159 protein-coding genes, 1 tRNA gene and 1 riboswitch (1 of these 161 running past the window's edge) are annotated in these 176,365 nt (G+C 45.6%); of the genes, 81 read left to right on the plus strand and 79 right to left on the minus strand.

Features of this window, described 5'->3' with window-relative positions:
* On the plus strand, positions 1-557 hold the 3' portion of the coding sequence (locus BKB51_RS11995) for a flavin reductase family protein (protein WP_085901312.1). 64 nt of this gene lie to the left of the window's left edge; the window shows 557 of its 621 coding nt (coding positions 65-621); the start codon falls outside the window, past its left edge; it ends in the stop codon at positions 555-557.
* 70 nt (positions 558-627) lie between these two features.
* The gene (locus tag BKB51_RS12000) at positions 628-1,386 is read left to right on the plus strand and encodes a sulfite exporter TauE/SafE family protein (RefSeq protein WP_085901313.1); all 759 of its coding nucleotides are present in this window, start codon (positions 628-630) and stop codon (positions 1,384-1,386) included.
* Between the two features lie 77 nt (positions 1,387-1,463).
* On the opposite strand, the gene BKB51_RS12005 is transcribed toward BKB51_RS12000, so the two are convergent.
* The gene (locus BKB51_RS12005; protein WP_085901314.1) at positions 1,464-2,609 is read right to left on the minus strand and encodes a helix-turn-helix transcriptional regulator; all 1,146 of its coding nucleotides are present in this window, start codon (positions 2,607-2,609) and stop codon (positions 1,464-1,466) included.
* A 155-nt stretch (positions 2,610-2,764) separates the two neighbouring features.
* Here BKB51_RS12005 and BKB51_RS12010 point away from each other — a divergent pair, with 155 nt between their 5' ends.
* Positions 2,765-3,274 (plus strand): DUF995 domain-containing protein, encoded by a 510-nt coding sequence (locus tag BKB51_RS12010; protein WP_085901315.1) that lies wholly within the window; start codon positions 2,765-2,767, stop codon positions 3,272-3,274.
* A gap of 158 nt (positions 3,275-3,432) precedes the next feature.
* On the opposite strand, the gene cbiB is transcribed toward BKB51_RS12010, so the two are convergent.
* Positions 3,433-4,425: an adenosylcobinamide-phosphate synthase CbiB gene (cbiB, locus tag BKB51_RS12015; protein ID WP_245813272.1), complete on the minus strand. Its 993-nt coding sequence runs from the start codon at positions 4,423-4,425 to the stop codon at positions 3,433-3,435.
* Positions 4,426-4,548: 123 nt separating this feature from the next.
* Here cbiB and BKB51_RS12020 point away from each other — a divergent pair, with 123 nt between their 5' ends.
* The 7 genes from BKB51_RS12020 to BKB51_RS12050 all read left to right on the plus strand — a co-directional run bounded on the left by BKB51_RS12020 (position 4,549) and on the right by BKB51_RS12050 (position 12,335).
* Positions 4,549-5,637, plus strand: coding sequence for a sirohydrochlorin chelatase (locus tag BKB51_RS12020; RefSeq protein WP_085901317.1), 1,089 nt, complete (start codon positions 4,549-4,551; stop codon positions 5,635-5,637).
* Positions 5,638-5,652: 15 nt separating this feature from the next.
* Positions 5,653-6,288: a precorrin-8X methylmutase gene (locus tag BKB51_RS12025; protein ID WP_198946715.1), complete on the plus strand. Its 636-nt coding sequence runs from the start codon at positions 5,653-5,655 to the stop codon at positions 6,286-6,288.
* Positions 6,285-7,529, plus strand: a complete 1,245-nt coding sequence (gene cbiE / locus BKB51_RS12030) for a precorrin-6y C5,15-methyltransferase (decarboxylating) subunit CbiE (protein ID WP_085901318.1) — start codon at positions 6,285-6,287, stop codon at positions 7,527-7,529. Before BKB51_RS12025 ends, cbiE begins: the two co-directional genes overlap by 4 nt.
* Positions 7,519-8,226: a precorrin-2 C(20)-methyltransferase gene (locus BKB51_RS12035; protein ID WP_085901319.1), complete on the plus strand. Its 708-nt coding sequence runs from the start codon at positions 7,519-7,521 to the stop codon at positions 8,224-8,226. Before cbiE ends, BKB51_RS12035 begins: the two co-directional genes overlap by 11 nt.
* A complete protein-coding gene (cobJ, locus tag BKB51_RS12040) occupies positions 8,226-10,094 on the plus strand; it encodes a precorrin-3B C(17)-methyltransferase (RefSeq protein WP_085901320.1) in 1,869 nt (622 codons plus the stop codon). The genes BKB51_RS12035 and cobJ overlap by 1 nt, the downstream gene beginning before the upstream one ends.
* Positions 10,091-10,909, plus strand: coding sequence for a precorrin-4 C(11)-methyltransferase (cobM, locus tag BKB51_RS12045; protein ID WP_085901321.1), 819 nt, complete (start codon positions 10,091-10,093; stop codon positions 10,907-10,909). Before cobJ ends, cobM begins: the two co-directional genes overlap by 4 nt.
* A gap of 172 nt (positions 10,910-11,081) precedes the next feature.
* Positions 11,082-12,335 (plus strand): hypothetical protein, encoded by a 1,254-nt coding sequence (locus BKB51_RS12050; RefSeq protein ID WP_085901322.1) that lies wholly within the window; start codon positions 11,082-11,084, stop codon positions 12,333-12,335.
* A gap of 104 nt (positions 12,336-12,439) precedes the next feature.
* Here BKB51_RS12050 and BKB51_RS20760 read toward each other — a convergent pair whose 3' ends face one another.
* The 7 genes from BKB51_RS20760 to BKB51_RS12080 form a co-directional block, all read right to left on the minus strand.
* Positions 12,440-12,613, minus strand: coding sequence for a YegP family protein (locus BKB51_RS20760; RefSeq protein ID WP_158090217.1), 174 nt, complete (start codon positions 12,611-12,613; stop codon positions 12,440-12,442).
* Between the two features lie 90 nt (positions 12,614-12,703).
* Entirely contained in the window at positions 12,704-13,495 is a 792-nt protein-coding gene (locus BKB51_RS12055; RefSeq protein ID WP_085901323.1) for a substrate-binding periplasmic protein, read from the minus strand.
* 161 nt (positions 13,496-13,656) lie between these two features.
* Entirely contained in the window at positions 13,657-13,926 is a 270-nt protein-coding gene (locus BKB51_RS12060; protein ID WP_085901324.1) for a hypothetical protein, read from the minus strand.
* 186 nt (positions 13,927-14,112) lie between these two features.
* Positions 14,113-15,111: a Gfo/Idh/MocA family protein gene (locus tag BKB51_RS12065; RefSeq protein WP_085901325.1), complete on the minus strand. Its 999-nt coding sequence runs from the start codon at positions 15,109-15,111 to the stop codon at positions 14,113-14,115.
* Between the two features lie 76 nt (positions 15,112-15,187).
* Positions 15,188-15,421, minus strand: a complete 234-nt coding sequence (locus BKB51_RS12070) for a DUF2164 domain-containing protein (protein ID WP_085901326.1) — start codon at positions 15,419-15,421, stop codon at positions 15,188-15,190.
* Positions 15,422-15,463: 42 nt separating this feature from the next.
* Positions 15,464-16,312 (minus strand): cobalt-precorrin-6A reductase, encoded by an 849-nt coding sequence (locus tag BKB51_RS12075; RefSeq protein ID WP_085901327.1) that lies wholly within the window; start codon positions 16,310-16,312, stop codon positions 15,464-15,466.
* Complete coding sequence (locus BKB51_RS12080; RefSeq protein ID WP_085901328.1) at positions 16,309-17,415, minus strand: cobalt-precorrin-5B (C(1))-methyltransferase; 1,107 nt, start codon at positions 17,413-17,415, stop codon at positions 16,309-16,311. The genes BKB51_RS12075 and BKB51_RS12080 overlap by 4 nt, the downstream gene beginning before the upstream one ends.
* A gap of 160 nt (positions 17,416-17,575) precedes the next feature.
* On the opposite strand from BKB51_RS12080, the gene cobA reads away from it, so the two are divergent.
* From cobA to BKB51_RS12105, 5 genes are all read left to right on the plus strand, one after another.
* On the plus strand, positions 17,576-18,424 hold the full coding sequence (gene cobA / locus BKB51_RS12085; protein ID WP_085901329.1) for a uroporphyrinogen-III C-methyltransferase: 849 nt from the start codon (positions 17,576-17,578) through the stop codon (positions 18,422-18,424).
* Positions 18,421-19,785, plus strand: coding sequence for a cobyrinic acid a,c-diamide synthase CobB (locus BKB51_RS12090; protein ID WP_245813273.1), 1,365 nt, complete (start codon positions 18,421-18,423; stop codon positions 19,783-19,785). Before cobA ends, BKB51_RS12090 begins: the two co-directional genes overlap by 4 nt.
* A gap of 150 nt (positions 19,786-19,935) precedes the next feature.
* Entirely contained in the window at positions 19,936-21,318 is a 1,383-nt protein-coding gene (locus tag BKB51_RS12095; RefSeq protein WP_125911831.1) for an alpha/beta hydrolase, read from the plus strand.
* A gap of 293 nt (positions 21,319-21,611) precedes the next feature.
* Positions 21,612-22,766, plus strand: a complete 1,155-nt coding sequence (gene mnmA / locus BKB51_RS12100) for a tRNA 2-thiouridine(34) synthase MnmA (protein ID WP_085901331.1) — start codon at positions 21,612-21,614, stop codon at positions 22,764-22,766.
* 142 nt (positions 22,767-22,908) lie between these two features.
* On the plus strand, positions 22,909-24,075 hold the full coding sequence (locus BKB51_RS12105) for a winged helix-turn-helix domain-containing protein (RefSeq protein ID WP_218044012.1): 1,167 nt from the start codon (positions 22,909-22,911) through the stop codon (positions 24,073-24,075).
* Positions 24,076-24,131: 56 nt separating this feature from the next.
* Here the strand turns inward: BKB51_RS12105 and BKB51_RS12110 are convergent, their stop codons facing one another.
* Complete coding sequence (locus tag BKB51_RS12110; RefSeq protein WP_338066532.1) at positions 24,132-24,635, minus strand: DUF6653 family protein; 504 nt, start codon at positions 24,633-24,635, stop codon at positions 24,132-24,134.
* Between the two features lie 301 nt (positions 24,636-24,936).
* Between BKB51_RS12110 and BKB51_RS12115 the strand changes: the two genes are divergently transcribed.
* Together BKB51_RS12115 and BKB51_RS12120 are read left to right on the plus strand one after the other, a co-directional pair.
* Positions 24,937-25,013: transfer RNA gene (locus tag BKB51_RS12115), tRNA-Met, on the plus strand.
* A gap of 159 nt (positions 25,014-25,172) precedes the next feature.
* Positions 25,173-26,138 (plus strand): Gfo/Idh/MocA family protein, encoded by a 966-nt coding sequence (locus BKB51_RS12120; protein ID WP_085901334.1) that lies wholly within the window; start codon positions 25,173-25,175, stop codon positions 26,136-26,138.
* Here the strand turns inward: BKB51_RS12120 and BKB51_RS12125 are convergent.
* The 6 genes from BKB51_RS12125 to BKB51_RS12150 all read right to left on the minus strand — a co-directional run bounded on the left by BKB51_RS12125 (position 26,135) and on the right by BKB51_RS12150 (position 31,486).
* Complete coding sequence (locus BKB51_RS12125) at positions 26,135-26,872, minus strand: ABC transporter ATP-binding protein (RefSeq protein ID WP_085901335.1); 738 nt, start codon at positions 26,870-26,872, stop codon at positions 26,135-26,137. The genes BKB51_RS12120 and BKB51_RS12125 overlap by 4 nt on opposite strands.
* The gene (locus BKB51_RS12130) at positions 26,873-27,652 is read right to left on the minus strand and encodes an ABC transporter ATP-binding protein (protein ID WP_085901336.1); all 780 of its coding nucleotides are present in this window, start codon (positions 27,650-27,652) and stop codon (positions 26,873-26,875) included.
* Positions 27,646-28,479, minus strand: coding sequence for an ABC transporter permease (locus tag BKB51_RS12135; RefSeq protein ID WP_198946716.1), 834 nt, complete (start codon positions 28,477-28,479; stop codon positions 27,646-27,648). Before BKB51_RS12135 ends, BKB51_RS12130 begins: the two co-directional genes overlap by 7 nt.
* Complete coding sequence (locus tag BKB51_RS12140) at positions 28,476-29,429, minus strand: ABC transporter permease (RefSeq protein WP_085901337.1); 954 nt, start codon at positions 29,427-29,429, stop codon at positions 28,476-28,478. Before BKB51_RS12140 ends, BKB51_RS12135 begins: the two co-directional genes overlap by 4 nt.
* A gap of 105 nt (positions 29,430-29,534) precedes the next feature.
* Positions 29,535-31,082, minus strand: a complete 1,548-nt coding sequence (locus tag BKB51_RS12145) for an ABC transporter substrate-binding protein (RefSeq protein WP_085901338.1) — start codon at positions 31,080-31,082, stop codon at positions 29,535-29,537.
* Between the two features lie 35 nt (positions 31,083-31,117).
* Complete coding sequence (locus BKB51_RS12150; RefSeq protein WP_125911833.1) at positions 31,118-31,486, minus strand: DUF2946 family protein; 369 nt, start codon at positions 31,484-31,486, stop codon at positions 31,118-31,120.
* 368 nt (positions 31,487-31,854) lie between these two features.
* Between BKB51_RS12150 and BKB51_RS12155 the strand changes: the two genes are divergently transcribed.
* The 3 genes from BKB51_RS12155 (at position 31,855) to BKB51_RS12165 (ending at position 35,430) form a co-directional block, all read left to right on the plus strand.
* Positions 31,855-32,223 carry a hypothetical protein gene (locus BKB51_RS12155; protein WP_085901340.1) on the plus strand — a complete coding sequence of 123 codons (369 nt, stop codon included), beginning with the start codon at positions 31,855-31,857 and terminating at the stop codon, positions 32,221-32,223.
* Positions 32,224-32,414: 191 nt separating this feature from the next.
* Positions 32,415-33,203 carry a DUF3142 domain-containing protein gene (locus BKB51_RS12160; RefSeq protein ID WP_085901341.1) on the plus strand — a complete coding sequence of 263 codons (789 nt, stop codon included), beginning with the start codon at positions 32,415-32,417 and terminating at the stop codon, positions 33,201-33,203.
* A complete protein-coding gene (locus tag BKB51_RS12165) occupies positions 33,133-35,430 on the plus strand; it encodes a hypothetical protein (protein ID WP_125911834.1) in 2,298 nt (765 codons plus the stop codon). The genes BKB51_RS12160 and BKB51_RS12165 overlap by 71 nt, the downstream gene beginning before the upstream one ends.
* Positions 35,431-35,500: 70 nt before the next feature.
* Here BKB51_RS12165 and BKB51_RS12170 read toward each other — a convergent pair whose 3' ends face one another.
* The 3 genes from BKB51_RS12170 to tmpA are packed head-to-tail and all read right to left on the minus strand — an operon-like array spanning position 35,501 to position 38,121.
* A complete protein-coding gene (locus BKB51_RS12170) occupies positions 35,501-36,334 on the minus strand; it encodes an alkaline phosphatase family protein (RefSeq protein WP_085901343.1) in 834 nt (277 codons plus the stop codon).
* Positions 36,335-36,364: 30 nt separating this feature from the next.
* Positions 36,365-36,958 carry a (R)-1-hydroxy-2-trimethylaminoethylphosphonate oxygenase gene (gene tmpB / locus BKB51_RS12175; RefSeq protein WP_085901344.1) on the minus strand — a complete coding sequence of 198 codons (594 nt, stop codon included), beginning with the start codon at positions 36,956-36,958 and terminating at the stop codon, positions 36,365-36,367.
* Positions 36,955-38,121, minus strand: coding sequence for a 2-trimethylaminoethylphosphonate dioxygenase (gene tmpA / locus BKB51_RS12180; protein ID WP_085901345.1), 1,167 nt, complete (start codon positions 38,119-38,121; stop codon positions 36,955-36,957). The genes tmpB and tmpA overlap by 4 nt, the downstream gene beginning before the upstream one ends.
* Positions 38,122-38,242: 121 nt before the next feature.
* On the opposite strand from tmpA, the gene BKB51_RS12185 reads away from it, so the two are divergent.
* Entirely contained in the window at positions 38,243-39,109 is an 867-nt protein-coding gene (locus BKB51_RS12185) for a LysR family transcriptional regulator (RefSeq protein ID WP_085901346.1), read from the plus strand.
* 28 nt (positions 39,110-39,137) lie between these two features.
* On the opposite strand, the gene BKB51_RS12190 is transcribed toward BKB51_RS12185, so the two are convergent.
* Positions 39,138-40,523, minus strand: a complete 1,386-nt coding sequence (locus BKB51_RS12190) for a multicopper oxidase family protein (protein WP_085901347.1) — start codon at positions 40,521-40,523, stop codon at positions 39,138-39,140.
* 328 nt (positions 40,524-40,851) lie between these two features.
* Here BKB51_RS12190 and BKB51_RS12195 point away from each other — a divergent pair, with 328 nt between their 5' ends.
* Positions 40,852-41,979 (plus strand): M24 family metallopeptidase, encoded by a 1,128-nt coding sequence (locus BKB51_RS12195; protein ID WP_085901348.1) that lies wholly within the window; start codon positions 40,852-40,854, stop codon positions 41,977-41,979.
* A 67-nt stretch (positions 41,980-42,046) separates the two neighbouring features.
* The gene (locus BKB51_RS12200) at positions 42,047-42,811 is read left to right on the plus strand and encodes a maleate cis-trans isomerase family protein (RefSeq protein WP_085901349.1); all 765 of its coding nucleotides are present in this window, start codon (positions 42,047-42,049) and stop codon (positions 42,809-42,811) included.
* Positions 42,812-42,827: 16 nt separating this feature from the next.
* Here BKB51_RS12200 and dtd read toward each other — a convergent pair whose 3' ends face one another.
* The 3 genes from dtd to BKB51_RS12215 all read right to left on the minus strand — a co-directional run bounded on the left by dtd (position 42,828) and on the right by BKB51_RS12215 (position 44,332).
* On the minus strand, positions 42,828-43,277 hold the full coding sequence (gene dtd / locus BKB51_RS12205) for a D-aminoacyl-tRNA deacylase (RefSeq protein WP_085901350.1): 450 nt from the start codon (positions 43,275-43,277) through the stop codon (positions 42,828-42,830).
* A 23-nt stretch (positions 43,278-43,300) separates the two neighbouring features.
* The gene (locus BKB51_RS12210) at positions 43,301-43,714 is read right to left on the minus strand and encodes an OsmC family protein (protein WP_085901351.1); all 414 of its coding nucleotides are present in this window, start codon (positions 43,712-43,714) and stop codon (positions 43,301-43,303) included.
* Positions 43,715-43,843: 129 nt separating this feature from the next.
* The gene (locus tag BKB51_RS12215) at positions 43,844-44,332 is read right to left on the minus strand and encodes a PAS domain-containing protein (protein WP_085901352.1); all 489 of its coding nucleotides are present in this window, start codon (positions 44,330-44,332) and stop codon (positions 43,844-43,846) included.
* Positions 44,333-44,508: 176 nt separating this feature from the next.
* On the opposite strand from BKB51_RS12215, the gene BKB51_RS12220 reads away from it, so the two are divergent.
* On the plus strand, positions 44,509-44,928 hold the full coding sequence (locus BKB51_RS12220) for a secondary thiamine-phosphate synthase enzyme YjbQ (RefSeq protein ID WP_085901353.1): 420 nt from the start codon (positions 44,509-44,511) through the stop codon (positions 44,926-44,928).
* A 66-nt stretch (positions 44,929-44,994) separates the two neighbouring features.
* Here the strand turns inward: BKB51_RS12220 and mog are convergent, their stop codons facing one another.
* Positions 44,995-45,549: a molybdopterin adenylyltransferase gene (mog, locus tag BKB51_RS12225; protein WP_085901354.1), complete on the minus strand. Its 555-nt coding sequence runs from the start codon at positions 45,547-45,549 to the stop codon at positions 44,995-44,997.
* A 201-nt stretch (positions 45,550-45,750) separates the two neighbouring features.
* Here mog and ubiT point away from each other — a divergent pair, with 201 nt between their 5' ends.
* From ubiT to panB, 6 genes are all read left to right on the plus strand, one after another.
* Complete coding sequence (gene ubiT / locus BKB51_RS12230; protein WP_085901355.1) at positions 45,751-46,458, plus strand: ubiquinone anaerobic biosynthesis accessory factor UbiT; 708 nt, start codon at positions 45,751-45,753, stop codon at positions 46,456-46,458.
* Positions 46,458-47,438 carry a ubiquinone anaerobic biosynthesis protein UbiU gene (ubiU, locus tag BKB51_RS12235; RefSeq protein WP_085901356.1) on the plus strand — a complete coding sequence of 327 codons (981 nt, stop codon included), beginning with the start codon at positions 46,458-46,460 and terminating at the stop codon, positions 47,436-47,438. The genes ubiT and ubiU overlap by 1 nt, the downstream gene beginning before the upstream one ends.
* A gap of 6 nt (positions 47,439-47,444) precedes the next feature.
* The gene (gene ubiV / locus BKB51_RS12240; protein ID WP_245813274.1) at positions 47,445-48,374 is read left to right on the plus strand and encodes a ubiquinone anaerobic biosynthesis protein UbiV; all 930 of its coding nucleotides are present in this window, start codon (positions 47,445-47,447) and stop codon (positions 48,372-48,374) included.
* A 119-nt stretch (positions 48,375-48,493) separates the two neighbouring features.
* A complete protein-coding gene (locus tag BKB51_RS12245) occupies positions 48,494-48,943 on the plus strand; it encodes a PAS domain-containing protein (protein ID WP_158090218.1) in 450 nt (149 codons plus the stop codon).
* Between the two features lie 103 nt (positions 48,944-49,046).
* Positions 49,047-50,369: an acetyl-CoA hydrolase/transferase family protein gene (locus tag BKB51_RS12250; protein ID WP_198946717.1), complete on the plus strand. Its 1,323-nt coding sequence runs from the start codon at positions 49,047-49,049 to the stop codon at positions 50,367-50,369.
* Positions 50,370-50,525: 156 nt separating this feature from the next.
* A complete protein-coding gene (panB, locus tag BKB51_RS12255) occupies positions 50,526-51,296 on the plus strand; it encodes a 3-methyl-2-oxobutanoate hydroxymethyltransferase (RefSeq protein ID WP_085901359.1) in 771 nt (256 codons plus the stop codon).
* 64 nt (positions 51,297-51,360) lie between these two features.
* Here the strand turns inward: panB and BKB51_RS12260 are convergent, their stop codons facing one another.
* Positions 51,361-51,798 (minus strand): hypothetical protein, encoded by a 438-nt coding sequence (locus BKB51_RS12260; RefSeq protein ID WP_085901360.1) that lies wholly within the window; start codon positions 51,796-51,798, stop codon positions 51,361-51,363.
* Between the two features lie 254 nt (positions 51,799-52,052).
* Between BKB51_RS12260 and BKB51_RS12265 the strand changes: the two genes are divergently transcribed.
* From BKB51_RS12265 to BKB51_RS12275, 3 genes are all read left to right on the plus strand, one after another.
* Positions 52,053-52,274 (plus strand): hypothetical protein, encoded by a 222-nt coding sequence (locus BKB51_RS12265; protein WP_125911835.1) that lies wholly within the window; start codon positions 52,053-52,055, stop codon positions 52,272-52,274.
* A gap of 42 nt (positions 52,275-52,316) precedes the next feature.
* Entirely contained in the window at positions 52,317-52,673 is a 357-nt protein-coding gene (locus tag BKB51_RS12270) for a hypothetical protein (RefSeq protein WP_085901362.1), read from the plus strand.
* 85 nt (positions 52,674-52,758) lie between these two features.
* Positions 52,759-55,062 (plus strand): molybdopterin guanine dinucleotide-containing S/N-oxide reductase, encoded by a 2,304-nt coding sequence (locus BKB51_RS12275; RefSeq protein WP_085901363.1) that lies wholly within the window; start codon positions 52,759-52,761, stop codon positions 55,060-55,062.
* Positions 55,063-55,133: 71 nt separating this feature from the next.
* Here BKB51_RS12275 and BKB51_RS12280 read toward each other — a convergent pair whose 3' ends face one another.
* Positions 55,134-55,997 (minus strand): trypsin-like serine peptidase, encoded by an 864-nt coding sequence (locus BKB51_RS12280; protein ID WP_085901364.1) that lies wholly within the window; start codon positions 55,995-55,997, stop codon positions 55,134-55,136.
* A 327-nt stretch (positions 55,998-56,324) separates the two neighbouring features.
* Between BKB51_RS12280 and BKB51_RS12285 the strand changes: the two genes are divergently transcribed.
* Positions 56,325-57,248, plus strand: coding sequence for an OmpA family protein (locus BKB51_RS12285; protein WP_085901365.1), 924 nt, complete (start codon positions 56,325-56,327; stop codon positions 57,246-57,248).
* A 417-nt stretch (positions 57,249-57,665) separates the two neighbouring features.
* Positions 57,666-70,463 (plus strand): DUF5801 repeats-in-toxin domain-containing protein, encoded by a 12,798-nt coding sequence (locus BKB51_RS12290; RefSeq protein WP_085901366.1) that lies wholly within the window; start codon positions 57,666-57,668, stop codon positions 70,461-70,463.
* A gap of 146 nt (positions 70,464-70,609) precedes the next feature.
* Here the strand turns inward: BKB51_RS12290 and BKB51_RS12295 are convergent, their stop codons facing one another.
* From BKB51_RS12295 to BKB51_RS12340, 9 genes are all read right to left on the minus strand, one after another.
* Positions 70,610-70,876 carry a hypothetical protein gene (locus BKB51_RS12295; RefSeq protein WP_085901367.1) on the minus strand — a complete coding sequence of 89 codons (267 nt, stop codon included), beginning with the start codon at positions 70,874-70,876 and terminating at the stop codon, positions 70,610-70,612.
* A gap of 184 nt (positions 70,877-71,060) precedes the next feature.
* Entirely contained in the window at positions 71,061-72,113 is a 1,053-nt protein-coding gene (locus BKB51_RS12300; protein WP_085901368.1) for a trypsin-like serine peptidase, read from the minus strand.
* A 9-nt stretch (positions 72,114-72,122) separates the two neighbouring features.
* Positions 72,123-74,216: an HD-GYP domain-containing protein gene (locus BKB51_RS12305; RefSeq protein ID WP_158090219.1), complete on the minus strand. Its 2,094-nt coding sequence runs from the start codon at positions 74,214-74,216 to the stop codon at positions 72,123-72,125.
* 57 nt (positions 74,217-74,273) lie between these two features.
* Positions 74,274-74,981 (minus strand): transglutaminase-like cysteine peptidase, encoded by a 708-nt coding sequence (locus BKB51_RS12310; protein WP_085901370.1) that lies wholly within the window; start codon positions 74,979-74,981, stop codon positions 74,274-74,276.
* 176 nt (positions 74,982-75,157) lie between these two features.
* Positions 75,158-76,486 carry an HlyD family type I secretion periplasmic adaptor subunit gene (locus tag BKB51_RS12315; RefSeq protein WP_085901371.1) on the minus strand — a complete coding sequence of 443 codons (1,329 nt, stop codon included), beginning with the start codon at positions 76,484-76,486 and terminating at the stop codon, positions 75,158-75,160.
* Positions 76,487-76,552: 66 nt separating this feature from the next.
* Positions 76,553-78,850, minus strand: coding sequence for a type I secretion system permease/ATPase (locus tag BKB51_RS12320; RefSeq protein ID WP_085901372.1), 2,298 nt, complete (start codon positions 78,848-78,850; stop codon positions 76,553-76,555).
* A 382-nt stretch (positions 78,851-79,232) separates the two neighbouring features.
* Entirely contained in the window at positions 79,233-79,622 is a 390-nt protein-coding gene (locus BKB51_RS12325; protein ID WP_338066533.1) for a c-type cytochrome, read from the minus strand.
* A 236-nt stretch (positions 79,623-79,858) separates the two neighbouring features.
* A complete protein-coding gene (locus tag BKB51_RS12330; RefSeq protein ID WP_085901373.1) occupies positions 79,859-80,236 on the minus strand; it encodes a c-type cytochrome in 378 nt (125 codons plus the stop codon).
* 219 nt (positions 80,237-80,455) lie between these two features.
* Positions 80,456-81,124, minus strand: a complete 669-nt coding sequence (locus BKB51_RS12340) for an HAD-IA family hydrolase (protein ID WP_085901375.1) — start codon at positions 81,122-81,124, stop codon at positions 80,456-80,458.
* 333 nt (positions 81,125-81,457) lie between these two features.
* On the opposite strand from BKB51_RS12340, the gene glmU reads away from it, so the two are divergent.
* The 5 genes from glmU (at position 81,458) to BKB51_RS20905 (ending at position 86,083) form a co-directional block, all read left to right on the plus strand.
* A complete protein-coding gene (gene glmU / locus BKB51_RS12345) occupies positions 81,458-82,828 on the plus strand; it encodes a bifunctional UDP-N-acetylglucosamine diphosphorylase/glucosamine-1-phosphate N-acetyltransferase GlmU (RefSeq protein ID WP_085901376.1) in 1,371 nt (456 codons plus the stop codon).
* Positions 82,829-82,834: 6 nt separating this feature from the next.
* Positions 82,835-84,658: a glutamine--fructose-6-phosphate transaminase (isomerizing) gene (gene glmS, locus BKB51_RS12350; RefSeq protein WP_085901377.1), complete on the plus strand. Its 1,824-nt coding sequence runs from the start codon at positions 82,835-82,837 to the stop codon at positions 84,656-84,658.
* Between the two features lie 14 nt (positions 84,659-84,672).
* A complete protein-coding gene (locus tag BKB51_RS12355) occupies positions 84,673-85,140 on the plus strand; it encodes an NUDIX domain-containing protein (protein ID WP_085901378.1) in 468 nt (155 codons plus the stop codon).
* Between the two features lie 101 nt (positions 85,141-85,241).
* Positions 85,242-85,691, plus strand: coding sequence for a GNAT family N-acetyltransferase (locus BKB51_RS12360; RefSeq protein WP_198946718.1), 450 nt, complete (start codon positions 85,242-85,244; stop codon positions 85,689-85,691).
* A gap of 200 nt (positions 85,692-85,891) precedes the next feature.
* Positions 85,892-86,083 (plus strand): shikimate kinase, encoded by a 192-nt coding sequence (locus BKB51_RS20905; RefSeq protein WP_198946719.1) that lies wholly within the window; start codon positions 85,892-85,894, stop codon positions 86,081-86,083.
* Positions 86,084-86,487: 404 nt separating this feature from the next.
* Here BKB51_RS20905 and BKB51_RS12370 read toward each other — a convergent pair whose 3' ends face one another.
* The 6 genes from BKB51_RS12370 to BKB51_RS12395 form a co-directional block, all read right to left on the minus strand.
* Positions 86,488-87,345, minus strand: a complete 858-nt coding sequence (locus tag BKB51_RS12370; protein ID WP_085901379.1) for an endonuclease/exonuclease/phosphatase family protein — start codon at positions 87,343-87,345, stop codon at positions 86,488-86,490.
* On the minus strand, positions 87,342-88,169 hold the full coding sequence (locus tag BKB51_RS12375; RefSeq protein WP_125911836.1) for a carbohydrate ABC transporter permease: 828 nt from the start codon (positions 88,167-88,169) through the stop codon (positions 87,342-87,344). The genes BKB51_RS12370 and BKB51_RS12375 overlap by 4 nt, the downstream gene beginning before the upstream one ends.
* Positions 88,166-89,047, minus strand: coding sequence for a carbohydrate ABC transporter permease (locus BKB51_RS12380; RefSeq protein ID WP_085901380.1), 882 nt, complete (start codon positions 89,045-89,047; stop codon positions 88,166-88,168). The genes BKB51_RS12375 and BKB51_RS12380 overlap by 4 nt, the downstream gene beginning before the upstream one ends.
* A gap of 102 nt (positions 89,048-89,149) precedes the next feature.
* Positions 89,150-90,436 carry an ABC transporter substrate-binding protein gene (locus BKB51_RS12385; protein ID WP_085901381.1) on the minus strand — a complete coding sequence of 429 codons (1,287 nt, stop codon included), beginning with the start codon at positions 90,434-90,436 and terminating at the stop codon, positions 89,150-89,152.
* Between the two features lie 93 nt (positions 90,437-90,529).
* Entirely contained in the window at positions 90,530-91,573 is a 1,044-nt protein-coding gene (locus BKB51_RS12390) for an ABC transporter ATP-binding protein (RefSeq protein WP_085901382.1), read from the minus strand.
* 205 nt (positions 91,574-91,778) lie between these two features.
* On the minus strand, positions 91,779-92,561 hold the full coding sequence (locus BKB51_RS12395) for a DeoR/GlpR family DNA-binding transcription regulator (RefSeq protein ID WP_085901383.1): 783 nt from the start codon (positions 92,559-92,561) through the stop codon (positions 91,779-91,781).
* A gap of 260 nt (positions 92,562-92,821) precedes the next feature.
* Between BKB51_RS12395 and BKB51_RS12400 the strand changes: the two genes are divergently transcribed.
* On the plus strand, positions 92,822-93,721 hold the full coding sequence (locus tag BKB51_RS12400; RefSeq protein ID WP_085901384.1) for a LysR family transcriptional regulator: 900 nt from the start codon (positions 92,822-92,824) through the stop codon (positions 93,719-93,721).
* A gap of 59 nt (positions 93,722-93,780) precedes the next feature.
* Here BKB51_RS12400 and BKB51_RS12405 read toward each other — a convergent pair whose 3' ends face one another.
* Positions 93,781-94,389, minus strand: a complete 609-nt coding sequence (locus BKB51_RS12405; protein WP_085901385.1) for a helix-turn-helix transcriptional regulator — start codon at positions 94,387-94,389, stop codon at positions 93,781-93,783.
* Positions 94,390-94,641: 252 nt separating this feature from the next.
* Positions 94,642-95,691 carry a porin gene (locus tag BKB51_RS12410; RefSeq protein WP_158090220.1) on the minus strand — a complete coding sequence of 350 codons (1,050 nt, stop codon included), beginning with the start codon at positions 95,689-95,691 and terminating at the stop codon, positions 94,642-94,644.
* 399 nt (positions 95,692-96,090) lie between these two features.
* Here BKB51_RS12410 and BKB51_RS12415 point away from each other — a divergent pair, with 399 nt between their 5' ends.
* From BKB51_RS12415 to BKB51_RS12425, 3 genes are all read left to right on the plus strand, one after another.
* Positions 96,091-97,551: an NAD-dependent succinate-semialdehyde dehydrogenase gene (locus BKB51_RS12415; protein WP_085901387.1), complete on the plus strand. Its 1,461-nt coding sequence runs from the start codon at positions 96,091-96,093 to the stop codon at positions 97,549-97,551.
* Between the two features lie 84 nt (positions 97,552-97,635).
* Positions 97,636-98,232: a YceI family protein gene (locus BKB51_RS12420; protein ID WP_085901388.1), complete on the plus strand. Its 597-nt coding sequence runs from the start codon at positions 97,636-97,638 to the stop codon at positions 98,230-98,232.
* Between the two features lie 180 nt (positions 98,233-98,412).
* Positions 98,413-99,414 (plus strand): NADP-dependent oxidoreductase, encoded by a 1,002-nt coding sequence (locus BKB51_RS12425; protein WP_085901389.1) that lies wholly within the window; start codon positions 98,413-98,415, stop codon positions 99,412-99,414.
* Positions 99,415-99,434: 20 nt separating this feature from the next.
* Here the strand turns inward: BKB51_RS12425 and BKB51_RS12430 are convergent, their stop codons facing one another.
* Positions 99,435-99,797, minus strand: coding sequence for a hypothetical protein (locus tag BKB51_RS12430; RefSeq protein WP_085901390.1), 363 nt, complete (start codon positions 99,795-99,797; stop codon positions 99,435-99,437).
* A gap of 260 nt (positions 99,798-100,057) precedes the next feature.
* Between BKB51_RS12430 and gor the strand changes: the two genes are divergently transcribed.
* Positions 100,058-101,434, plus strand: a complete 1,377-nt coding sequence (gene gor, locus BKB51_RS12435) for a glutathione-disulfide reductase (protein ID WP_085901391.1) — start codon at positions 100,058-100,060, stop codon at positions 101,432-101,434.
* Positions 101,435-101,534: 100 nt separating this feature from the next.
* Here the strand turns inward: gor and BKB51_RS12440 are convergent, their stop codons facing one another.
* A complete protein-coding gene (locus BKB51_RS12440) occupies positions 101,535-102,329 on the minus strand; it encodes an aspartyl/asparaginyl beta-hydroxylase domain-containing protein (protein ID WP_085901392.1) in 795 nt (264 codons plus the stop codon).
* Between the two features lie 377 nt (positions 102,330-102,706).
* Between BKB51_RS12440 and BKB51_RS12445 the strand changes: the two genes are divergently transcribed.
* The 3 genes from BKB51_RS12445 to BKB51_RS12455 are packed head-to-tail and all read left to right on the plus strand — an operon-like array spanning position 102,707 to position 105,758.
* Positions 102,707-104,092, plus strand: a complete 1,386-nt coding sequence (locus tag BKB51_RS12445) for a class II 3-deoxy-7-phosphoheptulonate synthase (RefSeq protein ID WP_085901393.1) — start codon at positions 102,707-102,709, stop codon at positions 104,090-104,092.
* 27 nt (positions 104,093-104,119) lie between these two features.
* Positions 104,120-105,304, plus strand: coding sequence for a nicotinate phosphoribosyltransferase (locus BKB51_RS12450; protein WP_085901394.1), 1,185 nt, complete (start codon positions 104,120-104,122; stop codon positions 105,302-105,304).
* A 10-nt stretch (positions 105,305-105,314) separates the two neighbouring features.
* Complete coding sequence (locus BKB51_RS12455; protein WP_085901395.1) at positions 105,315-105,758, plus strand: SufE family protein; 444 nt, start codon at positions 105,315-105,317, stop codon at positions 105,756-105,758.
* Between the two features lie 115 nt (positions 105,759-105,873).
* On the opposite strand, the gene BKB51_RS12460 is transcribed toward BKB51_RS12455, so the two are convergent.
* A complete protein-coding gene (locus tag BKB51_RS12460; protein WP_085901396.1) occupies positions 105,874-106,653 on the minus strand; it encodes an SDR family oxidoreductase in 780 nt (259 codons plus the stop codon).
* Positions 106,654-106,902: 249 nt separating this feature from the next.
* Between BKB51_RS12460 and BKB51_RS12465 the strand changes: the two genes are divergently transcribed.
* The 3 genes from BKB51_RS12465 (at position 106,903) to cysS (ending at position 111,489) form a co-directional block, all read left to right on the plus strand.
* A complete protein-coding gene (locus BKB51_RS12465; protein WP_085901397.1) occupies positions 106,903-108,618 on the plus strand; it encodes an NAD+ synthase in 1,716 nt (571 codons plus the stop codon).
* Positions 108,619-108,639: 21 nt separating this feature from the next.
* Positions 108,640-109,971, plus strand: a complete 1,332-nt coding sequence (gltX, locus tag BKB51_RS12470; RefSeq protein WP_085901398.1) for a glutamate--tRNA ligase — start codon at positions 108,640-108,642, stop codon at positions 109,969-109,971.
* A 132-nt stretch (positions 109,972-110,103) separates the two neighbouring features.
* Complete coding sequence (gene cysS / locus BKB51_RS12475) at positions 110,104-111,489, plus strand: cysteine--tRNA ligase (protein WP_085901497.1); 1,386 nt, start codon at positions 110,104-110,106, stop codon at positions 111,487-111,489.
* 129 nt (positions 111,490-111,618) lie between these two features.
* Here the strand turns inward: cysS and BKB51_RS12480 are convergent, their stop codons facing one another.
* The 3 genes from BKB51_RS12480 to BKB51_RS12490 all read right to left on the minus strand — a co-directional run bounded on the left by BKB51_RS12480 (position 111,619) and on the right by BKB51_RS12490 (position 113,463).
* Entirely contained in the window at positions 111,619-112,122 is a 504-nt protein-coding gene (locus BKB51_RS12480) for a hypothetical protein (protein ID WP_125911837.1), read from the minus strand.
* A 183-nt stretch (positions 112,123-112,305) separates the two neighbouring features.
* On the minus strand, positions 112,306-112,956 hold the full coding sequence (locus BKB51_RS12485; protein ID WP_085901400.1) for a LysE family translocator: 651 nt from the start codon (positions 112,954-112,956) through the stop codon (positions 112,306-112,308).
* Positions 112,957-113,025: 69 nt separating this feature from the next.
* Complete coding sequence (locus BKB51_RS12490) at positions 113,026-113,463, minus strand: DUF805 domain-containing protein (RefSeq protein WP_085901401.1); 438 nt, start codon at positions 113,461-113,463, stop codon at positions 113,026-113,028.
* 254 nt (positions 113,464-113,717) lie between these two features.
* Between BKB51_RS12490 and cimA the strand changes: the two genes are divergently transcribed.
* Both cimA and BKB51_RS12500 read left to right on the plus strand, forming a co-directional pair.
* Positions 113,718-115,331 carry a citramalate synthase gene (gene cimA, locus BKB51_RS12495; protein WP_085901498.1) on the plus strand — a complete coding sequence of 538 codons (1,614 nt, stop codon included), beginning with the start codon at positions 113,718-113,720 and terminating at the stop codon, positions 115,329-115,331.
* A 32-nt stretch (positions 115,332-115,363) separates the two neighbouring features.
* Positions 115,364-116,164 (plus strand): RNA methyltransferase, encoded by an 801-nt coding sequence (locus BKB51_RS12500; protein WP_085901402.1) that lies wholly within the window; start codon positions 115,364-115,366, stop codon positions 116,162-116,164.
* A gap of 68 nt (positions 116,165-116,232) precedes the next feature.
* Here BKB51_RS12500 and BKB51_RS12505 read toward each other — a convergent pair whose 3' ends face one another.
* Positions 116,233-117,387, minus strand: a complete 1,155-nt coding sequence (locus BKB51_RS12505) for a M24 family metallopeptidase (RefSeq protein WP_085901499.1) — start codon at positions 117,385-117,387, stop codon at positions 116,233-116,235.
* Between the two features lie 225 nt (positions 117,388-117,612).
* On the opposite strand from BKB51_RS12505, the gene rpsD reads away from it, so the two are divergent.
* The gene (gene rpsD / locus BKB51_RS12510; protein ID WP_047765689.1) at positions 117,613-118,230 is read left to right on the plus strand and encodes a 30S ribosomal protein S4; all 618 of its coding nucleotides are present in this window, start codon (positions 117,613-117,615) and stop codon (positions 118,228-118,230) included.
* A gap of 555 nt (positions 118,231-118,785) precedes the next feature.
* On the opposite strand, the gene grxD is transcribed toward rpsD, so the two are convergent.
* The 6 genes from grxD to BKB51_RS12545 all read right to left on the minus strand — a co-directional run bounded on the left by grxD (position 118,786) and on the right by BKB51_RS12545 (position 124,179).
* Positions 118,786-119,127, minus strand: a complete 342-nt coding sequence (grxD, locus tag BKB51_RS12520) for a Grx4 family monothiol glutaredoxin (RefSeq protein ID WP_085901404.1) — start codon at positions 119,125-119,127, stop codon at positions 118,786-118,788.
* Positions 119,128-119,168: 41 nt separating this feature from the next.
* Positions 119,169-119,405, minus strand: coding sequence for a BolA family protein (locus tag BKB51_RS12525; protein ID WP_085901405.1), 237 nt, complete (start codon positions 119,403-119,405; stop codon positions 119,169-119,171).
* Positions 119,406-119,570: 165 nt separating this feature from the next.
* Positions 119,571-121,760, minus strand: a complete 2,190-nt coding sequence (gene purL / locus BKB51_RS12530; protein WP_085901406.1) for a phosphoribosylformylglycinamidine synthase subunit PurL — start codon at positions 121,758-121,760, stop codon at positions 119,571-119,573.
* Positions 121,761-121,772: 12 nt separating this feature from the next.
* Positions 121,773-122,462 carry a phosphoribosylformylglycinamidine synthase subunit PurQ gene (gene purQ / locus BKB51_RS12535; protein WP_085901407.1) on the minus strand — a complete coding sequence of 230 codons (690 nt, stop codon included), beginning with the start codon at positions 122,460-122,462 and terminating at the stop codon, positions 121,773-121,775.
* Between the two features lie 88 nt (positions 122,463-122,550).
* Positions 122,551-122,793, minus strand: coding sequence for a phosphoribosylformylglycinamidine synthase subunit PurS (purS, locus tag BKB51_RS12540; RefSeq protein ID WP_047765694.1), 243 nt, complete (start codon positions 122,791-122,793; stop codon positions 122,551-122,553).
* Positions 122,794-123,423: 630 nt separating this feature from the next.
* On the minus strand, positions 123,424-124,179 hold the full coding sequence (locus tag BKB51_RS12545; RefSeq protein ID WP_085901408.1) for an NRDE family protein: 756 nt from the start codon (positions 124,177-124,179) through the stop codon (positions 123,424-123,426).
* A gap of 198 nt (positions 124,180-124,377) precedes the next feature.
* Between BKB51_RS12545 and BKB51_RS12550 the strand changes: the two genes are divergently transcribed.
* Together BKB51_RS12550 and BKB51_RS12555 are read left to right on the plus strand one after the other, a co-directional pair.
* Positions 124,378-124,698 (plus strand): DUF1476 domain-containing protein, encoded by a 321-nt coding sequence (locus BKB51_RS12550; RefSeq protein ID WP_085901409.1) that lies wholly within the window; start codon positions 124,378-124,380, stop codon positions 124,696-124,698.
* Positions 124,699-124,906: 208 nt separating this feature from the next.
* Positions 124,907-125,227, plus strand: coding sequence for a DUF1476 domain-containing protein (locus tag BKB51_RS12555; RefSeq protein WP_085901410.1), 321 nt, complete (start codon positions 124,907-124,909; stop codon positions 125,225-125,227).
* Positions 125,228-125,321: 94 nt separating this feature from the next.
* Here BKB51_RS12555 and purB read toward each other — a convergent pair whose 3' ends face one another.
* Positions 125,322-126,713 (minus strand): adenylosuccinate lyase, encoded by a 1,392-nt coding sequence (gene purB / locus BKB51_RS12560; protein ID WP_085901411.1) that lies wholly within the window; start codon positions 126,711-126,713, stop codon positions 125,322-125,324.
* Between the two features lie 294 nt (positions 126,714-127,007).
* Here purB and BKB51_RS12565 point away from each other — a divergent pair, with 294 nt between their 5' ends.
* A complete protein-coding gene (locus tag BKB51_RS12565; protein WP_085901412.1) occupies positions 127,008-127,748 on the plus strand; it encodes a hypothetical protein in 741 nt (246 codons plus the stop codon).
* A gap of 68 nt (positions 127,749-127,816) precedes the next feature.
* Here BKB51_RS12565 and radC read toward each other — a convergent pair whose 3' ends face one another.
* The 3 genes from radC to sfsA form a co-directional block, all read right to left on the minus strand.
* A complete protein-coding gene (gene radC / locus BKB51_RS12570; RefSeq protein WP_085901413.1) occupies positions 127,817-128,500 on the minus strand; it encodes a RadC family protein in 684 nt (227 codons plus the stop codon).
* Between the two features lie 55 nt (positions 128,501-128,555).
* On the minus strand, positions 128,556-129,365 hold the full coding sequence (gene map / locus BKB51_RS12575) for a type I methionyl aminopeptidase (RefSeq protein WP_085901414.1): 810 nt from the start codon (positions 129,363-129,365) through the stop codon (positions 128,556-128,558).
* An 80-nt stretch (positions 129,366-129,445) separates the two neighbouring features.
* Entirely contained in the window at positions 129,446-130,147 is a 702-nt protein-coding gene (sfsA, locus tag BKB51_RS12580) for a DNA/RNA nuclease SfsA (protein ID WP_085901415.1), read from the minus strand.
* A gap of 263 nt (positions 130,148-130,410) precedes the next feature.
* On the opposite strand from sfsA, the gene BKB51_RS12585 reads away from it, so the two are divergent.
* Positions 130,411-130,989, plus strand: coding sequence for a hypothetical protein (locus BKB51_RS12585; protein ID WP_085901416.1), 579 nt, complete (start codon positions 130,411-130,413; stop codon positions 130,987-130,989).
* Between the two features lie 193 nt (positions 130,990-131,182).
* Positions 131,183-132,427, plus strand: coding sequence for an MFS transporter (locus BKB51_RS12590; protein WP_085901417.1), 1,245 nt, complete (start codon positions 131,183-131,185; stop codon positions 132,425-132,427).
* 68 nt (positions 132,428-132,495) lie between these two features.
* Here the strand turns inward: BKB51_RS12590 and BKB51_RS12595 are convergent, their stop codons facing one another.
* Together BKB51_RS12595 and BKB51_RS12600 are read right to left on the minus strand one after the other, a co-directional pair.
* The gene (locus tag BKB51_RS12595; protein WP_198946720.1) at positions 132,496-133,926 is read right to left on the minus strand and encodes a PepSY-associated TM helix domain-containing protein; all 1,431 of its coding nucleotides are present in this window, start codon (positions 133,924-133,926) and stop codon (positions 132,496-132,498) included.
* Between the two features lie 150 nt (positions 133,927-134,076).
* Complete coding sequence (locus tag BKB51_RS12600; protein ID WP_085901418.1) at positions 134,077-134,445, minus strand: DUF2946 family protein; 369 nt, start codon at positions 134,443-134,445, stop codon at positions 134,077-134,079.
* Positions 134,446-134,643: 198 nt separating this feature from the next.
* Between BKB51_RS12600 and BKB51_RS12605 the strand changes: the two genes are divergently transcribed.
* The 3 genes from BKB51_RS12605 to BKB51_RS12615 all read left to right on the plus strand — a co-directional run bounded on the left by BKB51_RS12605 (position 134,644) and on the right by BKB51_RS12615 (position 136,476).
* Positions 134,644-135,093 carry a YtoQ family protein gene (locus BKB51_RS12605; protein ID WP_085901419.1) on the plus strand — a complete coding sequence of 150 codons (450 nt, stop codon included), beginning with the start codon at positions 134,644-134,646 and terminating at the stop codon, positions 135,091-135,093.
* A gap of 63 nt (positions 135,094-135,156) precedes the next feature.
* Positions 135,157-135,882 (plus strand): competence/damage-inducible protein A, encoded by a 726-nt coding sequence (locus BKB51_RS12610; protein WP_085901420.1) that lies wholly within the window; start codon positions 135,157-135,159, stop codon positions 135,880-135,882.
* Between the two features lie 258 nt (positions 135,883-136,140).
* The gene (locus tag BKB51_RS12615) at positions 136,141-136,476 is read left to right on the plus strand and encodes a PilZ domain-containing protein (protein ID WP_085901421.1); all 336 of its coding nucleotides are present in this window, start codon (positions 136,141-136,143) and stop codon (positions 136,474-136,476) included.
* 64 nt (positions 136,477-136,540) lie between these two features.
* Here BKB51_RS12615 and BKB51_RS12620 read toward each other — a convergent pair whose 3' ends face one another.
* Both BKB51_RS12620 and BKB51_RS12630 read right to left on the minus strand, forming a co-directional pair.
* A complete protein-coding gene (locus BKB51_RS12620) occupies positions 136,541-137,065 on the minus strand; it encodes a gamma-glutamylcyclotransferase family protein (RefSeq protein WP_085901422.1) in 525 nt (174 codons plus the stop codon).
* A 645-nt stretch (positions 137,066-137,710) separates the two neighbouring features.
* The gene (locus BKB51_RS12630) at positions 137,711-138,724 is read right to left on the minus strand and encodes a transcriptional regulator GcvA (protein WP_085901424.1); all 1,014 of its coding nucleotides are present in this window, start codon (positions 138,722-138,724) and stop codon (positions 137,711-137,713) included.
* A 142-nt stretch (positions 138,725-138,866) separates the two neighbouring features.
* On the opposite strand from BKB51_RS12630, the gene BKB51_RS12635 reads away from it, so the two are divergent.
* A complete protein-coding gene (locus BKB51_RS12635; protein WP_085901425.1) occupies positions 138,867-139,103 on the plus strand; it encodes a DUF1127 domain-containing protein in 237 nt (78 codons plus the stop codon).
* Between the two features lie 171 nt (positions 139,104-139,274).
* On the opposite strand, the gene BKB51_RS12640 is transcribed toward BKB51_RS12635, so the two are convergent.
* A complete protein-coding gene (locus tag BKB51_RS12640) occupies positions 139,275-140,042 on the minus strand; it encodes an NAD kinase (protein WP_085901426.1) in 768 nt (255 codons plus the stop codon).
* A 149-nt stretch (positions 140,043-140,191) separates the two neighbouring features.
* Between BKB51_RS12640 and BKB51_RS12645 the strand changes: the two genes are divergently transcribed.
* On the plus strand, positions 140,192-140,677 hold the full coding sequence (locus BKB51_RS12645) for a hypothetical protein (protein ID WP_218044013.1): 486 nt from the start codon (positions 140,192-140,194) through the stop codon (positions 140,675-140,677).
* A gap of 25 nt (positions 140,678-140,702) precedes the next feature.
* On the plus strand, positions 140,703-141,944 hold the full coding sequence (locus BKB51_RS12650; protein WP_125911838.1) for an MFS transporter: 1,242 nt from the start codon (positions 140,703-140,705) through the stop codon (positions 141,942-141,944).
* Positions 141,945-141,988: 44 nt separating this feature from the next.
* On the opposite strand, the gene moaA is transcribed toward BKB51_RS12650, so the two are convergent.
* Together moaA and BKB51_RS12660 are read right to left on the minus strand one after the other, a co-directional pair.
* Entirely contained in the window at positions 141,989-142,978 is a 990-nt protein-coding gene (gene moaA, locus BKB51_RS12655; protein ID WP_218044033.1) for a GTP 3',8-cyclase MoaA, read from the minus strand.
* A 289-nt stretch (positions 142,979-143,267) separates the two neighbouring features.
* Complete coding sequence (locus BKB51_RS12660; protein WP_085901429.1) at positions 143,268-144,122, minus strand: C40 family peptidase; 855 nt, start codon at positions 144,120-144,122, stop codon at positions 143,268-143,270.
* 104 nt (positions 144,123-144,226) lie between these two features.
* Here BKB51_RS12660 and BKB51_RS12665 point away from each other — a divergent pair, with 104 nt between their 5' ends.
* Positions 144,227-144,526 (plus strand): HAD hydrolase-like protein, encoded by a 300-nt coding sequence (locus tag BKB51_RS12665; protein ID WP_085901430.1) that lies wholly within the window; start codon positions 144,227-144,229, stop codon positions 144,524-144,526.
* Here BKB51_RS12665 and BKB51_RS12670 read toward each other — a convergent pair.
* The gene (locus BKB51_RS12670) at positions 144,486-145,817 is read right to left on the minus strand and encodes a mechanosensitive ion channel family protein (RefSeq protein ID WP_143445820.1); all 1,332 of its coding nucleotides are present in this window, start codon (positions 145,815-145,817) and stop codon (positions 144,486-144,488) included. The genes BKB51_RS12665 and BKB51_RS12670 overlap by 41 nt on opposite strands.
* Before the next feature lie 331 nt (positions 145,818-146,148).
* On the opposite strand from BKB51_RS12670, the gene BKB51_RS12675 reads away from it, so the two are divergent.
* Genes BKB51_RS12675 through BKB51_RS12685 form a run of 3 tightly spaced genes read left to right on the plus strand, consistent with a single transcriptional unit; the run spans position 146,149 to position 148,734 of the window.
* On the plus strand, positions 146,149-146,919 hold the full coding sequence (locus BKB51_RS12675; protein ID WP_085901432.1) for a TetR family transcriptional regulator: 771 nt from the start codon (positions 146,149-146,151) through the stop codon (positions 146,917-146,919).
* The gene (locus tag BKB51_RS12680) at positions 146,909-148,252 is read left to right on the plus strand and encodes an ABC1 kinase family protein (RefSeq protein ID WP_158090221.1); all 1,344 of its coding nucleotides are present in this window, start codon (positions 146,909-146,911) and stop codon (positions 148,250-148,252) included. The genes BKB51_RS12675 and BKB51_RS12680 overlap by 11 nt, the downstream gene beginning before the upstream one ends.
* Entirely contained in the window at positions 148,252-148,734 is a 483-nt protein-coding gene (locus BKB51_RS12685) for a DUF6463 family protein (RefSeq protein ID WP_125911839.1), read from the plus strand. The genes BKB51_RS12680 and BKB51_RS12685 overlap by 1 nt, the downstream gene beginning before the upstream one ends.
* Positions 148,735-148,777: 43 nt before the next feature.
* On the opposite strand, the gene BKB51_RS21260 is transcribed toward BKB51_RS12685, so the two are convergent.
* The 4 genes from BKB51_RS21260 to BKB51_RS12705 all read right to left on the minus strand — a co-directional run bounded on the left by BKB51_RS21260 (position 148,778) and on the right by BKB51_RS12705 (position 152,503).
* The gene (locus BKB51_RS21260) at positions 148,778-149,602 is read right to left on the minus strand and encodes a M23 family metallopeptidase (protein WP_085901435.1); all 825 of its coding nucleotides are present in this window, start codon (positions 149,600-149,602) and stop codon (positions 148,778-148,780) included.
* Positions 149,603-149,676: 74 nt separating this feature from the next.
* Entirely contained in the window at positions 149,677-150,471 is a 795-nt protein-coding gene (locus tag BKB51_RS12695; protein WP_085901436.1) for an ABC transporter ATP-binding protein, read from the minus strand.
* Between the two features lies 1 nt (position 150,472).
* The gene (locus tag BKB51_RS12700) at positions 150,473-151,369 is read right to left on the minus strand and encodes an ABC transporter permease (protein ID WP_085901437.1); all 897 of its coding nucleotides are present in this window, start codon (positions 151,367-151,369) and stop codon (positions 150,473-150,475) included.
* Positions 151,370-151,528: 159 nt separating this feature from the next.
* The gene (locus BKB51_RS12705) at positions 151,529-152,503 is read right to left on the minus strand and encodes an ABC transporter substrate-binding protein (protein ID WP_085901438.1); all 975 of its coding nucleotides are present in this window, start codon (positions 152,501-152,503) and stop codon (positions 151,529-151,531) included.
* A 368-nt stretch (positions 152,504-152,871) separates the two neighbouring features.
* On the opposite strand from BKB51_RS12705, the gene fdhD reads away from it, so the two are divergent.
* From fdhD to BKB51_RS12720, 3 genes are all read left to right on the plus strand, one after another.
* Positions 152,872-153,855, plus strand: coding sequence for a formate dehydrogenase accessory sulfurtransferase FdhD (gene fdhD, locus BKB51_RS12710; RefSeq protein WP_085901439.1), 984 nt, complete (start codon positions 152,872-152,874; stop codon positions 153,853-153,855).
* Positions 153,848-154,471 (plus strand): molybdenum cofactor guanylyltransferase MobA, encoded by a 624-nt coding sequence (mobA, locus tag BKB51_RS12715; protein WP_085901440.1) that lies wholly within the window; start codon positions 153,848-153,850, stop codon positions 154,469-154,471. The genes fdhD and mobA overlap by 8 nt, the downstream gene beginning before the upstream one ends.
* A 423-nt stretch (positions 154,472-154,894) precedes the next feature.
* Positions 154,895-156,205, plus strand: coding sequence for an MFS transporter (locus BKB51_RS12720; RefSeq protein WP_158090222.1), 1,311 nt, complete (start codon positions 154,895-154,897; stop codon positions 156,203-156,205).
* Between the two features lie 61 nt (positions 156,206-156,266).
* Here BKB51_RS12720 and BKB51_RS12725 read toward each other — a convergent pair whose 3' ends face one another.
* The 4 genes from BKB51_RS12725 to thiD are packed head-to-tail and all read right to left on the minus strand — an operon-like array spanning position 156,267 to position 159,603.
* Positions 156,267-157,217 (minus strand): ABC transporter substrate-binding protein, encoded by a 951-nt coding sequence (locus tag BKB51_RS12725; RefSeq protein WP_198946721.1) that lies wholly within the window; start codon positions 157,215-157,217, stop codon positions 156,267-156,269.
* A gap of 21 nt (positions 157,218-157,238) precedes the next feature.
* On the minus strand, positions 157,239-157,997 hold the full coding sequence (locus tag BKB51_RS12730; protein ID WP_085901443.1) for an ABC transporter permease: 759 nt from the start codon (positions 157,995-157,997) through the stop codon (positions 157,239-157,241).
* Positions 157,994-158,800 (minus strand): ABC transporter ATP-binding protein, encoded by an 807-nt coding sequence (locus BKB51_RS12735; protein WP_125911840.1) that lies wholly within the window; start codon positions 158,798-158,800, stop codon positions 157,994-157,996. The genes BKB51_RS12730 and BKB51_RS12735 overlap by 4 nt, the downstream gene beginning before the upstream one ends.
* The gene (gene thiD, locus BKB51_RS12740; RefSeq protein ID WP_085901445.1) at positions 158,797-159,603 is read right to left on the minus strand and encodes a bifunctional hydroxymethylpyrimidine kinase/phosphomethylpyrimidine kinase; all 807 of its coding nucleotides are present in this window, start codon (positions 159,601-159,603) and stop codon (positions 158,797-158,799) included. Before thiD ends, BKB51_RS12735 begins: the two co-directional genes overlap by 4 nt.
* A gap of 76 nt (positions 159,604-159,679) precedes the next feature.
* A riboswitch (TPP riboswitch) is annotated at positions 159,680-159,799 on the minus strand.
* A gap of 163 nt (positions 159,800-159,962) precedes the next feature.
* Between thiD and BKB51_RS12745 the strand changes: the two genes are divergently transcribed.
* The 7 genes from BKB51_RS12745 (at position 159,963) to BKB51_RS12775 (ending at position 169,344) form a co-directional block, all read left to right on the plus strand.
* Positions 159,963-160,310: a RidA family protein gene (locus BKB51_RS12745; RefSeq protein WP_047765726.1), complete on the plus strand. Its 348-nt coding sequence runs from the start codon at positions 159,963-159,965 to the stop codon at positions 160,308-160,310.
* A 306-nt stretch (positions 160,311-160,616) separates the two neighbouring features.
* Complete coding sequence (locus BKB51_RS12750; protein WP_085901446.1) at positions 160,617-162,263, plus strand: peptide ABC transporter substrate-binding protein; 1,647 nt, start codon at positions 160,617-160,619, stop codon at positions 162,261-162,263.
* 79 nt (positions 162,264-162,342) lie between these two features.
* Positions 162,343-163,263: an oligopeptide ABC transporter permease OppB gene (oppB, locus tag BKB51_RS12755; RefSeq protein ID WP_085901447.1), complete on the plus strand. Its 921-nt coding sequence runs from the start codon at positions 162,343-162,345 to the stop codon at positions 163,261-163,263.
* Entirely contained in the window at positions 163,263-164,162 is a 900-nt protein-coding gene (locus tag BKB51_RS12760; protein WP_085901448.1) for an ABC transporter permease subunit, read from the plus strand. Before oppB ends, BKB51_RS12760 begins: the two co-directional genes overlap by 1 nt.
* 13 nt (positions 164,163-164,175) lie before the next feature.
* Positions 164,176-165,153 carry an ABC transporter ATP-binding protein gene (locus tag BKB51_RS12765; protein WP_085901449.1) on the plus strand — a complete coding sequence of 326 codons (978 nt, stop codon included), beginning with the start codon at positions 164,176-164,178 and terminating at the stop codon, positions 165,151-165,153.
* Positions 165,150-166,139: an ABC transporter ATP-binding protein gene (locus BKB51_RS12770; RefSeq protein ID WP_085901450.1), complete on the plus strand. Its 990-nt coding sequence runs from the start codon at positions 165,150-165,152 to the stop codon at positions 166,137-166,139. Before BKB51_RS12765 ends, BKB51_RS12770 begins: the two co-directional genes overlap by 4 nt.
* A 406-nt stretch (positions 166,140-166,545) precedes the next feature.
* Positions 166,546-169,344, plus strand: a complete 2,799-nt coding sequence (locus BKB51_RS12775) for a beta strand repeat-containing protein (protein WP_085901451.1) — start codon at positions 166,546-166,548, stop codon at positions 169,342-169,344.
* A 2-nt stretch (positions 169,345-169,346) separates the two neighbouring features.
* On the opposite strand, the gene BKB51_RS12780 is transcribed toward BKB51_RS12775, so the two are convergent.
* Positions 169,347-170,771: an amidase gene (locus BKB51_RS12780; RefSeq protein WP_085901452.1), complete on the minus strand. Its 1,425-nt coding sequence runs from the start codon at positions 170,769-170,771 to the stop codon at positions 169,347-169,349.
* A 63-nt stretch (positions 170,772-170,834) separates the two neighbouring features.
* Positions 170,835-171,797, minus strand: coding sequence for a hydrogen peroxide-inducible genes activator (locus tag BKB51_RS12785; RefSeq protein ID WP_198946722.1), 963 nt, complete (start codon positions 171,795-171,797; stop codon positions 170,835-170,837).
* A gap of 204 nt (positions 171,798-172,001) precedes the next feature.
* Here BKB51_RS12785 and BKB51_RS12790 point away from each other — a divergent pair, with 204 nt between their 5' ends.
* Positions 172,002-173,459: a catalase gene (locus BKB51_RS12790; protein ID WP_085901453.1), complete on the plus strand. Its 1,458-nt coding sequence runs from the start codon at positions 172,002-172,004 to the stop codon at positions 173,457-173,459.
* A gap of 363 nt (positions 173,460-173,822) precedes the next feature.
* Entirely contained in the window at positions 173,823-175,424 is a 1,602-nt protein-coding gene (locus tag BKB51_RS12795) for a PAS domain-containing sensor histidine kinase (protein ID WP_085901454.1), read from the plus strand.
* Between the two features lie 67 nt (positions 175,425-175,491).
* Here the strand turns inward: BKB51_RS12795 and BKB51_RS12800 are convergent, their stop codons facing one another.
* On the minus strand, positions 175,492-176,085 hold the full coding sequence (locus BKB51_RS12800) for a cytochrome P460 family protein (RefSeq protein WP_085901455.1): 594 nt from the start codon (positions 176,083-176,085) through the stop codon (positions 175,492-175,494).
* Positions 176,086-176,365: the final 280 nt, after the last annotated feature.

Genomic DNA, 176,365 nt, shown 5'->3' on the forward strand with positions numbered 1-176,365 from the left:
TACTTCCGCGCCCAATCGCCTGGCTTTCAACACAGTCAGCAACAGGTGTTTGTAATCTGGCTCCGTACAGTTTTTTCAATGCTTTTGCGGATGAGCCGCCAATTATTGGTGTGGGGATAGCTCCGGATAGTCGTGAAGAAGGCACGAAGGATACGCTTAGAAATATCGTGGAAACGAGAGAATTCGTTTTTAACCTTGTTTCGTGGGAACAACGTACTGCAATGAATGAAAGCTCAAAACCTGCCCCCGCTGACGTGGATGAGTTTGAGGCGGCAGGTCTTGAGAAGCTTCCTTCACAGGTCATCAAACCTCCTCGTGTGAAGGGGGCGCCTGTTCATTTTGAATGTAAACTCTTCAAAACCATGGGCTTGCCAAAAAACAGTGGCGGTAAACACTATACTTTGGTTCTTGGGGAAGTGGTCGGGATGCACATTGATGAAGCTTATCTTACCGACGGTATGGTTGATGCGACTAAAATGAAACCCTTGGCACGCCTTGGCTATCAGGATTATTCCGTTGTAAATGAAGTTGTGCAGTTGGTCCGTCCCTCTGCTTAAATTGAACGAGTGTAAAATATAGAAAGTGTGATCCCGTTAAAGGCTCATACCAAGAAAGCAGGGCAGGGTGATGGCGTTTTTATTAGAGCAAGTTCAGTTAGATGCTCTTGATTTGTTATACGTTTTGTTTTGCGGATCAGTTGCGGGACTTTGTCGTGGCTTTGCTGGTTTTGGTCTTTCTGCGCTGGTTGTCACATCATTAACCCTGGTACTTTTGCCTGTCGAGGTTGTGCCGATAGCTTTGTTGCTTGAGATGATCTCTAGCTTGGTAATGGCCCGGATGACATGGACAGCGATCCACTGGGGACTGTTGAAGTGGCTTTGTGTTGGTGCAGCAGTTGGTGTGCCGGGAGGTGTGTTTTTGCTGAAAATAATACCCGCAGACCCGTTACGCATTGCCATCTCCCTAGGCGTATTGATCGCAAGTATTCTGTTGTTCCTAGGGGCGCGCTTTAGAGTAAAAGAGAGTGGTCCAAAGAACTTATCTGTCGGTCTGATTTCAGGCGTTGCGAATGGTGCTGCATCCTTGGGGGGATTACCTGTTGCGATCTATATGATGGCTGCTGCGCTTCCGGCAGAGGCCGTCCGTGCAACGATGAATCTGTATTTTCTGATACTCGACGCCTATGGCACAGGAGCCTTGGTTCTCGCAGGGCTTTTGGATCAGGTTACAATCGCTCGGGCACTGCTTCTTGTTATTCCTGTCACTCTCGGTATTTACCTTGGCAATTACATTTTTCAGCGCAGCTCAGCAACCCATTATCGCTATGTAGTTCTGGTCTTGTTGATGGTGTTATCCGTTTCAGGTTTGATCAAATCTTTTGTCTGATCCTATATAAACTTATTCGTGCTGTTTTTCATAACTAGAATTAAAGAAATCTGGAAATTAGTATTAGAAGAAAATGTCTAGTTCACGAGCGGGAGTTCTGCTGCGGCAGCTAAGCGAGCGAGCTCTGTACGATTTCTCGTCCATGTTTTTGCGAGTAGATTCGAGACATGACTTTTAATGGTTTCTAAGCCGCAGTTTCTAATACTGGCAATATCGCGGTTTGTATTGCCTTCTAACAATAGTTGGCATATTTCTTTTTCAGTTGATGTTAAGGAGTAAGATTTTGCTAACTTTTGGGCGTTAGTTACCAATCTCCATTCGGGATCAACAGCAAAAATTATAGACCACCCATTAAGAGGACTATCTTTCCCTTTGCGACCTAATGGCGAAATTTCGAGACTTACTGGACATGGATTATCATTTTTAGAAATATTTAAAAATGTTCCTCCAGCAAAATCAGCTCCAATACTCATTTTTGATGTGTCGCTAATTGATTGAAGCAGAATCGAATCTGTTTTTTGATCCTTTGCTCGCAAGCGATTGTGAGGGTCAAGGTAAAGACTATCCAAATCCAGAATTTGATCAAAGGCAGTGTTTTTGAGAATCAGGGTGCCGTTATTTGAAACAATGCCTATACCGATTGCCAGCTTGTCGAGAACATCTAGCAACATTCCATACTGTGATTTCAATAGATGTACGGGGCGTATTAATGATGTCGCACGTTTTAGGTAGGGGACGAGCTCTGATACAGTATCACGGGCGATGGGAACCTGATTATGATAATTACGACTAAACTGTAATCCTAAAACATCGACCCAAGGGGCTTTTTGATTTATCAATATCCCCATTCTCATAAAGACATTGAGGTTGATTTCTGCATCGCGAAAAGCATTGGTACTGTCAATCCCGTTGCTTAAGGCAAGCATCTCTCTGTCTGTTAAGGTCGAGTATTCGGGTTGGTTTTTTAATTGTTCTACACATACGGTACATAAATCAGATTCAAATTTTCCGTGTGCCGTTATGTATTTCCAATATTCTTCCTCGGGATAGCTATCACTGAACTTATTGTAGTTGTATAACTCGGGAGTATTCGGCTCGATCAGGGCAAAAACGGCTCCGTTAGCATTGCAGGCGGTTGCAATAGCGCTTAAGGCTTCGGGCCACTTCTTTGGTTCCAGTGCAGCTTCGTAAGCTAATGCAACGGCATTTAACTGCTTTTGCATTTTTTTCTCCGTAAATACACGAATAAGTAGAAAGTAGCTGTAGATTAAAAATATATCAATCTTTGTTCTTCCCCCGACTGGGGGAGGAAAAGAAAAATCATCTTGGTTAATATTCCTTTAGGAGGGGTATTTGAGGGCTTGGTTAACGGGATGCCATGAACTGTAAGCGTTGGAAGAGTTATTTGTTCCCGAATACAAATCACGGCGCCTATGTTCTCGAAAATCTTTCCTTAATTAATCCTAATCATAAATCGGGTGAAATTATGAAGAAACTAAATGTATTGATTTTTCTTGTTGTTGGATTGGCTGTTAGTGCTTGTCAAACTGCTGGGCAGGCATTGGAGAAAGCTGGTGCGCAAAAGTTAAGTAAAGAAGAGATCACGACCTTATTTTCAGGTAATACTTGGAAGTGGAAACAAGGTGGCGGATATTACGATCCTGACGGAACGATCCATACTTTATGGGACGGTGAGCGCCAAACAGGTACATGGGCGGCAAATGATAATGGTGAATTGTGCCGCGATGTTGAAGCCTGGGGTGGGAATAAGTGTACCGTTTCTTTTTATAAGCAAGGTGATGTCATTAAAGCTATATATAAGAACCGTTCGTCAGTCCTTGATACAGAGAAAAAGATATTCAAGGGAAATATTCTGGACTCCTTATAAACTTGGTAAATCAGATATGGACGATACTTATTCTTATCAGGATTGATCTGATTTAAGTATGAGTTCCAGTCTTGGTGTAACTCAGCCCTTCAACAGATTTTGTGGAAGGGCTGAGGTGTGTAATAGAGGATTTTAACCTGAATTTTCGATAAAATGAACTAAAAGTACAAAATGCCCAAGCAAAAAAACAGCGGACATAACATCCAAAACCCGGCACCGATATAAAGTTTCAGGGCCAAGGATACATCCCTTGCAGAAAGTTCACTGCGACCACCGTCACCCATCCAGGGATCATCAACAATATACCCCGGATATTTCCGGGGACCCGCGAGGGCAAAGCCAAGTGCGCCGGCAACGGCTGCTTCCTGCCACCCAGCATTGGGGGAGCGATGTTGACCTGCATCGCGGAGCATAATTTTAAAGGCCCTGATTGCTGAAGCTTTGGGAACCAATAAGCCAGCCAGTACATAAAGTAATCCGGCAAGACGTGCGGGAACTAGATTTACCAGATCGTCCAAACGGGCCGCGAACTTACCAAATGCTTCATAGCGCTCGTTTTTGTGGCCGATCATGCTGTCCAAGGTGTTGATTGTCTTGTAGGCACAAAGTCCGGGAAGACCAAAAAGAGCAAACCAAAAGACGGGGGCAACAACGCCGTCAGAAAAGTTTTCTGCCATACTTTCAATGGCGGCACGGCAGATACCTGCCTCATCCAGACTTTCAGGATCTCGTCCGACCAGATGGCTGATGGCTTTTTTTCCTTCACCCAAATTTTGTGTAAGTGCTTTGGCTACATTGTGAACGGCTGCTCCCAAACCACGATAGGCAATAAGACTGGAAGCAAGGATGGATTCGACAATCCAGCCATGAGATACTTGCCCCAACGTGCGGGAGAGTATAAGACCGACAGCAACGGCCAGAACAATGATTCCGATTGAAAGTAAGGCCCCGAGAAAAATTCCGGTCATCCGGCTGTTCTTGGGCTTATTTAACCGGATTTCACTGATTTCTATGGCCTTCCCGATAATGACAACGGGGTGAGGAACAAAGCGATACAACCACGCAGGATCACCGATTACGATATCTATGAAAATAGCAGTAATCAGGATCAGGACTGGTAAAAAAAGTGGTTCTTGGACCAAATACGACATCAACATGGCGCGAGAATGTTAGCAGTCTTGTTACAGGTCAAGTAGTCGTAAGCCATAATTTGATAAAAGTGTATCGCAGCAACGCCGCCCTGTTGCTAAAAAATGATGGATGAGGTGAGTATAATGACCGAAAACGGTCCTAAAATTGGTGTAATGGTTTGTGGACATGGCAGCCGTGATGAAGGCGCCGTCCGTGAGTTTGAATCCGTTGCCCGGGGTATTCGCGAACGCTTGCCTCAGTACGAAGTTGATAGCGGATTTCTGGAATTCGCGACACCAATTATTCGTACTGGTCTGGATAATCTGCGTGAATCTGGACATGATCTGGTTTTGGCTATTCCGGGTATGCTCTTTGCCGCTGGTCACGCCAAGAACGACATTCCGTCAGTATTGCGTACATACGAAGCGCAACATCCTGACATGAAGATTGAATATGGCCGCGAGTTGGGTATTGATACCAAATTGATCAAAGCTGCTGCTGACCGCATTCAGGAAGCCGTTGATCGTGCCAACAAAGAAAATGGCGAAATGCCTATCAACGAGACTATGTTGATGGTTGTTGGACGTGGCGCATCGGACCCTGATGCAAATTCCAACGTGAACAAAGTGATGCGTCTGCTTTGGGAAGGATTTGGCTTTGGCTGGGGCGAAGTTTGTTACTCCGGCGTGACTTTTCCATTGGTTCAACCGGGTTTGGAGCATGCGGCAAAGCTTGGATACAAACGTATCATTGTTTTCCCTTACTTCCTTTTCACAGGTATTTTGGTCAAGCGTATCTATGATTACACTGATACGGTGGCAGCAGCCCATCCGGATATTGATTTTGTAAAAGCACCTTATCTGTCAGATCACCCGCAGGTTCTTGATGCCTTTGCTGATCGTGTTCAGGAAATTCTGGACGGTACTAATGTGATGAACTGTAAGCTCTGTAAGTACAGAGAACAGGTTCTGGGTTTTGAAGCTGAAATTGGCTTGCCGCAGGAAAGTCATCATCATCATGTTGAAGGTATCGGTACAGGCACTGCCGATGATCACTCGCATGATCATGACCACTCTCACGGGCATTCGCACGATCACTCACACGGTCATGCCCATGGACATGGTCATAGTCACGATCATGGGCATGATCACGATCACCACCATCACCCTTATCCGCATGCGGATCACCCCCTTGGTCCTGTGACCATGGCCAAAGATGAAAAGAAGTCCTGATCAAGGTTTTTGAGTATGCCGATTGAATATGACTATATCCGGGACCCGCAGGAAATTTATCGCGAGTCATTTGCGCAGATAGAAGCTGCGGCAGATTTTGGGAAAATGCCGGCTGATGTTGCTGATGTCGCTGTACGGATTATTCATGCCTGTGGAATGCCGGAAGTTATTGACGATCTTGCCTGGACTGACGATGTCGCAGCGAAGGGGCGGGCTGCCCTGAAATCGGGTGCGCCCATTATTGTTGATTGTCGTATGGCACGTGATGGCATTATTCAAAACAGACTTCCTGCGAATAATCAGATCTTGTGTCCCTTGATTGATGAACGTGTGCCGGAAATTGCGAAAGAGATCGGAAATACGCGATCAGCTGCGGCAGTCGAGTTATGGAAAGAAAACCTTGAGGGTGCTGTTGTCGTCATCGGGAATGCACCGACAGCGCTGTTCCGATTACTGGAAGTTTTACAGGACGGTGCGCCCAAACCTGCTGCAATTCTTGGCTTTCCTGTCGGGTTCGTTGGTGCTGCTGAATCAAAAGAGGCCTTGATTGTTGCCAATATTGACATCCCTTACATGACATTGCGTGGTCGTCGCGGGGGAAGCGCCATTGCATCTGCTGCACTGAATGCGGTGGCAAAGGACAACAAATGACTTCTGAAGCAAACACGGGTGCCTGGCTCACGATTTTGGGTATTGGCGAAGAAGGGCTGGATAGCTTGACGCCTGTTGCTCGTCGTTTGCTTGATCAGGCAAAGGTACTCGTCGGTGGAGAACGTCATTTGGCAATGTTGGGCGAAGATCCTCGAGAACAAATAAACTGGTCATCCCCCTTTTCTTCAATGGTCGAGAAGATACTCGACCGTAGAGGAGAGAGTATTTGTATTCTGGCGTCGGGCGATCCGATGTGTTTCGGGGTTGGAGCCACCTTCTCCAAACGCATTCCTGCTCATGAAATGCTCGTTGTTCCCGGTATCTCATCCTACTCACTTGCTTGTTCAAGACTTGGTTGGGCAATGATGGATGTTGATATGCTAACGCTACACGGACGTCCTTTGAGCTTGCTTCATCCGCACGTTCAACCCGGGGCACAGTTGCTCATGCTGAGTGAGAACGGAACCACGCCAGCCGAAGTTGCTTCGTTGCTGACGGACCGTGGTTTTGGCGATAGCAAGATTACCGTTCTTGAGCACATGGGGGGAGAGAAAGAGCAGGTACTTGACGGTGTTGCGCACTGTTGGTCCTATCCTGCTTGTGCTGATCTGAACACGATTGCTGTTGAGTGCATTGCAACACACCGTGCAGAAGTCTTGCCGACAGTTCCCGGATTGCCTGATGATGCCTTTGTGCATGATGGGCAGATGACGAAAAAGATTGTGCGCTCATCGACTCTGTCTGCTTTGATGCCTATGGCAGGGCAGGTTCTTTGGGATCTGGGTGCTGGTTGTGGATCAATCTCTATCGAATGGATGCGTGCAGCCAAGGGAACAAAGGCTGTTGCGATTGAGCGGGATCAAGAGCGTCTTTCAAGTATAGCTGCGAATGCACAGGCTTTGGGGACGCCCTTTTTATCGATTAAAGAAGGTGAGTTGCTTTCTGTCCTCAGCGAATTGATGAAAGAAGAGCAACGTCCCGATGCCATTTTTGTTGGCGGAGGAGCCACTTCTGATGGACTGTTTGATATCTGTTGGAAGGCTTTAAAGCCCGGAGGTCGCTTCGTCGCAAACGTTGTGACGCTGGAAGGCGAAATGAAGCTCTTTGAATGGCATAAAAAAATCGGGGGAGAACTCAATCGTATTTCGATTAGTCAGGCATCCCCCATTGGACCTTATCATGGCTGGCGTGCGGCGATGCCTGTAACTCAGTATGTAGTGACGAAAAGATATGACGGGTAAACTTTATGGCGTCGGCATTGGCCCCGGCGATCCTGAACTTTTAACATTAAAAGCCTTGCGTTTGATCCAGAAGACCAATGTTTTGGCCTATCCGGCACCGGATGTGGGCGATAGTCTGGCGCGAACAATCGTGGCGGAACATCTACCGGGTGGACAGACCGAATACCCAATCCGGATACCGATGGTTACAGAGCGTTTCCCGGCACAGGATGTTTATGATCAGGCGGCCAAAGATATTGCAGAATTTCTGGACGCAGGACAGGACGTTGTTGTGCTTTGCGAAGGCGATCCGTTCTTCTATGGCTCCTTTATGTATCTCTTTGGACGTATGATGGAACGCTTTGAGGTTGAAGTCGTCCCTGGCGTTTCCTCGTTGATGGCCTGTTCGGCAATGGTTGGCGCGCCCCTGGCTGCGCGGAACGATGTAATGACGATTATCCCGGGTCCTGTTGATGCCGATATTATGAAGCAACGCCTGCGTAATGTGCAGGCAGCGGCGATCATCAAGGTTGGCCGCCATTTTGAAAAAATTCGCAGCATTCTTGAAGAACTGGATTTGGTTGATTGTGCTCGCTATGTGGAACGCGCAACCATGGAAAACCAGAAAGTAATGCCCTTAAGCGAAGTGGGGGATGCCAAGGCACCTTACTTCTCAATGATTTTGGTCCACAAACGTGGTGAGGCCTGGACACTGTAATGATGCAAAAATTTGATCACTCCCCTGCCTTTGTTGCTCTGACAGCAGAAGGCGCGAAACTTGCCATACAACTACGTGATGCCTATGGCGCTGGTGAAGTTCATGGCCGCGTGGGCCGTGTAGAAGGCGCAGATGTTTATTTCGATGAAACCATCGCGCATATTCAGTCGCTTTTCCGCGAAGGACGCGCAATTGTCGGTATCTGTGCTGCCGGTGTTCTGATTCGTGGCTTATCACCTTTATTGGCTGATAAGCGTGCAGAACCGCCGGTTATTGCTGTTGCTGAAAATGGCTCTGCTGTGGTTCCCTTGCTTGGGGGGCATCACGGCGCTAATGATCTTGCAAAATCCTTGAGCAGTAAACTTGATGTTGTTGCCTCTATTACAACGGCTTCTGATAATCGTTTTGGTATTGCACTGGATAATCCCCCAGCAGGCTGGAAACTTGGTAACCCGCAAGATTATAAAGCCTTTATTGCGGCTGTATTAGCTGGCGCTAAGGTAAAGCTTAATGGGAAAGCTGATTGGGTGAAGGCCGGAACATTGCCTTTGTCTGATGACGGCGAGTTGACAATCACGGTAACGGAAAAAGCGATTTCCGGATCTGAAACAGAACTGGTGCTCCATCCGGCAACGCTTACGCTTGGTGTGGGCTGTGAACGCAATGCGGACGCGCAAGAGCTCTCTAGCTTGGTACAGGAAACACTTCAGGCGGAAAACCTGTCCCCGAAAGCAATTGCAGGCGTGTTCTCTATTGATGTCAAAGCAGATGAAACGGCTGTTCAGGCTCTTGCTGCCGAACTGGATGTCCCTGCACGTTTTTTCCCGGCTGAGGAACTTGAAAAGCAGACGTCTCGGTTGGAAACACCATCAGATATCGTCTTTGCCGAAGTTGGTTGCCATGGGGTATCTGAAGGATCTGCTCTCGCAGCTGTTGGCGATACGGGCAAGTTGCGTGTTGCCAAACATAAGTCGAAACGCGCGACCTGTGCTGTTGGTGAGGCTGCGGGGATTGTTGAGACATCAACCCTAGGTCAAGCACGCGGTAAACTCTTTGTTGTTGGCCTTGGTCCCGGCGATCAAAGCTGGCGTGCACCGGAAGTGGACCGCGTAGTTCGGGGTGTGACCGATCTGGTTGGATATCATCTGTACCTTGATCTGCTTGGCCCCTTGGCCGAAGGTAAAGACCGTCACGGTTACGAACTTGGCGAAGAAGAGATGCGTGTTCGTATCGCACTGAACCTTGCTGCCGAAGGGCGCTCTGTTGCGCTGGTCTGTTCAGGTGATCCGGGTATTTATGCCATGGCGGCACTGACCTTTGAGCTTTTGGATCGCGGGGAGCGAGCCGATTGGAACCGTGTTGATATTCAGGTGACGCCGGGTATTTCTGCGCTGCAGGGAGCTTCTGCCCGTATTGGTGCGCCGCTGGGACATGACTTCTGTACAATCTCTCTCTCAGATCTTCTGACCCCTTGGGAAGCTATTGAAAAACGTTTGAATGCAGCGGCACAGGGTGATTTTGTTATTGCTTTCTATAACCCGGTTTCAAGACGCCGTACCAAACAATTGGCTACAGCGGTTGAGATTTTATTGCAGCATCGTCCTGCTGATACGCCGGTTATGTTGGGTCGCAACCTTGGTCGCGAAGGTGAGAGCATGACTGTTCTACGTTTAGATGAATTGACACCTGATCAGGTTGATATGTTGACAGTTGTCCTTGTGGGGTCATCTACCTCGCGCAAGATTGAAAAATCTGACGGTTCATGCTGGGTTTACACACCTCGTGGATACGAAAAGAAAGCCCATCTCTATGAGAACTTTGACGAGACAGGCGAAGTGAAAACGATAACAGAAGGATCAGCAGCATGACGGTATATTTCATTGGTGCTGGTCCGGGCGCGCCAGACCTTATTACCATTCGAGGTCGTGATCTCATTGCCAAGTGTCCTGTGTGTCTCTATGCGGGATCGCTGGTTCCCGAAGGAGTTATTGCTTTTGCACCAGAAGGTGCTTTGATCAAAGATACTGCGCCGATGAATCTTGATGAGATCATCGAAGACATCAACACGGCTCATAAAGATGGTAAGGATGTTGCGCGGGTGCACTCTGGTGATCCCTGCCTCTATGGTTCTGTTGCCGAACAGATGCGCCGCCTCGATCAACTGGGTATTGATTACGAAGTGGTTCCCGGTGTTTCGGCCTATGCTGCGGCGTCTGCAGTTATCCAGAAGGAATTGACTTTACCTGAAGTGAGCCAGTCGATTATCCTAACCCGGACGGCGATGAAATCTTCGGCAATGCCCAATAACGAAGATCTCGATACCTTTGGCAAGTCGGGCGCAACCCTTGCGATCCACCTGTCTGTACGTAACCTCAAACACCTTCAGGAAACGCTAATCCCGCATTACGGCGAGGATTGCCCTGTCGTGATAGCTTACCGCGTAACCTGGCCAGATGAGTTGATCATTCGCTGTACGCTCAAAGATGTGCGCGAAAAAGCCCGTGAAGCCAAAATCACCCGCACCGCGCTGATCCTGGTCGGTCACGTGCTCGCGGATGACAAAGACTTCATCGACAGCAAACTCTACGATCCGAATTTTGTTCACGTCCTGCGCCTCGGTAAGGATAAGAAAAAAGCAGCCGCCGTGGAACGTGAAGCAAATGCGCCGGGTGGATTGGACTAGCTATAGCTAGGTTTTAGTTTTAGGAATGAATGTAAGGGAGGCTTTCGGGTCTCTCTTTTTTTATTTATATTCTATGGGTTAAAGAAATTTTGAACCTTATGAACTTTCACAACGGCCTATCTTTCAACTGCAGTGGATGATTACTGCTCAAACAAACGTTGAGGCGATAGAGATGAAAAAACTTATTTTAACGACCAGCCTTTTGGCGCTTACTGCGACGGCTTTGAATTCGGTTGTGCATGCAAACTCTCCCCGTAGTAATTCTGATTATGTAAAAGATGTGACCCTGTCCATGAAGGGAATCAACGTTAACATGATTGAGTTGAAAAACATGTCCGGCTCAAAGTTGATGAGCAAGATAAATGTTCAACCTGTTAACACAGTAATGAACATTCCATTGAAGGGTTTTGTTCAGTGCACCAAGAGCAAGAAAATCGATTTTGATAAGGGCAGAATGTATTTTGGTACTACGCAACGACAGGGAAATAAAATCGTTCCTGTTAATGCGCTTTATGAAGACAGTTATCACCCTACTTTCAAAGTCTGGACAGGTACTTTTGGCGGCTGGATTGCAGAAGCAGGAAATGCAGAATCTTTTAAAGTGCCGCTTTCGAATATCAAGAATGGGCATCCATCTGTTCGCGTTGATCCGGTTGAGGAATTTAATAAAAGATTGGAAGAGCACGTAAATGGTGGTGGGGATGAACTTGATTTCCTTAAGCAGGATCAGTTCTTTAGCATCATGCGCCCGGTTTCTCTTGCCGGATATTGTAATAAAGGTGCTGATAGCAGGGGTGGTTATGTGACGACATCGGTGCCAATTGGTATCAAATTCAAAGGTGACCCAACCCTTGTGAAATCATCGCCTGCACAGGTTTCACAAAATAATCTTGCTACAAAGTTTGCCCTTAGCGAAGCGAAGGTTGCACCGCATGTCAAAAATTATGTTGGCCAATGTCCTGCTGATCTTGGTTTTCGTTTAACCTTCAAAGCGCAGGGTAAGGGAACCGTTAAGTACCGTATGATTAACGAAGTTGGCGCAAAAGGTCCGATCAACAGTGTTAACTTTAATAATGATGGTCATAAAATCATAGATTTTACCCGTCATATTGGCGAACCATCTGGCGGAAAAATCAACAAACTTGCGATTAATAACCCTCAGCAAAACGGCAATATCAACGGGTTTGAAAATGCACCTAGTGACAAGAAGCATGGTTCTTGGAAAGTAGAAGTTGTCGAGCCTGTAAACAGTACGTCAAAAGAGAGCTTCTATAGCTGGAAATGTACGCCAAAATCTAAATTTAACTCTCCTACCACTTTGAAACAGGCACCAGGGAAAGTTAAAATTGATAAAATCAAAGCTGTGCCAGTTGAGCCAGAACCTCAACCCAAGCCTTTGCTTAAGCTGAAGGTGAATGCACAATAAAACTAATAAATGAGTTAAGTATTTAATCGGAGAGTGGCGGAAAAGCCCCTCTCCGTTTTTTTTTCACAACATACAAAGTTCAAAGAACGGCATTAATAGCCGTATCAGCTCGTTTTCTTGCATTCCCAAACCGTTCGATAACCTTCGGGTGAGTTCTGGGCAACAAACTCGGCTGAGGCTTTGCAGCTTTCGTAAGTTGCGTAGGTTTCTGATCCCCCAATAGTCATTTCCTCTTGACCGTTCAACAACGATACGAGGAAAAATGTGATTTTAAACATGGGAACTATCCTTCCTATGCTTAAAGTACATTCAATGTTTGTGCCAAGGCGATGACGAGACTTGGGAAAGATTTTGACAGTAAAAGAAGATCAGTTGGTTTCGATGGGAAGTTGATAACGCGATTTAATCGCGAACCATTCCGGATCAGTGTTCATTTTCAGGATCATATCATCAAGGAACAGGTGCACCTGTGGCAGATAACCACTTATAAGCAAGCGTCGAAGAAAGGCACTGTGTTTATAGGGACTGAAGTATATTTCTTGATCTAGTTTTCCTTCCCAAACCAGATAGCGAGCAGAACTTTCTGCCATTATTGCAATATCTGCACGTTCACCAATCAGCATTTTAATCAGGTTTCGTTCGTGCGGGGCATTGGTTCTGGAAAAGTTTCCTTTGGCGACTTCTTTATCTATGGCGGCATAACGATGACCGAGGACACCGCCGAGCATCAAGCTATTTAAATCGGCCATTTCTTTAATATCAATGGGGTTATCTTTTCGGGAAAAATAGATATTGCCATCTGATAGTAATGGTTCTGTCCAAAGGAAAAGCGATCTGGCGTTTATACCAAACCATTCCGGCGATACCCAAGGAACAATAATGTCGCTATTGGCTTCGAGTAGAGTGTCCAGACGTTTTCGCGGAATAATATTAAGCTTAAACTGAAACTTGTTATTACCGTGCTTGTTAAGGTATCGAACGAGGTCGTAGCTAAGGCCTTCATTTTTGCCTGTGATGAAGGGGGGAACGTTATGATAGCTGTAAATTTCATACTCTGCCGCATGAGAACTCTTTTGAGAAAGCATTGCAAAGAATGTGCAGATCAGTGCAACAAGACGATAAATGCTGGCAAGCGGTATTCTGTGGCGATTATTGATCATGGCTATAACCTTTAGCGTAAATCAAAATAGACCACTATTATATCACATTGGTTGCATTTATAATTATTTTTCTGTTTTGAAGAGTATTTTTCGTTTCAATAAAACTTGTGATCACAGCCTTATGATACGCATTGTGGCAGAGTAAAATGGAAGGTACGGGGTTATTTCAGCGTAAGATGATTGTGGAGTTCTTGCCATCTGGCTTTTACGCTAGGAAGTTCGGATGACATGACTTCCTTTACCTTATGAAGGCTTTCTTCCGAGAAATTTGCGTTCCTGAGTTTATCAATATGGACCTTGATAAATTCACCGTTTTGAGCACAGGAAAACAGCTCAGGGCTAACGGCAATATGCCCGTCATCAGCCATTAGCATCAGGGGGCCATTGACCTGAATTTCATCTCCGCTTTGAAGAACTGCTTTAATTGTCATTTTGGTACTCAGGATTTGCGAGCAAGTGAATTCGAAGGGCAACACTAAAAGCTGTATTGTAAATTTTTTATAAACTTTAAGTGTCGTGTCTGCTGAAATGTGAGAAAACCATAGAAGTGAAATTGTAAAAAAGCAAGTTTTCACCTAATAGAGTTAGAGAATAAGATTGATTTTTCTAAGATCTCATTAGATTTTTTCCCAAAGGCCACTCTCGCCAGCTGCGTAGATTGCATCAATCAAGCGTTGGTTTTTTTGTGAACTTTCAAGAGTAAATACTTGTGCTTCATCTGCGGGGGACTTGGTGAGTGCTGCACGCGAAAAGGCTTCTATCTGTAGTTTGTATTGGTTCACACCGGGGAAGCGAAATTCTTGTTTCTCGGAATGGTTGGCATTGTGCAATGTGACTTTATCCGCATCGTAAAGACCTGCATTAAATGGGGCTGAAACCTCTATCCATCCTTTATCGCCGTGGAATGAAATTTCCTGTCGATGTGCGAGCTGCGTTGCCACATACATGGACATTTCAAAGTGACCAAAATTTGCACGACAAGATGCAAAAGCATCGGTACCAAAATCCTTATCGTATTTGACCCTTGCTGAAACTGCGACAGGCTCAAGGCCTGTTGCAAAACGGGTTGCTACGGTTGGGTAAACGCCGATATCCGGCAATGCACCACCCCCAAGCTCAGGGATGTTCCGCATATTGTTGGTATCTTTGTTGAAGTAGGTGAAAGCAGCTTGAACGTGGGAAAGCTTACCTATGTCTCCGTTTTGTATTAAGTCACGTACTTTGTGCCATTGAGGGTGATAGGTGATCATAAAGGCTTCTGAAACCAGAACATTATTTTTATCTCGTGCCTGAATGATATCAGCTATCTGGGGGGCCTTTAAAGAAATGGGTTTTTCACAGAGAACATGCTTTCCCGCATTTGCAGCCTTGATCGACCATTCTACATGATGCGCAGTAGGGAGGGGAATGTAGATTGCGTCTACAAGATCGCTGGCAAGTAAGTCGTCGTAAGATCCAAATGTGTGTGGAATAGCAAATCGTTCCGCAAGTCTGTTTGCTTTTGATTTATCCCGACTGGCGATGGTAGTGATAACAGCATTATCAGCATTTAAGATCGCAGGAATAACGTGTTCGACACCGATTTTGGCAGTTGATAGAATTCCCCAGCGCAGCATTTCTCGTCCTGTTCAAAATTTAATAGTATTTGTTTTTTTGTGATGAGTTACGGTTAGATCATTTGAAAGTAGCTACCTAGTTTTCCGGTTCGTAAAACTCAGTATCTAAATCATCTAGTTTTTCAGCAACGTATTTTCGCGCATCGGCGATGCCTTGATTGTACTGAGAAGGGCCAATTTTCTGCAGGAGGAAATCCACGACCTCTGCGGCACGGAACTCACTGATCTCTTCGTCAAACTCTGAGTAGTGAAAATTAATCAAGGCTTCGATAATGTCTGCTCTTCGTTCTTTTTCAAGCTTGATACGCATGATGCCAGCTCTTCCATTGATACATCGGGTTTATGGTTGGGATTATTTTTTGTGAACTTGCTTGTTTGAAAAATGATTTTGTAACCAATTGAGACAGTCTTCTACGGTCGATATTATCATAACTGGTGGCTGTGGCGGACGGGCGATCATCAAAACAGGAACATTATGCTTTCGAGCGGCAATCAGCTTGGCGCTGGTTCCGGTGCCACCTGAGTTTTTACTGATAAGCAAATCAACTTTTTCTTCTTTTATAAGACGGGTTTCCTCATCAACAGAAAAGGGGCCACGCTGAAGAATAACCTTTAGATTCTGTTTTTCTGCTTTTGTTTCTGTTTCTGGGGCTGGTGGTTCAATCATTCGCGCGACGAAGTGATGCTTTGTTATCGACGTGAAGCTGTTGAGTTCTTTTTGGCCCGTCGTGAGGAGAATGGTTAAAGAAGTGTCGAGAGACTGTAAATAATCTTGCGCAGCCTGCATATCTGGCACATCAATCCACGCGTCATTTTCTTCTTTTTTCCAAGCAGGGCGCTGCAGGACAAGATGGGGAATTTCAAGTCTTTGACAGGCTATCCAAGCATGATCGGTTATGGTTGCTGCAAAGGGGTGCGTGGCATCTATAACAACGTCAATAGCGTGTACTTCTAAATATTCGCAGAGGCCCTCTATACCACCGAAACCACCAATTCTTTCGTTACCGGATACTTTCTGACGGTTCGTTGTGACGCCTGCACGAGATGTGGTGATATGATAGGTTGGATTTTGGGATAACTGATCAGCAAGTTGGTTGGCTTCGGTTGTGCCACCCAAAATCAAAATGCGTGATTGGGGTGCGCTGTCGTTTGTTTTTGCCTTTGCACGCTCGGGGATATTCTTAGTGACTCTCGAGATCATTTAGAAAATCCGGTTTTGGCTACGATGGCTCCGGGCCTATCAATGATAATGATTTCTACTTCGGTGTTATTTTTTCGGGCATTTCCTGTAAGAATTTTCAAGGCTTCATCTTGAGCGAGGAGAGCAATTTTTTCAGCCAGCGGAATTTCCTCAGCGAGGCAACGCACAAGGATTTGATTGGCTGTATTGGCTGTTTTTGCTTCTTCAACGATATCTTCAGGTGCGGATATTTCGCGCAGTTTATTGGCTAACCACGTCATATCGACCTGACTTCGTCCAGAGTGAAGATCCATATGGCCCATTGCAAGTTTAGTTAGCTTGCCAAAGCCGCCGCCAATGGTGAGTTTGGGGACAGGGTGGTCGCGCAGATATTTGAGCATACCGCCAGCAAAATCGCCCATATCAAGCATGTCTGTATCTTCAAGACCATAAAGATCCATGACTGCTTTTTCCGATGTTGATCCCGTACACCCTGCAACATGTGGACGGTTTGTTGCTCTGGCGACGTCGATGCCGCGATGTATGGAATGGATCCATGATGAGCAGGAAAAGGGAATGACAACGCCTGTGGTTCCCAGAATGGACAGACCGTTAAGAATACCTAGCCTTGGATTCCATGTTTTCTGGGCAAGTTCCTTGCCGTCGGGAATTGATATTTCAATTTCGACATCCCCGGGCAGATTATGTGCGTGGGCAATTTCCGTGATAACCTCGGTCATCATTTTTCTGGGAACTGGATTGATCGCAGGTTCACCCGCCGGGATGGGTAAACCTGGCTTGGTAACCATGCCAACCCCTTCGCCAGCGTGAAAGACTATGCCGCTTCCAGGCACGCCATGTCGAACCCGAGAGATTATTGTCGCAAGGTGGGTGACATCCGGATCGTCGCCCGCATCCTTTATAATTGCTGCCATGGCTGAGCAATCATCTTTTTCTTCTTTGCAAAGAGCAAAAGCGGGTTGCTCTCCTTTTGGGAGAGTTATAGTAACAGGATCAGGAAATTGATTTGTTACAAGAGCTGTATAGGCCGCTTTGGTTGCCGCAGTGGCACAGGCACCGGTGGTCCAGCCTCTTTTCAATTTTCCTTCGGGTTTTCGTGCCATGACAGTATAATGCTAAACCGTTATTCTATAGATCGTTCGGCTTTACTTCTGAAAGAAAATCAGAAAGTAACTCCAGTTTGGGACACCTTATCAATTTGAGGTATCTTCCCAATTTGAGGTATCTTTAAAGTGAAGCTACACGAGAAGGACAGTGTGATAAATGGATAAACTGCCTCTAGACCTTCCAAATTTTGAACCCGGCTGGGTTTGGCTTGTTGGTGGCGGACCAGGTGATGCTGGCCTTTTGACGCTCTATGGTCTGCATGCACTGCGATCAGCCGATGTTTTGGTGTATGATGCACTGGTCGGTGAAGATATTCTGAAGATGGCCCGTGAAGGCTGTGTTCTTGAATACGCAGGTAAGCGGGGCGGTAAGCCGTCTTCAAAGCAGGCCGACATCTCACAACGTCTTATTCAGCTGGCAAAAGAAGGTAAAAGAGTTCTGCGCCTGAAAGGCGGCGACCCCTTTGTATTCGGTAGAGGTGGCGAGGAAGCTCTGGCGTTAGTGGAAGCAAATGTTCCTTTCCGTGTTGTTCCGGGTATCTCTAGTGGTATTGGCGGTCTGGCTTATGCCGGGATTCCTGTTACCCACCGCGATTGTAATTCTGCGGTTACCTTTCTAACCGGACATAATGCAAGCGGCATTGTGCCAGATAACATTAACTGGGAAGGTCTTGCACAGGGATCACCCGTTATTGTGATCTATATGGCGATAAAGCATTTGGGTGATATCGCACAAAAATTAATGGCCCATGGCCGTTCTGCTGATGAGCCCGTTGGTATTGTCAGCCGAGCGTCGACCCCGTCACAAGAAGTTTTGGAAACAAGCTTGGGAAGTTGTGTGGAAGATGTCGCCAAAAGTGGTATTGAACCGCCAGCGTTGGTGGTGATCGGCGAAGTCGTTCGGTTACGTTCTGGACTCGATTGGATGGGGGCGATGAACGGGAGAGTCCTGACATCTGATCCGCTTAATCTATCTGCAAATGTCGATAAGGTTGCGAACGCTTGATATCCAAAAGCAGGGCCAAGAATTTCGGGGAACAGGGAGCTTCTCTAAATCCTGAAGCGCCTAAAGGACTGATTATTGCGGCGCCTTCTTCTGGAAGTGGCAAGACCACGCTGACCTTGGCATTGTTACGTTATTTCAAGAACAACAATCTACGCGTTAATCCGGCAAAGGTTGGACCAGATTATATTGACACTGCTTATCACACCGCCGCTGCTGGACGTGCTTGTTTCAATCTTGATCCCTGGGCGATGAGACAAGAGAGCCTTGCCGCTATCATTACCCATAGCGGCCAAGATGCTGATGTGATCCTGACCGAAGGTGTGATGGGGCTTTTTGATGGTGCGGCAGGTGGGGCAGGATCAACCGCCGAATTGGCCAAAAAAACCGGATGGCCGGTTATTCTTGTGATTGACGTTAAGGGAATGTCGGCTTCGGCCGCAGCTATTTTGCATGGCTTTGCCTCTTTTGACCCGAAAGTATCCATTGGAGGTGTTATTTTTAACCGGGTCGGGTCCCCGCGGCATGCCGAGTTGTTGAAAGAAGCTTGTGACCCCCTTGGAATTCCGGTTCTCGGTTATCTGAAAAGACAAGATGATTTGGTTTTGCCAAACAGGCATCTTGGCTTGGTACAGGCAATTGAACATAGCGAACTTGATGGATATCTAGATGAAGCGGCAGAGCAGGTTGGCTGGGATGTTCGTTGTGAAGAGCTTTTAAAGCAGGCCAGCCCTTCCATACTTTCGCATAAAGATCTCCACAGTTTTGTACCCCCGATAGGGCAAAGGATTGCAATTGCGCAGGATGTGGCTTTTTCCTTTATCTACCCAGCACTTTTGGAGGGGTGGAAGAAAGCTGGCGCAGAATTGAGCTTTTTCTCTCCCCTTGCTGATGAAAAGCCATGTGCTGAAGCTGATGCGATTTATCTGCCCGGTGGATATCCTGAACTACATGTGGGACAGCTCGGGGCAAACCTGAGTTTCTTAAAAAGTCTGCGACAGGCCGCAAAAAAGAATAAAACGATTTATGGGGAGTGTGGTGGCTATATGGTTCTGGGCAAGGGGCTTATTGACGCCCGTGGGGATCATCATGAACTTGCCGGACTTTTACCCGTAGAGACGTCTTTTGCTGTGCGGCGACGGTCTCTGGGGTATCGTGAGGTTACAGCCCTCAATAATAGTGCTCTTGGTGATAAAGGTTCAACTTACAGGGCCCACGAGTTTCACTATTCGACCGTTGTGAGAGATGAAGGAGACAATCCCTTATTTGATGTGAGGGATGCGGCGGGGCAGAAAAAAGGTAAAGCTGGCTGTGTGAACGGTTCGGTTATGGGGTCTTATATTCACCTGATTGATCAATTTTGAGAGGTTGGTTTCCACCTTTAATATGCCTTGTGTCTTGGCTAGTTCGCGGCTTTAAGCTGAAAAAATATTAAAACTGTGCTATTGTATCCTTGAGGGGTGTTGAGAGCTCAATCTGAGCTCTGATACTCAAAAGGAAAGTCTTACGTGCAAGTGAACCGAGAACGTTTCCATAGTTCTGCTCAGTGTTTGCCATCCCCCCAAGCCTACCCGATGATCCGTGGGACAGTTGGTCGGTATATCGCACGCCCATGGTTTGATGCGTTGGCCCTTCGTTTGATTGTTAAATACCTCTTTCCCCTTACCCGCGTTTTACAGAGGGCAATTCTGAGTGAGGGAGATGCCAAAAAGCTAATAGAGGACCTTGGCCTCAAACACGCATTGCCGGATAGCTGTGACAAAGCTCTTACGGAAGTTTGCATCCGCCACTATGTGGCGAAATCAGCTTTCGAGCGTTGGAAAGTGGTTATGTTCGGCGACGGATTGAGCATTGCGGGGAGAGTTTTTGCCGAACGACGGCGACAGGAAACACAACAAAGATTATTAGAAGCATCTCTGTTCTTTAAAGAAATTCGTAAAGAAGTCGCTCCTGTTCAATGGCAACTGCCAACCCCCAAAGAGTTTTTTAAAACTTTTGAGGGGCATTTGAACGATTTGGATGATTTCTATGGACCACCCAAAAAGATGCCCAGAGTTCAATCGTCGCATTCTATTCACGGTGTTTATGGGCGTGAATATTGGTTGCGTTATGACTCTGAATTTGGTGCAGAGAACTGGGTACGTTGTTATGAACCACTCACGGGATTGAACCCGAAGGCCCCGACGATCATTTTTCTTCAGGGGCTTGGGGTCGAACAGGATTGTTTCCAAGATAGGGAAGATCCGGTTTGTGCGTTGACCGAGGCTGGTTTTCGCGTTTTACGTATGCAGCAACCCGGTCATGGCTTCCGAAAAGCGCCGGGGTTTTATGCCGGAGAACAAATTTTCAGCGAAGGACCTATGGGGTTGATCAAACTCTATAGACAGTGGACTTCAGATATTTCTGTATTGATGAACTGGGTGCGCCAGCAACGTGGTGGCCCTGTTGTTTTAGGTGGCGTGAGTTTAGGTGCTTTAACGGCTCAGCTTTATTCTTCTGTTGCCTGGAATTGGCATGATGATCTGAAACCGGACTCGTTACTTCTGATCGGCACCAGCGGAAATGTATTGGATGTATTACTTAAAGGCTGTCTAACACAGGCACTGGGTATTCCCAAAAAACTTCATGAACTGGGCTGGCGCGAGGCCGATTATGTGAAGTGTCTGCCCTTTGTTCAACCAACAGGGCATTCTGTTGTTCCGCCGGAAAAGGTGATCTTTATGCTTGGACAAGCAGATAAACTAACACCTTATAAAGGGGGACTGGATCTTGCTAACCGCTGGCGGGTTCCCCCGGAAAACAGGTTTCTCAGAAATGGGAAGGGACACTTTTCCCTGCTGATTGATCTTATCCGTGATCCAATTGTCTTAAGGCGATTGACTGAAATTACGGCATAATTCTTCGGTTATTTCACTGATATAAAAGGATGATTTTATACATGCAATTACGACACAGGTGGTCTGTGAGACGGGGCATTAACAAGATCATTGTTATCTGTTATGTTGCCCCGAATTCGTACTGTATTTTGATTTGGCAGCTACAGAATAAGTCGTGACAGGTGAAAAGGCCCTGATTAATTCGGGCTTGATTACCAAAGGGGATGGTCTTACATAGCCATCAAACAGACAAACTTTGGCGACGGACGCAAAAGTAAATTTGCCGAAGTCGTTTAAACGAGATAAGCGAACTCATGAATTCTCTTGGTATAGATAAAGAACCTAAAGATACACGCGTTGTTGTTGCTATGTCCGGCGGTGTCGATAGCTCGGTTGTTGCGTGTATGTTGAAAGAAGAAGGCTATGACGTAATCGGCGTTACCCTTCAACTCTATGACCATGGAATTGCCTTGGAAAAAAGCGGTGCCTGTTGTGCCGGGCAAGATATCTATGATGCCCGTACAGTGGCAGATCGCTACGGGTTCCCGCATTACATTCTGGATTATGAATCACGCTTTAAACAGGATGTGATGGAAGATTTCGCAGACAGCTATATGCGCGGTGAAACACCCATTCCCTGTGTGCGGTGTAATCAGAAAGTTAAGTTCAAAGACATGTTGGCGATGGCTAAGGACCTCGGCGCGGATGTGATGGCAACGGGCCATTATGTCCAGCGGATCGAAGGCCCCAATGGTCCTGAACTCCATCGGGCTTTTGACGATACAAAAGACCAGACCTATTTCCTTTTCACTACAACCGAAGATCAACTGGATTTCCTCAGGTTCCCTTTGGGCGGGTTACCAAAAACGGAAACCCGTAAAATTGCAGAACGTATGGGGCTATCCGTTGCGGATAAGCCAGACAGTCAGGATATCTGTTTCGTACCCGACGGATCTTATGCCCGTGTGGTTGAACGTTTGCGCCCCGGTGCTTTGGATAAGGGAGATATTGTTCACCTTGATGGCACTGTTCTGGGACAGCACGACGGCATTATCAACTATACGGTTGGGCAACGCCGGGGTATCGGCGTTGGCGGTACTAGTGATCCTATTTATGTTATCCGTCTCGATGCAGAAAAAAAGCAGGTTATCGTTGGCCCCAAAGAAGCACTTTCTCGTGATGTTGTTCTTGTGAATGAACTTAACTGGTTGGCCGAACCCTTGAATGACCGGGGTCGTGAAGTCACGGTTAAACTGAGATCAGCATCGAAACCAACCTCTGCTACCGTATATCCGGAAGGCCAGGGGTTAGGTATGGGCGGCGCCCGTGTTGTATTACATGATCCGCTGTATGGTATTTCACCGGGGCAGGCTGCTGTTTTTTATGATGGCGATCGCGTTCTGGGTGGTGGCTGGATTGTCTCCACGGAAAAACAGGTTCTGGACGAAGCAACACAAGGTGCTGCTTAAGATTTAAACCTGTAGGTTTATTTCTTTCTGGAATAGTTATTTTGTTCCTGTTACGTTCTGTGGAATGATTCTTTCCACATTTCACAGAACGTAACTGCGCATGATCCCCCAGATAAGCAATTCTCAAGCTCGAAGACTGTTTATGGAACGACAGGGGTTATGTGACAATCCTGCCGCTAAGCAAACGAAACTTCAGCTACTAGACCAGATAGAGCGTATGGGATTTGTGCAGATTGACAGTATCAATACTGTTGAGCGCGCGCATCATATGATCCTCTTTTCCCGAAATCAGACCTATCAGAAAAAGTATTTTGATCAGCTTCTGGAAAATGATCGTTCGCTGTTTGAAAACTGGACACACGATGCATCGGTAATTCCAATGCTTTATTATCCCTATTGGAAGTATCGCTTTCGCCGTACAGAGGCTTACTTGTTGGAAAGATGGCGCAAGTGGCGACGGGAAGGGTTCGAAGAAAACTTTAGAACCGTTTTGGAGCATATTCGCGCGCACGGTCCGACGCGTTCCCGGGATATGAAAAAACCGGAAAGTGGCGATAGTAAAAAGAAAAATCAGGGCTGGTGGGATTGGCATCCTTCCAAAACAGCTTTGGAATTCCTGTGGCGTACAGGGGCTTTATCGGTTGATCGGCGCGATGGCTTTCAAAAGGTTTATGACGTCACAGATAGAATTATTCCATCAGAAGTTCTTTCCCAAGATATTGACCATGAGAACTTTATAGATTGGTCGTGCCGTTCCGCGATGGAAAAGCTTGGCTTTGCGACGCCGGGTGAACTCGCTGCTTTTTGGGACGGGATAAAGCCTGCTGAAGCCAAAATCTGGTGCGAAGACAAGCTAGGCAAGGAACTTATCGAGGTCGAAGTGTTGTCTGCTGATGGCAGTAAACCTCGTAAAGTCTATGCTTTTGAAGGCATCTTAAGTCAGCTGGATAACTTGCCGACAGCCCCGAAACGTGTGCGGGTACTCAGCCCTTTTGATCCGTTGATACGGGATAGAAAGCGAACCGAACGTCTTTTTGATTTTCACTATCGTATCGAAGTTTTCGTGCCCGAAGCAAAACGACAATATGGATACTATGTTTTCCCTTTGCTTGAAGGCGAAAATCTCATTGGACGTATTGATATGAAACGACAGGGAACGGAGTTGTTTGTCAAAGGTCTGTGGTTTGAGCCCAAAGTGCGAGCCAGCAAAGGACGCCTCAACGCGCTAACATCTGAACTGGAACGGATCAGGCGCTTTGTTGGCTGTGAAAAATTGGCCTTTGCTGATGATTACCTGAAGTCAGTTTAGGTATTCCATTTAGCCTTCTATTCTTAAGGAAAGCCCCTATTTAAAGAAACAAGGATTTAATAAATCCATTCCGCAAGTTTAGGATTTATCTCGATGGCATCGTTAAAAAGCCAAACCATACGATCACAGAACCACATCTTTCCCATGGTCATGGCAAAACCAAAAAACATGGTTGGCCAGAATAAATTCAAATAGGCGGTTATAAGACCACCGAAAAAACCAATCCCTGCCATGATGCCCAAAGCGCGGGTTTGTGATCTGTGCATGTCGAGAAGTTCATCCAGCCCTTCAAAGGGAACCTCTTTGAGCCAGATACGTTCGCCAAAGGTGACTTGAGAAGCCCAGAAATCAGTGTGCCGGGGTTTGGGAAATATCCGCGGATTGAGATACATCCAAAAGGCGAAGAGAAACAAAAGAAAGCCGGCCACGGGCCAACCCCAGGCTTCATGTGACCAGATCGCCGGGAATATCAGCCATCCAGTGGCAACGCGCGTCCACCCTGACATCGGGTGAGAATGGTGTTCCCATGTATTCTGCGACATTTTGAAGATGTTTCGCATGGTATCGCTCAGCTATTGTTTTCGTCAGGATTTGAAAGAGGAGTACAGGCGAGGGTAGTGACCTCGCAAGCCGGGTTCAAGCCAATAGTATAACAACTTTCTTTTGTCATATTTCAAATCGGGCAAAGATCCTGATTGGGGGAGGGGAATGAATTTTCAAAAAAGACAAAATGAATTTTCAAAAAAAATAAAAAGCGAGTCACTCCGCTATTGACAGTTTTGTGTCATGGCATTATCACCCCTCTTACAGCGCGGATGATTGACGAATCAGTTAATCAAACTGGCACTGTCAAAGCCTTATGGCGGAGTAGCTCAGCTGGTTAGAGCAGCGGAATCATAATCCGCGTGTCGGGGGTTCAAGTCCCTCCTCCGCTACCAATTCAAAAAGCCTCAGCAAAACTGCTGAGGCTTTTTCAGTTTTACCATTAAATTTTTAAATTCGATCAAACAAAACTGGTCAAACCAATTTTTGTGACGCATTATCTGCCTTCTTTGTAAGTGAACTCTTTGGTTCCAGATCACAGTCGGGATAGAGAAATGGCGTTGGGTATTGGTTTTATTGGCTTGGGCATTATGGGCAATCGCATGCTAACAAATATGTCTGTGCATGGCGGGTTTGATTTGATTGCGGCCTGGGACCCTAATGAAATTGCGAGATCTGCGGCTCAAAAAACCTATCCTTCTTTGACTGTTTTGGAGAGTGTCGAAGAGATTATCAGTCATCCTGATGTCGATGTGGTTTATATTGCCAGTCCGCCGGCGTCCCACCGGGACTATGCTTTGGCCGCCGCAGATGCTGGGAAAGCTGTCTTCTGTGAAAAGCCTTTAGGGATCGATGTGGAACAGTCACGGGAACTGGTGGCGGCTTTTGAGCAAAAGAATATCTTAAACGCAGTGAACTATCCGCTGGCAAATTCTCAGGCAGCTGATCTTATGAAGGCAGATATTGACGCTGGTAAATTGGGTAAGATTACCTCTGTTGATGTTCGGCTGCATTTCGCCCCTTGGCCCCGGGATTGGCAACAGGATGCAACCTGGTTATCTCAACGCGCAGAAGGTGGTTTTGTCCGGGAAGTGGGCTCTCACTTTATTTACTTAACCGAGCGTCTTCTGGGGACGGCGGAGCTTTTGAATACCTGCGCGATTTATCCGGAAGACGATATTTCCTGCGAGACAAATGTACAGGCTCAACTTGCCTGCGATAACGTCCCTGTTTCTTTTCATGCCAGTGCGGGCGGTGTTGGCCCCGATGTTGTCGAGTTCACCGTTTGGGGCGAGAAGAAGTCCTATCGCCTGACGATGTGGGATCAGCTCTATTCGACAACAGGCGAGGAATGGAAACGTGAACTTTCGGAAATTGATGATGCAAGACAACACGGCTACATGCGGGGACTAGATAACCTGATCGCTTGGAATGAAGGCAAAGAGTGTTCGATCGCAAGCTTTGCTGATGCTCTTTCGGTCCAGGAGAAGGTGGAAGCCATTCTGTCTGGTGAATTCTAAACTTCAGCCAGAGCAAAGCTGGCAAAGGTTTTTGTTAGATCGTGACGGGGAGAATGGATGAAGTCAGACGTTGGTCTGTCTTCGATAATGTGCCCCTGATCAATCAGGATGAGTTTATCTGCTAATCGCCAAAGTGTTCGAAGATCATGGGAAATGATCATTAAGCCGAAATCATAGACCTGCCGCAGATTTCCCAAAAGCGATATAATGTTTTTTTGCGTGACAAGATCAAGCGCGGAAAAAGGCTCGTCTAAAATCAGAAATTCGGGTTGGGCAGCGATAGCCCTCGCCAGGGCTATACGTTGGCACTGGCCGCCAGATAAGGCGTGAGGTCGTTTTTGCATGAGAGCAGAGGTAAGGCCAACCTGATCGAGCAGGTCTTGCGCTTTTTCATGGCGTTGTTTCTTTGTTGTATCTTTCTGTGTTTCCATAGCTTCTTCAACACAACGAACAGCTGATAAAAACGGGCTAAGCGCCATGTGAGGATCTTGCCACATATACTGGATCTTGTGCCCGGTTTTGCCGAATTTGGGTTGGAACATCGTGCCACCTATTTTAAGGCAAGATTGGTCAACTTGATGGATACCAACCATTGCCTTGGCCAAGGTGGATTTTCCACAGCCGGACCGTCCCAATAATCCTGTTACCTTGCCGCGCTCTAGGGTGAATGAGATGTCATGCAGGATTTTATTGCCACCAAGTGAAAGGGACAGATTATCGACTTGAAAACTCATTTAAGCGACCTTCATGGCATCAATAATTTCCCGGGTGGTTTCGGCACGTTCACGATAGGTGAGTTCGTCCCTTGTACAACGATCAACAATCTTACCGTCTTTCATGACCAATAGATCGTTGCAGACCCGTTTGACAATACGAATATCGTGGCTGATAAACAGGCAGGCGGATTGAGTTTCTTCCAGCATGATTTCCATCGCCTTGAGAACGTCTTGTTCAGTTAAAACGTCCAGTCCCGTTGTTGGCTCGTCGGCGATTAAAAGCGTTGGTTTCAATAGAAGAGCCATAGCCATTAACACACGTTGTTTCATGCCTCCACTGAGGTGGTGTGGATATTGTGTCAGGCATCGTATTGGCAACTGCATGCGGTCAAAAGCATATTCAACGGCATTGATAATTGTAGTTTGATCCTGCTCGATAACTGTTGCGATCTCTATCATCTGTTGTTTGATTGTCAAGGCAGGGTGAAGAGCACTTCCCGGGCTTTGAAATATACAGAACATTCCCTGACCACGGATACGACGTTTTTCCGCAGCTGAGAGAGTGAAAAGATCTTGTCCCTGCAGAATTGCTTGCCCCTGTTTCCTAACAAGCGGCGGGCGTAGTATGTCCATGATGGCATGACTGGTTACTGACTTTCCGCAACCGGATCGCCCGATAAGTCCAAGGCGCTGCCCCTGATTCAGGGAGAAACTAACATCATCAATAATGGGGTTTTGATCTTTTCCCTGTTGACAGATCGTCAAATGATTCAGCTTGAAAAGAGGGGTGTCTACCATCGGAAAGGACTCCTGTTATCAAGCTTATGTCGTATTCCCTCCCCAAGCAGATTAAATCCCATTACGGCGAGGCTTATCAGCAAACCCGGAGCCAGCAACAGGCCGGGGCGTTCGGTGAAGAAAGGACGTGCTTCGTTTAACATCGCGCCCCATTCGGCTTCGGGTGGTTGCGCGCCAATTCCCAAAAAGCTGAGGGAGGAAAGAACGAGCAGTATCGACGCCATTTCCAAGCTCATCACAACGAATAGAGGGGGTAAGATCTGGGGCAGGATATGTCGTATAACTAACTTAACCGGACCGATGCCGCATTGGCGCGATGCCAATACAAAATCTTTTGCGAGGGCGTCTGTTGTCAGCGTGTAAACCAGACGGGCAAGGCTGGGCCACCAGGCCAGTGCAACGCCAATAATGGCAGAGTTTAGAGAGGCACCAAGGAACCCGATAATGACCAGCGAAAATATGATCATGGGAAAGGCGAGAAAAATGTCCGTTATCCGCATGAGCAGGTGGTTAACCACCCCACCGACCATCGCAGAAATAAGCCCGATAGGGACAGCGATGAAAAGAATGCTTATCGCGGTCATCACTGCGGCCCCAAGGGAGAGAAATGTCCCGGACATTAAACGCGAGAGTACGTCGCGACCAAGGTGATCTGTGCCCAACGGATAGGTCCAGCTCATTCCTTCTAGTCGGCGAATAAGGTCCATTTTATTGGGATCGTGCGGGGCTAGACTTTCCCCGAAGAAGGCGATGAGAAGTAAACATCCGATCAGGATAACGCCTGTATTTAAGCCAAGGGGTGTCGCACGCAATGACAAGAGTTTCACTCTGTTCCCCCTTGAGAACCGCTCTGTTCTCTAAAGTGCGGGGTTAGCCAATAGTTCAGGAGATCAGCAATGAAATTACTGACAAAGAAAATCAATCCCATAAAAAGCAAGTAAGCTTGAAGAATAGCAAAGTCGCGTTCGAAGACCGCTTGTAAGGCCATTTGCCCAAGCCCAGGGAGGTTGAAGATATTTTCTACAATAACAGACCCGCCCAATAAGGCACCAAAAGTTACCGCCCAGTTGGTCACCAAGGGCGGCAGGATAGATTTCATAATGTGACGACGCAGGATAAGCGTGGGGCTAAGCCCCTTGACGATTGCAAGACGGATATAATCTTCGCTCATGACAGCCAAAATTCTATCTCTCATTAAGCGCCCCATTGTTGCTGCACTGCCGAGGGAAAGTGTTAAAACAGGCAGGACGAGGTCATACCATGCCCCCGATCCCAATAGTGAAATCCATTGAAGGCTCAGGGCAAAAATAAATAACAGGAGTAGAGCGAGCCAAAATGAGGGAATAGAGACCAGAAAGATGGAAAAGAACTGAACGAAATTTCCCAAAGCCTGTGACCGCGTTAAGGCGGCAGTAATGCCGAACAAGGCCGAGAGTACAATCGAGAACGCCAGAGATAATGTTGCCAGTGTAATAGTAAGAGGAAGGTGGGTTTTGAACTCTTCCAATACGGAGCGTCCAGAGGCAATGGACTGTCCCATATCCAGATGAAGAAGCCGAATTAACCAGTCAATATAACGTTTAAAGATCGGTTGATCCAAGCCGTATTCCTGACGCAGGGCAGCGATTTGATCCGCTGTGAAAATAACGCCAAGACGGCGCAACTCCATCTCGACTGGATCACCGGGGGTCAAGGCGACCATGAAAAAACCCAGCATGGACATACCAAGCAGAGTTGGAATTGCCGTTGCCATGCGTTGTAGAATGAAGTTTCTCACGTGGGTTTCTCCGTCTGCTTAAGACTTACCAGTTCTCTCAAGTCCAGATATTTCAAACCGTGATCCGCAGGCCGATACATCAGCCTGCGGAACTCACAAGTCGGACTATTTGACTGTTACACGACCATAATCAATCCAGTCAGCGTGCTCAAACATAGGGATTTCCATGCCAGGGCGAGACAGGTTGAAATTCGGTACCATAAGAATAGGAATAGCGGCCAGCTCATCTTGCACAATAGATCTGTGTGCTTTGCGAACATAGTCGATGATTTCTTCGCGACTTTGGGCTGCTCGTGCTTTTTCCAACAAGGCGTCTACAGTTTTGCCGGGGGCTGTGAACTGATACCCCCAAGGTGTTTTTGAATGGAACAAGTTATAAAGTAGATAGGTAGGATCAGTGTTGTTGTTGGAAGCAAATTCCATATAGAGATCAGCTTCACCCGTTGCGAGATAAGTATCGTCATAAACACCTGAATCATCCACCTGTATCAGATCAATCTCGATACCTATGGAACGGAACATTTGCTCTAGCAGTTCTGGCATCGGGCGAACGGAAGAGACGTTTGGATAGGCCGCAACCAGTCTGAGTTTAAGCGGACGACCATCTTTTGTGCGTGTACCATTTTCACCAAGGACCCAACCAGCTTCATCTAGAAGGGCACCTGCTTTATCGGGATCGTACGCAAAGCCGTCTACGTGATCATCACCAAGGTCAAACATCCAGTTTGGCAATATGCCCTTGGCAACTTCACCACGGCCATCAAACAGGATCTCGGCTAACTGTGGGCGGTTAATTGCATAGGCAATCGCTTCTCTGACCCGCTTGTCTTGCATCGTGTCAAAAGGGGCTTTCCCGTGCATGTTTGCGAGTAGGGCAACGTAACGGATGGGACGCGACTGGTGAACAACAATAGAACCGTCTTTAGGTAGCGCCAACATCATTTGCGGGGTGACTTCGGCAATGACATCTACTTCGTTGTTCTTTAAGGCCAGAAGACGCACTTGATCGTCGGCGATAAAGCGATAGGAAATTTTCTCAATGGCTGGTTTTTCGCCCCAGTAATTGTCGTTTTGCTTTAGCGTGATGGACTGTTTAGGTTGGTAATCTTCCAACAGGTATGGGCCCGTCCCAATAGGGTTCTGACTGCGATCACCCGCAGTAGAGAACAAAGATGCACCGCGGTGGGTCATGTTTTCGATGACCAGTGCTGAACCAATTTCGGATTTGAAGGTAAAGCTGTAGGGGCCTGTCTGCTCAAAGCTTGTTTGATCAATTTGAAGGAAGTCGGATTTTCCCTGATCATAGAGTTTCAACGCTGCAATTGCGGCCTTGGCGTTAAAGTCAGAACCGTCGTGGAATTTGATGCTTTCGCGGACGTTAATTGAATAAACCCCGTTTTTATAATCCCAGTCTTTAAACAAGACGCCTTGGGGTTTGAAATTTGCATCCGGTTTGACCGCTGTTTCAACAATTTGCGCAGAAGGACGACGTGTTGTGAATGAGAATTTTTTTGCATCAACGCTGTAACGGTCTTTTTTGACGGCGATACGGAGATGTGTTGATTCCTCTGCAATTGCTGAAGATGAGAGTGGCAATAAGCAACAGGCAATTGCGATACTCCCTGCACGTAGCGTGCGGGTAAATGCTGACATGATTTTGTCCTTAAATTTTGAGAAACGATTGGAGGTTAACTCGAAATAAAAGGCGGATCCCGAGGACGATAAGATGTCAGAAGCGGAGAACAAAGATGGCAAAAATCATCTTGAGGTAACAGATGTAACCGAAGTTCCTGTGATGGAACTGGCAGATTCGTCGTAGTGTGCGCTGTTGCTTTTATCGCGTTGAACGCAAAACTACAGACAGAATTTTGTTGTTGTTTAGGATCAGGTTTGACTGGTTGACCGCTCTCGTCAACCACAATGGTTTTCATGCCTTGCGCGGTACAGATGACAATTTCAAAACCATCTGAACCGTTGGCGGCCATGAGACCTGGCGGCACAAAAAGCTGAAGCAGCGCAAAGTATAGCGCAAACATCCCTCTTTTTGCCGAAGTCAATCTCACAACCTTAAACCTTTAATCCTGTAATTTTCGCTAAGCTATGCCAGCATCTTTAAGCTAGCCTCTTTAAGAATGCAACGTGCTATATTGTCTGGGTGTATTTCATTTCCCTGATGTGTTTCCGGGACAGGAATTGCCAAATTAATATGACGTTGATTATTTACCTGTGAATTTGATACCCGCAATGAGATAGATCAGGTCAAAGCAGCGTTGGTTGTCGATAATCTTATTGCGTGCTTCAGGACGAATGGTTATTGAGTGTCGAACTCAGTTTTCCCGCAATTTATAAGGTCGGCTTACAATGTGGAGCGACAACAATTCTGAGTTTTGAGAAGACGGATTGGCAACTTATTGGGATTAGATGAATGTCTGATTATACTTTTTACGTAGGTCATTTAAGGTTCATTGCCAATCGGACCGGACGGGTGAATGACGAGGTCTCCAGAATGATGGATATTCTGGATGATATTGCGTCCCAGATTGAGACAAAATCTGCTTTTAAATTAAAGGCAGAGGATCTGCGTTTGGGGTCGCGTGCTTTGGCCGGTGTTGCCGGATTCCTGCAAAAACAAATCTTGCCAGAAGTTGTTGCTGCTCAAAATGAAGTTGGCGAAAAGCAGGTGCGCTGGGTTATTGATACGTCGATGGCCTTTACGTCCAAAATTCTGATGCATGCTGAGATCACCAGTGACAAGGATGATCTTGAACTGGATCTTCCAAAAGCACCTTCCTAAGTTACTTTTATAATTCCGGAGTATAAATTCTATCCATTTGACGCACTTTAACCGTCCTGCTCCGTTGATTATTTTATCTTGTGTTTTCTTTGTGAAGTGATCGGACTACTCTTTCATAAGCTTGTCTTCCTGGCAGCATTTTGTGTTAATCTACTCGGTAAAAGTTAAGCGAGTGATAGGCGAATAGATTTATGAAGCGGATAGGTTCAGGCAAGTCACAGGGAATGCTGTCTGGCATATTCCTTAGTGTATTGTTGTTTTTCTCACCTGTTTACGCGCAAGACCTGATTGTTGACCACTGGGTCTGGGCAGGACAATCGTTGGACGACAAAGATCAGAATCAACAGAAATTCATAGATAACTGCGAAACACTTAAACTAACCTGTAAAGTGGGTGTGACCAGGGTTCTGGTTCGTTCCTGGGGATATGACACAGGTCAAAAATCGATACCACATCAAAGCCCGAAATCCTTTCCGAATACAGAAAAACTTATTCTGACATACCGCATGGAGAAACGGGTAGGTGCAAGAGAGATCGTTGCTTTTATTAATCGTGATATTAATATTTGGAAACGGGCCGGCCGGAATATTATCGGTGTTGAAATCGATTATGATAGCCCGAGTTCAAAGCTTAATGATTATCGACTATGGCTACAGACCGTGAAGAACCAAATACCTGCGGATGTTTCTATTAGGATAACGGGTTTACCGACTTGGTATGAGGATAATCGTAAAGGGGCAAAGAAGCTGGCTGCGACTGTTGCAGAGGTCTCGTTGATGTTCTATCGACAAAAACAGACGCCGATAACTGATCATCTTCTTGATGCCATAAAGGAAGTGAATAACATCAGATACGGATTTCTCTGTAATGATGAGAGATGGCACAGTCTTTTTAAGGAGCAAAAGAAATATGGGACGTTTCGCATGGCAATATTCATTACTGCTGAGTGTCATGTTAATCGCGAGCTTGCTCCCTCGTGATCTCGCAGCGGGGGGAGGTCCTCCTTGCCAACAGCCCATAGCGTCACGCTATTGTTCGTCAACTCAGCTTGATATGCTTGTCCCACAAGAAGGCCGTGCGAAGATATTTTTGGAGCAATTGATCCGGGCGTATCGTCCTAAATTAATTGAGACTGCTGATAGCTCAGATCTTGAACTTCAAATCTTCAATGATATTCGAAATTTTCACGAAACCTATCGTATTGGGGAACTTGCATCGAAAGAATTGGGGGCCTTTGTTCGTCAAGAGAACGAAGATATTTTCGCCAGGGGGGACTATCTGACTCAAGCTTATTGTTACAACGGGGGAAGTTTCTCAAACCTTCATAGCTATTATGTCGGTTTGAAAAGTAGCAATTTGGAACAGGATGAAATCAGACATTTGGCTATGATGCGTCTTGCCCTTGTACAAGACTGCCTTTTCAACCTCGATGACTATTTAAAAACATCTAAGATGTTTCGGGGGCATGTAAGCAAAGAGCAGGGCTTGTATAAAAACTGGTCTCAATACATCGAAGCCGCAGCTTTTTATCACGATGGCTTCTTTCCCGAGGCTGCAGAGCTTTTTGCAATGATCGCACTGGAGGAAAAAAACGAAGGGCGCGAGACCGGATGGTTAATTGAAACAGCGCGTTATATGGAAGTTTTGGCCCTGTTTCATAATGGTAGAGAGGGTCAGGAAAAAGTCTTCCTGCCCGCGATATTTAATAGTTTTACCGAAGCGTTTCTGACGGATTTCCCTCAATCAGAATACCGACGCCATGTAGAGGATATGGAGATCGGTATTTGGTTACATTATGGAGATCGTGATCGTTACTACACAGAGCTTCTGGATGAAATAGCGGGCAATCAATTACTGACAAGTGATGGAACGAAAATAGATGTACTTGATCATCTCGCGATCAATGCCTTACGTGCCAATATTGATGAAATCTCGACACGACCGCTCAAACATCGTGATGGAATCACGCTTTTAGCGGCTATTCTTTCCAAGCCTGATGATCTAGAAAGGTTATGTGCCCAGACAAAAAATGTTGCCTCCGGCCAGTATCAAGAAATTGAAGCCTATAGCGCGATGGTTTGTGATTATCTGCTTAAAGGTAAGAAGCCTTCAAGTGATGTCTATACAAACACGCCTCTCTTTAGTCATGCCCAAGCTTTTGAGGCAATGGTCAACTTGGAAGAAGGCGAGTTTAATACGGTTGGCATGCAAATCAGTAATATCGCGGCAGGAAAAACGACCTCGCTCGAAGATCTTTTCGCGCTGCGGACCAGACAGCTTGAAGCTCGGTTAAAGAACAAAACACCACTGGCTTTTATTTTGGAAGATGGCATTGAGGAAAAGAGTCAACTTGCAGAACTTACAGTACTGGATAGTGTTCTTTATGAACAGGTATCTCGCTATTTCCTGAGCGCAAATGACTTGATCACTGCCTTGTCCGGTACAGCCGATCCCTTGTTGCAGTTTGCCTTGATCCGTCCACATCTGGATGAGGCTATGGTTCAGGAAGATTGGCAGGGAGCGATAATGCTTTCTAAAAAGCTCGACTGGAAAGCCATCTTTCGAGCTAGTGCATTGGACAAATCAAGTAAGTTGCGGGAAGAAATAAAGCTCTATGCCGATATTGAGCAAAACTTGGAAATACTCGTGTCAGGACAAAGTATTGAGCGAGATAGGGCCAAAGCGTTGTCGGATGTTGCGTATTTCCTATACGAGAACCATATTGCGCCACGCTGTAGCTACGCACGTACCAAGTTGATTAACCATTATCTTGAAGATTGCCAGCCTGTTTATTTTCGTTTAGCTGCGGAAGGTGTCTGGGCGGAGAATAAAGTGACTGGTCAGCCGAGAGCACCGATTGAAATGTTTGCAGAGGCCCTCGATCTTTATGGCGAGGAAAAGGGAACAACAGCTGAGCGCGCGCGCTTACTTCGGATCATGATATTCTGTGCCAAGGGTGCAAATAATGTTAGCTATTGTTTGCGCTGGAAAGATATTCCCAAGAAGCAATTTCAGGATTGGTTTGAAACACTGGCTTTGAAGTACCCAAAATCAGAGCGAGTTAAATACTGGTATTATGATCTGCCATTTTATACAGGCGTTTACACCAACAGGGCAGGGCAAGAGCTGGACCAGGAATACTGGTATGAAGAAGATGCCTATCTTGGATATCTGGATGGCGGCCCTTACGCGCTGAACATCCATTAATTATGGGAATTAATCTCGACCATTAATTGGGGCCGTTAATCCTAAATAAGCATCTTCTTTGTAAAGTTCATTATGCCTGCAGTAGAGGTTTGTGTTTCATACTATCGGGAATATCAGCACCAATCCGTGAGAGGATTGTTGGGGCTATGGCTAGTTGGTCCAATAGCTGATCTTTTTCTGGAACCTTCGCGGCACCAAAATAGTAGAAGGGGACATAGCGCATAATTTCCTCGTTACCGCCGTGATGACCATCAGCATTCATGCCATGATCGGCTGTAACGAAAATATCGTATCCTGCTTCTAACCAGATTGGTATTGTCCGAGCCAGCGCGTTATCAATATGCCAGGTCTGAATACGGTATTGCGCAGAGTCCGCAGTATATTTATGCCCAAGACTATCAACGGATGAACTATGTAATAGAACATAATCCGGCGTATGACGACGAACAAGGCGGGTTGCCTGTGCACAGAGATCAATCTCAGCCGGGGCACAGATGTTCGCCGTAGAATAACCTTCCATTGAATAGAAACGCCCGTGCTGGATTGCCTTTGTTTCATCTTCCACTTCGACATGCTCAACAGGATCGTAAGGACCGTTATAGAGTGTGTGGAAGTAGGAGTGCGCGACTGCTGCCGTGCTATGTCCGGCTTGATGTAGCTGGTCAAAGACATTTGGAACGTTTGAACGTCGTAGAGCTTCGTTGCCACTGACACCATGATCAAGTGGTGATAAACCAGTGTGGATGGTTTCATACATGGCGGCTGAAATGGTTGGTAACGTTGTACGCATTTTCCAACGATGGGCTCGACCCAGTTCAACCATTCCTTCCAAGTAACCACATTGGGAGAGGGCGGTGTCATAGCCAACGCCGTCCATGATGACGAGAATTACTTTATTGGACATATCGTTTTTAACCTGTTTGATGCTTCGTCACTATGCAGCAGCACAAAAGCTGTCAACAACGCGCTGAAGGATAGGTGCATAATATTCATAGGGTGGCGTCGTTACTGCAGGATCTTTGCCTTCGTCATCCCAATAGCGCACCTGAATGATTTCCTTCAGATGCGGATTTTGTTCCAGCTCTTTCATCTCAGCTTCACTCATCGGTCCACCTTGAAGATTAAGGGTATGGATAGAGGCATCCGACAGGCGTGAAAAATAAGCTTCGTCTTTTGCGCAGAGGTATCTTTTTGCTGCTACGTGCTGGCGAACACATTCAGTGATTACTGGCGGGAAAAACTTTTCCAATACGGCAGCACCAGCTTCGTCGTGATGATTGTTGATACCTTTTTCGAGCGCATCGTCCGGAAACTCGTTGGTGTAGTGACCGATATCATGCAACAACGCTGCCGCGATCAAAGCGTCGTTTGCTCCTGCTTTTTCTGCGAGTTGTGCGCCCTGAAGCATATGTTCGGACATTGTGACATCTTCGCCTAGATAGGAGTCTGCGCCACGGCGATGGAAAATATCACCAATGAAATCAACAATGTTCTCTTTGCTCAATGTCTGGAATTTATCGACACTCATTGGGCTGCCTCCTGCATTTTAACTTTGGCATTGATTGACGCAAGTGTTGATAACAGACCGTCTTTATCTGCATAACATCCCTGAAGCCAGCGGGTCCCCACGCCTGAAAAGCCTTTTCTTGCATGCATGACACGGGTGTTGTCTACGATAAAAAGATCTCCGGGTTTCATCATAAAGCTGACTTCCATTTCTGGGCGTTCAATTATTTCAGCATATTTACGATAGGCAGTGTAGAACGCATCCATCTGTTCAAAAGGAATATCAGTGAAGGGGGCCGAAGAACGATTGTTAAAACGGATCGATAGCATTTCTCCGTCCGGGCCAAGTTCAATGGTCGGACGTTTTGATTGCAATCTTACTTCGTCACTTCCCGCGTATTCAAAGCGTACAGGAAAGCCGGCGAGTAGCTCAAAGCTTTCTGGTGATTCCTGGTGTAGGACTTCAGCAGCTTTGAAGCCATCAACAACAATTGAATCTCCTCCATCAGCGGAATTTTCCATACAAGAGAGTAATTGAAGTGTTGGAACCGGATCACGGTATGGATTGTCGGTATGGGCCTGCAATCCCAATCCTGTGTAGGCAAGGTTCACAGGGTTCACTTCTGACCTGACTTCAAAGAAGCGACCATAGTTTGTTTCTCTTACATAACCGAAAAGCTCTGCCACATCACAAAGGGTACCACTCTCAAGTGGCAGATCCGTCATAATGGCAAATCCATAGGCTTCCACAGCTTCTAGCCAATTGCCGAACTCAGCTCCTTTCTTTTGGGCTGTCGCATAATCAACAGTTGGAATTTGTGACGTATTGGAAAGACTGGAATCCCATGTTTTAACGCGAGCACTTACCCAGCCCTTATCTGTGGAGTGGGGGATGTCATAGGCATGTTCTTTTAACCAATCACCGGGGAAAGCAACGGTTTTATTTTCGGGTTGAAAAGTGATCTCAAGAGCGCCTTGGTCATCTACCGACGCTCCAGAAATATAGGTTTCAATAGGCAGATCCAGAATGGTGATCAGCCTTTGGCCATTTCCTTCTGATCGTGTGGCAGCATCCAGAGCATTATCCCTGAGCCAAAGCGCATGAAAACGGGTAGACGATCCGTCATGCCAGGTTGCTTTCAAGACCTTGCCATCATTAAGGATGGCTGCGGTATCCAATCTCATTTTATCTCTCCAAGACAGAATTTTTTATAATTGACTGGATTAGTCCAGTTATAAGGAATAAAAACAATCAATATAATATAGCCCTATGACCTAATTATTTTTATGGCTATGGAGTAAGCTATTGGCATCATTACCACCTTTGGATTGGTTGAGAACATTCGAAACCTCTGCCCGTCATGAAAACTTCACAGAAGCTGGCGTGGAACTGGGGTTGACGCAGGCAGCGGTTAGTCAACAGATCAGAAAGCTGGAAGCTCATCTTGGCGTGATTTTGTTTCACCGTTTGGCGCGAGGTGTGGAACTGACGGCAGAGGGTGATGCCTATCTTCCATCCGTTCGATCATCTCTCCATGCTTTGGCGAGATCAACAGAAGATCTGTTCGGTAAGAAGGGCGCGAAAATCATTACAATAGCCTGCCCCGCATCAATTGCATCTTTGTGGTTGGTGCCTCGCTTGCCCTGGATCAGAGAAGCACGCCCCAATGTTACCCTTTCCATTGCCTCTATTCATCGTCCTGCAGACTATGAAGCAATTAATGCTGATATTGAGATAAGGTTTGGGGCTGGGAACTGGGAAGGGAAAGTTGCGACGCACCTTTTTTCCGAGGTCTTGTCCCCAATATGCGCGCCACAATTGCTGGAAAGCACGAAGGAAGATGCGTGGCAAAATTTGCCATGCATCAGGTTGGCTGGTCGACGGAGTGGTTGGTCTGAGTGGGCGATTGAAGCAAAGGTATCTCCACCTAGAAAAACAGCTATTCGTTTTGATAGCTTTATTACTGCACTGGATGCTGCAAAGGCAGGCGTGGGAGTATTACTAGCGTCATTGCCTTTAAGTGAGGGAGCTCTGTCCCGAGGTGAAGTGGTCCGCTTGTCCCCTATAGAACTGGCGATGCCGAGCGGGAATTGGCTTGTTAGAAAAGAAGCAGGGCAGATGAGGGCGGATATTGAAGAAGTTTGCAGACTGATTTCACATGCTGTGCCCTGAGGGGCCATTTTGAACTTCTTCTTAGCGACTAAGTTATTCGGATAAAGCTGCTCATCCCTGTTTTTTGATGCTCAATAATATGGCAATGGAGAAGCCAGTCACCCAGGTTATCAGCGACAAAGGCAACATCCATACGCTCATCGGGCAGGACAAGGGCTGTATCGGTGACAAAGGGATCAATCTGTCGTTTGTTGGAATTGAGCAGGGTGAAGGAAAGTCCATGCAGGTGGATCGGATGTGTATGTGGAGTTCTGTTTCTAAAGCTAAAGATATAGCTTTTCCCCAGCTTTAGTTCGGCCAATGGTTCCATTGGATCTGGGGAAACGCCCAGCCATGCTTTTCGATTGATGGCCCAAAAGGAAAAACCAATCGTGCCACAAAATCCGTTTTTCGGGGCTGATTCAGCTGTTGCTGTAAACTCGAAAGGAATGTGCGCTGCATTTTTAAGGTCGGGAATTGGCACGGGATTGCGTGGGAGCGGCTTGAGGTCGCGTATATCGCGTTTTAGGGATGCGCCTTGTGATCGTAAAGTTGCAACCGTCCAGGCTTTTGAGGAAGAGGCGTTGATAAGCTTGACTTCTTTACCTTCTTCGTCGGGCATTCTAATGGCGATATCAATGCGTTGTCCTGGGCCAACCGCTTGGTGATCAAGCGGGAAATGTTGCGGCACAGGATAGCCATCAAGTGCAATAACTGTTGCGTTTGCGCCCTCTGTTTTCAGCTTGAAAATGCGGGTGACGTCACTCACGACTGCCCGTAGACGGATGATGCCGCCACTGGGAACATTGTAAACCGGGTTTTCTTCCCAGTTGGTGGTTTTTACTGTCCCGAAGGTACCAGCCCGGGCACTTTTCCTAGCTTTGTACAGGTTAATAAACTGACCATCTGACCCTAAACGCCAATCCCGCAAGTTTAAAGTTACATCGGCGTCAAAATCAGGAGTTTCTTTTTCATCGACGACCAATACCCCTGTAAGCCCATAACTCATTTGTTCCAATGTATTGCAATGGGGGTGATACCAATAGGTTCCGGCATCAGGTGGCGTGAAGATATAATCAAACATTTCGTTTTCATAAACGTAAGGTTGGGTCACAAAGGGTACACCGTCCATGGCATTGGGTAAGCGTAAGCCATGCCAATGAATAGTTGTCGGTTCCGGAAGCTTGTTTTTCAGGCGTACATGGAAAGGTTCGCCTTGTTTAGCACGGAGTATAGGGGCTGGGCCGGATGCATTGTATGAAAACACATTTTTGGTCGGATGATGTCCCAGAATATTTTGTTCGATTATTCTCGGTTTCAGAACCAGATCGGGTGTCGCATTTGCCTGTGAGGCGAGCAATCCAAATGATCCTCCGCCAATGGCAGCGGTACCTGTGGCTAAGCCGGCTTTTAAAAAATGTCTTCTGTTCAGCATGGTATTCTTAAATCTTGGGAAAGAATTATTTGTGAATAGGAATTATTATCAATTAAGCAGTAGTCCTATATGAAGATTAAGTCAAAGAGCCGGAATGTCGCATCCAAAGCTATTGTGTTTGTCGAACTTTGTTAGGGCGCTTTGTACTTGATGCCTGAAATCAATCATTGATTAAATTCAGGCATCAGAATGGAAAATAGTATTATATTTTTCAAAACACTATTCAAAAATGAGTAAATTAGTACAAGTGCAGTCATTAAACTGTGATTTCTGAATTGTTTCTTTGCTGAGGGATAGATTCACAGACCTCTCGTTTCAGGATGTATAAATGAGCGATTTTGATTTAGTTGAATACCAGAACCGTCTGTCTCTTGCGCAAAAAGCAATGCACGAAAATAACCTTGATGCGCTGGTTTTTTGTACAGAAGCAGAGGTCAGATATTTTACCGGATTTCGGACACTTTTTTGGCAGAGTCCAACACGTCCCTGGTTCCTTGTGCTGCCTCAAAAGGGAGAACCTGTCGCGGTTATTCCGGCAATCGGTGCAGACTTAATGCAAAAGACATGGGTAAAAGATATTCGAACCTGGTCTTCGCCCCATCCAACGGATGATGGCATTAGCCTTTTAGCAAAAGCCTTGGAGGATTATTCTCGCATTGGCTGGCCGATGGGACCAGAGACGAGTCTACGCCTTCCTGTCCGTGATTTCGATGCATTGCGTTCATCCTGTGGGGCAGAGTTTATTGATTGCACCGATCTTCTCAAAACTTTGCGGATGGTGAAATCAGAGGCTGAGCTTAAAATTATCAAGAGTATCTGCGATATTGGTAGCTCTGCTTTCGCTAGGGCAGGGGAGCTTTTCTCTTCGGGACAGGCGCTGGATGATGTTTTCCGACAATTTAAAATCGCCCTTTTACAAGAAGGGGCCGAGGATGTTCCTTACCTCGTTGGGGCTGCAGGGCAAGGCGGTTATAGTGATGTTATCTCGCCGCCATCACAAACCCCTTTACGTGACGGTGATGTTCTTATGCTGGATACTGGCTCAACTCTGAAAGGATATTTCTGCGATTTTGATCGGAATTTTGCGATTTCCCATGCTGATGATGCCGCAAAACGTGGCTATGAAAAGCTGTGGCAGGCAACAGAAGTCGGCTTGAAACACGCGCGATCTGGCACACGGTGTTCTGATTTGTTCAATGCCATGCACGAAACTATGGGCGGTGGCTCGTCTGATGTTGGGCGTTACGGGCACGGATTGGGAATGCAGTTGACGGAATGGCCATCTATTTATGCGCATGATCATACAGTCCTCAAACCAGGAATGGTGATGACACTAGAACCTAGTATGGAAATTTCGCCCGGAAAAATCATGGTTCATGAAGAAAATATTCTGATTACAGAAGACGCGCCTGTCTTGCTGACACAGCGGGTGGCCCCTGAATTACCTATTATCTAGGGATAAAAGATTACTCCTGTTAGTGGGAGTAAAGCCGGGATCTTTAAAAATACTTGTAGGACTGAAAATGAAGCTGGATTTTACGCTTGATAAGGGGAACGAAGCCAAAGTTTGCCTTGGATTGATCGTTTTACAGGCTGATGAAACGCTGGAGAATGAATTCCGGCATGCCATTCGGGACTTTGATATTTCTCTTTTTCATTCCCGTATCCCCAGTCGTCCGTCCGTGACTAAAGAAACATTGGCCCAAATGGCAGAGGATTTGCCCGCTGCGGCAAATCTGCTGCCCCAGAGCACTAGGTTTAATGCGATAGCCTATGCCTGCACATCTGGCGCGACGGTTATTGGGCCGCCAGAGGTTGCTGTTAAAATACATACACAACATCCGGGAGTTCCGGTAACAGACCCTATAACGGCGGTGATGACGGCCTGCCGAACTTTGGAAATAAAGAGGTTGGGTTTTTTAACGCCCTATGTTCCTGAAGTTTCAAATGCAATGCGAGCCCTGTTGGAAGAAAATGGGTTTGAAATTGCCAGCTTTGGCTCTTTTGAGCAGGATCAGGAGAAGGTTGTTTCCAGAATATCCGAAGCTTCTACGCTGGAAGCGATTGTCAACGTTGGTAAAGAGAAAGGCTGTGAGGGTGTTTTTGTCTCCTGCACCAATTTACGTACGCTCGGCATATTGGAAGAAGCCGAGCAAGCACTTGGTAAGCCTGTAGTTTCAAGTAATTTGGCTCTTATCTGGCATATGTTGAGACTGGCTGGTGTTAAGGGGCGAGGGACGGCACCTGGAAAGTTATTTGCAAAAGACCTTTCTCCATCATTGCGATGAGATTGTCTTATTCCAGTTAGGCGCTGTCTTTTGAATCCATAACAATAGTCACGGGGCCATCGTTACGTAATTTGACATCCATGTGTGCACCAAAAACACCTTTTTCTACGGAGAGCCCTTCGTTTTGTAAGGCATTACAGAAGAATTCATAAAGCCGTTCGCCCTCAGAAGGATTTGCTGCACCAGAGAAGCCGGGCCGGTTTCCTTTTTTCCAGTTTGCTGCGAGCGTAAACTGACTGACTGCCAACACTGACCCATTTACATCAATGACTGAACGATTCATCTTGCCGTCTTCATCAGTAAAAATCCGCATTTTGCTGATTTTTCTGGCAAAATAAGCCGCTTGATCATCATTGTCGCCATGTTCAGCGCAAAAGAGAATGAGCAGCCCCTGTTTGATCTCCCCGGTTATATTGTCGTCTACGGTCACAGAAGCTTCGCTTACTCGCTGTAGAACTGCTCTCATTATTCGCTCTTTCTTAGGTGGGGTTATTCAATCAGTTCAAAGCTATGAGTAATTTCGGCTGCTTTCCCAAGCATAATGGACGCAGAGCAATATTTATCGGCTGAGAGTTTAACGGCGCGCTCGACCTTTTTCTCGTTCAGACCTGCGCCTTTAACCCGGAAGTGCATATGAATTTTAGTAAAAACCTTAGGGTCGGTGTCCGCACGTTCTGCTTCGACATCCACATCAACATCTTCGACGTTTTCGCGTCCACGTTTCAGTATGTAAACAACATCGTAGGCAGAACAGCCGCCCAGTCCCATCAAAAGCATCTCCATAGGGCGTGGCCCAAGGTTTCTACCACCGCCTTCGACGGCACCATCCATGACAACAGCATGACCAGAACCACTTTCAGCCATAAAGGCAACATTCTCTATCCATTTGATGCGTGTTTTCATGTCTTTGGTTCCTTGGGAGATAAATTTATACGCAAGGTAGCTTTCACTTCTTGGCAGGTACAAGAAGAAATGTCTTTAGATCACTAATTTATGAAAAGGGCGCGAAGAAGCCTACTGTATTAACAAGAGTTACCCGAAATAGAGCGAGTTCAGTATCTTTAACTTGATTGTGTCATGCTCAACATCGAAGGGAAGGAACAGCACGGTATAGGACTGTTGTTGCAGTTCTTTTTTTACGGCTGCTTCCCATCTCATCTGTTTGGTGACAAGGTGCGGTTTTCTGGTGTTATATACATGCGTTAAACGGGATCTCGCATCGGCAACAGCATTCTCGGGCAAAGCTTCTTCCAGGGGAGAACGACTGGCTTTGATGCCAAAATTTTCCCGGCAATTATCACCTGTGATGGATACAAAAAATTTCGTGTCACTCTGGGCATTAAACAACATGACATCAGGTAGAGCTTCACGTACGACGCTGGGATTAAAATCTGACCAGGCAGGTAGCTCTTTGTCAGCTTTTAGTTCCAGCCAATAGCGATAGAGATTGGCCTGAGCAACAGATTTTAAATTCTGCTCGGTCACTTCTAAAACTTTAACTATATCAAACGTTTTTGCCATGGTTACAGTACTGTTCAATACACTTTAAATGAGACGCTATCGCGGCAAGGCCAACGTATTTAACACGTTTCATTCGAACATGGGTTAATATCCGGCAAAAATATGATAATTATCTGTCAAAAGACAATTTTCACATTCCTGAAGGCTTGTAGAGGCTGAAACTGCCGAGGTGCTGAATGAAACAGGTGCAGACGATATTTGATATTCATACAAAAGGGCAAGGCCTTTATGAATTTACCCGTGAAGTTTCTCTGTGGGCAGAGCAGCAAAACATTGTTTGCGGGCTCTTAAGTCTTTTTATTCGGCATACTTCGGCCTCCTTAACAATTCAGGAGAATGCCGATCCTGATGTACAGTTTGACCTGAACAACTTCTTTCGTCGAGTCGTCGAGGAAAATCCTTCTCTTTATCGGCATACCTGTGAGGGGCCGGACGATATGCCTGCGCACATCCGCTCTGCCCTGACGGATGTACAGCTAAGTATTCCAATCGTGCACGGTTCGCTAGCGCTGGGAACTTGGCAGGGGATTTATCTGTTTGAGCACCGTGCTATGCCTCATGACCGTCAGGTAATTGCTCACCTGATCGGAGAGTAGGTGCTGTTCTTTGTTCCTTCTGAGATTACGGCCCGATGATTACTCCGCTTGTTGCGAGGCCGATGGCTATTTGCTCTGTGGGCGAAAAGCTTTGCAGTAGCTGTTGTCAGTTTCCAGAAATGGTCCGTTGATAAGGTCTATGCAATAGGGAATGGCAGGGAAAACAGCATCCAGGCAGTCTTTGATAGCGGATGGTTTGCCGGGGAGGTTGACCATCAGGCTTTTCCCTCGGATACCGGCAGTCTGTCTGGATAGAATAGCCGTTGGTACAAACTTCAGACTTACTTGCCGCATCAATTCGCCAAAACCGGGCATGAGTTTTTCGCTCACAGCTTCTGTTGCTTCAGGGGTGACATCTCTTGGCGCTGGCCCCGTGCCGCCGGTCGTGACAATCAAACAGCATTCTTCGATATCGGCAAGTTCGATTAATGTCTGTTCTATAAGGTTTTGATCATCTGCGATGATCCGTGTGACAGGCTCCCAGGGCGAAGAGAGAATTTGCGATAACTCTTTGTGAATTGCGGGACCACCAAGATCTTTGTACTCACCCCGACTGGCGCGGTCAGACACGGTAATAATTCCGATTTTTGCGGTAGGTAATGGGTTTGGGGAGGTGGTCATAAGGTGCTCCTGTTTTGAACGCTTGACCTTTGTTGATAATATTTACGGAGAAATGGACACGAAGTTAAGGAGAAGGTCAGCATCGATATCTGAATAGTAAATTAAAGATGTGGTGTATTTGATGAAGATCAAGGCACACCCTGCTGGGGGTAAGCATGATCGGCAGCATAATTACGAGATTTCATTTCTGAGCTGTTCCAGATGTATGACAAAAACGTACCATCCAGGGTGTTGCCTTTCACACCAATGCTATTTGCCGGGTTTATGATGCGGCCTGTTCCTGCATTTTCTCTCAAGCCAATCGTCAAACATGTTCTGACAAGGATGAAAAAGCTATATCCGGAAATTTTTTCTCGGTTGGCAGTTCTCGGCAATACAAGCTTTCTTATCGATCCGACAGATTTGCCATATTGCTTCTGTTTATCAGTTAAAGAAGGCGAAACTCATATTGATATTTGGGATGATGATTCAGATCGTTCCGGGTTTCAGGCTGTTATTTCGGGGCCCATGCTGGATTTAATCAAACTGTTAGAGGGACGAGTCGACGGGGATGCTCTTTTCTTTTCAAGAACGTTGAATGTCGAAGGAGATACCGAGGCTGTTCTTACGCTTCGGAATGCTGTCGATAGTGCAGATGTTGCTCTTGCCGATGTGATAGGTGTTCCGGTTCCTTTTATGAAGCCTGGTTTTGACAAACTGTTTTCAAAGGTTGGTTCTCTTTTTGGAAATTTGGAGAAAGATTTCGTAACTGTTCAACGATCTGTTTTGCACCCGATCGCTCGGCATATGGGGGAAGTGGATAAAGAGTTGGATAGGTCAGCTGATCGGATGAGGAAGATTGATAAGGAACTTGTCAGGATCAAAACATCCTTGAAAAAATCACAACAGTCAGTGGAAAGAGGGCGGTAATGGAACTCGTTTGTCCCGCTGGTACGCCAGCTTCTTTACGCGCTGCCTTGGACGCAGGGGCTGATGTTGTTTATGTCGGCTTTCGTGATGAGACGAATGCACGTAACTTTCCTGGTTTGAATTTCAGCCCTGAAGAGCTGGAAGAGAGCCTGAAAAAAGCTCACGATATGGGACGCCAGATTTACGTCGCGATCAACACCTATCCACAGGCAGGGAATTTGGAGCCTTGGTATAAGGCTGTTGATACTGCAGCGAGAATTGGTGTTGATGCAGTCATTCTGGCCGATATTGGTTTATTGAATTATGCCAAACGACAACACCCCGGATTAAGGCGGCATTTATCGGTACAAGCCTCTGCATCTAATCCTGAAGCGATTAATTTTTATCGCTCTGCATTTGACGTTCAGCGTGTTGTCCTGCCACGGGTCTTGACCGTTCGTGAGATTGCTGAGCTGATTGAGGAAATTGATGTTGAGACCGAGGTTTTTGCCTTTGGTGGAATGTGCGTCATGGCTGAAGGACGGTGTTCTCTTTCGTCCTATGCGACAGGGAAATCTCCCAATATGAACGGTGTGTGTTCGCCTGCCAGTCATGTTGAATATGAGCAGCGTCGCGGAAAACTTGTATCCAAGCTTGGCGAATTCACCATCAACTCTTTTCCCAACGAGGAAGCCGCAGGGTATCCAACTTTATGTAAAGGCCGGTTTGTCGGGCATACGGGCGATCCGTCATATCTTTTCGAGGAGCCAACATCGTTGAATGTGATGATGATGATGCCGGAACTTATACAAGCAGGGGTTAAAGCACTGAAAATAGAAGGCCGCCAACGGGGGAAAGCCTACGTACATCAGGTGGTATCCGGCTATCGAAAAGCGATTGATGCTGCAATGAAAGGAGAGCCCGTTCCATTTATGGATATGGGAAATATTACCGAAGGAACCCGATCAACAGCAGGTGCCTATGAAAAGAACTGGAGATAAGATTTAATGAGTTCGCAGGCAATGAATTCACGGGCAACGAGTTCAAAGGCAAAACTTACACTTGGTCCCGTTCTTTACAATTGGCCAGCTGAACAGCGGCGAGATTTTTATTTTCAAATAGCAGACGAAGCCCCCGTTGATGTTGTCTATATTGGCGAAGTCACTTGTTCCAAGAGAGCGCCGTTTTTGACGCCTTTTATACCAGAGATTTGTGATCGCCTAGAACAGGCCGGCAAAGAAGTTGTTATCTCAACTCTGTCTCTTGTGATGTCAAAACGGGAAAGAAAGGAACAGCATGAACTTGTGCAGGATAGCCCCTGGGCTCTGGAGGCGAATGATCTTTCTGCCATAGGGTTGCTCAAGGGGCGGGAACATATCGTCGGCCCATTTGTTAATGTTTATAATGAAGATACGTTAGACTATTTTTATGAGAACGGTGCGCAAAGAATTGTGTTGCCGTGTGAGTTATCGGGCAAAGCGATTGAACGCCTTCTATCATCCAACAAAGGCAGAGAAGTTGAAATTCAGGCTTTCGGACGCGTTCCGTTGGCCCTCTCTGCACGCTGTTATCACGCCAGGTCTCATGGGCTTAGTAAGGATGGTTGCCGGTATGTGTGCGAACAAGATCCGGACGGTATGAATGTCGAGACATTGGATGGGGAAGCTTTTCTTGCCGTAAACGGAACGCAGACGATGTCTTACACTGTGAATAATCTTTTGGGTGAGATAAATGATTTGAGCAAGCTTGGTGCGACGCATTTCAGGTTGTGGCCACAACAGGTGGATATGATCCGGGTCATCGAAATCTATCGAGCACAGTTGGACGGAGCAATTGCATATGATGCGGGGCAGGAAACTTTGTCAGAACTTGTTGATTTTGCCCCTTTTTCAAACGGATTTTATCACGGTGTAGAGGGGAACAGATTAGTCGAATAACTTGGCCAGACGATGACGCAGTCTATAATGACGGTTTCAAATCAGGTTGTTAACATGTTATGGTACCTCTCGGTAGGTAAAGATTTCACCATACATTAACTTCGCAGGTTGGCTTGGATTTGTACTCGAAACAAGAGCGTCTGGCGTGGGATGCGAAAAATAGAGCTCTCTATGAGTACTGGCTTTCCATTCACCCTGATAGTGACACACTTCCCGGGCGGCAACACCTTGATCCGATTGATATCCCATCCCTATTACCGAATGTCTGGCTTGTTGACGTTGTCAAAGATCCGGTCAGGTTTCGGTTTCGTCTGTTTGGCACAGCCCATTATGGTGCAATGGACCGGGACTGCACCGGAATGTGGATTGACGAAGCTTTTCCAAGCTTCCCGGGATCAGAAGTTTATAGCGACTATATAAATCTTATTGAGAATGGCGTGCCAAGCTATCGCAAAGGCCCTGCTTCATTCCATATTCCGAATTATAAAACGATAGAGCGTATTATGTTGCCTCTGGCTGAAAATGGTACTGATGTGAATATGATTTTGGCTCTGACGGTTTATTTTTAATTTCATTTGAATTTGTTTTGTTTGAGATATTTTTAGAGCACTTTCTTCTCTAAATTTTACGTTATTCCATTTTGACTATAACTCGTTTTCCCGGGGAAAAATCATGTCTGTAGTGCAAGAGCTCTATCTTGAAAAATTAATGGCTGCTTCCACGGCTGCACAAATGATTGAGGACAACAGCAATCTGATGATTTCGATGGGGGTGTCGATGCCTCCGGCCTTAATGCGGGCGGTTGCAGATCGGGCAATGAACAGGGACCTTACCTGTTTGAAAACGTATTACATGCATGCGAGCTCGTATGCTGGCGAGACAATTCTCGATCCGAAAATAATGTCTGTTATCAAGCCGCATTCGCTCTTTATGAGCAGTCATGATCGACAGATTGAAAAGCTTGGGTTGGAGCAAGGGGAGCGTTGGCTGGAATACATTCCAAGTACCTTTCATCAGGTCGGCCGCCTTATGAGTGAAACTTTGGGGGCAGATTGTTTTATTGCTACCGTCTCCCCTATGGATAGACACGGATACTTCAGTTTAGGGACCAATAGTGATTATGGAACCACAGTTGCGCGTAATTGTGGGAAGCTGATCATTGAAGTGAACAAGGAAATGCCAAGGGTTTTTGGTGAAGCACTCATTCATATTTCAGAAGTAGATGCCATTGTTGAAAATCATGTTCCCCTTCAGGAAGTTTTGCCATCAGCGCCACAAAAGGTGGATGAGGTTATTGCCAGGCAAATAGTCGAGTTGATCCCGGACGGCACGACTATTCAAATGGGGGTTGGTGGTGTGCCAAATGCCGTGGCTGGTTTTCTGGCAAAACATAACGATTTGGGGCTGCACAGTGAGCTGTTGTCACCGGGGATTATGGATCTGATAAAAAGTGGCGTTATCAATGGCCAACGTAAAACGTTACACAGATTGAAACACCTGTTTACTTTGGCGCTGGGTAACAAAGAACTCTATGATTTTATGGATGATAACCCATCGCTTGCGGGATACCCTGCTTCTTATATTAATGATCCGACAATTATTGCTCAGAACGAGAATATGATCTCGGTAAATTCAGCATTACAGGTTGATTTAACCGGTCAAATTAATGCTGAGTATCTAAGAGGGCGAGAGTTTAGTGGCCCGGGCGGGCAGCTTGATTTTGTGCGTGGTGCCTATGCGTCTCGTGGTGGCAAGTCTTTTGTTGCTTTGCATTCAACGGCAAAAGCGGGAAGTGTTTCTCGAATTGTATCTCAATTGGACGGGCCCGCGACGGACCCCCGGATGGATACACATCACGTTGTGACTGAATATGGTATGGTTGATCTAAAGGGCTTGTCACTTTCTCAAAGAGCAGAGTCTCTGATCTCTATTGCCCATCCTGATTTCCGGGATGAGTTGAGAGAAATGGCCAAATCACGTGGTTTGTTAAGCTGATTGTACTGTTAAATTGTATTGCCACAATCAAGGCATGTTATAATTATATGACGGGCTTTGTTGCGGTGCACAATTGATCTGGTTATAGTGGTCTCTACGCGTCATTGGGCACGAACATTATCGAGCATTATTCCCGGCACCACAGAGATCTATAAAATGGCTAAACGTACAACTATCCCACAGATTATGCGCCTTAAGGGGCAGCGCCCTATTGTAAGCCTAACGGCGTACACCGCATCACTGGCTAATCTGTTGGACGAACATGTCGATTTTCTGTTGGTTGGTGATAGCATGGGGATGGTTATTTACGGAATGCCTAATACCCTGAGTGTTACGTTGGATATGATGATTGCCCATGGAGCTGCGGTTGTACGGGGGAGTAAAAAGGCATGTGTAATTGTGGATATGCCATTTGGTAGCTATCAGGCATCTCCGGCACAGGCTTTTGAAAACGCGGCACGCATTATGTCCGAGACGGGGTGTGCAGGTATCAAGCTTGAAGGTGGCCAGGAAATGGCTGAAACTATCGCGTTTCTTGTCGAACGCGGTGTGCCTGTTTTGGCTCATGTGGGGCTGTTGCCACAACATGCCAACAGAGTTGGCGGATTTCTAACGCAACGCGATGAAGAGAAAATCTTGGCCGATGCTCATGCGGTCACTGAGGCGGGTGCCTTTGCGACCGTAATCGAGTGTACAGAACCTGCTATTTCGCGTCGGATAAGTGAAGAGATTGCAATTCCGACAATTGGTATTGGTGCTGGATCAGATTGCGATGGTCAAATTTTGGTGACTGAAGACATGATCGGTCAGGGAACAGGCTATGTTCCTTCTTTTGTTAAACGATACGCGCAAGTGCATGAAGATATCACCAAAGCGGTTCAGAACTATGCGAATGACGTTCGCAACCGGGATTTCCCCAGTAATTAATCGGTAACCCCAATAGTTATTTTGTGATCCCGATAGTTATTTTGTGATCAGAGTGATTTTTTAATTATTTCTCTAGCCAGAGTTTTAACTTATCTGGGGTCCTGGTGAGACCCTTTGTTATAAGCTCCTGCATTCGTGAGCCGTGGTAATATCGTTCTTCCTGAATTTTGTTTCTTTTCCATTGCTGCCAATGCAGGCCGTTGATGTGAATTTCCTGACCTTCTTGATCAGTGAAGCTCGATTTATTGAGAAACAGGCAAACTTGTTGCTCTGGGATCATGATTAGATCTTCAATCCTGCCAGCTATAGCTTTGGCACTTTTGATATAGGGCTCCTGCTTTTTCCGGCTTTCGGCTTTATCTTGTGCAAACAGATTGTCATTTTCAAACATGATCCCTGTGTCATCGAAATATAAATCCAAAGCTTCCAGAACCTTTCCCTGATTAAGCAGGTGGACTTGATCTTTTACGTTGGTTTCGAAATCATCTGGTAAAACATGCATTGGGAGATCCCTAACCGTTATAACGAATGGTATTTGGAGTGATTGTTTTTGCTTTTAGAGGTTACCGTCACTTTAGAAAGTAACATTATGTTGAACGAGCCTGTTTAGCTTCTCACTAACTTCTTAAGGTGGTCGAATTTTCTTTTATGATCTCGCAGGCTCTGACATAAGGGCATCAGGAATGAGAACGTGGATTTATCTCTGCTTTCTCACAATGGAGTTATAGACAACATATTATAAATGAGGGCATGAACGTGAGCGAAAGAAATACAGAAAGTGATGAGCTACTTGACGGTTTGAGAGACGAATTGGTTGAATTCGGCGCAGAAGACCTGATTGTTTTTGGTTTGAAGTACACAGATGATGATGAAATTGATCTTTCTATCTGGGATTCTTTAGGTGATCCGGAACTGGTTGCTGATCTATTGGAAGATTATGTAAAAGCGTATCGTCGCGAGAATAAGCCCAAAAAATAATCGACCTGATTAGTTAAGATTTAAAATTAAAAGAACGAAGATATGAGCGAAAACGAAACCAAAGATGAAGAGTTTTCATGGGATACTACTGTTACCCTTCGTGGCAGTGAGGTAGTTATTCCCCTTAAGGCCTCAGTGATCAAGCAAGAGATCGAAGACCAGATTTCGATTAAGGGCTCGCATCGAAAGGCTATCTTGCGATCTACCATCAAGAAATTTTCTGCAGGTTTGAAAAAAGGAGCAGAAAATTTACAGGACGAGGCTTTGCAGGAATTCCAGTGGAATGCTTTTATTCTGTTGATTGATGATATTATTGCCAACCGGCACATGGCAATGAGGTCAGATTCATCATTGGTTGAGGCAGCTATTGCTGACCCTCGGTTGCAAGCGCCAAAGTAATTCTGTTCGGTTATCGGGCTTAGAAGCCTGTTGTGTTTTCCGGGTTGTATCTATCTGGCAATAGGTGAAGCAAGAGTGTTGTAAGATGGAAAAGAGATTAACGGCGTCCCACTGGGGAACATATTATCTTTCTGTTGATCAGGGCAAGATTATTGCTGTTGAACCTCATGAAATGGATCCGGATCCATCCGCTATCGGCCAATCTTTTGTTGATGGTATACAACATGCCTGTCGCGTGAAGCGCCCTGCAGTTCGTAAAAGTTACCTGGAAAAAGGCCCTGGTGCAGCAACAGATAAACGTGGTGCTGAACCTTTTGTCGAGGTGGAATGGGATACTGCTTTTGAGCTTGTTGCCAAAGAATTGGATCGTGTTCGAACCGACTTTGGCAATCAGTCTATTTTTGCTGGATCTTATGGGTGGGCCAGTGCCGGGCGCTTTCATCATGCGCCAAGTCAAATTCATCGCTTTATGAATTCTATTGGTGGTTACACCAAATCCGTGAACACATACAGCTATGCTGCGTCTGAAGTAATTCTCCCCCATGTCGTTGGTACGATGGATTGGTTGCTGTCACAGCATACGTCCTGGCCCGTATTGGAAAAACATTGTCAGTTGATGGTAATGTTTGGTGGCGTGGCTCTGAAAAATGGGCAGATTAATGCTGGTGGTGTTGGCCGCCATTCGGCAAGGGAAGGTCTGCTTGCTTGTAAGAAGGCGGGTACAAGATTTGTTAATTTCAGCCCGATCCGCGAAGATGTTGACGATGCGTTGGATGCCCAACACCATCAACTCGTGCCTAATAGTGATGTCGCCATCATGCTTGCCTTGGCATACCATCTTTATGATGGCGGGCGACACGATCAGGAATTCCTGAATAAATACTGTGTTGGATTTGATCAGTTCAAGCCGTACCTGTTAGGAAAAACTGACGGACAGGCCAAAGACGCTAACTGGGCCGAGAGGATTTCAGGTGTTGAAGCATCGGTCATTCGTGATCTTGCGGAAGAGATGGCAAGTAAACGAACGATGATTACGGCCAGTTGGTCCCTTCAACGTGCGGATCATGGTGAGCAAACTCATTGGATGGCGATTGTTCTGGCTGCAATGCTGGGGCAAATCGGTTTGCCTGGTGGGGGCTTTGGGCTCGGGTATGCTGGCGTTAACGGTGTCGGACATCAATTCAGAAACTTTACTTGGGCGTCATTGGATCAAGGCGTCAATAATGTCCGGGATTTTATCCCTGTGGCGCGGATCAGTGACCTGCTGTTAAATCCGGGTGGTCGTTTTAGCTATAATGGACAGTGCTATACCTATCCAGATACCAAGGTGGTGTACTGGGCAGGGGGCAATCCATTCCATCACCATCAGGATTTGAACCGTCTGCTAAAGGCGTGGCAAAAGCCGGATAGTATTATTGTTCATGAGCAAACATGGAATGCATTGTCTCGTCACGCAGACATAGTTTTGCCGGCGACGATGACTGCCGAACGCAATGATATTGTTTGTGCAAAGCGGGATGATGATATCTTTGCCTTAAAACAGGTTGTTGAGCCTGTTGGAGAAGCCAAAAACGATTACGATATCTTTTGCGGGATCGCACGTGCGATTGGCGTTTTGGATCGTTTCAGTGAAGGTCGTGATGAAATGGATTGGCTCAAAGTGTTTCATGCGAAAAACCGTCAACGCGCTGCCAGCTTTGGTATCGATATGCCGGATTTTGACAGTTTCTGGGAGGCAGGAGAATATTCCCTGCCTGTTGGTAAAGAATTAGTCCTACTTGAAGATTTTCGGAATGACCCGGAAGGCCATAAGCTCAGAACGCCATCTGGATTGATTGAGATTTATTCCAAGACGGTTGCTTCTTTTAATTTGGAAAGTTGCCAGGGGCATCCGATGTGGCTGGAGCCTAAAGAGTGGCTGAGATCTTCTTGTGCCAAGAAATTCCCTTTACACCTTATATCAAATCAACCTGCAACGCGTCTGCATAGCCAGCTTGATCATGGAAAGACCAGTCAGGAAAATAAAGTGTCTGGCCGTGAAGCGATGACAATGCATCCTGATGATGCGTTGGAGCGAAACCTCGAGGTCGGTGATGTTGTTCGGGTTTTCAATGATCGCGGCGCCACCCTTGCGGGATTGCTTATTAGTACGGCAGTACAGCCCGGCGTTGTGCAACTTCCTACTGGGGCATGGTACGATCCGGTCGAGCCTGGGGTGATTGGCAGCTTGGATAAAGCCGGAAACCCCAATGTTTTGACCAGAGACGAAGGATCATCAGAGCTGGGGCAGGGACCAACGGCTCACTCAACACTTGTTGATGTTGAAAAATACTTAGGCCCTGTTCCAGAGGTTACAGTCTACACGCCCCCTGAAATGATATCTCGCTAGATGACACCAGAAATAAATGAAGTAGCAATGAAGGCGGCTTTTTAACCTTCATTCCTACTCATGAAGAGATATTACGGGCGATGGCTGTTTCCCCATTTGTAGTGTGCATTTTTCAGGCTGGCAAAAACCCAGCTATCGTTTTTTCTTGGGGCATCACTTTTACTAAAGGCAGCTGATGAGACCAAATGATAGGCGCCATTTTGGTAAACAAAAGTCGGCAATGATCTTTGCGCGACATTCGTGCCGCGACAAGGGATAGCACCAACGTGAGGCAGTTTTTGTTTGGAAAGCTGTTGCGAGCATCCACTGGAAAGGCGCACGGCATGTTCCCAGCCGTTGTGATACCCGGCGTTAAACATTTTAGCTGAACCTGATCTGAGTTGGCGGCGCATGCCTTTATTAAGACTCTTTAAACCTAGCCAACCTGTATATTGGCCCAGAGGTTCTTTTAGCGTCACAATTGCCCAGTCACCAGCTATGCTGGCAAGGCTATCTGGTGATTTCGGGTTGTAACTATCAGAAATTTCAACGCGGGCAACGTTTGAGGATGCTATATGTTTATCATGCTGATAGGCAGCACGATAATGAAGTTCATTGTTGTTCCACCATCGTTTCTCAGCCTTGTTGTAAAGGCAATTTGCTTGGGTAAATAGATGTTTTTTCCCGATCATGACGCCGGTGCAATGGTTCTTGCCACCAATGTTAAGGCGACCGATCGTACTCCAGGGGTAGGTCAGGGCGTTAACGGTACCTTTGCTGTTCTCTATCTTTGTAGATGAGGACTTTATCGATGAGGATGCTTTTGTGCCCTTTTCATTGTAGAAGGATGAGGCCTGTGTTGAAGGCGTGGACGCCGCTGATAAAATCAGCGCACTAAGACCGAGGGTGAAAGGCTTTGATATTTGAACGAAAAAGGCTGGATACTTATGAAACATCTACAAACAAACTCTTGTTGAAAACTCTGCGGTGAACTCTGTGGTGAGAATGAAAGTATCAAGTTGTTTTGTAGGTGGGTGTGACCATTTTGGGATTCTTTTTTTAACCGATTCTTAATAAATTCAGGCCTCTATAGCTAATCAAACTTTAAATTTGAAAGTTGGAGTTTGGCCCTGTTTCGAGCTTATTTATGTGAGAATTTGGAAAAATCTGGTGTGAAGAAGAGAAAATTCTTTACTATGGCTTGCTCTTAAGAGTTTGAAACGGTATAGCTATTACTGAATTTATTTCTGCTGTGGGTTGCAGCACTCATTAAGGGGTGGACAATGAAAACCAAAAGTTTTCTGTTCGGGGCTGTTGCGGCTGTGATCGCTGCTGCACCGGCAAACGCTGGTCCGCTGGACGCTATGTTCGGTGGTTTATTTGATACTGACAGTGCTCAGGGTCTTGAAGTTGAAGGTGTTCAGTTCAGCAACGCCTTGTACGACGGTTATCTTGCTCTTTCTGAAGAGCGTGATGATAACTGGGATCTTGTTGATGCCGAGCATTTTAATCACAAAGCACGTACTGCTGCGCGCCGTTCTTCCGTTTTGCCAGATGCACCGGATGATCGCTGGTTGCGCGATGATCAGAAGCCTGAATTCGCTGACGCGCTTTTACGTATGCGCAAAGCTTTTGATCGTGGTGGTCGCGTTGTAGCACCGCAGTTGGCTGCTAAAGCTCAGGTTAATTATGATTGCTGGATTGAGGCAACTGAAGCTGGTCGTTCCGTTCAATATCAACCTTCATCACGTGGTGCTGAATGTAAGGAAGCTTTCGATGCTGCGATGAACGGTCTTGATGCACTTGCAACTTTCAAGTTGACAGACTTCCAGCCATATATCTCTCCTGCACCAGCTGCAGAAGAAGCGCCATTGGCAAGCTCTTTCCTCGTGTACTTCAACTTTGACAGTACTGTTGCTACAGACGCTGGACGCCAATCTTTGGAAGAAGCGCTTTCAGCAGCTCAAGGCAATGATGCATCGACTGTTCGTATGGTTGCGCACGCTGACCGTTCAGGTGCGGTTGATTACAACCAGGCACTTTCTCAGCGTCGTCTTTCCGTTGTGATGGAAGCAATGGCCCGTGCTGGTGTTGATGTAGGACGTATCGTTCCGGATGCTGTTGGTGAGACACAGTCTCTGATCCCAACTGAAGATGGTGTTCGTGAGCCTGGTAATCGTGTTGTGGAAATTGACCTGGTTCAATAACCTGATCTCACTATGAAAATTTGACCTCATAGGTCATCTAAAAGCCCTGCCGATTCGGTGGGGCTTTTTTTGTTGTTTAACTAGGGATTTAATGAAGTCCCTCTCAAGCGGTAACGCTTGGGAAAGGATTCTTTAGCTCTTTGTTAGTTCAAATGTCCTATAAATGCCTTGTATAGGGGAAATTACGTAGTATCGGGGGCTGCTATTTATGGTTAAAATAAAGTTAATAAGTTAAACTCATACATATAGGTGTAGTATTTGGGAATGATTCACTTGAGTTGAATTCACTTCCTAGTAATATTAACTCAAAGTTTAATGGGCGCAGTGCGCCTTGTAAGAATATGTGCCGTACAAAGTCGTACATACTCGTCGTGCATACAGAGGCACAAGACATAGGAACCTTAAGGGGGATTCCAAATGACTGATGATATTAAACGAAATGATGGTGAAGCAATGGTAGATACAAATGATGTGAATGTCGTTGGGGAAACTGGGCGTGATGTACTGGTCGGACAGGCTGCGGGGGCAGTTGACGTTTCGGCACCGGGCGCAGGGGAAACAGTCAATGTTTCTCTTGTCAAAGGACAGAGCGCGAACCTTAACTTCGACGCAACTGCTGCCACGCCAGTCGTTGACGGTAATGATTTCGTTCTGACATTCGACTCAAACGGTGACGGGGAAGCCGACAGTCGAATTGTTTTCCAGAATTTGGTCGAAGAATCTCAAGGCGCGGATGCGCCTGTTCTTATTATTGGCGGTGTTGAGTTGTCCGCCGGTCTTTTGATCGGTCAGGCACAGGCCCTTGCCGAAGGTGAAACCCTTGAAACAGCAGCTGGCGCAGGTGCTGGTCCGGCTGGCGGCGGCGGAAGCGTCTATAGTGATGATCTCGGTAGTGCGATTGATCTCCTGAATGCGCAAGGCGTGATCGACCCGACAGAACTTCAGTTCGGTTTACTTGGTGGGCAAGACGAAATCACCGACCCTGCACAGGGTACTTTGCTGATCAGTTTCATTACAGCAATTACCGAAGTTGAAGAAGGTCCAAACGGTGGCATTACGGGTTCTTTTGGTGGCGGTTTCGAGGATTGGCTCCCTAACCATCATTTGAGCGACGGTGACGACGGGTTGGATAGTGATCCTTTTGTGGGTGGCTCTCTTGAAACCTATGCTGCACCGATGCGCATGGTGCTAACTTTTGTTCCTGCTGACAATGAAACGCTTGATTCTGTTGTTATTAATGAACTGCCTGAAGGCGTGCGTTTGTTTATTGGTGGCAGTGATGAAGCTGATGAATATACGGGCGGCTTCCCTGTAACGGTCTCTCCTTCTGATTTCGCTGACGTTTATGTTCTACCTCCGCAGCATTCTGATGCGGATATCACAATCACGGGTTCTGCAACAATTTCAGACCCGGATTCAGGTGAAAGCGCAACACTTGGCTATTCAACAGTCGCTATTGTTGATGCTGTCGCAGATGTGCCTCTAGGATTGGAGGTTAGTGCCCCTTCAGATACTCAAGATGTTGTATCTACAGACGACAATCTCAATTTAAACTCCGTTAATGTTGAATCGGAACCTACAAACGATGGTTCGAATGATTCAGATTTGAATATTGGTCAGTCGGAAGAGCAGTTAGTCTCTGTTAATGTCAGTGTTGAATTTGCTGATTATGAGGATGATTCTGAAGCGCACGAGATCATTATAGATGGTGTTCCTGAAGACTGGGATATCGTGGCAATTTCAGGCGCCCAAATTTGGCAGATGCAAGGCGATAAGGTTTTTGCTGTAACCTTTGATAGTGAAGGTCGCGAGCTACTGGAGGATGTAACAGATAACCTGGCGGCTCTACCTGCTTCACTGCAATATCAGATTGCGCTTGCAAGCGGTGAACCTCGCGGAGCGGGCGAGTTTTCCTTAGAAAGTAACACATCAGGACTAGGTCCAGATGGTGAGTCTATTGGTAATGAAACCGGGTCTGATGAATTCGTTCGTTACTTTATAGATGTTTCTGAAGTTGTTGATGGGAATGGTGGTCAATTTAATAAGACGATCGAGTTCGATCCGAATGACTGGACAAACACTCGTAATGCAGATGGCTCTTATCGTACAATTACTGTAGAAGGCGAAGATGGACCTGTCGAGCAGCGGGTTAATAGCTCTGCAAATCTTGAAGTAAGAGCCGTTGCAACAGAAATTAATACGTCTGGTGATGAGCTTACAGACCCTGATGGCACGCCCGTCGATGAAAATAATCAGTCTGTTACTGACGCGAAAACGATTGAAGTTTCTATTACGGAAAATGAGCCGTTTGTCGGATCTGTTTCTCTTTCATATGATGAGACGACACGTGTCGATGATGGTGATCCTCAGCCAACTGACGAAGTTGTTGATCTATCAACTATTACTGATATTACAGGTGGAACGCCTGATGTTGCTCTTCCTGATGGTGTGACTTTACAGCTTTCAGCGCCACCTATTGGCGCGGCTCAAGGGGCGCTAGCTTATAATCTCTATACAGATGGATCCAATGATGAAGATGATCATTCGGATGATTCATATAATACAGTTGATAATGCAGTTGTGACGCAAACAGTTGATTCCGATCCGACGCCCTCTGTCCCGAATAATGGGTTGGAAAATATCGCTTTTGATGCCGTAAACGGTCCTAGTGGCTTGGTCACAACTGGCGGAGAAACCATTAATCTATTTAATGATGCGAATGATAATATTGTTTGGGGCATCACAGATACTGGCGTTGTTGCCTTTAAAGTTGTTATCAGTGAAGACAACGATGGTGTAGATGGAGATAACCTGGAAAACGGTGCACATACTGGATCAATTACTTTTGTTCAGTATGTTGCAATTCAACATTCTGAAGAAAATCCGGAAGATCATGATCCAACATCTCACGATGAAGAAGTGCGATCAGGTTCTGACTTCTCACTTGGGTACACGATTACTGATGATGAAGGGGATACTGATACAGGTACTTTCAATATAGATATTGAAGATGATGGCCCTGTTATTACAGGTAATGAAGTCATTTCTGTTGACGAGAGTAATCTTCTGGGCGGAAATAATGGGCCAGATGGTACTAATGATGGTGATGCCGATAATGCAAAACCGATCACGGCACAGGGTACGTTTGATAACTTTGAATTTGGTACCGATGGTGAACTGGCAGATGACGGTACAACAGATGCACGGGATGGCATTAAGATTGACCTAACAAGTGTTAGTGATCATAACGATACCTCTGCTGCGCTTGTAACGTCTAATGGTGATGTTCCTGTTAACCTTATCCAGATTGGGAACGTTCTCTATGGCTATACAGGTGCGGAACCAACTGCACCACTAAACGCCTCGGATGATAATTTGGTGTTCACGCTAAGTGTGGATGGCGATGGTAACTATCAATACAGCCAGTATCAGGCGTTTGAACATTACGATACAGCGAACACCAATGAAGATCTAAATCTAGAGTTTAATGTAACCATTACTGATGGTGACAAAGATACAGCAAGTGCGACAATTTCGCTTACAGTTAAAGACGATGCGATTATTAACAATGATGTTGATGCGATTGTTGCGACGGTTCATGAAGATGCGCTAAGTATCTTTAATCCCTTTCTGGAAGATTCTTCAGAGGGTAATGATGATCCAAATGATACTGAAACGGCTTTTATCGCTAATGTTGATTTAGCTAGTCGAGTTGACGCTGGTGCGGACACGCCTGCTCGTTTTGAATTAAACGATGAGATTTCGGGCACTAAAGTAATGTCTGGTGATCAAGTTGTTACATCAAAAGGTGGCGAAATTACCTATGTTTGGGTAAGTGAAACACAAGTTAATGGTGTTGTCGTTGGTGATGGACTTTTCGGTAGTGATCGGGTTGTCTTCGAGATAAAGAAAGTGGCTGGCGGTTTCCAGTTTGACCTTGATGACCAGATTGACCATCCCGTACCAACTGAAGGTAACGAATTTCCTGGCGACAGAGAAATTTTACCTCTTGATCTTTCCAGTGTTTTTGAAGCATTTGATGCTGATGGAGATTCTGTCGTATTGGACAGTGCTGTAACAATTAATGTGCAAGATGATGTTCCCGAAAACAATTCTAAGGAAGCACTCAGATATAAAGTTAATGAAGACGCATTGGATCGTCCTGGTGATCTATCTGATGGCAACGATGATCGATTTGATCGAGAAACGGCTTTTATCAGAAATATAAGTTTAGCCAGTCGTGTATCCGTCGGCGCTGATGAATTTGTCCGATTTGAGTTCAACGATGCTGTTACTCTTACGGGTAGCCCTGTTACGAGACCAGATGGAACACCGATTACTTCTCAAGGAGATTCGGTTACTTACGTTTATGTAAGCCCAACACAAGTCAATGGTGTTGCTGGCAATCCGGCACGAGTTGTCTTTGAAGTTCGTAAGGTTTCCGGTGGTTTCCAGTTTGATCTTGAAGACCAGATTGACCACCCTGTGCCAACTGAAGGTAACGAATATCCTGGCGACAGAGAAACTCTTCCTCTTGATCTTTCCAGTATTTTTGAAGCCTTTGATCGTGATGGCGACAGTGTTGTTCTTGAAAAAGCTGTCACTGTTCAGATTGAAGATGATATTCCACTTAACAATGATGAAGATGCGATTGTTGTTGGAGTAAACGAAGATGCTTTGACGACAGTTGATGGTGAAGATCTTTCAGAAGGTAATGATGATGCTGGTCAGTCGAAGAGTGCGGATATCAAGTATGATGATTTGGTTGCACAGGTTTCGGTTGGAGCTGATGAGCCTGCACGTTTTGAGTTGAACGATGCTGTTAGCGGTAATGTAATGACAGTAGCCGTTCCTGCGGATGGTGATGTTGCTGCCGTTCCTGCTTCTGCTGTTACATCTAAAGGTGATGCTGTTAAGTATAGCTTTGTTGCTGCGACAGTTGATACCCCAGCGATGATTGTTGGTGTTGCCGGTTCTCCAGAGCGGATTGTGTTTACGCTTAAATCCGATGGTGCAGGTGGTTTTGTCTTTGAACTGAATGACCAGATTGATCACGCTGATGATACTGCGAATGATGACAGTCAGGTTCTGAACCTTGATCTGTCGGGAGCGATTGAAGCTTTTGATGCTGATGGCGACAGTGTTGTTCTTGATACTGCTGTCATTGTTCAGATTGAAGATGATATTCCGATCAATCAGACAGAAGGTTTGGTTAATGTCACTGTCCATGAAGATGCTTTGACAGGTCAGAGTACTGGTAATGATGAAGGTGGTAAGGTTTCCAGTCATGCAATCAGTGCTACTGATCTTGCTGCGACGGTTTCCGTTGGAGCAGATGAGCCTGTTCGTTTCAGCCTTAACACTCTTGCTGCGGATGCAGACGAGACTGTTGATGATGAGAGCATTGATGGTGAAGCTGTTCTGGATACGAATAATAACCCGGTTACCTCTGGCGGTCCTCTGAACACGGTTGTTTACAAGGTAGTTGGAGGCAAGATCCAAGGTGTTGTTGAGGGCCCGATTGGCGACGGTTCAGATGACCGTGTTGTATTTGAGCTTACTTCCGATGGTTCCGGTGGATTTGTTGTAACGCTTGTTGATCAGATTGATCACCCTGCAGCGACTGATGGTGCTGATGCGACAGGTGATGATGAGACGCTTGGTCTAAATCTTTCCGGTGCGTTTATCGCAACAGATGCAGATGGTGACTATGTCGTTCTTGATACTGCTGTCACTGTTCAGATTGAAGATGATATTCCGATCAATCAGACAGAAGGTTTGGTTAATGTCACTGTCCATGAAGATGCTTTGACAGGTCAGAGTACTGGTAATGATGAAGGTGGTAAGGTTTCCAGTCATGCAATCAGTGCTACTGATCTTGCTGCGACGGTTTCCGTTGGAGCAGATGAGCCTGTTCGTTTCAGCCTTAACACTCTTGCTGCGGATGCAGACGAGACTGTTGATGATGAGAGCATTGATGGTGAAGCTGTTCTGGATACGAATAATAACCCGGTTACCTCTGGCGGTCCTCTGAACACGGTTGTTTACAAGGTAGTTGGAGGCAAGATCCAAGGTGTTGTTGAGGGCCCGATTGGCGACGGTTCAGATGACCGTGTTGTATTTGAGCTTACTTCCGATGGTTCCGGTGGATTTGTTGTAACGCTTGTTGATCAGATTGATCACCCTGCAGCGACTGATGGTGCTGATGCGACAGGTGATGATGAGACGCTTGGTCTAAATCTTTCCGGTGCGTTTATCGCAACAGATGCAGATGGTGACTATGTCGTTCTTGATACTGCTGTAACAGTCACAGTTGAAGACGATGTTCCCGTTGCGAATAACGATGATTATACCAACCAAGGTAATGACTGTCTGACACTGACCAACTCTGTTGATGTTGATGTTCTCGCAAATGATAGTGTTGGTGCTGATGATCCTGCGACAGTGACGAAGGTTACTTTTGATGGTCAGGATTATGATGTTCCTGCAACAGGTACAACAATCATTAAAGGTGAATTTGGTGAGTTGGAAATCGGAGCAGATGGTAAGGGAACTTACACTGCATACGAGGAAGATCATTTTGAAGTTACCAATACTGTTGGTAGTGCTGGAACTTCAGGTTCATCTGCCGATTGGAACGACGTGAAGCTTTATGCCTTTGAAGCTGGAGAAGCCCTTGATCTAACGCCAGGCGGGCTGAATGATCCTAATGACCAAGTTACCTTCACTGGTCGTGGAATTGGTGTTCAAGGAAATCAAACCAGTGGTGGAAGTCAGAATCAAATTAATCATGACCTGAATACTGATGATAGTCAGAAGCTAGTTGTTGATTTTGATGAAGGTGTAGATCGCGCGACAATTACCCTGTCTAACATCTTTAAAGATGAAGGTGGCTCGACCGGGCATGAGCAGGGCACTTGGAAAGCCTATGATGCGGACGGTAATATCGTCGGTGCAGGTGTTCTTGACAGCTCGTCACTTGATTTTGGTAGCAGCAATAATGTTGCGACAATTTCAATTAACCCTCCTGCGGACTTCCAGTATCTTGTTTTTGAAGCGACTGAATATGAAAATGATGGAGCTTCTGGAGGCGACTCTTCGGATTATTTTGTCCGCGCAATCGAATATACAACCAGCCCGGATGTACATGGTAAAGATGTATTTACCTACACAATGTCGGACGCTGATAATGATACTGACACTGCTGATATCTGTGTCTGTGTCGATGATAAGGGGGTGTATATAACTGATTTAACACCAGCATTACTGGGTGGTGATGCGATTGTTGATGAAGATGATCTTCCTGATGGAAGTGATGATACCCCAGAGACAACAACGGTTACCGGTGATTTCAAGATTACGGCTGAAGATGGTCTTGATTGTATTATTATCAAAGGAGAATCTGGAGACATAACTATCACAAAAACAGAATTATTAGCTTCTGGAACTACACCTGTCTCAATTACGACTGAACTCGGTAACATTCTTACAATTACCGGGTACAATTCAGCCACTGGTGTTGTTAGTTATAGTTATGAGCTGAAAGATAGTGAAAATCATGCGCCGGGTGCGGATGAATTGTTTGATGATATCGCGTTAACAGTGAAAGATACTGATGGCGATGAAGTCTCTGCGACACTTGCTATCCAGATTATTGATGATGTTCCTACAGCCGTTAATGATACTGACATAGTTGATGATACACCGGACAGTGGTAATAATACTGCGACAGGTAACGTGATGACTGCTGCAGGGACTGCTAATGGCGGTAAAGACACAGAAGGTGCTGATGGTGCTGATGTTACAGGCATTGTTAATGGTACAGGTTCAGTAGGTACATCGCTAACAGCTGATGGTACGTATGGAACGATCACGATAGATGGTGATGGTAACTATACCTACACTGTTACAGCCTCCGACTATCCTTCTGGAGCTAAAGAGACCTTTACCTATCAACTCACGGATGGTGATGGGGATACAGATACAGCAACGCTGACAATTGATCTTAGAACTCTTATTACACCGCCGACAGTAACGGTTGAAGTTTCCGACCCTGATGGGGATGGTAGTCTTTCAGCAGGTTTGCTTGAGGACACATTTGGTGAGATCAAGGTTACAGCTAAGTCTGTTAATGATGATCAGATTTCCAAAGTTATTTTGGATATTCCTTCCGATGTCACAGTTGAGAACGGTGCTTTTACAATAACAATTAACGGTTCTGTCATTGACCCGAGTGATTATGTTGTTTCTTCAACAGGTACAGAAACAACATTTACTCTTGATACACCAACAACACATGATGTTATTGTTACATTCAATGCGAAAGCTGCTGCGAACAAGGGTGATGACATTGCTATTACTGCGAATGCTGTTGTTGTTGACGGTAGCTTGGAAGCAAGCAGTAATAATGGTCCGACGGGGATCACAGTTGATGCTGTTGTTGATGGATCCGAGCTTGGCTATGGTAACCTGAGTGGTTCGGATAATGGTCCGATTTCTCTGGGGCTGACGATTTCTCTGGGTAATGACAGTACAACAAGTGCATCAACACTTGATGCCGGCGGACCTGACTTTGAAGCTCAGGGTGGTACAGATGTTGATGGTTCCGAGAGCATCACGATTGTTGAAGTTAGCTTAAGCTCGGGCAGTCTTGGAGGATTTGGCGGCCTTATACCTGATACGTCAACTTCAAATGTTTGGAAATTTGATACTTCCGGTATGACCGAGGCGCAGGTTAACACCTGGATCCAAGGCCTTAAGGTTACACCAGTTCAAGGTGTGACAGGTGATATAGATGTTACAGTAAAAACAACGACAGTTGATGCTGAAGTTGGTAATGCTCTGACCGATGCTAACAATACTGATGAGGATACCTATAGCTTTAAGGTTGATATTAAGGATACAGGACCAGAGATTGGTACTCCTGAGAAACTGAATGTCGACGAAAGTCATCTTCCAGAAGGAACTGATGCCAATAATGATGGGGATAGTGATGACACCGCCATTACTGACACAGGCAGCTTTGGCACCTTTGGTGGAGGTCTTGATGGAATTGCGTCTATTGCCCTTAGCCTGAATACAACTGGCGTTACGACATCAGATGGTGATCTCTCTGTAAATACGATTCAGGTTGGTAATGTACTCTACGGGTATACTGGTGCGGATTTGAGCACAGGTGAGACAGTCTTCACTTTTGGCATTACTACGGGCGGGGATTACACATACAAACAATATGCTGCACTGGAACATCCAGATCACCCGACCAACCACAACGAAGATTTAACATCTGGTTTGTCGTTTAATGTCGAGTTGACAGATGGTGACGGCACAAAAGCGGATGCAGATGTTACTGTTGAAGTTCTTGATGATGGTCCAACCATGACCGGCAGCACTATTTGTCTGACCGAAACCCATGTAACGTCCATTGTTGGTTATCAATTAGAGGATTTGAACGGGATTACACCTGTAACTGTTACATCCCGTGGTGAAACAGAAGCTGATTATAAAAACAGTTTTGGTTTCTACTATGCGGATGCAAATGGAAAGCCAATTGGTGGCGAGATTATTGTGTCGAACGAAAAAGATCTCGATGTTGGTTCTCCGGTTACATTTGATGTTAACCCGATGACTGTCGGTGCTGTTTCAATTGGCTTCTTCCTTATCCCGGATGGTGCGGGAGCAAATACTGGTCTCACAGGCGGGCCGGTTACGTTTGTGGAAGATGCACCTGCGGGATCAAATAAATGGTCCGTGGTTAAAGACGGCGTAACTCTGAACTCTTCTCAAGCAGAGAAGCTTTATTTCAGTGATCCGACCCTTAACCCTGATGGTGATCCTGATGGGGCTTCTGGTCCGCTACCATCTGGCTTGCATGTACAGGATCTGATTACGGCACCTGGTAACCAGAATTGGGAAGATTTAAATATTGATGTTGGTGATAAAGATTATGATGATGTTAACCTTCAGGTAAATATCACTGAAAATTCTGCCTTTGGTCAGATTACATTTGATACCGGGGCCGATACGCCGGGTACATTTAAAATCACAGGGCCAACCAATATACAATCTGGCAAAACTGATGTGGTTGCGACCTCTTCTACAGATGATGGTATTATTACAGTCACGGGTACAGCAGGTGATACAGTTGTCTATGAACTTGTTTTCGACACTGCAACAGGTAAATACGAATTTGTAAGTATGGCTCCGTTGGATCACACTGATTCTGCTGATCTGAATGTTGTTTTCAACGTTACCTTGACAGATGCTGACAAAGACAGTGTTTCTGCTGATATCACTGTAAAGGTATCGGATACCGGGCCTCTGGCAGTTGAAGATACAGAGAGTGTTGCCGAAGGGGCAGCTACGATTACTGGTGATGTCACAGAAAATGATGATTTTGGTAGTGATGGTCGTGGTAAGGTATCAGAGGTTAATGGTGATAGTGACAATATTGGCAAGCCGATCACTGGAACTGCGGGCGGCACGTTTAAAATCAACACTGATGGCACTTATGAATATACTCCGCCAGCAAATGTTGATAACTCAAACGGCAATCCTGTTGATACGATAAGCTATACGATTATTGACAGCGATGGATCTCCATCGACCAGTACCCTGAAAGTGACAATTACTGATACAGGACCTGTTGTCGGGAAACCTGTGAACAGTATTGTTGACGAAGAAGGTTTAATTAACGGTAATGTTGATGATCCTTATGTTGGTGACAGCAGTGGTTCAGATACTTCCGTATCCAATGTAGATCTTGATATCACTTTTGGTCCTGACGGGGCTGGCACTGTGACTTTTGATCCTTCTGAGATTGATTTCTCTGGCCTCAAATCGGGTGGAGAAGATGTTAACTTTGTGGTTCTTGATAATGGAAATGGCGCTCTAGTCGCCTATACTGGTGATACACCTCCGTCATCGACAACTGCTGGATCTGTGGTTTTCCATGCGTCATTGAACAACTCGGGAAGTGGGTCCTATAACTTCACACAGGTGAAGCCACTGGATCATCCAACAGCAGATACAGAAGATAATATTGACCTGACCTTTGCTTTTACAGCGAAGGATGGTGATGATAGCTCTGTTCCTGGTAAATTTACAGTTACTGTCGATGATGATGGGCCCGTTGTTGGTGATCCCGAGGCAGTGGTTTTGGATGAACCAACGGCAGCGATTTATAATCTTGTGTTTGTTCTGGATACATCTGGAAGTATGAATAGCTCTTCAGGGGCTGTTAATAACGATGGAAGCACTATTAGCAGATTAAACCTTGCGAAAGATTCGATCACACAATTGATTGCAGGCTATGAAGCGCAGGGCGGTGTAAACATTCAGATCGTCACCTTTGATTCAGGGGATACTCTGAGCGCTGCATCGTCTATTTCGGGTACTTTTACATCTACAGGTGAAGTAGAGACATACTTCTCCGGGATTAGTGCAGGTGGTGCTACGAATTATGATGCGGGTCTAACGCAAACCCTGACCAATCAACAAGTTCTCAATCTTACTGGCGAAAAAGCTGTTTATTTCCTCTCAGACGGAATGCCAAATTCTTCTAATGCAAACACTGAAGTTGATGGGACTCCTGGCGCAGGTATTGATACTGAAGATTCTGCTGCTTGGTTTGCTGGCTTGCCAACAGGAACAGATGTTCACGCTGTTAGTGTTGGTACCAACTTATCGACCACTAACCTTGATCCAATAGATAATACTGGTGGTGCACAGGTTATTCCAGGAGATGAGTTGCTGCCTACACTTTTGGCAACACTTCCAAGTTCAACATCAGGTAATGTTCTAACCAATGATAGTTTTGGAGCGGATGGTAAAGGTGATACAGCGCTAAAATCGATTGCTGTTGGTGGTGCTATCTATACCAATACATCTGATGTTGGCGGGGATGTCTTGAGTAAAGTCGGTTCGACAATAACCATCAAAACAGAGGCTGGCGGACAGCTATCTGTTAACTTTATAACAGGTGCTTATACTTACGCCGCACCGTCAGTTGAAGAAACAACCATTGAGACATTCGATTATATTATTCAAGATGGTGATGGTGATACTGCATCTTCTAGCCTGACTGTTACCGTCAATGATGTTCCTGTTGATAATCCAAATATTCTTAATGGATCTTTGGTTACGAACAGTAATTCTAATGGACAGAGCTTTATCTTCACTTTCTATGATGAAGATGATCCAAAGAATGCTTATTCTAAGGTCATCTCATTGGATAACACTGGTCAGGAAGGTAATGATGTTCTTTCCGGGCATGATGTTGGTTTTGCTATCGATCCGAATAAGAATTACATCACGTCTCTAGAAGCTACAGATACTGATGGTGGACAGGTTCAAGTGACTTATTTTGAGGTTGAAGGAACTGTACTGGTTTCCAAAGGTGGTGGTAGTCATCCTCATTTGAGTGATAGTGCTGACGGTCCTGGTGGACAGGATACCTTTGCGATTATCGGCAAAGTTAAGCCATCTATGAGTGGCCCAACTGAAATCATTAAAGAAGCAATTCTTGATGATGGCAATACCGATGGCACTCCGACTGGAAGTTCCAATGATCGTTCTGATTACCTCTGGGGTGGCTCTGATAATGATTTAGATAGAGTGGCAGATACTCGAGGCAGCGATGGTGGAGGAAATGAAAACTCAATCATCAATGCTGGTGATGGTTTCGATGATTTATTTGGCCGTGGTGGAAATGATATTCTTGTTATGGATCTGGATAACAACAATGAGTGGCTTGATGGTGGCTCAGGTTTTGATCTAATACGAATAGATGCGCCAGTTGATCTATCTGAGAGTAGCCTAGATAATGGTAGTGATATACACGTAGAAGATGACGGTCATGTTTTCTACACAATGGATATGTCTAGCTATTTAGCCAATACCTTCGATGTTTCTAAAATTGAAGGAATCCTTCTTACTGAAGATGCGGCAGGTTCTGAAAATGTTGGTATTGATTTGAGCCTAACAGCGGCTGATGTGCTTGATATAACTTCCGGTAACTCTGGTGCAGATGCAAATACGCTTCATATCATGGGAACGGATGGCGATCGTGTAACATTAACCGATCAGGATAATTCTGGTGCAGAGTGGACCAAGGGCTCGACTACTGATGGCTTCACGACCTACACAAATGCTTCGTCTATATTGAAAGTTGATGAAGATATTGAAGTGACAGATCTTAATGGGGATGTATTTTAAAACATTCTTGTAAAGTGAAAGTGCTAATTAAAGGGGCTTCTAATTGGGAGCCCCTTTTGTATGTTTCTTTATTTATAGAAATGTATTGGGACGCTTTAGTTGAAAACTCCCGTCAATTAACAGGTAACAGCTATTGTCGCTGCTCTTTACAACTGCGTCAAGGCATCTTCATCGTCGTCTTGTTTGTCCATTTGAGCTTTGGCTTTTTCATCGGACTGGATTTTTTCCATGGTGTTGGCGAGTTTTACCGTTGCGTCTTTCAGCGACGATAGCGGCATGATCAGGGTTGTTGTCGGTTCGGAAACCAGTTTGCCAACGTTATTCGGGTCGCGGACGATTTGGCGCAGTTCGATGCGGACGTTGCCGTTAACAACCGTGATGGAACCAACGCCATCTGTGAATACATGTTCCATGGGGGCTAATCCTTTAACAATAGTTGTCCATCTGTTTATACATCATCTTAGTACTGTTTTTATGTGCCTCTATATGTTCGTTGTAAGTTCATGATAACAACCCAATGGTCAAATGAAGTACAAACATTATGGAGGCATGAAGAAAATTGTGTCCATTTTTAAGATAAAGCAGATCTGGTTTATATTACTTTAACGAGAGAATGAGATCACCCAATAGCTGTAAATCTGTGTGGCTTGCCGGAATTTTCTTCGCTTTTTTGAAACGATTTTCCGCTGCGGTAATGGTGTCTAAGGTTGCGTTCCGTGGTTTTCCAACCAGATAGCCTTGGCGGGAAAGTAGCGTAGCGATGGTTTGTTCCGGGGATGTTGAAGCTTCACTTCCTGGGGCAGGGTAGGCACCTTTATCCCAGAGAAAACCAAGTTTTCCGATGCCGGATTTTACATCATCTTTACCCTGTTGCGGGTGGAAGCGTAGTGCGTTCAGGGCGCCAACGTAATCATTGATGCCTCTGTTATCTGCGCTCAAACCTATAACGTTTATGCCGACAATGGAAAAGGCGCTCTTATCATATAGAAGCAGGGGCGAGCCACTATCGCCGTTTTGAAGGAAGCATTGATGAGCAATACCATCGTTACCTTTGAATTTTTTCGGAGCCTGACAGTTAAAATCAACTGTCTGAGCATTTGGGGCGCCAGCTCGATAACCTGATGTAATTAAACGGGATTGCCCGGTTTTTAGTCGACTGCGAACAGATCTATCAAGGGCATCGAGTTTTAACCAGCCAGTTTGTGTACCAATGGGATCAGCAAGCTCTAAAAGCGCCCAATCGGTTTCTGTGTTTCTGGCAGAGGCTTCGTTCTTTGGTTTATAACGCGATGATTTTTTATAGGATTTGATCTTGGAATGGATCTTGTACTGATCGTGTTGATAGCCTGCGATAAAATGCAGCTCTTGAGGGGCAAGCCATCGTCCTGTTTTTGCGTCATAGATACAGTGAGCGGCGGTCAGTACATGACGTTCACTGACCATTGCGCCGGTACAGTGTGCTCGCCCCGCTGCGTTAAGCCTGCCGATGGTACTCCAGGGGTATTCCATGGCATTAACGAGAATACGCTCCCGTGCAGCGAGCTTTTGAGAAGCCTGACTTGGGGTATTGGATAAGATGACCGCCGACAGGACTGCTAAAAGCATTACTTTGGCGTTTAAAGCTCTTAACAGCCCAAATCTTAATGGCATCGGTAAAACCTAGTGCTGGATAGAGGCGATGAGCTTTTCGCCCTCGACAGAGTTTACCACATCCCTAAGCGCGTTAATAACACCCGTGTCATAGCGATCATTATTTTCTTCGAGAATATCCAATGCTCGCAGAGGTTCCAGCCCATGGCGGTAAGAACGAGGTTCAATTCGCGCACAGAAAACATCGCAAGCCCCAAGAATACGGGCTGTGATCAATATTTCTTCACCAACCAAACCACGAGGATACCCTTTGCCGTCAAGACGTTCGTGCATTTGCATGATCGTTTCCAGAACAGGCAAATCAAAATCAATGCCCCGGAGCAACTGTTGCGTATGTTTAGGATGTTTCTGGATTTCGGCGATCTCTTCTGGTGTCAGGCGTTCTGGTTTGTTGAGAATACTTCGTGGAATAGCCAGTTTACCGATTTGTGACAGGTTTGATGAGATCTCTAATGTGGAAATTTCGAGTGTGCTCAGGTTCATACGTTTGCCAACCATAAGGGCAAAAAGACATACACGACGCGAATGTCCGCCTAAGTACGGATCGCGGAGTTCCACGGCGCGAACCAAAGCAGTTACCATCTGTTTGACAGCTTTTTCTTTTTTGCGCTGTTCTTCAACGATTTCTGTAACGTCCCGGAAAACAGAAACGATGCCGGATACCTGATTGTCTTCACCAACAAATGGCACTTTGCTGATTTGCAGATGATGTTCTTTGTTGTTCAGGAATACGCGTTCGTTGTTGGTAACCACACCGCCGGTAGAAACGGCGCGTTGATCACTGATCGACATTCTGGCTGCGGTGCCGGTGCCAAAGATAGCGGCATCATCCATGCCAAGAAGCTGATCTTCTTCTCGGCCAACACCTTTGGCAAAGGCCGGATTAATATAGCGATAGCTGCCATCGACCGCCTTCAGGCCGATGAAGTCAGCAATGGAGCCATTAATTTTATCCAGCAACTGTTTTTGCGCATGAATGCGTGTGGCGAGATCTTTGAACTGTTTCGCCAATGCACCGTTATGCTCACTGTTCAGGCGCCACCAGAAGGCTAGGAAGACAGCCGCGACGATAAGTACGATAAAGCCAGCGAGGAGGTAGGCAATATTTCTGAACTCAATCAGGCTTTTTTCTGCACTTACGCGATCAACTTCCTGGAAAATCCACAACTGATCAGGGATCAAAGGAGCGCCAACTGAATAGACCTCTTTAGCGGCAATCCCGATCGTCGGGCGAAGGGCAAAGGCAAAGATATCTTCGTTGTTTGATGTCAGTGTGATATCGCGGATTAGCTCTGGATCCTGTGGCGTTATTTCCTGGAAACCTTTGTTGGTAATTTGGACCATTCTGGTGATTTCGCCTTCTTCAGACAAAGCTCGTTGAGAGAGAAATTCACCAAATTTTGTGGTTACAGGAAAAGTAAGAAGCATCAGGCCAACAGGCTCTTCTTCATCCGCTTCTGACTGTGCGGGTAGTACAGGTAGCAGTAAGTCCATGACCAGCCCGGATGAATCAACACGTACCGGACCAAAGGTTACTTCCTTGCGTCCGAATGCTGACATGGCAAGTTGCTTTTGCTGCTCGGTTACTGGGTCCGCACCGCCACTGGTCAGGTAAGCGATACCTGTTTTTCCAAACAGATAGCTAGTTGTGAAATCACTGTTAATGGTAAAGTCAGTGAGAACACGTTCCATAAAGGGAAGCTGTTCAAACAGAGAAACCCCAAGACTTGAATCGGGATCTTCGTCTGGTTTTGGGGGAACAATCTGGGTGAAATCGCCACCCGCAAGATCTACTTCGTATGCAAAGAGACGGAAAAGTTCATTGGATACCAACCTGTCGGATTGTGCCCGGACAGAGTCTAGCCAGGTCTGTACAAGCTCGCTACGTCCGGAAGCGAGAATTTCCTGTCTATCCTGAACTTTGGCTATAACAGTGCTTTTCCTGTCATTAATGATTAAGCCCGGGACAATAATCGACATGAGTATGAGGGCACCAATAACAAGAGCCGCGGTGACAACTGTACGCCGGTTAGCCGGGCGTTCAGATGTGGCCATATCGTTTATGGCGTGAAATTCGAATTTCTCTTTACCGTTTTTCTTCATTGTTTTCCGCTCTGTCCCCCCGGGGAGCATTTGTGTCTTTGGACTGTTTTCATCATCTTACTTGATATGTGCCCAACGTGTCGTCGAATTCATAGAGTACTGAGGTATATAATGGCGATATTTTGTATGCGTCAGGATCAGGTTTGAAAGACTGTCCAGTATCAGGATATCGTTCTTTTCATATATTGCCAGTACTGCGTGCCCAATACCACGGATACTATCCTTTAAAATCACAATACGCATTTCGTTGTCTTTAAAACCAAGTTCTTTCAAGGCATAGAATTTGGCGATGGAATAGTCTTCGCAGTCACCGGATGTTCGCATGAACTGGTTGGGCGAGGCCCAGTATTCGCTAACACCATAAACTTCGTGGTCCAGTTTATAGGGCCAACGGTTAAAGAATTTATTTACCGTATCAAGCTTCTGTCGCCGCGACATGTTCTTGGCGGCATGAATTATTTTCCGCCAGGATTTTTGTTGCGGTGTTTTACAATTGGCGATGTTGTTTGCGCAGGCGTTAAATGACCTGATTTCAGGTTTTGATTTTTTTAACACACGGGCCCATTGTGGTAGCGCTTTGAATGACTTGGATCTGAATTCAACTGTTCTGAACAGGGCTGTCCCTTTACCCTTGGCTGCCTTGGCCAAATCACCAAGCGACTGGGCATGCGCAGCATCCATAGGCATCGTGTTCACAAGAACAGAAGCCAAGGATGCAATTAATGCGGCCTTTTTGATGATTTGTAACGGCTTAAAGTCGGTCAAGGGCTGCGTCGCGTTCGCCAGAAATAAATAAAATTATGCAGCTTCTAAAATGGCAAAGAACCGCTTAACAGAGTCTTAATTTTTATGGTGTGGAAGAGGTAAATTTGTCGCGTTCACGTTGTGTTGATGGTGAGCATCCAATCGAATGCTCACCATAATAAATTTAAGATAAATTCTTACTTTTCCCGAAGGGCTGAATCGCGTGCTTTCAGGATTGGCTTTAACAGGTAATCCATAACAGTTTTCTTACCTGTTAGAATTTCGACATTTGCTGTCATACCGGGAATAATTTCCAGCTCCTTACCTTTGCTGACAATTTTATTATCAGCAGTACGCAGATAGACACGATAGAAACTCTCGCCTTCTTCATCCTTGATGGTACTAGCTGAAATACGTTCCAGCTTCCCTTCGAGCCCCCCATAAATAGAGAAGTCATAGGCTGTAACTTTGATGGTTGCTTTCTGGCCAGAGCGAAGAAAGGCACGGTCAGATGGACGGATTTGGGCTTCGACAAGCAGGGTGTCATCCAGTGGGACGATTTCAACAATATCTTCACCCGGACGAATAACACCACCAACAGTGTTACGCTTTAGTTCTTTGATTGTACCGCGAACAGGGGATCTGATATCTGTTCTCTGAACAGTATCCACACCTGCTGCAACACGTTCGCTCAGCGACTTCATCTCTGCACGAGATCTGTTGAGCTCATCAGATACTTCTGCTTTTGTAGTCAGGACCATTTCGTCAATACGTTGCTTTGCCTCTAGGACAGCGCCTTCTAGGCGAGGCAAACTTGTACGCAACGTTTTGATTTCACCTTCAAGGTCTGCAACTTGACGATCAATACGGATAAGTTCAAGCCTTGGCGAAATGCCTTTGTCGACAAGTGGTTTGGTTATGTTGCGCTCTTCGCGTGCCAAAGCAAGAGAGTTCCTCAGTTGCCCTATCCGGCTCTTCACCTCTGATACTTCATGGCGGCGTTGTCGGGACTGATTTTCAAGAACTTTGATTTGTGCTTCTTGTTGAAGCTTTCTTGCATTGTATAGCGATGTTTGATCCGCGACTTGATCCGGTGCGCTTTGAAGTTCTGCTTCTGTATATTCCAAAGGCGTATCGTTCAGCTCTGCGGTCAGACGTTTGACTGTCGCGGAGAGAATTTTTAGTTGCTCGTTAGAATCTTTTACCGTTGACGTAGCTTGAGAATTGTCAATACGAAGAAGGATATCCCCCTTCTCAACGATATCACCTTCCTGAACCATAAGTTCGGTAATAATACCCCCCTCGAGATTCTGGATAATTTGGGTTTTTTGTGCCGGTATAAAGGTACCTTCGCCACGTGTTACTTCATCCAGCTCTGCCATGGTTGCCCATGTGCCGAACACGAGGAAAAACAAAAATGCTGTGAAGGTAAGCGTGTAGGCGATACGGCGCCCTCTTCTGAGGGTCGCGGCATGTAGATCTGGAGCAAATAATAGATCTTCGTCTTTTTTAGACATGGAAGACATGATTGGGCCTTTTCCTTGTGTCTTTATTTCTGTCTGATTGTTCTCAATGGCTTATGGATCAGGAGGCTATCCGGCGCTCGCCCGGATTTGTCCCTGTTTCAAGGCTTCAAGAACCTCTGCTTTTGGTCCGTCAGCGACGATCCGGCCACTATCGACAATGACCAGACGATCAACCAGTGTAAGCAGTGAACTTCGATGAGTGACCAGAACCAGTGTTTTTCCAACAACTGCTTTTGATAGGCGTTGTTTGAATGCTGCTTCTGATGAGTTATCCATACCACTTGTTGGCTCATCCATTAGCAGGATTGGCGGATCAAGAAGTAATGATCTGGCAATAACAACGGCTTGCCGTTGCCCACCTGAAAGGGACATGCCACGTTCACCGACCTGGAGATCAAATCCATGAGGATGTGTTTTAAGAAAATCCGTTACACCTGCAAGGGATGCGGCACGCAGAATTGTCTGATCATCCACGTGTGGAGCTCCAAAAGAGATGTTCTCTTTTACGGATCCGAAGAAGAGATAGTTATCTTGTGAAACGTAACCGATATTTCTGCGAAGATCCGCTGGATCAATCTGGCGGATATCGGTGCCATCGGCAAGGACGGAACCTTCGGTTGGATCGTAAAGCCCCAGGCAAAGGCGTGCGATTGTTGATTTTCCCGAACCAATGCGCCCCAGGATACCAACACGTTCGCCCGGTTTAACTTTGAGGCTGACGTTATCGAGCGCTTTGACTTCTTGTCCCGGGTAATTGAACGTTATTTTTTTTAGTTCAATTTCACCGCTTAGACGTGGGCGGTGAAGATAGGTTTTGTCTTCTGAACGCTCAACTTCTGAACTCATGATGTTATCAAGCGATTTCAAAGCAACACGAGACTGTTGTAATCTGGTAAGCATACCCGCAATGGTACCAAGAGGTGCAAGCGCACGTCCGCTCAGCATACTGGAGGCAACGAGAGCACCCATGGTCATCTCTTTTTCGATGATCAAAAACACGCCGACGATGACAACAACAACGGTGGTCATCTGAATGGCCAACTGTGCAAAGGTCGTTGAAATACCTGATAGTAGTTTAGCTTTACCGGCTGAGTCCGCCGTTAAACCGACAAAGCGTTCCCACGAACGTTGAATGCGCCCTTCTGCTGCCGTCGTCTTGATGGTCTCTAGTCCATCGATAGTTTCAACCAGCAAGGCATGCTTTTGGCTGGATTCTTTGTGGGTTCTTTCAATAACTTTCCGCAGGGGAATTTGAAGGAATACACCGACGAGAATGACCAGCGGCACAACAATCAATGGTATCACAGCAACCTGTGGGGCTGCGACAATCGAAATAATCCAGATAAAGAGGAAAATAAAAGGTAAGTCGATCAGAGCAACCAGAGTACCTGATGTAAAGAAGTCCCGGAGCGACTCAAATTCTCGCAGGTTGTTTGCCATGGCCCCGGTTGAAGGGGGTTTGTTAGAAAGTTTCATTGCCATAAGCTGTTCAAGCAGACGGCTGGCAATGATTACATCAGCGTTTTTACCTGCTACATCAACCAAATAGGTTCGCAGGTTTTTCATAATAAATTCAAAAAGGAAGACTGTTGTCACCCCGATTGCCAGAACAGCAAGTGTGGCACTGGCTCCGTTCGGAACTACGCGGTCATACACATTCATGACGAACAAAGGGCTGGCGATGGCAAACATGTTGATCAAAATGGACGCCAACATAACATGGCTGTAGATCGGCCAGAATTTGAACAGTGTTCCCCAGAACCAGGCTTTAGGTTTTTTTAGCTGGATATCTGATGCACGTGAGTCAAACTTGTACTCTGTCCGCGCAAATATTGCATAGCCTGTGTACTGTTCCTGAAGTTCTTCTACGGTAATTTCTCTTTGCCCGCGCCCTTCCGGTATGGCGATGTTGGCCTTGCCGGATTTTGTGTAGTTCAGAAGAATGCAGGCTCCGCCTTGTTTTAGCAGAACAATACAGGGAAGTGTAACGGGTTGAATATCTTCGATTGTTGCCCGGCGAACGGTTCTTGCTGTTAAGCCCGCACGTTCCGCGGCACGAACAGCCAAGTCGGGTGTGAAGTGGGCATCGCTGTGCGGAAGTCCGGCTTTCAGTGCTTCAACGGATATAGGCCTTTGCATCATCGACGCAAGCATATACACACATTCAAGAAGTGGATCTTCGAAGTTTACAGAGCCGGGATCAACCTGCCACTCTGCTTTAGGTGGCACACCACCGTCGATCACTTCTGAAGCTTTCAGAGCATCAGCAGCTTGCTGTTTGGCCTGCTCTTCTGCTGCTTTTTTCTCTTTTGCGGAAACCTTTTTACCACTCTTGGGTTTACTCGCTGTATTCTCAGAACTCATTCTATCCCCGTTTCCCCCGAAAAATAGTATTCAAGACCCTAAGGGAGTGTAGGGCCTTGGCGCAAAATCATATGATCTATCTGTTAACCTTAATAACTAAATCTAGCTTGCCTGTTTAAGGTTAACGAATAGTTGAGTAAGACCGCTGGTGTCCTTATTTTTAAGCATAATAATCTTAAATATTTCAAGAATTAAGCGATAATACAAAATAATATACAGGCTTCATAGCATACTTCGCAGATAAGGCCAAAGAATGTCACGTGACAAGTAAATGGCAGAAAAAAGGAAGAAAAAGACAAAGCCAGCTGCATGATGCAACTGACTTTGTAAAATACCGATCTCTAAGTAAATCAAGCTATAACTAGATTATATCTTATAGAAATTATTGTGCTGTCGCTTCTTTCAGATAAGCCAGCAGGTCTTCAATCTGTTTTTCTTTTTTCAGGCCGCCGAAGCCCATTTTTGTTTTGGGAACAAATGCTTTTGGTTTTTTCAGGAATTGGGCCAGATTTTCTTCCGTCCAGGTAATTCCTGATGCTTTCATGGCTTTGGAATACTTGTACCCTTCGACACTGGCGGCGGGGCGGCCAAATAGCCCTGCTAAATCAGGACCGATTTTATTTTTACCTATTGTGTGACAAGCTTTGCACTTGTTAAAGACTTTCTTCCCGGCAGCCGGATCCCCTGCTGAGGCCTGTCCAATATAAAGCGATGAGGTTACGGCGAAGCTCATTGCAAGAACTAAAAATCTGTTACGTGTAGATATCGACAAAGTTATTCTCTCCTGATTGAAGCTGATTAAGCAGCTTTCTCGTTATATGGTCAGCCTCAGAGTGAGTGAGGTTTAAACCTGCGCGATTGATAAGGGGTATCATGCGGGGGGAAAGTTAATTTGTCTGTAAGGTCTCGCGAACACGTGATTGAGTGCGAGAAATTGTTATATCTATATGCAAATAAAAAACCCGAGCTCTGAAGCCCGGGTTTTTTGCGTACAAGCACTTAGTGAGCTTAACTATTCTCTTGTAGATAAGCGATAAGATCTTCAATTTGTTTGTCTTTCTTCAAGCCACCAAAAGACATTTTTGTTTTTGGCACGAATTTTTTAGGTTTCTTGAAGAATTCAGCGAGGTTTTCTTCCGTCCATGTAATGCCGGAAGCTGTCATTGCTTTGGAATATTTATAGCCTTCTACGGAAGCAGCGGCTTTGCCAATAATACCGTGGAGGTTTGGACCAACTTTGTTTTTCCCACCTGCATCAATAGTGTGGCAAGCTTTACATTTTTTAAAGACCTTTTTGCCCGCGGCTGCATCGCCAGCTTGGGCGGCGCTAAGGCTAAGACCTAATCCGATAACAAGGCCCAAGGCCATGGTGGCGATTTTTGCCATAATTACTCTCTCCTGAATAGTATGTGTCGTTTCGTTCTATCAGTTAAATGTCGTAGTCGTAATAACTTAGCGAGCCTTCAACATTAATAGATCTTTGGCGAGTTGTCTTGGTGCAACTTAGCTCAATAGATTTGTTTAAGAATTGATTATGCTCAATTTTATCCTGCTGACGAGCGTTTTCCTTCTTTATTTGCTGATGCGTGCGGTAATGTCGCAGTTTCATGCAAGGCTATTGATAGCGTCTTCAAGCTCCCAAAAAGTGTCTATAGTGATATCTGGGTTTTGGGCTTTTGCTGCTTCGGTACCGTAGCCATGGGTGAATAGAATAGAAGGTATCCCGGCGTTTCTAGCGGCAAGGACGTCATTGACGCCATCGCCGATCATAATTGCCTGCTCTGTGCTTGCCCCTGCTTCATCCAAAAGTTTAAGGATGTGATCAGGGTTTGGTTTTTTTACGGGGTAGCTATCTCCACCAACAGCTTTGTCGAACAGATTGTTGAGGTCGAGCCTGTTCATGATTTCCAGGGTCGGTGCATAGGGTTTGTTGGTGCAAATTAAAAGTTTCCAACCCGCTGCTTTCAGGTTTCTGAGGACAGTACGACAGTTTTCGTAAAGATGGGTTTCAACAACAAGATTTTCTGAATAGATCTCGAGAAAATTTTTGACTTTTTCTTTCAGTTCATTTTCTGACAGGGCGGATCCTGTCGCGGCGTAACCACGCTCAACCAGCTTTGTCGCGCCATCACCAATCATGGATTTAACTTCGATAAGGTCTGGTTCTCTGCGCCCTTCGTTTTTCAATAGGATTTGTAAAGATAAAGCGAGGTCCGGTGCACTTTCAATAAGAGTGCCGTCCAGGTCGAAGACAAGTACATTGCGTTTGGTCATAAAGATAAACTTGTTTTGTTGATGATATGCTTCTCGGTACGATAGGGGCAAAAGCTAAACAGGATTATTCTTTTAAACAAGAACTCTTCATTTCCAATTTATAGAGAGCATTATCCTGTAATAAATCGAAATATAATGTAACACACAGAAATAAAAGGTGATTTGAGCTACAATTTCTTCTATGTCAGTTTTTGCTCGCTATATTTTCGCCTGATTTTGTTGATAGGACATATTCTAATGGTTGATCCCAAGAGGGGTAGGGGGTAAGCACTGTGAAAGACTTAACCAACGGTGATCCTTGGGACCTCCGAGATTGATGAATACTAGAGATCTATGACTAAACGTAAACTCGCCGTGATTGTGTTGGCTGCTGGCCAGGGCACCCGAATGAAATCAGATTTGCCAAAGGTTCTTCATTGCCTCGCAGAAAAACCCATGCTGTCGCATGTTTTAGATGGTGTTGAGACTCTTTCTCCTGATCGTATCGTCGTTGTCGTTGGTCCTGATGCTCAGGCTGTAGAAAAAGCGGCGGCACCTCATAAGACAGTTGTTCAGGCCGACCGTCTGGGGACGGGGCATGCGGTGAAACAGGCTTTTGTGGCTCTGGACGGTTTCTGTGGTCCGGATGATCAGGCGGACATTATGGTGATCTTTGGGGATACACCACTTATTCAGCCTGAAACCTATCAAGCTATGTTAACACAAAGATGTTCCGAAAATGGACCCAAGCTTATTGGTCTGGCTTTTCGTCCTAAAGAACCCGGGCGTTATGGACGGGTTAAGCAGGATAGTAGTGGCCGCGTTATGGGCATCATTGAACATGCTGATGCAACAGATGAAGAGCGCGCGATTGATCTTTGCAATGCAGGCATTTTGCTCGGTGAGGGCCCGACAGTACATCGATTGATCAATCAGCTGGATAATAACAATGCCCAAGGTGAATACTATCTTCCGGTAATTTTTGATTTTGCTTACGCTGAAGGTCTGGACACACGTGCGGTTGAAGCAGGCGAAGAAGAAGTCATGGGGGTTAATTCTCGCCAGGAGTTAGCCGTTGCTGAGCGTATTTTACAACAGCGTCTGCGTGCGAAGGCAATGGCTCAGGGGGTGACTTTGATGGACCCTGATACGACATGGCTTTCGACAGATACACAATTCGGTCGAGATATTATTATCGAACCATCAGTTTTTATCGGTCCAAAAGTTTCCATTGCTGATAACAGCCATATCAAAGCTTTCAGTCATTTGGAAGGTGCAATCATTGGTGAGGGAGCTGCAATCGGTCCTTATGCCAGATTGCGTCCGGGTACAGTGATTGGAAAAGGTGGCAAGGTTGGTAATTTTGTCGAAACCAAAAATGCTGTACTTGGCGAAAGTGCCAAGGTCAATCATTTGAGCTATATCGGTGATGCCGAAGTTGGCGCGAAAGCGAACATTGGTGCTGGAACAATTACCTGTAACTACGATGGGTTCAATAAATGGAAGACCTCTATTGGTGAGGGCGCCTTTATAGGATCTAACACGGCGCTGGTTGCCCCTGTTGATATTGGTGCAGGTGCTATTGTCGGGGCGGGATCGACTGTTACAAAGTCAGTCTCTGACGATGCAATGGCTGTCGTCCGGGGACGTTTGATTGACAAGGCCGGTGCCGGGGCGAGTTTCCGTGCCAGTCGCAAAAAAATTAAAGAAGAGAAAAAAGGCTAAAGCATTATGTGTGGCATCATTGGTATTATCGGTACAAAGCCTGTTGTTCCTCTCTTATTAGATGGTTTGAAGCGGTTGGAATACCGTGGATATGATTCCGCGGGTATTGCAACACTGGTTGATGGTGGTCTGGAAAGACGTCGGGCTCAGGGCAAACTTGTTAATTTGCAGAATCGTGTCGAAGAAGATCCAATTACGGGTATGACAGGTATTGGACATACCCGCTGGGCAACACATGGCCGCCCCAATGAAACTAATGCTCACCCTCATGCCAGTGACAAGGTATCGCTGGTGCATAATGGTATTATCGAAAATTTTCAGGAACTTCGTGCAGAACTGGATGCCAAAGGGCAAGTATTTCAGACCGAAACCGATACTGAAGTTGTTGTGCATTTGATCACAAATTATCTGCATGATGGTTTGTCACCTGAAGAAGCCGTTCATACGACCCTCAAGCGTCTGGAAGGGGCTTTTGCCCTTGCGATTGTTTTTGCAGGTCGAGAAGATTTGATGATCGGAGCAAGGCGTGGCAGCCCGCTTGCCGTTGGTTATGGTGACGGCGAGATGTATTTGGGGTCTGATGCTCTTTCCCTTGCTCATCTGACAGATCAGATTTGTTATCTTGAAGAAGGGGACTGGGTCGTTTTGGACAATAATGGTGCGACCATCCGGGATCTTGCAGGGAATCTGTTGAACCGCGAAGTTATTCAGACTGCTGTGTCTGGCGCCATGATTGGCAAAGGCCAATACCGTCACTTTATGCAGAAGGAAATTTATGAACAGCCAGCTGTTGTTGGCGACACACTGCATACATTCTTTAATCCGCTGGCACGTTCAATCCAACTACCTGATTTTCCCTTCGATTTAGCTAATATTTCTCGTTTGACCATTGTTGGGTGTGGTACGGCATCTTTGGCAGGAATGGTGGCTAAATACTGGCTTGAGCAGGAAGCTCGCCAACTGGTCGAAGTCGATATCGCGTCCGAGTTCAGATACCGTGAAGCCCCGTTGCCGGAAAATGGTGTCAGTCTGTTTATTTCTCAATCCGGTGAGACGATTGATACTCTTGCTGCGCTTCGTTATGCCAAGGAGCAAGGGCAAAAGATTATATCTGTTGTCAATGTACCTGAATCAACTATCGCCCGTGAATCAGACATGGTTCTGCCGACTTTGGCTGGTCCTGAAATTGGTGTGGCATCAACCAAGGCTTTTACCACACAGCTTACTGTTCTGGCCTGCCTTGCTATTGGTATCGGTCGCGCCAAAGGAACCATTACGCCGGAACGTGAAGCAGAGCTGTCTTCGGCTTTGACCGAAATTCCATCAAGAATTACTGAAATCCTGAATACAGACGAGGCCATCCGTAAAATATCTGCTGATGTTAGTGAAGCAAGGGATGTGCTTTATCTTGGTCGTGGTAATCTCTATCCCATGGCGATGGAAGGAGCATTGAAGCTTAAGGAAATCAGTTACATTCACGCTGAAGGGTATGCCGCGGGCGAAATGAAACATGGTCCCATTGCTTTGATTGATGAAAATGTCCCTGTCATTGCCTGTGCCCCAAGTGGACCGATGATGGAAAAGACGATCTCGAACCTTCAGGAAGTACATGCCCGCGGCGGACAGATTATTCTGTTCTCTGACGAAGAAGGTGTTGCCCGGGCCGGAGATATTGCCAAGCATAGTGTTGTCTTGCCAAGGGTTGATCCCTTTGTGGCACCGATCCTTTATGCCCTCCCCATTCAGCTTCTCGCCTATCACACAGCTGTTCTGAAGGGGACAGATGTGGATCAGCCCAGAAATCTTGCCAAATCTGTGACTGTTGAGTGATTGCGGATTAATTGATGAGAAAACGCAGTGCTGTTCGGGCGATTATATTGTCGCCTGATGATAAGATTTTATTGGCGCGTATGCAGTACCCAAATACGGAACCCCTGTGGTTAACCCCTGGCGGTGGACTTGAGGTTGACGAAGATCCTGTTGCTGCTTTGCGTCGGGAATTGAATGAAGAGATTTTTATTTCTGATTGGGATATTGGCCCATTGGTTTGGACCAGAGAACATCGCTTGACCTTTAATCAACGGGATATCTGCGTGGATGAAATTTTTTATGTAGTCAGATCCACAAAGTTTGATCCGCCACAGGCCATGCCTGATGAAAATGAAAATCAGTATTTTCATGGCTATCGTTGGTGGGGCGTCGCAGATATTAATGCATCTGATGAAACTTTTGTGCCCTTAAAAATAGGAACGTATCTCCCTGATTTGATCAACAGTATTATTCCCGCGAAACCTATTGATGTCGGGGTTTAGTTTTTAGAGGGAAGGCATATAGGTATTATTATCTTAGCCTTTGATGTCCTTTGAAAATATCTCTATAAAATGCTCTGACATCACAAAGCGAGCGCGATAAAATGACAATAGAGATCTTGCAGGCCGATACACAGACCATTCATAAAGTGGTGGAATGTTTTGATCTTTACCGTCAGTTCTATGGTCAGGAAAGTGACCGCAAAGCTTGTGAGGTTTTCCTTTCAGAACGTCAGGATAGTTCTGAATCCGTGGTGTTTTATGCTCAAAATAATAGCGGTGATGTTCTTGGGTTTACCCAAATTTATCCAACATTTTCGTCGGTTTCACTCAGACGGGATTTAATCCTGAATGATCTGTTCGTGCATGAGAAAGCACGGGGACAGGGCGTTGCCAGAAAGCTGTTAACTGCGGCACGTGATCATGGGAAAAAGGTGAACTCCAAAGGTATTTTGCTGGAGACGGATATCCTTAATGCAAAAGCCCAGTCCCTCTATGAATCCTTCGGATTTGAGCGTGAAACTGATCACTACTTTTATTATCTAACGATTTAATTTAGAAGGTCCTCAAGAGGTATTGTAATAATCACTCTTGGTTCTTGCTAATCCGCCAAACGTAGCATCTTGTAGGCTTTAAACTCAGGCCGTTAGACTTTTGAAATTTTTATCTAATGAAAAATACACCTTCTTGCTGGGGTGTATTCCTATTGGTGTCTATATGGCCATTAGTAGGTGTTGTTGAGGGTACTCAGATAATGAAACGTATTAATGTTATTGGAACCAGTGGTAGTGGCAAGTCCACTGTTGCCCGTAATCTTGCCAGTGTATTGGGGTATCCTCATATCGAGATGGATGTTTTCACTGGAAACCAAATTGGGAAAACGCTTCAGATAAAGAATTTCTTTCTGCAATTACCGAAAGTACGTCTGGTACAACTTGGATACTAGATGGAAACTATAATCACACGCAATCTATCAAATGGACTAATGTTGATACTGTTATTTGGATAGATTATTCGTGGATAAGAACATTTTACCAAGCGTCAAAACGTGCCGTGATTCGAGCTGTAATGAAGAAAGAAAACTGGCCGGGTACAGGCAACATCGAGAGCTTCAGAAAAACGTTTTTAAGTAGAGATTCAGTTCTGCTTTGGACAATGAAAAGTTATAAAAGTAACAAAAAGTATTATGAGAAAATACTGAATGATAAAAAATATACTCATATCAATTTTGTGCGTTTAACCTGCCCTGCTGATACCAGAAAATTTATGACTTCTCTAACGGCTGGTTGCACATAAAATCAGAAGTAAGTTGCCCTTTGAAAGGAATAATCTACTGTTTCTTAGGGGAGGTTATTCCAACTCCAGTACAACAGGTTGGTGATCTGACGCATCAGTTTGTTCATCTACACGCACATTTTTCACGTTGGACACAAGGCTTTCTGTGATGAAGAAAAAATCCCGGCAATGGGGGCCTTCTGGCCATTGCTCCGGGTCGAAGATGCCGCAGGTCGGGGCGTGGCTTTTACCCTTGTGAAAAGCGAGCCATGCATCAATATAATGTTCCGATATTTCCGGTATTTCTGAATTTAACAGGCGATAGGTTTGTTCGCCAACGACGGCATTAAAATCTCCGCAAATAATACTGCGTTCTGGTCTGGGCAACGCCGCGTAGGGGCCTGATTGCGGGGCTATATGGTGATAGTCCTGGTTTGCGATAACCTCTTCCTGTGCCTTGCATAGATATTCAGCTTGCGCATAACGTTGTTTGTTACAGTGGTATTCAAGATGTGTTGTTGCAATGCGCAAGGGGCCACTTTCGAGATCAACAATAATTTCCAGTGCTTGCCGCGGCATGTTCTTGCAGGGCTTTTCCGGGCGCGGTTGGGGCAGTAGGTGATTGAAAACCTGTACAACGGGCAGACGTGAAAGGACCATGTTGCCAAATTGACGTCGATTGGCCTCTCCGGGATACAGGTGGTCTATTGCCGGACCAAAAAAAGACGCATGTTCAGGAAACAGGTCTGCGAGAATAGTGTATTGATCTGCTGCCTGACCTTTGTCAGAGATTGGGTCAAAACGTGCAACTTCTTGAAGGCAAATAATATCCGGGTCACCTTGGGATTTTATGACCTTTGCAATCCGCTCAAGGTCGACTGTGCCGTCTACACCAATGCCACATTGAATATTCCAGCTTATAATTATTGTCATTTGATTCCCGCATGCATAAATGACTGTACAAATTGGCGCTGGAAAAGAAGAAACGCAACAAGTAAAGGCGCAACGGCCAAAAGAGTTCCGGCAGTAATGATTGACCAATCAACACCTGATTCCGGAGCGCCAAAAATAGCAAGGCCAACGGTTAAGGGGCGCGTTGTTACGGAATTGGTAATGACAAGTGGCCAGAGAAAATTGTTCCAGTGATAGCTGATTGATACCAAGCCAAAAGCGACATAGGTTGGCCGGGCAAGTGGGACGTAAACTTTCCACAGTATTTGCCATAAAGAACATCCCTCAATTTTTGCCGCATCCTCTAGCTCATGGGGAATTGTTTTAAAGGTTTGTCTTAAAAGGAATATGCCAAAAGCGCTTGCCATGTAGGGTAAGCCAATTGCCAGAATGCTGTCGACAAGACCAAGGTTACTCATTGTCGTGTAGTTCTCTACAATCAAGACTTCGGGCATAATCATGAGCTGAATTAGGACGAGGCCAAAAGCGATTGATTTACCCGGAAACTCGAACCGGGCAAAAGAGTAGGCCGCCAGGGTGCAGAGAACGAATTGGACGAGAAGAATAGACGTGACCAGTAAAAAGGTATTGAGGAAATAACGCGCAAAAGGGGCCTGTTCCCATGCCGTGGCAAAGTTATCCAATGTCAACGGTGCAAAAAGCTCAAAGCGGGTCGCGTATTCAGCAGGGTGAAACGCAGCCCAAAGCGCATAGATGAGCGGTAGGACCCAGAGAAAAGCGAGAAAATAGGCTGCGCTTGATTCAAGAGAGATTGAGAACTTTCGTCCTTGCAGGTTGATAATCACTGGTAGTGGACCTTTTTATCAAGAAAGACAAACTGCCCGATTGCAATAATTGCGAGTACAGCGAGAAGAATTACCGTAAGGGTTGATGCGTAAGCTTGATCAAGGAAGCTGAAAGCAACCTCATAGATATAATAGAGCAATAGTGAGCTTGCGTTATCTGGCCCACCCTTTGTTAAAATGAACAAGTGATCGACCAACTTGAATGAATTGATTACGGCATTGATCAGAACAAATAAGGTTGTTGGCATTAATAATGGAAACATAATTCTGCGGAAATAGTACCAGCGACTGGCCCCTTCCAGACGGGCGGCTTCTTCTAGCTCGGGTGACAGTGTCTGCAGCGCGGCGAGGTAAAAAATCATGAAAAACCCAGCTTCTTTCCAGATGGTTATTACGATAATACAGCCTAAAACTGTATCTGGATCGCCGAGCCAGTTATGACTTTCTATGCCAAAAACACTGGCTACTTGATCGATTAAACCAATTTCTGGTGTGTAAAAGAAAAGCCAGATATTTGCGACTGCAATCATTGGCAGCATCGTGGGTAAGAAAAAACTCATACGTGCCAAAGATTTAAACTTTAAACGGCTATTCACCCAAATAGCCATCATCAATGCCAAGGCTATCGAAATGGGAATGGTGAATAGTGCGTAAATCACATTGTTCCATGCTACTTGCCAGAATACATCGTCTTCTAACATGAAAGTATAATTCTCTAATCCCACAAATGCTGCTGGTCTTATTGCTGTGCCCTGGGAGAAGAAGCTTTTCGCTAATGTCGCAAGAGTAGGGTAATAGGTGAAGGCCAACAGAAATAAGGTGGCTGGCAATAATAAAAGCCACCCATATAGCTGATGTTTTGTCGAAGCATGCTTCATCTATTGGTACTCATAAATTATTCAACGGAAACGAACGAAGATAGAAACAGAAGACCCCGGAGACGATAAATCATCATCTCCGGGGAAGGTGCAGTTTAGTATTTAACGATAGCGCTTCAGTAAGCGATCAGCTTGTTTTTGTGCGCCTTCCAGGGCTTCTTTTGGTGTTTTTGAACCTGTGAGGGCTGCTTGTATTGCATCATCAAGAAGTTTGCGAACACGGCCATTTTGGTAAGTGGAAAGCTCTGCTGTTGCGAATTCCAGCTGATCTCGTGCAACTGCTGCTGGTGGAAAATCAGCAACGTATTGCTTCATTTCTGTCGTAGCATAAGCCGCAGGTTTCGTACCGAGATAACCTGTTTTCATACTCCATTCAGCAGTCCGTTTTGGTTCTGTGAGAAAGCGGATAAGCTTCATCGTTGCTTTTCGTTCTTCTGCGGACGTTTTCTCAAAAATGTAGAAATTACCACCACCTGTTGGTGTGCCACGGCGTTTTTGAGCAGGCAGCATTGCAACGCCGAAATCAAACTTTGCGTTCTTTTTTACGACACTGAGGTTTCCTGTGGAATGCCACATCATAGCTGTCTTGCCCTCAAGGAAGTTTTGACGGAGTGTGCCCCATTCAATTGTTCCCTCTGGCATGATGCCGTGTTTTGTGCCCAGGTCTTTCCAGAATTCGAGTGCTTCGATTGTTGCCGGAGCATCAAAGTATGTTTCGTTACCGTCGCTATTCATCAGAACTTGATCGTTCTGCATGCTAAGCGCGCCAAACATCCAATAGGGGTAGCCTGTGGAGGGGATCATTGCGCCCCATTGACCATCTTTGGTCAGTTTTTTTCCTGCTGAAATTAAATCGTCCCAGGTCGCCGGAGGTGTTTCCGGATCGAGACCTGCTGCACGGAAAGCATCTTTGTTATAGTACATAACAATTGTAGAGCGTTGAAAGGGGATGCCCCATGTTTTTCCTTGAGTCTGACCGTTTTCCATAAGGGCTGGATAGAAACTGTTCAGCCACTCTTTTTCTTCTTTGGTCTCAACGACATCGTCAAATGCAACGATTGCACCTTGCTCAATGAGTTCATAGGTATCGATGGAAAACATCACTGATGTTTGTGCTGGCTCTCCACTTTTAAGAGCCGCGAGAGCTTTGATACGGGCATCGTTATAATTACCGGCATAGATGGCATTCACTGTAATATCCGGGTTCTCTTTTTCAAAATCTTCAACGAGCCCATCAACGATATTTGTTAACGGTCCACCCACAGCAACGGGGTAGTACATTGTAAGTTCAACGGCAGAAGCACCTGTAGCTATTCCTGTCGAAACTCCTAATCCCAAGGTCGTGGCGAGAGCCAAACTTCCGGCTTTCCTCTTTAGTGTCTTCAGCATGGTGTAGTCCTCTTGTGATTGAGGAAGACCGTACTTCCGGCTTCCTTTTTGGTCCCGCTACAGTGTGTAGAAGGGGGTGTGAAGATTTTAAATTTAGATAGGTAAAACCTCGATATTATCGTTGCGCTTACCTGTTGATTTATCAAAGACGTGCACGGATTTTACAGGCCATTGCAGTCGTGTAGATGTTGGTTTGGTAATCGTGACTTTTCCGGGGGTCCGCACAAGTATCTCCTGATCTTGGATCTTGGCGGTAACGACTGTATCGGCCCCTAGATAATCTGCTGAAATCAACTCTGCTTTAAGGCCATTTTCATTCGACAGGACAATATCTTCTGGTCTGATACCGATCAAAAAATTGTCTTGCTGATTTTGTGATATTTTCTTGTCTAAACCGCAGGCGACAGGATCGATAAGGTTCATTGGTGGTGTGCCAATAAAAGCTGCTGCAAAGGTTGTCGCAGGTTTGTTATAGAGTTCTTCCGGCGTGCCTTCTTGTTCGACTTTACCATCACACATCAAGATGACTTTATCCGCCATACTCATGGCTTCAGCTTGGTCATGCGTGACATAAATAACGGTCATGCCTAACCTTTGCTGAAGTGCGCGAATTTCGACGCGCATGATGTGACGAAGCTTTGCGTCTAAGTTTGATAGAGGTTCATCCATCAGGCAGATCGGATTTTCAGCGATAATTGCGCGCGCAAGAGCAACGCGCTGTCTTTGCCCTCCAGAAAGCTGTGCGGGCTTGCGATCCAGTAGTTGTTCAAGGCCAACCTGTTCAGCAACCTTTTTAAGACGTTCTTTCTGCAGTTGTTTAGGGGTGTTTCGTACCTTTAACCCAAAGAGAATATTTTCTTCGACATTCAAGTGAGGAAAAAGCGCGTAATTTTGAAACACCATAGAAAGGTTACGATCAGCAGGTGATGCAATCGTCGCATCTTCACCGCCAATGAAAAGGCTTCCTTTGCTGATTTCCTCTAAACCGGAGATCATTCGCAAGGAGGTAGATTTGCCACAGCCTGACGGTCCCAGCAGTACGGCAAAAGTACCTTGGTCAATGGAAAAGGAAACGTTGTTCACAGCCGTCGTTTCTCCCCAAATCTTGCTCACGCCCTGTAGTTCTATCGCTGACATTTCTCTCTTTTGCCTTTCAGGTTTCTGTTCCCTCATTGAGAGGCGTCAGCACCAAAATATGATGCCTGTATAGAATTGATTTATGTAACTATTGTGTACATAACATTACACGAATGTAAATAAACTTACATTCTAAGGTGAAGAAAACCAATTTTGCTCGTAATCCACTTGGCCTTAATGGGGCCTTGCTACTTAGGGGGGGTGGTTATTTTTGAGCAACAAAAAGCTTTGTTTTAGCCTTATCTAGTGCCTCTATGATTGGTTTTGGGGGGCGTATATCCGTGAAAATGCCGTCAACTTCTGCTGCATTGGCAAAGGGCATCATAGCGTCAGCGTTAAACTTTGTATGATCAGCAGCAGCAAATTTATGGCGAGAAATTTCCAGAGCTGCTCTGGAGGCTTGAGCATCTCGATAATCGTAGTCCAGAAGCTGTCCGTCGTTTGTGATCGTTCCAATTCCAAAGATACCGTATCCGACCCTGAAATTTTTTAAAAATTCTGTTGTGGTTTCGCCTGCAATGGCACGATCTTTATTACGAACTAACCCACCCGGTAAAATAATCTCGAAGTCAGTTTTTTCACAAAGTATTGAAACAACACCAATATGGTTTGTAAGAATTCTAAGGCCTTCGTGTCTTATGAGGGCTTCTGCGACGGCTTCCATTGTTGTGCCAATATCGATAAACAGGGATGATCCATTTGGTATCTGCTTGGCAATCTCTTTACCAATGGCTGCCTTTTCTTTGGCATTTCGGACCTTGCGATTTGGATAGGCCAAACCGTCGATCCCGGCAGGTAATCCAGCCCCTCCAAAATGGCGTTGGAGTAGATTTTTCTCGCTTAAATAAATAATGTCGCGGCGAATAGTCTGTTGTGAAACTCTGAATTTTTCGGCGAGCATTTCTAGGGATGCAAATCCCCGTTCCCGAACAAGATCAATTATTTGGTCCTGACGACTGTTAATACCTATGCGCTTTTGATCAATCACGGAAATTACCTGTAATGGGGAGGTTTTATGAATCGCAATATAATTATTTATGTTAATAATGTAAACTTTCTTACATTTTTGTGTTGGTAAGTTGAAATTCTAGCTTCTGTTGTTGGTGCTATTGGCTTAAGCACTATTGAAGCGTGTAACTAAATTCCTATATCAGCGACAGGTAATGAAGCTGAAGAGATTTCGTTGCTGATCCCCTTACTGTTTTTCTCATTCCATTTGAACATAATTATATCGAGTAATGTTGGGTTATGATTGATTTAAATAAGCTACGTACATTTACCGTTGTGGCAGATGAAGGTTCAATAACGAAGGCGGCGGAACGCCTTTATAGAACTCAGCCTGCGATAAGTGCTCAGCTGAAAGATGTTGAAGACGAAACAGAATTGGTTCTTTTTGAACGGAAAAATTCAAAAATCTATTTAACAAAAGAAGGAAAGTGCCTGTTCGAATATGCACGGGAACGTATCGATGAAATTGATGCTGTTGTAAATTGTTTACGCAATAATCGGCAAAATTTAGAGGGGACAATTCGTCTGGGGGTGCATTTTGAGTTAACTTCTTTTTTTATACCAGAGATTGTTCATAAATTTAAAGTGGAGCATCCTAGGGTTCGGCTCGAAATTTTTGAATTAGATCACGATGCTCTCGAAGCGGGATTGTTGGCAAATGATATTGATTTGGGTCTGGTCACTGCTCTTAAAAAAACAAGTTTCTTTGAAACACATCCCTTTTTCACCTTTCAACGGCATCTTGTCGCATCACATGAGTATTTGTCGAGAGTTTCACCTGAACTTCGATATGAAGATATTTTTGATCTAGAAATTATTGCAAGCTCTAATCTTCTTTCTGATTATAAATCCTGGCTTAAAATTAATCAGCAGAGCCAGCTTTTTAAGCAAGTCGAAAATATTACCAAACTTGTTACTGTAAAAGATGCCGAAGCCATGCGTAGTTTGATAAAAAAAGGGGCAGGTATAGGTTTTTATGATGATTTAGGGAAATCTCAAGAGCAGGATGTTGTTCGCGTCTTTCCAGAATCTAACCCAATAACAATTAATATCGAAGTGGCCCGCCGTAAAACTAGGACGCAAAATGTTCTTTTGGATGAATTTTATGATTTCCTTTCGAACAACTCATTAACCGTTTGAGCAAAATAAAATCAGTCCTCATGAATGGTTTGGTTTCGTGGTGTCTAGCCGCTGTGATATCAGGCTATGAACAAGTTCATGGCTTCCGTGCGGCTGTGTATGTTTAGTTTTTTATAAATGGATTTTAATTGCACCTTAACGGTGCCTTCTGATTTTTTTGTTATGTTTGCGATTTCTTTATTACTCATCCCTGTTTTGAGTAAAGTCAAAATTTGAATCTCTGTTGTTGTTAATTTTATATCCGAAAACAAGCCTTCATCAGAATGAAGTATTTCATTCTTTTGTGAAGTGTCCATTGAAAATGATTGTTGGATTAAATTGAATAGTCCGTCAATTGGCTTGTTTATGGAATAGATGGCTTCAACCTCAACGGTATTCAGAATATGAGATGGTCCTGTTTTTTCATCGGTTATAAGTATTATTTTTGCCGAAGAATTTTGCTTGATTGATGCTATTTTTAGTAAGCAATTTTTACTGAGTGTTGCTGAAATATATAAAATACAGTGAGGAAATTCCGTATAATTGTAAGGAAGATGAATGTCGTTGCCACGGTTAATGAAGACCTTACTGTCCGGGAAGGCCATTCCGACTTCATCTGCAATGAACTTCTTGATCATGTCGAGTTCACCAAGAATAAAGAAAGAGGTGAGATCGTTTGTTAAAGACATAAACGTAAACCTGTTTTTGCAAAAGAAGTTGTCAGAGACCAGATGAGTATCCCTTCTAAGGAGGTGAAGGTTATTTCTCGTATTCTGTATGTATGATTTATTTCTATTCTTCCAAATCAGAATTTCTTTTTGGTTTTGATAGTAATTTTTATGACTTTTCTAATTTTGCGTGGAGTAAAAAGAGGTCCGCAAATTGCAAACCTCTTTTCGATGTTCTGACCGATGCAGAATTTAGCCTGATTGATACAGAATTTAGAACGCAACAGAAATGCCTGTTTGGAAGTTGGTGAAGTCTTCAACACCTCCTTCATAGTCGCCGATTGTTGCACCTGCCCAGGTTGATAGTCCTGGAGCGATTTCGTATCCGACACCTGCGGAGTAGGCTATACTTTCATTTTCGATCCCGTTATCTTGATCAAATTCTGACCAAGCGGCCCCGACAGATAAGCTCCAGGCACCAATACCATATGACAGACCTGTATCAACGGTGTTGATTTCGCTTGTATCTTCTGTGTCTTCATGTAGCACTCCGACGGCTGCTTTGAAGCCGGCATAGCCAAGCATTACACCACCACCTACTGCATAATATGTGTCGTCTGAAGTTCCTTGGTTAGTGACTTCATGGGTCGCACCGATCAGAGCGGCATCAATGGTAAAATCATTAAAGGTACCAGAATAATTTAGGCCGGCATCCAAGTGATTGTTAAAGCTTGTTTCATCACCGCTCACAGTTTGCCCAGAGTCACTGTCAGGGGCAAAAGATAAACCCGCTTTAAAACCATTAAATGTTGGAGTGAAATATGTAATTTTAGAAGCGTCAGATGAATCACTGAAATCCGCAGCGGTACGACCTAAGTTGCCTTCATTTTCGAGTGCTGATAAGCCACCAGTGTAATTACCGAACATACCGTACTGGAACCCTACTGAAGAGCCTGAGACCATCATTCTGTCGCCGACCGAATCTTGGTCCCCAAGTTCGACACGTCCGAAGTCGCCTTCGACAAAGATATGGTTTTCGTCGGTGTTGTTTGTATTGTTTTGATCTGCTTCTAATTGAATATGAAGGCCATAGGTCAGGCCATTATCACTTGTTTGAGACGCATTTAAATGAATCTCGGAGTTGGTGTTGAAATCAAGGCCTTTATTGGTGTCTCCACCAGCTACGTCACCGTCAACGCCTGTTGATGAAACGTTAAAGTCAGTATAGGCTGACCACTTGATTTTTGTATCTGTTGCAGACGCAGATGCCGTAAAAGAAAAACCTGCTGCAAGTGCGGTACTCGCCAGGAAAATTTTTTTCATTTGTTTAGATCTCCATAGTAAAGCTGAACTTTGAGGAACATTACGCATTTTTCAAAATTGCTTACGAGATCTATCAATGATTTTTCTGTTTCAGCAATACCTCATCAGGGGTATTGAAATTCAAAAAATAATAATTATGCCTATAAATATGTGAATTTATTTTTAAGAAATCCTTTTGCTTTAATTCAAATGTTATCAATTAGTTATTGGTATTTTTAATTTACAAAATTTTTGTGTTTTAGAGTGGCGTTGGTCTGGGGGCAGTTTACCATTAATGTAAGACGCCGGGATAATTGGATCTTGAACTGAGGTCTATGCTTGTTTAGCGTTCAAGCTACTCAATTCTCGTGTTGTCCAATTGCTGACGCCGCCAACCTACACTTGTTTAGGATACCTACAATGTCTCTTTCTTTACGAGATAAGTCTCTTTTCCAGCAACAGGCTTTTATCGCGGGTAAGTGGGTTGATGCAAATTCTAACAGAACCGTTCCTGTATATGACCCAGCTACGGGAAATGAATTGGGGCAAATGCCTTGGATGGGGGCAGGGGAAACACGCAGAGCAATCGAGTGTGCGGAAGGGGCCCTTGCAAGCTGGAAGGCAAAAACAACAAAAGAACGTGCTTCCATTTTGAGGCGCTGGCACGAGCTGATGTTAGAGAACCAAGATGATCTGGCGCTGATCATGACGGCGGAACAGGGCAAACCGTTGGACGAAGCCAGAGGGGAAATCAAATCTTCCGCCGGGTATATTGAATGGTTTGCAGAAGAAGCTAAAAGGATTTATGGCGAAACAATTCCGGCAGGACGTCAGAATCAACAGCTTCTGACAATTCGACAGGCAATTGGCGTTGTTGCAGCGATTACACCGTGGAACTTCCCGGCGCAGATGATAGCGCGAAAGTGTGCGCCTGCCTTGGCTGCGGGATGTACTGTTGTTGTGAAGCCAGCACCACAAACTCCCTTCTCGGCTCTTGCTTTGGCTGTCTTGGCTCAGAGAGCTGGTCTGCCGGATGGTGTTTTTAATGTTGTGACGGGCAAGGCAGGAGAAATCGGGGATGAAATGACGTCCCACCATGCGGTTCGCAAGCTGTCATTTACGGGGTCAACCGTTGTCGGCAAGGTCCTGATGGAAAAGTGTGCTTTGACGGTAAAGCAGGTTTCCATGGAGCTTGGCGGAAATGCACCTTTTATTGTTTTTGACGATGCCAATCTTGATCTTGCGGTAAAGCACTTGATCGCAAGCAAGTTTCGCAATGCAGGACAAACCTGTGTGTGTGCCAATCGGATCATGATCCAAAAAGGTGTTTACGATGTTTTCGCCAAGAAACTGGCAAAGGCTGTAAAAGATATAAAGGTTGGCGCTGGTCAAGAAAAGGGCGTTGAGTTAGGGCCGCTAATTGATGACCGGGCTATTGATAAAGTTGATGGTCTGGTTCGTGATGCCTTGTCGAAAGGGGCCGAAGCTCTGGTTGGGGGGATGTCAATGGATCTTGGAGATCAGTTTTATGCGCCGACAGTGTTGACGGGCGTGACTGAAAATATGCAGGTTTTCCACAAAGAAATTTTTGGACCAATCGCGCCACTCTATTGTTTTGAGCATGAGGAGGAGGCCATTGAGTTGGCGAATGCGACGCGCTATGGCTTGGCGGCTTATTTCTTTTCCCGTGATGTTGGTCGGGTGTGGCGTGTATCCGAAGCTTTGGACTACGGTATGATCGGGGCCAATTCAGGGACGCTATCATCCGAAGCGACACCTTTTGGGGGAATTAAGGAGTCCGGGATTGGCCGTGAAGGGGGCCAATATGGCATTCAGGAATATTTAGAAATTAAGTATATTAACATGGGTTTAGAGAGCTGATTTTAAATAAAGTTTTTTACTCATGAATAAAAGTTGCTGTTGCGTGTTTTATAATTGGGACTAACAAAATTTAAGGTTTTTATTATGCTAAAATATACAATTAATTTTCTATTGGCATTCGCTTTGGTGGCTTTGCCTTTGAAGGCAATGGCCAATGGTTGGCAACTTGATAATGACAGTTCGCGATTAAGCTTTGGCTCTATCAAGAAAACATCTGTTGGGGAGAGCCATTATTTTCCTAATCTAAAAGGAAGTGTGAGCGCTGAAGGTAAGGCGCAAATCGAGATTGAGCTGAGTTCTGTGCAGACTGGTATCGATATTCGGGATGAGCGCTTAAAAGAACATGTCTTTAAAGTGGCTTCGTGGCCGCAAGCAACACTTACCATGGATGTTGATATTGCTTCTTTGGTCGCCCTGAAATCTGGCGAAATGATGATTTTGGAAGACGTAGATACTAACGTGTCAATTGCGGGTGCAACCAGTGAAATTACAAGCTCTATCGTTGTGACACGTCTTAGTCCGACACGGATTGTGGTTCAGCCAGATTTGATCGTGATGCTTGATGTAGAAGATTTCAATTTGGAAGTTGGGGTTGAAGTTTTACGCGAATTAGCGGATTTGAGTTCTGTTTCGACTGTGGTACCGGTTAACTATCGATTTGTATTCGAGCGTCTTAAGTAAATAGAAATATAATCTTATTGCCTTGTTTGTGGCCTGTTTCTGTTATTTGCAGTAACAGGCCATTTTTTTGTTTAATATCTGTGCTCTAAATTTATAGTGATGAAGTCAAATCTATCGGCTGTGTGCCCAAAAGGTATGCCCAAATAAAACTTCTTAAGGCTCAGAACTAAAGGCAATCAGATGAAAAATAGTAAACTTGTGTTGGCAACACGTCCAAGCCCTACAATTTCGGCTGATATCTTCCGATTGGAAGCAGAACAAGTTTCTCCTTTGTCTGATGGCCAGTTTCTGATCAAGAATCATTATCTTTCTGTTGATCCAGCAATGCGCGGGTGGGTGACGGATATGCCGAATTATATTCCGCCTGTCGAGATTGGCGCAGTCATGCGCAGCTTTGCCGTGGGGGAAGTGGTTGATAGCAAACACCCTGATTATACTGTTGGAGAGTTTGTTTACGGATTGTTTGGCTGGCAGGAATTTACAATAAGCGATGGCTCGGATATTGAGCGCAAGGTTAATCCTGAAGATGGCCCTCTTTCGATCAACCTTCATGTGCTGGGCATGACAGGTGCAACAGCCTGGTTTGGATTAACCGAAATTGGCGATCCCAAAAAGGGGGAGACTGTTGTTGTTTCAACCGCTGCAGGTGCTGTGGGATCTATGGTAGGGCAGATTGCCAAAGCAAGGGGCTGTCGCACTGTTGGTATTACGGGAAGTGATGAAAAAGCTACACGCTGTCTCAAGGAATTTGGATATGATGCCGTACTGAACTATAAAACGGCGACCGATTTGGCTGGCGATCTTGCCAATGCTTGCCCTGATGGTGTTGACGTCTATTTTGATAATGTCAGTGGTCCGATTACTGATACTGTCATGAATCTGTTTAATATTGGGGCACGGATGACTGTGTGTGGAGTGATAGGTATATCTCCTGATCATGTGGATGGCCCACGGGTATCACGCACCATGTTGGTGAAGCGCGCCAAGATGCAGGGTTTCCTGATCTTTGACCATATGCACCGTCTCTCCGAAGCTGTTTCTGGGCTTCTGCCTTTGTATAAAGCGGGTAAGTTAAGCTTTAGCGAAGAGGTATTTGAGGGACTGCTCTCTGCGCCTAAGGGGCTGGAAAGCCTGTTAGCCGGAACTAATCAAGGCAAGGTCATTGTAAAGCTAGAGGGGTAATATCTAAACCTATCGAACCCTTATTGTGTTGTGATCCGACCTTTATAAAGGGTCCCCTCTTTGGATATCCAGGTGATAAGGTTGTCTTGGGCTGTCATATCATAGCAAGTCCATCCAAAAGGTCCCCATTGCGAGCAGTACTGATTAGCTTGAACACTCCATTTTCCCTGTTCGGCTTTTTGGTCCTGCGCCTGGTAATGGGTTACTCCTGAGGCATGAAAGGTTTGCCAGAAAGCATTGTTTGCATCTTGACGATGAACAACTTTTTTGTCTGTGAGATACTGTCTGATTTCCTCGCCAGATAATTTTCTTTCCTCACTGTGTGCCAGTGCGGGAAAACAGAGGAGGGAGGCCATAATCAAAATGTAGCGATTGAATTTCATAAGCTGGGGGCCTTCGATAAAAGCTGGGGGTGTTGTAATTTGTTTATAACGGCTTAAAAAACTATTACCTTGTCACGATTTTGTGAATATTAAACTGCATAGAAAAAAACAGTGGTTTATGGGGTGAACAGGCGAATTTTTTACGCCTCTTGAAGTGATCGTTATTATTCGCTCTTTAAATTCGATACTTTTATTTCTATCTAGTCTGTCCTAAGTATTTAGTACCAATAATATAGCTTTATCTTTCAGGAGCCTGTGGCATGCCTACCTATCACGATGATGATGTTCAATATGATTACGATCTGTTTGTGATCGGTGGGGGATCTGGTGGTGTGCGTGGTGCACGAATGGCCGCAGCCACGGGCGCTAAAGTCGCATTGGCAGAAGAGTATCGCTATGGTGGAACATGCGTCATTCGCGGATGTGTGCCCAAGAAACTCTTTTCTTACGCAAGTCATTTCCACGAAGAGTTTGAAGATGCTGCAGGGTTTGGTTGGTCTGTTGGTGATAGTTCTTTTGACTGGAAAACGCTGATTACCAATAAAGACAAAGAGATTGATCGCCTTGAGGACATTTATAAAGGCATTTTAAAAAATGCAAATGTGACAAGGTATGACGGGCGTGCTGTTCTTGAAGATCGACATACCGTGCGTGTTGGCGATCAAACCTTTACTGCGAATAAGATCCTGTTGGCGCCTGGTGGGCACGTTGTTTTCCCCGAAGGAAAAGGCTGGGAACATGCTATAAGCTCTAATGAAGCGTTTCATCTGGATGAACTGCCCAAACGCGTGATCGTCTATGGAGGTGGTTATATCGCTGTCGAATTTGCCGGTATTTTCAATGGTCTGGGTTCCGACGTAACACAAGTTTATCGTGGCGACGCACTTTTACGTGGGTTTGACCGTGATGTTCGGGAATTCCTCGGCACTGAAATGGCGAAAAAGGGCATTGCGCTTGAGCTTAATCTGACGATTGAGAATATAGAGAAAACAGATGGTGGATTGGAAGTTACCTATTCTGATGGTCGTAAGGTCGAAGTAGACGCTGTTTTCGCGGCGACAGGGCGTAAGCCGAATGTCGAAGGACTTGGCCTTGAAAAGGCTGGCGTTGAACTGAACAGCAGAGATGCAATCAAGGTTGATGAATTCTCGCAGACAACGGCGAAGAATATCTATGCTGTTGGTGATGTGACCGATCGGATCAATCTGACACCCGTTGCCATTCAGGAAGCAATGGCTTTTGTTGATACTGCCTTTAAGGGCAAACCCCGCGCGATGGATCATCATAATGTTGCGACCGCTGTCTTTAGCCATCCGCCCGTTTGTACGGTTGGATTAAGCGAAGAACAGGCGCTGGATCGTTATAGTGATGTCGATGTCTATCAATCTTCTTTCCGTCCCATGAAGCACACTTTGTCCGGCCGTGATGAACGGGCTTTGATGAAGCTGATTGTCGAAAAACATGGCAAGAAAGTTGTCGGACTTCATATGGTGGGGGCTGATTCACCTGAAATTGTTCAGGGCTTTGCTGTTGCGATCAAAGCCGGGGCGACGAAGGATATGTTTGACGCAACTGTTGGCATACATCCAACCGCCGCGGAAGAGTTTGTTACAATGCGAGAACCTGTAAAAAAGTAAACTTAAAACTAAGCTGACATTTGGGTACATTTAAAAAGGCTGCACGATATTCGCGCAGCCTTTTATTATTGATTTTCTAAAGAGTTTTTCAGGACCTTACCTATTTAAGAAAAGTCCAGTTTTTGTAGAAAATACCATTAAAGTTAATAAAGACTGTCTGCATGATTTGCATGAAGACGTTTTGTAACCCTGTGAAGGCCGATGGCCGCAGAACGTCAACAAAGACACAATAACGTTCATGATCTTCTTCATTGATGGATTGATGCTGGATCGTATCATCAAAAATGAAAAGTGGTTCATCGTGCCAGTAGTGTTTTTTGCCATCTACTTCAATATAGATATTATCGCTTTTAATCGGTGTCAGGTTATAAAGAACACGTAACGTCAGGCGTAAGGGGCCAAAATGCAGTGACGTCGATTTCTTTTTATTAAAGACGGATACGCCGATGGTTTTGATGTAGGTAAATTCCTTGTTAAAGGCAGGAACGGCATCATTGGTGTTTTTGCCATACCATTTGTAAAACAACATACCACGGCTCTCACCACCAAGTTGGGCGCGAATGTCGCTGATAATTTCTTCTTTATTATCATCAAATTCTTTGAGGACGCTGGCGATCTCGGCGCGATGCCCTTCGGGAAAATCATCCAGTTTATATACATATCTGTTCCGATCAGAGATGAGGTCAAGAAACAGGTTGATCGGTGATAAGGCCCAAGTGAGCATGCCGTTACCCGTAAAATATTTCTTTGCCAGATCTGCTGTAACCTGATGGTGACGCCCGAGATCCAAAAGCCCCATGATGATAAAGGCAATGGTCAAGAGGGGGATAAAATAGAGGAGGATCGCCAGCGGAATAATTACTCGTAATAATCTGCTGATCTGTTTTTTACTCATTGAGTGACCCTTAGCTTCTGACCGCTAACTACTTGAGTATACTATCTCGGGTAGCTGTATTGGCGGTATGATTTTTAATCTAGCAAATGTTTCTTCTGGGTTTATAGCCTGTCGTCCGTACTGTTTCAAATGTCAGCAGCTATAAATGCGAATCGCTATCAATTAATCATGAATAGGCTTTGTCGCAAATGAAATTCTAGTGAAATTCGAATTATAAATGCCTATATCAAGAGCATCTTCCGTACTGTGGATATGCTTGAGATATGTATTTTTGATGAATATATAAGATAAGTAAGGCTTTGTGCTGGTAAAGGACAGAAAAGACGATTAAAACTGTCAAACGTGAAATTATATTGTGTAATTTAGAGGTATTGTAAATGAGCGCGAAATGGACACCTAATTCCTGGCGCGCCAAGGATATTCGGCAGGTGCCCGAATACCCGGATTCTGCTATTGTAGATTCCGTGGAAAAAACCTTGGCGGGTCAACCGCCACTGGTTTTTGCAGGCGAGGCACGCAGACTACGTAAACAACTTGGTGAAGTGGCCGAAGGCCGCGCCTTCCTGTTACAGGGTGGCGATTGTGCAGAGGCATTTGCCGAGTTCCATCCCGATAATATCCGCGATACCTTTAAGGTAATGCTACAAATGGCTGTGGCTTTGACATTTGGGGCTGCTTGCCCTGTTGTTAAGGTTGGTCGTATGGCGGGACAATTCGCCAAACCACGTTCCGCCGGAACCGAAACTATCGATGGTGTGGAACTGCCAAGTTACCGTGGTGATATCATCAATGGTATTGGCTTCACACCTGAAGAGCGTATTCCTGATCCGGAACGTTTGGTAAAAGCTTATCATCAATCAGCTTCGACGTTGAATCTGTTGCGGGCTTTTGCGCAGGGTGGTTATGCCAACCTTCGTAAGGTTCATGACTGGAATCATGATTTCGTTCGTAATTCTGCACAGTCAGATCGCTATGAAGCCTTAGCTCAACGTATTGATGAAGCCATTGGTTTTATGGAAGCCTGTGGGTTGACCGAAGACAAGGTTCCGCAGTTGAGCGAAACTGATTTCTACACCAGTCATGAAGCGCTACTTCTTAATTACGAAGAATCCCTGACCCGGGTAGATAGCCTGACTGGCGATTGGTACGATTGTTCCGCACACATGCTGTGGATTGGTGATCGCACAAGGCATCTGGACGAAGCGCATGTCGAATTTATGCGTGGCATCCATAACCCGATTGGTATGAAGTGTGGTCCGACGTCCAACCCGGATGATCTATTGAAACTTATTGATCGCTTGAACCCGAACAATGATGCAGGGCGCCTGACCCTGATCGTTCGTATGGGCCATGACAAAGTTGAAGAGCATCTTCCAGCACTGATCCGTGCGGTTGAACGTGAAGGTAAGAAAGTGGTTTGGTCATGTGATCCTATGCATGGCAATACCATCAAGTCTTCCAGCGGATATAAAACACGTCCGTTTGATCGTGTTCTGGCCGAGGTTCGTAACTTCTTTGCCGTTCATAAAGCTGAAGGCACCTATGCAGGTGGCGTTCATTTTGAAATGACGGGTAAAGATGTGACAGAGTGTATTGGTGGGGCGCAGGCGATTAAAGATGAAGATCTTTCTGCACGCTATCACACCTACTGTGATCCGCGTTTGAATGCCAGCCAGTCCTTGGAATTGGCTTTCTTGATCGCGGAACAGTTGAAAGAAGAGCGTGAAAGCCGTTCCTCTTCACCTGTTGCACAAGCATCTTAAGGTTCTGACGATTCACGGGTAAGCTTAATGCCTGATAGTACGCACGAAAAACGTCAACAGAACAAACACCAGAGGGAGGAGCGATCCTCCCTCTGGCCTGTTGAGGATAAAGATATCACGGCTTGGACAGACCATTATTTCAATAGAAGTAAAAAGGTCGTTGAAAAGTTTGGTGATCAAAAGGTGACCTATGCCATCTTTATGCGGCGTCCTGTTGTGTCTGCGCCGGGGCTCGTCATCAGGTGGCTGGAAGAAATGGCGCAAAAGCGTAATTTTGATCTCGAAATAGATCTTCGTTATGCAGAAGGACGCTGGGTCGGTGCGGGTGAGCCTATTATGTACTTGACCGGGTCTCTCAGACATCTTGTTGATCTTGAAACCTTGCTGTTACAACGGCTTGGACCTGCGTGTGTTGCTGCCTATAACGCCTTTACAATGTGCTCCGACCTGCATTCCGTTGCTTTTCTGGCAATGGATGCCCGCCATTGCGCGGGAACAGACATGGCTGAAATTATGGCTTATGCGGCTTCTGTCGGGGCAGATCGCGCCAAGCGTAAAAACGGAGCCATTGGTTTCGTGGGTAATGCGACGGATGCGACCGCACACTACTTTGGGCAAGATAGTGGCATGGGAACAATGCCGCATGCCTTGATTGGCTATGCGGGATCGACTTTAAAAGCTGCGGAAATGTTCGATGAGACTTTTCCGGGTGATCCCATGACTGTTCTTGTCGATTATTTTGCGCGTGAGATTACCGATGCCTTGACGGTTTGCCGTCGCTTTCCAAAGCGTGCCGCTGAAGGCTTGTTGTCCGTTCGGTTGGATACGGCTGGAAGCCGCTTTGTCGAGACGCTTGATCCTCCGAGTTCTTACGCCGTGCTGGAACGTAATGTGCCGCGAGCTATTCGTGGCTATCGAAATGAAGAAGAGCTTCGTTACTTGGTTGGCCCGGGTGTATCAGCTGCAGCGATCTGGACCATGCGGGAAGCTTTGGATAAGGAAGGCTTTACCAAAGTTAAGATTGTTGCCTCGTCCGGCTTTAGCCCGGCTAAGTGTCGCTTGATGGCCGAGGCCGAAGCACCGCTTGATGTCGTTGGTACTGGGAGCTACCTCCCTAATCGCTGGTCTGAAACCTATGCGACGGCTGATATTGTAGAATATGATAACGTCCCCCGTGTGAAGGTGGGACGAGAATTCCTGATTAGAAAGTAAATAAGTTACAATGACTGAAACGGTCACGGACGCATCAACAGATACATCTATCGAAGATTTGATCGATAGTTTTGAGTTCCTTGATGATTGGGAAGAGCGATATCGCTATATCATTGAAATGGGGCGAAAGCTTCCCCCTATGGATGATGCTTTGAAGACTGAAGCTTCGCGTGTTCAAGGGTGTACCAGCCAAGTGTGGCTTGTATGTAATGTGGATGAAAACACGCCGCCTCATTTGAGCTTTATTGCCGACAGTGATGCCCACATTGTACGCGGGCTTGTTGCTGTTCTTTTGATGATCTTTTCAAACAAGACTGCTGCAGAAATTAAAGCTATCGATATTGATGATATTTTGAAGCGTCTTGAATTTTCGCAACATCTTAGTCCGAACCGTGCCAATGGTTTGCATGCGATGGTAAAACGCATTCAGGCTACTGCGGAAAGCTACTGCTGAGATCAGAAAATTTTTTAAATGAAGAATAAAAAAGCTCGCAGAGATTTCTTTGCGAGCTTTTTTTATGGCTTCGGTAGATAGCTATTTTGCCCAGCCAATGCGGCCTTTGAGCTAATTAGAAAGTTCCGGGATAAGACCCACCATCTAGTAACCAGTTCTGTCCTGTAATAAAGCCAGCACGTGTGCTGCAGAGGAAAGCACAAGCCGCACCAAATTCATCTGGTTTGCCAAAACGTTTACTGGGGTTCGATGACTGACGCTTGGCCCATTCTTCTCCGAGTGTCGTACCGTTCTTTTTGGCTGCACTTTCCAATGTCGCGGTTAAACGGTCTGTTTCAAAGGGACCTGGCAGCAGGTTGTTTACTGTAACGTTGTTCGCAGCAACTTCGCGCGCAAGACCTGCCACAAAACCCGTTAAACCAGATCGAGCACCATTGGACAGCCCCAGTATTGAAATCGGTGCTTTAACGGCGCCAGAAGTGATGTTCACGACGCGTCCGAACTTACGGTCGATCATCCCGTCGATAACAGCTTTTGCGAGCAGAATGGGAGTGACCATATTGGCTTCCAAAGCTTTATGCCACTCGTCACCTTCCCAATCGCGGAAATTACCGGGGGGAGGTCCACCGGCATTGTTTACCAAAATATCTGGATTTGGACATGCAGCAAGTAATTGAGTACGTCCTTCAGCCGTTGTGACGTCACAGGCAACAGCTGTTACTGTCGTACCTGTGCTTTTACGAATTTCTTCTGCTGTGGCTTTCAACGAATCTGGTGTTCGTCCGTTAATAACGACTTCAACACCTTCGTTTGCCAGTTCCATTGCACAGGCTTTACCGAGCCCTTTGGATGATGCGCAAATAATGGCTTTGCGGCCTGCGATACCTAAATCCATTTTTATCTCCCTGATGTGTATGGTGAAAATTCCTGAGGGTGATCTTCATTCCATTGATCTTGGACATCTTTGTTAATACTGCAAGTTCAAATCCTTGATCCTGCGTACATTATTTTGCACTACATTTTAGTAACTTGTTTTTGAAGTTAAAAAACCCTACATATACTCATGATGAGTATATGTAGGGTTTTGAGATGAATACCGTCTCTTATCCTTGCCGCCATACCTGTATAGAGGTAATAAGCTGACATGAGCGAAAAACTGACAATTGCCTTTGCGCAAATGAACCCGACAGTCGGCGATATCCGTGGGAACGCTGATCTAATCCGTGCTGCCCGTAAGAAAGCTGCAGATGCCGGGGCAGACTTACTGGTTACACCGGAACTTAGCTTGGTGGGCTACCCGCCTGAGGATCTGGTCCTAAAGCCGGAACTCTTGCTGGAAGCACAGGCCGAACTGCGTAGCCTCATGGCTGACACGGCTGATGGTGGACCGGGGGTTTTGGTTGGTGCACCGATGCCGGATGTGAAGCTACAGGAAAACCCTTTCAAGAAAGCATTCACGACAACAGGCTCAGAAATCTACAACGCTGCGGTCCTACTGGATGGTGGTAATCTTGTTGGATGGAAGGGGAAGCATTTCCTCTGTGACTATAGTGTTTTTGATGAAAAACGTGTTTTCAAACAGGGCGCTTTAACAGGACCGTTCTCATTCCGTGGCGTACGTGTTGGTGTCTTTATCTGCGAAGATATGTGGGACGCTGATGTTTGCGAAACACTTGCCGAAGCTGGGGCGGAGATGTTGATCGGCATCAACGGGTCCCAGTTCAACGCAGGAAAAACAGATACACGTCAGCTCTTGGCCATAGAGCGGATCAAGGAATGCGAGCTGCCGCTGGCCTACCTGAATATGGTTGGCGGGCAGGATGACATTGTGTTCGATGGTGGCTCTTTTGTTCTGAACGCGGATTGTAGCCTCAAGGCACAGGCCCCGATGTTCGATGAACATTTTATGGTGACCGAATGGCTTAAAAATGCTGATGGGGAGTGGGAATGCCAACCGGCACAGACTGTTGCCCCCGAAGAAGAACTTGCCGCTATTTATCGTGCCTTGGTGTTAGGTGTACGTGATTATATTCGTAAAAACCGTTTTCCCGGTATTGTTATTGGCATGTCGGGGGGCATTGATTCCGCGCTTTCTGCGGCGATCGCAGTGGATGCAATTGGCCCGGAGCAGGTGCGTTGTGTCATGATGCCGTCGCCCTACACATCCCGGGAAAGTCTGGAAGATGCAAAGCTTGCTACTGAACTCTTGGGTGTGACGTACGATTCTATTTCCATTGGCCCGGCGATGAAGGCTTTTGAAGAAATGCTGGCTCCGGTGATGGCGGGTACCGAGGCGGATACAACTGAAGAAAATATTCAGGCGAGATCACGTGGTTTAACGCTAATGGCGATTTCCAACAAGCTTGGGTTTATGGTACTTTCCACGGGCAATAAGTCAGAGATGTCTGTAGGCTATGCAACGCTTTATGGTGATATGTGTGGTGGCTATAACGCTTTGAAAGATGTTTATAAAACCAAGGTTTTTGCTCTGTCTCGTTGGCGGAATGAACACAAGCCGGATGATGTTCTGGGGCCTGATGGTGCTGTTATGCCGGACAGGATTATTACCAAGCCACCTTCGGCAGAGTTGAAACCTGATCAAACGGATCAGGACAGTTTACCCGAATATGATGTGTTGGACGGTATTCTGGAATGCCTTATCGAAGAAGAATTACCCCTTGTAGATATTCTTGCACAGGGATATGACGAGAGCACTGTTCGTCGGGTCTGGCGTATGTTAGACCTTGCAGAATATAAACGACGTCAATCCGCGCCGGGTGTTCGCGTAACAATTCGCGACCTTGCCCGTGATCGACGCTATCCGATCACGAATGCATTTCGTGGTCTTACAAACCGATAAATTAGAGATAAAGACGAGTTCATGAAAGTACGCTTTGCTCCTAGCCCTACGGGTCGCCTACATGCCGGAAACGCCCGTATTGCGGTATTGAACTGGCTTATGGCCAAAAAAGCAGGTGGAAGCTTTTTGCTTCGTCTGGATGATACGGATACTGAACGTTCAACAGAAGAATATGCACAGTCCATACAAACCGATCTGAAATGGTTGGGTCTTGAATGGGATGAATTTGCTGTTCAGTCCCACCGCATGGATCGTTATGAGCTTGCAGCAGAAAAGCTGAAAGCGGATGGTCGTCTTTATCCTTGTTATGAAACCTCTGATGAACTTGGTCTAAAGCGGAAAATTGCCTTACAGGCAGGTCGCCCACCGATCTATGATCGCGAAGCTTTGAAGCTGACGCCTGAAGATATTGCCAAGTACGAAGCTGAAGGACGTCAGGCTCATTGGCGTTTCAAGCTAGAGCACAAGGATATTGATTGGACAGATCTTGTCCGTGGCGATGTGCATTTTGAAGGCCAACACCTGACCGATCCTGTGCTTATTAGAGAAGACGGTCGTCCCTTGTATACGTTGACATCCTGTGTTGATGATATTGAGCTGGACGTGACGCATGTATTGCGTGGTGAAGACCATGTGTCCAACACGGCGGTACAGGTACAGCTGTTCGAAGCGCTCGGTGGCAAGGTGCCTGAATTTGCACATATCTCGCTGATGGTTGGTGCTGACGGTTCTGGTTTGTCTAAACGCCTTGGGAGCTTGAGCCTCGGGTCTCTTCGTGAAGAAGAGGGGCTTGAGCCAATGGCCTTGAATAGCTATTTGGCGCGCCTTGGTACACCTGATCCGATTGAAGTTCGTCAGACTCCAGAGGCTTTGACCGAGCTGTTTGACATCGCGCGTTTTGGCCGTGCGACACCGCGCTTTGATCCGGTTGAGCTCGGGCACCTGAATGCCAAGGTTCTGCATGATGCAGATTTTGCATCTATCAAATCCCGTCTGCAGGATGGCTTTGACGAAGAGCTTTGGGAGGTTGTGCGCCCAAATCTGGAGAAATTATCTGACACACAATCCTGGTTTGATATCTGTCGGGGGGCTGTGACCCCGGATATTGCAGACGAAGATGCTGAATTCCTGACATTGGCGGCTGAGAAGCTACCTGAAGGAGAGTGGGATCAGGGGACATGGAAAGCCTTGACCACTGTCCTGAAAAACGAAACGGGTCGTAAGGGTAAACAGCTCTTCATGCCACTTCGCAAAGCCTTGACGGGTCAGCAACATGGTCCAGAACTGGCACAGCTTCTGCCTGTAATTGGTCGGGAACGTGCTGAGGCGCGTCTCAAAGGTCAAACGGCCTAAAAATTGCCAACATAGTAGTCGCTATAGCGACTTGATTAAAATTATTGGCGTTTATTGATGAAAGAGGTTTTATCTAAACCTCTTTCTTTTATACAATCACTTTATTCAACCCCTAGATTTCGGGAAAAGACGATGACGATTAAAGTCCACAATACTCTTGCGCGTGAAAAGCAGGATTTCGAGCCAATCGATCCTAAAAATGTGCGCATGTATGTCTGTGGGCCGACTGTTTATGATCTGGCGCATGTGGGAAATGCCCGTCCTGTTGTTGTCTTTGATACCTTTGCCCGTTTGCTGCGTTATGTTTACGGCGCGGAACATGTGACCTATGTTCGTAACATCACAGATGTTGAAGACAAGATTATTGAAGCCTCCTTGAAGTCTGGTGAGCCAATCGAAAGTATTACCAAGCGCACAACGCAAGCCTATCATGACGACATGGCGGCGCTTGGAGCACTTCCGCCTGACATCGAGCCGCGTGCGACCGATCATATTCAGGAAATGATCGACATGACCGCAACGCTGATTGAAAAAGGGCATGCCTACGAAGCGGAAGGACACGTGCTGTTTTCTGTTCAATCCATGGCGGATTATGGTGAGCTATCTCGTCGCAATCGCGATGATATGATTGCCGGTGCTCGTGTTGAGGTCGCGCCCTATAAAAAAGACCCTGCTGATTTTGTGCTATGGAAACCGAGTAACGATGAACAACCTGGCTGGGAAAGCCCTTGGGGCAAAGGTCGTCCGGGGTGGCATATTGAATGCTCTGCCATGTCACGCGTTCATCTGGGTGAGACCTTTGATCTTCATGGTGGCGGATTGGATCTTACCTTCCCACATCATGAAAATGAAATTGCACAATCCAAGTGCTGCAACGAAAAGCCTTATGTTCGTTACTGGATGCATAATGGCTATGTCGTGGTTAACGGCGAGAAAATGTCCAAGTCCCTTGGCAACTTCTTTACGGTACGCCAACTGTTGGACGAAGGTCTGAATGGCGAAGCACTGCGTTTGACCTTGCTATCTGGTCACTATCGTCAGCCATTGGATATCACCCGTGAGAAGGTCGCTGAGTTTAAGACACAACTTGATCGCTTTTACGGCGCTATACAGGCTGTTGAGAAGATTGAAGTCTCAACCGATGAGGTTTCAGATGCTTTCCTTGAAGCTCTGAAAGACGACCTGAATACACCACTGGCGTTGTCTGTGTTGCATGATATTACAACGCAGTTGAACAAAACCACAGATGATCGCAAAAAGAACCGCAAGGTTATCGCTCAACTCAAAGGGCAGCTTTTGGCCGGGGGTAAATTGTTGGGAATTATCCAACAAGATCCGGAAGTCTGGTTCAAGGGGGATGGTGATGATAGTCAAGATATTGAGGCGTTGATTGCCGAACGCATTGAGGCCAAAAAATCTAAAGACTTTGCTCGTGCAGATGCCATTCGTGATGAACTGGCAGCTCAGGGCATTGAATTGTTAGATAGCCCTACTGGAACGACTTGGCGCAGGAAATAATAGCAAAGATAATTGGGAAAATTGCAGTGCCAGTTTAAATCAATTGATGATCGTGAAGGGCCGAATTTTTTCGGTCCTTTTGCGTTGTTGTTTTTACAAGCTCTGGATAATTCTTTTCTATGTTATATGTTAAGACTTATCCTCAAGTGAAGCTGCTGTCCTCGTAGTACTTTCTGTATTTGAAACTGGGGACAATAGCCCATTAATTCTCTCGTTAATCTGGCTTAGTTTTTCTTGCTGACTTTCTGTCAGATTCAAAATGTTTCCCTTAGGGCCGATGTCAGTATCAAGGGCCTTGGTGATACGGGTGTTGAGGTATTCCAGCTTCCATTTCATGCCAAAGGGAATGTTTCCATTGTTGGCTTCTGTTCTTGTAACAGCTTTATCGACCCATTTTTCCAATGAGTTGATCTTGTCATCATTGTCCGATGCAGATGGATTTTTTGCTTGAAGGCGGTAGTCAACCTGTAGCGCTTTCATAGCTTCTTGCGAGAGAGTGACCCTGTCTTGTGTTCTTGGTTGGTTTAAAGAGGTCGTTTCGCTTGATCTCTTGTGGTGTTGTGATGAGGGGATGTGTGGCACTGCTAGAGCAGTATTGGCTCTGTTTGTACGATGAAATAGGTTTATATGCATAAGCTTTTCCCTTAAGGAACAGGTATGCATAACACAGCATTTTTTGTGCCAATAAATTTAAGTTATTGATCTTCTTTAAGTTGTTAGAATTATGGGATTTTTTTCCTGAAATAGTATGAGTTCTTGGGAAAAAGGTACCCAGTGATCAGAGGCCTCAAAGATCTTAACTTCTTTTATCTAGTTCTAGTTATTAGTGAAGGCAATGCGAAACGCCATGCCGCCTAGAATAGTAGCTGTGAGCCAGCGCAATAATGTTTTTATACCTCGACTTGCTTTGATCTTTGTAGCGGCTAAAGAAGTCAATGTGATGAGAACAACAAAAACAATATAGCCATTGATATTAAAAAGAAGTCCCAAGGTGAGTGTTTGCCACACCACGTCCTGTGGTGCAGCATCAATAAACTGCGGTAGAAAGGCGAGCATGAACAGACCGATCTTGGGATTTAGGAGGTTGGTTGTGGCACCCTCCAGGATAATACGTCCGTTTTTTGATTTGCTTGGAACGGATTGCTCTTTGTTCTGCGCCTCGCTCTGTGATGGTGTCGCTAAAATTTTGTAGGCGATGTAAAATAGGTAAATCGCGCCGGCAATTTTGAGTGTTAGAAAAGCAGTTTCAGACGTAGCAAGCAGTGCTGATATTCCCAATGCGGAAGCTGTGGCATGAACCATTGATCCCAAACTAATACCTACTGCAGCAAGCAATCCGGCTTTCTTACCCTGATGTGTTGTCTTGGCTAGAACATATGCCATATCAACCCCGGGTGTGAGGTTCAAGGCAATCCCGGCGAGAATGAAGGGGATAAGTAATGACAAGTCGGGAAGAAGCTGTGGCATGTTTATTACTCATAAAAAAAGCCCGTAAGATCTCATTTATCCTACGGGCTTTAGAATCAATGAAAAGCTTTATTCAAAAACTTCGTTGATATTCTGTTCTTCGGGGAACCGTGAAGGCCCAAAACGATTTGGCCCTGCTGTTCCTCTCAAGAAGCCACATTCAATAAGAACCCAGAAAGCTCCGATGATTGGAACAAAAATAATAAGGGTCCACCAGCCGCTTTTATCCCTATCATGCCAACGTTTAATAAGGACAATGATAGAAGGATAAAGGCCAACGATCGCAAATATAGTGCTTAAGAGACCACCGCCAGCTTCGATGCTATAGGTGCCAATCATAAAGTCCAAAGCGATGAGGACGATGTTGATGATGAAATATGGTAAAACGTATCTTAGCCAATAATCAGACCGTGAAATACGCCCCTTTGAAGAAAGTAAAAACCATTTCCAGGAAAAGTCCTGGCTACCTGAAGCCACAGGTGGCTGTGTCATTGTGGAATCTGTCATAAAAAAATCCCCCCAGATTCATTGTACAAAAAAGAAATTAACTCAAGAACACCTTAAGTTGGTCGCTTATATAACATTATTATAGTTGTGCTTCTATTGTTTTTATCTTGGCGAGCTGTGACGTAATTGTGAAATGTCTCGGTAATTGAAAGGATATTAATGAGTGCGTGAATTATGGCTGTAAGATTGACCTTTTCGTATCTGTGTGGTCAAAAGCAGGTATAAATCAATTTCACAAAGAAACTTGTAATAAAATGTCGTCAGACTCCGTAAACGAAAACCGTGTTTTTCTATTTGATTCCACTCTGCGTGATGGTCAGCAGACACAGGGAGTGGATTTCTCTGTCGCTGATAAAATTGCGATTGCGATGGGATTGGATACGATTGGCGTTGATTATGTTGAGGGAGGATGGCCGGGAGCCAACCCGACGGATAATGAGTTTTTTAACGAACGCCCTGATCTTAAAGCAGCTCAATTTGTTGCCTTTGGAATGACACGACGCCCCGGACGGTCTGCCGAGAATGACCCCGGACTTGCGCCTTTGGTTAATTCGGCTGCTGATGCAGTTTGTATTGTTGGTAAGACGTGGGATTTCCATGTTGATGTTGCGCTGGATATTACAAAATCAGAAAACATCGACATGATTGGTGAGTCCATTGCGTTTTTGAAAACGCGTAAAAGTGAAGCAATGTTTGATGCAGAACATTTCTTTGATGGCTATAAAGCCAATCCTCAGTTTGCTATGGATTGCCTATTATCAGCATACGATGCTGGTGCGCGCTGGATAGTCCTTTGCGACACCAATGGTGGGACATTACCACAAGAAATTCGTCAAATCGTGAGTGAGGTGACGACTAAAATTCCAGGTACGCATCTTGGAATTCATTGTCATAACGATACTGAGAATGCGGTTGCGAACTCTTTGGCGGCGGTTGAAGCTGGTGCGCGTCAAATCCAAGGCACACTTAATGGGTTGGGCGAGCGGTGTGGCAATGCAAATCTTGTCTCATTGATACCATCGCTAAAGCTAAAAACACCTTATGATATTGGCGTGAGTGATGAACAGTTGCGACGTTTGACGTCTGTTTCTCATATGCTGGATGAACGCCTTAACCGAGCATCATCTAGTAATGCGGCTTATGTTGGGCAATCTGCCTTTACTCATAAGGGGGGATTGCATGTTTCTGCTGTCGAAAAAGACCCGAAGACTTATGAGCACATAAACCCTGAAGATGTTGGTAACAGACGTCATATTGTCGTGTCGGATCAGGCTGGACGTTCGAACGTTTTGGCTATGTTCAGGGATATGAATATCAATCTGGATGTTCAAGATAACGGCAAGATGACAACCTTGTTGCAGCGGGTGAAAGACCGGGAATACGAAGGTTATTCCTATGATGGTGCCGAAGCCAGTTTTGAGTTGTTAGCGCGACGTGCGTTTGGTGAAGTGCCGAAATATTTCTCTCTGTCGCGCTTTCGGGTTATGGACGATCGGCGCTTAGATGCAAAGCATAATCTGGTGACTGAATCTGAAGCCACGGTCCGTCTGGATGTCGGCGGGAATGAGATCATGGAAGTTTCGACCGGTAACGGCCCGGTAAACGCATTGGACTGTGCCTTAAGGAAGGCGCTGTTGCCTTTCTATCCAGAGCTCGAAGATATGGTACTTCTTGATTATAAGGTGCGCATTCTAACACCACAGGATGGAACGCGGGCAGTGACCCGTGTGATGATTGAATCAGGTGATAGCACAGGACGTAGATGGACTACCGTTGGGGTCTCGCCAAATATTATCGATGCGTCGTATAACGCGATTAACGATGGCATTACATGGAAGCTTTACCATGAAAAAGCCAAAAGCATTTAAACAAGCGTTTGATTTCGAAAACGGAGAATACAGTGGCGGGTACTGATTCCACGCAACCAACTTTGGCTCAAACATCAAAAACAGGTGGTCCGGCGATTATTCTGGTGAAACCCCAGCTTGGCGAAAACATCGGGATGGTTACCCGAGCCATGTTGAACAACGGGCTTACAGAACTGCGTCTTGTGAAGCCCAGGGATGGGTGGCCTAATCCTGCGGCGGAAGCATCAGCGGCGGGCGCGATTGAGGTGTTGGAAAAAGCACAGGTTTTCGAGACGACAGAAGAAGCAATTGCGGACTTGCATAAAGTCTATGCGACGACGGCGCGAACACGGGATATGACCAAACCAGTGGCCGTTCCACATTATGCTGCGAAAGAAATGCGTACTTTTGATCAATCGGGCCAAAAAGTCGGTGTTCTCTTTGGCCCGGAAAAAGCAGGTTTGCATAATGATGATGTTGTGCTGGCTGACACCGTTATCTCGGTTCCGCTGAATCCCAAGTTCTCTTCGTTGAACTTGGCACAGGCTGTCTTGTTAATAGCCTATGAGTGGTTTCAACAGGGGGCAAATGTTCCGAACGAAGAACTTTTGCTTGGTAGTTCACCGTTGGCGACTAAAGACGAACTATTGAATTTTTATAAGCGTCTTGAAGCAGCCTTGGATGAATCAGGTTTCCTCTGGCCACCGGAAAAACGACCGAACATGGTGCGTAATTTACGGAATATCTTCCAGCGCGCTCATTTAACTGATCAGGAAGTCAACACGCTGCACGGCGTCGTCAAGACCTTACAACTTGGTCCTCGGGTACAAAAGCCAAAGAAACAGCAGAAGTAACTCTTTTATTGATAAGCAAGAGCGCAAAGTGAAGTGATTAAACTTTCTACCTTGCGCTCTTTTAAATTTTATCCATTCGCAATCAGATCAAGCGGCATCTTTGAGAGATTTTCACAACCCTCTTTTGTGACGACAACCGTCTGTCCGGGGCACATGGCGGTGTTGTTATCACTATCCATCAGGATCATGTGAAGGAAGAAGACCATATTCTCCTGCACTTCTACGGGATTGCCATGATAGAACATAGGCCAGTCCATCCAGTTCGGCGCAAAAGTTGTCCCAAGGCTGTATCCGGTGGCGTTAAGTCGATGTTCCTGCATACCTGCTTCATCGGCTACACGGGCATAGGCATCAAATACATCACCGACGGCCGCGCCGGGTTTTAGGGTTTCCATGCAAGCAGCCATGGCATCCGTTGCTACCTTGTGCATTTCAATCTGGCGAACGGTTGGGGTGCCAATCACAATGGTACGCATCATGGCGGCGTGATAGTGGCGGTAGGCTCCTGCCCATTCCAGTGTGATCTGGTCTTCGGCATCAAGATGTCGGCGACCCGTAAAATAGCGGCAGAGCAGAGCATCTTGCCCAGAACCAATGATAAATTCATTTCCCGGATAGTCGCCGCCGCCTTTGAAAACGGCACCTTGCATGGCTGCGAGAATATCGCCTTCGAAGGCTCCGGGCACGCAAAGCTCATTTGCTTCGCGGAGCGCATTATCAGCAAGCTCAGCCGCTTTGCGCACATACCCTAGTTCAGCAGGGCTTTTGATGACCCTGAGCTGGCTCACGAGATCAGATGCATCTTCTAGCCTACAAAAACAATCCAGTGCAGCATAAAGGCGGCGCCCGTTTCGAGCTGTTAATCCGTAAGATTCAAGCTCGACTCCAAATGTTTTATCTTTTCCACCGTGCTCGTCGAGAATCTTCCGAAGCTCCAGTTCCGGTGTTGCATCGGGGCCATCTACCCATACTCTCACATCATCAATAATCGATGTATGTTTGGCCTGACGTAAATCTGCTGATCTGGTAAGCAACGTCATTGTTCCATCGGAACCAAGGTAGAGGCACTGAAAGAAAACGTACCCGAAAGTATCATATCCGGTAAGGTAAAACATTGATTCTTGACGGAAAATTAACATTCCGTCCAAGTTTCTTTTTACCATTTCGTCAATGATTTTTTGACGACGTTGGGCCAGTTCCTCTTCGGAAAAGTGGATTGCCATTGGTTTAACCTCGTTAAATGGGTAGTTCTGCTGACCTGCAGGAAAGATATTGAAAGGTATCTTACGCAGGCTTTGCAATCTGTACAGCGGGAAATAGGTTTGACTTTTGGATGTGTATCCGTATAGTCGCGCCTGCATTCCCGGGAAAGTGGGGCGGCTATGGCCTGTTCCCCGTCCTTAATTGGAACTACCGGGACACCAAACTTAATATATAGGATATCAGAAATGTCCAAGCGTATCGCTGCTAAATATAAAATTAATCGCCGTCTTGGCGTAAATCTTTGGGGTCGCCCAAAAAGCCCCCTAAACCGTCGTGACTACGGCCCTGGTCAGCATGGCCAACGCCGCAAAGGTAAGACTTCTGACTTTGGTACACAGCTTATGGCCAAACAGAAGCTCAAAGGTTACTACGGCAATATCGGTGAAAAACAGTTCCGTCGTTACTTCGCGGAAGCTAACCGTCGTAAAGGTGACACAGGTCAAAACCTTGTGGGTATCCTTGAAAGCCGTCTGGACGCTGTTGTTTACCGCGCGAAATTCGTACCAACTGTATTTGCTGCACGTCAGTTTGTGAACCACGGTCACGTAACTGTAAATGGTAAAAAAGTGAACATTCCTTCTTATCTTGTGAAAGAAGGTGATGTGATCGAAGTTAAAGAGAAAAGCCGTCAGATCCCAATGGTTCTGGAAGCTGTAGAATCTGTTGAGCGTGAAGTTCCAGAATATGTAAATTCCGATCTGAAAGCGATGAAAGCTACTTTCGTTCGCGTTCCTGAACTTGCTGATATTCCATATCCAGTTCAGATGGAACCAAACCTGATCATCGAATTTTACTCCCGCTAATCGGGACGAAAATTCTGCCAATGATTTTCGGTGGCATCAAATGGTTATCAAAAAAGGTTGTCAGTTTTGCTGGCAACCTTTTTTATTTCCGTAATTCGTATTGTCTCGACTGTTTTAAACCTCTGTGCTTTTGACCAAAGATTTAAAACTTAAAAGCTTTCGATACCAGGAAATTTACATTCGCCCCTTGTATAGATTTGGCTTACGCGTCCAAAACGATGCTGAACAATTTGTAAATAACCTTTACAGTCTTCAAAGCGAATATAGGTCTCGTACCCAAATATCCGGCGCTTATTGCGAAAGTCTCTAATTGTTCTTTGCGAGGTAATCTTGCTCTCGTCGATTTTATACTTCGTGAGAACGTCTTTGATTTCTTGTGGATAAGGACTTATTGAGTTCGCAGATACAGGATTATTGATAAATAAAAAGAGTAAACAGAAAATCGTGAACGGCTGCATAACGTGTTTTATTTTAATCATGTTACTTGTTCTCTTGTGCAGTGCTAGAGACAAAAAAAGGCCGCATAAAGCGGCCTCTTTCGATTGTCAGAGAAGGTTAAGAAGCTTGTTCTTGGCTCTCTAACCCCTTGTCCTTGAAAAACTGTTGAAGCTCTCCGGTCTGGAACATTTCGCGAAGAATATCACAACCGCCAACGAACTCGCCTTTGACGTAAAGCTGTGGAATAGTCGGCCAGTTACTAAAATCTTTAATACCTTGGCGAATGCTTGGGTCTTGAAGAACGTCAATACCAGTAAATTTTACGCCGAGATGTGTGAGAATTTGGGCGGAAGTTGCGGAAAACCCACATTGTGGAAATACAGGTGTTCCTTTCATGAAAAGTACAACGTCGTTTTCATTTACTTCCTGACGAATGCGTTCAGCGACAACGTTATCCATAGGGTCTATTCCTTGATAGTATTAATTTAATAGGTGGGCTTTTAACTCTGCGGGGCAGAGGTCTGTAAAGCCAGCGCGTGTAACTCATTGCCCATGCGTCCTTGAAGGGCTTGATAAACCATCTGGTGCTGTTGCACGCGGGTTTTTCCTTCAAAGGCAGGCGAAACGACGTAAGCTGCATAGTGATCACCATCGCCACGAAGATCTTCAATGGTTACATCTGCTTCGGGCAGTGCTTCCCGAATCAGTGCTTCGATCTCTGCAGGGTTCATCGGCATAAATACTGTCCTTGTTCTCATTTCTCCGGTTCAGATTGAGAAGCTTATTCTGGATTCTCAATCCTGTTCAGATACCACACTACAAAGCTTGTTCGAAAAGATCTACAGGAGAGGTATGTTTAATCCTCTCCTGCGTCAAAATTTCTTTCCGGATGGTGGATAAAGCTATCCAGCCATATAGTTTGGCATCCATGCTTCGTTGCATGCACGAAGCTCTGCTACGGATATGGTGCTTCCACCTGGCAGCGTCAAGTCATTGCCGCCCGTACGACCTACAATGGCTGCAGAAACACCAGCTTCTTCGGCAGCTTCAAGCAAGCTTTCGGCATCACCGATGGAAATCAGGTAGCGGCCTTGATCTTCACCAAATAGCCAAGCTGTTGTCGGTGTTTCAACTTCGGCAGGTTTGATGACTTCGACACCCATGTTCGATGCAATGGCCATATCGGCAACAGCTGCGGCAAGGCCCCCATCAGACAGATCGTGACAGCTTTCGACAAAGCCACCTTCAATCTGTGATCTTACAAAGTCGCCATTCTTACGTTCAGCAGCAAGATCAACAACCGGTGCATTTCCTTCGCGACGTCCTTCGATCACATCAAGGTATATGGACATACCGACATGCCCGATTGAATCTCCGATAAGAACCAGACTTTCCCCTTCAGATCCAAAAGTAACCGTTGCAGTCTTGTCCGAATTTTTAATCAAGCCGACGCCACCGATAACAGGTGTTGGCAGAATGCCTTTGCCATTCGTTTCGTTGTACAGAGAAACGTTACCTGATACGACCGGATAATCCAGCGCAAGACAGGCATCACGCATACCTTCGATACAGCCCACAAATTGTCCCATAATTTCCGGGCGTTCCGGGTTGCCAAAGTTCATGTTGTCGGTGATGGCCAAAGGCGTAGCACCAACTGCTGTAATATTACGATACGTTTCAGCAACAGCCTGTGCACCACCGCGAACAGGGTTCGCTTTGCAGTAGCGAGGTGTACAGTCAGAAGTGACGGCAAGGGCACGATCGGTGCCGTGAACACGGACAACGCCAGCGTCGCCGCCAGGGCGTTGGATTGTATCACCCATCACCATGTGATCGTATTGTTCCCACACCCAGCGGCGGCTGGACATGTTTGGTGAACTCATCAAGGTTTTAAGGGCTTGTGTTGTGTCCGCAGCTTCCTGGATATCGCTTGCAAGTACATCGTCAGAATCTGGTGTTGGAACCCATGGACGGTCATACTCTGGAGAGTGATGTGCCAAAGGTTTAATTGGAAGATCGCCAACAACATCGCCGTGGAATTTAAGCACCATACGCTTGCTGTCGGTAAGCTTACCGATAACCGCGAAGTCCAGATCCCATTTGTCCATAATGGAACGGGCGAGATCTTCTTTTCCAGGCTTGAGGATGATGAGCATGCGTTCCTGACTTTCAGAAAGCATCATCTCGTATGGGGTCATGCCTTCTTCACGCTGTGGAACTTGATCCAGATTTAGCTCGACACCCATGTCACCAGAAGAAGCCATCTCAAAGGAAGAAGAGGTCAGGCCAGCAGCACCCATGTCCTGAATAGCGACGATGGCATCTGTTTGCATCAGCTCCAGGCAGGCTTCAATTAGAAGCTTTTCAGTGAAAGGATCACCAACCTGAACAGTAGGACGCTTTTCATCGGAATCATCGTCAAATTCAGCGGAAGCCATGGTGGCGCCGTGAATGCCATCGCGACCTGTTTTTGACCCAACATAAACAACCGGATTACCAACACCAGAGGCCTGGGCGGTAAAGATACGATCTGCCTTTGCCAGGCCAACGGTCATGGCATTTACAAGAATGTTTCCGTTGTATGAAGGATCAAACTCAACTTCGCCAGCAACAGTTGGAACTCCAACACAGTTACCATAGCCACCGACACCGGCAACAACACCTGAAACGAGATGGCGTGTTTTGGGGTGATCAGGCTCACCAAAACGCAGCGCGTTTACGTTGGCAATTGGGCGTGCGCCCATGGTGAATACATCACGCAGGATACCACCGACACCAGTTGCGGCGCCTTGGTAAGGTTCGATAAAACTTGGGTGGTTATGGCTTTCCATTTTGAAGATGGCGGCATTGCCATCACCAATGTCAATAACACCAGCGTTTTCGCCAGGGCCCATAATGACTTGTGGCCCTTCGGTCGGAAGAGTTTTGAGCCACTTTTTTGAAGACTTGTACGAGCAGTGCTCGGACCACATAACCGAAAAGATGCCAAGTTCAAGAAGGTTGGGCTCGCGACCCATAATTTCGAGAACAAGGGCGTATTCTTCTTCGTTGATCCCGTGTTCTGCGACGATTTCAGGGGTAATTTCACTCATTTTTCTATCACCTTATGAAAGGGCCGCAACGAGGCTATCAAACATGGGGCGTCCATCTGTTCCGCCGAGGACATCTTCGCAAAGACGTTCAGGGTGCGGCATCATACCAAGAACATTGCCTTTGGCGTTATAAACACCAGCAATATTATTGAGAGAGCCGTTCGGGTTGCTGTGATCGTTGACACTGCCATCTTCGGCGCTGTAGCGGAACGCAACTTGTCCGTTATCTTCCAAGGCTTTTAGGCCTTCTGCATCGACGAAGTAGTTTCCATCGTGATGTGCAACAGGGATACGGATATTTTGTCCTGCCTGATATTGCTTTGTGAAGACGGTGTCGTTGCGTTCAACCTTTAAATGAAGGTCCCGGCAGACAAACTTCAGATTGCTGTTACGCATGAGTGCGCCAGGGACAAGGCCACATTCTGTCAGAATCTGAAAACCATTACAGATACCTAGAACAGGAACGCCTTTGTTGGCGCGGGCAACAACTTCTTTCATAACGGGTGATTTGGCTGACATGGCCCCACAGCGAAGATAATCGCCATAGGAAAATCCGCCGGGAAGGCAAATTAGATCAACATCATCAAAGTCAGCATCTTTATGCCAGACCATCTGGGGTTCAGATCCCATGGATTGACGCAATGCAACCTGAATATCTCGGTCACAGTTGGATCCTGGGAAAACGATAACCGCCGCTTTCATTGGCAAGTTCCTCGTAGTTTGAAATTACAGTAAGCCATTACAGATCTATAGTCGTGATTGCAGAAGTCTATTTCCGTAAAGCACGAACTTACTGTTCCAGATCGATGGAATAGTTTTCGATCACAGTGTTTGCCAAAAGCTTTTCGCACATGGCTGTAACGGTTTCGCGTGCTTTTGCTTCATCGGTTTCTGCGATATCGAGTTCGATGAATTTTCCCTGGCGTGCTTCGTTAACACCATCAAAGCCCAAAGAGCCTAGTGTGTGTTCAATTGCTTTGCCCTGAGGGTCTAGGACTCCGTTTTTCAGAGTGACATGGATGCGCGCTTTCACCCGTATTCTCCATTATTCCGTTGCGAATAGAAGTCGGTTATTTTTTGACTTCTTATAAGCTACTTTTGTTTAAACAACTTGGGGACCTTTTAAAGGCCCCCGCTACAATGAACCTTTAGGTCCAGATTTCGTTCACAGTTTTACTCGATGACTTACCAAAAAATGCCATAAGAGACTGGATTAGTATATGCCTTAATCCGCTGGATAATATCATTAAGGATTTGAAAAAACTGCGTATCGATAGATATGGTCGAACTGATCCAAGGCCGACAGGCAAAGGTGACAGGCGATAAAGTAATATGCCTGTTAAAGAGGCCATTGGTTTGCCTTTGAAAAGCGGCTTGCCTGGCATTCGCTCAGTCCTTTGGGTTTCTACCCAGAAAGAGATAACAAAGAATGGAGGTCTGCTTCCATCCCTATAGATTTGCGGTCCATATAGCAGTCTATGCTATAGAAGACAATCCCGCTTTGCCTTTCTCAATCAGATAGAATTTGTTGAAAATATGTTCTTTCTATTTCAGCAGGATTAACTGCTTAATATTACATATTATTCTGATTGCTTTGTGGTGCTTTTTTAGCTGTTGGATTTGTATTTTTCGTATTTATCAATTTGAGTTGACGAAATGAATTTTATATTTGTATTTCTTCGAAGGGGACATCACCGGGCTTGCCATTGGCAAACCACCATTTTGTTTTCTCTGGAGTCCCCGAAGAGGTCGTGGCTTCTGGACTGGGGAGTGCAATAACAGAGGACGAACTGGTTTCGAAGCCAGTTTCAGTCTCGACAGTCATTGCTATTTTTGAATCATTATTTTTACGTGACAGAATTTCTTTCCAACCAGACCAGTCATTTACATCCACATCAGGGATGAAGTTCACAAAATCCTGCCTGTGTGCCGCAATACGAGGACTGTCATCATTGCCATCGCCAGCGGTAATCATAAAAATGCCCTTGGGGATGGGGAACACTTCTATGGCTCCGGGACCATTTTCGGGATCATTTCGTAACCAAAAAGCTTTTTTATAATCGGCAATGATCAGATTAAAACTTCGGTAAGCTGCGGTGTTTAAGTCAGCAAGTGCCATGGCAGCATCGTAAGAATCGGCGTGGTCCAGTGCTTCAAGAACCAGCTCACCTCTACTACGTTTGTCTTCTTTCACGCCAAGGCTTCCTCGACGATTCAAGACGCATGATATGAGGCCGTAATCATTTACGCCCAACCAAGTGCCTCCTGCAAGTTCATCGAGACCAGCGACAATTTCAGGTCGATCGTTCCAATGTCGTCTAGGAGGGAGCCAAGGGCGATCATTCATTTCGTCGCGATTGCCGGCAAATAAAAGTGGCCATTTATGGCCCGGGCGAGAGAGAAGCGTGACCGTACACATAGTTCCTGCTGTAATAATGTAATTATATTAATATAATTAAAGAGTTTCCCTTGCAGAAGTGAAGGGGTATGACAAAATATATAACAGATAGTTCGATGAATGGCTTTTGGTTATTTTGCTCACTTATTTGGTATAAGCGTAGCCAACAGTTTTAAATTCAAGAATGACAATTAAGTTCAGGCAAGGAGTCTTTGTTTTATGACTAACATTAGTGACCGCGAAAAGGCATTTGAAGACAAATACCAGCATGATGAAGAGTTGCGGTTCAAAACAGAAGCGCGCCGTAATAAACTTCTTGGGTTATGGGCTGCGGATCTGATGGGCCTTACCGGGGACGCTGCCGAAGAATATGCAAAGACTGTTGTTAAAGCAGATTTGATTGAGCCCGGTGATGAGGACGTAAAACAAAAAGTTCTGAAGGACTTTCAAAGCCGCAATGTTGATAAATCTATCCACCAACTGGAACGCCAGATGGCTGAGTTGATGGAAGAAGCCAAGAAACAATTAATGAGCGAATAATCCGTTTTTTGAGTTACAGTTCATTCGTTATTCAAAAGGAGCTTTTTATGGAGGCTCCTTTTTTATTTTGGCTTTTTGCGATCTATTTCATTTCTGTATTCTGTTGATGTCTGGTGAATAAACTTTTGGTTATTAAGTTCCGTTTATACTGAAAGGCACAGGTATGTTTCAGGATTTTTTATATTTCAGTTTTAGGGAAATGTAGAACATGGATACATTACAGGAATTGAAAGAAGCTCATGAGAACAAGTTCAAACATGAGCAGGATATTCTCTTTAAAGCCAAAATTCGCCGCAATAAATTAGTCGGGCTTTGGGCTGCTGAGCTGATGGAGCTTTCAGACAGTGACGCCGAGAAATACGCAGAAGAACTGGCTGAGTTGCATATCAAGGATACCGGGCGGGATCGCTTACAGGTTAAGATTGTAGATGATTTTACGCGTTATGGCGTGCACAAATCAGAACACCGTATCGAGCGACAGATACACGATTTCATGCTTCAGGCTTTAGAGTTGGTGAAAAGCGAATAGGCTTCCCAACATCTGAGAAAGACATACAAAGAAAGCCCCGAAATCGGGGCTTTCTTCTTTTTAGGCTTATAACAAGTTAGGATCTCTAATAAGCTTATTTTCCAAAAATTCTCTCGAAGATACGATCTACGTTCTTTGTGTGATAACTGATTGAATCTTCATCCAGAAGTTTACCGAGTTTCTCAACACTTAGAATTTGCATCAAGCCTTCGTCCTTGGACATAAAGAAGAAGAAACGGTTGTCGTGTTCTTGTGCTTCTTTTTCTACGGCGTCTAGTTCTGCAGGTGAATCCGGGTTGTCAGGATCAATGCCGTAACTTTTCCAAACACGCATGGCGTTGCGCTGTACGATGCGGTAAGCATCTTCGCGGCTGACGTCGTTCTGAGTGAGGTAAAGCAATACACGCTGAGCGTCGTGGATGCCGCCAAAATTGTTCATATGGTCAAGCATGTTTTGCGGATAAACCACAAGCTTTTCAATGGTGCCGGCAAGACGATTAAGTGCAAAATCAAGCGTTACTGTCGCATCCGGGCCGATCATACGTTCAACAGATGAATGCGAAATATCACGCTCGTGCCATAGGGCAACATTTTCGAGTGCAGGTGTTACTGCTGAGCGAACAATACGTGCCAGTCCAGTCAGGTTCTCTGTCAGGATCGGGTTACGTTTATGTGGCATTGCAGAAGAGCCTTTTTGCCCCGGAGCAAAGTATTCCTGTGCTTCACGAACTTCTGTACGCTGTAGGTGACGAATTTCGGTAGCAATGTTCTCCACAGAAGAAGCAATGATACCGAGAACGGCAAAGTAATTTGCATGACGATCGCGTGGGATGACCTGAGTTGAAATTGGTTCAGGTGTCAGACCCATTTTATCCGCAACATGTTCTTCAACGGAAGGATCTACATTTGCAAAGGTACCAACCGCGCCGGAAATTGCACAGGTCGCGATTTCATCACGCGCTTGTTGCAGGCGTTTTTTATTACGATCCATTTCCGCATAGAAACGAGCAAACTTAAGGCCCATGGTCACTGGTTCTGCATGGATGCCGTGTGAACGGCCGATACAGGCCATGTGTTTTGTTTCTTTGGCACGTTTTTCCAACGCAGCCAACAGGCGATCCATATCGGAAAGTAAAATGTCAGCAGCTTGTGACATTTGAACGGACAAACAAGTATCCAGAACGTCAGATGATGTCATGCCTTGATGCACAAATCTGGATTCTTCACCAACGTTCTCTGCGAGCTCTGTCAGGAAGGCAATGACGTCGTGTTTGACTTCGGCTTCGATTTCATCGATACGAGCGATACGTTCAGGCGTATAGGGCTTTTGGCCCTTTTCCCAGATAATGTCTGCGGCTTCTTTGGGGATAACACCTAAAGACGCCTGGGCGTCACATGCATGGGCTTCAATTTCAAACCAGATACGGAATTTGTTTTCTGCTTCCCAGATTGAAGTCATTTCTGGGCGACTATAACGCGGGATCATGGTGCTTTTGTTCCTTTGGGAAAGTGCACAAAGTTATGGCAAATTTTTACTGCCAACAATCTCAGGGTGAAACAAGCGAAGTTGTCAGCTTCTGTCAACTGTTATAGTGAATTTATCTCATTCTTTCTTACCAAGACAGCGTTGCTCTGCTTTTGCAACTATGGCTGTGTTTAATGATAGCTCTTGAATAATAATTACAACTTTATGTCTTGATATCCCCGCCTTTTAACAACCTGTTTCTTGTGCTATAGCCCTCGACCATAAAAATTTAATGAAAAATTCATTGAGGCGGATGTGACACAAAATTCAGCAAATAATGTTGATAATCTAACTGATTTTTCCAAACTTTATTGGCAATGGTTACCATTGCTAATGGTTGCGGTTATGGTTATCGGTCGTACAATTTTCCCGGATTGGGCAGAGTACGAATACTATATTGAGAGTGAACGCCGCGGTATTGTTGAGAATGCTGCTTTTGTTATGTTGGTGCCGGCGGTTGTTTTTGGCTTCCTTGCTTGGCGTATGCGTGACGCTCTACCATCAAAATATCTTGGCTATTGGCTGATGCTTTGCACCATAGCTGTCTTTATTGCTGCGGGTGAAGAAGCAAGTTGGGGGCAACATTGGTTCCAGTGGGAAACACCGGAAAGCTTGGCGGCCATTAATGATCATAATGAAACGAATTTCCACAACACGCTTAACGGTCATGATACGACAATAAAATCAATTATCATGATTGGTATGGCGATTGGGACAATTGTTATTCCACTTATCATTAAGTTTGGTTACATGGCTAAACCGGCGATGGGAAGTGCCTTTTACTGGTTGTTTCCAACTGTTGTTGGCTTGCCGGTTACCATCTATTGCCTTGTAAGCCGCGTGCTGAGACAATTGTTTCAGAAATGGACCCGGCTAGACGAGCATATGTATTTTGATATGGATTTGAATGAACTAAGCGAGTTTTATGTCGCTTGTTTTCTGTTCTTCTATCTCTTTTCTTTCTGGTATCGCTTGCGTCAGGCTAAAGCGCAATAAATTGATCGCTTGTACTTTAGAAAAGGCCGCCGAAAGGCGGTCTTTTTTGTTGAGGTGCGCGCTTTTCTTTATAAAAGCCCAAGGTGACGAAAACTGCTGTTGCCTGTTTTGCTGATGATTAGATGGTCGTGTAATTCGATACCAAGTTTACCACATATTTCTTTGACTTCTTTTGTCATGCTTATGTCTGCTGGCGATGGTGAAGGATCTCCACTGGGGTGGTTGTGAACCATGATCAAGGCAGAAGCATTGAGCTCTAAAGCGCGTTTGACCACTTCTCGCGGGTAAACGGGTGTGTGATCTATTGTGCCCTTTTGCTGAATCTCATCGGCAATCAGTCGGTTTTTTCGATCCAGAAAAAGAAGTCGAAACTGTTCTATCTTTTCCCGCGCCATAACTATTTTGCAGTATTCAACAAGTCGATCCCAGGTATCAATAACTGGATGCTCAAGTATCGCGTCTTTCGTCAAGCGTCGGGCTGCTTCTGGGATGAGTTTAAGCAGAGATGCAGCTGCATCTCCGACACCTGTAACTTGTCTGAGCTCATCCGGGGAGGCTGCAAAGACTTCAGCCAAGGATCCGAAGGTTTCGATGAGTTTCTTGGCCAGGGGTTTTGTATCCCCCCGCGGATTAACACCAAACAGGAGGAACTCAAGCACTTCATAATCGGCAAGGCTTTCAGCACCTTTTTCCAGCAGGCGCTGACGTAACCTGTCGCGATGACCATGATAGTGAGGTTTTTCTGTTTTCAAACCAATGCCTGAGTACGTCCAAATTTAAGAATGTTCATCCTGAATTTAAGAATATTTAATCGTAAGGTGGTTTGTGCCAGCCTTTTGGGGAGAGGGTGAATATTTCACAACCATCTGCGGTCACACCTAAGGTGTGTTCGTATTGCATGGAGAGAGATTTATCTTTGGTTACCGCTGTCCAACCATCATTGAGAACCTTGACCGCATACTTTCCACCGTTAATCATGGGCTCGATGGTAAAAATCATGCCTTCCAATAAGCGTGCGCCTTTACCGGCTTGTCCATAGTGCAAGACACTCGGAGGGGTGTGGAAGCTTCGGCCGATGCCGTGCCCGCAAAAATCTTCGACGACTGAAAAGCGGTTTGCTTCGGCATAGGTCTGTATAGCATGCCCAATGTCACCAAGCGTTGCACCGGGCTTAACCACTTCAATGCCTCGTAATAGGCATTCGTATGTGACTTCACTTAGACGCTTGCTTTTTACGTTTGGCTTGCCAGCAAAAAACATGCGGCTGGTATCACCATGCCATTCATCAAGAATAACTGTGACATCAATGTTCAGGCTATCCCCATCGCGCAGAACTTTATCTTCCCCGGGAATTCCATGGCAAACAACATGGTTAACTGACGTACAGATTGATTTCGGAAAACCTTTGTAATTCAGCGGTGCTGGGACGGCGTTGTGCGAGGTAATAAACTCATGACAGAGGTCGTTTAGCTTGCCAGTGGATACACCGGGTTGGACGTAAGGTGTAATGAAGTCCAGGGTTTCCGCAGCCAGTCGACCAGCTTTGCGCATACCTGCAAAATCTTCTTCAGTATAGGTTACAAACTGTCGTTCTTCACGTGTCAGATTGTCGATCACGTTCTTTCTTCCATTTCTTGCTAGTCTTAACAAGTACGCAGTTTTTAACGTACTGTATTATATATTACGATAATTAAAGCCTATATACCTAGCTCTAGCGGCTTATCCAAGTGAATTCCCTCTGGCGTGACATCACAACCATAGGCGATTACCTCGACGCCTCGCGCCATTGCGATTTTCAGGGCGTCAGCATAGACGGAGTCAATGTCTTTCGCGGGCACGAATAGAGTACAATCCCCCCGTTGCGCAAGATAGAACATGACGGCTCTGTGTCCTTCTTCTACCATATCTCCTAATTCCTGAAGATGTTTTGTGCCTCTGGCGGAAACAGCGTCTGGGAATTCTGCAACGCTGGGTGATCTGCTCAGAGTGACGGATTTGATTTCCACATAGCAGTCAGCTTTGTCTTCGGCTTGCAAAAAAATATCAATACGGGAATTTTGGCCGTACTTAACTTCCCGTTTGATGGTTGTATAGCCCGTCAGATGGGGGACATTGCTTGCTGAAATTTCTTCGAAGACAAGTTTGTTGGGGACAGCTGTATTCACACCCACAGGGGTTTTACCTGCAGCGCCAATTTCCCAAGTGTATTTTAGCTTTCGTTTCGGATTGTCTGACTCTGATAACCAAACTGATGAGCCTGCCTCGACAAGACCAAGCATTGAACCTGTATTGGTGGTATGTGCGGTTACGATCGTGCCGTCTGTCAGCGCTACGTCAGCTAAAAAGCGTTTATATCTTTTTACAAGTTTTCCGGGAATTAAGGGCGTGTCAAATTTCATAAGATCCTCTTTTTTACGACCTTAGTAGTTTCGCACTTTTTATAGCAAGGGAAATTAATAAAGAACTCACATATGTTGTATAGGATTAGATTGATCTTTCTGGTAAAGGTGCACAAGTACCATTTATATCACTTGCCAAAGGCTTGGAAGCCAGTACAAGGTGTTATTAACGCTTTCAAACGGTTTTATTTGTGCCAAGCCTGTGTGATTACAGGTAGTTACATGACCATTGATTTACCCATTTGTTTATCGGGAGAATTTTTATGAATTGCCGCTATGTTTTTACCGCTTCTGCTTTTGCAATCCTTCTTGCAGGGTGTGCTTTTGGTGGTAAAAGCGAGCAAACGGTACCAAAGCAGCCGAAGACTTACTCGTCTTCATCTCCTGCCTTGGCTGTACCACCAAGTGGTAATTCGAACGAAGTTGTTAATCAAAATGTGACAGGCACAGTTAATGAAACCAATGATGGTCTTAGCATCAGCGATCAACCGGTAACCAACAGCTATCCATATGGTTCTGCAGAACCTGCGCCAACACCTGCACCATCGCAGGGGCAGCCGATTATTAAGGCTCCAGATGGAAAATTATATTCTGCGGAAACACCTAAAACCGAAGTTGATTATGAAAATGATGTTGCCTCTTGCCATTACTATGCAAGGGGTCTTGTTGCGCACGATGCGCGAATTGAAGATGATCGCGGCGGTAGTTTTGGCGACAGTTTGGGCGGGGGAACCTCTTCTCTCTTAACTCTGCGGCAGAATATCGACAAAAAGGATGTTAAGAAAAGACAGGCGATTCACTTCAATCGTTGCATGCAAACCAAAGGCTATTATCAGCGATAATAGCGGTTTAACAATCGCAGTTTGTTTACAATAATCTAGGGTAATTTGAGCCAGAATTTAACCTCTGCTCAGAAACCCTTGCGCCTTGTGCAATTCAGGCTATTCTCAATCTATTGTTTATTTCTTGGCCCATTATATCCTTTCGGGCTGGTTTCCTTTGTCGGGAAAGAACCTCTTTCTGCAGGCGTAACCCATGATTCATTTTATTTTGGCAAATGCACGGTTTTTGGCATTTGGCTTTGTTGTCGCTTTTGCATCAAGCTTTGGACAAACGTTTTACGTATCTTTGTTTAATCAGGAAATTCGCACCGAACTAAATCTATCTCATGGTGATTTCGGCGCCTTCTATTCCGCGGCGACCTTAATCAGTGGTTTTGCTGTAATCTGGTTTGGCAAGCAGATAGATCATATGGATTTACGGCTTTACAGCTACTTGGTGATCCTTGGGCTGTTCGTCGCTGCGTTGGGAATGGTTTTCATTCCGTCAGGTTTACCATTTTTGATCTTACCGCTCTTTTTCCTTGTCCGGTTATGTGGGCAGGGGCTTATGAGCCATATATCCGTGACAGCAATGGCGCGTTATTTTCACGATAACAGGGGACGGGCGATTTCTATTGCGTCGTTAGGTCTTTCTTGCGGTGAAGCAAGTCTGCCTTTATTGACAATATGGCTGTTGAGTTTGTTGAACTGGCGAGAAGTATGGATCTTGAATGCTGGATTTTTAGGTCTTGTTTTGATGCCAATGGTCTTCATGCTTTTGCGTGGTCATAGTGAACGCGATGCACGAATGAACGAGCAGATTAAAAGCCAGGCATTAGCTGCAGGAGGCGATAATCTTCATCGGCAGTGGACGCGGCGTGAGGTTTTGCGAGATCCTGCGTTTTATCTGATGTTACCGGGTTTGAGTACTTTGGCCTTTATCGTGACTGGAATCTTTTTTCATCAAATCCATATTGTGACGGGTAAAGGGTGGTCCATGGCGTGGTTTGCTGGAAACTTTACAATATATGCGGCGATGATAACGATCAGTGCAGTTATGGCGGGCTCTTTCGTTGACCGTTTTGGTGCCGTCCGATTATTGCTTGTTCATATTCCCATCTTTTTGATTGGGTTGTTATTTCTGGGACTATCAGATCATCTTTATACTGCAACTCTTTTTATGAGCTTTATTGGTATTTCTGTTGGTTTTGGATCAACAGTGACGAGTGCAATCTGGGCTGAGGTTTATGGAACCAAACACATTGGTGCTATTCGTGCAATGGCGATGTCTGTTTCGGTTTTAGCCTCTGCACTTTCGCCAGCCCTTTTTGGGTGGCTCTTTGACCGAAATGTGTCATCCGAAGCTGTTGTTATGGGCTGTGTTGTTTGGTGTGTGTTGGCCACACTTTGTCTTTTGGGTGCGCAGAGACAGTTCTTAAATAGAAAAGCTGGCGCATAAACCGATAACTCTCTTGTTGTGATGACCCGCCCTAAAATATGTTGACGTTTTTTAGGGCGGGTCACGGTTTAGTTAAAGGCGCGTTTCATAAAAGGTAATCGAGAAAGAACAAGAAGGTCTATCGCAAGTACGCCAAGAAGCGTCAATCCCACCAAAGGAAATGCCAAGGAAAGCAGGAGCATGATAAATACGGCTCCTTTCCACAGTGGAAGGTTTTTTGGCAGAGGTGGTGCTACAAGTCTTCCTGCACCTTTGGGGCGACGGATCCACCACATGATAATACCACTGATGCACAGGAATATTACTGCAAGGCAGACAAGGGCGTTGAGGATCGTATTCCACCAGCCCATATCCCCTTGGTGTAAAGCTGTGCCAATTGCCATTGATTTGGCCACCAGGGAATAATCTTCATACCCTACCTCAGCCAAAATTTTACCAGTGTATTGGTCAACATGAACGGTCCTGTCGTTGGTCGGAGTTTCTGTGTCTCCATCCCAAGAATCCGCAGTTATCGTGTAAACGCCTGTTGATGATCCGGGAAAGTTGATGTGGAATTGTTCGTCAAAACCAATGCTGAGGGCCAGAACAACCATGGAATTCAAGTTAATTGCATAACCTTCGGGAATGCCAATAGTGCCTGCATCGGAACCGGATAGAGGCATTTTTGTTAGTTCAATTCCCCAGGGTACTTCTTTGATTGCCCCGTCATTCATCATGCCATGAACTTCGTCGGAGAGGGGGACGTTATCCCATTTTTCTGCGGGAAATGTGCTCCAGGGTTGTACAAATTTTCCTCCCCATACACCTGCCCAGGATAAGCCGGAAATGAGAAAGAAGAACAAAATCACAGAAATATAGAAACCAATAGAGACGTGAAGGTCTTTCCATAAGCTGCGCCCTTTTTCTGATAAATCGGGGACCAAAGCACGTTTCAGGCCCTTTCCATCTCGTGGCCACCAGAGGTATAATCCTGTTGCAATAAGAACAATAGTCAGGCCCGCGGCAATTTCCAGTAATCGATCACCGAGGTCTCCGATAAGGAGGCTACCATGAATGTCACTAGCGAAATAAAACCAGGTAGAATCTTTTTCCACTGCCCCGACAATTTTGGCTGTATAGGGATCAACGGAAACGAGTGTTTTTACACCATCGACATTGACTGTAAAAAGGCTGGTACGATCAGCTTCGGGTGGCGGTAAATATTGTGTAATCGCACTATCTGGATAAGCATTGGCGACAGCTTTTTGTTGTGCGGTGGGAAGCAACATTTCTTCTTGCGGTGTTACATAAAGCTTTTCGCCAAAACGGGTTTCAATTGAATTGAAATAAACCATGATCAATCCGGTCACGGCGAGCACGAGAAGAAACGGGATAACGTATAGCCCGGCGTAAAAATGCCACCGCCAGACTGCGCGATAGAACTTCTGGGATATTGTTTGTGGGGTGGCTTCCGCGCCATCGTCACTGATAGGTATATTATTGGCCGCCATATCTGACATGACAAACTCCTGAGTATTCTCATCTTGATGAGATAATTATTTTTTGACGCTGATTTTTGGGAGGTGCGTAAACAGCTTCGGGCGAAAAGATTTCGACTGAAAATTCTGTTTATGTAATTCCAAAAACAACAGGTGATATAGAGAGTTTACTTAGGAGGAATAGGGCGGTGCCCTTGAGCCATAGGCCAAATGTCTTTGTAGAGATGCCAGATGACTATCAGAAACTCTGTTGCTTGAGTGTGTTGATAGAGTGACAAGTTCTACATGGTAGCTGAGCACTGATAGATGTTGATCCGCGTGCAGAGAAAACACACAGTCAGAGCTCGTTTCAAGCTGTTGTTCTTCGTCAGAAGGAACCGCAATTTCTTTTATGCCCTCGGGGGTACATATAACAAGGGTAAGCGTATCATCTGCGAAACTGGTCATCATTCCTTGCGGAATTAATGAGACAGCAAGAAATTGTAGTAAAAGCACAAGCTTTACTATCTTTCCAATTGCTGTCGCGGGCCGCCAGTTCATCGATAAATCCCTTTGTTAATCCGCTTATAGTCGACAAAATAGAGTCACGACAACTTTAAATTTGCGGAAATCCAGAGAAGATCGTTGTTCCTGCTGGGCATTCTTTGTAGCCTGATAGACTAACTTGTGTGATTTTTTTTCTGCACGTTTTACCTCTAACCATTTGTACTCTTATTATTTGTAAGGACTAAGATTATCATGAATTGGAAGATCTATTTATCTGGTGAAATTCATACAAACTGGCGTGAAGAAATAGAGCAACAGGTTAAGGCTCTGGACCTGCCTGTAGAAATTTATGCGCCAGTTACTGATCATGCATCTTCTGATGATTGTGGTGTCTCTATTCTCGGGGCCGAAGAAGATAAATTTTGGCATGATAATAAAGGGGCAAAAGTAAACGCAATCCGTACCCGAACGCTAATTGAAAAGTCTGATGTCGTGGTGGTTTGCTTTGGCGAGAAATACAAACAATGGAATGCGGCTTTTGATGCTGGTTACGCCTCTGCACTTGGGAAATCGCTTATTATTATGCATGGCCCGGATCACCAGCATGCCCTAAAAGAAGTTGACGCTGCAGCACTGGCAGTTACCCGAACACCGGAAGAAGTTGTGAATGTTTTACGCTATGTGATCCGTGGTGAGCTTTGATTTGCCTGATGATGTGGATTTGAAAAGATTTCAACCAGCGTGAACAAGGGGCTATGGGATAAGATGGAACGTACTTACACTGCATGTCTGATTATCATTGGAAACGAAATTCTGTCAGGACGGACGCAGGATTCAAATCTTTCGTTTCTTGGCGATAAGCTTAATGAAATCGGCATAAGGATGGAAGAGGCCAGGGTCGTACCCGATATTCCAGAGCGCATAATGCACACAGTTAACGAGGTGCGTAGTTCTTTTGATTATGTTTTTACCACGGGGGGAATTGGTCCGACCCATGACGACATAACATCACAGTGTGTTGCAAATGCTTTTGATGTCCCGCTCATTCTTCACCCTGATGCCCACAAGGCAATGCTATCTTTTTATGGCGAGGAACAGTTAACGGAAGCCCGTTTGCGTATGGCCCATGTTCCGCAGGGTGCCAAGCTTATTGAAAACGATATATCTATAGCCCCGGGATATCAGATTGAAAATGTTTTTGTTCTGGCGGGTGTGCCCAAGATAATGCAATCGATGTTCTCAAAATTGGCACCGGGTCTTGTCGGCGGAAAACCAATGATTTCAAGAACTTTGACGTCCCACGCAAAGGAAGGTGAAATTGCCAAAGACCTTGGTGATATTCAAGAAAAATACCCTGATGTGGATATCGGTAGTTATCCGTTTATGGGGCGAGGAGGCACTGGTGTGCGTATTGTGATGCGTTCTACGGATGAGGATTTGCTCATGCAATGTGAAGAAGCTGTCGATGGGGTCCTTAATAATTACACCTAATGGATTTTGTGTAGCACGTTTTAATTTCTGAGAATGGGTTTAATCATTTTTGGGAGTTAAGCATTGATAAGAATAGAACGATGTAAAAAAGACTGTGCTTAAATATATTAACCATAATCATCACTATAAAAGTGCTAATATTGAGGCGTTATTTAGGGTTAGGTTGTTTATTTTCTTGTAATTTTTACGCTTTTGGTTCACTTTAAAGTATATGGGATTTTATGAAAATGCACTGAAGTCGACGGGGGATCGATAGACATGCAAGACGCATTAAAAGCAAATATAGAAGAGCGCCGGGGCAAGGCACGTATCGGCGCGGCCTTGAGCGGAAGCTTGAAGTTTGGTCCAGAGCTTTCTACCAACTGCGAAGTGGTGGATGTTTCTGTGACTGGTGTGAAAGTTCAGCTTGCTGATACCGTTCCCCTTAACAGTGAAGTTACACTTATTTTGCCAGGGTCAGTTCACTTTGGTGGTGAAGTAATGTGGCGTCATGGGTTGCAGGTGGGATTGAAATTCAGAAATTCACCCGAGAAGATAGCTGAACGCCTGTCAGGGTTCCTGAATAGCGACGATATGCGGGTTTTACATAGTTAAGTAAGACGTTTGTACTTTAGTTTTTGAAATATAAAAGTTCTCCTTGTTGAGGAGAACTTTGTTTTTAACTGGCTAATGAAGAACTCGTACCTGCTTCATCTTGATCATATTCAAGAACAAGTTCATCCCAGAATAATAGAGCTTCAGGCAGTGTCATTTTCCCATAGGCTTCCATAAATCGTTTTGCCAGTGGCAAAAACGCTGCTTTGTCTTTCTTTTGCCAAACATGAAGGTGCCATCGTTGCCCGGAAGATGCGATGCCTTCGCCTGTTGCAAAGCCAAGGGCTGTAATTTCGGTCTCATTTTCTTGCAAGGTGAAGCGGACCAAATCATATTCACCTGTTTCATAAAAGAGAATGCGGTCAATGTCTTTGGGGGAGAGTGTCTCTGCGATTAAGACATCAGCTTGCTTACCTGGACTTGGAATTAATACGGGATAGCTTTCTTTTGCTTCGCGCTCGCATTGATAGCCCATAAGAAAACCTTGCTTGAAATTCTGCATATCAACTGAACGACCCAAGACAATCTCAAGGACGTCCTGATCCATTAATGAGCCAAAGAAGAAAAGAGGTAGGGAATTGTCATGCATGGCGAATCTCGGGCGTGCTGAAGCTTTGGAAAATTTACGGTCAACAAGGCTCTCTTTGTCAAAATGATAAACGCATGATTTCAAAGGAGAGCAGGTCTATGTTCTAGCAACTATCTCTTCAAAAGAAGAGTGGTGCGGACGGCGGGACTTGAACCCGCACGGCCGAAGCCAACGGATTTTCATACCATCTACAGCTTTCGCTGCCACGCCGTTGGTGCAAGCACCGCGCGTTTGTGGTCTGGACTATCCCTTCACCATAACAAGGTCTAACTCACTGATCCTTGCCGTAGGTGCTGCCCGTCTAGTCTCTACACCTTCCCAAATCTTTTTCAAGTCTTGGGCTTGGCTCGGGATTGGCATCATCTTGCGATCTAAGCTTTCCCCGAATTTGAGCAGTTCTACTCTCTGGGTTTCCCCAAAGGCACTCAATTTTTTAAGTCCGTCGTGTCTACCAATTCCACCACGTCCGCACGTGTTGTCTAGGACACTCTGTGAGGAAATCTCTCGCCCGAAAGCGGCTTTGTGTCAATGATTCGTTTTTGGGTTTTAAAATTTTTTTTGATTTTTTTCAAAATGGAGCATGGGTTGTTGTAAAAGGGCAAGGGTATGATTTTGAACGAAATTAAAACCCATGATCAGTTGTGTTCAATTGTGATCTGAGTTGCTTTTGTTAGGGGCGTCGTCGTTGAGGTCATTGGTGCCAATTTCACCTCTCTCTTTGGCTCTATCCAGATCAACCTGCACGTTCGGGACAAAATCATCTGCGGTGGCTTCATCAAGTAACCATTCACGGAAAGCTTTGATCTTGGTGATCTCTGATGTGCTTTGCGGGGTTACGACATAATATTGATAGGTTGATGGTGTTCTGGGGCCAAAAGGGCACACTAGTCGGCCAGCTTTCAGGTCATCATAGGTGAGAGATGTACGCCCTAATGCGATTCCCTGACCTTCTATAGCGGCCTGTAGAATAAGACTGGAATCATTGTAACCGGGTCCCTTGTCCGGATCTATGTCTGTAACACCAGCGATATGTAACCATCTCCGCCAGTTAACGGCAAAAGGTTCTTCGCCCACATCATCATGGAGTAATGTGTGATATTTCAGATCATGTGGGCTACGTAAAGGTAGTGATCCTTTGAGAAGGTGAGGGCTACAGACAACAAGGCTCTCGTCTTCCATCATTTTGTCAACGCGACAGCCGGGATATTGCCCCGCACCAAATCTGATCGCGAGATCAACATCGTCGCGAGAGAAATTACTTTTTGTAATGGTTGCCGAAACAAGAATATCGATTTCAGGATGTTTCCGCCGAAACTTGGGAAGGCGTGGTAGTAACCACTTTGCGGCGAAGGATGGCATGACCGAGACTTTGAGAGTGCCACGATCCCCGCCATCGTAAAGCTTTTGGGTGGTTGATTTTATAATGTCAAAAGCTTCACTGACAGCAGGCAGTAAAATCTGTGCTTCGTCCGTAAGGATAAGGCGTCGGTTCATTCTGCGGAAGAGTTGAATCCCCAAATGATCTTCGAGTGATTTGATCTGATGGCTAACCGCTGCCTGCGTGACAAAAAGTTCCTGGGCAGCTTTTGTAAAGGAAAGCTGGCGGGCGGCGGCTTCAAAGGCACGTAAAGCATTTAGAGGAGGTAGAGGTCTCAGCATGATTTCACATTATAAAATCTAATCCGATATATGAAATAACATCGTTTGAGATTGAAATCAAACAGTCATATTTTAGCTGTATCAAAGAACACAGAGAACAACGGCCCGCTTGGGCGCATTATTTCGGATAAGGAGAACTGTTATGGCAAATGTAACAATGCACAAAACCTATACTTTTGGTATGCTACACAAGAACAAGCCGAGCGTATCCTTTGTGAAGGCGCCAATTGCGAGTGTCATCCAGAAACTAATTACATGGGAAGAGCGTTTGAACGAACGTGCCAACCTTCGTGACGCCGAAGCTTTTTTGTTATTGGATATGGGCATTTCGGCTCAGGCTGCGCAACATGAAGCATCCAAGCCATTCTGGATTAGCTAATACAAATTACCCTGCCCCGACCGCGCTATCGGGTTCTTCTAACAAGAAGGTAGCGCAACTTCCTCTATAGGAACTTTATAAAGCCCGTTAATTGCTCGCCGACAGCCGTTAACGGGCTTTTGAGGTTCTTGGGGAGCAGTTCCCGTGTACAAATTGTGTATTAGACCCTGGTCAGGGAAGAAACTGTTCGCGGATAATGCGTTCTTCCAGATTGTGCTCTTCGTCAAAAAGAAGATTCATATCGACGCTATCATCCTGACGAACACTGACCCGTTTGACGTGCTTAATTTCGGTGAAGTCAGCAGTCGCAGAGATCGGGCGTTTTTCCGTGTCCAATGTCCGAAAGGTAACTTCAGCGGTTGCGGGAAGGAGGGCTCCCCGCCAACGTCTCGGTCTAAAGGCGCTAATCGGCGTCATGGCCAAAAGGGATGCGCCAATGGGGACAATGGGGCCATGGGCGGACAAATTATAGGCTGTACTGCCTGCGGGTGTTGATAAAATCACGCCGTCGCAGACCAGCTCCTGCATGCGTTCTATGCCATCGATGTCGATGCCGATACTTGCTGCCTGTCTGCTATCTCGATGTAGAGAAACTTCATTGATTGCAAGGGCTTCAAACTTTTGTCCTCCGACGGTCTCTACAGACATGCGGAGTGGGTGCAAGGTGATTTTTACGGCCTTTTGAATACGTATATCAAGTTGATCTTCGTTATATTCATTAAGCAGGAAGCCAATAGTACCACGGTTCATACCGTAGATAGGAACGTCCAGACCAATGAACTGATGTAAAGTTTCCAGCATGAATCCATCGCCACCCAACGCAACGATTACATCAGCTTCGTCAGGGGAAACGGCTTTATATTTGTTCTTCAGGCATTCCAGTGCATTGGTTGCTCGTTCTGTTTCCGAAGCAACAAATGCAACACGTTTTCTGCTCATCGCATTTTTCTCATGGCAGTTGGCCTTTTCCGTAAAACATCACTGATATGTATTTCACAAATAATAACAATAGACTGACAGCCACTTGCAGCGCTGTCAAAATGTCTGATACTGATTAAGAAATAAAATACATAAAAGGGGAGTTTGTTTTGATCCGTTCATTGTTTTTCGCAATTCTGACCATTGTTGGTTATTGCAGTGTCCTTGGCGCTACCGTTCAAGCCGCAGACAGGCATGCGGGGTATTATTATCCTGATCCTGTTTACCGGGAAGTTTACAAAGCCAGGGCCAAGCAAATTGCAACGGCTAACCGTAAAACCCGTATCGCTTTTGTAACCTCAATCACACAGCAGAACATGCAGCGGGAGTTTGCCCCAACAGCCGCAATCTTTGCCAAGGGTAATGATGCTGAAAAACTTATTATTGTCGGTTTGGAAGATGGTCGACTGGACACGATTTATCGTGCGCGGGCAATCTTTGCCAATATGACGGCGGGTGTTCGTACTTTACCTGTTTTTCAGGAGTTGGGTGTTGAGGATGTCTTTACTTTTTTTGATCTCGCGGCCTTGATGGGATTTACGCAGATTACCATTACCAATGGCCGGAACTTCACGCATCAGGTTATTCTTCAGTGATGATCTGTGGTTCTAGCGTGGTGAGTTGTCAAAACCAATCGTAATGATCGCTCGTATTTTTCTCCCCTTTGCAATTGGTTATTTCCTTTCGTTTTTATTACGAGTTGTGAATGCTGTTATTGCCCCTGATCTGGTTGCTGAATTGAGTTTGTCGGCGGCAGATTTGGGCTTGCTGACAAGTACTTTTTTTATTGCCTTTGCTTTCACCCAGCTCCCTTTGGGGCTGTTATTGGATCGCTATGGCCCGCGAAAGGTGGAAAGTGGTTTTCTGTTACTCACAGCCGCTGGTGCGCTTTTGTTCTCTTGGGCCGAGAGTTTTCCGCTTCTCATCCTTGGGCGCGCGTTGATCGGGTTTGGGGTATCTGCTTGTATGATGGCGGCCTTTAAGGCTTATGTTAGTTGGGTTCCCAAAGAACGACTTGCATTGGTCAATGGTTGTCATCTTGCTGCGGGTGGCCTGGGGGCTATTGCGGGAACGGCACCTGTTGAATTTCTCGCCGATCTGATGGGCTGGCGCGGTGTCTTTGTCGTCCTTGCGGTGATGTCTTTGTGCATTTCCGCGTTGATCTACATTGTCATTCCACGGCGGGATGAGATCCCGGCTAGCGAAAGTGTGTCTAAACAGATCAAAGATTATGGGCTTGTTTTCAAAAGTTCTTTCTTTTGGCGGATCACGCCTTTCACCGTGATGTCTCAGGCCGCATTCTTTTCTTTGCAGGCGCTATGGTCTGGTCCTTGGTTACGTGATGTCGCCGGTTTTGATCGGGATATCGTAGCATGGGGCTTAACACTGATTGCAATTGCTGTTTTTGTGGGGTTTCTTGTCGGTGGAATTGTCACAGACTGGTTGCGTCGTCATAATATCAGTCCGATAACGATCGGATTTTATGGCATGCTACTTTGCATAGTTCCTCAAGCTTTGTTGCTGCTTGAAATAAACTCTTTCCTGATGGTTAGTATTGTTTGGATGGCGTTTGGTTTACTGGGAACAGGTGGATATCTAATTTATCCCGGATTTTCGCAATTCTTTCCCAGTCATTTGGCTGGGCGTGTTAACACGGCATTGAATTCTCTGGTGTTCGTAGTTGCTTTTGTTGGGCAATGGGCTGTTGGTGCGGTGATTGAATTGTGGCCTGCGCAGGCTTCTGGTGGTTATGCTATCGAAGGATATCAGGCAGGTATTATCATGTTGCTTGTTGCACAGTTGATTGGTGTGGGGTGGTATTATCTGTTCCCGTTAATGATGAAAAAAATATCTTCAGCATAATCAGGCCGTGAATAAAGGGAGTTTATTTGAAACTCCCTTTGTCTTTACCCGCCTGTAACACTCATGTGCCGGGCAACGGATGGATCGGCTTCCCGATCAATGATGAAATCATGGCCTTTAGGCTTTCGGGCAATAGCCTCAAAGATGGCCTGTTCTAGCGGGCCGTTTTCATCACTACTGCGCAAAGGTTCCCGTAAATCCATGGCATCATCCTGTCCAAGGCAGAGATAGAGCGTGCCTGTGCAGGTCATTCGGACCCGGTTACAGCTTTCACAGAAATTATGGGTCATCGGGGTAATAAAACCGATCTTCCCGCCAGTCTCTTTTACCTCGACATACCTAGCTGGTCCCCCCGTTTTGTGGTCACTCTCATTCAGGGTCCAGTGTTCGCTTAAAATGGAGCGTACTTCAGTTAGGGGCAGGTATTGGTCAACACGATTTTCGTTGCCAATATCCCCCATCGGCATAACTTCGATAAAAGTAATGTCAAAGCCCTCGTCACCGCACCAGGAAACAAGTGTATGCAGCTCATCGTCATTTACACCGCGCAGAGCAACGGTATTAATCTTAACTTTCAAGCCTGCTTTTTTGGCGGCCTGTAATCCTTCGAGAACCTGATCAAGTTTTCCCCAGCGTGTGATTGCGGCAAACTTGTCTTTGTTCAGAGTATCTAGAGAGACGTTAATGCGGCGCATTCCTGCATCTGCAAGCTGTTGCGAATACTTTTCCAGCTGGCTTCCATTTGTGGTCAGGGTCATTTCCCTGAGCTGTCCTGATTCCAGATAAGGTGTCAGGCCATTAAACAGCTTCATAATGTTTTTGCGGACAAGTGGTTCGCCACCTGTAAAGCGGAGCTTCTTTACGCCAAGGTTGATGAACGCGGCGGAAACTCTTTCCAACTCTTCAATTGTCAGCAACTCTTTTTTTGGTAAGAAGCTCATGTCTTCAGACATACAATAAACGCAGCGAAAATCACATCTGTCCGTGACTGATATCCGAAGATAGTCAACCATGCGGCCAAAGGGATCTACCATTCCCGGGTGCCCACCCTGAATGTCACTTTCATTATTGGCAGTAGAAGCAGACGAAATAAGTCTCTTCTGAATGTTTGACGAATTGATCATCAACTATTTCTCCTGAGCTTTCAGGCGGTCTGTTTTTTTTGTTCCTGAAAATCATTCCTACACTTTGGCGCATAGGTCGTTAATTGCAAGTCAATTTAAACTTCTTCATCTATAGCGAAAACAAAAGGGCTGCGCTTTGTCATATATCAAGCGCCCTTTGTCGCGTCTTTGGGTTTTCTACATAAGCTATTTACAGTGCTTAACTTGTCGGTACTCGCTTGATCGCGGTTATTCCTGTCCCGCCTGTTTCCATTTTTACACGTTCTGTAATATGAGCAATAGGCTCTATAAGGACATCCATGGAATTGGCGGTTGCGTGAATTGCATTCTCTTTGTCCAGGGCAATAGCGACATGACCGGGCCAATAGATCAGATCACCCTCGGTACACTGATCTGAATTTACAGGAAAACCAACTGTTGTTTCCTGAACGTAAGTGTCTCTTTGCGTGTTAAGGCCGCTGGCGCTGAGGGATATTTGAACCAAGCCAGAACAATCAATACCAACCGAAGATTTTCCGCCCCAAAAATAGGGGGTTCCTAAAAATTGATAGGCGATATCCACATGGCTGAGGGCCTTTGTCTCTAGTGAACAGATATGATCAGTAAAGACCCATCCTCCACCTTGTATTTGGGTATAGCGTCCTTCTTGTTTCAGGGCGAGCACCGTTGATTCCATTGAGAGCATATCTGTGGCGGGGATTTTCATGTCGGGCTGAGGATAAACATAGGTACGAAGCGCTTTTACTCGGTGCGTGGTTTGTCGTACTTCCCGTGAGAGACTGTCGGCGCGAATATAACCAACGTAACTATCTTTTGCATTTTGAACCCAGGCCCAGCCATCTTTTTCTTCATAGACTGTGACTTTTTCTCCGAAGAGTAACTCTGTGTCTTGTCCTGCTTCGCCCGCTGGATGCCGCCGTAGGGGAACGATCCCTTTTGATATCTGAGCCGCATAGCCTTTGCTAAACTTAGGCGCCTCTACCTTGTCGCGGAGGTATTCAGCGGCGAGGTCTTCTCTCAAGGGGTGAAGGCGAGGGTCCAATGTTTGTGACATGTGGTGTCAGGCTTTCTTTGTCTGTCCTAAGTGATAACCAGCTTGCCACTGTCTGGTAAGTAAATAAAGTATTCTTGTTCTTGTTTTGTAGTCTAGAGGTCGAAATGACGGCAATTTTCTTTGATTTGGATGGTACCTTGACCGATCCGAAAGAAGGTATCACCAAGTCTATCCAATACGCTTTGAGGGGGCTTGGCGCGGAAAGTCCGTCATCTGATGATCTGGAATGGTGTATTGGGCCGCCCTTAAAAGAATCATTTGATTATCTGCTGGGTAAGCCTTCTTTGAGCGAAGAGGCCTTAAAGCTCTATCGACAAAAGTTTGCTGAAAAAGGGCTTTACGAAAATATCATTTATCTAGACGTTAAGAACCTTCTTGAGCAGTCTCTGGTGGCAAGCTTCTGATCTGGATTGGGTCTTTGATATGAAGATCTCGTTGAGGGAAGGGGAATTCGACGCCTGCTTCTTTAAACTTATCCCAAATTGCCAGCAGCAAATCACTGGTTATATTGCCTACTCCGTTTTGAGGGTCCGCAATCCAGACACGAACTTCAAGATTAACTGAATTGTCGCCAAAATTTCTAACCAGACAATTTGCTGCCGGCCTATCCAGGATGCGCTCGTTTTCTAGTGCAGCTTCGATACAAAGATTGATGGCTTGATGAAGGTCAGAATTATAGGAAACACCGATTGGCACGCGGACTCTGACCCAACTGTTGGTGTAGGACCAGTTTTCTACCCTTTGTGTGATGAATTCCTCATTTGGAATCAGGTGTTCGATGCCATCGCGGGTAATGACAGAGGCATAGCGGGCTCCGAATGATTTCACCCACCCATAGGTATCATTCACGGCGATAACATCGCCGGGCTTTATGGATCGGTCCATTAACAAAATGATGCCGGATACCAGATTGGAAATGACTTTTTGTAACCCAAAGCCGATACCTACACCCAAGGCACCACCAAAAAGAGCAAAGGCAGAGAGATCTATGCCAACTGTCTTGAGGCCAACTATGACGGCAAGGCCAATAAAGGTGACTTTTAATAATTTCCCAAGAAGGACCTGAACTGAAGGTGTTAATTCAGGTACGGCCTTTACGCGGCGTTCCAGTAAAGAGCTAAAGGCAATGGCGGCCCAAAGTAGCACAGCGAGTGAGATAACACCTTTGAGTACCATCAGAACTGATATACGCAGGCCACCAACATCAAGTGCGGCTGCATCAAGAATTTCTTCCGCAAAATCCAGAAGACCCAAGATGTTAAGAGCCGCGACTGACCAAATGAAAAGAGAGACCAGTCGTGCGAGTATACGTGTTTTGATCAGGCTTGTTGTCAGGTTTATGATAACCCATGCCAAAGTCAAACTGGCGACAGTATTGATTAGAAATCTTGTGCGGACAGGCATCTCAAGCTGAATGAGTGCTCCCAATGTGATCCAGAGCATCAATAGGAAGATTACCCAGGGGATCATGGGCAGAAGATTGGTCAGGATAAGTCTTAAAGCTTGAGGTGTTTTGTCTAATTGCTTCCAATCACTCGCCATGGGACGCAATTTGTTGCCGAGATAACGACTAAGTGGAAGAAGAATTAGTAGAAAGCCAAGCTGGAAAATCACCGGCCAACTCAAGAGATTTTGTCCCAGCCAGTTGGTGATCTGGTCAAGCCAAAGGGTAACCTCTTCTTGGTTCGGGATCATTAAAAAATCCAAGCTTAACCTCCTGATTTGGCTCTTATAAAAGTGTGGTCACAAGACACTTGTAAAGGTGATTCGTGCTGTACTCTGCCCATAGGCTGTTACGCAAGTTTAGCAATTTTATCCTAAGACGAACAGGTTCCGTTTTGTGTCCATGTGGTTTTGTTATCCTGCGTCAATTTGACAAATTCGATCTAACTTGTTGATGTTAAATATATTAATTTAATATTTCTTCTTCTTCTCGGTGGTAGTGCTTTATTTTTTGTTGCTATTATTGAGTTTTTATCTACATTAATATTGTATTATTTGTATTTATTGGAAAGTAATTCTCAAAATGAAAATATCTAACAAGCAGAAAGAAGCGAACAAAGCTAAGTTGATTGCTGTTGCCGTGGATCTATTTTCCGAGCATGGCTTTCACAATGTTTCTATGAAGCAAATTTCCAAAGCAGCAGAGATGGGGGATTCAACGATCTATAAGTATTTCCCCAACAAAGATAAGTTTCTGTTGTCCTACCACGAGACCGCCTTGAACAGTGTTCTGGAGCTTGTTGACGAAGCGGAGGATTTTTCTCACTTTACTCTTGAAGAAAAATTACAATTTTTCATCTATAATTACCTAGATATCCTGGTTGAAAATCGAGAGTTTGTCGCGGAAAGTATCGAAATTTTACGTGCGTCCCCTGCTTTTTTGATGCAACGGGAATTTCCTGCAAGCAAAGCTCTCAAAAAGAAAATTATCGAAATTCTGGAGCAGTCGGTTGAGGATGAAGAGATCCCGGAAGTTCCTTTCGAAGGTGCTGTTGCCCATCTGATGATTGATGCTCTATTGGGGATAGTTCTCTATTGGCTACAAGATGATAGCGAAGAGTTCACCCAAACAACTCAGTTTGTCGAAGTTTCGACTAATTTCTTTGCCACATTGTTAAGGAGTGGTGTGCTTGGCAAGGGGGTCGATCTTGTTAGTTTTATGATTAAAAGTCAGATGATGCGCTTTCTGGAAAACGGGCAAGGGTTCTCAACCCTGATGAAGGGATTTGGGGCTATGGCGCGTAATGGGGCCAATATGGGAACCGGCAAAGGGGGCTGGAAACATGGCGGCTAAGGGATCCATTGCAACCAGAAAATTGCATCGTTCGGCGACAATAGGCCTAACCGCCACCAAGGTTGGGTTGCGACATTTAGGGCATGTCGGAAAGAAAAAATTCACTGTCGGCTATTCTACACCCAAGCAGGATGAAGAAGTCAGAACCAAGCATGAAGAAGACATCGGGAAAACACTTTTCAAGGCTTTGAACCAACTTAAGGGAACTGCTTTAAAGGCTTCGCAAATTCTGAGCATGGAGGCGGATATTCTTCCCGAAGGTATCAGGCGAGAATTATCAAAAGCCTGTTACAAAGCAACACCATTAAATCGGGCCTTGGTTGATAAGGTTTTCCGAGATCAGTTTACCAAAAGCCCGGGGGCAATTTTTGAAAATTTTGACTCGAAAGCATTTGCAGCGGCTAGTTTAGGACAGGTTCACAGAGCGAAGCTGGCTTCGGGACAGGATGTAGCCGTTAAGGTGCAGTATCCTGGAATAGCAGCTTCAATTAAAAGCGATATGAAGATGCTCGGGGGGCTGCTGACGGTTATTTCTGCCTCTACAGATTTAATGCCAGATAGAAATATTATAGATACGGTTCTGGATGAGATCACTATACAGCTTCATCGCGAAGTCGATTATTTTCAAGAAGCAGAGAGCCTCAAGTGGTTCAGAGATAAAATAAAGGACGAGCGGATCATTGTACCTGAGATTTATGATGACTATAGCTCAGAACGTATTTTAACAACTCAATTGTTAACAGGGCTTCATCTGGATGAATGGTTGGCCACCAATCCTTCGCAAGAAGCGAAAAATGCCTACGGCCAGCTCTTGTTTGATTTTTTCTTCAACAGTTTTTTTGAACTGGGGTTTGTACATGCAGATCCACACCCGGGTAATTTTCTGTTCATGGAAAATGGTCAGCTGGGGTTACTGGATTTTGGGTGTGTGCGGAAAATGGATGGCGGCTTCACTCAAATTATATCCGATTATTATAAGTTTCTCATTCATCACCATACAGTTGAGCCTGATTACGAAAAGTTGAGAGGCTTTTACGAAGATCTGGAGCTAAGCAAGGATGAGATGACGGACGAAGAATTCCGATCTCTTTTGCAACCTCAGTTGGACATAATTCAAAAATGGATGATTGAGCCGTATCTAGAAGAGCAATTTAATTTTACCAACAGGGAGTGGCCGGAAATTAAGATGGCTGATACCCGAAAAATAACACCTTTTATGAAAGAGATTAATCGAAACCTCCTGTATTTTGATCGAACCTATCGTGGAATGATTTTGTTGTTAAGCAAGTTGGGGGCGACAGTCAAAACCGGAAATAAGTGGATCGGAGCGTGATGATGCCAACAGCTATGGAAAGCCACAAAGATCTGTTTCATGGTAAAACATCTCAAGAGAAATTCCTCCTCAAATATTACCGGGAAAAATTACAAACATATTTTATTGAAAAGCGATGGGTCGGCCGTTGGATTATGGGAGTGGCAATAACGCATATTGCCTTTACCTTTATTCTTTTCCGAACTCAGATTGCATTTATTTTTATGAATGGCTTCTTTGATATGGGGATTACAAACTATGAAATCAGCAATACGGTTTGGTTCTTTTTCTTTGGTATGCCGCTTTTTCTTGTCGGACTTCTGATCGATCGAGATGAAAAACGAAATACGCTTCCCCCTTTTCAGGAGGTTTTACTTTGTACGCTGGTTTGCATGACAGCGTTAGGGATAATGCTCATACCTTTATCGGGGTTTTGGCTAATGGTTCCTGCAATTTTCGGATTTTATCTGAAAAACAAATCTGCCAATGATAACTGGAATTGATCGTATCTGTGTAACGGGAAAACAATACCAGTACTTGAAGCTTTTAACGGGGCACAAAACTTACAGGATGACTTTTAAAAGCTGCGCCATGTGGCTGGGAACTTGAAACATGGAAGTGTAGATGGGGGGCTGTGGAATAGCCTGTGTTGCCTGAATAAGCGATGAGTTGCCCTTTTTCGACCTTGTCGCCGACCTGTACAACAACGCCATCTTTTTTGAGATGTAGGTACTGCCCTATCGTGCCATCAGAGTGTTGTATCCAGAGGTAATTCTCTTCACTTTTATATTGATTTGAAGCACCGCCTTGGAATGAATCTTCTCTGAGGGCTAGCACTGTTCCTTCGCGCGCGGCAAGAATTTCTGATCCAACAGGCATTGCCCAATCTATGGCGAAGCTGTTCGGGCCTCTATGAGAAAAGGCCCCGTTCGGACCTTGGGATACCGGATAGGATTTTGTTTTTGGAAAAGGGAGTTGATAGAGCACGGTATCATCGTGTTTGGCATCTCCGGTTTCCGGATGGAGTTGTGATGTCCAGCTGTAGCGCCATTCTCCATGATTTTTTACTTTTACGAAGAGAATGCTTTTGATTTGATTCGGTCCAACTAGCGCGTTCTTTGTTATTTGCTTGGGCGTAATATTGTATCCCGTCATGTGTAACGATACACGCACAGGAAAAGCATAGTTGTTTTGAACACTAATTTGGGCGCTTTTGTTATCCTCTACGGTCAGATAACAAATCTTGCTGTGGTGAAAACAAGTCTCGCGTTCACTTGCTTTCGCTTCTGTTGCCAGCAAGAAACCAAAACAAGTAAATAGCGTACCGATAAAACAAACAAAGGAGAAGGGCCGAAGGGAAAGGTGTTTCATACTCTGACGTCACTCTCTTGCTTTAGTTGCTCTGTTTCTCCTGATGATACTTTACTTATGGGGGAAAGGAAGATTTACCCAAGCAACAGGCTGTCGCTATCGAGTTCCTCGCCTCTAACCTTGCCAAACATGTCTACTAGATCGTGAATTGTCATGGAGCTACGTTCTTCACCAGAAACATCCAACACGACTTGCCCTTCATGCAGCATTACTGTTCTTGTGCCAAACTGCAGAGCCTGTCCCATCGAATGGGTAATCATCAAGGTCGTGATACCGGTCTCTTGAACAATGTCATTGGTTAGTTCCAGCACAAAGGCCTGCATTCTAGGGTCAAGTGCGGCTGTGTGTTCATCGAGCAACAGACATTTTGTTGGTTGTAATGTCGCCATGATCAGGCTGACAGCCTGTCGCTGGCCACCACTGAGCAATCCCATTTTGTCTGCTAAACGGTCTTCCAGACCTAACCTCAGGCGAGACAGGCGCTCTTTGAAAAGTTCACGCTTGGTATTGTTTATCGCCAGACCAAAGCTGCGCTTTTGCCCCCGTGAATGGGCAAGGGAGAGATTTTCTTCGATGGTTAAGGCTTCGCAGGTTCCTGCAAGAGGGTCCTGAAAAACACGAGAGACCAAACTACTCCGTCGTGCTGCTTTCCAACGACTGACGTCTTTTTCATCAATTGTAATGGTGCCGCTATCTGCGATTAATTCACCTGTCAAACAGTTCATAAATGTGGATTTTCCCGCACCGTTTGATCCGATAACAGTAACGAATTCCCCTTCGGCAACAGACAGGTTTATACCCTGAAGCGCTTTGTTTTCGTTTGGTGTATCTTTGCCAAAAGTGATGCGGAGGTCTTGAACATTGATCATTTTAGTTACCCCGCTTCATCAGTTTTTTGAGGGGGTTTTTGGCCCCGGGTAAAATCAAGGCAATTGTAACCAGTAAAGCAGTGACAAGATTAAGATCAGAAGGTTCCAACCCGATGCTATCAGCGTTGAGGGCAAGGCCAATGGCAATGCGATAGACGATTGAGCCAAAGATACAGGCTAGAACAGCCATTAACATGCCGCGTGTCGAGAAGATTGCTTCACCCGCGATAAGAGCAGCAAGGCCGATAACAATCGTACCTGTACCAATTGTAATATCAGCGAAGCCGTTCATTTGCGCGAACAGAGCTCCGGCCAAACCAACAAGAGCATTTGAAAGTGCCATGCCGATATAGGTTGTCTTGTTCGTGTCAATCCCTTGTGCACGGGCCATCTTCTGGTTTGCGCCGGTTGAGCGCATGGCTAGTCCATAGTCAGAATTGAGGAAGCGGGCCACGATGATAGCAACGACAAAGACGATAATAGCTGCAATAATTGGTTTCAGATAATAACCCGGCAGGCCTTGGCCTTCAAAGGGCGTGAGAATGGTTTCTTCAGTTATGATGGCAACGTTTGGACGGCCCATAATACGCAGGTTGATTGAGTAGAGCGCAATCATGGTCAGGATAGAAGCCAACAGGTTGAGGATCTTGAAGCGCAAGTTCAAGAAGGCCGTAACCAGTCCAGCCATGCCGCCTGCAAAAAAAGAAATAACCGTAGCCAATAAAGGGTTGAAGCCGGAGACAATCATCGTTGCACAGACGGCTGCGCCTAATGGAAAAGATCCGTCAATCGTTAGATCGGGAAAGTCTAGAATTCTGAAGGACAAGAAGACGGCTAAAGCAATCAAGCCGTAGATCAGGCCTAATTCGATGGCACCCATAAAGGCAATAAGGTTCATTTATCCGAAGCCTCGCGGCTCTCTAACTGTTGTGTTTCTGCGTCGATTACGCTGCTTGGGTAGTTCCATAACGCAAGAAGACGAAATCCGCAAAACGAATTTCGTCTTCTTTAAATGCTTTTCTATCTCTGTCTTTTGGACAAGAACAGAAAATGGATCTTATTTGATCACTTCAGTTGCACGGGCAATGACTTCAGGTGAAAGGGTTACACCCATTTTCTCTGCCATGGTCGGGTTCACAAAAAGATTTGTCTTGCTAACGCCCTGGAATGCAATATCGCCTGCTGCCTTGCCATTAAGGATATCAACAACAACTTTACCTGTTTGACGTCCGACATCGTAATAATCAAAGCCAAGAGCAGCCAAAGCACCACGTTTAACAGAATCAGTATCGCCTGCATAAACCGGGATCTGGTTATCAATACCAACTTTCACCACAGCTTCGAAGGCTGAGATGATTGTGTTATCCGTTGCAACGTAAATAACGTCTGCTTTGCCAATCAGGTTTTGTGCAGCAGTCAGAACTTCCCCGGTTTTTGTCGCTGGTGATGCAATCACTTCAAAGCCTTGGTCTGCACCATGTTTTTTCACAAGATCCAGCAAAACAACTGAATTTGCTTCACCCGGGTTGTAGGGAACGCCGATGCTTTTTGCATTTGGTGTTAGTTCTTTAATCAGGGCAATGTGCTGATCAATAGGGGATAGATCACTGACACCTGTAACATTTGTACCTGATGGACCTTCGCCGGCGACAAGTTTAGCAGCGACCGGGTCGGTAACGGCAGAGAAAACAACCGGAATATCTTTTGTTGCAGCAACAACAGCTTGGGCTGAAGGTGTTGCAATTGGTACGATTACATTCGGGCCGTTACCAATATATTCTCTTGCAATCTGAGCAGCCGTCGCTGGGTTACCCTGCGCACTTTTATAGAGGAATGTAAGGTTCTTGCCTTCTTCAAAACCCTGAGCTTTCAGTTCGTCACGTACACCGTCACGTACAGCATCAAGGGCTGGATGCTCAACGATAGCAGTTGTGGCAACAACAACATCTTCTGCCTGCGCTGTAAAAGGAAGCGCGAGACCAAGTGCTATAGTAGCTGCAAAAATTTTGGATCCCAAATCTTTGGAAATCATGATGTGCCTCCGAGATAGCAATTATATATTTATTTGAATGGTTCAGACCCGCATAACGACTGCACATAAATAACGCATCAGGAGTCTGTCCAGATTTGTTGATGTGTATTAATCCTCGTCACCACCATGAAAGCAAGAGGATATATTGGAAAGACTTGATGTTTCTTGTTTGGGTTTAAATTTGAAAGCATTGTTAAAACGGCGGCAGTGATATGTCATCCTAATACAAGATAGCTATTCTCTATCAGGGCTTTGCTTGTTCCCGAAAAGAAAACTCGACATAGTATATTCAATGTGATGTGCGTGTCTGACAAAGTGTAAATCGTACAAGATATAAGAGAGCTATAAAGATTGTTGTGGATCGCCTAATGAAAGATATCGACCAGGGAAAAAAGACGCGTCATCGTGTGGCGAAAGCAGATGCAAAAACGCTGGAAGAATTTATTTTGAGGCCGGATCCAGCCAAGGAAGGCTTAACGGAAGCAGTGGCGGGAACTGATCAGGATGGCAATACTATTGAAATTCCTGTTGTAGTCGAGAAGCCGTTGACACTCTTCCTGAATGGTCAGGAAATTGTAACAATGATGACCATTGGTGATTATCCCGACTATCTGGCTGTTGGATATCTTTTAAATCAAAATATGTTACGTCGTGATGATGTGATTACAGCGATTGATGTAGATGAAGAGCTTGATCTGGTTGTTGTTCGAACTGAACGCGAAACCAACTATGAAGAAAAACTGAAAAAGAAAACGCGTACGTCTGGCTGTGCCCAAGGAACTGTCTTTGGGGATTTGATGGAAAAATTTGAAGATATAAAGCTTCCTGCGGATGCCAGAATTCATACGTCATGGATCTATGCCCTCAGTCGTAAGATTAACATGGCGCCCAGTTTGTACCTAGAAGCAGGAGCAATACATGGATGTGTTTTGTGTCAGGGCGACCAGCCGTTGATTTATATCGAGGATGTCGGGCGTCATAATGCCGTCGATAAAATTGCAGGCTATATGTTTTTGAACAACATTAGGGCTTCAGACAAAATTTTCTACACAACGGGCCGTTTGACATCAGAGATGGTGATTAAAACAGTGCAGATGGGAATCCCCGTACTGGTTTCCCGTTCCGGTTTCACAGCTTGGGGTGTTGATCTGGCAAAAGAAGCTGGACTTACATTAGTCGGTAGAGCGAAGGGCAAACGTTTCACGGCCCTTGCTGGACAGGATCGAATTGTATTCGACCATCAAGTTGCAGATTTGGAGGATGAAGATCCTCGACATCAAAGAGCAGCAGCCCGGGGAACTGAAGCCAGTCCTTCAGGAACTCAGACCAAAGAAAGCCTAACCAATGACTGATGTTGCAGGTGTTATTCTGGCAGGTGGGTTAGCCCGTCGTATGGGCGGCGGCGATAAGGGCTTGAAGTCATTAGCAGGGGAGAGCCTGCTCGCTCGTATTATACAGCGAATTAGGCCTCAGGTCGGGCCGTTGGTGCTAAACGCCAATGGTGATCAAAAGCGGTTTAACGCATTTTCGTTACCTGTTGCCGCTGACGTGGTTGATGATAACCCCGGCCCTCTGGCTGGTGTCTTGACGGGCATGGAATGGGTTGCAGCGTATTCACCTAACGTAAAATGGATGGTCTCTGTTCCTTGTGATGCCCCTTTTATTCCAATGGATCTTGTGGGTCGATTAATATCGGAGGCGACAAAACAGGGCGTACCTTTGGCTTGCGCCATGTCACAGGGGCGAACACATCCGGTGGTTGGCTTGTGGTCCGTTGCGTTACGTAATGATTTGCGACAAGCGATTATGCGAGAAGAAATGCGCAAAGTTGATCGTTGGACTGAACGGCATGGTATTTGTCACGTTCCTTTTGACGATGTTGTCATTGGGAATGAGACTATTGATCCTTTTTACAATGCCAATAAACCGGATGATTTGGTACGGGTAGAGAGATTGTTGGAGAATTAAATTTCGCTTTCTTCGTCGACAGTTTTTAAAGGTAGTTTGGTATTTTTGCGAACCTGAATGTGTAACATTAGGCTTTGCTAATCTTTCCGACATCATGCCTATTAGAAGCTTGCCAGTCTTTATATCCCAATCTTTATATTCGGGAATGGTCGGACTCAGGGATATTGCATCCAGATGGGACTTTCATACCCTGATATGAGTTTGGGATATAAATTTGGCTTATAAAGGTCATGTCTTGATATAAAGAGATATGAAACTATCCTGATTTCTTTGCCTTCCCGGTCGGTATCAGTTACTGATTGGTTACCTCAAAATTATCCCGTTTGTGGATAGTGGCTGTAATATTTGCTACTCAGCTATTCTCACTTCACATGTTCTTTCATGACATGTTTTTACGGGACATGCTCTTATGGGAAAATTCATTTGTCGCAATCTGTTGTTATGCCTGATCGTTTAACGTCTTTAGAAAATCCCCCTGCCAGTTTGTCATGGTTGATGTGGTTGTTGGGTGCGATGCTCTTTTTGATCGGATTCTTTCATCGTATTGCCTTCGGCGTTATGGCTGAACCTCTGACCATAGAGTTTGGCTTAACGGCAACGACCTTGGGGACTTTGGCGAGTTTTTACTATTATAGTTATGTGGTTATGCAGGTGCCCGTGGGGGTGATGGCAGATCGTTTCGGTCCCCGAAAGCTTTTAACCACGGGGGCTATTATTGCTGCCATTGGAACTGCGATTTTTGCGCTAGCGCCCAACTACTGGGTTATTAGTTTTGGTCGTCTTTTGATCGGTGGCTCGGTGGCTGTGGCTTTTGTCACAATGATGAAGATAGCCCTGCATTGGTTTGATCTTAAACGCTTTGCGCTTCTTGTGGGGCTTGGGCTTTTATCAGGTAATCTGGGGGCTGTTGTTGCAGGGGCACCGCTACAGCAAATGATTGAGTTGATTGGTTGGCGGTATGTCATGCTTGGTTTCGCTGGAATCACAGGCGTGTTGGCGTTGGCAACAGGGATTTGGTTGCGGGATGATCCGACGGATCTTGGGTATAAAAGTTATGGCCACGAGCATGATGAAACTCAACCAAAACAATCCATCTTCGCTGATTTAAAAGAAGCGATTACCTATCGTACTGTTTTTCTTTTGACGCTGGCATGCGGGGCGTCTGCCGGATCAATGCTCACTTTCGGTGGCCTTTGGGGAGTACCTTTTCTTAAGGTTGCCTATGGTTTTACGACTTCTGAGGCTGCATTAATAACCACGGTTACCTTACTTGTTTGGGCTGGTAGTGGTGTGTTGTTGGGGCATTGGTCTGATGCGTCAGGTAAGCGAAAGTTACCCTTTACGGTGCTGGCGCTTATTGCTGCGTTGGGGTGGTTTGTGGTCACACAAATACCTGATCTTCCAATTGTTGTACTTGGTTTGGGATTACTCACAGCGGCAACAGGAAGCTGTGTGATGATTGTTGGATTGTCTTGGGCCAAAGAAGCTGTTCCTGCCCGTTTGCAGGGGACATCGCTTGGCTGGTGTAATACGGGTGTTATGATTGGCCCTATGGTCTTACAACCGTTAGCAGGCATTTTGATTGATCTTAATTGGAGTGGGGCAACTGAAGCCGGACAACGTGTTTATAATGTGTCCGCTTTTGAGGCTGGATTTATCCCTATGATCGTTTGGCTGGTCGTTGCTGCAGTTTTGGTGCTCTTTGCAGAAGAAAAACAAAACCCCTTTAAGTAATTACAATCATGACAAGGGCTGCCTTGGACAGACAGCCCTTGTCAGTTTTATCATAAGTAACTTACTTAACGGTAACGGCATAATCCGATACGTCACCGGTTTCCTTGATCAGGTCTTTTGCTTTCAGGAAATCAGCAAAGTCACTGTAACGTCCTTCGTCCAGGGCAGCGGGCCGTAAGGCAAAACGCGGAAGAGTATCTTTCCAGGCTCTGCGGTTGAGTTCATCATCAAGATCTGGATAGGCTTTGATGAAAAGATCCCAGCTTTTTTGCGGGTGGTTAACCAGATAGGTGGTGGCTTGTTCTAAAGCTTTGAGAAAACGGGGGAAGCGAGGGTCATCGACATTCTGATTGTTTGCGACAAGAATAAGCTCGTCATAAGAGGGAACACCTTCTTCTTCGACATAAAAAGCGCGACCCGGTTTTTCGACAATATCCATCTGGTTAAGTTCAAAGTTTCGGAAAGCCCCGATGACAGCATCGACCTGACCTGAAATAAGTGAGGGCGACAGTGTGAAGTTAACATTAATCAATTCAACATCGCTTACGTCCAGACCGTGTTTTTCCAGCATGGCATCCAGAATAACATCTTCAAAGCCACCAACGGAATAACCGACTTTACGGCCTTTCAAATCTGCAATGGATTTGATCGGGCTGTCTTTGAGGACGACAAGAGAATTCAAAGGTGTCGCGACCAGTGTGCCCACACGCGTTAGCGGCAAACCTGCGGCAACTTGCAAGTGAAGTTGAGGTTGGTAGGATACGGCGAGTTCCGCTTTTCCTGCCGCAACCAGTTTAGGGGGATCGTTCGGATCAGCTGGGGCAATAAGATCTACATCTAACCCCTGTTCTTTAAAGAAGCCCTTTTCTTTGGCTACAACAAGTGTGGCGTGATCCGGGTTTACGAACCAGTCGAGCAAAACGGTTAGCTTTTCGTTGGCAATTGCTGGTGTGGAAAGGCTTATTAGAGCCCCCAAAGCAAGTGCTGTGGTCGTCAGTTTTCGTAACATCATAAAATCCTTAAATAAGAGTATTTACCGTGTTTTGTGATCATCAAGAGAAAGGTATTGGAGGAGTTTGTTTAATAGGTAATCCGTTGTGAGATAGAGGGTAACTGCCATGACGGAAAGTATGAGCAAGGCTGCAAACATAAGATCTATTTGCATACGGCCATTGGCATGAAGCATCAGGTAGCCGAGCCCTTCTGATGAACCAACCCACTCGCCAACGATGGCACCAATAGGAGCTGTCGCCATGGCAACGCGCAGACCAGATGACAAGGCGGGAAGGGCAAGTGGGATACGCACGTGGATCAGAAAGGCCAATGGCTTTGCCCCCATGACTTGGGCCAGTGCCTGCCAGTCTTTTGGCGTTCGCCTTAATCCGTCATAGAAGGCCGCGGTTACGGGGAAGTAGATAATCAAAACTGCCATGGCAACTTTTGAAGGCAGGCCATACCCCAGCCACAAAACTAGAATGGGGGCGAGGGCAAAAACAGGAAGAGATTGGGTAATAACAAGGATCGGTGTCAGCCAGTCTCGGGCTGATTTGATTGTGGCGAGGAACAAGGCAGAGCAACAGCCCAGGAGGCTGCCAATAAGAAAGCCCAAAACAATCTCGAGTAACGTTATTCCGGCGTGGTTGGTCAGTGTTTCAAATCGAAGAAACAGAGCCTGAAAAACGGCGAGAGGGGCTGGTAAGATGTAGGGTGGTGCGTCTGTAATATAAACAAGTACCTGCCAAACGAGAAGAAATCCTGTGATAATGACGAACGGACGCGCGAATTTTATCATGACAGGGCTTGGGTATCAGATAGTTGGTTTATCAGGATGTCGTGCTCTTCCAGTAGAAGTTCGTTCTTGATGTCGCGTGGCGGTTTTGCTGAAGGCGTTAATGCCTCTGCGCTGGCAATAGCTGGTCCCTTTAAAACATAAATTCTGTCTGCAAGTTTTAGAGCTTCGAGAGGATCGTGTGTGATCATGACAACGGTTTTGTTCGTCAGATAACGGGCAGTAAGGTCATGCATCTCCGAGCGCGTTATGGCATCCAGTGCGGAGAAGGGTTCGTCCAAAAGAACAATCGGGTGGTTTTCCAATAAGGTTCTTGCCAGGGCTGTTCTTTGGCGCATGCCGCCGGACAGGTTGTCTGGCTTCATGTCCAGATATGCTTCCAGCCCTAAATCTGCCAATAGCGACTTTGCTTTTTCTTTGCTGATTGCGTCGGTGCCGGAAAGCTGTCTTAGCTTGTTGCCGATCAGGACGTTTTGTAAAACGTTGAGCCAGGGGAGTAACAAGGCATCCTGTGTCATCCAGCTTATGTGCCCTGATAAAAAAGAACCATCTTGCGCTTTGATTGTTCCTTGATAAGAGGAGGGCGGAATAAGGCCGGCAATAGCTTTGAGCAGAGATGATTTTCCTACACCACTTCGACCCAGCAGAACGTTCCACTTTCCGCCTTTCAGCTTAAGGGAAAAGTCGTTGAAAATTTGCCTCTCCTGATAAGAAAGGTAAAAATTCCGGATATGAATATCATGTGCTGTGCAGGGCATGGCTAGATGCAATTCGCTTATTTTTGTCGGGAAGAACTTCGTGCTCAAACCGTCCAGTTCTCGTGAAAGTGATGAACAGGGCCGTGCCCTTTACCGACTTCTAAGCTATCCGCATGGCGAAGAGCTTCGCTCAAGTATTCTTTCGCCGCAATGACAGCTTCTAAAAGCGAAAGCCCTTTGGCAATTTCGGATGCAATGGCTGCAGAGAGTGTGCAGCCGGTGCCATGACTGTTCTTGGTATTGATACGCTGTGAACTCAGGCAGATTTCATTTTGTCCGTCAAAGAGGAGGTCATCACTTTTGTCTCCGCCAAGGTGTCCGCCTTTTAGAAGAATGGCTTTGGGGCTGATAGCTTGAAGTGCTGTCAGCATATCTTTCATTTCTTCAATAGAATCTGGTTCTTTTTCTCCTGTTAAGACAGCGGCTTCAGGAAGGTTGGGGGTGATGATTTCTGCTAAGGGAAGCAGGTTTTCTTTCAAACTTGCAACAGCATCATCCTGAAGGAGCTTGTCACCACTTTTTGCCACCATAACCGGGTCAAGAACGACCGGGATTTGTGGGTAGTGTTTTAGAACATCAGCAACCGACTTGATAATATCTGGTGTGCCGAGCATTCCAATCTTGATCGCCTTGACGTCCAGATCTTCAAAAACGGTATATAGCTGATCTTGTATAAAATTTGTTGATACCGGAAAAATTGAATGCACTTTACAGGTATTTTGCGCGGTCAGGGCGGTGATTACCGATGCGGCATAAACACCCAGAGCTGACATTGTTTTTATATCAGCCTGAATACCTGCGCCACCACCGCTGTCTGATCCGGCGATTGTTAGGGCTATTGGTGCAGACATGTTTTCCTCCGTTTTATTTTCAGAGGAAGTTGTTCATGCTGTTTCCTGTTGGGGAAGGTGGATTAATGGCACTTGCCAATCCCAGCATCTCAATTTCCTCCGCCGGTATTAACCGGATCAGGTTCTGCGGGTTAGCGTTAGCCTCTCAGCTTAATGAACCAATATATTAGTTGATCAAGCACCCCGACGAGATTTCCTGAATTATGCGGTGCTTTTGAAAATAGGCAAGAGAGAAAGTTATTTTTGATTTTCTGGTTTATATTTTACTCAAATCTGGACCTGGGGATATGTTTTGGCGCATATAGAGCTTCTCAGCCCGCAGGTTGATCTGGCAGGGTGTTTTTTCGGGAGTGATCTAAATGAGTGAAATTATTCGTCATGATACGACGGCGCGATCCAGTAAAATTGTTGAGCACGGCAATACGGTTTATCTTTCAGGACAGGTTGGAACAGCGGGTGAATCCGTTACTGATCAGACAAAAGAAATTTTAAACAAAATTGACACATGCCTTGAGTCTGTTGGCAGTGACAAAAGCAAGATTTTACAGGCAGTCATCTGGTTGAGTGATATGAAATATTTCGCTGAACTTAATGAGGTTTGGAACGCATGGGTCCCGGAAGGTCATGCACCAGCGCGTGCGTGTGGAGAAGCTAAACTTGCGCGTGCAGAACTAAGTGTTGAGATTATTATTACAGCTGCAAAATAGTCGTAAATCAAAGATAAATAGTCGCTTACAGGCTGCTCGATTGAACGTGTCGGGCAGCTTTTTTTATGACCTAAGCGACTTAGGCTGGATTCTCCTGTTTGTATAAAGTATAATACTTAAATGCTCGCCAGTTTTGATCAATTAGTAAAAAGAAACGGCTGTTTTGCTACGTTTATTGCCCAGTTGATCTAAAGCAAAGACCTCCTCTTGTCATTGAGCGAAAAGAAGGTCACCCTGTGTGAATTACACGCAGGGATATAGCTTTATCTGGCGCGTACAACGAACGATAACAACAGGGAAAGAGTTATGGAGTTTAAATCAGGTATCAAAAAGTTCCTTACTGACGGAACATTCGTGAAAACAACACGTGCAGTCGCACTTGGGGTTTCTCTACTGGCAGGTACAACGGCACTGGTTGCCCCAACTTTGGCATCTGCTGAAATGGTTTTTAACCGTGGTAATGGTTCTGAGCCAGGATCACTTGATCCTCAAATTTCAGAAGGTGTTCCTTCTTCTCACATTCTACGTGATGTATTCGAAGGTTTGACAGCTGAGAATACTGACGGATCACTAATTCCGGGCCAGGCTGAAAGCTGGACAATTAGTGACGACGGTACTCAGTTTACCTTTAAGATTCGCGACGATGCTGTGTGGAGCAACGGTGATCCTGTAACAGCACATGATTTTGTTTATGCATGGCAGCGAGCTGTCGCACCTGCAACAGGTTCAGAATACTCATTTCTTCTCTATCCTCTACAGAATGCACAAGCAATTGCTGGTGGTGAAGAAAAAGATCTTAACAAGCTTGGTGTGAAGGCTGTTAACGACAAAACACTTGAAGTACAGTTGGAAGGTCCCGCACCATATTTCTTGGGAATGATTACGCACTCTGTTGCCTATCCAGTTCATAAAGCAACTGTGGAAGCTCATGGCGAAGCTTGGACACGCCCTGAGAACATGGTTTCAAACGGCGCTTTTAAACTTGCCGAGTGGACACCGCAATCTCGTATTGTTTCTGTGAAATCAGATACATATTGGAATAAAGATACGGTTAAGCTGGATAAGGTCGTTTATTATCCAACTGAGAGCCAGACTACAGCGCTAAAACGTTATCGTGCGGGTGAGCTGGACTGGACTTATGAAGTTCCTAATGATCAGATCAAATGGATTAAAGAGAACATGGCTGATGAGTTCCATGTTTCTAACTATCTCGGAACTTATTACTACGGCTTTAACATGACAAAGCCACCGTTCAATGACCCGAAGTTGCGTAAAGCATTTTCGATGGCAATTGACCGGGACATCCTGACTTCAAAAATTGTGACTGCTGGTGAAGTACCTGCCTATGCCTTTGTTGTTCCTGGTGTGACTGGTTATGATCCTGTTTATTCTGGTTTTAAAGCAAAGGATCAAGCTGCGCGTAATGCCGAAGCTGTGAAGCTTTACGAAGAAGCTGGTTATTCCAAAGATAATCCAATTGAGATTGAACTTCGTTATAACACCAGTGATAACCACAAAAAAATCGCGATTGCGGTTGCTAGTATGTGGAAGAAGACTTTCGGTGCGAAAGTGAATTTGGTGAACGAAGAATGGAAAGTTTATCTGGAAACACGTAAGCTTAAAGAAGCGACACAGGCTTTCCGTGCTGGTTGGATTGGTGATTACAATGATCCAAACACTTTCCTTGAGCTTTGGCTGTCAGATTCCGGACTGAACGATACTGGTTTTGATAATCCTGAGTTCGATAGTCTCCTTAAACAGGCTGGCCTAGAACAGGATGCTACCAAGCGTAAAGAATTGCTGATGCAGGCTGAAGCAATCTTCTTGGAAGCTAATGCTGTTGCGCCAATTTACCACTACGTAACAAAACGTATGGTTAAGCCTTATGTAAAAGGTTGGAAGAGTAACGTGATGGATCACATCCGTTCTCAGTATATCACTATCGAGAAATAGGAAATCCCGGTTTCCCAATAATGTCTCGGCGCGTCATCACGTTGGTGGCGCGCCGGACTTTTTTGTCAGGACATAGTACATGTTGTCGTTTATTTTAAAGCGTCTGGCCGGGGCTATTCCGACGCTGCTTATCATCGTTACCCTTGCTTTTTTTCTTATCCGCTCAGCCCCAGGCGGACCTTTTGACAAAGAGCGCACAGTTCCTCCGGAAGTTGCCGCAAATTTGAATGCGGTCTATCATCTGGATGATCCCTTGTGGGAACAGTATCTATACTATCTGGGAGGTGCTATTCAGGGAGATTTTGGACCTTCTTTCCAATATAGAGATTTTTCTGTAACTGAGCTGATTGCTGCTGGTTTTCCTGTGTCTTTAACACTTGGTCTAACAGCAATTTTTCTGGCGATTACTATCGGTGTGTCACTCGGTGCAATTGCCGCGCTTAAGCAAAACTCTCTGATAGATTACGCGGTCATGGCGACGGCAATGACGGGAATTACGATTCCAAACTTTGTTATGGCACCACTCCTAACGCTGGTGTTTGGGGTTTACCTGCACATGCTCCCCGTTGGCGGTTGGGGCGAGAGTATATCCCAAGCCTTTTTGCCTATTGTGGCATTGGCTTTGCCGCAAATTGCCTATATCGCACGTTTGACTCGTGGGTCGATGATCGAAGTTCTTCGGTCAAATTTTGTTCGTACTGCGCGTGCAAAAGGTCTGCCTGAACGCTTGATGCTCAGTCGCCATGCCTTGAAAGCTGCGATGTTGCCTGTTGTTTCTTATTTGGGTCCAGCATCAGCCGCTGTGATCACAGGTTCTGTTGTCATTGAACAGATTTTCGGTATTCCGGGTATTGGCCGATACTTCGTACAAGGGGCCTTAAATCGGGATTATACCCTCGTGATGGGCGTCGTGATTTTTTACGGGTCTTTGATTATCTCGTTCAACCTGATCGTGGATATTATCTATGGCTTCCTAGATCCAAAAGTGAGGATGGGATAATGGCTGTTGATATGGAAATGAAAAGTACGGGCTCTGCTGAGAAAGAAATTCAGGGTCGTAGTCTTTGGCAGGATGCGTTCAGGCGCTTGTTGACGAATAAAGCCTCAGTGGTCAGCTGTGTTGTACTGTTAAGTATTGTTTTGATTGCTGTTATTGGCCCCTGGATACATCCTAACCCGTTTGATGAGGTTTATTGGGATTATATCCAGGCTGCACCTGATATAGAGGCCGGTTTCTACTTTGGTACAGATACCAATGGACGTGACCTGTTTGTTCGAACTTTATTCGGCATCCGTGTCTCTTTGCTTGTTGGCTTGGTTGCTACAGGTGTGTCGCTGGTTATTGGTGTTACCTATGGGGCGATTTCAGGATATGTAGGCGGTCGTACAGATCACATCATGATGCGCTTTGTGGATATTATGTATTCCATGCCTTTCATGTTCTTCGTGATTCTGTTGATGGTGATTTTCGGACGAAATATCTTTCTGATTTTTGCAGCACTGGGTGCTGTTGAATGGTTGACCATGGCCCGTATTGTTCGCGGTCAGGCCCTTTCGATTAAAAACAGAGAGTTTGTTGAAGCTGCCCGTGCATCAGGCGTGAGTAACTTTAACATTATTCGCCGACACATTATTCCTAACGCTCTGGGACCTGTGATTGTTTATGTAACACTGACAATTCCACAGGTTATTTTGATTGAAAGTTTCCTTTCTTTCCTCGGTCTTGGTGTTCAAGAGCCGATGACAAGTTTGGGGGTGTTGATTTCAGAAGGTGCTCAGCAGATGGAATCTGCGCCTTGGACACTGTTGTTCCCGGCGAGTGCACTGGCAATCATTCTGTTCTGCTTTAACTTTATTGGCGATGGTCTGCGCGATGCGCTTGATCCGCGTGATCGCTAGGGAGGTCTGAAAAATGAGTGATATTATTCTCGAGGTGAAAGACCTCTCCGTAACCTTCTCGACACCCGAAGGTCCCGTGAACGCCGTGAACAATATGAACTTCACGATTAAAGCGGGTGAAGCATTGGGGGTTGTTGGTGAGTCAGGATCTGGGAAGAGCCAGACCTTTCTCTCTATCATGGGATTGTTGGCTTCTAATGGTAAAACAACGGGTAGTGCCAAACTTTTGGGGCGCGAGTTGATTGGCCTAAGTGCTGATGAGCTAAACAAGATCCGTGGGCAGTCGATGTCCATGATTTTTCAGGACCCCATGACGTCTCTTAATCCTTACCTCAAGGTATCGAAACAGCTGACTGAAGTACTGGTTTTACATAAAGGTATGGGCGAACAAGCTGCGAGAGCAGAAGCTCTTAACATGCTGGATAAGGTGGGAATTCCCGAAGCGAAAAGCCGCTTTGATATGTATCCACACGAGTTCTCTGGCGGAATGCGTCAACGTGTCATGATTGCAATGGCACTGTTGTGTGAGCCAGCTCTGTTGATAGCCGATGAACCCACGACGGCATTGGATGTAACTATTCAGGCGCAAATCCTTGATTTGATGCGGAAACTGAAAAGTGAGTTCAATACGGCGATTGTTATGATTACCCATGATTTGGGGGTTGTGGCCGGACTGTGTGACACGCTGAACGTCATGTATGCCGGGCGTATTGTTGAGCGTTCATCCGTTAATGAGGTCTTCTCTGCGCCGCGTCATCCCTACAGCCAGGGGCTTCTGGCCTCTACGCCAAGACTGGATGAGAAATCGCATAGCAATGAGCTCATAACAATTCCCGGGCAGCCGCCAAACCTGCAACGTTTACCCCAAGGCTGTGCTTTTGCGCCGCGGTGTATCCATGTGCAGGATCGGTGCCTTTGTCAACGTCCGCCGCTGTTTGAAACGCCAAGCGGAAGTCATAATGCCTGTTATAGAGAGGAGGATGTTGCATGAGTACGTCCCAGGAAGTCCTTCTTGATGTAAAAGACCTCAAGGTTCATTTTTCGATCCCGAGCGGCAAGCTTTTCAAAAAGCCAGGATTGCTCAAAGCAGTTGATGGTGTTTCATTCCAAGTCAAAGCGGGTGAAACACTGGGCGTTGTGGGCGAGTCCGGGTGTGGAAAATCGACACTTGGACGTGCGGTTCTGCGCCTTTTAAAGCCGACAGACGGGCAGGTTGCCTGGTTTGGTCAGGAAATGGGTGACATGAAGTCAGAAGAGTTACGGAATGTACGCTCTGATCTTCAGGTTATCTTTCAAGATCCGTTGGCCTCCCTTGATCCTCGTATGACGATTGGGCAGATTATTGGTGAGCCTTTGATCACCCATTATCCAAAACTGTCAAAGGCTGAGGTAAAGGAAAAGGTTAAGGCAATGATGGCCAAGGTCGGCCTTCTACCCGAACAGGTTAATCGCTATCCGCACGAGTTTTCTGGTGGGCAATGCCAGCGTATCGGCATTGCACGGGCAATGATTTTAGAGCCAAAGCTTATTGTTTGTGATGAAGCTGTGAGTGCGCTGGATGTTTCCATTCAAGCCCAGATCGTTAACTTGTTGATGGGGTTGCAAAAAGAATTTGGACTTAGTCTGATCTTTATTTCGCACAACTTGAGTATTGTCCGCCATATTAGCCATCGTATCATGGTTCTCTATCTTGGCCGGATGATGGAAGTCGCGGACAGAGATGCGATCTATGCGAAGCCTCTTCACCCCTATACCAAAGCGCTGATTTCTGCTGTGCCAATCCCCGATCCGGAGATTGAGCGCAATAAAGAGCATGTAGCTTTGAAAGGGGATTTGCCAAGTCCTTTAAACCCGCCGTCAGGCTGTGTTTTCAGAACCCGTTGTCCCTTTGCCAAGGATGTCTGTGCTGCGGAAATTCCCGCTTTGAAATCCTATGCAGGTGATAGAGAGGCAGCGTGCCATTTTATTGAAGAATAAACGGGCAGGTACCTTTGCTTAAGAGGCTGGTTTGAAGTTTTTTGAGCAAGTTTAAAAGTTAATAAGGTCATTCTCTTTTGTTTGAGAATGACCTTATTTTTTGTGATTTTGAGACGATTCTTTTATCACGCATTTTATCTATATTAGTATAATTACTTTGGAATGAATTTTTTTACCTGAGTGTTTTGTCATTATTCTCATTGTTTTGAATTTAACTAATTGAAAAATAATAAAATATTTACTTATCGTTTTGTTTAAAATTTTACATAAAAATATTATATATTTGACATGAATTAAGTATAGGTAAAATTACTTATAAGTATATTTCGTTAATAATTATTATTGTTACTGATGTTATAATCACCATGTAGTGTAAATATAATTTATTACTTTGTTGGTGATTTGCATGGTTGGTAGCAAAACGAAAATCGTAAATTCGGATGTTCTGGAAACAGATGTTCTTGATAGTGGTCAGGTCGTGTCCCGTGTAGGCAAGCCTGATGTTGGACAGAGCTTTGTAATCGAAGCTCAGCCCGGACAGATCTACGATCTTGATTTTGACTTATCCAATGCCCAGGTTTCAAGCGTTGCTGAAGGCCAGTTGGTACTATCCTTTCCTGATGATAGTAAAATTACTTTTCTTAGCCTTTCTGACTATGAAGACGGGATCACACCAATCATTAATGCTAATGGCGAAGCGATTGATATCCCCGCATTGTTCGAGCTACTTGCATCATTGAATACTGAAGCTCCCCTGGAAACTGCGGCGGGGAGTAATCTTACAGCGCAAGGCGGTGGTGGTTCGACTTACAATGATGAATTGGGAGAAAACCTTGATGGATTATCACCAAGTTCAACGCTTGACGGTGTGGACGCTCTGTCTTTTGATTTGATTGGTGATGACGAAGATGAACTCGACCTTCTCACAGAAGCTGTTGAAACAGATACAAACCCGGCAACGCCTGATTCAGAAGATTGTTCTCTGAAGCTTCCCGAAGCTTTAAATCTTATTCAGGGAACAAATGGGAATAATGTACTGCGTGGTACAACAGGCTCTGATGAAATTCAGGGGAATGACGGGCACGACAGAATTTACGGTGGTGATGCTGCTGATGTCATTGTTGGTGGTAAAGGGAATGATCGGCTTTACGGACAGGAAGGTGACGATTTCTTCCTAGTCGAAGGGGATGATCAAGGTGCTGACCGATTTAATGGCGGTTCTGGTAACGACACAATTCACGGATCAGAAGGCGATGACGTTATCACCGTAAGTCATCTGACACGCGGTGATTCTATTGAAGAAATAAACGGTTGTGGTGGCGAAAACGTATTAGCGGGTACATCTGGTAACAATACGATTGATCTGCGGAATACGACGCTTACGAATGTTGATCGTATTGATGGCGGTGCAGGTCATGACCGTATTACCGGTTCGGCTGGCGATGATACGATTGTCGGTGGCACAGGGAATGATTACCTCCGTGGTGAAGCGGGCAATGACACTTTTGTCGTTGAAGGTAATGGTCAGGGATCAGACCGTTTCAATGGTGGCACAGGCACGGATAAGATCCAGGGCAGTGATGGTGATCAAACAGTAGTTGTTCAGCACCTGACGACAGGCGATTCCATCGAAGAGATTGATCTGGGTACAGGCACCAATGTTCTCTCTGGGACATCAGGCAATAATACGATTGATCTGCGGAATACGACGCTTACGAATGTTGATCGTATTGATGGCGGTGCAGGTCATGACCGTATTACCGGTTCGGCTGGCGATGATACGATTGTCGGTGGCACAGGGAATGATTACCTCCGTGGTGAAGCGGGCAATGACACTTTTGTCGTTGAAGGTAATGGTCAGGGATCAGACCGTTTCAATGGTGGCACAGGCACGGATAAGATCCAGGGCAGTGATGGTGATCAAACAGTAGTTGTTCAGCACCTGACGACAGGCGATTCCATCGAAGAGATTGATCTGGGTACAGGCACCAATGTTCTCTCTGGGACATCAGGCAATAATACGATTGATCTGCGGAATACGACGCTTACGAATGTTGATCGTATTGATGGCGGTGCAGGTCATGACCGTATTACCGGTTCGGCTGGCGATGATATTATTATTGGTGGCACGGGAAATGATTACCTCCGTGGTGAAGTGGGCAATGATATTTTTATTGTCGAAGGTAATGGCCAGGGATCAGATCGTTTTAATGGTGGCACAGGTAATGATAAAATCCTAGGTAGTGATGGTGATCAGATACTTATCGTTCAACACCTGACGACAGGCGATTCTATCGAAGAGATTGATCTGGGTACAGGCACCAACGTTCTTTCTGGAACATCGGGCAATAATACAATAGATCTGCGGAACACGACGCTTACGAATGTTGATCGTATCGACGGTGGTGCAGGCCATGACCGTATTACGGGGTCTGATGATGACGATGTGATCGTAGGAGGAACCGGAAATGATTATCTTCGCGGTGAAGCTGGAAACGACCTCTTCATCGTGGAAGGTAATGGTCAGGGGGCAGATCGTTTTAATGGGGGTACAGGCGCCGATAAAATTCAGGGTAGTGATGGTGATCAGACAATTACTGTCCAGCATCTGACCACAGGAGATTCCATTGAAGAGATTGATATGGGATCTGGTTTTAACGTCTTAAGCGGCACCAATGGTAACAATACAATTGACCTCAGCAACACCACGTTAGTGGGGGTGAGTGAGATTGATGGTGGTACTGGACACGACCGCATTACTGGCTCTGACGGGAACGACATTATTATTGGCGGTTCGGGAAATGATGTTCTCACTGGTGGTGATGGTGCCGATATATTGATCGGTGGTAGTGGTAATGATGTTCTTCGTGGCGGTACTGGGAATGATCGTTTTGTCTTTGATCTCGCACTTGATGGATCTGGTAACAGTTCTGCCGAAGGTCGGGATACGATAATGGACTTTGAGGCCGGGGATACATTGGTTCTATCCGATATTCTCGCTGATTTAGGCAATCCAGCTGATCCGTTAGCGGCTCTTGATAGTCTCGGTGATGTCTCAGTTGTTGACGGTGGTGCGGGCCGGAATGTCGATATTACTTTCGGTAATGGAGATAGCGTCACTTTGCGAGGCTTGGGGACGGTAGGAAATACATTGGATTCACTTCAGGATCTGGAAGATCAGGGCTTCATGATTGATGTGGTCTAAACTCAGTGATTCCTCGGATCGATAGGTGTTTGCATTTTAGGCAAAACTTCTTCCAATAGGTTTGCTGCTGAGAGTAAGGGGCCTTCACCCTGTGGTTTGCCGACAAGCTGTAGTCCGACGGGTAGGCCTGTTTTTGTCAAACCACAGGGGATTGAAATTGCGGGGGATGCGGTAAGCGTTATCGTGGATACTATCGCCAACCAGTCGATGTAGGTTTCCAGTTTCTGACCCGCACATTCATCCACATATCTTTGTTCTACAGGAAAGGGCGGCACAATGGTTGTGGGGCAAATTAACAGATCGTATTCATTAAAGAATTTTTGCATGGAATAGTAGATTTCACCTCTTTTCCGTTCCGCCCATGCGATGTCTTCGGCACTCAAGGAGCGCCCATATTCAATGTTCCAGATAATGTCCTCTTTCAACTTATCTCGATGTTGATCTAAAAGAGGTCCTAAGCCGACAACAAAATCTAATCCCCGCAAGCGTTTAAATACTTCAGGAGCATCGCGGAGATTTGGTGTCATGTCCTCGACAACGACATTAGCATTCTCGAATTGTAGCGCCGCGTTTTTGCATATTTCAGCAACCTCTGGGTCAACCGGACTAACACCAAGGTCAGGGCTGTATGCGACCTTTATCGGTTTTATTTTCTTGTTGGTAATTGACAGGAAACTATTTTCGGGGTTTGGCTGAGCCAAAGGGTTCATGTTTTTGAAGCCAACCATAGCATCTAGTAATAAAGCTGTGTCTGCTACATTTCGTGCCATCGGTCCTTGCATGGATAGAGTTTGGAACGGCGATGTTCCTGGTCCATCAGATAATCGATGCATAGAAGGGCGCAAGCCGACGACCCCGCAAAAACTTGCCGGATTACGGAGTGATCCGCCCATATCGGATCCATGCGCTAGCCAGGCACATCCTGTGGCAAGAGAAGCCGCAGCACCTCCGGAAGAGCCTGCTGCTGACTTTGACAAATCCCACGGGTTTCTGGTTGTTCCCAGAACAGGGTTGAATGTATGCGCGCCGGCGCCAAATTCCGGTGTATTTGATTTGGCATAAACGATGGCACCATTTGTTTCCATGGTTTCAACCAAAACATCGGACCAGTCGGGGATGCGATCTGCAAAAATCGGGCTGCCAGATGTAGTTCGAACGCCTTTTACGGCGGTTAGGTCTTTAACTGGCACAGGAATACCAGCCAAAAGCCCGCGCGCTTCAATTGGTTTGGTTTCAAGTTTTTTTGCAAAGTCGTAGGCGCGGTCAAAACAAAGAGTTGGCAGGGCATTAACCGAGCCATCCACCTGCTGAATTCGATCTTCAAGAGCATGCAATAGATCTGTTGGTTTGATGTCTTTGCGAACAAGACGATCTCTTATTTCACAGGCTGTGGCATTGATGAGTTCAGAGGTGCTGGTTGCAGACATTTTTATGCTCGGAGGTAGATGATAAATGAGAGGGGTAAGCCAAAGAAGGCTTTTAGCTTATACCTATCCGGCTTCTTTGGTCGATAGCATTTTAGACAGAAATGAGCTGATTTGTTTTTGTGCAGTCTGGGAGAGTTGATCGGCGAGTAATTTGAGATCCTTTTTCCTGACCGAGCTTTTTCGCCATGCCAAACCAAGTTTCCTGTGACCAGAGTTTCCCTCCAATGGTGTTAGAGATACATTTGTACCCGAGAGTAATGATGATTGGCAGGAAAGCGCGGGTAAAAGAGTGACCCCCAGACCGTTAGCAACCATATGCACCAGCGTCAGCAAACTGGATGCCTGTAGGGTTTGTCCGGGTTTTAACTTTGTCATATGACAGACCGCCAAGGCATGATCACGTAAGCAATGCCCCTCTTCGAGGAGGATAAGCTGGCTTTGCAAGGCTTGACTCTGTAACAGATGATTACGTTGCGCAGCATCCATTGTGGCAATTGGATGATCAATGGGGTGGGCCAACAGGAAGGGGTCTTCGGCCAGTTCAACCCACTCAAGGCTTGCTTCGTTATAAGGAAAGGCCATTAAGGCTGCATCAATGGTTCCTGCCCGTAAACGATCAATGAGACGGGATGTTTCATCTTCGACGAGGTAGAGCTTGAGATCGCGATATTCTTTTCGTAATCGGGGAAGTGTCTGCGGCAGCAAGTAGGGTGCAATCGTCGGGATGGCACCAAGTTTAAGATCGCCACTAAGTGTCTCGGTACTATGCCGTGCCATTGTTGCGATATCTTCTGCGCCCCGCAGCAGTTCTATTGATCGCTGAACAATATCATTACCCAACTCGGTAAAGAGAACTCTGCGCTTGGTCCGCTCAACCAGTTTACAGCCAAGTAAATTCTCAAGCTCTTGAATGCCAGCACTTAGGGTTGATTGGGTTACGAAACAGGCATCGGCAGCCCGCCCAAAATGGCCGTGTCGCTCCAGCTCGACGAGATATTTTAACTGCTTTAGCGTGGGTATATGCATATTAATCGATTTTCCCAATTATTGTGATCAGAATAACTTGTTGGATCGATTTAAAGCAAGTGCGTATTGTTTCTTTATCGGCCGGCGCAATTCAAACGATACAAACAAAAACAATTTTAAACTTCACAACAGGCCGGATGAAGCAATTTTGATCAATTCCCAGCCTCTATTCTCAAGGTTGGATAAGGAGAGAAGGTAAGCAGAATGAAGAACAAACTTACAACCGCATTCGGTGCTCCCGTTGTAGATAACCAGAACATTCAAACCGCAGGGCCACGCGGTCCAGCGCTATTACAAGATGTTTGGTTCTTGGAGAAAATGGCCCATTTTGACAGAGAGGTCATTCCTGAAAGACGTATGCATGCCAAAGGGTCTGCTGCGTACGGTACATTCACTGTTACACAGGACATTACGAAATACACGAAGGCCAAGATCTTTTCCGAGATTGGCAAGAAAACCGATATGTTCCTTCGCTTTTCCACAGTAGCGGGCGAACGTGGTGCTGCAGATGCCGAACGTGATATTCGTGGCGTTGCAATGAAGTTTTATACAGAAGAAGGAAACTGGGATCTTGTCGGAAATAACACTCCTGTATTTTTTCTTCGGGACCCTATGAAGTTCCCGGATCTGAACCATGCCGTAAAACGCGATCCAAAAACTAATATGCGTAGTGCTGATAACAATTGGGATTTCTGGACCAGCTTACCGGAAGCTCTGCATCAGGTCACGATTGTGATGAGTGACCGCGGTATCCCGGCGACGTATCGCCATATGGATGGTTTTGGGAGTCATACCTTTAGCTTTATCAGTGCGAATAACGAGCGTTATTGGGTGAAATTTCATTTTAAAACCCAGCAAGGTATTAAAAACCTAACGGATCAGGAAGCCGCCGAACTGGTTGGTCAGGATCGTGAAAGCCATCAGAAAGATCTTTTTGATTCAATCGAAAACGGCGACTTCCCTAAGTGGACGCTATTTGTTCAGGTGATGCCGGAAAAAGAGGCTGGATCTTACCACCTCAACCCGTTTGATCTGACCAAGGTGTGGCCAAAAGCGGATTATCCGCTGATTGAAGTTGGTGAATTTGAATTAAACCGTAATCCTGAAAATTATTTTGCAGAAGTTGAGCAATCTGCTTTTAACCCTGGGAATGTTGTACCTGGTATTAGCTTCTCGCCAGACAAAATGCTTCAGGGACGTTTATTCTCATACGGTGATACACAGCGTTATCGTCTGGGTGTTAATCATAGTCAGATTCCGGTTAACGCACCTCGTTGCCCTTTCCATTCTTATCATCGTGATGGCGCAATGCGTGTTGATGGTAATGGTGGCAGTCGTATCGGTTATGAACCTAATACACAGGATGAATGGAACGAACAGCCTGATTTTGCAGAACCTCCTTTATCAATCGAAGGAGCTGCAGATCACTGGAACCACAGAGAGGATGACGATTATTATTCTCAACCTCGTGCCTTGTTCCAGCTCATGACTGCTGAGCAGCAACAAGTGCTGTTTGAAAATACAGCAAGGGCTGTTGGTGGGGCTCGACTGGACATTCAGCATCGTCATATCCGCAATTGTTACAAAGCTGACCCTGCCTATGGCGCTGGTGTTGCCAAGGCGCTGGGTTTGAATGTTGAAGAGATAGCTGCCGCGGAATAAGAAATTATTCAAAGGCAGTACGAAAGGGAAGGTCGCGCCGGGCCTTCCCTTTTTTGTATTTGAATTACTGGTGGCCTTATTGAAATTTTCACAGAATTGAAGTTTTTACAGAGGGGTTTGGCAAGTTTAATTTAAAATGAAAGTAACTTAGGCGTGTGTATTGTGTAAGTTAATTCATCTTATTGATGCTGATGTTTGGGTAAATATTCTTTTTTTGAAAATATTACTGAAATAATATGGTTAATGCTCAAAATTAAATTGATCTTTTATGTTCTATTTGCTTTCTCATGACTGAGACGGCGCTTTAGTATTGGTTTTGAGAACACAGAAGCCCGGTAATTCAATTTGAAATGGGCTGTGTGTATGACCAGCGAGCATTATCGTAATGAGCATGCTCTTACTTCGGAAGCACGAAGTAATGTGAGCAATATATTACTCGAAAATAGCTTCGAGGCCGTTCTTGTCACCGATATCAAGGGACAGATTTTATATACGAACCCGGCTGTCAGCAGAAATTTTGGGTATAGGTTAGAAGATCTCTATTCTCAGTCAATTTTTGATGTCTTTACCGTTAGTGAAGATGATCAGAATAAGCTTCTGAAAGTTTGCGACAAGGACAGTTTGCCCGACGCTGAAATTATTCTTCCCGGATTGATCAAATCAAGATCCGGGGACGAAATTGATGTGCAGCTTAGATCTTTTGTAACGGAAACTTCTACTCAGCGTCAGTTTACTTTCCTTGTCCGCGATATCAGTACCCGGGTTTCGATCAGCCGTGAGCTAGCATCTTCGCAGCAGTTAATGGGCAGTATCGTAGCCGGGGTTGGCGATGCAATTATTGCTACTGATCAAGAAGGTTACCTGACACTTTTTAACAGAGGTGCAGAAGATACTTTTGGATATCGTGCGGATGATATTTTGGGCGAACACCTCGACAGCCTGATACCTGAAGAACACCGTGGTGATCATCGTACCTACATGGCCAGTTTTGATGCGGGTGCCATTGATACGCGCGGTATGGGAACACGAGGTGCCATTTCCGGTTTGCGTCAAAATGGTGAAGTATTCCCCGCGGAAGCAACGATCATGAAGATCGGTGAGGACGAGCAACAAACCTTTGCGGCAGTTGTCAGAGATGTATCGGAACGAATTAAAGTTCAAAACCAACTCCGCGAAGCGAAAGACATGGCTGAAATTGCCAGCCAGATGAAGTCATCGTTTCTGGCAAATATGAGCCATGAACTTAGAACTCCATTAAACGCGATTATCGGCTTTTCTGAATTTATTACGGAAGAACATCTGGGGCCAATTGCACATCCAAAATACCGGGAATATATCGGGGATATACTGGATAGCGGACGACACCTCTTAACAATCGTGAACGACATTCTTGATCTGTCACGTGTGGAAGCTGGTGAAATCCAACTCAACGAAACCGTCGTATGTGTTCGCCAGTCAATTCTATCTGCCTATCGCTTTGTGAAGCGTCAGGCGAAGGTAAAAAACATTACGCTTGATGCAAACCTTAGCGATGATTTGCCATATCTTTTTGCTGATGAACGTTTGGTGAAACAGGTTATTATCAACCTGGCAACCAATGCTGTGAAGTTCACGCCAGATGGTGGCTCTATTAAGGCAGAGGTTCGTCGTGTTGATGGGGATAATGGTATTGCTATTGTTATCTCTGATACCGGGATTGGGATAGCCAAAGATGATATAGAGCGGGTCATCAAGCCTTTCGAACAGTGTGAAGCCAGCTATACAAAAACCATAGAGGGTACAGGGTTGGGATTGTCTCTAGCCAGATCTCTTATGCATTTGCATGGTGGTGAGCTATCTATTGAAAGTGAAGTCGGACTTGGTACATCAGTTGTTCTAACCTTCCCGGTTGATCGGGTGGTAACAAAAGAAACAGCTCTCACAGGGCTACAATCAAAGACATCTGTACGAAAGCTTACAGCTTAAATTATGCAAAAGAAAAAGGCTGAGTGCCCACCACTCAGCCTTGAAAGTTAATGAGCTTTACTGACTACTAATTTACAACTCGGTAGTCTTCTTCAGGGAAAAACATGTAGTCTTGATCTTCGCCGACTGCATTGTGGCAATCAGCACAGAACTTCACTTTCTTGGAGTTATGACCATTTGTTTCGCCAAAAATCTTTCCGCTTGGGGTCACAAGCGTATATTTCCAGTCACCGTTTTCAGGGGCAAAACCGGCTTCCATTTTTTCCATCAAGAATAAAGGACCGGGCTTTACGCCCTTCTTACCAACTTTGAAACTATCCTTGGCAACAATGGCGCCTACAGGCAGCGTACCGATATCTTCGTATTTCCCATAGGCCTTCGCGAGATCATTTGCGTAGTTGTGAACCAACCGGCCACCGTGTGTGCTGGATTTGTGAGGTGCTTTTGTATAGCGATCCCAGTTGAAGTATTCAGTAGAAACAGGGTGGCCTGATTTTGCATAGCCATCTCTCATCTTTGGTGAGAGAGTTTCGTAATGTTCGGCAGCTTTCTCAGAGGTAACGTCTTCAGCATTCACAGCTGCGGGTACCATAAATAGTGTTGGTACAAACAATGTTGAGAGAAGGAAGCTTTTGACAGATGAGCTGAACGTGATCTTCATTTGGGTATCTCCAATTATCCTGACTGGCACCGAATTATCGCCTTACCCGCGTTTCGGTATTTTTTTGTTCTTCTTTCTAGATAGCATTCTTGTAAGAAAGTGGGAGTAAAGCTTCTTCACGATCAAGTGAGATCAAGTGCTTAAAGGAAAGTTAGCTCATAAGAAAAGGGCCGCATAAATGCGACCCTTTCTGATTTAATACGTGTCGCGTCCTGAAATAAGTTTACATATTGGAGACTTATGATGGGACCTTCAAAGAAAGAGCGAGTAAAGCGTAGTC

Source organism: Kiloniella majae, from assembly GCF_002118315.1.
Classification (GTDB): Bacteria; Pseudomonadota; Alphaproteobacteria; order Kiloniellales; family Kiloniellaceae; genus Kiloniella; species Kiloniella majae.

Coding starts and splice junctions, on each gene's coding strand:
- BKB51_RS12000 (WP_085901313.1), top strand. CDS start 628: ATGGCGTTTTTATTAGAGCAAGTTCAGTTAGATGCTCTTGATTTGTTA.
- BKB51_RS12005 (WP_085901314.1), bottom strand. CDS start 2,609: ATGCAAAAGCAGTTAAATGCCGTTGCATTAGCTTACGAAGCTGCACTG.
- BKB51_RS12010 (WP_085901315.1), top strand. CDS start 2,765: ATGAACTGTAAGCGTTGGAAGAGTTATTTGTTCCCGAATACAAATCAC.
- cbiB (WP_245813272.1), bottom strand. CDS start 4,425: ATGTCGTATTTGGTCCAAGAACCACTTTTTTTACCAGTCCTGATCCTG.
- BKB51_RS12020 (WP_085901317.1), top strand. CDS start 4,549: ATGACCGAAAACGGTCCTAAAATTGGTGTAATGGTTTGTGGACATGGC.
- BKB51_RS12025 (WP_198946715.1), top strand. CDS start 5,653: ATGCCGATTGAATATGACTATATCCGGGACCCGCAGGAAATTTATCGC.
- cbiE (WP_085901318.1), top strand. CDS start 6,285: ATGACTTCTGAAGCAAACACGGGTGCCTGGCTCACGATTTTGGGTATT.
- BKB51_RS12035 (WP_085901319.1), top strand. CDS start 7,519: ATGACGGGTAAACTTTATGGCGTCGGCATTGGCCCCGGCGATCCTGAA.
- cobJ (WP_085901320.1), top strand. CDS start 8,226: ATGATGCAAAAATTTGATCACTCCCCTGCCTTTGTTGCTCTGACAGCA.
- cobM (WP_085901321.1), top strand. CDS start 10,091: ATGACGGTATATTTCATTGGTGCTGGTCCGGGCGCGCCAGACCTTATT.
- BKB51_RS12050 (WP_085901322.1), top strand. CDS start 11,082: ATGAAAAAACTTATTTTAACGACCAGCCTTTTGGCGCTTACTGCGACG.
- BKB51_RS20760 (WP_158090217.1), bottom strand. CDS start 12,613: ATGTTTAAAATCACATTTTTCCTCGTATCGTTGTTGAACGGTCAAGAG.
- BKB51_RS12055 (WP_085901323.1), bottom strand. CDS start 13,495: ATGATCAATAATCGCCACAGAATACCGCTTGCCAGCATTTATCGTCTT.
- BKB51_RS12060 (WP_085901324.1), bottom strand. CDS start 13,926: ATGACAATTAAAGCAGTTCTTCAAAGCGGAGATGAAATTCAGGTCAAT.
- BKB51_RS12065 (WP_085901325.1), bottom strand. CDS start 15,111: ATGCTGCGCTGGGGAATTCTATCAACTGCCAAAATCGGTGTCGAACAC.
- BKB51_RS12070 (WP_085901326.1), bottom strand. CDS start 15,421: ATGCGTATCAAGCTTGAAAAAGAACGAAGAGCAGACATTATCGAAGCC.
- BKB51_RS12075 (WP_085901327.1), bottom strand. CDS start 16,312: ATGATCTCGAGAGTCACTAAGAATATCCCCGAGCGTGCAAAGGCAAAA.
- BKB51_RS12080 (WP_085901328.1), bottom strand. CDS start 17,415: ATGGCACGAAAACCCGAAGGAAAATTGAAAAGAGGCTGGACCACCGGT.
- cobA (WP_085901329.1), top strand. CDS start 17,576: ATGGATAAACTGCCTCTAGACCTTCCAAATTTTGAACCCGGCTGGGTT.
- mnmA (WP_085901331.1), top strand. CDS start 21,612: ATGAATTCTCTTGGTATAGATAAAGAACCTAAAGATACACGCGTTGTT.
- BKB51_RS12105 (WP_218044012.1), top strand. CDS start 22,909: ATGGAACGACAGGGGTTATGTGACAATCCTGCCGCTAAGCAAACGAAA.
- BKB51_RS12110 (WP_338066532.1), bottom strand. CDS start 24,635: ATGCGAAACATCTTCAAAATGTCGCAGAATACATGGGAACACCATTCT.
- BKB51_RS12120 (WP_085901334.1), top strand. CDS start 25,173: ATGGCGTTGGGTATTGGTTTTATTGGCTTGGGCATTATGGGCAATCGC.
- BKB51_RS12125 (WP_085901335.1), bottom strand. CDS start 26,872: ATGAGTTTTCAAGTCGATAATCTGTCCCTTTCACTTGGTGGCAATAAA.
- BKB51_RS12130 (WP_085901336.1), bottom strand. CDS start 27,652: ATGGTAGACACCCCTCTTTTCAAGCTGAATCATTTGACGATCTGTCAA.
- BKB51_RS12145 (WP_085901338.1), bottom strand. CDS start 31,082: ATGTCAGCATTTACCCGCACGCTACGTGCAGGGAGTATCGCAATTGCC.
- BKB51_RS12155 (WP_085901340.1), top strand. CDS start 31,855: ATGTCTGATTATACTTTTTACGTAGGTCATTTAAGGTTCATTGCCAAT.
- BKB51_RS12160 (WP_085901341.1), top strand. CDS start 32,415: ATGAAGCGGATAGGTTCAGGCAAGTCACAGGGAATGCTGTCTGGCATA.
- BKB51_RS12165 (WP_125911834.1), top strand. CDS start 33,133: ATGGGACGTTTCGCATGGCAATATTCATTACTGCTGAGTGTCATGTTA.
- BKB51_RS12170 (WP_085901343.1), bottom strand. CDS start 36,334: ATGTCCAATAAAGTAATTCTCGTCATCATGGACGGCGTTGGCTATGAC.
- tmpB (WP_085901344.1), bottom strand. CDS start 36,958: ATGAGTGTCGATAAATTCCAGACATTGAGCAAAGAGAACATTGTTGAT.
- tmpA (WP_085901345.1), bottom strand. CDS start 38,121: ATGAGATTGGATACCGCAGCCATCCTTAATGATGGCAAGGTCTTGAAA.
- BKB51_RS12190 (WP_085901347.1), bottom strand. CDS start 40,523: ATGCTGAACAGAAGACATTTTTTAAAAGCCGGCTTAGCCACAGGTACC.
- BKB51_RS12195 (WP_085901348.1), top strand. CDS start 40,852: ATGAGCGATTTTGATTTAGTTGAATACCAGAACCGTCTGTCTCTTGCG.
- BKB51_RS12200 (WP_085901349.1), top strand. CDS start 42,047: ATGAAGCTGGATTTTACGCTTGATAAGGGGAACGAAGCCAAAGTTTGC.
- dtd (WP_085901350.1), bottom strand. CDS start 43,277: ATGAGAGCAGTTCTACAGCGAGTAAGCGAAGCTTCTGTGACCGTAGAC.
- BKB51_RS12210 (WP_085901351.1), bottom strand. CDS start 43,714: ATGAAAACACGCATCAAATGGATAGAGAATGTTGCCTTTATGGCTGAA.
- BKB51_RS12215 (WP_085901352.1), bottom strand. CDS start 44,332: ATGGCAAAAACGTTTGATATAGTTAAAGTTTTAGAAGTGACCGAGCAG.
- BKB51_RS12220 (WP_085901353.1), top strand. CDS start 44,509: ATGAAACAGGTGCAGACGATATTTGATATTCATACAAAAGGGCAAGGC.
- mog (WP_085901354.1), bottom strand. CDS start 45,549: ATGACCACCTCCCCAAACCCATTACCTACCGCAAAAATCGGAATTATT.
- ubiT (WP_085901355.1), top strand. CDS start 45,751: ATGTATGACAAAAACGTACCATCCAGGGTGTTGCCTTTCACACCAATG.
- ubiU (WP_085901356.1), top strand. CDS start 46,458: ATGGAACTCGTTTGTCCCGCTGGTACGCCAGCTTCTTTACGCGCTGCC.
- ubiV (WP_245813274.1), top strand. CDS start 47,445: ATGAGTTCGCAGGCAATGAATTCACGGGCAACGAGTTCAAAGGCAAAA.
- BKB51_RS12250 (WP_198946717.1), top strand. CDS start 49,047: ATGTCTGTAGTGCAAGAGCTCTATCTTGAAAAATTAATGGCTGCTTCC.
- panB (WP_085901359.1), top strand. CDS start 50,526: ATGGCTAAACGTACAACTATCCCACAGATTATGCGCCTTAAGGGGCAG.
- BKB51_RS12260 (WP_085901360.1), bottom strand. CDS start 51,798: ATGCATGTTTTACCAGATGATTTCGAAACCAACGTAAAAGATCAAGTC.
- BKB51_RS12270 (WP_085901362.1), top strand. CDS start 52,317: ATGAGCGAAAACGAAACCAAAGATGAAGAGTTTTCATGGGATACTACT.
- BKB51_RS12275 (WP_085901363.1), top strand. CDS start 52,759: ATGGAAAAGAGATTAACGGCGTCCCACTGGGGAACATATTATCTTTCT.
- BKB51_RS12280 (WP_085901364.1), bottom strand. CDS start 55,997: ATGTTTCATAAGTATCCAGCCTTTTTCGTTCAAATATCAAAGCCTTTC.
- BKB51_RS12285 (WP_085901365.1), top strand. CDS start 56,325: ATGAAAACCAAAAGTTTTCTGTTCGGGGCTGTTGCGGCTGTGATCGCT.
- BKB51_RS12290 (WP_085901366.1), top strand. CDS start 57,666: ATGACTGATGATATTAAACGAAATGATGGTGAAGCAATGGTAGATACA.
- BKB51_RS12295 (WP_085901367.1), bottom strand. CDS start 70,876: ATGGAACATGTATTCACAGATGGCGTTGGTTCCATCACGGTTGTTAAC.
- BKB51_RS12300 (WP_085901368.1), bottom strand. CDS start 72,113: ATGCCATTAAGATTTGGGCTGTTAAGAGCTTTAAACGCCAAAGTAATG.
- BKB51_RS12305 (WP_158090219.1), bottom strand. CDS start 74,216: ATGAAGAAAAACGGTAAAGAGAAATTCGAATTTCACGCCATAAACGAT.
- BKB51_RS12315 (WP_085901371.1), bottom strand. CDS start 76,486: ATGTCTTCCATGTCTAAAAAAGACGAAGATCTATTATTTGCTCCAGAT.
- BKB51_RS12320 (WP_085901372.1), bottom strand. CDS start 78,850: ATGAGTTCTGAGAATACAGCGAGTAAACCCAAGAGTGGTAAAAAGGTT.
- BKB51_RS12330 (WP_085901373.1), bottom strand. CDS start 80,236: ATGGCAAAAATCGCCACCATGGCCTTGGGCCTTGTTATCGGATTAGGT.
- BKB51_RS12340 (WP_085901375.1), bottom strand. CDS start 81,124: ATGACCAAACGCAATGTACTTGTCTTCGACCTGGACGGCACTCTTATT.
- glmU (WP_085901376.1), top strand. CDS start 81,458: ATGACTAAACGTAAACTCGCCGTGATTGTGTTGGCTGCTGGCCAGGGC.
- glmS (WP_085901377.1), top strand. CDS start 82,835: ATGTGTGGCATCATTGGTATTATCGGTACAAAGCCTGTTGTTCCTCTC.
- BKB51_RS12355 (WP_085901378.1), top strand. CDS start 84,673: ATGAGAAAACGCAGTGCTGTTCGGGCGATTATATTGTCGCCTGATGAT.
- BKB51_RS12360 (WP_198946718.1), top strand. CDS start 85,242: ATGACAATAGAGATCTTGCAGGCCGATACACAGACCATTCATAAAGTG.
- BKB51_RS20905 (WP_198946719.1), top strand. CDS start 85,892: ATGAAACGTATTAATGTTATTGGAACCAGTGGTAGTGGCAAGTCCACT.
- BKB51_RS12370 (WP_085901379.1), bottom strand. CDS start 87,345: ATGACAATAATTATAAGCTGGAATATTCAATGTGGCATTGGTGTAGAC.
- BKB51_RS12380 (WP_085901380.1), bottom strand. CDS start 89,047: ATGAAGCATGCTTCGACAAAACATCAGCTATATGGGTGGCTTTTATTA.
- BKB51_RS12385 (WP_085901381.1), bottom strand. CDS start 90,436: ATGCTGAAGACACTAAAGAGGAAAGCCGGAAGTTTGGCTCTCGCCACG.
- BKB51_RS12390 (WP_085901382.1), bottom strand. CDS start 91,573: ATGTCAGCGATAGAACTACAGGGCGTGAGCAAGATTTGGGGAGAAACG.
- BKB51_RS12400 (WP_085901384.1), top strand. CDS start 92,822: ATGATTGATTTAAATAAGCTACGTACATTTACCGTTGTGGCAGATGAA.
- BKB51_RS12405 (WP_085901385.1), bottom strand. CDS start 94,389: ATGTCTTTAACAAACGATCTCACCTCTTTCTTTATTCTTGGTGAACTC.
- BKB51_RS12410 (WP_158090220.1), bottom strand. CDS start 95,691: ATGAAAAAAATTTTCCTGGCGAGTACCGCACTTGCAGCAGGTTTTTCT.
- BKB51_RS12415 (WP_085901387.1), top strand. CDS start 96,091: ATGTCTCTTTCTTTACGAGATAAGTCTCTTTTCCAGCAACAGGCTTTT.
- BKB51_RS12420 (WP_085901388.1), top strand. CDS start 97,636: ATGCTAAAATATACAATTAATTTTCTATTGGCATTCGCTTTGGTGGCT.
- BKB51_RS12425 (WP_085901389.1), top strand. CDS start 98,413: ATGAAAAATAGTAAACTTGTGTTGGCAACACGTCCAAGCCCTACAATT.
- BKB51_RS12430 (WP_085901390.1), bottom strand. CDS start 99,797: ATGAAATTCAATCGCTACATTTTGATTATGGCCTCCCTCCTCTGTTTT.
- gor (WP_085901391.1), top strand. CDS start 100,058: ATGCCTACCTATCACGATGATGATGTTCAATATGATTACGATCTGTTT.
- BKB51_RS12440 (WP_085901392.1), bottom strand. CDS start 102,329: ATGAGTAAAAAACAGATCAGCAGATTATTACGAGTAATTATTCCGCTG.
- BKB51_RS12445 (WP_085901393.1), top strand. CDS start 102,707: ATGAGCGCGAAATGGACACCTAATTCCTGGCGCGCCAAGGATATTCGG.
- BKB51_RS12450 (WP_085901394.1), top strand. CDS start 104,120: ATGCCTGATAGTACGCACGAAAAACGTCAACAGAACAAACACCAGAGG.
- BKB51_RS12455 (WP_085901395.1), top strand. CDS start 105,315: ATGACTGAAACGGTCACGGACGCATCAACAGATACATCTATCGAAGAT.
- BKB51_RS12460 (WP_085901396.1), bottom strand. CDS start 106,653: ATGGATTTAGGTATCGCAGGCCGCAAAGCCATTATTTGCGCATCATCC.
- BKB51_RS12465 (WP_085901397.1), top strand. CDS start 106,903: ATGAGCGAAAAACTGACAATTGCCTTTGCGCAAATGAACCCGACAGTC.
- gltX (WP_085901398.1), top strand. CDS start 108,640: ATGAAAGTACGCTTTGCTCCTAGCCCTACGGGTCGCCTACATGCCGGA.
- cysS (WP_085901497.1), top strand. CDS start 110,104: ATGACGATTAAAGTCCACAATACTCTTGCGCGTGAAAAGCAGGATTTC.
- BKB51_RS12480 (WP_125911837.1), bottom strand. CDS start 112,122: ATGCATATAAACCTATTTCATCGTACAAACAGAGCCAATACTGCTCTA.
- BKB51_RS12485 (WP_085901400.1), bottom strand. CDS start 112,956: ATGCCACAGCTTCTTCCCGACTTGTCATTACTTATCCCCTTCATTCTC.
- BKB51_RS12490 (WP_085901401.1), bottom strand. CDS start 113,463: ATGACAGATTCCACAATGACACAGCCACCTGTGGCTTCAGGTAGCCAG.
- cimA (WP_085901498.1), top strand. CDS start 113,718: ATGTCGTCAGACTCCGTAAACGAAAACCGTGTTTTTCTATTTGATTCC.
- BKB51_RS12505 (WP_085901499.1), bottom strand. CDS start 117,387: ATGGCAATCCACTTTTCCGAAGAGGAACTGGCCCAACGTCGTCAAAAA.
- rpsD (WP_047765689.1), top strand. CDS start 117,613: ATGTCCAAGCGTATCGCTGCTAAATATAAAATTAATCGCCGTCTTGGC.
- grxD (WP_085901404.1), bottom strand. CDS start 119,127: ATGGATAACGTTGTCGCTGAACGCATTCGTCAGGAAGTAAATGAAAAC.
- BKB51_RS12525 (WP_085901405.1), bottom strand. CDS start 119,405: ATGCCGATGAACCCTGCAGAGATCGAAGCACTGATTCGGGAAGCACTG.
- purL (WP_085901406.1), bottom strand. CDS start 121,760: ATGAGTGAAATTACCCCTGAAATCGTCGCAGAACACGGGATCAACGAA.
- purQ (WP_085901407.1), bottom strand. CDS start 122,462: ATGAAAGCGGCGGTTATCGTTTTCCCAGGATCCAACTGTGACCGAGAT.
- BKB51_RS12545 (WP_085901408.1), bottom strand. CDS start 124,179: ATGTGTACGGTCACGCTTCTCTCTCGCCCGGGCCATAAATGGCCACTT.
- BKB51_RS12550 (WP_085901409.1), top strand. CDS start 124,378: ATGACTAACATTAGTGACCGCGAAAAGGCATTTGAAGACAAATACCAG.
- BKB51_RS12555 (WP_085901410.1), top strand. CDS start 124,907: ATGGATACATTACAGGAATTGAAAGAAGCTCATGAGAACAAGTTCAAA.
- purB (WP_085901411.1), bottom strand. CDS start 126,713: ATGATCCCGCGTTATAGTCGCCCAGAAATGACTTCAATCTGGGAAGCA.
- sfsA (WP_085901415.1), bottom strand. CDS start 130,147: ATGAAATTTGACACGCCCTTAATTCCCGGAAAACTTGTAAAAAGATAT.
- BKB51_RS12585 (WP_085901416.1), top strand. CDS start 130,411: ATGAATTGCCGCTATGTTTTTACCGCTTCTGCTTTTGCAATCCTTCTT.
- BKB51_RS12590 (WP_085901417.1), top strand. CDS start 131,183: ATGATTCATTTTATTTTGGCAAATGCACGGTTTTTGGCATTTGGCTTT.
- BKB51_RS12595 (WP_198946720.1), bottom strand. CDS start 133,926: ATGTCAGATATGGCGGCCAATAATATACCTATCAGTGACGATGGCGCG.
- BKB51_RS12600 (WP_085901418.1), bottom strand. CDS start 134,445: ATGAACTGGCGGCCCGCGACAGCAATTGGAAAGATAGTAAAGCTTGTG.
- BKB51_RS12605 (WP_085901419.1), top strand. CDS start 134,644: ATGAATTGGAAGATCTATTTATCTGGTGAAATTCATACAAACTGGCGT.
- BKB51_RS12610 (WP_085901420.1), top strand. CDS start 135,157: ATGGAACGTACTTACACTGCATGTCTGATTATCATTGGAAACGAAATT.
- BKB51_RS12615 (WP_085901421.1), top strand. CDS start 136,141: ATGCAAGACGCATTAAAAGCAAATATAGAAGAGCGCCGGGGCAAGGCA.
- BKB51_RS12620 (WP_085901422.1), bottom strand. CDS start 137,065: ATGCATGACAATTCCCTACCTCTTTTCTTCTTTGGCTCATTAATGGAT.
- BKB51_RS12630 (WP_085901424.1), bottom strand. CDS start 138,724: ATGCTGAGACCTCTACCTCCTCTAAATGCTTTACGTGCCTTTGAAGCC.
- BKB51_RS12635 (WP_085901425.1), top strand. CDS start 138,867: ATGGCAAATGTAACAATGCACAAAACCTATACTTTTGGTATGCTACAC.
- BKB51_RS12640 (WP_085901426.1), bottom strand. CDS start 140,042: ATGAGCAGAAAACGTGTTGCATTTGTTGCTTCGGAAACAGAACGAGCA.
- moaA (WP_218044033.1), bottom strand. CDS start 142,978: ATGGTAGATCCCTTTGGCCGCATGGTTGACTATCTTCGGATATCAGTC.
- BKB51_RS12660 (WP_085901429.1), bottom strand. CDS start 144,122: ATGTCACAAACATTGGACCCTCGCCTTCACCCCTTGAGAGAAGACCTC.
- BKB51_RS12665 (WP_085901430.1), top strand. CDS start 144,227: ATGACGGCAATTTTCTTTGATTTGGATGGTACCTTGACCGATCCGAAA.
- BKB51_RS12670 (WP_143445820.1), bottom strand. CDS start 145,817: ATGATCCCGAACCAAGAAGAGGTTACCCTTTGGCTTGACCAGATCACC.
- BKB51_RS12675 (WP_085901432.1), top strand. CDS start 146,149: ATGAAAATATCTAACAAGCAGAAAGAAGCGAACAAAGCTAAGTTGATT.
- BKB51_RS12680 (WP_158090221.1), top strand. CDS start 146,909: ATGGCGGCTAAGGGATCCATTGCAACCAGAAAATTGCATCGTTCGGCG.
- BKB51_RS12685 (WP_125911839.1), top strand. CDS start 148,252: ATGATGCCAACAGCTATGGAAAGCCACAAAGATCTGTTTCATGGTAAA.
- BKB51_RS21260 (WP_085901435.1), bottom strand. CDS start 149,602: ATGAAACACCTTTCCCTTCGGCCCTTCTCCTTTGTTTGTTTTATCGGT.
- BKB51_RS12695 (WP_085901436.1), bottom strand. CDS start 150,471: ATGATCAATGTTCAAGACCTCCGCATCACTTTTGGCAAAGATACACCA.
- BKB51_RS12700 (WP_085901437.1), bottom strand. CDS start 151,369: ATGAACCTTATTGCCTTTATGGGTGCCATCGAATTAGGCCTGATCTAC.
- BKB51_RS12705 (WP_085901438.1), bottom strand. CDS start 152,503: ATGATTTCCAAAGATTTGGGATCCAAAATTTTTGCAGCTACTATAGCA.
- fdhD (WP_085901439.1), top strand. CDS start 152,872: ATGAAAGATATCGACCAGGGAAAAAAGACGCGTCATCGTGTGGCGAAA.
- mobA (WP_085901440.1), top strand. CDS start 153,848: ATGACTGATGTTGCAGGTGTTATTCTGGCAGGTGGGTTAGCCCGTCGT.
- BKB51_RS12725 (WP_198946721.1), bottom strand. CDS start 157,217: ATGATGTTACGAAAACTGACGACCACAGCACTTGCTTTGGGGGCTCTA.
- BKB51_RS12730 (WP_085901443.1), bottom strand. CDS start 157,997: ATGATAAAATTCGCGCGTCCGTTCGTCATTATCACAGGATTTCTTCTC.
- thiD (WP_085901445.1), bottom strand. CDS start 159,603: ATGTCTGCACCAATAGCCCTAACAATCGCCGGATCAGACAGCGGTGGT.
- BKB51_RS12745 (WP_047765726.1), top strand. CDS start 159,963: ATGAGTGAAATTATTCGTCATGATACGACGGCGCGATCCAGTAAAATT.
- BKB51_RS12750 (WP_085901446.1), top strand. CDS start 160,617: ATGGAGTTTAAATCAGGTATCAAAAAGTTCCTTACTGACGGAACATTC.
- oppB (WP_085901447.1), top strand. CDS start 162,343: ATGTTGTCGTTTATTTTAAAGCGTCTGGCCGGGGCTATTCCGACGCTG.
- BKB51_RS12760 (WP_085901448.1), top strand. CDS start 163,263: ATGGCTGTTGATATGGAAATGAAAAGTACGGGCTCTGCTGAGAAAGAA.
- BKB51_RS12765 (WP_085901449.1), top strand. CDS start 164,176: ATGAGTGATATTATTCTCGAGGTGAAAGACCTCTCCGTAACCTTCTCG.
- BKB51_RS12770 (WP_085901450.1), top strand. CDS start 165,150: ATGAGTACGTCCCAGGAAGTCCTTCTTGATGTAAAAGACCTCAAGGTT.
- BKB51_RS12775 (WP_085901451.1), top strand. CDS start 166,546: ATGGTTGGTAGCAAAACGAAAATCGTAAATTCGGATGTTCTGGAAACA.
- BKB51_RS12780 (WP_085901452.1), bottom strand. CDS start 170,771: ATGTCTGCAACCAGCACCTCTGAACTCATCAATGCCACAGCCTGTGAA.
- BKB51_RS12785 (WP_198946722.1), bottom strand. CDS start 171,797: ATGCATATACCCACGCTAAAGCAGTTAAAATATCTCGTCGAGCTGGAG.
- BKB51_RS12790 (WP_085901453.1), top strand. CDS start 172,002: ATGAAGAACAAACTTACAACCGCATTCGGTGCTCCCGTTGTAGATAAC.
- BKB51_RS12795 (WP_085901454.1), top strand. CDS start 173,823: ATGACCAGCGAGCATTATCGTAATGAGCATGCTCTTACTTCGGAAGCA.
- BKB51_RS12800 (WP_085901455.1), bottom strand. CDS start 176,085: ATGAAGATCACGTTCAGCTCATCTGTCAAAAGCTTCCTTCTCTCAACA.